Origin of the sequence: Leifsonia sp. PS1209 (assembly GCF_012317045.1) — a bacterium.
Classification (GTDB): domain Bacteria; phylum Actinomycetota; class Actinomycetes; order Actinomycetales; family Microbacteriaceae; genus Leifsonia.
The window spans coordinates 1878795-2103155 of the sequence record NZ_CP051154.1 but is presented as its reverse complement, the minus strand read 5'-3'; the positions used below and the strand labels follow the sequence as shown (position 1 = coordinate 2103155).

Genomic DNA, 224361 nt, shown 5'->3' with positions numbered 1-224361 from the left:
CGGAGGGCGCCGCCCAGCCGGACCCCACCCGCGACCCGCAGTCCGCGGCGATCCTGGATGCGCTGAGCCGCAAGATGGGCGCGCCGTTCATCGTCGGCACGATCACCTACCGCGACGGCAAGTACTTTAACACCTCGCTGCTCTGGAAGGACGGCAAGGGCGCCGTCGACTACTACGACAAGAAGCATCCGGTGCCGTTCGGCGAGTACGTGCCGGACCGGGCGTTCTGGCGGCCGTTCGCGCCCGACCTGATCGACCTGATCGGCCGCGACTACACCCCGGGCACCAGGGACAACGTCTTCGACGTGAACGGCGTGCGCGCCGGGATCTCGATCTGCTTCGACATCGTGGACGACCAGCTGCTCACCGACATGATGCAGGGCGGCGCGCAGGTCATCCTGGCCCAGACGAACAACGCCGACTTTGGGCAGACCGACGAGAACGAGCAGCAGCTCGCCATCGCCCGCCTGCGCGCGATCGAGGCCGGCCGGTCGCTGGTGAACATCTCCACCGTCGGCAGCAGCCAGATCATCGGGCCGAGCGGCCGGACCATCGCGGAGATCCCGCCGTTCAAGCCCGGCCACATGATCGCCGACGTCCCGCTCGGCACGACGACCACGCCGGCCACCCTGCTCAGCCGCGGCATCGAGTTCCTCGTCGCCGGCCTCGGCCTCTTCGGTCTCCTCATCGCCTGGGGCGCACGGAAAAGGCCGTCCTCACCGGTGGGGTGAGAACGGCCTCGGTGTGGCGGGGTCAGGCGCCGATCTTGTGCTCGCCCGTGCCGCGCCGGGAGCGCAGGTAGGTGAGCCTCTCCTCGAGGAGTTCCTCGAGTTCGGCGCGGGTGCGGCGCTCGAGCAGCATGTCCCAGTGGCTGCGCGGCACCTTCACGTCCGAGCGGTCGACCTCGACGGGGGTGTCGCCGACCAGCAGGGTGGCCTCGTGGCCGCAGTGCTTGCACTCCCAGGTCTGGGGTGCATCAGCCTCGGCGGAGAAGACCATGTCGGTCTCCTTGCCGCATTCGGGGCATAGGTAAATGTAACGGGAACGCGGGGAGTACACGACGCCTTCTTCGCTCTGTAAGCTCTGGGCGCCAAGCCTCATTCCGCGCAAACTGCGATCTGCCATTGTGTGGTTCTCCTCTGTGCGCGCGTGCTTCACAGTTATAAACCCACAAGCTGGGGGTTCTCTTTCCGTCGGACCCGTACTCTCAGGGCCCTCTCAGGTCAGATTCGCGCGTCGACCAGCGCTTTCAGTGTGTCGCAGCGGTCGGTGACGAGGCCGTCGACGCCGAGGTCGAGCAGGCGTGTCATGTCGGCCGGATCGTTCACCGTCCAGACGTGGACCTCCACGCCGGCGTCGTGCAGGATGCGCACGGTGCGCCTCGAGACGAGCCGCAGCGGGCCCTGCCGCTCGGGGACCTGCACGGCGACGAGACCGCGCAGCGCGCGGCGCACGGCGGAGGTCGAACCGGCCTTGGCGGCGGCGATCGCGGGGAGGACGCGCGAGACGGAGGCGGAGCTCGCCACGCCGGGCAGCGCATCCACGGCCGCCCTCCTGCGCTTCTCGTCGAAGCTGGTGATGAGGACGCGGTCGGTGGCGCGCGCCTTCAGGATGGCCGCGGCGGCCGGGGCGGCGGAGGCGAGGTCCTTGATGTCGATGTTGAAGCGGGCGTCGGGAAACGCGTCGAGGGCGTCCGCGAGGGAGCAGTACGACTGACCATCGCCGAGCTGGATGCGTCGCAGCTCCGGCATGGTGAGCTGGCCGACGCGCACGGCGCGCCCGGCGACGCGGGAGAGGTCGGGGTCGTGGCTGATGACCGCGACCCCGTCCGCGCTCGCGTGCACGTCGGTCTCCAGGTGCGTCGCCCCCGCGTTCAGCGCGCGGAGGAACGCGAGGAGGGTGTTCTCCGGGGCCCCGACGGCGAGGCCCCGGTGCGCGATGATCCGGGGGAGAGGACCGCTCAGGAACGTCACGCCGGCGGAGTCTGCTCTCCGGGCGCCGCGTCGCCCTCGGCGGGCGCTGCGGGGGTGACGCCCGCATCCGGAGCCGCCGCCGCCGCAGCCTCTGCGGCCGCTCGCGTGGCCGCCTCCGCCTCGGCGTGCGCGTCGGCTGCTGCTGCTGCCGCGTCGGCCTGCGCGGCCTTCACGGCATCCCTGTCCACCGGCGCAGGATCTCCCGACGAGCCGGGCATCCCGGGCATGCCGGGAACTCCCTTGTCGCCGAACGCCTTGCCGATGCCCTGCAGCGCCTGGGTCAGCTCGCTCGGGATGATCCACAGCTTGTTCGCCGGGCCTTCGGCCAGCTTCGGCAGGGTCTGCAGGTACTGGTAGGCCAGCAGCAGGTTGTCCGGGTTCCCCTCGTGGATGGCGCCGAACACGGTCGTGATCGCCTTCGCCTCACCCTCGGCCCGGAGCACAGCAGCCTTCGCGTCACCCTCCGCCTTGAGGATGGCGGCCTGCCGCATACCTTCGGCGTTGAGGATCTCGGACTGCTTGGTGCCCTCCGCGGTGAGGATGACGGCTCGGCGGTCACGCTCTGCGCGCATCTGCTTCTCCATCGAGTCCTGGATGGAGATGGGCGGGTCGATCGCCTTCAGCTCGACGCGCGATACTCGGATGCCCCACTTGCCTGTCGCTTCGTCGAGGACGATGCGCAGCTGGCCGTTGATGTTGTCGCGGCTGGTCAGCGCCTCTTCGAGGTTGAGGCCACCGACGACGTTACGGAGCGTGGTGGTGGTCAGCTGCTCGACGGCGCCGAGGTAGTTCGCGATCTCGTACGTCGCGGCACGCGCATCCGTCACCTGGAAGTAGACGACCGTGTCGATCGACACGACCAGGTTGTCCTCGGTGATCACCGGCTGCGGCGGGAAGGAGACCACCTGCTCGCGCATGTCGATGAGCGGCCGCACCTTGTCCACGAACGGCACCACCACGTTGAGCCCCGGGCTCAGCGTCTTGTGGTACCTGCCGAGCCGCTCCACCACGCCGGCGCGCGCCTGCGGGATGATGCGGATCGCCCGGAACAGGGTGACCAGGACGAAGATCACGATGATGACGATGATGACCGTCACCACGATCCCCACGACCAGTTGACTGGCGTCTGTCACGACGCACTCCTTTCTGTGAAGTCGTCGGCTCCCGCGGCGATCGGGGCGGGCGCCACCACGGCGGTCGCCCCCTCGATGGAGACGACGACGACGTGCTCGCCGGGCACCAGCTGCGCCGGCGGGGCGGTGAGGCCGGTCGCGAGGCGCGCCGTCCAGGTCTCGCCGACCGCCAGCTTGACCTGGCCGGTGGTGCGGGAGACGGTGTCGACGACGGTGCCGGACATGCCGATCAGTGCGGCGACGTTGCTCTTGGTCGGGTCGCCCCCGCGTTTCAGTGCGTGCAGGAGGGGCGGCCGGATGAAGAAGATCAGGATGATCGAGAGCGCGGCAGCGATGATCAGCTGCAGCCACCAGGGCGCTCCGACCAGGCCGGAGACGAGGCCGCCGACGCTTCCGACGGCGATCATCAGGAAGACGAAGTCCAGGGTGAGCATCTCGATGATGATGAAGACGAGGATGAGGACCAGCCAGGCGATCCATGCGAAGGATGCGATGTCCACGGCGACTCCCTTCACTGTCGTACTGACGACCGTAGCAGGTGCCGAACCGGCGGTGCGGAACCCACTTGGTAGTCTCAGGGACGAGAAACCCATCTTTCTAGGAGTCTTCGTGTCCAACCCTCTCGCAGCTGGTTCCCTCGCCGGGAAGCGCGCGCTCATCACCGGTTCGTCTCGCGGCATCGGCGCCGACACGGCGCAGTATCTCGCGTCGGCCGGGGCCGCCGTCGTCATCAACTTCCGCAACAAGGAGGCTCGCGCCGTCAAGCTCGCGGACAGCATCAGGGAGGCCGGAGGCACCGCCATCACGGTGGGTGCAGACCTCACCGATCCCGCGTCGGTCGACGGGATGTTCGACACGGTCCGCCAGGAGTGGGGCGGACTCGACATCCTGGTGCTGAACGCATCCGGTGGCATGGAGTCCGGCATGGCCGAGGACTACGCCATGCAGCTGAACCGGGATGCGCAGGTCAACACCCTGAACGCCGCGCTCCCGCTGCTCGCCCCCGGCTCGCGCGTGGTGTTCGTGACCAGCCACCAGGCGCACTTCATCACCACTACGCCGACGATGCCGGAGTACAAGGCCGTCGCCGAGAGCAAGCGGGCGGGGGAGGACGCGCTGCGCGCGCTGCTGCCTGCTCTCGAGGAGAAGGGGATCGAGTTCGTCGTGGTCTCCGGCGACATGATCGAGGGAACGATCACCGCGACGCTCCTCAACCGCCTGAACCCGGGCGCCATCGACGCGCGCAAGGAGGCGGCGGGCAAGCTCTACAACGTGAGCGAGTTCGCGGCAGAGATCGCCCAGGCGGTCGTCGACCCGATCCCGGCCGACCACACCCGCCTGGTCGGTGACGTGTCCGATTTCGTGCCGGTGGCCGAATGAAGGCCGCGGACCTCGGACTGCTGACCGGCGTCTCCACGCCGACCGTGCACCCAGGCGGTGCGCGCGCTGTGGTGTCTGTGACGCATCCATCGCTCGAGGCGGACGCGACGGTCGGGCAGCTCTGGACCGTGCCGCTCACCGGCCACGCGGCGCCCAAGCGGCTCACCCGCGGCTTCCGGGACACCGCTCCGCGGTTCTCGCCGGACGGCCGGCTGATCGCCTTCTTGCGCGCGGCGCCCAAGGCCGCGCCGCAGCTGTACGTGGTGGATGCGGCGGGCGGGGAGCCCGTGCAGGTCACCGACCGGAAGCTCGGCGTCTCCGAGTTCGCCTGGTCGCCCGACGGCCGCACCCTCGTGTTCGTCAGCCGCGTGCCCGAGCAGGGCAGGTACGGCACGGTCGACGGCCTGGAGGCCAACGCCGAGCCGCCCCGCCACATCCGGACACTGAAATATCAGGCGAACGGGCTGGGCTACATCGTCGACCGGAGGGCGCACCTGTTCAGCGTGCCCGTGCCGGATGTGTGGGGCGAGCCGGTCGCGGAGGCCGCGCCCGAGGCGGACGGGAGCACCGCATCCACGCCGCTGGTGGAAGAGCCGGAGCAGCTGACGACGGGGGAGTGGGACGACGGTTCCGTCGCGTTCTCCCCGGACGGCGCGACCATCGCGTTCGTCTCCGCCCGCCACGACAGCCGCGACGACGACCTGCGCTCCAGCGTGTTCCTGCTGGCCGCCGACGGGTCGGGGGAGCCGCGCGACGTCACGTCGGAGCACGGCAGCTTCTCGGTCTCCGAGCTCGCGTACGGGCTGAACGGTGTGCTGTACTTCACCGCCCAGGATGTGGGGGAGAGCGGCAGGGACTTCGTCGGCCGCAACGCGGCGCTCTACGCGATCGACCAGGCCGGCGACGCGCCCCGCCGCCTCACCGACCCGGAGACGGTCGACCTCACCGAGAGCGCCATCGTCGCGTACCAGGACGATTCGGTGCTCGTCACCGACCGCAGCAGGGGAGCGCTCGTGCTCACGGCGGTCACGGCGAGCGGCGACGTGCGTCGCCTGACCGACGCGACGACCGTCGTCGGCGGAGTCGGTGTGGCCGGCGACGTGGTCGTCGCCTCCGTCGCAGACGCGGAGACCGCCGGCGACGTCGCCATCGTGGCCGACGGCCGCCTGCGGAAGCTCACCGACTTCTCGGCCGGGCTGCGCGCGGCGGGCGTGCTGCCCATCCGGGAGCTGACCGTGACGGCGCGCGACGGGTATCCGGTGCACGGCTGGGTGGTCGCGCCGGAGGGCGACGGTCCGCATCCGGTGCTGCTGAACATCCACGGTGGGCCGTTCGCGGCGTACACCGGCAGCGTGTTCGACGAGGCGCAGGTCTATGCGGCTGCCGGCTACGCCGTGGTGATGTGCAACCCGCGCGGTTCCGCGGGATACGGCCAGGAGCACGGGCGCGTGATCCGGCAGGCGATGGGCACGGTGGACTTCACCGACGTGCTCGACTTCCTCGACGGCGCCATCGCGGAGAACCCGGCGGTCGACGCATCCAGGGTCGGCATCATGGGCGGCTCGTACGGGGGATACCTCACCGCCTGGACGATCGGACACGAGCACCGCTTCGCCGCCGCCATCGTCGAGCGAGGATTCCTCGACCCGGAAGGGTTCGTGGGGACGAGCGACATCGGCAGCTTCTTCGGCGACGAGTACGTCGGAACGGACGCCGACCTCATCCGGTCGCAGAGCCCGCAGGCCGTCGTCGGCGAGGTGCGCACGCCCACGCTGGTGCTGCACTCCGCCAACGACCTGCGCTGCCCGCTCGGGCAGGCGGAGCGCTACTATGCGGCGCTGAAGCGCAACGGGGTGGATGCGGAACTGCTGATCTTCCCGGGAGAGGATCACGAGCTCAGCCGTGCCGGACGGCCGCGCCACCGGCAGCAGCGGTTCGACGCGATCCTGGACTGGTGGGCGAGGCACCTGCCGAGCGAGCAGAACGGGCGCTAAGCGACGCGTCTAGCGCATCCGGAGACACGAACGGTCCCTGACCACCGAGCTTTCGCGCGGTGGTCAGGGACCGTTGTCGTTGTGTTGCCGTTTAGGCGGTAGCCGTCGTTGCTGCGGACGTTGCCGCGAGCACGTCCCTGCCGAACGTGAACGCACGCACGATCCCGATGATCCCGAGCACGATCAGCGCGACCGCGGCGAACACGAGCAGGAACAGCGCGGACGACGCGGGAAGGAACAGCACGACGATCCCGGCCAGGATGCTGATGATCCCGAAGGTGATCGCCCATCCGGACGACGCGGCACGGCCGGCTTCCGCGATGGACATGATGCCCTCGATGATCCAGGCGACGCCGACGAAGGCGATGGCGAGGATGACGAGCGTGGCCGCAGCGACGGTCACGTTCTTGAGGGCGATGATCCCGGCGAACACCAGCAGGGCGCCGAACACGATGTGCATCGCGCGGATGCCGCCGGTGATCCCCTTGCTGAAGATCCCGATGGCGAGCCGCATGATGCCGGCGACGATGAAGTAGAGCCCCAGGAAGAACGCCACGACGGCGAGCGTCTTGACCGGCCAGAACAGCAGGACGACGCCGAGGATGACCGCGACGGCGCCACTGATGCCGAGGGCGGCCCTGACGCCGTTGATGGCGCCGCGGGTCAGGTCGGCGGCGTTGAGGGCGAACTCCTGGAACGGAGCTGAGGTGGAGCCTGGTGACGTCATGATGATCCCCTTGATCCTTCGGTGCCGCGTGCGAGAGCGGCTCTGCTGCCGACACTAGCGCTCCCTGGGTGTTCGCCGGGAGGGTGTTGCGGCGTTTCCAGGGGGAGTGGCGACGGGGCGGCGCGGTAACGTCGAGGGAGGGGGACTCACTGAGGAGCGCCACATGACCACGAAATCGCCTGCAGCAGACGCGGACGACGCGCAGAACGCGTCGTCGACACCCTTCACCGCCGAAGAGCGCGCGGCCATGAAAGAACGCGCGAAAGAGGTCAAACGCAGCCGCAGCCGCGGCGCCTCCACGGCGGCGGACGGCGCGGCGGACGTGCTCGAGAAGATCGCCGAGATGCACGGCGACGAGCGAGAGTTCGCCGAACGGCTGCACGCGGCGATCACGGCGAACATCCCGGAGCTGACGCCGAAGACCTGGTACGGGATGCCCGGCTACGCCAAGGACGGGAAGGTCGTCGTCTTCTTCCAGAGCGCGGAGAAGTTCAAGACTCGATACGCGACGTTGGGATTCAACGAGACGGCGCGGCTGGACGATGGGGAGATGTGGCCGGTGGCGTACGCGCTGGAGACGTTGAGCGACGCGGTGCTGGCGCGGGCGATGGAGTTGGTGCGGCGGGCGGCGGGATGAGCGGTGGGTCGGCCTCGATGGATTTGTGATATTTATGTTCTGAGGCAGGCGGTCATTCCGGTCGAGGCACGTACGTGTCCGTCACGCGGACGCGATAACGGGGTCTGCCATGATTGAGCCATGACTTCGTGGGGCAGGCGATCTCTGGATGTGGCGGGCATAGGGCTCATCGCGCTAATGGCACTGAGCGGGTGTGCGACGGCGCCGACCGCAACGCCGTCACCTGCTGCTGTGGTGACCCAGGCGCCGACTTCTCCCGCTCCGACCGATCAGGCCGCGTCAGGGGCCGTCGAGAGTTATCTCGCCTGGCTCACGGCCTCACGTACGCCCGACGTCGATGCGGCCTGTGCTGCACTCTCACCGGATCTCATTGCGCGCATGATCGCGGAACTCAACGGCACAGTGCCCACGCCGGTCGGCAGTTGTGAAGAGATGATCGCCGCGACGGCTGCGCTCTACCGAGCGGTCGGCGATGACGCATCCGTCGACGTCGCGGTCCAGCACGAGACATCGACGGATGCCACACTCTTCGTCACCTATCTGGCCTCGGGCGATTGCGGCACGGTCGTCATGAAACGTGGGGGAGCGAGCTGGATCATCACCGAGCAGTCGCAGGAATGCGCTCAGTGACCCATCACGCCTCGGCGTCGCGCGTCGGCTTCTTCCACACAAGCCATTTGCGGTCGACCTCGTCCGCGAGGTCGATCCTGAAGCGTTCGGCGATAAGCAGCACCTGTGCGATCGTGTGACGCTCGGCGTAGTATTCCGAGACCGACTCGACCTCGTGCTGCAGGTCCTCGATGTGCATCCACGCAGTCTTGCAGGGGGAGAAGGTGTGGAACTCCTCTTCGGTGGCACAGCGGGGATCACCCGCTGACGGATGGGGCTTGCGAACCGACCCGCTGCTCTGACTATACTTAGGCAAATGCCAAAGTATTACGATGAGGTCGACGCCGTACTCCGCGCGCTCGCGGATCCTACGCGCCGAGCTGTCGTCGAGCGTCTCGCCGTGTCTCCGGCGGTGGTGTCTGAGCTGGCCGAGCCGTTCGCGATGACCCTGCCGTCGTTCGTGCAGCACCTCGGGGTGCTCGAGGACGCAGGGGTGATCGTGTCGGAGAAGCAGGGCCGTGTCCGTACGGTGAGCCTGCGTCCGGGCGCTCTCGACGTGCTGCAGCTGTGGCTCGGTGAGCAGCGCACCCCCGCGGAACACCAGGCCGACAGGCTCGGCATCCACCTCGCCCGCGCAACCCAGAAGGAGAACTGACATGTCCCGTGTCCGCATGGATCTCTTCACGTCCATCGATGGCTTCACCCCAGCCGACCAGACGCCCGACAACCCGATGGGCGAGGATTGGAGCCGGCTCACCGCCGCGTACACCGCGACCCGCACCTTCCGCGAAAAGATCTTCGGCGACACCAGTGGGCGAGGCACCACCGGAGTCGACGACCGCTACGGTGCCGCGTTCTTCGACGGCATCGGCGCCGAAATCATGGGCGCCGGGATGTTCGGACTCCACGCCCATCCCACCGATTCAGACTGGACGGGCTGGTGGGGTCCGAATCCGCCGTTCCATACCCCGGTCTACGTGCTGACCCACTCCGCACCGCGCCCCTCGATCGCGATGGAGGGCGGCACGACGTTCCACTTCCGCGACGCCGCCATCGACGACGTCCTCCGCGAGGCGCGCGATGCGGCGGGCGGCCTGGATGTGCGCATCGGAGGCGGCTACGGCACGGCGCGCGCAGCACTGGACGCCGGACTCGTCGACGACCTGCACCTCATGATCGCCCCCGTCTTCCTCGGTCGCGGCCATCGGCTCTGGGACGACCTCAGCGGCTTCGACACCACGCACACCGTGACGTCGGAAGTCGCCGAGAGCGGCGTGATCCACGTCACCCTGACCCGATAGGAGACCCACGTGACACACGAACGCAGGCTCGCACGCTCCGGCTTCACCCTCACCCGCGACTATCCCGCACCGGTCGAGAAGGTGTGGGGAGCGTTCGCGGACGAACAGCAGAAGCGGAGCTGGTGGGGAGCAGGTGACGAGGCCGAGGCCCGTGTGTGGGTCTTCGACTTCCGCGTCGGCGGGCGCGACATCGACGAAGGCCAGTTCCACAACGGACCGCTGTCGCGATACGAGGCGACCTACACGGACATCGTCGAGCACTCACGCATCGTCACCACGTACGACATGTGGCTCGACGGAGAGCACATGTCCACGTCGCTCGCATCGCTGGAGTTCGAGCCCATTGCCGGGGGCACGCGCTTCACGCACATCGAGCACGGCATCTTCTTCGATCGATTCTGGGCGGACGGCGACGGACGCGAGGCCGGCACGCGTGGCCTCCTCGACGCGTTGGAGCGGTATCTCGCGCGGTAGCCAACTCCAGACAGCCTGTAGCTGATAATGCACATTATGTCAGCTAGTTGACCAGCCCGCCCCCTTCGCGGGACATCGGCGCGGGCGTGCGTTCGCGTAGCATCACTCACGGCAGCCGTCAGCGACGGGATCCTGGCCGGATTGCGTGGCATCGCTGCGACCACTCGCTACGGCGGTGCGGATCGCTATGCCGTCTCTGCGGCCGTGCTCAAAGGGTTCGGGACACCGTCGACGCATATCTATTTGACCACCGGTCAAAACTTTCCGGATGCCCTCGCGGCCGCCCCGCTCGCCGGACGGACCGGCGCGACGCTGGCCACCGTTCCGGGCGGTTGCGTCCCCGTCGACACCTTCCGCGCAATCCAGCGCCTCCGACCGTCATCGGTGACGATTCTCGGCGGCACATCCGCGGTCGGAGCGGACGTCGCTTGGCTCCGCAACTGTTGACGCATTCCCTGCTCCGGGGGCACGGGAACCCAGCCGAACGTTGAAGCTTGAGGTCACGCCGAGGGCGTCACCCGTCGCCACCCAACTGAACCGTGTACGCGGGAACGAACCGCACCGTGACCTGCGCCGGGTCGATCCCCTGCGCTTTCAGCACGTCCTCCAGCGAACTCGTTTCGGGGATCGGCGGCTCACCGGTGAGGGTCAGGATGGCGTCGGTGTTGGTCGCCGTGAGCTGGGTGATCTCCCAGCCGTTCTGTTGCGCCCACGGCTGGGCCGCCTGCCGGATGGAGTTCTCCAGCAGTTCCTGGTCGGTGAAACGGGCGGAGGTGATGGCCAGGGGAACGCCGATGATCAGCAGCGTCACCACGATGGAGAGGATCGCACGGTGGCGCCTCCCCCAGCCTCGTTTGACCAGCGACTCCCCCGTGGTGGTCCGGGCGTCGCGTGCGGCCGAGCCGATCCGGTAGCCGGTGAGGATGATGACCCCGGTGGCGAGGATCGCCGCGACGTTCGCGCCGAACAGCAGCAGTGCGCCGGCAGCCTCGCTCCACGAGCCGGACTCCAGTGTCAGGCCGACCACAGAGAGCGGCGGAACGAGCGAGATCGCGATCGCGACGCCCGGCAGCGTGTCGGAGATGTCCTTCCGGACCAGTGCCACCGCGCCGACCGCGCCCGTCGCGAGCGCGGCCAGGAGGTCGATCAGGCTCGGCGAGACCCGCGCGGCGACCTGGCTGTTCGTGGCGGCCACCACGGGGGCGGCGACCAGCAGGCCGACCAGGTAGCCGATCGCGACCGCCGTGGCCGCGCCGCAAACGACCAGGATCCAGCTCAGCAGGAGGTTGCGTCTGTCGCCGGTGACCGTGGCCAGCACGATCCCGAGGATCGGGGTCATCAGCGGGGCCACGATCATCGCGCCGATGACGGTGGCTGCTGAGTCGCCGACGACACCGGATGCGGCGATCACGGACGATAGGCACAGCAGCAGCCAGAACCGGCTGAACTTCGACGACGCCTGCACACCCTCGAAGAAGACGGCGGCACGCATGTCCGCGGCCGAGTTCATTCGCTCTCCCCCTGTGCACCGCTCTCCCCCGGCACGCCGACCGACGCGAGCGCATCCCGATTGGCGCGGCGGACCGCGCGGCCCACCCATTCGTCGCCCTTGTAGATGTTCTGCGCGCCCAGTTCGTCCGCGAGACCGGAGGCGACGATCTGGAGCTGCACTTCCGGTTCGCTCACCACCAGCTTGAGCGAGGACCCCACCGCCGCGAGGGACGCGGCGAGCCGGCGCAGCACCTCCACGAGCGCCAGGTCGAGCTGTTCGGCGCCGCGGAGCCGGATGATCACCACCGACCCAGCCGAGCGAGCCGTCACCGCGGGGAGCTGCTGCTCGAACAGCGGCGCGCTCGCGAAGAACAGGCTCCCGTACGGCCGCAGGATCACCACGGAGTGCCCGGGGATCTCGGCGGGCGGGTCGGATTCGCGCATCCGGCCCCTGGCGTCGATGATCACCTGCCGGACGCGGACCCGGGTGGACTGCTGTGCCACGAACAGGACGATGCCCAGCCCGACACCGACCAGGACGGCGAACTGCAACGGGATCAGCAGAGTCAGGATGAAGGTCACGGCCATGATGGCGGTCTGCAGTGCGCCGCCCTTCACGACGGCGGCGATGCGGGCGGGCCGGATCGACGTCACGCCCACCACGATGAGCAGCCCCGCCAGCGCCGGCATCGCGGTATGCGCGACGGGCACGGAGGCCAGCAGGATCACCAGCGCCATCACCGCGCCGGAGATCAGCAGCGACAGCCGGGTGCGTGCGCCCGCGGACACCAGGAGCGCCGACGCCGACATCGACCCGCCGACGGGCATCCCGCGGAATACGCCGGAGACGATGTTGCCGACGCCCTGGCCGATGAAGTCCCGGGATGCGTCCGCCGGCTTGCCGTCCGCCGTCGGAATGCCCGCCGAGACGCCTGCACCCTGCACCAGGCCGACGAACGCGAGTGAGATCGCCGGGACGATCAGGGTCGGCACGTCCCCGAGCGACGGGAGGACGGGACCGGGAAGCCCCGCAGGGACGGTGACGCTATCGCCCAGCACCGTCACCTGCGCCTGCACCCACAGGTTGAGGAGCACGGCGACGACCGAGCCGAGGACGACGGCGACGACGAGCCCCAGACCGCCGACGGGCGTGGGCTGGAGCACGACGATGGTGAGAATGGTGACTGCACCGACGATCACGGCGGGCACGCTCCACTGGCCGATGTGCACGAGCAGGTCCACTGTCCGCACGATGCGGTTCGCTCCGCGCGCGTCGTAGCCCGTCAGATTCGGCAGCTGCCCGAGGACGATGTTCAGCCCGACGGCCGTGATGAATCCCGTCATGACCGCCGTGGGCACGAAACGCACCAGGCGGCCGCCACCCAGGAGCCCGGCGACGATCATCGCAACCCCTGTCAGCACGGCCAGGGTGAACAGCGCCCTGTCCGGATCCGGCCGGGCCGCCAGCTCGGCGTCGGCGATCACCAGCGACATCGCCCCCGTCGCCTGCACCGCCATGAACGTGCTGCTCGTGAAGAGCGCGGCACCGACCATCCCGTAGAGGTAGCCGTACAGGCCGGCCAGCGGATTCACGCCGGCCAGCAGACCAGACGCCAGCCCGTCCGGGACGCTCTCCGCGCCCAAGACCAGCCCCGCCATGAGGTCTTTCCCGAGCGTCTTACGGTTGAACCAGCGCCTCAGCGTGTGCCGCATGGCCCCACGCTAGTCAGCCTGGCGGCTTCCGGGCAGTCCCCACGTTCTCCGGCGCCGCCGCTCCCCTGCCAGCCGCTCCCCTATTCGCCGGCGCGGTATTCCGGATGCACGTCGCGATCGAGACCCCTCGCCGCGCTGAGCTTGAGGAGCAACGCGTACAGCTGGTTCCGGTCGGCGTTGCTCAACCCGTCGGCGAGTTCGGCCTCCTGGCTCTCCGCGGCGGTCCGCAGTTCGCCGAGCAGGCGGCGACCCGCATCCGTGACCGACAGGATCTGGCTGCGGCGGTCGGTTGCGCTGCGCTCCCGGACGATCAGGCCCGCGGATTCCAGGGAGTCGATCAGGGCGACGACACGGCTCTGCGCCACCCCCAGCTTGTCGGCGAGCTCGCGCTGGTTCATCCCCGGGTTCCTGCCCAGGATGCGCATCACCCCCGCTTCCGGAGGTGCGATCCCGAGTGCGCGCGTCTTCTCTGCGAAGTTCTCTGCGGCGAGTGTGCCGAGCTGGGTCAGCAGGAATCCGATGCGCGCCGGTCGGCTCGGGATGGGCATGGCTCCACAATAGAGCATTGACTTACTAATTCATATGGTGAATCATTCTGTCCATGACGCAAACCCCAGCGACGCGCAGACGCCGACCGGACGGGCCCAATGCTGGGGTCCTCGGCATCGTCGCCCTCGCTCTCACCATCGCCTCCGTCGCCGTGCCACCGCTTCTCGCCGCCGGCGCCTTCTTTCCGTCGCCGACGGGGTCGACCGCGGCCGTGAGCGGCTATTTCTCGGGGCATCGCGACGCCGTCACGCTCACCGGCTTCCTCGTCTTCGCCGCCTCCGTTCCGATCGGCATCTACGCTGCCACCGTCTACGCGAGGCTGCTCCGACTGGGGGTGCGCGTGCCGGGGCCCACGATCGCCCTGTTCGGCGGCATCGCCGCCTCTGTGCTGCTCTCGCTGTCCGGGCTGCTGACCTGGGCACTCGGGCAGCCCGTCTCCGGCCAGTCCCCCGCGCTGCTGCACACGCTCGCGTTCGTCACGTACGCCATCGGCGGGGTCGGGTTCGTCGGCGGCCTCGGGCTGCTGCTGGCCGGGATCGCCGTCCCTGCCCTCATTCTGCGACTCACGCCGCGCTGGTTCGCCTGGGCGGGCCTCGTCGTCGCCGCGCTCAGCGAGCTCTCCTTCTTCGCTCTCGTCCTGCCCCCGCTCGCCGTCCTGCTGCCGGTCGGCCGCTTCCTCGGTCTGGCCTGGCTTCTGGCGGCCGGTTTCCTGCTGCCGCGCAACCGGCACGACGTGCCAGGGCGGGAGGAGCGATGAACGCTGTTGCGCGCCCCGGCGCGCTGCTGGACGGAAGGGTCGCGTGGGTGACCGGAAGTTCGCGCGGGATCGGTGCGGCCATCGCGGCGGCGCTGGCGCAGGAGGGCGCTGCCGTCGCGGTGCACGGCAGGGACGCGGAGGCGGCGGCCGCGGTTCGCGACCGGATCGTCGCCGCCGGAGGCCGGGCGGCCGTCGTGCTCGGCGACGTGACGGAGCCCGACGACATCGAGCGCATGGTCGGCGAGGTCGAGTCGCAGCTCGGCCCGATCGACGTCCTCGTCGCGAACGCGGGCGGCAACCCGGTGCGTCCCGGACTGCTCGAGGACATGACCGTCGAGCAGTGGCGCTCGGCCGTCGACGCCAACCTGACGGCCACGTTCGCCACCATCGCCGGTGTCCTGCCCGGGATGAAGCAGCGCGGGTCCGGCGCGATCATCACCATGTCGTCTGCGGCGGCGCGCCGTCCGACGCCGCAGTCGCCTGTGGCATACGCGGCGGCGAAGGCGGGCATCGAACTGCTCACGAAGTGGCTCGCGGCCGAAGCGGGTCCGAGCGGGATCCGTGTGAACTGCGTGGCGCCGGAGACCATCCTGACCGAGCGGAACCAGGACATGATCCCGGCCGAGATCCAGACCCAGCTGATCGCCACGCATCCGGTGCGTCGTCTCGGCACCCCGCAGGACGTCGCCGACGCGTGCGTCTTCCTCGCGAGCGACCGGTCGGCATGGACCAGCGGGGTCGTCCTCGACGTCGCGGGCGGATCGGTGCTGCGCTAGCCGGGATGCGCCGGGACCGCGGCCGTCAGGGCCAGGCGTTCACCCGAAGCGCACCCCGGCGAGCTGCTCGGACAGGTCCCAGATCCTCGCGCCGTCCTCTGCGCGCGCGAGCCGGCTGTACAGCGGCTGCTCCGCGGGCGCGCCGCTGAGGTGGTTGAACCCTTTCGGGCCGTAGAAGCGACCGCCCAGCGCCTCCGGGCTGGTCGCCCCGTACGCCGCGGGGAGCGCGGCCGTCTCCGGAGTGCCGAACAGGATGCCGAGCCGCGACAGGCCCCGGATGCTGCGCACCGCCATCGTGTCGTGCGGCCGACCGATGCCGGGCTGCGCCGCCAGCAGGTTCGTCGCCGCGATGCCCGGATGCGAGAGGTTGCTGCGGATCCCCCAGTCGCCGGCGACGCTGCGGCGATGCAACTCCATCGCGAACAGCCCGAGCGCGATCTTGGACGACGAGTACGACGTGAACGCGCCGTACGAGCGTTCCCACTGGAGGTCGTCCCAGTTGACCGCGTGCTGGTTGGCCGACACCGAGACCTGGGTGGTGACGTGGGCGCGGCCGTCGCGCAGCAGCGGCAGCAGCCGGGCGCTCAGCGCGAAATGTGCGAGGTGGTTCGTCGCGAACTGCACCTCGAAACCGTCGACGGTCTCCTGCCTGGTCGGCGGCGACATCACCCCGGCATTGTTGATGAGGATGTCGATGGGTCGCCCCTCCGCCACCAGGTCGTTCGCCAGAGTCGCGACCGAGTCCAACGACGAGAGGTCGAGCATCCGCACCTGCACGGACGCGCCCGGCGTGGCTTCGCGGATGCGCTGCGCGGCCGCCTCGCCCTTCTCCCGGTTGCGGACCGGCATGAGCACGTCCGCGTGCGCGCGAGCCAGCCGCGCGGCGATGTTGTAGCCGATGCCGTCGCTCGCTCCCGTCACGAGCGCGAGCCGGCCGCGCAGCTCCGGGACGGCGATGTCGATGGGTGTGCGGGGCATGGGCGCTCTCCTCGTGATGGGCAGAAGTCCATCCTGCGCGTTCGCGCGGGCAGAGTACATGCCCACTCGTCACCGCCCACTCCCCTCCCGCCGCCGCGCCCGCGCCATCCGCGCCACCCGGATGCGCGCCCGCAGCCGCGCGCGCCCGGAGCGCAGCCGCTCCCGGAACACCCACGCGAGCGCCAGCCCCACGATCACGAGCGGCAGCAGCTCGGGGGCGAGGATGAAGGCTCCGAAGACGATGTCGAGCGTCTCGAAGCCGATGAGGGATGCGGCGGCCACCCAGGTCCAGCCGCTGAAGAGGGTGGCGCGCGTGTGGAGGCGTCGCCAGAGGGAGTCGTCGTTCATGGGTCCGTCCGTTGTCGGTGGGTGATCGGTCGTCGTGCCGATCGCACCGCGCGGACGGGGAGGTCAGAGCGCGCGCAGCGGTCGGCCGATGGCGCGACCGGGCGCGCGGGGCGCCGGGAGGCCGATGAGCGGAGCGCGTCGGACGGCGGGTGGCGGTGCTGCGCCGACGGGTGAGACGCGGCGACGCTCGCCCGGAACGGCCGTGGCCGCCGAGGCCGTGCGCACCACTGCCCGCGCCGCACTCGCGATCACGACCGCGGCAAGAGCGAAGGCCACCAGCACCGTCGCCACCATCACCAGGGCGGACAGCCGGGCGGCGGGGTCAGTCGAGACGAGCAGTTCGAGCAGCGCCCATTCGATGACGGACATGCACTCCCCTCCCCCGTGCAGCATCCGGATGTGGTCGAGCCTAGCCTGCCGTCCGACGCGCCCGATACTCTGGTGCTGCGCATTCAGCGGCAGGCCGTCCGGCCCGTGGATGCGAGAACCCCCTTGCGAAACGGAGACGCTCGATGACCATCCGGAGCGGTCCGCTGGCGCGGCGGCTCGGCCTCGGCGACGCGGTCGTCATCGGGCTCGGGTCGATGATCGGGGCCGGGATCTTCGCCGCGTTCGCTCCGGCGGCCGCCGCGGCCGGCGCCGGGTTGCTGATCGGGCTGGCTATCGCTGCGGTGGTCGCATACTGCAACGCGTCGTCGTCGGCGCAGCTGGCCGCGCAGTACCCGACCTCGGGCGGCACGTACGTCTACGGGAGGGAACGGCTCGGCGAGTGGGCGGCATTCCTCGCCGGATGGGCGTTCGTGATCGGCAAGACGGCCAGCTGCGCGGCGATGGCCCTGACCTTCGCCGCATACGCGGCCCCTGCCGGATGGGAGAAGCCCGTCGCGGTCGCCGCGATCCTCGCCCTGGCCGCCGTGAACTATTTCGGCGTCTCCCGCACCGCCGGGCTCACCAGGATCATCGTGGTGTTCGTGCTCGCCGTCCTCGCGCTGGTCGTCATCGCGGGGCTCACCGCCACCGGCACACCGCGCGCCGACCTGGGGCTCGGGATGTTCGACCACGGCTGGTACGGCATCCTGCAGGCGGCCGGGCTGCTGTTCTTCGCGTTCGCCGGGTACGCCCGCATCGCCACGATGGGCGAAGAGGTGAAGGATCCTGCACGCACCATCCCGCGCGCGATCCTCGGCGCGCTGGCGCTCGCGCTCGTCGTGTACATCCTGGTCGCGGTCACGCTGCTGCTCGTCCTCGGGCCGGAGCGGCTCGCCGCATCCACTGCTCCCCTGGCCGATGTCGTCGCGCCCACCGACTGGACCTGGGCGGCGCCCGTCGTCAGGATCGGCGCGGCGGCCGCCGCGCTCGGGGCGCTGCTCGCGCTGATCGCCGGGATCGGGCGCACCAGCCTCGCGATGGCGAGGAACCGGGACCTCCCCGCCTGGCTGGCCGCCGTGCATCCGGTGCACAAGGTGCCGCACCACGCCGAGATCGCGCTGGCGGTCGTGGTCAGCCTTCTCGTGGTGACCGTCGACCTGCGCGCCGCCATCGGGTTCTCGTCGTTCGGTGTGCTGCTCTACTACTTCGTCGCCAACGTCGCCGCGTTCACCCAGGACCGGCAGCACCGCCGGTATCCGAAGCCGGTGCAGGTGCTGGGCGCGCTCGGCTGCATCGTGCTCGTCGCGACGCTTCCGCTGGTGTCCATCGGGGTGGGGATCTGCGTGCTCGTCGTCGGGGCGGTCGGGCGACTCGTGGTGCTGCGCCGCCGCAGAGCGCGCGTGTGACGCTCCCCCGCGTGCGCCGGCGGCGTCACTGGCCGGCGACCGCGCTGCCGGTGAGTTCGTGCCGGGAGAACGTGTAGACGATGCAGTAATACGTGCGGTCGCCGGTCGCCCACTTCTCGCTCGTGTCCGGGTAGCGGAGGTCGAGCTGGACGTCCTCGTTCCAGCGGGCGACCCAGTCCCAGTTCAGGAACGGTTCGCAGAGGCTGCTGACCTGGGTGTCCAGGGCATCCTTGCCGGGGAACGCCGCGCCGGCCGGCTGCGGGAGTGAGCCCGTGGTCAGCAACTGCGCGATATGCCGCTCGGCACAGTCGACCACCGGATATGCGTCCGCCCACTTCGAGTCGTAGGTCTGCAGGCAATCGCCGGGCTTCAGCGAACCGACCGGCTGCGACGGCACGGTGGCGACGTGGGTCGCGGTCGGGCGCGGCGGGAGGCCGAGCGGAGTCGGAGCGGGCGGCGGCAACGGTGGATGCGGTGCGGCGGCCGGCGAGGAGGATGAGGCAGCGGCCCGCGCCCCTCCGGCGGGAAGCCCGACGGTGGCGATCCCGAACACCAGGACGGCGACGCCGATCGCGGCCGTGACGGCGACCAGGATCAGCCAGCCCCGCCGCGACAGCCCGTCGCCGGTGGGCGTGACCCTCACGGGCCGTTCCATCGCAGCCTCCTCCGGTCGGCACAGCGCGGGAGATCTCAGACTATGAGCCGAAACGTCGTCGGGCAATCGCGGCTACTCTGACCTCATGCCGCGCATCGGATTCTCCGCCGACCTCCTGCGGCCGGCGACCGGGGACGCCTCGCACCGCGTCACGTACATCGAGCTGTTCTTCGACCTCGTGTTCGTGTTCGCCATCACGCAGGTGTCGCACATCCTGATCCACGAGCAGAGCGGCCTCGAACTCGTTCACACCCTGGTCCTGGGATGCATGGTGTGGTGGATGTGGGTGTACACGACCTGGGCGTCGAGCTGGCTCAACCCAGAGACCGGCGCCGTGCGAGCGCTTTTCATCGTGATGATGTTCTTCGGGATGCTCGTGTCGATCGCGATCCCGGAGGCGTTCGGCGACCGTGCGCTCCTGTTCGCAGTGAGCATGGTGGCGTTGCAGCTGAGCCGCAGCCTGTTCACGATCTTCGCGTTCGCGCGCACCCAGCCCGACCACGCCGTGAACTTCGTCCGCATCAGCGTGTGGCACGCCGCGGCGGGAGCCGTCTGGATCGCGGGGGCCTTCGTGCCGGAGGACGCACGCCTCTGGGTCTGGCTCGCGGCCCTCGTGATCGACCTGATCGGGCCGAGAGCCCGGTTCTGGACACCCGGCCTCGGCACATCGGACCTGCAGACCTGGAACGTCTCCGGCGAGCACATGTCCGAGCGGGTCAGCCTGTTCGTGATCATCGCGCTCGGCGAATCCATCGTCGTCACCGGGTCCACCTTCGGCACCGGCAGGATCGACGCGGCGACGTTCGGCGCCTTCGTCGCCGCGTTCGCCGGGACCGTGCTGATGTGGCTGCTCTACTTCACCCACAACCAGCGTCGCGGCAGCGAGTTCCTCGAACAGGCGGACGAGCGCGGGATGATCGCGCAGACGGCGTTCACGTACATCCCGATCCTGTTCGTGTTCGGCATCGTGCTGACGGCGGTCGCCGACGGTCTGGTGCTGCACGACCCGACCGGGGACACCGAGCTCTGGGCGGCCGGGCTGCTCACCGGCGCTGCGGCGCTCTACCTCGTCGCGAACGCGCTCTTCCGCCGCGCGGTCGGCGGATCGTGGCTGATCGCGCAGCTGATCGGCGCGGCGGTGGTGCTCGCGCTGTTCGCTCTCACCCCGGTGCTCACCCCGCTCGGGCTCAGCTGGGCGGTGAACCTGGTGCTGCTCGTGGTCGTGCTGTCGGATGCGCTGAACCGGCGTCGGCGGCGTCCGGCACCGGATGCGTCATCCGCCCACGTCTGAACCGTCGGGAACCTTCACCAGGTCGTCCGGCCGCCAGGTCTGGTCGTAGAACTCGCTGGTCGTGCCGTAGAGCCGGAAGGCGACGATGAAGTCGCGCCCCGGAACGGTCTGCACGAACGCGGCGTCCGTGACATCCTGCGGCTTGGCCGGCCCGAACCAGAGGTCGATGGAACCGTCGTCGTTCTGCGGGATCTCGTAGTAGCCGTTCGTCGACGGAAGCAGCTGCTCCGTCTCCGGCATCGTGCCGTCGATGACGTTGTACGCCGTCGCCGCCCAGAACAGCCCGGCCGGGATGTTCGCCGGCAGGTGCAGCCGGTAGGTGGACGAACCGGTGAGGAAGTCGCCGTCCGCATCCCGGTAGGTGAACGGGTACTTGGATCCCGCGCCGGTCGAGTGGATGTTCATGGCCGGCGCAGACGAGTACGCGTACTGGAAGAAGCGCGCCCGGGTGTTGACGTCGAGGTAGCTCTCCTGCATCCACTCCGCGGTGCCGCCCGCCCACGCCTGCTCCCACTGCCGGTCGTGGTAGTAGCGATTGCGCTGGTCGTCCCTGCCGAGCTGGGCGAGGGCGAGGATCATCTTCGGCGCCGTCTCGACCGCGCGCTGCAACTGCTCGCTCTGCCAGCCGGTCGGCTCGAAGGGCTGACCTTTGACGATCCCGATCGAGGCGAGGACGCCCCGCAGTTCGGGGTCGATCGCCGAGACGGGCTCGACGTCGACGAATTCCTTGAGCTTCGTCCAGTACGTGGCATCGGTCGGGTACATCATGTCGAGCCGGATGCCGCTGGCGTTCGGGAACTCCATCGGCAGGGCGTCTTTCTCCTCCGTCCACAGCGGAAAGATCCTGGTGCGCTCGGCGACGGCCACGCCGGCCGCGGGATCGGGCTCGCCGTCCCCCTGGCCCATGATCGTGCGGAAGAACAGGAAGACGTTGAACGTCGACGAGCGGAAGGTGAAGTACCCGCCGGGGACGTGTCCGTCGTAGCCGGGCGGCAGCAGAAGGTAGAGCCCGCCGCGGGCCCGGTCGGGACCGATGGCGCCGACGTCGGTGATGGTGCGCTGGAAGAAGTCGGTGAACATCCCGATCACGTTCGCCGGTGCGTTCACCACCAACGGCCCGGTCTCCCGCAGATCGAGGTAGCTCATCGCGTAGATCACGTCCGCGTTGGGCGTGGGTACCCAGGTGCGGCTGTCCATCCTGTCCTTCCAGATCGGCAGGACGTTGTATCCGCTGCCGAACTGCGCTTCCGAGCCGTCGCGCATCCCGATCACGTTCAGCGCCGGCTGCATCGTGAAGTACGTGTGGATCGCGCGCTGGTAGTACAACTCGGCCCGCAACGCCTCGGCCTCCTCCTGGGGCAGCCAGTTGCCGTCGTTGATCTGCCGGACGAGCGGGGAGGCGTGCTGGTCGCTCATGTTTGTTCCTTTCACTGGGGTGGGTACTCGGTTGTGACGTAGAACGGGTAGACCGCGGCCACCTGGCCGTCCAGTTCGATCTGCCAGCGATAGCCGGCGCCTGCGGCGAAGTGCAGGCCGGAACTGAAGTTGGCGGCGATGACATGGGTGGCGGGCAGCACACCGGCCGGCACGTCGATCCCGGGCGACGCGCCAGCGGTGAACCGCACCGTCCTGGCGATCCGCACCTCGATGCTGCCGCCGTCCCCGTCCGCGATCCGGACGCTGTCGCCGTTCGCGGCAGCCAGTGTCAGCTCGACGATCACCGGATGCGCGGGGCGCGTGGGCAGCGCGACCGTCGCCCACACCGCGAACGGCACCGACGCGGTTCCGGCCGGCGTGACGGTCAGGATGCGCAGCCCGGCCCCGACCATGTTCGCCTTGCCGGAGTCGTCCACGTTGACGAAGTCGGCGAGCGTCATCGACACCGTCGCCGGGAGTTCCGGCGACAGCGGTTCAGGTCGCGCGTGCATGAGGGGAACGGCTCACAGGGCGAACAACGCCCACTCCGGTCGGCAGAGGCGACGCTCCTGACCGGACTGGTCGACCACCCACTCGTCGTGCGTGCTCGACACATAGGTGGCGAGCAGCGTCTCTGCCGCCCACCCGTCGGCGCTCCTGGTCCACCGCACCAGGTGGATGTTCTCGCCGCAGCGGGGCGCATTCCCCAGCGGGATCTCGAATTCCGTCATCGTTCCTCCCGAGCGTCACGGTCGTGTCTTCTGCGGATCAGTAGCCCGGCACCGAGCAGCGCGAGCGCCAGGATGGCGACCGGGAGCGTGTCGGAACCGGTGTCGGAGAGCGCCGGAGCGGCGGGGTCGAACGTGTTGGTGACAGTGATGTCCACGGGCACGGCGTCGCCGACGGTGACCACCCCGACCGAGCCGTCACCGTCGTTCGGGGTGATCGTGGTGCGGTCCGCTCCGCCGTCGGAGCTCTCGGTGACCCGGCAGGTCGCTCCCGCCGGAAGGTCCGTGTACTCGGCCGTCAGCGATGTGGAGCGCGAGAGCGTGCGGTCGGGGCCGCCGGGGATCGCGACCGGCGCCGGCATCCCGTCGATGGCGGCGGTGCAGCTCAGATGGACGACGAAGGAGCCACCGCCGCGTTCCCCCGCCCCGTCGCCGGCGATGACCTTGTGCACGGTCAGCGAGCCGACGTCGAACGTGTTGACGACGTTCAGCGTCACCGTCTCCCCCGCCACGACCAGGGTCGGGCCGGCGGGTTCGCCGTTCTCGTCGAGCACCTGGGAGGACGTCGCCCCCGCTGCTCCTGTCTCGCGCAGTAGACAGACGGCGTCGGCGGGAAGCAGCTCGTAGTCCGCGGAGTACGCGGTGTCCGCGCTGAGCGTCCTCGTCGCCCCGCCCGGCACGACCACGGGCGTCGGCACCCCGTCCACCGGATGCACGCAGGCCAGCGCCACGGTGAACGGTCCGGCGCCGTACAGGTCGGCCCCGTCTCCCGTGCGCACCTTGTCGACGTGGATCGCGCCGGTGAGGAACGTGTTGGTGGCGGTCACGGTGACCGTGTCGCCCGAGCCGACGGTGACCTCGCCCGGTGAGACGACGGACGCGTTCGCTCCCCCGGCGCCCGGCTCTGTCACGGCGCACACGGAGCCGGCCGCGATCCCGGCGACGACCTTCTGGAGCGGCTGCGTGCCGCCGAGGGTGACGTCTCCGTCCCAGGTGCTCCGCGATCCGGATGCGTCGTCGAGCGTGCACGACACGTGCAGCACGAAGGGGCCGGCGCCGAACGCCGCTCCGCCCGCGCCGTCGACCACCTTGACGAGGCGAATCGCGCCGACGCCGAACGTGTTCGTGACGGTCACTGTCGAGGTCGGGTCCGTCCCGGCATCCGGGGTCAGCACGACTGTCGTGCTGTCGCCAGCGGTCGGGCCGGTGGTTCCTCCGGAGGTGACCGTGGTCGTCGTAGTCGAGGCAGCGCCCTTGGCGTCGGTCTCCGTCACCACGCAGGAGGCGCCTGCCGGGAGCCCGCTGAGCGTGAGGGCTTCCCCGTCGGTCAGGTCGGCCGTCATCGGCCGCAGCGGTCCGTAGCCGTCGGCGTACACGGCGGCGCCGAGGAAGGTGCAGTCGACCGTGACCGTAAACGGGCCGTATGCGATGGGGGTGCCGTCCTGATCGACCGCGTTCGAATCGACGCTCTTGACCACGACCAGACCGGCGAGGTCGTACACGTTCGTCACCGAGATCACCGGGACGGGGTCGGTGCCTGTGCCGACGACGACCTGGGTCGCGGTGCCGGAGGTCTGGCCGGCGTCGTCCTCGACGACGGTGCACTCGGCCCCCCAGGGCAGATCGTCGACGGTCACAGGGGTGCCGGGCGTCAGGGTGACGGGGATCGGGTCGAGAGCGACGCCCGCCGACACGCAGCGGAGCTCGCCGGTGAAGGTGGCCGGCGCGTAGCCGGCTCCGGCGCCGGTCACCTGCTTGATCACGGAGACCGGGCCGGTCGCGAGGGCGACGCCCACCTTGTTGCCCTCCGTCTGCGCGGTCACGGTCGGCGTGGCGCCGACGAGCACCCGGCCGGCGACGCCGACGGTGTTCCAGGCGATCGGGTCGTCGAGCCCGGTCGGAGGCACGGCGGGGGTCCTGGTCGTGACGTCGATCGCGATGGCGCCGCCCGGCGCGATGGTCGGATCGAACGTGACGACGAACTTCAGCCCGGTCACGGTCGTCGGGTCGACCGCCGCATCCCAGGGCGTCCACGCTCCGGGCGGGCACGCGACGCCCGTCGTCGACAGGTCGTCGGTGCACGGAGCGGCGTCCGTCGTGTAGTACTGCGCGAGGGTCGCGCCGGGCGGTGCAGAGGCGAGCACCGCACTGCCGGTGTATGTCGGCCGGAACTCCGAGCCGCGGGGCAGCGGGGTCAGCACCCCGGTGTCTCCCGGCGTCGGCAGCTTGTCGATCGCCACCATCCTGTCCATCGGAAGCGTGCCGGTGTTGATCAGGTTGAGCCGCCACACCTCGGTGCCGCCCGGCTTGGTGATCGGGACGCACGGTCCGGCGTAGAAGCCGTCGGCGTCGGGAACGCAGGTGACGGCCGGGTTGGTGGACTCCACGCCCAGCTCGGTGTCCGTGGCGCGGACGCCCTTGATGCCGCGGAGGGCGCCGGCGGTCTCGACGGTGACGGTGGTGTCCGTCGAGCAGGCCCCGGTGGCGGGGTCCAGGGTGCCGCCGCAGCTGTCGAACGGACGGTCGCCGGCGACGCTCAGCGTGTTCGTCACGTTCGTACCGGCCGCGAGCCCTGTGCGGAACATCAGCGCGATCGTGATCGTGTACGTCTGACCGACTTCGAGCACCGTCCCCAGCGGGAAGGTGAACTGGATGCGCGCTCCGGCCTGGCTGACGGTCGCATCCACGTCGGCGGGATCGGTGGGCATCGGAGGTCCGCCCGGGGGTGCGGGTGCCGCCCCGGCCAGGGCGTAGCTGTACGGGCTCGTCCCCGGGTCGGCGAACGGGTCGAAGACGAGGAGCGGTCCAACGGCGTCGGTGGGCAGCTGGTCGGTGATCACCGGGTCGGTGACGGCGATGGCGCCGGTGTTGGTCACGGTGAGGGTGTACGGGATGACCGTGCCCGGTTGCTGCACGCCTGCGGGCGACTTGGACACCTGCACCGCGCTGGTGGCGTGCAGGTACTGCACGATCGCGGTGCTCGAGTCCGTGGCGGTGTACGGAGGGCCTCCCGTTTCGAAGGTGCCCTCCGCCAGGGCGTCGACCGTGTTCGTGAAGGTGCCCGCCGCGCTCTCCCCGGGCGCTGGAGCGTTCGTGGAGAGGTCGCTCGGCACCGGTCCGCCCGAGCGGAGGTCGGCGCGGCGTTGCGCGCTGATGGCGACGGTCTGCAGCGGAGACGGCTGCAGGAGGTCGCCGTTCAGCTGGGTGAAGACGAAGCGGATGCCCTCCACCTGGTCTGCAGTCACCCCGGCGGGGAGCGGTGACGCGTTGGCGTCTGCCTCCGTCTGGCGCACACCGAGGATCCAGGTGCCCCCGTCCGCCTCGCAGTCCGCCGTGGGGTCGCCGAAGCTTCGGCCGGTGCACACGTCGATCTGGACCCGGTCGATCGGGGCCGTGAGAGCGAGCGGGGTGGAGAAGCCCACGAAGTCGAACGCGTTCCAGAACGTGCCGGAGGCGTCGGACAGGGTGATGCGCCTCGCCCGGACCGTGCCCCCTGGCTGACCGGACATCGTGACCGTGACCGGAGAGTCGTCCGGCTCCGTCTGCTGAGCGGGGACGATGGTCTTCGAGGTGGCGACGGTCAGGACGCCGTCGGCGAGTTCGATCGACCCGGAGGCGTTGGTGGTCGGGCTTCCGCCGGCGGCGCCGCCCTCGTCGCTCACGCCCGCCTGGGCGACGTTCTCGACCGGCGAGAACTCCGCGGCGGTCACCGGATCCCCCGACGTGCGCCCTGTCGCCCGCAGCCGGGTGTCGAAGACGACCGTCGACGCCTCGCCCGCCTGGATGCGCCCGGTGTGGACGACCCGCAGCGACACCACGTCCGCGAGCTGGGCCGGTGTCAACGCGAGCGCGTCCGCGATCGAGTATCCGGTGGTCACTCCCCCGGCCGTCGTCAGCTCCACGGTCGAGGCGGTGGCCCCGGCGGGGACTCCGATGCTCTCGAACTTCACGAGGTCGAAGACCTCGAACGGGGTGGATGAGCTGCCGGGCGCCGGATCGCTGATGGTCAGGTTGTCGACGCTGGCCGCCGTGGTGTTGGTGGCGACCAGGGTGATCCGGCCGGACGGGTACAGGGCGGGGTCTACGCCGGCCTGCGGCACACCGAGCGGACCGCCCTCCCACGTCTTGCTCAGGGTGACGTTGAGGGGGACGTCCAGGAGCCGCACGATGTCGGCGGCGGTGTCCGTGACCGTCGAGCCGTCGACCGACGACGTGCCGGTTGCCCGGGCGGTGTTCTCGATCTCCCCCGCTGTGCCCGTGTTGTAGAGGCGCGTCGCGATGACGGGGTCCGGCGTGGTGACGGGCGCCCTGACCTCGTCGCGCAGCTGGAAGGTGAGCACGATGGCGCGGTCGTTGCCCGTGGAGCGGGCGACGCCGGAGCCGACCGGCGGAGCCGTCGGGTCGCCGGCCGATGCGCTCGCGCGATCGGGGCTCTCGGCGTACGTCATCCGCATCCCGACCGTCGACGCCTGTTCGGCTGCGGTGAGGGTCAGGCCGGGGAAGGTGCCGATGCAGGCGGCGGGGCAGGGGTCGTTCGCCGCGTCGACCCAGGCCGTGCCGTTGTAGAGCTGAACGGAGGTGACCTGGTCGTAGATCAGATGCGGGTCCTGCGCTGCGGTGATCGCCGGGATCCCGACGAGGTCGAAGGCATTGAACACCGAGTCGGACAGTGCGGTGGTCGCCGGGTCGGACGGGTCGGAGATCACCATCGTGCCCAGGTTCGCCCTGCCGCCGGTCGACCAGTCGAGGGTGGCCGTCGTCTGCGCCTCGCTCCTGGCCGTGAGCACCTTCGGGGCCGCCCAGCTCTTGGTGAGGAAGTCGTCGCCTCCAGGAAGTACTCCGGCGATCAGGTCGACGACGGGGCACGGCGACGGGATCACGGCCGATGCCGATTCGCCGCCGACCCCTGTCGCCGAGGACGCCGCGCAGTTCTCGATCGTCTCGTCGGTGCCGGTCGCGGGACCGCTGCCATCGCGGAGCTGGTCGCGCAACGACATCGTCACGTTGGGCTGAACGGTGGTGCCAGGGGGGAATCCATCCGGTGCGGTGTAGACGAAGCGCAGGCCCTGGATGTCGTCCTGCAGGTCGGCCGGGATGTCCATCGAGAACACTGTCGGCCCCGCGATGCCGACCGCACCGGGCAGGTCGACCCACTGTGTCCCGTCCCAATACTGGATGGTCAGCGTCGAGCCGGCGGGAACGGCCGTCTGCGTGATCGCCGTCGCGTCGAAGTGGTTCCACCAGTCGGTGAGCGCCGGCGGGTCGCCGGGAGGGTCCTGCACGACGATGGTGGTCGCATCCACGGTCGATTGCGGGAACGGGCTGGTGGAGGCGGGCAGCTGCACCGTCACGAACTCTCCGGCGGAGGACGCGATCTCGTTCGGGCTGATCACCTTGCCGATCGTCGTGTCGAGCCGCGAGGTGTAGACCGTGAGATCGGCGGTGGCCGTCGCCGTCCCGGTCGTGCCGGACGCCGACGTCCCATCGACCGTCTGGCTGTTGCTGATCGTGGTCGAATCCGTGGTGATCCCCGCGTCGGTGTCGAGGGTGAACGGGATGCTCGCGCTCGCACCGGGAGGGATGGTGCCCGTGAACGTGACGGAGAACCGCGCGACGGATTTCGCCGGGTCGGGGGCCGGGATGCTGTCCGGCGTCGTCGAGGTGAGCACCTCGTCCGTGCCGTCCGCGTAGTAATAGTGGACGCTCACACCGGTGGCGCCGTCCGGCCACTCCACGCCGCTCGTGAACCCGGCGAACGACGTCCCGGCGGGGAAACCGTCTGCGAAAGGATCGGCGCCGGTCAGTGTGGGCTCGGTGAAGCTCAGCTCCGTCAGCGGGACGGCGCTCTGGTTGGTGCCGCCGATCGTGACCGTCGTCGGGTCTCCGGCGACGATCGGGTTCGGATTGAACGACTTCGTCGCGGCGACCGTGACGACGCTGGACTGGATCGTGTAGTCGGCGGAGGCGGTGCCGGTCGCGGTGTCCGTGCCGTGCGTCACCTCGCTCTGCACGGTGTTGTCGACCACGAACGCAGCGGTGAGGTCGGCGACGTCCGGCCGCTGCACCAGGTTCACCTCCACGGACCCGCTGGCATCCGCGGGGATCGGCTCGCCTGCCGAGTTGCTGAACGTGATCCTCACCCCGGAGACGCCGTCGGCCGGGACGCCGCCCGGAAGCACGGCGGTCGGCCCCGGGGTGCCGAGCACCCACTTCGTGCCGTCCCAGACATCGACCTGCACCTGATCGGCGGGAGCGGGGAACGTCACGGTGCCGAGCGAGTCCAGCGCGAGGTGGTCGAACGGATTGGGAGTCGCCGTCGGGTCGGGCGGATCGGTCAGGACGATGCTGTCGACGCCGGCATTGGAGGTGTTCGTGCCGGTGAGCGTCAGCGTCGTCGGGGTGCCGGGGTCGGCGGGAGCGCCGGTCGGATCGAACGATTTACTCGCCGTCGTCGCAAGGTCGAGGGGCACGATCGGTGTGACGCTCGCGGTCGAATCGGCCGGTGCCAGCTGGTTGGTCGCCGTGAGCTCCGCGGAGTTCGGGACCGGGATGCCGCTCGCCTCGAACGGCAGGTCGTCCCGCGCCCGGACGGTGATGGTCACGACGCCGGTGGCCGACGCCGGCAGCCCGATGGCGCCGGGCGGATCGTCCAGCGGCGAGTTGAAGACCACCGTGACGTCCTGACCGGACACCTGCGGGGTCTCCGCCGACAGCCCGGTGCCGACGGACACGCTGACGACCTCGAACGCGCCGGGGACCGAATCCGTGAGGGTCGCGTTCGTGCATCCGGTGCCGATGTCCACGGCCGAGCAGCCGACTTCGAGGGTGTAGGTGAACGTCTCCCCCGGCGCGACGGTCGTCGCCGACGCCGTCTTGGTGAGCGTGAGCTCACTCGGCCCTTCCGCGGCGGCGGGGGCCGCGGCGACGGGGATCATCGCGAGAACGAGGAGCGCAGCAAGCGCACCTCCAGCCAGCCGACCTGCCCCTGATCGTCTCGCCGAGCGCATCATGACACCGAATCCCCATTCGCTTCGTCACGCGCTCCGAACTATACGAGGATGTACAGAAACCCTCTAGACCCCTCTTTCCACCCCAGCGGATTCGGGACCGGTCAGATCCGGATCGGAAAGGTGGCGAGAAGCACGACGCCGAACAGGGCGAAGGCGATGGCCGTGCCGATCAGGACCAGGCGCCCCGTGCGCGGGATGGCGCGCTGCGACATGGCGGCGAGGAAGAGCACCAGCGCGAACATGACCGTGAGCAGCGAGTAGTTGTCTCCGCGCGCGTTGTCCGTCAGTGCGGCGTTGTAGCGCTCGTCGGCGCGGTCGTTGAGCTTCTTGGCCTCCGCCGTGCCGGGAGGAACGTAGTCGGACCGGACGAACGGCCCACGATCGACGCGTCCCTCAGCGGTCCAGGCGTCGAAGGCGACGGCGAACTCCGGCGAGAACCGCGCCTCGATGTAGTCGACCAGCTGGGTGTCGCCGCGGGCGTCGGCGAGCACCCACTGTTCGAAGACGCCCTGGTCGAGCGCCCGCGCATCCCGTGCCTGGCTGGCATAGTCGCCGGCCTGCACCCTGGCGCTCGACGCCTGGCTGAACGCGATGGACATCTCCCCGCCCCACTTCGAGGACTCGAAACCGCACCACGCCGTGAGCACGGCGACCGTGGAGAGAACGATGACGGCGATGGTGTCGACGGTCGGCCGGCGCCTCCTCCCCACCCGCTGCGGCGGTGCCTCCCCGGTCACGGCGCCGCTCGGCTCCTCCATCGTGCTCCCCCTTCTCGAGTGTTCGAGATCGAACAGGTCCTGGATGCGCTCAGCGCGTGAAGCTCACGTGGATGACAGCGTACGGTCAAACGGTTTCCGCGGTCCAGGGTGCTGGTGTGTGAGCCATAACGGCGGAGTCGTAGGGCGACACGCCGCTGTACTCTCCGCACAAGCGGAGTCCGGACCGCCGCGCGACCGCGTGTCCGCTGGAACGGAGACGGCGGCGTCCGCTGCCGCGCATTGGTGAGGACGGAAGAACGGCCCGAATGCTCGCGGTTCTCCGTTCGGGCGGAGAAACGGGCGGCGCGTCGCGCGCGTTCTCCGCGTGAACTACTCGCGGCCGGACGCGCCAGCGGCCGGTGTGAAAGGCTGGCGGTATGCCGTCGCCGCAGTCGTTGAGTGAAGAGGACCGCCGCATCGTGGCGGTGTGGGCCGCGGACTGCGCGGAGCGGGTGCTGCCGCTGTTCGAGGAGGAGGCGCCCGACGACGACCGGGCCCGGGATGCGATCGCACGAACCAGGGCGTTCGCGCGCGGCGAGCTCGGGGCCGCCGAGGAGATCCGTCGCCGGTTCGTGGCGGGTCGCGCGGCGAAGGCGGTCAGCTCGCCGGCCGCGGTCGCCGCCGCGCGGGCGGCAGCGCAGGCGGCCGGCGTCGCGCACATGGGCGCGCACGCCCTCGGCGCAGCGGCGTACGCGGCCACGGCGGCGGCGCTCGCCGCACCGGAACGACCGGATGCGCTCGACGCCGAGATCGCCTGGCAGCTCGCGCGGCTGAGCGCGGAGGCGAGGACCGCCCTCGCGACCCTGCCCCCGCTCGGCCACGACTCCGCCGGGCCGCTCGGGCCCGGGCTGCTCGCCTCCGGCCTGCGCGGCGAAGTCATCCGGCGGCTGCAGGCTGCGGTGGCGGTGGGCGCCGGGGACTGACCTCAGCCCGCGGCCACCTCCACCCGCCGCAGCTCCCCCGCCGACCCGAGCTCCAGCACCTCCGTCAACCCGAGCCGCGTCAAGAACCGGTCGTCGTGACTCACCACCAGCACCGCGCCGCGGTAGGCGGTGAGCGCCGTCACCAGCTGGTCGACACTCACCAGGTCGAGGTTGTTCGTCGGCTCGTCCAGCACCAGCAGCTGAGCGGGAGGGTCGGCGAACAGCAGCCGGGCGAGCGACACCCGGAACCGCTCGCCGCCGGAGAGCGTGCCGACCGCACGGTTCACGTCGCTGCCGGAGACCAGCAGGCGGCCGAGCTGGTTGCGGAGCTGCGCATCCGGAACCTGGGGCGCCACCGCACGCAGGGTGTCGAGCACGCTGCGCGACTCGTCGAGTCCGGTGAGCCGCTGGCTGAGATAACCGACCCTGTCGGTGTGCAGCACCCCGCCGGCCCGGCCGGACTCAGACGCGCGTCCGGCGACCAGGTTCTCGAGCAGCGTCGTCTTTCCAACACCGTTCGCGCCGACGATCGCGATGCGCTCCGGACCCTGCACGATGATCGTGCGGTCTGTGCCGTGCAGTTCACCGATGCGTCGGCCGGAGGGCACATCCGGGTCGGGCAGCTGCAGGCTGATCTTCTGGTCGGGCCGGATACGCGCCGCCGCCGCCGCTCTGTTCGCCTTCGCGGCGTCCAGCTTGTCGTCGAGCCCGGCGCGCAGTTTGCCCGCGGAGTTCTCCGCCCGGGACGCCAGCCCGTTCATCAGGATCTTCGACCCCTTCTTGTTCTCGTTCGCGGTCTTCGCCGTTCGCGCCCGCTTGGCGAGCTTGCTCTCCGCCTCTGCGCGCTGGCGGTGTTCCGCCTTCACGGCGTGCTCCGCCGCCTGGGCAGCGAGCACGGCGGCCGCCTGCTGCCGGTCGAGGTTCTCCTTCCACTGGCTGTACGGGCCGCCGAACACGGTGAGCCTGCCGTCGTAGAGTTCGGCCGTCTGATCCATCCGGTCGAGCAGGTCGAGGTCGTGGCTGACGACTACGAGGGTGCCCGGCCAGGTGTCGAGCAGGTCGGCGAGCATCCGTTTGGCGTCGCGGTCGAGGTTGTTGCTCGGCTCGTCGAGCAGCGTGATCGGCAGGCGCCGCACGCGGAGACCGGCGATGGCGATGAGCATGACCTCGCCGCCGGACAGGGTGCCGACGCTGCGGTCGAGGTCGGCGGAGCTGAAGCCGAGGCGGCGCAGCTGCTCGTCGGCGCGGGACTCGATGTCCCAGTCGTCGCCGACGGTGTCGAAGTGCCGCTCGTCGACGTCGCCGCTCTCGATGGCGCGCAGGGCGCTGACGATGGGCGCGATGCCGAGCAGGTCGGCCAGCGTCGTCGCATCCCGCCAGGTCACGGACTGCGCGAGATAGCCGATCTCGCCGGTGGTGCTGATGCTGCCGCTCGTGGGGGTGAGCTCGCCGGCGATGAGCCGCAGGAGCGTGGACTTGCCCGCTCCGTTGTCGCCGACGAGGCCGGTGCGGCCGGAGCCGAAACTGCCGGTGACGCCGGCGATGGCCGGCTCGCCGTCCGGCCAGGAGAACGAGAGGGTGGACAGGACGATGGATGCGTTGGACATGGATCCCCTAGAAGTGCGCGCTCGACCGAATGCGGGAGCGGAATGATCAGAAACCTGCCCGCGTCCCGGCGGATCGCCGGTGTGCGGGTTCGACGGCGTCGCACGTCGGCGCTGCCCTGCAGAGGACTCCCCTGCCGAGGGCTGTGCGCTGACGCTGCTGCGGGGCCGCCACCGAGAAGTCGGTGGCTAGGCTCTGTCGATTTCGGGGATCAGCACAGGGTCCACTGTAACGGTATCCCTGCCCATCGCAGGCACCTTGTATGGTGGGCCGATGAGCGTTCCGGAGACCTGGATCGAGCACCGCCGCTCCGACGGCGAACTGCTCGGCTGGATGGACCAGGACGGCGACGGCTTCGTCGCCGTCGACCTGCTCGGCCGCCGGGTGACCGGTGTGGTCGACTGGCTCGACGCCGAGGAGCACCTGGATGCGCTCGGCATCGGCTACCTGGCCGACCCGTTCGAACTGCGCCTCGACGACGGCCGCTGGCTGCGCGTGCGCATCACCGAGGTGTCGACCGACGCCATCCGGGTGAAGAAGGACGACTGGGGCGACATGAACGCCCCGCTGGTCGAGTACACGGTCGGGTTCCCGCTGCCGGACGGCCTCCGTCCGATGGGGCCCGACCGCACGGTGTCTTTCCCCGACGGCTTCACCTCCGCCACGCCGTGAAGCACGATCTCCGGAAGGAGCTCGCCAGCTACAGCGCAGCACGCGGACGGTTCGACGTCGTCACCGTTCCCCCGTTGCGCTATCTCATGGTCGACGGCCACGGGGACCCGAACACGGCACCCGCATACCAGGCGGCACTCGCAGCGCTCTACCCGTTCGCGTACAAGCTCAAATTCTTCAGCAAGAACGAGCTCGACGAGGACTACACGGTGATGCCGCTCGAAGGGCTCTGGTGGGCCGACGATCCTGTAGCGTTCACCACCGGCAGGGACAAGTCGCTCTGGTCGTGGACGCTTTTGAACCTCATTCCGGCCTGGATCACCGACGAGCATCTCGACGCCGCGCGCTCCGCAGCGGCCCGCTCGGTGGGCGGCGCGGCGATCGACGCGGTGCGGGCGGAGTGGCTGGACGAGGGGCTCTGCGTCCAGACGCTGCACGTCGGCTCGTACGACGACGAGGCGCCCGTGCTGGATGCGCTGCACACGGAGTTCGTGCCGGCCAACGGGATGCGCATGGTCGGCCTCCACCACGAGATCTACCTGAGCGACGCGCGGCGGACGGCGCCGGAGAAGCTGCGGACCATCCTGCGGCAGCCGGTGGCGCGCATCCCGAGCATCCCGAGCATCCCGAGCTGAGGCGGTCTGCGGCCGGGCGGCCTTGCGTCTCCTCCCGTTCCCGCATACCGTTCGAGCCGACTCCCCCACCCATCGACCAGAGGAGAGACCATGCCTGCAAACCCGGCGGACGAGCTGTCGCCAGCGGAGAAGCGCGAGGACCAGCTGACCACGGCCCCGAAGTCCACCGAGAAGGATGCGAAGCCGCGCATCAGCACCGAGGAGCCGGAGCCCGGCGTCACCAGGATCGACATCCGGGACGACGCGAACGCGCGGCCGGGGAAGCCCGACACGGAACGAGGCTGACGCGGGCGTAGGCTCGAAGTCCCGTCCGGAAGGCCCCACGCATGACCATCAGCACCATCGACACCCGCACCGCACTCATCGTGGTCGACCTGCAGAACGCGATCCGCGCATACCACGTCGCCCACCCGGTCGAGGAGGTCTTCGCCAACGCGGGGGCGCTCGCCGACGCGTTCCGCGCTTACGGACTTCCGGTGGTGCTGGTGAACGTGGCGGGGCGCGCTCCCGGCCGCATCGAGGCGCAGCCCGGCGCCCAGGCCCAGAGCCCGATGGGCGAGCGCCCGGCCGACGCGCTCGAATTCGTGTCGGAGCTGCACCGCACCGAGAGCGACCACGTGGTCACCAAGCGCACCTGGGGTGCGTTCACCGCCACCGATCTGGATGCGTACCTGCGCTCCGAGGGCGTGACGCAGGTGGTGATCGCCGGGATCGCGACCAGCGCGGGCGTCGAATCCACCGCGCGGCAGGCGCACGAGTTCGGCTACAACGTCACCCTCGCCACCGACGCGATGTCGGACAGGAGCGCGGAGGCGCACGATCACGTGGTGAGCAGCGTGTTCCCGCGCATCGGCGAGACGGGCACGACGGCGGAGGTCAGCGAGTTACTCGCGAGCACGCGGGCGTAGCGGCCGGCAGGGGTGGATGCGCGACGCCGCTACTCCCCCGTCCTGTCCTCCACCGCTGCCAGTTCTCGCGGCAGCCGCTCCACGATCTCGCTCGCGAGGAAACCGAGCGCCGCGACATCCCGCGCCAGCGACTCCCCTGCCGCCGCATGCAGGTACGTGCCCCACGCCGCCGCCTGCAGCGGACCGCAGCCCCGGGCCGCGAGCCCGGCGATCGCGCCGGCCAGCGCATCCCCGCTGCCCGACGTGCCGAGCCCCGGTCCGCCGTCGCGGACGTGCAGGAGCGTGCCGTCGGGGTCGGCGATCCAGCCGTGGCAGGTGACCACCGCATGGTAGCGCCGAGCGATGCGGAGCAGGTCGGCCGGCTGGTCGTCCAGCGGGCGTCCGAGCAGGAGCGCGGCCTCGTCGAGGTTGGGCGTCAGGATGCGCGCGCCGCGGCCGAACCCGCGAAGGACCTTCCGTCCGGTCACTGCCAGGGCGCCGAGCGCGTACGCGTCGAGCACCAGGGTCGCGTCGCGGGAGACGACACCGGAGAGTGTCGTCAGCATCCGCTTCGTTTCGCCGATGTCGTCGAGGCCGGGTCCCACCAGCACGGCGTCCGCGCCGCCCACGTCTGCTGCGGCCGCCGTGACCGACCGGCCGCGCACCGCGCCGTCCGCGTTCTCTGCGAGCGGCACGATCCCGCACTCCGGCAGGGCCACAGCCACCGCCGTGGCCGAGGCCTCCCCGACCGCGAGCGTCAGGCGTCCGGCGCCGACCCGCAGGGATGCACGCCCGGCGAGCAACGCAGCGCCAGGCGAGCGTTCGGCACCGCCGACCACCACCACGTCCCCGCGGGACTGCTTCGACGCGCCGGGGGCAGGAAGCTCCCAGCGGCGCAGGTACACCGCATCCACTTCGGCGGCCGTGCCCGCTGTGCCGCCTTGCTCAGTCGTCGACACGGGCCGCTCCCGGGTGTGCCGTCGCCGGGAGCCCGGCGTCGTGGAGGTGCGCGTCGTCGGCGAACGCGTCCAGCCGCCAGCCGGCGCCGTCGCGTTCCAGTGTCGTCAGGGAGGCGTTGCCCACGATGCGGGAGACCAGGAAGTCGTCCAGCTGCCGCTCCGTCCACCCGCACAGCACGTACAGGAACACACTCACCACCGCGTCGTGCGTGAACAGCACGACCGGCCGTCCGTCGGCCGTGTCCAGGTCGCGGAGGAACGAGCGGAGCCGGAGGGCCACGTCCGTCCACGCCTCGCCGCCCGGCGGGCGGTAGTAGAGCTTCCCCAGCCAGCGCCGCCTGGCCGCCTCCATCGGGAGCCGCGCGTCGACGCCCCGGGTGGTCAGCGCATCCAGGATGCCCAGCTCGCGGTCGCGCAGACGCTCGTCGATGGTGAACGGCAGGGCGCCGACCAGCGCGAGCTCGGCCGTGCGCACCGCGCGCCGGTACGGAGAGCTCCAGAACAGCGCGCGCTCCGGGTGCCCGTCCAGCGCGTCGGCCAGCCGCGGCCCCACGGCGGTGGCCTGCTGCTCGCCGAGCGGGGTCAGCGGAACGTCGGGGTCGCGCGCCTGCACGGCGATGGTCTCCGCACCGGCCAGCTCGGCGGCGGTGGCCGCCACGTTCGCTGTGCTCTCGCCGTGACGGATGAAGATCAGCTTTCCGGCAGTCATGGCGCGGAGTGTACGCCGCACCCGGACCGGATGGCGGGGGCTTGCCGAACAGCGGATTCGGTGTTCGATGACCGTCATGACAGACCGACGAGACGACAGAGAAACCGGCTTCGACCAGACCAACGGACTGGCCGACGGCCTCGACGGAGACGACGGAGGCGCCGTCGACCCCACCCCGGACAAGAACGTCATCGGAGACGTGATCGGCGCGCTCGCCGACCCGGACGACGACCTCGGCACCCGGCGCGACGGCGACGCCGAACGGGAGGCCGACGACCCGGGCGACGGCGCAGAGGGCGAGACGCCGTACAGCGAAGAAGGGAAACCGTAACGAGCATGGCCGACCAGGACTTCACCCCGCGCACCGCGATCGTCACCGGCTCGGATTCCGGGATCGGCAAGGCGACGGCCGTCGCGCTCGCCGAAGCCGGTCTCGACGTCGGCATCACCTGGCACTCCGACGAGGACGGCGCCGAGGAGACCGCCCGGCTCGTGCGGGACGCCGGCCGCCAGGCGTTCACGACCAGGCTGGACACCACGGACGCCCCCGCCTGCGGCGACGTGGTCGACGCGCTCGCCGACCGGCTCGGCGGCTGCGACGTGTTCGTCAACAACGCAGGCGTCAACGGCGGCCCCGCGTTCTTCGACACCGACTGGGACACCTGGCGTACCACGGTCGCCGCCGACCTCGACGGGCCGTTCGTGTGCATCCAGCGCGTCGCCAGGCGGATGGTGGATGCGGGACGCGGCGGACGCATCATCGCCGTCACGAGCGTGCACGAGCACCAGCCGCGGGTCGGGTCCGCCGCATACGATGCCGCCAAACACGGCCTCGGCGGGCTGATCAAGACGCTCGCCCTCGAACTCGGCGAGTACGGCATCACCTGCAACTCCGTCGCGCCCGGCGAGATCTCCACCCCGATGAACGACGCGGACGACGAGGATCCACGCCGGGTGCACCGGCCGGGCATCCCCCTCGGCCGCCCCGGCGACGCCCGCGAGGTCGCCGCCGTGATCGCGTTCCTCGCCTCCCCACAGGCGTCGTACGTCACCGGCGCATCCTGGACCGTCGACGGCGGGATGCTGCAAATGGGTCCGCAGGCCGGCTCGCACCTCACCGGCGACGAGTGGCGGAGGGCGTGACCGATCACCCGCCCGGACGGTCGGACAGGAACCCGGCCAGCGCCGCGCTCAGCTCGACCGGACGCTCCTCGGCGACATGGTGACCGGAGTCGATCGCCCAGCCGCGCACGTCGGTCGCCCAGTCGCGCCAGATCGCGAGCGGGTCTCCGAACAGTTGCTCCAGGTCGTCGCGCCCCGACGACAGCACGAGCAGCGGCTGATCGATCTTCCTTCCCGCCGCTCGGTCGGCCGTCTCGTCGGCGCGGTCGACGGTGAGGCCGGCGCGGTAGTCCTCCAGCATCGCGCGCACCACGCTCGGCTTGCGCACCGCCTCCCGCCACTCGGCGTGGTTCTCCGCCCCCATCGCCTCCGGATCGCCGTGGTACCAGCGGTCGGGATCGGCCAGGATGACCCGCTCCGGCGTGCCGGGCTGAGCGAAGAAGAACCAGTGCCACCAGGCGGTCGCGAACTCCGGGGTGATCCGCTCCAGATGCTCGACGATCGGGATGCAGTCCAGCAGCGCCACCCTGGTGACTCGCTCCGGGTGGTCCATCGCCATCCGGAACGCCACGTAGCTGCCCCGGTCGTGACCGACCACCGCGAAGCGTTCGTGCCCGAGCGCATCCATCGCCGCCAGCAGGCGCTCGGCCGTCGCCCGCTTCGCGTGCGGGGCGTGGTCGGGCTGAGGGTCGGGGGCCGTGGATGCGCCGTAGCCCGGCAGATCGGGGACCACCACGGTGAAGCCGGCCTCCACCAGGCGGGGCGCCACCCGATACCAGGTCGAGCCGGTGCGCGGGTGGCCGTGCAGGAGCAGGACCGGCGGGCCCGTGCCCGCGTGGCGTACGTGCACGACGGTGGGGCCGTCATCGACGCCGTCGGGGTCGACCAGGATGTCGTCGACCTCGAAACCCGGGAACATCCGGCTCAGAGCTGGTCGTCGTCGAGCGGCTCGGCGGCGATGTCGTCGGTGCCTGCGTCGAGGTCGTCGGCCCCCGCGCCGTCCCTGCGCGGTTCGAACACGCCGTCCGCGTCGTACGGCTCCCGCGGGTCGAGAAGTTCGTCGGCGTCCTCGGTCTCTCCGGTGCCGGTGGTGTCTCCGGTGTCGGTGGGTGCCGTGTCGAGGGGCTCCCCCGACGGGCTCTCCGGTGCTGTCTCGCGTGCGTCACTCATGATCGTGCTCCTTCGCCTGTCGATCCTGCTCACTACTTGCCTGCGGACTCTTTGCGGTCGATGCCGCCGAGCAATTCCTTCAACGCCTTCTCGATGCTGGCGTGGTCGTACTGCCCTGCCCTGCTCTCGCCGGAGATGACGGCGCAGCGGTGCAGTTTCCTGAAGTCGCCGTACGGGAACGAGTACCTGCCTTTCGTGCCCTCGTTCTTGGAAGGGTCCTCGCCCAGATGCCACTGGGCGTACTCGGCGATCCCGTGCTTCTCGATGAACGCGTTCTCCTCGTCGGCCGACGGGGCGTGCTCGCTCCAGTCGTCCCGCTCGTCGGCCACCAGTTCGCCGCGGCGCAGCAAGCCGCGCGCGTGCGTGAGCGCCTTCTCGTTGAGCTGAATCGTCACTGCGTTCTCCCTCGTCTCTCGCCCGGCCGCCGACGTGCGGTGCAACGGCGACCGTGCGGTCGGGGCACGGTCGCCGCCGGAGCCGGGGGTGCGGTATCGTCGGCCGCCCCTGTCGTCGGATCGACCCGCCATCCGGCTCGCCGATCACCGTGCCCCCAGGACGACGCGCCGTCAATCCCCTGGCGAGGCCGATCCGCGGGTGCCTTGTGCGGCCCCGTCCCACCAGTCCAGCACGCGCGTCGCGTGGAACGTCAGCCATTTCGACGGTTCGCCCGGAGCCGCGTCGATCTCGAACCACACCCTGCCAGGGTGCCGGTACCCCTGCAGCCAGGTCCCCTCCGGGGTGCGGGATGCGCGGATCAGCTCCACGGCCTCAGCCAGCCGCGGGTCGGGCGGGGTGTCGTCGTGCAGGGTGGCGGCGCGGAAGTAGTCCGCGGCGTGCAGGGCGCTGTACTTCCAGCGGAACGGATACGCGAACCTGGCCACCCACGGAGCGACCAGCTCGCCCGTCGACTGCTTCCGCAGCAGACGGCGTTCGAGCAGGTACTCCTCTCCGGCGTGCCTGGCCTCGCGGAGGGCGTCGCTGCCTCCCGTCGCGCCTTCGTAATAGAGGAGCCCGTCGAGCGAGTTGAGGGTCGAGTGGAACGACGACCGCGTCGAGCCTTCCACCCAGTCGCAGTTCCACCCGCCGTCGGCCATCCGGTGCTCGAGGAACCACTGCGCGATCCCCGAGACATCGGCGCCCAGCCAGGCTCCGTTGGCGAGGGTGAACGCGTTGATGCAGCAGTCGACCTCGCCTCCCCAATAGGGCAGGTCCTCGTACTCCCACCGGCTGTTCGCGGCCAGCAGCTCTGCGGTGCCCGCAAGCGCGTCTGCGTCGACACCCCACTCGCGCAGCGCGTTCAGACTCCAGGTGGTGGCGGTGTACGGCTGGCCGCCCTCGTCACGCTCATCGGGATGGTCGAACTCGGCGTCCCCGGGGAAATACGCGCCACCGGCCCACTGCCCGTCGGCGTCCTGTTCGGCCAGCAGCCGCGCGCCGAACCCCTCGGTGGCGACCCTGGACCGCGTGGCGGCCCACACCTCCGGCGGGGCGCCGAGCAGATCGCGCTCCACCCGCCAGCGCAACGCAGGATCGGAGTCGAGCATCCAGTCGAGAACAGCGGTGTCCGTGCTCATGCCCAGCAAGGTACACCTGCGGTGGTCACTCTTCTTCGTCGAGGTCGGCGCCGTCGTCCTCGTTCGCCGTCTCCTCGATCCAGTCCACGTCGTCGTCGGCGAGGTAGCTGCCCGGGGGAACGTCCTCGGCCACATCCTCGGCCCCGACCACCTGCACCACGCCGCCCGCTTCCACGATCGACGCGACCAGCGCATCCGGGAGCGCGTCGCCATTGTTGTCGATGAGCCACTGCTGCTCGGAGGGGCCCAGTCTCCCCCACCACTCCTCGATACCCATGCCCGCAGTCTGCCACCGTCGCCCGAGCGGCGGGAGGGGCGGGATGGTCAGAGCGCGTCCCCGCCGAGCATCCGTTCGAGCAGCGAACGCACCTGCTGCTGCTCGTCGGCCGCGAGCGTCGAGGTGTACGGCGTCAGCTCGGTCCTCAGCTCGGCCGTGAGGCGGGAGGACAGGTCGTGCCCGCTGGCCGTGAGGAGCACGTCCACGGCGCGCCGGTCGGTGGCGGACGGGGCGCGTTCGACCAGGCCGCGCTTCTCCGCGCGGTCGACCAGTCCGGACAGCGTGGACTTCTCCAGGCCCAGATAGTCGGCGATGGCGGTGATGCGCAGCCGGCGGTCGCGCAGGATGCCGAGCACCCGCAACTGCGTCAGCGACAGGTCGTTCTCGGCAGCGAGCCTGCTGAGCACCCCCATTGTCCGGTAGGAGAACTGGACGAGGGCGTCGACCAGCGCATCCTGGTCGCCAACGCCGCCACCGCTCTCCCGATCCGTCGCCGTCATCGCGCCTCCTTGACATAGATGGTAATACGAACTAATAATACTTCGTGTTACCAACTATACGACGGAGGTCCCGATGAAAGCAGCACTCGTCTCATCGTTCGACGCACCACCCAGCTACGCCGAGGTCCCCGATCCCTCGGCGTCCTCGCCCGACGACCTGGTCGTCGAGGTCATCGCCGCCGGGCTGCACCCCCGCGTGCGGTCGCAGGCGGACGGCAGCCACTACACCAGCACCGACGAGCTCCCGCTGATCCCCGGCATCGACGGGGTGGGCCGCGACGCGTCCGGAGTGCTCCACTACTTCGTCCTCGCAGACACTACCGCCGGCTCGATGGCCGAACGCACCGTGATCGATCGCCGCCGCAGCATCGTCCTCGCCCCGGATGCCGACCCGTTCGCCGTCGCCGCCGCCATGAACCCCGCGATGTCGTCGTGGCTCGCCCTCCGCAGCCGGATGCGGTTCGAGCCCGGCCAGAGCGTCCTGGTGCTCGGCGCCACCGGAAGCGCGGGCGGACTGGCCGTGCAGCTCGCGAAGCGCCTGGGCGCATCCCGGATCGTCGCGGCCGGACGCGACGCCGCGAAACTGGCGGCGCTCCCCGCCCTTGGCGCCACCGAGGTCGTCTCCCTCGATGGCGACCCCGCCGCTATCGCCGACGCCATCGGACGGTCGGCCGCCGAGGTCGACGTGGTCCTCGACTATCTCTGGGGAGAGCCCGCCGCCGCTGCGCTCACGGGCCTGATCACCGCCCGGCCGGACAGAGGCCGCGCCATCACCTGGATCCAGATCGGCTCGGTCGCCGGCGGCACCGCCCCGATCCCGTCCGCCGCCCTGCGTGCGGCGGACCTGCGGATCATCGGCAGCGGCCAAGGCTCCGTCCCGCCCCGCGACATCCTCGCGTCGCTCCCGGAGCTTGCATCCCTCATCACTGCCGGTGCGTTCGACCTGGATGCGGTCGCCGTGCCGCTCTCCGAGGTCACGTCCGCCTGGTCGGACGCCGCGACCACGACGAGGCGCATCGTGCTCACCCCGTGAACCGGCCGGTCGCCCGGCGACCAGCGGTGGATGCTCACGTCACCGATCGACGCCACCGCGTCGCCCGGGCGTGTGACCTCATCGACGATCACGACGCGCGCCCGCGCGTCACGAGAACCGCACGTCCGCTGCATCCACGACCGCAGCCTCGCGCCCCGGCGCCCGGTGGTTCCCCCAGTACAGGTTCGTGTGCGCCACCACCAGATCGGGCGTCGGCGCGCCCCACTCGCTGAGGTCTTCCGTGGTGTGCGCGTCGCCGACCAGCGTCACGTCGTAGCCGCGGGTGAGGCCGCCGTGAATGGTCGACCGGATGCACTCGTCCGTCTGCGAGCCCGTCACGACGATGCGGTCGACGCCCGCATCCGCGAGCACCTGTTCGAGCGCGGTCTCCTCGAACGCGTCGGCGTAGTGCTTCGGCACGAGCGGTTCGCTCTCGGCACGCACCAGCTCCGGGACGTACTGCCAGGCGTCGGTGCCCTCTTCGATGTTCTCGTCGGAGTGCTGGATCCACACCACCGGCACCCCCTCGACGCGCGCCCTGTCGACCAGCGACCGGATCGTGCCGACCACCTCGTCACTCCGGTACGCCCCGCCGATGACGCCGTTCTGCACGTCGATCACCAGCAGTGCTGACGCATCCCGTCCCTCGAGTGTCGACATTGCCGCCCCTTCCCCGAATCCGCCGTTGGCCTCTGCGCCAGACGCTACGCCCAGCTACCGACAGCGCTAGCCCAGCGTCCGCGTCCGTCTGCTCGCGTGCCCGATCGGCACGACCACCACCGACCGGTGCTGCGCGCGCGTCAGCTGCACTGCCACCGACCCGGACAGCCACTCCTCCACCGCGTGTCCGAATCCCGACTGGTGCGTTCCGACCACGATCAGCGGAGCATCCACCTCCTCGGCCACGCGCGCGAGCGCCCGCGACGGGTCCCCGGCCAGGATGCGCAGCACCCACCCGTTGCTGAGGCCGCGCCCCATCCCGCCACCCGACGGTCCTGCACCCACTGCCCAGCCACCCGGCTCCCCCGCTCCGGACGCCTCCGCCTCCGCATCGCCGTCCGCCTCCGCGGCATCCACCCGGGTGTCCGCCAGCGCATCCGTGATCGCCGCCGCCAGCTCGATGGCCAGCCGCTCGTCGTCTGGTCCGACACCCTCGGGATGCAGCGACGCCTCCCTGCGCAGGTCGGCGCGCTCCCACTCGGTCAGGTAGCTGTCCGGCGTCACGTAGCCGCAGAGCAGAGCCCGGTCGAGGCGCGCGGCCAGCGCGGCGGCCTCCTGCACGACCGCGACCGGCTGTCCCGGGTACACCCCGGCAACAATCGGGCCGGTCATCGTCGACACGCTCATGCCTCATTGTCGCCTCGCCGCCGCGACGGGGCAACCGTGCGGCGGCGGGGCGACCCCGGATGCGCCGGTCAGCCCTGCTGAGCGGGCACTGACCCTGCGATGTTCACCAGCCAGGACACGCCGAACTTGTCGACCGCCATCCCGAAGCTGTCTCCCCACGGCGCCTTCGAGAGGGGCTCGATGACCGTGCCGCCCTCGATGAGCTTGGCGAAGTATCCGGAGAGCTCGGCTTCGTCGTCGCCGCTCAGCGAGACCGAGATGTTGGAGCCTTCCGCGAGGTCCATGTGCTTCGGCACGTCGGCCACCATCAGTGTGAAACCCGACGGGGTGGTCAGCTGGGAGTGCATGATGAGGTCTTTCTCGTCCGGGTCTGTGCTGACCTGGAACTCGGCGAATGTGCTCCGCTGCACTTCGCCCCCGAACACCGACTGGTAGAAGTCCATCGCCTCGCGCGCCTGAGTGCGGAAGTTGATGTATGGGTTGAGCGTGGAAGCCATGAGCCTTGTCTTTCTGTCGAGTGCGTCCGGCCGCCGAAGGGCCGGTACGGGTTCAGCGTAGCCACGGCCACCGACGTTGCACGAGTGCAGATTTCCCGCTGAATTACTGGCATTTGTGGGCAGACGCAGCGCGGTGTGCGGCGGTCAGCGCAGATACGCCCCGACGATCAGTTCGCCCCTGATCTCCCCCAGCCGATCCAGGATGCGCTCGACCAGCGCGGCGTTCACCGACCCCGCCATCAGGTCATACGGCCCGATCGGCTGCAGCTTGCCGCACCGGATGCGCACCACCTCCCAGCCGGACGCCCGCAGCAGCCTGTCCTTCTTCCTGTCCGTCGCCTCCCGCGGACCGACGTGCTCCAGGCCGTGCCGCCCGGTGGTGTCGTATTCGATCGCGACGCGCAGCTCGGGGATGACGATGTCGGGCCAGACCTCCAGGTGCGAGAAGAATGGCCGCGCCACGCGCACGGCGTTCCTGCCGAGGTCCACGTCGAGCCGGTCGGCGATGCGCTGCTTGAGCGCCGGCTCGGCGGCGGAGGCTGGGCGCGGCGCCCACCTGCTCACGAACGCCTCGCCGACGGCCACGGCATCCGCACCCGCCGCGGCGTGCCGGCACACCGGGCAGCGTCGGCCGCCCAGGATGCGCTCGATGCTCGCCTGGTACACCGGGTGCCCCTTGTCGCACTGCCAGGAGTGCTTCGCCGCCGTGCCGTTCTCCTCCGACACGGCCACCCGCGACCCCGGAGCCGCCAGAGTGACCAGCTCTTCGCGGGTGAGCCGCTCGGTGTCGAGCCTGCGGCAGAGGAAGCAGCGGTCATCGCCCGGCTCGTGCTCGATCCTGCGCGGGTCGCGCGCGTGACCGCAGGCGTGCATCCCGTCGTCGGGCTGCGGCTGCCGGATGCGGCGCGGGGCCGCTCCCTCGGCGCAGGCCGGGCACCACGCCGAGCGCCGTCTGGTGCCGCCCGGCCGGGACCGCTGCTCCTCCGGGGTCGCGACGAAGCGGTGCCCGGAGTCGCACTCCCAGAGCAGGTAGACCTCGGCGGCGGGCGGCACCTGGCTGAGCACGATGCCGTGGTTGAGGTCGGGGTGGTACTGCCGGATCAGCATCGGGTACCGCTCCCAGTCCGTGCGGTAGCGACCGATCGGGTACGGCGTCGCCTCGCCCTTCGACCACTGGCGGCGCGCCCACCACTGCTCGACGCTCTCCGGCACGCCAACTCCCTCCGACCACTGCCGTCAGCGTACGCGGCACCACCGTCAGAGCAGGTACGGGACGATCGCCTTCCGCTCCGGCGGATAGTCGGCGAACGTCTCGCGGTACCAGCGGTGGTTCGCCATCGCCCGCGGTGCGAGGTTCGCGATCGTGTACAGCGCGAACGCCAGCCCGGCCAGCGACCAGGTCGCGATCGCCCAGCCCGTCCACTCCACCATCTCGCCCAGGTAGTTCGGGCTGGACACCCAGCGATACCCGCCGCCGTGCGGGATGCGGTAGCCGCCGGCCGAGGCCCCGCCGTCCCGCGCATCCCGGCCCCGCACATCCCGCAACCGGCGCAGGATGCGGTCGGAGCCGATGTTCAGCGCGAACCCGGCGAGGAACACGGCCACCCCGATCCAGAACCGCGGGTCGGCCAGCCAGCTGTTCGCGTACTCCCCGTACTGCGAGATCCAGCGCGCGTTCACCCACGCGTTGAGCAGGTTGAACAGGATGGCCATCGCCACCACGGACACCGGCATCCGCGAGCCCGTCCGCATCAGGAACGGGTAGACGAACGCGCGCTGCACGTAGTGCAGCTGCCAGAGCGCGAGGAACAGCAGCGGCACCAGCTCGGAACGGTGGTCGCCGAGCAGGAAGAACAGCAGGAAGACGATCGACGCGGGGCTCTCCATGACCACCCAGCCGACCCTCGCCGGCACGGTCGGACCCCATCCGGAGCGGCCGTGCCGTCCGTACGGGGCGACGATGAAGCACAGGGCGACGAACGTGACGACGGCGAGGGCGATCTCGGCGTACACGAACCAGCGGTATGGGCCGTCGGGCATGCCGGGAGTTTAGCGGCGGCGCGAGCGGCAGGAGGGGTGGTGGTGGCGAGTCGACCCGATCAGCACGCCACCACCGAACGAAGCCGCTCGGAAGGAGCCAGAAAGCCTCGATCCTGCAACGGTATGCAGTCGGAATGCGCGCAAAAAGCCGTTTCGCGCCGCAGGATCAGCCGGTTTGCGCCAGGCGCGTGCGATCGGCGCGCGAGAACAGTGGAGGGTGGGCCCTGCCGGGATCGAACCGACGACATCCACGGTGTAAACGTGGCGCTCTACCAGCTGAGCTAAAGGCCCTTCAACGCGTCAGCCTAGCCGACGTGGGCGGGCAGCAATTCCAGTGCGGCGCGGTACGCCTCGATCGAGCGGGCCTCTCCCGGCGCGGTGATGAACGAGGCGCGGATGATGCCGGATTCGTCGATCACGAAGGTCGCCCGGTTGGCGAATCCCTTCTCCTGCAGGAAGACGCCGTACTCCTTGGCGATCTCGCCGTGCGGCCAGAAGTCGGCCAGCAGCGCGAAGTCGTAGTCCTCCTGCTCCGCCCACGCGCGCAGCGTGTACTTCGAGTCGACGGAGATGCCGATGAGCTCGACGGCGTGGTCCTTGAACAGGTTGAGGTTGTCGCGGAGCGCGCACAGTTCTCCGGTGCACGTTCCGGAGAACGCGAGGGGGAAGAAGACGAGCGCTACCGCCTTCTTTCCACGGAAGTCGCTGAGTCTGACCGTCTCGCCGTACTGGTTGACGAGTTCGAAGTCGGGTGCCTGGGTGTCGTTCTCCAGAGCCATTGTGTGTCCTTTCACGCTCGCGGCCCGGAATGCCGCGCACGCACGAGGACACAGCTTAGACCTCGTGCCCGTGGAGTCAAATGCCACGGTCACCGGGAGGCTCGGAGTGAGGCTAGGCTGGCAGATGGTGCCATCGCCCTTGTTGTGACCCGACAGCGATCAGCTCCGTCTACCATCTATCCGACACAAGAAAGAGGTCGAGGGTGACTGTAAACGACCAGGACCCGTACTCGGTGAATCACATCGATTCGGACCCGGAGGAGACCGCCGAATGGCAGGAATCCCTCGACGCACTGGTTGCGGCCCATGGCCACGAGCGCGCTCGTGAGATCATGCTGAGCCTGCTCAAGCGCTCCAAAGAACTGCAGCTCGGTGTTCCGATGGTCCCGACAACGGACTACATCAACACCATCTCCCCCGAGAACGAGCCGGAATTCCCCGGCGACGAGGAGATCGAGCGCAAGTACCGTGCCTGGATCCGCTGGAACGCGGCCGTCATGGTGCACCGCGCACAGCGCCCCGGCATCGCCGTCGGCGGCCACCTCTCGAGCTACGCGTCCAGCGCGACGCTCTACGAGATCGGCTTCAACCACTTCTTCCGCGGCCAGGACCACCCGGGCGGAGGAGACCAGGTCTTCTTCCAGGGTCACGCCTCCCCCGGCCCGTACGCCCGCGCCTTCCTCGAAGGCCGCCTCAGCGCCGACCAGCTCGACGGCTTCCGCCAGGAGAAGTCGCACGCGGGCGGCGGACTGTCCTCGTACCCGCACCCGCGTCTCATGCCGGAGTTCTGGCAGTTCCCGACCGTGTCGATGGGTCTCGGACCGATCAACGCGATCTACCAGGCGCAGCTCAACAAGTACCTCACCAACCGCGGCATCAAGGACGCGAGCGACCAGCACGTCTGGGCGTTCCTCGGCGACGGCGAGATGGACGAGGTCGAAAGCCGCGGCCAGCTGCAGGTCGCAGCGAACGAGAAGCTCGACAACCTGACCTTCGTCGTCAACGCCAACCTGCAGCGCCTCGACGGCCCTGTGCGCGGCAACGGCAAGATCATCCAGGAGCTCGAGAGCTACTTCCGTGGAGCTGGCTGGAACGTCATCAAGGTGATCTGGGGCCGCGAGTGGGACGACCTGCTCGCCCGTGACACCGACGGCGCGCTGGTCAACCTGATGAACCAGACCCCGGATGGCGACTACCAGACGTACAAGACGGAGAACGGCGCATACGTGCGCGAGAACTTCTTCGGCCGCGACCCGCGCACGCTGGAGCTCGTCAAGGACTACACCGACGACCAGGTGTGGGGCCTCAAGCGCGGCGGCCACGACTACCGCAAGGTCTACGCGGCGTTCAAGGCGGCCACCGAGCACAAGGGCCAGCCCACCGTCATCATCGCCAAGACCATCAAGGGCTACGGCCTCGGTCCGAGCTTCGAGGGCCGCAACGCGACCCACCAGATGAAGAAGATGACGCTCGACAACCTGAAGACGTTCCGCGACGCCATGCGCATCCCGGTGACGGATGCGCAGCTCGAGGAGAACCCGTACCTCCCGCCGTACTACAACCCCGGCGCGGACGACGAGGCCATCCAGTACCTGCACGACCGTCGCCGCGCGCTCGGCGGCTACGTCCCTGAGCGTCGCAGCAAGTACACGCAGCTCAACCTCCCGGACGACTCGGCGTACGCCATCTCCAAGAAGGGTTCAGGCACGCAGGAGATCGCCACCACCATGGCGTTCGTCCGTCTGCTGAAGGACCTGCTGCGGTCGAAGGACTTCGGTCACCGCATCGTCCCGATCATCCCGGACGAGGCGCGCACCTTCGGCATGGACGCGTTCTTCCCGAACGCGAAGATCTACAACCCGAACGGCCAGCACTACACCTCGGTCGACCGTGAGCTGCTCCTGGCGTACAAGGAGAGCCCGCAGGGTCAGATCATCCACGTCGGCATCAACGAGGCGGGCGCCCTCGCGGCGTTCACCAACGTCGGCACGTCGTACGCCACGCAGGGTGAGCCGCTCATCCCGGTGTACGTGTTCTACTCGATGTTCGGCTTCCAGCGCACCGGCGACGCCATGTGGGCAGCAGGCGACCAGATGGCGCGCGGGTTCATGATCGGCGCGACCGCCGGCCGCACCACGCTGACCGGCGAGGGCCTGCAGCACGCGGACGGCCACTCGCTCGTCCTCTCGAACACGAACCCGGCCGTCGTCTCGTACGACCCGGCGTACGGCTACGAGATCGGCCACATCGTCCGCAGCGGTCTGGAGCGGATGTACGGAGGGAACCACCCGGATCCCAACGTCATGTACTACCTCACGGTGTACAACGAGCCGATCGTGCAGCCCGCGGAGCCGGAGGGCGTCGACGCCGACGGGATCGTGCGGGGCATCCACCGCCTGCGCGCGTCCGACGTGGCCGGCCCCAAGGCGCAGCTGCTCGCGTCCGGTGTCGCCGTGCCGTGGGCGCTCGAGGCCCAGCACCTGCTCGCGCAGGACTGGGGCGTGTCCGCCGACGTCTGGTCCGTCACCTCGTGGTCGGAGCTGCGCCGCGACGGCCTCGCGGCGGAGGAGCACAACTTCCTCTACCCGCAGCAGGAGAAGCAGGTGCCGTACGTCACCCGCAAGCTGCAGGATGCCGACGGCCCGTTCGTCGCGGTGACCGACTTCATGCACGCGGTCCCCGACCAGATCAGGCAGTTCGTCCCCGGCGAGTACGCGACGCTCGGTGCAGACGGATTCGGCTTCTCCGACACCCGTCCCGCCGCGCGCCGGTTCTTCAAGATCGACGGCCCGTCGATGGTCGTCCGGACCCTGGAGCTGCTTGCGGCCCGCGGTCAGGTCGACCCGAACGCTCCGGCGTGGGCGATCGAGAAGTACCTGCTGCACGACGTCAACGCGGGCACCACCGGCAGCGCCGGCGGCGAGAGCTGACGCCGGGCACCGTGCCGAAGACGCCGGATCGGGTGCCGGGCAAGCCCGCGGAGAGGTCGAAGGCCGACACGCTGGCCTGGCTGCGCAAGATCTCCGGCGAACTCGCCACCGCAACGCTGAAGCGCCTCGAGGACACTCTGCCGTGGTACCGCGACATGCCTCCGGGCAGGCGGTCCGCGGTGGGCCTCGTGGCGCAGGCAGGCATCTCGTCGTTCATCTCCTGGTTCGACGATCCGCGGTCGACGCCGTGGATCGCCGCAGACGTCTTCGGGGCGGCTCCTCGTGAGCTGCTCCGGAGCGTCAGCCTGCAGCAGACGCTGCAGCTGATCAAGGTGACGGTCGAGGTCGTCGAAGACCGCGTGAAGAACGGCGGGGAGGCTCTCCGCGAGGCGATCCTGCTCTACTCGCGCGAGATCGCGTTCGGAGCGGCGGACGTCTACGCCCGCGCCGCCGAGGCACGCGGCCTGTGGGATGCGCGCCTGGAGGCCCTGGTGGTCGACAGCATCCTGACCGGCGAGTACGACGACGAGCTGCCCAGCAGGATCGCCGCGCTCGGCTGGCACGGCCACGGCGAGGTCAGCGTGCTCGTCGGCACAGCGCCGAAGCTCCTCGACGTCGACCAGCTGCGCCGTACGGCGCGGCACATGTCGGCGGACGTGCTGATCGGTGTGCAGGGCAGCAGGCTGGTGCTCGTGATCGGGCGCGCCTGGCCGAGCGCCTCCACCCCGGACGACGCCATCGGGGCCACCCCGGTCGTCGGCTTCCTCGAGATCGCGCAGCAGCTGGAGCCCGGCTTCGGTGCAGGGCACCTGGTGCTCGGCCACGAGGTCCCGAGCCTGGTGGATGCGTCGAAGAGTGCGAAGGCGGCCCTCGCCGGTTTCGCGGTAGCTCGCGCCTGGCGCAACTGCCCGCGTCCCGTGCACGCGGACGACCTGCTGCCGGAGCGTGCCCTCGCGGGCGACGGGCTCGCGCGAGCGACACTGATCAACCGCATCTACCGGCCGTTGCAGGCGCACTCGACCGAGCTGCTGACCACCCTCTGGTGCTACCTCGACAACGGGCGGTCCCTGGAGGCGACGGCGCGCGAGCTGTTCGTGCATCCCAACACGGTCCGCTACCGGCTGAAGCGCGTCTCCGAGGTGATCGGCTGGGACGCCACGGGGGCGCGCGAGGCGCTCATCCTGCAGGCGGCGCTCATCGTCGGTTCCATCAACGAACCGGATGCGCCCCGCCGCGCCTGACCGGCTTGTATCGTTCAAACAAACGTTTCCAAGATACTTAGTACCTCCTCGACACATCCGCCGCGCGGAAGATTGGCAGACTGGAACCCGTGATCGTCATCGTGTGCCCTGGGCAGGGCTCCCAAACCCCTGGATTCCTCGACCCCTGGCTCACCGAGCCGCGGTTCCGCGACCAGCTGACCGGCATCTCCGACGCCGTCGGCATCGACCTGGTCGCGCACGGAACGGTCAGCGACGCCGACACGATCCGCGACACGGCCGTGGCGCAGCCGCTCATCGTGTCGGCGGGCCTCCTCACTCTGTCCGCGCTCTTCGCCGACGGCCGCCGTGACCGCATCGGCGGCATCGCCGGTCACTCGGTCGGCGAGCTGACGGCTGCTGCCGGCGCTGGCGTGCTCAGCGAGACGGACGCCGTCGCGTTCGTCCGCGAGCGCGGAGCCGCGATGGCCGCAGCCGCCGCGCAGACGCCCACCGGCATGAGCGCCGTCATCGGCGCCGACGAGACCGAGCTACTCGCGAAGCTCGACGAGCTCGGCCTCTCCCCCGCCAACTACAACGGCGGCGGCCAGATCGTCGTCGCCGGTGCACTGGATGCGCTCGCAGCGCTCTCCGAGAACCCACCCGCCCGCGCACGGGTCATCCCGCTGCAGGTCGCCGGTGCGTTCCACACCCGCTACATGGCTCCGGCCGTCCCCGCTCTCGAAGCGTTCGCGGCCACCCTTGCGACGAGCGACCCCACCCTCCCGCTCTGGACCAACAAGGACGGCTCGCTCGTCTCCTCCGGCGCCGAGTTCCTGCGCCTGCTGGTCGGCCAGGTCTCCTCCCCCGTGCGCTGGGATCTCTGCATGGAGGCGTTCCAGGCCGCCGGTGTGACGGGTATCGTCGAGGTGGCCCCGGCCGGCGCTCTCGTCGGCCTCGCCAAGCGCGGGCTGAAGGGCATCCCGAGCGTCGCCGTCAAGACGCCGGACGACCTGCCCGCCGCGTTCGAGCTCATCGACCAGGCCGCCTAGGAGACGCAGATGACCAAGCCAACCCTGCAGCAGGCCCACGGCCCGCAGTACACCCGCATCCTGTCGATCGGCGCAGCACGCGGCGACCTCGTCGTGCCGAACGACGACCTGGTCGGCCCGATCAACTCCTCCGACGAGTGGATCAGGCAGCGCACCGGCATCGTGACCCGCACCAGGGCGAGCCACGACGTACTCGCCGTCGACCTCGCGACCGAGGCGTCGAAGGAGGCGATCACCGCATCCGGCGTCGACCCCGCGCTGATCGACCTCGTGATCGTCGCCACCATCAGCAACGCCCGCCAGACGCCGTCGCTCGCCGCTGTGCTGGCCGACCGCGTTGGCGCGAACCCGGCAGCCGCGTACGACATGAACGCCGCGTGCGCCGGATACGCGTACGCCGTCGCGCAGGCGGACGCCCTCATCCGCACGGGCGTCGCCCACTACGCCCTCGTCGTCGGCGCCGAGAAGCTCTCCGACGTCGTCGACCCGACCGACCGCACGATCTCGTTCCTCCTGGGGGACGGCGCCGGCGCCGTCGTCATCGGACCGAGCGAGTACCCGGGCATCTCGAAGACCATCTGGGGCTCCGACGGCTCGAAAGCCGACGCGGTCGGGATGGATGGCACCCTGGTCGAGTTCCGCGACGGCGAGAAGCCGTGGCCGACCCTCCGCCAGGAAGGTCAGACGGTCTTCCGCTGGGCGGTCTGGGAGATGGCCAAGGTCGCCAAGCAGGCGCTGGATGCCGCCGGCGTCACCCCGGACCAGCTCGCCGCCTTCATCCCCCACCAGGCCAACATGCGCATCGTCGACGAGTTCGCCAAGCAGCTCAAGCTGCCGGAGACCGTCGCCATCGCGCGTGACATCGAGACGACCGGGAACACCTCGGCCGCCTCCATCCCGCTGGCGACCCACCGGTTGCTGCAGGAGAATCCCGAGCTGTCCGGTGGACTGGCATTGCAGATCGGCTTCGGCGCGGGCCTCGTGTTCGGCGCACAGGTCGTCGTGCTGCCCTAAACTGTTCAACGGTCAAACGACACCCCTCAAGGAGAAAACACCATGGCATTGTCCACCGAAGAAGTTCTCGCCGGCCTGGCCGAGCTCATCAACGACGAGACCGGCATCGCGACCGACACTGTCGAGCTGGGCAAGTCGTTCACCGACGACCTCGACATCGACTCCATCTCGATGATGACCATCGTGGTCAACGCCGAGGACAAGTTCGACGTCAAGATCCCGGACGAAGAGGTCAAGAACCTCAAGACCGTCGGCGACGCCGTCGAGTTCATCGTCAAGGCTCAGGCCTAAACCCCGCACGAGAAACGTCCTTCGCGGTCGGGACCGGCCCGGCATCCCCGGTGTCCGGTCCCCCGCGGTTGGCCGCGCCACGAGCGCGTGCCGTGTTCCATCTACGGAGAGTTGCCGTTATGACCAAGAAGATCGTCGTCACCGGCGTGGGCGCAGCGTCGCCTCTCGGTGGCACCGCCGCTGAGAGCTGGAAGGCGCTGCTCGCCGGCGAATCCGGAGCCAGCACCATCGAGAAGGAGTGGGTCTCCGAGCTGGAGCTCCCCGTCACGTTCGCCGCGCAGGCGAGGGTCGACGCAGCCTCCGTGCTCGAACGCCACGAGGTGAAGCGCCTCGACCCGTCCAGCCAGTTCGCGCTCATCGCCGGACGTGAGGCATACGCGGACGCCGGCTCCCCCGAGGTCGAGCCCGAGCGTCTCGCCGTGGACTGGGCCACCGGCATCGGCGGCGTCTGGACCCTCATCGACGCGTGGGACACCCTGCGCGAGCGCGGCCCGCGCCGCGTCATGCCGATGACCGTGCCGATGCTCATGCCGAACGGCCCGGGCGCCGCGATCGGAATGGACCTGCACGCCCGTGCCGGCATCCGCACCGTCGTGTCCGCCTGCGCGTCCTCCACCGAGTCCATCGCCAACGCGTACGACCACCTGCAGCAGGGCCTCGCCGACGTCGTCATCGCCGGTGGCTCCGAGGCGGCCATCCACCCGCTGCCGATCGCATCGTTCGCCGCGATGCAGGCGCTGTCGAAGCGCAACGACGACCCGGCCACCGCATCCCGGCCCTACGACGTCACCCGTGACGGCTTCGTCCTGGGCGAGGGTGCAGCAGCGCTGGTGCTCGAGACCGAGGAGCACGCCAAGGCCCGCGGCGCCAAGATCTACGCCGAACTGGTCGGCGGCTCCGTCACCAGCGACGCCTACCACATCACCGCTCCCGACCCCGAGGGCTCCGCCGCAGCGCGCGCGATGATCGCCGCCGTCGAGGGTGCAGGGGCGTCGCTGTCCGACGTGGCGCACATCAACGCGCACGCCACGAGCACGCCGGTCGGCGACATCGCGGAGTACAACGCGCTGCGCCGCGTGTTCGGCGACCTGCTCGACGGCATCCCGGTGTCCGCGACCAAGGCATCCACCGGTCACCTGCTCGGTGGCGCCGGGGCGATCGAGGCCCTGTTCACGGTCATGGCGCTTCACGAACGCGTCGCACCGCCGACGATCAACCTCACCGAGAAAGACCCGGAGATCCCGCTGGATGTGGTCACCGCGCCGCGCGCGCTGGGCGGTGGCGACCTGCTCGCCATCAGCAACTCGTTCGGTTTCGGCGGCCACAACGCCGTCGTGGCGTTCCGCTCGGTCTGATCCGGACCCTGCGCAGCACGCACGAAGGCCCCGACCGGTCAACACCGGTCGGGGCCTTTCGCGTTTCACCGCGTGCGGGCGGCAGCGCATGATGCCTGGGCCGGCCCGCCGCGGGAGTCTCGTGGCTCGGTGAGCCGGCGCCTCAGCCGACCTTGTGCAGCCAGACCACGCTGGTCTCGTCACTGGCGTGCCGGAAGGGCTCCAGTTCGTCGTCCCACGCCTGGCCGAGCGCAAGCCGAAGCTCGCGGTGCAGTTCGCGGGCGTTCGCCCCGGCGATCTCCATCGCGTAGCGCACCCGGTCCTCGGGGATGACCATGTTGCCGGCCGTGTCGGTCTGGGCGAAGAAGATCCCGAGGTCGGGGGTGTGCATCCACCGGCCGCCGTCGCTGCCGAGGCCGGCGTCCTCCGTCACCTCGTAGCGGAGGTGCTCCCAGCCGCGCAGGGCGGACGCGATGGCTGCGCCCGTCCCCTGGGGTCCCTCCCAGAAGAACTCGGTGCGCTGGGCGCCCTTCAACACCGGCTGCGCCTCCCAGGTGAAGTTCACGGCGCGACCGATAGCGCGTCCCGCCGCCCACTCGATGTGGGGGCAGAGCGCGCCAGGGGAAGAGTGCACGTAGAGCACTCCTCGACTTGCGTGTGCCGCCATGATGTCCTCCGTTCGATTGGATGCGTCTTCCCCAACGACCAATCGGCGGTCTCACCGGCACGATATGAAGTTTGCCGCAGCCCGAGGGCTGCTCTTGTGAATTATGCCGTAGAACTATCGGATGTCACAAGGTTGCAACGGTTTTGCAGCGGCGTGGCGGCGAAACGGAATAGCATACTGAGTATGTCGGTCCAGAACGGTTTTCTCGCGCTGCTCACCCAGGGCGCCGCATACGGCTCGCAGTTGCAGGGCGAGTTCCTCGCGCGGGCGGCCCACCGCCGCCAGCTCAACGCCGGGCAGGTCTACTCGACGCTCGACCGCATGGTCGACCAGGGGCTCGTGCAGCCGGCGGGCGCCACGGATGACGGCCTGCCGCTCTACGCGCTGACCGCCGACGGTGCGGCCGCCGCCGAGGACTGGCTCACCTCCGGGCCGGTGGATGCGCGCCCGGACTGGGACGAGATGCAGGACCAGGTGCTGATCGCGGCCTCCCTCACCGGTGCAGACGCGCCCGCCGTGGTGGCCGACTACCGCCGGGCGTTCGTCGAGAAGATCCGCGAGCTCACCCACGACGCGGACTCGCGCGCCGTGCTCGCCGCCAACCGCGCGGCCGAGCTGGGCGCCCTCGCCGCCATCGAGTGGCTGGACGAGGTCGCCTCCACCCTCACCGCGCATCCGGATGCGCTGCTGCAGCACCGCTCCCCCGACCGTCCGCGGCGGGGCCGCCGCCCGGCCGACGCCTCCTGACCCGCTCGGGGTCAGTGCAGGAGGTCGCCGGACTTGGCGAGGACGTTCTTCTCGCCGGCCTCGATGGGGACGGCGAAGCGGTTCTGCGCGGGCGGCAGCGGGCAGTTGAAGTTGTAGCTGAACGCGCACGGCGGCAGGACGGCGAGGTTGAAGTCGAGCGTCACCGTGCCGTCCGGGTTCGGGGCCACGAAGAGGAAGCGGCCGACCGAGTACGTGGAGTCGCCGTTGGTGCTGTCGGCGAAGACCAGCTGCAGCGCCCTGCCCGCCTTGAACGCGGCGAGGTTGTAGTCGACGCCGTCCTTGCTGAACGTGATCTCGCCCGGGATCACCTTCTCGCGGGTGCTCCCGTCGTCTTTGAGGTGCTCGAAGCCGAGCGTCTTGCCGCCCTCGATCGGGGTGAACTGCGCCTGGATGATCCACTCCGGGTTGAAGTCGAAGGCGTCGATGGAGCCGAACTCCTGGATGGCCTCCGAGTTCGCGTCCCAGACCCGCAGCGCATAGTCGCCGTCCTCGCTGGCGATGACGAACCCGGTGACCGTGTCGCTGAAGACGATCTCGCTCGGGTTCGCGTCGTCCTTGCCGCGCACGATGGCCTCGCCGTCGACCGGCGTGCCGTCGACCACGATGCCGTCGGCCGCCGTCGCGACCACCTTGAGGCCGGACTGCCCCTTCGGCAGTGGAGCCCACAGGCCGGGGACGCCCCACACCGGCTGCGCCGCCGCCTCCGGGTCGCCAGTGATCCACTGCGTGTTCACGAGCGCCAGGTTGCCCTTCGGCGCCGTCACGGCCTGTTCGCGGCGCTGCCGGTACCTCGCCAGGATGTCGCGGGGGTCTGCTGGCGCTGTGGCGGTGTCTGTCATGGTCTCCATCCTCGGTCAGATCACCCTCCACAACCAACTCCGACACAGCTTCATTCCGTGCCGACGGCCGTGAGGCTCACTTGGCCTCCGCGTATGTGTCGACCACGGCCGCCGTCACCGGGAACTCGACGGGGAACGTGCCGAACAGCAGCCGTCCCGCTGCCTCCGCGGAGGCGACCACCGCAGCAGCGGCTTGCTCGGCGAGCTCGGCGGGGGCGTGCACGATCACCTCGTCGTGCAGGAAGTAGACCAGGTGCGGGCTCTGCAGCAGGGGTGCGTCCCCGCCGAGCGCCGTGAGCCGCTGACGGAGGTCGGCCATCCAGCACAGCGCCCACTCGGCCGCACTCCCCTGCACCACGAAGTTGCGGGTGAACCGCCCCCAGTCGCGCGCCTGGCTGCGCGCCCTGCGCTCGTCGGCCTCCGTCGAGTCCGGTGCGGACGCCGCAGCCTGCGTCTGCGCCCAGCTGCCTCCCGGCCGCGGGGAACTGCGTCCCAGCCGCGACGTGACCACCTCACCGCGCTCACCGGCCCGCGCCGCCTCCTCGACGAGCCGGATCGCGCGCGGGAATGCCCGGGTGAGCCGCGGCATCAGCCTGCCGCTCTCCCCCGTGGTCGCTCCGTACATCGCTCCGAGCATCGCCACCTTCGCCTGAGAGCGCTCCTCGACGGCCCCGGACGCGACGATGCCCTCGTACAGGTCTTTCCCCCGTCCGGCCGCCGCCATCGCCTGATCGCCCGCCAGCCCGGTCAGGATGCGGGGCTCCAGCTGGGCGGCGTCGGCCACGACGAGCTTCCAGCCGGGGTCGGCGACCACCGCTCCGCGCACCTGCCGCGGAAGCTGCAGCGCGCCGCCGCCGCGGGTCGCCCAGCGCCCGGTGACCACGCCGCCTGGCACGTAGTCCGGGTGGAAGCGCCCATCCTGCACCCAGGTGTCGAGCCAGGTCCAGCCGTTCGCGGAGAGCAGGCGGGAGAGCTTCTTGTACCGCAGCAGCGGGGCGATGGCCGGGTGGTCGATCTCCCGCAGCTCCCAGGAGCGGGTGGAGGTGACCATGAGCCCTGCGCGCTTGAGCGCCTTGAGCACCTCCGGCGGGCTGTCCGGGTTGAGGTCCGGGCTCTCCAGCGCGGCGCGGAGTTCGGCGGCCAGGTCTTCGAGCACGCCGGGCCGTCCGTTCGCCGGCGGGCGAGGACCGAACAGGCCGGTCAGCAGGGCGTCGTGCCGTTCCGCGCTGTACGGCAGCCCGGCGGCGCGCATCTCGACCGCGATCAGCGCCCCGGCCGACTCGGCGGCGAGCAGCAACCGCAGGCGGCCCGGCGCTGTGCTGCCCGAGACGGCCGCCCGCTGCGCCTGGAACTCCTCCAGCGCGGACGGCGCCTGCTCGCCGTGGGCCTGCTCGTCCAGGTCGAACAGGGCGGTGTGCGAGGCCGGCTGCTCCTCGGCGAAGGCGGGCTGCGCATCCCAGGCTCCGAGCGGCGCGGTCGCGAGCGCGGAACCGGCGGACAGCGTGGAGAGCCGGAGGATCGTGTGGCTGAGCTGCAGGTCGTCGCAGCGCTCCACCCGGACGCCGGCGGCGAGCAGCGGCGGATACCAGCTGCGGGTGTCGCTCCACACCCAGCGCGGGCGGTCGGCCTTGTCGGTCTTCTCGCCCTTGTCCGCCTCTTCCGCAGCGACGAACGCGGCGAGCTCCCCCGCCGGGATGGTCTGCTCGCCGATCACCGTGCCGTCGCCGGCGACCCTGGTCGCCAGGACGCTGCCGGGCGACGGCCGGTCGAGAACGAGGTGCACCCATCCATTCTGCGGCCCGCGTGCGACATTCCCCGCCGTGTCTTGCCCCCGGTCACCAAGCTGAGGATAATTCAGTCAGCGACGATGCCAACCCGAAAGGCGATCGACGATGACCGCATACCTGCACGACAGCCAGGGCACCTGGATCGCGTTCCGCGCCGGCGACGGCGGACGCTTCCTGTTCAACCCGGACGGCGACTGGATCGGCTGGTTCCCCTGGGGCGACGACGAAGCGACCACCCCGGACGGCCGCTACCTCGGCACCGTCGTTGGCGACCGGCTGCTCGCCCAGGACGACCGCCGCTTCCGCGGGACGCCGGACTATCCGGGCGCGCCGCGCTATCCCGGCCAGGTCAGCTATCCGGGAGCTGCCGCCTTCGTGAGCATGCCCGTGGGGTACCAGGATGTGGCGGGCGCGCTGCTGTGGCCGCGCATCGCATCCTGAGCGTCGTCGGTGGTCGCTGAGGCAGCCCGCGCCTCAGTCCGCGAGACCCGCCAGCCGCGCCCGCAGCTCCGGCCACGATGCCGCGAACCCCGGATGCAGCGGCAGCTCGGTCACGCCGCCCACGTCCACCCAGCGCAGCTCGATGCTCTCCGGGTCGGCCACCAGCGCCTCGAACGGCCGCACGGCCTCCGCGACGACGGTGGTGTACGACCAGAACCCCAGGTCGAGCACGCTCGTGAACAGCACGCTCACCGCATCCCGGGGCACAGACGCCTCCTCCGCCGCCTCGCGCAGCGCGCCGTCCACCGCCGACTCCCCGTCGTGCCTCGCGCCGCCCGGCAGCCCCCAGGTGCCGCCGAAGTGACTCCAGTCGGCCCTGTGCTGCAACAGGATGCCCCTGCGGCTGTCGTGGACAAGCAGCCCCGCCGCCCCGAACCGGCCCCAGAACCGCTGACCGTCCGGACCCTCGACCCACGCATCGCCACTGTTCACGGTTCAACGTTAGTCGCCGTTCGGCCGGGCCTTGTCACACGCTGTCACGGTTCTACAGTGGTGCCATGACCAGTTCCGGGACGCCTGCCTGATGCCCGCCGTGCGCAGCGCGGGCATCCTCCTCTACCGCCGACGGGATGCGGTGGAGGTGTGGATCGCGCACATGGGCGGCCCGTTCTGGGCACGGAAGGACGAGGGGGCGTGGTCGATCCCGAAAGGCATCGTGGAAGCCACGGACGTCTGCGGCGAGCTCGCCGCCGCCATGCGCGAGTTCGAGGAGGAGATCGGCTCGCCGCCGCCGGCGACGGACTACGTATCGCTCGGCGACTTCCCGCTCTCGTCGGGCAAGAAGGTCGTGGTGTTCGCCGCGGAGGCGGACGGCTTCGATCCGGAGACGGTCACCAGCAACGCGTTCGAGCTGGAGTGGCCGCCGCGCTCCGGCCGCATCCAGGCGTTCCCGGAGATCGACGACGCGCGCTGGCTGCCGCTCGAACTGGCGCGCGCCAAGCTCACGAAGGGCCAGCGCCCGATCCTGGATGCGCTGGTCGCGCACCTCGGGTCGTGACGCGCGGGTGCCGCCGCCCACGAACCTGCGCGCCCGCTCCCGTCACCGGGTGGGCGTAGCATGCGGCACATGCCCATCAGATTCGAGAACGTCGGGATCGCCGTGCGCGACCTCGAAGCGACCATCTCCTTCTTCACCGACCTCGGCCTCACGGTCGTCGGCCGCGACACGATCAGCGGCGAGTGGGCGGACACCGCCGTCGGCCTCGACGGCAACCACGCCAAGATCGCCATGCTGCAGACGCCGGACGGCAGCGGCCAGCTGGAACTGTTCGAGTACATCCACCCCGACGCGATCGAGACGGAACCCACGCTGCCCAACGAGATCGGGATGCACCGCGTCGCCTTCTCCGTCGACGACATCGACGCCGCCATCGCCACGGCCGCGAAGCACGGCTTCCACCCGCTGCGCGGCATCGCCACGTATGAGGACGTCTACAAGCTCAGCTACGTGCGCGGCCCGAGCGGCATCATCGTGATGTTCGCCGAGGACCTGCGGAAGGGCTGAGCGGGCGGCGCAGCACTCCGTCGCCGCCCTCGGCGCCGTCGCCACCCGGATGCGCCCTAGAATCTCTCAGGCGAACTCCCGCAGGGCGGCGCTGTACCGCTCCGGGCTTGCGCGCGTTTCCGCGGTGACGAGGATCGCGTGAGAGCCGATGCGTCGAGTGAAAGTACCGCTGCAGGGGATCTCCACGACCTTCGTCAAGCCGCCTTTCCACGCATCGACCAGCGCCGCAAGAGAGGAGCGCTCCGGCTGCGCTCCCGGGTCGGTCAGCCGAGCCTTTCGACGCTCGAACTGAGCGTGCATCCACTGCTCCGCGTCGTGCGTGATCGCCTCGTCGCCGAGCTCGTCTCTCCAGGACGGACCGACGAGCTCGCGGAGGAGTTCGGCACGCTCGTCCGACCCGTTCGCGGTCGCCTGCAATCGATCGAAGACATCCGGGTCGCGGACGGTGCCCGCGTGGCGCAGCACCTGCTCCCAGACGTCGGGCCACGCCTCCTCCCAGGCTGCGATCGGCGCAGACTCCCGCTGCGTGGCTCCCAGGAGGGTAGGTGCGTCGACCAGCAGAGGCGGCAGATCATCGCCGTGCGGATCGAGGCGCCACGCCTCCCTGATCCACAGCAACTCCAGCAGAGACTGCAGGTCGTCCTCTACAGTGATCAGCATGTCCCGCGGCCACGGGTTTCCCGGCATCGGCTCAGTAGCGAACAACGAACTCCCCCTCGCACTGCAGTAGGGCGGACGGGACTTGAACCCGTGACCGGCGGATTATGAGTCCGATGCTCTAACCAGCTGAGCTACCGCCCCGTGTGCCCGTCAGTCGCTGCTGGGCACCGGTGGGGCCGCGTCCGTCACAGGGTCGGCCACCGGTTCCCCACGATACAGGCTTTCGAAGGTGCTGATCGTGCGCTGGATGTCGTGTGCGGCGACGATGCGGAGCGACGCGTTCTTGAGCACATCCAGCTCTTCCTGCGGCATCGTGAGCACGTGCTGCAGGCGGTCGGCGAGGTTCTGGGCGTTGCCCGGCTCGAACAGGTAGCCGTTCTCTCCGTCGTGGACGAGGTGCGGGAGCGCCATCGCGTCGGCGGCGACGACGGGGAGGGCCGAGGCCATCGCCTCCATCGTCGCGATCGACTGCAGTTCGGCGATCGACGGCATCCCGAACACCGTGGCGCGGGTGTACGCCTGGCGCAGTTCCTCGTCGGTGACGTAGCCGGTGAAGGTGACGCGGTCGGCGATCCCGAGCTGTTCGGCGAGGGACTGCAGGTTCTTCAGCTGGTCGCCGCCACCGACGATCTCGAGTTTCGCATCCAGGTCGGACGGGAGCAGGGAGACCGCCTTGAGCAGCACGTCGATCTGCTTCTCGCCGGTGACGCGGCCGACGAACAGGATGCGGTTCTCGGTGCGCGGGGTGAAGTCCGGCGTGTAGTTGTGGGCCTCGATGCCGCAGGAGATCGCGTGCACGTTGCGGAGGCCGGTGTACTTCTCGAGGAACTGCGCGGCCTTCGCGGTCGGCGTCGTCACGGCCTCTGCGCGACCGAAGGTGCGGCGGGCCGCCTTCCAGGCGAGTCCGATCGCATAGTCCTGGATGAACCGCGGCAGGAGGGTGAACTCCAGCATGTTCTCCGGCATGAAGTGGTTGGTGCCGATGATCCGGATGCCGCGCTTCTGGGCTTCCTGGGACAGGCCGCGGCCCACGACGATGTGCGACTGGAAGTGCACGACGTCCGGCTTCACCTCGTCCAGGATGCGCGCGCTGTTCTGCTTGATCCGCCACGGGATGGCGAACCGCAGCCAGTCGTGCGGGTACCAGCGCCAGCTGTAGAGCCGGTGGGCCGTCATCTTCTGCCCCTCGTGCTCCTCCGTCCACGTCCCGTGCTTGCGGCTCGCCGCGGGAGCGACGATGTGCACGTTGTGGCCGCGCTCGACGAGACCGGCTGCGAGGCGCTCCGCGAAGCGGGCTGCGCCGTTCACATCGGGGGCGAAAGTGTCAGCCCCGATGACGACGGTCAGCGGTTTCTTCGTCGTGTCGGAAGGCTGGGCGGGCGTACTGCTCGGCTGTCCGCTCGTATCGGGCACGTGGTGAATCCCTACGTTAGTGGGCCGGGATGGTGAATCCGGCGACGGTCTTCGCTCGCCGATCGGGGCCCGACCGGCTGATTCAACGGCCTAGTCTAAGCCGGATTCCGCTGCTTTGTCGGCAACAGCGGCGGCCACCGGCGCGGCGGACGCCGCCTGCGGGTGGTGTTTGGCGAGCTGGAACACGCCGTAGATGGCCACGGCGCCGGAGAGCACGAAGCCGACCATCGCCCACCAGGGGGCGCCGGCCGCCTCGTCCAGGATGACGATGCCGATGGTCACGGCGACCAGCGGATCCACCACGGTGAGCCCGGCGATCACCAGGTCCGGAGGGCCGGACGAGTAGGCGTTCTGCACGAAGTAGGCGCCCAGGATCGCGGCAGCGAGCAGCGCGACGATGCACAGCACCAGCAGCCAGTCCCACTCCTGCCGGGAGATGCGGTCGATGACCACCTTCGCGAGCGTCGCCACGAAACCGTAGAGCACGCCGGCGCCGATGATGTACATGATCGCCTTGAAGCGGCTGCGGAAGAAGTAGAACATCACCGCGAAGGCCAGCAGCACGACGGCGAGGATGATCAGGATCTCGATCAGCGCCCGCGAGGTGACGGGCCGGTCCCGGGCGAACACCGCCGCGATCAGCACGAACGCTCCCACGCCGCCCACGCACAGGCTCACCGCGATCACCGACCGGTGGTTGAGCTTCACCCCGCTGACCCTGGCGTTCAGGATGCTCGTGATGACGAGCCCGACGACGCCGAGCGGCTGCACCAGGATGATCGGGGACAGTTTCAGGCTGACCAACTGGAAGACGATGGCGAGCCCGAGCAGCACCGTGCCGATGACCCAGGACGGCCGCGCGAGCAGCAGGCCGAGCTGGCGCAGGTTCAGGCCGGACTGCTGCGACCCCTGCGTGTTGGCCTCGACCTTGGCGACGCCGTGGTGCTGCAACTGCGCGCCGATGGACAGGAAGCACGCGCCGATGAGCGCGATCGGGATGCCGAGGAGCTGACTCGGCTCATAGGCCAGGTCGAGCGCATCCATCAGTTCCGTACCCACCCCACGACCCTATCCAGTTTCACCCCGATATTCTTGCTGAATGGCCGTCCTTCCCATCCGGATCACCGGAGACCCTGTTCTGCACACGCCCGCCGCTCCCGTCACGGAGTTCGACGACGCCCTGCACACCCTCGTCGACGACATGTTCGAGACGATGGATGCTGCGCCCGGCGTCGGTCTGGCCGGCCCGCAGGTGGGTGTCCCGCTCCGCCTGTTCGTCTACGGCTGGACGGACGACGACGACGTCGTGCACCGCGGTGTGGCGATCAACCCGGTGCTCTGGATCAGCCCGGCGACCATCGACGAGCTCGACGAGGACGCGGAGGCGGAGGGCTGCCTGTCGTTCCCCGGCGAGCGGTTCCCGCTGCGGCGCGCCGCGAGCGCCATCCTGCAGGCCGTCGACCTGGCCGGTGAGCCGTTCGAGGTGCACGCGGACGGCTGGCTTGCCCGCATCTTCCAGCACGAGTTCGACCACCTGGACGGCATCCTCTACGTCGACAGGCTCGACCACCCGTACGGCAAGGCCGCCAGGAAGGTGCAGAAGAAGAACAGCTGGGGCGTGCCCGGGCTGAGCTGGCTGCCCGGCCGCGATCACCTGGACGACTGACCGCGCGGCTGACGCGGGCTACTTGCCCAGGTCGACCCCGTGCACCCCGTTGTGGAACTTGAGCGCGGGGAACACCACAGACAGCGAGAACCCGACGCCAGGAACGGTGGATGCGTTCAGCACGCCCCCGAACAGCGCCGCGCGTTCCCGCATCCCGGTGAGGCCGGCGCCGTCGTACGTCTCGGTGAGGGCGCGCAGGTCCTCCTCGATCGTGTACTGCGTCGCCTGGTCGACGGCGGGGCCGTCGAGGCCCATCCTGCGGGCGGCGGAGCGGATGCCGTCGTCGTCGACGCTGACCTGCAGGCCGTCGCCCGTCCAGGTGAAGGCGATGGCGACGGCGGTGCCGGGCCCGCCGTGCTTGAGCGCATTCTCGAGGCTCGACTGCAGGATGCGGAACACGGCGAGCTCGGCGCCCTGACGCAGCTCGAACCGGTCGCCGTTCTCGGTGAACGTCACGTCGAGTCCCGCATCCCGCATCACCCGGAACAGGTCGCGGGCGGAGTGCAGACTCGGCTGCGGCATCGCGGCGCTCTCCCCGTCGCGCACGACGGTCTGGATGCGCCGCAGGTCGCCGAGCGCATCCCGGGCGGACGTCTCCAGAGCGGCGACGGAGCGGTCGGCCGCCTCCCGGTCGGTGGCGGCCGCGTACCGGATGCCCTCGGCCTGCGATGCGAGCCTCGACACCGACTGGATGGCCACATCGCCGAGTTCACGCACGATGCGGAACCGGCCGGCCTGCTCGGCGAGCTCCAGTTCGCGGTCGATCCTGTCCCACTCGCTCTCCTCGCGCTGGTTGCTGAGCCTGGCGCGGGAACCGCGGGCGAGCAGCCATAGCACGAGGAAGACGACGGCGGCGACGAGCAGCACGGCTCCGGCGATGGCGAGCACGAGCACGAGACTCCTGGCCTCTGTCGCTGACAGAGCGTTCATGGCCTATCCTTCCGGCCGTGACGGGGGTCTCCGGCCCGGACGATCATATCCGTCCGCCCGCCCCCGCGCTGTCGTGCCGCCGTCGCCGGTCCGCGCTGCTGGCGCCCTCCGCTACTGCCCGGACGGGCGGTTGGCGCGCAGGACTTCGAGCCTGGCGCGGTACTCCACCTCGTCGATATCGCCCTGGGCGAAGCGCTCGGCGAGGGTGGCCTCCGCGGAGCGTGTGCCGCCGTCGTGACCCCAGCCGCGGCCGTAGCCAGGGCCGTAGCCCGCTGCGGCCGCTCGACGCCAGCGGCGCCCGAGGAAGACGAAGAGGAGCACGAAGAAGGCGATCCAGAACAGCGGGATGAGCAGGAACAGGAAGCCGAACCCTCCCGCCCACGGGCCGACCCAGTGGGCGGCGACGGTGGTCGCGGCGATGGTGCTGAGCATGATGATTCCAATCGTGACTGCGGCCCGCGTCGGATGCGAACCGTCACCATCAGCCTCGCCGTCTCCGCTGTTCCGCGAATCCGCCCCGCGGAGTGAATCGCCGTACTCCGGCGGGAGCAGCAGTGGCCGAGCGGGCTACGCTCACTGCCACCCCGGCTGCACGAGACCGCTCTCGTACGCCAGAACCACCAGGTGCACCCTGTCGCGCGCATCCAGTTTCTGCATGATGCGGGACACGTGCGTCTTCGCGGTCAGCGGGCTGAGGAAGAGCCGCTCGCCGATCTCGCCGTTGCTGAGTCCCTGGCCGACCAGGGCGAGCACCTCGCGCTCGCGCTCGGTGAGCGCGTCGAGCGCCGTGGTCGGCGGTGCAGGGCGCAGCCCGCCGGCGACGCGCTCCAGCAGCCGCCGGGTGACGCCGGGCGACAGCAGCGCATCCCCCGCCGCCGCGACCCGCACGGCCCGGATCAGGTCGACCGGCTCCGTGTCCTTCACCAGGAAGCCGCTCGCGCCCGCCGTGATGGCCTGCGCCACGTACTCGTCCAGCTCGAAGGTGGTCACGATCACGATGTGCGTGCCACCCAGCTCGGGGTCGCGCACGATCTCCTCCGTCGCCCACAGCCCGTCGCCGTCCGGCATCCGGATGTCCATGAGCACCACATCCGGATGCTGCTGCTTCACCAGGGCCACGGCGTCTCTGCCCGTCGCCGCCTCGCCGACGACGTCGATACCGTCCTCCGCTTCGAGCAGCGCCCGGAAGCCCGCGCGGACGAGGTGCTGGTCGTCGGCCAGGAGCACCCGGATCACGGGGTCGCCGCCGTGCGGATCGGGATGCGGGCGGTCACGGTGACGCCTCTAGTCGCCCCTGCGGGACCGCCGGGCACCGCTTCGAACCGGCCGCCGAGCAGTTCGGCGCGTTCGCGCATCCCGAGCACGCCCTTGCCTCCCGGCTCCTCGATGCCCTCCGGAAGTCCCCGGCCGTCGTCGGCGACGGAGACGATGTAGTCGCGGTCGTCCTGGCGCAGCGAGACGTTCACGGTGCTCGCCTGGGCGTGACGCCCGACGTTGGTCAGCGACTCCTGCACGATCCGGTAGATCGCGAGCTGGATGGCGGGAGCGGGAACGCTGCTGAGCGCGTTGTCGTAGCGGACGTCGAGCCCTGCGCGCTGGTAGGTATCCACCAGCGACGGGATGCGGTCGATGTCCGGCTCGGGGGCGCGCGCGGCGCCGTCGCCCTCCGACCGCAGGAAGCCGAGCACGCCGCGCACCTCCTCGAGGGCCTGACTGCTGGTGGCCTTGATCGCCTCCAGGCTCTCCCTTGCCTTCTCCGGCCGGGAATCGAACAGGTGAAGGCCGACCCCTGCCTGCACGCTGATCTGCGACAGAGAGTGCGCGAGCACGTCGTGCAGCTCCCTGGCGATGCGCAGACGCTCGGCCTCCGCGGCGCTCTCCCGCCGCGCGGCGATCGTCCGCGACAGTTCCCGGTAGCGGTCGCGCCTGTTCCGGATGGCCTCCCCGACGCCGACGAGCAGCAGCAGGATGAGCGCGACGATCAACGGCCGGATGCTCGCGGTCGGCTGGGCGCTCAGCAGGTACGCCGCGAGCGGGCCGAGCACGGCCAGCCCGGCGAGCGTCCCCCACGCCCAGACCCTCGCGCCGCGCACGACGGCGCTCACCACCGCGAGGGCGAGCGGGACGGCCGCGAACGGCGGTCCGGCGCTGACCGCGATGGCCGGGGCGCAGAGCAGGCCGATCACGGCCACCACGACCCCGGGATGCTCGCGGGCGGCGAGGAGGACGAACGACGCAGCGAAGGCGACGAGCACGAAGACCAGGGAGAGCGCATCCTGGCGCGCGTCGTGCAGGGCGATGATGACGCCGGGCACCTGGATGATCGCGGACAGGATCACCGGGAACCAGCGGGCCGCCGGCGGCCGGGGCCGGTTGGCCCAGCCGCGTTCGGCGCGCGAGAGCCGCGCTTGCTCGTCCGCGGTCCAGGCCATCCGTCCATGCTAACGAGCGCACCTGGGCGCCACGACCGCCGGTGGGAGGTTCACGGGTACTCCCCCGGGAGTACACACCCGCCGGCGCGTATGCCGTCGCGGACATACACGCGTGCGGAAACGAGGAAACCTCCGGACTTCCGTGGAAGTCCGGAGGTTTCACTGCTCTGGATACTGCTCCCCGAGATGGACTCGAACCATCAACCTGCCGGTTAACAGCCGGCTGCTCTGCCAATTGAGCTATCGAGGAATGCTTGAATCAGCGTAGCTACTCTAGCAAGGAATCATTGCCCCACAAAAATCGAGCGTGACGCCCGCGCGCGTCGCGGCCGATCGGCGTCGACGGTCAGTAGCCTTCGGCGGGATCGACCACCCCGACGAACCGTCCGTCGTCGAGGAAGGCGCGCACGTTCAGCCGGATGCGCTCCGCCAGCAGCGGCGCCGTCATCTCCGGCGTGTCCGCCTGGTGCGGGGTGATCAGGCAGTTCGGCTCGTCCCAGAGCGGGTGGCCGTCCGGGAGCGGCTCCGGGTCCGTGACGTCGATCCCCGCCCCGGCAATCGTGCCGTCGGCGAGGGCCGTCACGAGTGCGTCGCTGTCGACCAGCCCGCCGCGCGCGATGTTCACCAGATACGCGGTGTCCTTCATCGCGGCGAACTCCGGAGCGCCGAACAGGTGCCTGGTGCCGCCGGTGAGGGCTGCGGCGACCACCACGACGTCCGCGTCCGGCAGCACATCGCCGAGCCGGTCGGCGGTCACCGTGCTGGACGCCCCGGCGACGGGCTCCGGCGATCGGCGGACGGTGGTGATGTCCGCGCCGAACGGTTCGAGCAGCCGGATGAGCTCCAGCGCGATTCCGCCGGCCCCGACGATCACCACGCGCAGCCCGTAGAGCGACCTGCCCTCCTGCTCGGTGGCCCAGGAGCGGGCGACGACGCGCTTCGGCAGCACCCGCAGCAGGGCGAGAGTGAGCGCGAGGGCGTGCTCGGCGACCGGCTGGGCGTACGCGCCCTTGGCGCTCGTCCAGAGCAGGCCCGGCCTGTCCTCGGCGGCAAGCACATCGGCGAACGCGTCGACCCCGGCGTACGGCAGCTGCACCCAGCCGATCTGTGGATGCGTCTTCAGCACGTCGGCGAGACCGTGCGCATCCCGGTAGGTGAGCCACACCAGGCCGCGCGTCTCGTCGGAGAGCTCTGCGACCGTGCCTCCCCCGGCGTGCACGGCGTCGACGAACGTCTGCTCCGGCTCCGGCAGGACGGCGATGGGGCCGGGCTCCGGCCGCCGGTCCGCAGGCACCGGATCTGCGTCGACGGCGAGGACGGCGCGGTGCTGCTGTGCTGCCTGGCCTGCCTGAGCGGACTTGGCTGACTGGGCGGACGCTGATCCTGTCATCGGTTCTTCTCCGTACGTCTCGTGCGACGCTCGGTGCGCCGCTGCGGTGGTTTGAGTGCCTTCGCGAGCCCGTCGACGAAGGGATGCTGCGGGTCGGCGAGCACGTCCTCGATCGGCCCGTAGCCGACGACGCGGCCGCCCTGCAGCACGATCGTGTTGTCGCTCGCCCGACGCAGCACGGACAGGTCGTGGCTGACGATCACGGCGGAGAACCCCTCGTGGTCGCGCAGCTGCGCGAGCAGGTCGATCACCGCATCCCGCACGGTCGCGTCGATGCCCGCGGTCGGCTCGTCGGCGACGAGCACGGACGGCCCGAGCACCAGGGCGCGGGCCAGGGCGACACGCTGCCGCTGACCGGCGCTCAGCTCGTACGGGTACTTGCTCAGCACGCTCAGCGGCAGGTGGACGGTGTCGAGCATCGTCGCCGCCCGGGCGCCGGCCGCCCTCCTGCTGTAGTGCTCGTCGCGCTCGAAGATCGGCAGAGCGACGTTGTCGGAGATGGTGAGCGACGGCTCGAGCGTGTTCGCCGCATCCTGTGCCAGGTAGCCGACGTGGAAGGTGACCTCGGCCAGGTCGCGCTTCTTCGCCTTGCGGAGCGACTTGCCGAGCACGGTGGCGTCTCCCCCGCTGATCCTCGGACCGGGCTCAGAGGCGCGCAGCGGCAGGCCGCGTCCAGCCAGGATCGCCGCCAGCGTCGACTTGCCGGAGCCCGTCTCGCCGAGCACGCCGAGCACCTCCCCCGTCTCCACGCGGACGTTGATTCCGCGGAGGGCGACGCAGGAGGCGCTCGGGCCCCGCGCTGGGTATTCGACGGACAGGTCGCTGACGACGATGGCGGGGTTGGAACTCACACAACGACCCTAGGCGCTCTCCGCCCGCAAAACGCGCAGCGCCTCCCGCCGGTCGGCCTGTTCGACCGGGTCCGGCACCGGAAGGGATGCGAGGAGCCGCTGCGTGTACGCCTGCTGCGGGTTGCCGAGCACCTGCGCTCCCGTCCCCTCCTCCACCAACTTGCCGCGGTGCAGCACCGCGATGCGGTCGGCCAGCAGGTCGACTACGGCGAGGTCGTGGCTGATGAACAGGGCGGCGAAGCCGAACTCCTTCTGCAGCTCGGCGAACAGCTCGAGCACGCGCGCCTGCACGGACACGTCGAGCGCCGAGGTCGGCTCGTCCGCGATCAGGAGGGTCGGTTCGAGCGCGAGGGCGCGCGCGAGGCTGGCGCGCTGACGCTGGCCACCGCTCAGCTCGTGCGGGAACCGGTCGCCGTAGCTCTTCGGCAGCTGCACGGCCTCCAGCAGGTCGTCCACCCTGCCCCGCGCATCCGACGGGCTGGATGCGCGCCCGTGCACCACGAGCGGCTCAGCGACGCAGTCCGCGATGGTCAGCAGCGGGTTGAAGCTCGACGCCGGGTCCTGGAAGACGAATCCGATGTCGCTGCGGACCGGCTTGAACTGCCGTTCCTTCACGCCGTTCATCTCGATCCCGAGCACGGAGAGCGATCCGCCGGTGACCTTGTTCAGGCCGCCGATGGCACGCCCGATGGTCGTCTTGCCCGACCCGCTCTCCCCCACGAGGCCGAGCACCTCGCCGGCGCGGATCTCGAAGTCGACGCCGTCGACCGCCACGAACCCGGGCCGCCCGAGCCTGCCGGGGTACTGGATGCGCAGGCCGTCCGCCTTGACCACCGGAACCGCCTTCGCCCAGTCGTCGCCGCGCGACGCCGCCCTGTCCTGCGTGGACGACAGGCCCTGTCCCACCTTCGGAACGGACGCCAGCAGCTTCTTGGTGTAGTCGGCCTGCGGCGACGCGAACAGCGTGCGCGCATCCGCCTCCTCGACCAGCTTGCCCTGGTACATCACGGCCACCCTGTCCGCCAGGTCGGCCACGACGCCCATGTTGTGCGTGATGAGCACGATGGCGGCGCCGAACTCGTCGCGGCAGCGGCGCAGCAGGTCGAGGATCTCGGCCTGCACCGTCACATCCAGTGCCGTCGTCGGTTCGTCCGCGACGATCAGGCCCGGGTTCAGCACCAGTGCCATCGCGATGACGATGCGCTGCTTCTGGCCGCCGGAGAACTGGTGCGGGTAGTACTTCACCCGCTTCTCCGGCTCCGGGATGCCCACGCGTTCGAGGATCTCGATCGCCTGCTGCTGAGCGGCCTTCTTGGAGATGTTGCTGTGGGCGCGCAGGCCCTCCGCGATCTGCCAGCCCACCGGATACACCGGGTTGAGAGCGGTGGACGGCTCCTGGAACACCATCGCGACATCCGTGCCGCGCACCTCGCGGAGCTGGCGCTTGCTGAGGCTGATCACGTCGGCCTCGCTCTGGCCGTCCCTGCTGCGCAGGATGACGGCGCCGGAAGCGGTCGCGGTCTCCGGGAGCAGCCCGAGGATGGTCTTGGCCGTGACGGTCTTGCCGCTTCCGGACTCTCCGACGATCGCCAGCACCTCGCCGGGGGCGACGCGCAGGCTCACGTCGTCGACCGCCTTGACGGCGCCGGCGTCGGTGGAGAACGAGACCATCAGGTTGTCGATCTGTACGACGTCGCTCATGGCTTGACCTCGATTCCGTGTTCGTCGAATGATTCCCCGCCCTCGAGGCCGTCGACCCCGCCCGGTCCGGCGGAGAGCGTGCCCCCGGGGACCACGGAGGTCTCGGCCACCAGGCCGGACGCCTTGGCGACGGCCCTGCGGCCGCGCAGGCGCGGGTCGGCCAGGTCGTTCAGGCTCTCGCCGACGAGCGTGATGCCGAGCACCACCAGCACGATGGCGACGCCGGGGAACACCGAGGTCCACCAGATTCCGCTCGTCACGTCGGACAGCGCCTTGTTGAGGTCGTAGCCCCACTCGGCTGCGGCGGTCGGCTCGATGCCGAAGCCGAGGAAGCCGAGGCCCGCGAGCGTCAGGATCGCCTCCGACGAGTTCAGGGTGAAGATCAGCGGCAGCGTGCGGGTGGAGTTCCGCAGCACGTGGCGGAACATGATGCGGGTGTTGCTCGCACCGACCACCTTCGCGGACTCGACGTACGCCTCCGCCTTGATCCGCACGGCCTCCGCACGGATCACCCGGAAGTACTGCGGGATGAACACGACGGTGATCGAGATCGCCGCAGCCAGGATGCCGCCCCACAGGTTCGACTGGCCGCCCGAGATCACGATGGCCATCACGATGGCGAGCAGCAGAGACGGGAACGCGTAGATCGCGTCGCAGACCACCACGAGCACCCTGTCCAGCCAGCCGCCGAGGTAGCCGGAGACCAGGCCGAGGAAGATGCCGATGAAGATCGACAGGATCACCGCGACGATGATCACCGAGATCGCGGTCTGCGCGCCCCAGATGGTGCGCGAGAACACGTCGTAGCCGCCGACCGTGGTGCCCCAGATGTGGGCGCCGTTCGGCGGCTGCTGCGAACCGAACTGGCCGTTCGCATCCCGCAGCTGCGCGAAACCGTACGGCGCGATCAGCGGGGCGAAGATGGCGACCAGGATGAAGATGCCGGTGATGACGAGGCCGGCCACGAGCATCCCGCGCTGCAGGCCGACGCTCTGCCGGAGCTGGTGGACGATGGGCAGCCTGTCCATGATGCTGCGCTTGGCCATCTCAGTACCTCACTCTCGGGTCGATGAGCGCCGCGATCACGTCGACGATGAAGTTCGTGAGCGCCACCACCACGGCCAGCAGGGCGACCATGCCCTGCACGGCCACGAAGTCGCGCGCCTGCAGGTAGTGCGCCAGCTGGAAGCCGAGGCCCTTCCACTCGAAGGTGGTCTCGGTCAGCACCGCTCCGCCGAGGAGCAGCGCGATCTGCAGGCCGATGACCGTGATGATCGGGATGAGGGCGGGCCGGTACGCGTGCTTGCGCACGAGCCGGTACTCGCTCACTCCGCGCGACCTCGCCGCATCCACGTAGTCGGTGGAGAGCGTGCCGATCACGTTCGTGCGCACCAGGCGGAGGAAGACGCCGGCGGTGAGCAGGCCGAGGGCGACCGCGGGCAGGATCGCGTGCATGAGCACGTCGCTGACCACCGCGGGATCGCCGGTCTGGAACGCGTCGATCAGGTAGATGCCCGTCTTGTTGGGCAGCAGTTGCATCTCCAGCTCGGAGCTGGTGGATGCGCGGCCTGCGACAGGAAGCCAGTTCAGCCAGATCGAGAACACCAGCTTGAGCAGCATGCCGGCGAAGAACACCGGCGTCGCGTAGCAGAGGATCGCGAAGACGCGGAGGGACGCATCCTGGCCCTTGTCGCGGAAGTACGCGGCGACCATGCCGAGCGGGATTCCGACGATGAACGCGACGATGAGCGCGTAGAACGCGAGCTCCAGCGTCGCCGCCCCGTAGGTGAGCAGGATCTGGGTGACCGGCTGGTGGTCGGTGAAGCTCGTGCCGAAGTCGCCCCTCAGGATCTGCCCGAGGTAGTCGAAGTACTGCACGATGAGCGGCCGGTCGTATCCGGCCTCGTGGATGCGCTGCTGCAGCTGCGCGGGAGGCAGCTTGCCGCCGAGCGCCGCGGTGATGGGGTCACCGGTCGAGCGCATCAGGAAGAAGACGAGGGTGACGAGGATGAAGATCGTCGGGATGATGAGGACGGCACGGACCACGAGGTAACGGCCGAGACCGCCCCCCGATCGTCGCTGCTTCGTCTTCGCTTGTTCTGGCGCGGGCGCTCCGGGCGCGGCCGCACCGGTGACAGTGAATGTCATGGGAGCCAATCGTGGGTGATTCGAGAGCGGGGGCGGACCGCACGCTGCGGTCCGCCCCCCGGTTCGGCTAGCCGGCTAGCCTCGGCTGTCAGCCCTTGGAAAGGGCAGCGTAGCGGAACTTGAACGACGGGTCGAGCGTCTTGTCCGTGCCGTTCACGGTCTTTCCGACCACGGCGACCTGTGCGCCCTGCAGCAGCGGCAGAGTGGACAGGTCGGCTCCGACCTTCGCCTGGATCTCTTCGATCAGCTTGGTGCGCGCAGCGGCGTCGGTCTCGCCGAGCTGCTTCTCGATGAGGGCCTGGACCTCCGGGTTGTCGTAGTGGTTCGCAAGGAAGTTCTCCTTGATGAAGAACGGCGACAGGTAGTTGTCCGCGTCGGAGTAGTCCGGGAACCAGCCGAGCTGGTACGCCGGGTACACGTCGGCGGTGCGGTCCTTGGAGTACTGGACCCACTCGGTGGACTGCAGGTTGACCTTGAACAGGCCGCCGGCTTCCAGCTGCTCCTTGACCAGGGCGTACTCGTCACCGGAGGACGGGCCGTAGTGGTCGGGGCTGTACTGGAGGTTCAGCGCGACGGGCGTGGTGACGCCTGCTGCCTGGAGGGCCGCCTTCGCCTTGTCGAGGCTCGGTCCGCCGTTTCCGTCGCCGTAGAGGTCCTTGAGCACGGTAGTCGCGCCGGTCAGGCCCTGGGGCACGTAGGAGTAGAGCGGCGTGTACGTGTCCTTGTACACCTGCTTGGCGATGGTCTCGCGGTCGACGAGGTCGGCGGCCGCCTGACGGACGGCGAGCGACTTCTTCGCGTCGGCCTCCGGCGTGGTCGCGCCGTACGGCATGGTGTTGAAGTTGAACACGATGTAGCGGGTCTCGCCACCCGGTCCCTTCACGACCTTGACGTTCTTGTCGCCGGAGAGGCTGTCGATGTCGGTCGCCGTGAGGCTGCGGAACGCGACGTCGATCGCGCCCTTCTGGATGTCGAGCTTGAGGTTCGACGACTCGGCGTAGTACTTGACGTTCACCTTGTCGGTGGCCGCCTTGCCGAGAAGACCCTTGTAGTCCGGGTTCGCCTTGTACGCGATCAGGTTGTTGAAGTCGTAGCTGGTGATGTCGTACTGGCCGGCGAACGCGTGGCCCTTGACGATGGTCTGGTCCGGCGTCACCTTGTCGGCGGAGAAGACCTGCTCGTCGACGATCGGGCCTGCCGGGCTCGACAGCACCTGCGCGAAGGTCTGGTCGTTGGCGATCTTGAGCTTGAACACGACCGTGGTCTTGTCCGGCGTCGAGACGCTGTCCAGGTTCGCCAGCAGCGAGGCCGGGCCGTTCGGGTCGTTGATCTTCTTCTGACGGTCGAAGGTGAACTTGACGTCGGAGGAGGTCAGGTCGTGGCCGTTCGCGAACTTGAGTCCGGGCTTCAGCTTCACCGTGTACTCGTTCGGCGAGGTGAAGTCGGCGCTCTCGGCGATGTCGGGCTTCACATCCGGGCTGCCGTACGGCGAGTTCAGGAGGAACGGGTAAACCTGGTTCATCACGGCGAACGAACCGTTGTCGTACGAACCGGCCGGGTCGATCGAGGTGATCTTGTCCGTCGTTCCGATGGTCAGTGCTCCACCGCCGCCGCTGGAGCCGTTGTTGTTGCTCCCTGAACAGCCGGCGAGCACCAACGCCGTCGCCGCGAGTGCGGCGGACACGGCCAGCAGGCGCTTGCCGCTGATGTGTGCGGATCTCATATCCGAGTACCTCTTCCTGGTGTGGGGTCACCGACTCGGCGCGCAGAGATCTGCAGCTGTGCCGAATCGCGTAGGTATGTCCTAACACGAAATGCGCGCGATCGAGGAATCCTGCTGCACTTCGTAGCGAGATCTTTACGTTAGTGCAACATAACTGCGCTCATGCGCGCACCGTGCACAGGAATCGAGCTTTTGTGCCCTATTCTCCGCGCAACCGCATGCGCTCGGCGTCGATCGACGCCATCGCCACCTGAAGGGAGCGTCGCAGCTCGACCTCCTGCTGGTCGGTGCGGGCGAGGCGGTTGGTCAGCTCCGCCTTCTCCCTGAGCAGGTCGCGGTCGATCAGGCCGTCGACGATCGAGCGGGCGTAGCGCGACACGTCGCCCGCCGCCTGCGGCAGGGCGGCAACGGCGAGGGCGTTCACGGTGGGACCGTAGCCCTGTGGGACCTCCGCCATCACCCTGTCGACCCAGCCAGGATCGGTCATGGTCGTGAGCTGGCTGGCGATCGCATCCCGGATCACGGCGTGCGTCGGATTCACGAACGGCACCTGCACGGCGCGGGCCGCCCGTTCCTGGCCGACCTCGGCGGGTAGCTGCAGCATCACCATCAGCGACTCGCGCTCCGTGCGCTGGGTGGGATCGCGGAGGTCGGCCTGCTGCACGACCGGTATGGATGCTGCTCCGTCGGCCTGGCCGTTGCCCGCGCCGTTCGCGTTGCCGCTGCCGCCCTGACCGCTGCCCGCCTGGCCGCGGTCGGCCTGGCCGCGCTGCTCGGCCCTCTGCTCTCCCCTGCGGGCCGCCTGGACGGCGCGGAGGGTGTCCTGGAGGTCGGCGCCGGAGAGCCGGGCAAGTTCGCGGGCGTAGCCGTTCTGCGACGCTGGGTCGCGGATGGTGGCGACGATGGGCGCCCCACTGCGCATGGCGGAGGTGCGGCCCTCGACGGTGTCGAGGTCGTACTTCTCGACGACCTGCCTGATCATGAACTCGAACATCGGCTTCTTGGCGTCGATCATCCGGCGCACGGCGTCGTCGCCCTTGGCGAGGCGCAGGTCGCAGGGGTCGAGGCCCTCCGGACCGACGGCGACGTAGGTCTGGGCGGAAAACCGCTGCTCTTCGCCGAACGCGCGCGTCGCGGCTTTCTGGCCGGCCGCATCCGGGTCGAAGGTGAAGATGACGGAGCCCTGGCTGTTGTCGTCGCCCATGATGCGCCGGATGACCTTGATGTGGTCGACGCCGAACGCGGTTCCGCAGGTGGCGACGGCGGTGGTGATGCCCGCGAGGTGGCAGGCCATCACGTCCGTGTAGCCCTCGACGACGACCACCTGGTCGAGCTTGGACACGTCCCGCTTGGCGAGGTCGAGCCCGTAGAGCACCTGGGCCTTCTTGTAGACCGGCGTCTCCGGGGTGTTGAGGTATTTGGGGCCCTTGTCGTCGTCGAGCAGACGGCGCGCGCCGAACCCGATGGTCTGACCGGTGACGTCCCGGATGGGCCAGATCAGCCGCCCGCGGAACCGGTCGTAGACGCCGCGGTCGCCTTGCGAGACCAGCCCGGCGGTGGTGAGTTCCTCCGTGGTGAAGCCTTTGCTGCGCAGGTGCTTGGTGAGCTCGTCCCAGCTTTTCGGCGCGAAGCCGACCCCGAACCGGCCGGCGGCGATAGCGTCGAAGCCGCGCTCCCCCAGGAACCGGCGGCCGATCTCGGCCTCCGGAGAGCCGAGCTTGCTGCGGAAGAACTCCTCCGCCGCGCCGTTGGCGGCCAGGATGCGCGCCCGGTTGCCGTGCTCGGACGGCCCGCCCGTGCCGTCTTCGTAGCGCAGCTGGTAGCCGATCCGCGCCGCCAGCCGCTCGACGGCCTCGGTGAACGAGACGTGGTCCAGCTTCTGCAGGAACTCGTAGACGTCGCCGCCCTCACCGCAGCCGAAGCAGTGGTACCGGCCGACGGCGGACCGGACGGTGAAGCTGGGACTCTTCTCGTCGTGGAACGGGCACAGCCCTTTCAGCGATCCGACGCCGGCGGACTTGAGGCTCACGTAGTCGCCGACGATGTCGGCGATGTTGGTGCGGGCTTTGACCTCTTCGATGTCACTCTGTCGAATTCGGCCGGCCATACAACGATTCTAGTGATCCGCGCCGACTCTCCGGTCGCGTCGCTGTCAGTCGCGCTGCTTGGACCGTTTCCGCGTGTTCTGCGCGATCTCGATGATGGCGACGAACACTTCGATCCCGACCCTCAGCAGCAGCACGCTCAGCATGGCGCCGACGAGCGTGATGATGACGCCGAACAGGAACACGAACGCGCCGACGAAGGAGTGCGTGCCGATGGCGAGCGTGAGGCTGTAGATCAGCGACAGCAGCGTGCTCAGCCCGATCAGCACGAGCCCGACGACGTAGACGGGCCCTGCCAGCTTCCTGGTGACGTAGTTCGTGAACGTGAAGTCGAACAGCGACGAGAAGAACCGGGTGTCATCGAGCCGGTCGGCAAAGTCGGTGACGGTGCGCCCGTGCGCGGCGGAGGGTGCGCCCGCGCCTGCGCCCGAGCCCGGGGTGGGCGGGGGGTAAGTGCCGCCGGTGGGGCCGGTGGGAGGGATGGGTGGAGCCGGAGGCGCGGGAGGTGTGGTTCCGGGGGTGAAGGGCGGCTCGGCTACGGTCGCCTCCGGGAGACGGACGGTCTCGGCGGTGGGTTCGGCGGTGGCGGCGGGCGCGGTGGGACTTACCACCGGCGTTGCTTCGACAGCGGGGGTGGGCTCAACGGTCGCCGTGGGCTCCATCACTGCGGTGGGGTCGACAGCGCCCAGGACAGGCTGGTCGGCAGCGGCAGGCGCGTCGGCGCCTGGAGCACTGGTCACGGATGGCGAAGCCTCAGCCTCGGACAGCGGCTCGACGGGCGACGACGAGGTGTCGGCGATGGGGTTCGCGGCGCCGAGCGCAGCATCCATGATCGAGGGAGCCTCGCCCTGGGGCGCTGCCGGAGCCGGCTTGTTCGCGGCGGCACGCCTGCTGCGCGTGGCGGACGGCACCTTCGCGGCCGCTGGCTTCGCCGTGGCAGGCTTCGCCGTGGCAGGCTTCGCCGTGGCAGGCTTTGCCGTTGCGGACTTCGCGGCCGCCGGCTTCGCAGCCGCGGAGGCTTTCGCGCCGGTGGCCGGTCTGGCCGACGAGGCGCGCGGCGTGGTGGTTTTCGAGGCAGGAGTCGGCGGCGTCACCGTCGACGGCGTCGTCGGCTCGGGCGCGCCCGCCGCACGCGCCGTCGTCTTCGGCGTGGTGGCGCGCGGGGCCCGGGGTGCTCGCTTGGCGGGCGCCGGGGTGGTGGCATCGGGTGGGGTCGGCTGGTCGCCGTCCGCCGGGGGTAGTGGGGTGCTCATCTTTTCCTCTCGATGCCGAGAACACCAGCATTCTGCACTGGGGTCGGCGTTTCAAGCCCGCTGAGTGAACTCATCGGCGACTCAGTGCTGCACCAGCCGTTCGTACCAGCTGAGGGCGGACTGGTCAGTGAGGCTGGCGACCTGGTCGACGATCACGCGTTTGCGCTGGGTGTCGTCGTCCGCGTCCTTCCAGTCCTCGGCGAAGCCGGGGTCCAGTTCGGCCGGCCCGCGCGAGTAGAGCAGGTCGGCGAGGGTGGTGAGGATCTGGCGCTGTTGCGCGTAGATCGGCTGCCGGGTGTTCCGTGACATCACGAACGTGGCGACGATGCCCTTGAGCACCGCGATCTCGGCCTGGATGGCGGACGGGACGACCACGTCCGCACCGAACCGGATGAGGTCCGTGCTGCCCGACGTCTCCTTCGTGGCGTGCACAGCGGCGTGGGCGAACCGGCCGATCAGCTGGCTGGTGAGGTTCTTCAGCCTGGCCTGCGACCGGCGGCTGCCGTCCCACCCGTCGAGCCAGATGTCGAGGTTGTCGAGCCGGTCGAACGCCGCGATCAGCTCGTCGTGGCTGAACTCTCCGCCGATCCAGTCGTACATCGAGCGCACCAGGTCGTCGTGGTCGACCCTGCTGCCGAGGGCGGCGACGTCGATGTAGCCGTTCACCACGGCGTCCTCGAAGTCGTGCACCGAGTATGCGATGTCGTCGCTGAGGTCCATCACCTGGGCCTCGATGCAGCGCACGCGGTCGGGTGCGCCCGCGCGCATCCACTCGAACACCGCGCGGTCGTCGGCGTAGAAGCCGAACTTGGCTCTGCCGCTCGGGTCGGCGACGGAGGAGCTGTCTGGCCACGGGTACTTGCAGCTGGCGTCGAGGCTGGCCCTGGTGAGGTTGAGCCCGTATGGCCGGCCGTCGCGGCCGAACACCTTGGGCTCCAGCCGGCTGAGCAGCCGCAGCGTCTGCGCATTGCCCTCGAAGCCGCCGATGTCGTCGGCCCAGCTGTTGAGCGCGCGCTCGCCGTTGTGCCCGAACGGCGGGTGGCCGATGTCGTGCGCGAGGCAGGCGGTGTCGACGATGTCTGGATCGAGACCGAGACTGTTCGCCAGCTCCCGGCCGACCTGGGCGACTTCGAGCGAGTGCGTCAGCCGGTTCCTGGCGAAGTCGAGGCCGGCGGTCGGACTGAGCACCTGGGTCTTCGCCGCCAGCCGCCGCAGCGCGCTGGAGTGCAGCAGGCGCGCGCGGTCGCGCGCGAAGTCGCTGCGCCTGCTCGAGTGCTGCTCGGGCAGCCATCGCTCACGATCGTGCTCGCTGTACCCGGACGCCTCCGCCACCTGACCGGACGCGCGGCCGTCGTGACTGTCGTGGCTGTCGTGGCTGTCGTGACTGTGGCCCGCGCCGTGCCCCACCGGACTATCCACCACTGTTGTGCACCTCCGCGTCCGCGACCTCTGCGCGCTCGAACCCGTCGAGGTCGCGGCTGGCGAGCCAGCCGTCCGGCAGCGCCGGCTTCTTCGGGGTGCCTGCACGGCCGCGCTGGCCCTCTGCCGCCTCTCCCGGGTACTCCTGGTCCCAGTCGAGCGTGGCGAGGAGGTCGTCGAGGTGCGCGAGCGTGTCGACCGTGGCGAGGCTCGCCCGCAGGTCGCCGCCCACCGGGTAGCCCTTGAAGTACCAGGCGACGTGCTTGCGGATGTCGCGGCAGCCCCGCTCCTCGCTGCCGAAGAACTCGACGAGCAGCTCGGCGTGCCTGCGGAACGTCGCGGCGACCTGTCCGAGCGAGGGATGCGCCTGCGCCCGCTCCGCCTCGGCGGCGTCGATCTGCCCTGCCCGGGCGCGGAACGCCGCGGCGAGGTCGCCGAACAGCCACGGCCGGCCGAGGCAGCCGCGCCCGACGACGACACCGTCGCACCCGGTCTCCTCGACCATCCGGATGGCGTCGGCCGCCGACCAGATGTCGCCGTTGCCGAGCACGGGGGTGCCGGTGATGGTCTCTTTGAGTTTGGCGATGGCGGACCAGTCCGCGTGGCCGGAGTAGAACTCCGCGGCCGTCCTGGCGTGCAGCGCAATGGAGGCGACTCCCGCGCCCTCCGCGGCCTTCGCCGCTTCGAGGTAGGTGAGGTGGTCGCTGTCGATGCCCTTGCGCATCTTGACCGTGAGCGGGATGGACCCGGCCGCCTCCACAGCTCCCTCGACGATCTCGCGGAACAGCCCGAGCTTCCACGGCAGTGCAGCTCCCCCGCCCTTGCGGGTGACCTTGGGCACCGGGCAGCCGAAGTTGAGGTCGATGTGGTCGGCGCGATCTTCCGCGACCAGCATGGTGACCGCCTCGCGGACGGTCTTCGGGTCGACCCCGTAGAGCTGGATGGAGCGCGGCGTCTCCGACTCGTGATGGGTGATCAGGCGGAGCGATTCCGGGGTGCGCTCGACGAGGGCGCGCGAGGTGATCATCTCGCTCACGTAGAGACCGGCGCCGAATTCGCGGCAGAGCCTGCGGAACGCGGTGTTCGTGATCCCGGCCATCGGCGCCAGCACGACGGGCACGTCGAGGGCCAGCGGACCGATGGTCAGCTGTGGCGCGTGGCTTATCGTTGCTGTAGTAGACATTTCCCCAATTCTCCCAGATAGAGCGGAGCAGCATGACCGACGGACCAGAAGCTGTGGAGAATCACGGCGGAGACGCGGCTGTGCAGGGCGACGGAGCAGCAGGCACGGCACCCACCGGCCGGGCCCGCGTCGAGGCCGACGCCGCAGCGCGCGGGGTCAGCATCCGGGTGATCGAGCGTCCCGCAGCCCGCAGTCTCGAGGAAGCGGCCCAGCTGCTCGGCATCGAGCCGTCCGACATCGTCAAGACCCTGGTGGTCAAGCGCAGCGACGACACCTTCGTGTTCGCGCTGGTGCCCGGCGGCCGCAAGATCTCCTGGCCCAAGCTCCGCGCCGTGCTGCATGTCAACAAGCTGCAGCTTCCGGATGCGGCGGTCGCCCTCGAAGCGACGGGCTACGAGCGCGGCACCATCACCCCGTTCGGCTCCACCACCGCGTGGCCGGTCGTCGCGGACACGAGCATCCAGGGCCGCACCGTCTCGATGGGTGCGGGCGAGCACGGATACTCGCTGTTCGTCGACGCCGACGACGTGGTCGCCGCATACGCGGCGACCGTCGCCGACATCACAGACCCGGAGTGACCTGACCGGTCGCGCCGGGGATGAGGCACGAATCGCCCTCGCAGGCGGCGGCGTTCACGTCGCCGAACGCGATCAGCGGAAACTTCGGGGCGTCCGAGGCGGTCGCCTCGACGGGCTCCGCCGCGCTCACGCCGTGACCTCCGCGCGCTCGGTCCACACCTGTTCGAGCACCTGCGCGAACGTGGCCGCGTCTTGCGCGCCGGAGACGCCGTAGCGTCCGTCGATCACGAAGAACGGGACGCCCTGGATGCCGTACTCCTGCGCCAGCGCCTGGTCGCCGCGCACGTCGGAGAGGAACTCCTCCGACTCCAGCGCTGCGACGGCCGCCGCGCGGTCGAGTCCGACCTCTGCGGCGAGGTCGGCCAGGTCGTCGATCCTGCCGACGTGGCGTCCCTCCACGAAGTACGCCTTGAACAGGCGCTCCGCGAGCTCCAGCTGCTTGCCGTTCGCCTTGGCGAAGTGCAGCAGCTCGTGCGCCTTGACGGTGTTGGTGTGCTTGAGGACGTCGAAGTCGTAGTCCAGGCCCACCGACGACGCGATGCCGGTGACGCGCTCCAGCATCTGCGTCACCTGCTCGGCCTGCATGCCTTTGTGCCCGGCGAGGAAGTCGATCTCGCTGCCGTCGAAGTCGACGGGGGTGTCCGGAGAGAGCTCGAAGGAGTGGTATTCGACCTCGACGGCGCGGTCGTCGCCGCCACCGGCGAACAGGCCGCTCCCCGCTTCGAATTTGCGCTTGCCGATGTAGCACCACGGGCAGGCGATGTCGGACCAGATGTCGATCTTGATGGGTTCACTCACACCAGGGCCAACGGATGCGGTCACGCCTTCATTCCCGGAGCATCCACTGCCCCGCCGAAGCGCCGGTTGCGGCTGGCGTAGATGTCGACGGCGTTCCACAGGTCGGTGCGGCTGAAGTCCGGCCAGAGCGTGTCGAGGAAGACCATCTCGGCGTACGCGCTCTGCCACAGCATGAAGTTGCTCGTGCGCTGCTCCCCCGAACTCCGCACGAACAGGTCGACGTCCGGAAGGTCGGGCGCGTACAGGTGGCGCTGGATGCTCTTCTCGCTCACCGCGGACGGCTTGAGCCGGCCGGCGGCCACCTCCTCCGCGATGCTGCGCACCGCATCCGCGATCTCGGTGCGGCCGCCGTAGTTGACGCACATGGTCAGGGTGAGCACGTCGTTCCCCGCGGTCAGCTGCTCGGCGAACTGCAGCTCCTTGATCACCGACGACCAGAGCCGCGGCTTCCTCCCCGCCCAGCGCACCCGGACCCCCCACTCGTTGAGCTGGTCGCGGCGGCGGTGCAGCACGTCCCGGTTGAAGCCCATCAGGAAGCGCACCTCGTCGGGCGACCGTTTCCAGTTCTCGGTCGAGAACGCGTAGACGCTGAGGTGCTTCACGCCGAGCTGGATGGCGCCGGCGACGACGTCGAGCAGCGACGCCTCCCCCGCTTTATGGCCTTCGATCCTGGTGAGCCCTCTGCCGTTCGCCCAGCGTCCGTTGCCGTCCATCACGATGGCGACGTGGTTCGGCACCGCCGCGGCGGGGATCGCGGGCGGGTACAGGCCGGTCCAGTCGAGCGGGCGGAACTCCACCGCATCCTTGTGCGTGTAAGGCTTGGGGCTCATCCGTTCGCTTTCCGTTCGTGCTGTACGTGCTGGAGCGAGCGCAGGCCGCGCTCCAGGTGCCACTGCGTGTACGCGGCGACCACCCCGCTCGCCTTCGACCGCGTTGCGTCGTCCGTCTCGTCCGCCGAGGCCCAGTCCCCGGTGAGGAGAGCGCCGAGCAGCGCGATGGTCTGCGCATCCAGCCGGGGAGCGCCCTGCGGGGCGCAGTCGTCGCAGACCACGCCACCGAGCTGCACGACGAGGTGGTCGTGCGGTCCCGGCGCTCCGCAGCGCGAGCAGTCGAGGAAGCTCGGCGCCCAGCCGGCGAGCGACAGCGCGCGCAGCAGGTAGGAGTCGAGAGTCATGGACGCGCCGTGCTCGCGCTTGGACAGCGACCGCAGGGCGCCGACCAGCAGGAGGTACTGCTGCAGGGACGCCTCGGCCTCGGTGAGCCTGTCCGCCGTCTCCACCATCGCGTTCGCCGCGGTGTAGCTGGCGTAGTCGTCGGCGATCAGCGCGCCGTACGCCCCGAGCGACTCGGCCTGCGTGACCACATCCAGGCTGCGGCCCTCGTAGAGCTGCACGTCGGCGACCATGAACGGCTCCAGCCGCGACCCGAACTTGGATGCGGTGCGCCGCACGCCCTTCGCGACCGCACGGACCTTGCCGTGCTGCCGGGTGAGCATGGTGACGATGCGGTCGGCTTCCCCCAGTTTGTGGGTGCGGAGCACGACGGCTTCATCACGGTAGACAGGCACACTCCAGTATCCCGCGTAACGCCGACAGTCCCGTCAAGCCGCGCATGGTAGAAGTGACCTATGAGCACGACGGCCTTCACGATTCCGCTGTGGGCCGACCTGGTAGCCGTCGGCGTCGGCAGCCTGCAGGGCGCGATGTTCGCCTCCGGGTTCCGCGACCGCAAGCTCGACCTGCTGGGCGTCGCCATCATCGGCGTCGCGACCGGCGTCGGCGGTGGTCTGCTGCGCGATCTGCTGCTGGTCACCCGGCCCGTCGCGCTGCTCTCCAACTGGTACCTGCTGACCACCGTCGTCGCCGCACTGCTCGGGATGCTGCTCATCCGGCTGTTCCGGAGGCTCGACCCGATCATCACCTTCCTCGACGCGCTCACCATCGGGCTGTTCGGCGCGATCGGTGCGAGCAAGGCGCTCGCGCTCGGCCTGCCGGAGGTGCCGGCGGTGTTCGTCGGCGTGGTGTCCGCGGTGGGCGGGTCGATCCTGCGCGACATGCTGCTGAACCTGCCGATCGCGCTGATGCACGTCGGCTCGCTCTACGCCGTCGCCGCGGGCGCGGGCACGGTGGTGCTCGTGGTCCTGGTGGATCTCGGCGTGCCGCTCACGGTGGCCGCGGCGGTCTGCGTCGCCGTCACCCTGGTGATCCGGCTGCTGGCGGTGCGGTTCGGCTGGAGCCTGCCCGAGCAGCGCGAGCTGGGGCGCATCCCGCGTCCACGCTGGCCGCGCATCCCGCTCGGCCGTCGCACCGCCGAAGCCCGCACCGCCGAGCGCACAGAGACGGGCTCGATCCCCCGTTACAAGCTCGACCGCCCCGACTGACGCCCCCACACAATCGAGCCGGGACTTATGTACGGCCACGACCGGCGTGTCGCGTACATAAGTCCCGGCTCGATTATGTGTGCGGGCGGGTGGGTCAGGCCGAGACGAGGTCGGCGGGGGCCGCGGACCCGGAGGTGGCGCGGATCGCGCGGTTGACGGCGGAGACGACGGCCTTGAAGGAGGCGGTGGTCGTGTCCGCGTCGATGCCGACGCCCCAGAGGCGGGTGCCGTCGACGTCGACCTCGACGTAGGCCGCAGCGAGAGCGGACTCGCTCGCGGACAGCGTGTGCTGCGAGTAGTCGTACAGGTGCACGTTGATGCCGCGGTCGTTGAGGATGTCGAAGAACGCCGCGATCGGGCCGTTGCCCTCACCGGATGCCTTGGAGACGGTGTCCCCGTCGCGCAGCGTCACCGTGAGAGCGACGTGGTCGCCTGTCTCGTTGGTGGTGCTGGTGCTGCCCAGCTCGAAGCGGCCCCACTTGGCGTCCGCGTCGGAGACGGGCGCCGGCAGGTACTCGTCCTGGAAGATGGCCCAGATGTCGTCGCTCGACACCTCTCCACCCTCCGCGTCGGTCTTCGCCTGCACGACGCCGGAGAATTCGATCTGCAGCTTGCGCGGCAGGTCGAGCGCGTGGTCCGTCTTCAGCAGGTAGGCGACGCCGCCCTTGCCGGACTGCGAGTTGACCCGGATGACCGCCTCGTAGCTGCGGCCCAGGTCCTTCGGGTCGACCGGCAGGTATGGAACGGCCCAGACCAGGTCGTCGACCGAGACGCCCTCGCGCTCGGCCTGCGCGGCCATCGCCTCGAAGCCCTTCTTGATCGCATCCTGGTGCGAGCCGCTGAACGCGGTGAACACCAGGTCGCCGCCCCACGGGCTGCGCTCGCCGACCGGCAGCTGGTTGCAGTGCTCGACGGTGCGCTTGATCGAGTCGATGTCGCTGAAGTCGATCTGCGGGTCGATGCCCTGCGTGAACAGGTTCACGCCCAGAGTCACCAGGTCGACGTTGCCCGTGCGCTCCCCGTTGCCGAACAGGCAGCCCTCGATGCGGTCGGCTCCGGCCATGTAGCCGAGCTCGGCGGCGGCGACGGCGGTGCCGCGGTCGTTGTGCGGGTGCAGCGACAGGATGACGTTCTCGCGGTGGTTCAGGTGGCGGGACATCCACTCGATCGAGTCGGCGTAGACGTTCGGGGTGGCCATCTCGACGGTGGCCGGCAGGTTGATGATGACCTTGCGTTCCGGGGTGGGCTCGAAGATCTCGAGCACCTGGTTGCAGATGTCCGCGGCAAACTCCAGCTCGGTGCCGGTGTAGCTCTCGGGCGAGTACTCGTAGTAGATCTGCGTGCCGGGGACCACGGACTCCATCTGACGGCACAGGCGCGCGCCTTCCAGCGCGATGTCGACGATGCCCTGCTTGTCGGTGCGGAAGACGACATCCCGCTGCAGGATGCTCGTGGAGTTGTAGAGGTGCACGATGGCCTGCTTGGCGCCGACCAGCGATTCGTAGGTGCGCTTGATGAGGTGCTCTCGGGCCTGGGTCAGCACCTGGATGGTGACGTCGTCCGGGATGGCGCCCTCTTCGATGAGGCTGCGCACGAAGTCGAAGTCGGTCTGGCTGGCCGACGGGAAGCCGACCTCGATCTCCTTGTAGCCCATCCGGACCAGCAGGTCGAACATGATGCGCTTGCGCTCGGGGCTCATCGGGTCGATGAGTGCCTGGTTGCCGTCGCGCAGGTCGACGGCGCACCAGCGCGGTGCGACCGTGATGCGGTTGTCCGGCCAGGTGCGATCGGGCAGCTCCACCCGGATCTGCTCATGGAACGGGCGGTATTTGTGGATCGGCATGGCGCTCGGCGCCTGAGTGTTCTTCATGGTCTGTCTTCTCCTCGCGAGGTGTGGTGGAGAGCCAACGACGAACTCCGCGACGAGTGAGGCCCAGAACTAGGACTCGTCGCGGCAGCTAAGGAGGAGCAGACCGTACACAGAAACAAGCGTAGCACGGGCCCCGGAGCGCGGAACGGCCGCCTCGGTCAGCTCCGCCCGCTGGCCAGCGCCACCGCCTGCCGCACCGACAGCTGCGGCAGGTATGCGCGCACCAGCGCGATCCCGATGGCGGGAAGGGCAACAGGATCCGGGTACGCCATGATCAGCGGGTGCAGCTCCGGCTGGAACTTCCGCTTGAACTTCAGCAGCGACCGGAACCCGTACACCGGTTCCAGCGACACGCTCAGGAAGTTCAGGATGCGGTCCATGCCGCGTGCATCCGCCTCCCCTCCCGCCGCGGTGTGCGCGAGCGGTGCGGCGGACAGGCTCATGAACTCGACCCCCTCGTCGCGCATCCGGGTGGCGGCCTCGGCGATCAGGAACTCCATCACGCCGTTGATGCTGCCGGGGCGCCTGCGCATGAAGTCGAGGGTCCAGCCGACCACGAGCCCGTCGCGGTAGCTGGGCAGCCAGCTGGTCACTGCTTCGATCCTGCCCGCCTCGTCGACGGCGAGCATCAGCATCACGGCCGGGTCGCGGAGTTCGTCGAGGCCGCCGAGGGTGAAGCCCATCTCCGGCAGGTCCTTCTCGGCCACCCACTGCTCGGAGATGTCGGAGAGCTGCACGGCGGCGCTGAGCGGCAGAGCCTGGAACGTCGTCCACTCCGCCCGGATGCCCGCCCGCTGCGCCCGGTTGATGGAGCTGCGGACGTCCTGCCACTTCTTGCCCGTCGTCTCCCACTGCTGCGGGCGGATGACGGTCTCCTCCGCCACCACCATCGTCGACCAGCCCATCTCGTCGAAGAGCGGCTGCAGGCCGGCGTCCACGCTGTAGAAGACGGGCGTCCAGCCGTTGTCGTCGCAGAACCGGGCGAACCGGTCGATCGAGCGGTCGTGCGGGGGCTGCCCACCGAACGGGCCTCCCAGGGTGATGGCGACCCTGCCAACCACCCGGTATGCGATGGCCCGGCCGTCCACGGGGTCGAACCAGTAGTCGTTCCCCGGCCAGGTGGCCATGAACGAGATCGGGTCTCCCCCGCCGCGTTCGAGCAGGCTGCGCACGCGGCCGGCGTCCGTCGCCCCCTTGCGCCAGGATGCGCGGCCGCGCATCACGGGCAGGGCGCCGAGGATCACGATGAGCCAGAACACGGTGCCGATGTTGCGGTAGACGAAGATCGCGAGCGGGGTGGTCGGCAGGTACTGCACGGGCTCCCTGCGCAGGAAGCTGACGGGCACGAACCGTTCGAGCACATCGTCCAGCAGGTCGCTCAGGTCGAGCGGCCTGGTGAACCCGGTGTCCTTCTGCAGGTAGCCGATGAGCACGTAGAGACCGGCGAGCACGACGCCGGAGACCAGCACCGTGAGCACGTAGCGGCGCACGCTCTTCGCCGGCGGACGCACAGGGAAGTGCTGCCGGAAGGCGATCAGCAGGATGGCGATGGCGAGCGGCAGCAGCGCCGAGAGCGCCAGGATCGCCGTCACCTCCCAGTAGCGGGCGCCGACGTGCGGCCGCGGCGCTGCGCCGAGCGGGAGGATGCCGAAGTAGAGCGCGGAGAGCAGGGCGAGCAGCGCGTTCACCGCGACGGCGAGCCAGAGTGCGAAGCGGTTGCCGCGCAGCAGACCGTATGCGGCGACCAGCAGCACGAGGAGCGGCAGCACGGAGAGCAGGATCGGGCCGAGCCCGTTGATCCGCTCGATGGTGAGATCGTGCACGCACTGCCTGGTCACGGCGAACGCCTGGCAGCGTTCGAGCAGCGAGCCGCGGTCCGGCACGTCGGAGGTGAACAGCAGCGCGATCGGCGACAGCAGGCCGTAGCGCGACGTGGTGAGCAGTCCGATCACCGGCCCGACCGCGGTGATCGTGACGGCGGAGGCGAGCAGCACCCGGATCTCGTGGTGTGAACTGCGCACCCAGCCGGCGAGCCGCGCCCCCGGTCGCAGCAGCACGCCGAGCCCCAGCCCGGCGAGCACGGCGAGCAGCCGGTAGACGTCGGACGGCATCCCGGAGTAGAGCACGTACATCACCGCGATCAGCACGGTCAGCACCCGGATGCGCCTCCGCCAGAGGGCGCCGGCGAACGCGCTCGCGGTCATGATCGTGCCGCCGAGGGCGGTGAAGACGTCGAGCACGACGAGGTTGTGGACGTTGCGCGCCCACATCTCCCCCGTCGTGGAGGCGAGCAGCTGCAGAGCGACGCCTCCGACCGTCCCGACCACAGCGGTGGCGAAGTACGCCAGCGCCGTCCGCCAGGTGCCCATCAGCTGCTCGGCGGCCCCGACCAGCACGACGGTGAGGATGAGCGCCACGATCAGCTCGGCGAGGTCGTCGGTGAACAGCACGGAGGTGATCGGGGTCCACCAGTGCCCGTCGATGAGCGGGCCGGGCCCGGTGCCGAGCCAGATGTGCAGCGGACGCCGAGGGCCGTGGATGGGGCCAGTGACGAGGGCGAGCACGAGGATCAGCCCGGTCATCGCCGTGGTGAACGGGTGGGTCGCGATCAGTGCGCCCGTGCGCCGGCCGAGCCTGCCGAGCCGTGCCGATGCGTCCTTCACGAGGTGAGTCCCATCTGCGCCGCGATGAGCGGGAAGCCGTACTGCAGGGTGTGACGCACCGTGTTCCAATCGTGGGCCGTTCCCGGCGAGATGAGCAGGGTGGCGCGGACACCGGCCTTCGTCGCGTCCGCCTCCAGGGTACGGGCGAACGCCGTGTACTTCGCGTCGTTCTGGCCGACGCCGAGCACGATGGTCGAGTTGCGGTACGGAGCGTGCTGCGCCAGCTGGTGGGCGGGCTGGGCGTCCTCGAACGCCTGCGCTGACCCGCCGAAGCCCATCCGGATGGTCGTGGCGCGGTCGCCGAGGGTCGGTCCGAGCTCGCTCGACGACGCGAGGGCCGATCCGAACCGCTCGGGGTGTCCCGTCGCGAACTGCACGGCGCAGGTAGCGCCTTGCGAGTAGCCGAACACGCCCCAGGCGGCCGGGTCGCTGCTCACCCGGAAGTGCGCGGTGATCCAGGCGGGCACGTCCTTCAGCAGGTAGGTCGCCGAGTTGCCGAACGCTGCGGAGTTCACGCACATCGGGTTGCGCCCGGGGCCGCCGAGCTGGTCGGCCGCCACCACGATGGGCGCGATGCCGTGGTGCTGGGCGGCGAACGCATCCATCGTCTGGTTGATCCGTCCCGCGGTGAACACGTCGGCGGGAGCGCCCGGCTGGCCGGGGAACGCGTAGAGCACGGGAAGCACGGGAGGGTGCGCGGTGAGTGCGGCGGGCGGGAGGTAGACGACGGCCGTGCGCGCGGCGAATCCGGACTCGGTGGACGGGATGCGCACGACGCCGACCTTCCCCTTCGCGGGGATGGAGGCGGGCGGCGTCCAGGTGGAGGCGTAGTCGGTTCCGATGTCCGCCACTTCACCCTTCTCGGCGTGGAAGGACAGCGCCGGGTACGGCACGACGCCGAGCACGTCGTTGAGGTCGCGGTACTCGCCGAAGTCGACGTTGATCCCCGCGCCGGCCGTCAGCACGAAGACCGGGATGCTCAGCACCGCGACGACCTTTCTCCACCAGCGCGAGCGGAACAGGTTCGCGATGGCGAGCCCGATCCCCGCGAACGCCAGGATCGCCCACATCCTGGTCACGGGCGTGAGCGTCACACCGAACACGTCGAACACGTCGACGAGCAGCCAGGAGACGAGCCAGCCGATCAGCGCGCCCGCGGCGGCGGAGAGGAGCCCGGCGACGGTTCGGCGCAGCGTCGGCCGCACCAGCAGATAGAGCACGAGGACGGCGGAGAGCACATCGACGGCCACCAGGAACGGCGGCTTGTCGATGCGCAGGGTCATGAGCCAGTTCAGGGCCGTTCCTCTCCAAAAGCATGCAAAGCGGTTCGATTATGGAGCGCTCAGGCTGCGGAAAGCTGTAGCCGGGCTGACATTCAGCCGACTCCGAGGCTTCGCAGCCTGAGCGCTCGTTCAGTCGACCGCCAGGGCGGCGACGGGCGCCACCGCGGTGGCCCGCCGTGTCGGCGCGAGCGAGGCGAGCAGGGCGAGGGCCGCGGCCGCCACCACGATGATCGCGAGGAACGGCCAGGGCAGCACCGGAGCAAGCAGTCCGCCGCCCGGGATGCTCCCCAGCAGCGACTGCGCGCCCACCCAGCCGTACGCCGTGCCGAGCACCAGCCCGGTGACCACGGCCGCGATGGTCAGCTGGGCGCTCTCGGCGAGGATCATCCTGCGCACCTGGGCGGCACTGAAGCCGAGCGCGCGCAGCAGGCCGAGTTCACGCCGCCGCTGCAGCACGCTGAGCGACAGGCTGTTGATCACACCGACCCCGGCGATGATCGCCGAGAACCCGACGAGCACGGTGAAGATCAGCATCGTGACCGTGAGGACACTTTCAGCTCCCTCGTACATCCCGGGCTCGTTCTTCGCCGCCTCACGGATCATCTGGAGGTAGGACTGCGCGGCCACCACGAACATGGTGATGAGAGTGACGCCGATGACGAGCCCGATGGTGGTGCGCGAGCTGCGCTCCGGGTTCCTGACGGCGTTGGCGGCGGCGAGCCTGCCCGCCGCTCCCCGGCCGAACAGCAGCCCGACCGCGCGCAGCACGCCCGGCATGAAGAACGGGGCCGACAGCACGATCCCGGTGAACGACAGCACCCCGCCGGGCAGCGCGATCAGCACACCGTACCCGCTGGCGATTGGGATCCCGCTCGTGGCGAGGACGCCCAGCCCGAGCAGCAGGCCGAACACGAGCAACCCGACGCCGGAGACGAGCAGGACGATCGCGACGACGAGGCGACCACGCTGGCGCACGGCGGCGGCCGGACGCTCCTCCGCGGCACCGAGCGCCTGCACCGGCGTGACGGTGAGCACGCGGCGGCTGCCGACCCAGGAGGCGAGCCAGGTGGTGACGATCACCACGGCGACCGGCGCGAGCAGCGCGGGGGTGATCACCGGATAGAGCACATCCGGCAGCACCCCGACAGCGACGAAGAGGCGCACCGCCGCGAGCGATAGCACCGCCGCAGCGACGCCGCCGATGCTCGCGCCGACGAGTCCGACCGCGAGCCCCTCGCTCGCCACCGAGCGCCGCTGCGCGCGGGCGCTCGACCCGATCAGGCGCAGCAGCGCGATGGTCCGCGTGCGGCCGGCGATCATCGTCGCGAAGGTGTTCGTGGTGACGATGGCTCCGACGTAGACGGCGATGATGAAGAACACCCCGGCGACGATCCCGAGGGCGACCCCGACGGCGCCGTGCTCGGCGACCGGGCTGTCGGCGATGTATGCGGACAGCACGCTCGTGGTGGACAGCAGGGCGACGCCGAACGCGGCGCTGAGGGCGGCGACCAGGATGCTCGCGCGGTGGTCGCGGGCGTTCGCGCGGAACGCGGAGAACGGGCGGCTCACGCGTGCTGCTCCATTCCGAGCATGTACGACGAGATCTCTTCCGCTGCTGAGCGTCCGCGCTCGGCGGCGACACGGCCGTCGGCGAGGAACACGATGCGGTCGGCGTAGCTCGCCGCGATGGGGTCGTGGGTGACCATCGCGATGCTCTGCCCGTATGTGCGGCTCGCCTCGGCGAGCAGGGTGAGCACCTCGCGGCCGGTGCGCGAGTCGAGGTTGCCCGTCGGCTCGTCGGCGAAGATCAGGTCGGGGCGGGTGGCGAGCGCGCGCACGATGGCCACACGCTGCTGCTGGCCGCCGGACAGCTCGTGCGGGCGGTGGGTGAGCCGGGCGCGCAGGCCGAGGGAGTCGATCAGGTGGTCGATCCACTCGCCCTGGGTGCGCGTCGGGCGGCGGCCGTCGAGTTCGAACGGCAACCGGATGTTCGCGGCGACGTCGAGCGTCGGCACCAGGTTGAACGACTGGAACACGAAACCGACGCGACGGCGCCGCAGGACGGTGAGTTCCGCATCCCCGAGCCGGGTGATGTCGGTGTCACCGAGGAACACCTGGCCGCCGGTGACCGTGTCGAGTCCGGCCATGACGTGCATCAGCGTCGACTTGCCCGATCCGCTCGGGCCCATGATGGCGGTGAAACGGCCGGCCGGGATGCCGAGCGAGACGCCGTCGAGCGCGTTCACCCGTCCAGCACCCGTGCCGTACGACTTGGTCGCATCGACCACGCGGGCCACGAGCGGCTCCTCCGGCGGTGTGATCGGAGAGGCGGAGGTCACGGTCTCGGTGGTGATGTTGTCCATGCTCACCACGCTAGGGACGCGGGCAGGGTCTCCGGATCGGGCGGCAGGGCTATCCGCGATCAGCCGGAAGGATGATTCTTGCGCCCGTTCCCTACTCCGCCGCGGTGAGGCCGTGCTCGAATGCGTAGACGACCATCTGCACGCGATCCCGCAGCCCGAGCTTGCTCAGGATGCGGCTGATGTGCGTCTTCACCGTCGCCTCGCTCAGGTACTCCGTCGCCGCGATCTCCGCGTTGCTGAGACCGCGCGCTGCGAGCACGAAGATCTCCCGCTCCCGCGCGGTGAGGCTGCCGAACTCCTCCGGCTCCGGCTTGACCGGCTCGCTCGACGAGAAGTACTGGAACAGCTCGCGCGTCGCCCCCGCCGCGATCACGGCGCTGCCCGCGTGCACCGTGCGGATCGCCGCGAGCAGGAACTCCGGCTCCGCATCCTTCAGCACGAAGCCGCTCGCGCCGCCCCGGATGGCGCGGGCAGCCGCCTCGTCGAGGTCGAAGGTGGTCAGCACCACGATCCGCGGCGCACTCCTGGCCTCGCGGGCGGCGCTCTCGATGATCTCGGTCGTCGCCGCGATCCCGTCCATCACGGGCATCCGGATGTCCATCAGCACCACGTCCGGCGCGGTGTCCCTAGCGAGCTGCACGCCCTCCGCCCCGTTGGCCGCCTCCCCGACGAACTCCAGGTCGGCCTGCGATCCCACGAGCATCCTGACCCCGGCGCGGAACAACGGCTGGTCGTCGACCAGCAGCACCCGGATGCGCCCGGTCGCGGCCTCGACGGCGTCCGTCAGCTGGTCGCCGCTCACGCCGTCTCCCCCGCCGGCAGGAACGCGTTCACCAGGAACTCGCCGCCGGCCGGGCCGGCCGCGAGGCTCCCTCCGGCGAGCGTCGCCCGCTCGCGCATCCCTGGCAGGCCATGGCCGACGCGCGGAAGCGCTCCGGTGGCCGGGGTGTCGGTCAGGACGGTCTTCATGGTGTTCCTCACGGTGATGGTGATGCCGGGTCCTCCGTCGCGCTGCGCGACCTCGGCGAGGACGACGGTGGCCGGCATACTGGTGTCTCCGTGCCGGAGGGCGTTGGTGAGCGCCTCCTGCACGATGCGGTACGCGGCGATCTGCTGGGCCGAGCCGAGCATCCGGTAGCCGCCGATGCGTTCGACGGTGACGTCGAGCCCGGCCGCGCGCACCTGCTCGACCGTGCGGTCGAGGTCGTCGAGCGACGGCTGCGGACCTTCCGGCTGGGCGTGGCGCAGTTCGGCGAGAAGCACCCGCACGTCGCCGAGAGCGGACCGGGCGGTGGATGCGATGGTCTTGAGCGCGACGTCGACCGCATCCGGGTCGGCGTGCCGGGCGTAGCGTGCGCCGTCCGCTTGCGCGATCACCACCGCGAGCGAGTGCGCGACCACGTCGTGCATGTCGCGCGCGATGCGGGTGCGCTCCTGCTCGACCACCACGTCCTCGACGGCGCGCGCCCTGTCGAACTCCGCGACCACCTGGGCGCGCCTGGACATCCTGGCGTTGCGCCAGGTGCGCATGAGCAGGCCGAGCACCCAGGACAGGCCGAGCACGGTGGCGCTGACCACCACGAGGAAGACGAACTCGAGCGCCAGCCGCGAGATGGCGCCGGAGAGCAGGTCGAGGTAGCTCTGGTTGAGGGCAGCGGTAAGCGAGAGGTACAGGGCGGCCACCACCGCGCCGAGACCGGCGGAGATGAGCCCGGACCAGCGCACGATCCTGTCCCCGTACGCCGCCGTCGCGTACAGCACGACCAGGATGGCCACATCGCTGAACTGGATGCTGTGGCCCGTAGTCATCTGTAGCACCGCGGTCAGCCAGGCGATGGCGAGGGCCACGGCCGGGGAGATGCGGCGGACGGCGACCGCGACCGTGAAGCCGATCACCACCACGATCGCCGACCGGGCTCCGCCGTCTCCGGAGATGCCGAACAGCCCCGCCGAGTCGAACGGCAGGCACAGCACGGCGAACAGCACGGCGCCGGCGATGTCGAACGTCAGCTGCCGTCTGGTGAGGCGGCGCACGAGGCCCGTGCGGTTGGGGTCGCTCTCGGGAACGGGGGTGCCGCCGGAGGAGGCGAGCCAGACGAGCACGGAGTGGTTGCCCGTCTCGGGACCCGGCCCTGCACCCTCCTCCGCGCCGGCGCCGACACTGCTCGCGCGCTGCCGGGCGACGAGGAACCCGAGCAGCCAGCCCGCAACGAAGGTCACCGCGAGCAACAGGCTCATCAGCAGCAGCCCGACGCCCTGGCTGGTGTAGTAGCCGCCGATCACCGGCCCGATCAGCGGGAACTTCAGCTCGCCGCGCACCGTGAACAGGTAGGCCAGCATCGGCGCGACCAGGATGGCGGACGCGAAGTCGAGCCAGCGCACCACCGGCCCGGAGTGCGCGGCGATGCCGAACACCGCGATCAGCACGGCCACGGCGGACAGCACCCGGAACGGCATCGGCATCGAGACCGACTCGGTCGCCTCCCCCAGCACCGCGAGCCAGAGCAGCCCGAGCGAGACGGGCGGAAGCACCCGGGAGACGGCGACCGCCGCGCAGTAGAACGTGAGCGCGAGCGCCGACTGGAACTCGAACGGAAGTCCGGCGATCACCCACGAGAGGAAGAGGACCACACCGAGCGCAGGTTCGAGGACCCAGCGGTACGGGACGATCCTCTCCACCAGGCGGGTACGGTACGGCATCCCTCTACGGTACGGGGCCGACGGGGGCCGCACCGCCTCGAACGGCCGATTTCATCCCAGGGATGTACGCCGCGGCGCTCCTAGAACCCGAGCCGGCCGAGCTGCTTCGGGTCGCGCTGCCAGTCCTTCGCCACCTTCACCCTGATCGACAGGAACACGTGCTTGCCGAGCAGCTCCTCGATCGGCTTGCGCGCGGTGGCGCCGACCTCCCGGATGCGGCTGCCGCCCTTGCCGATCACGATCGCCTTCTGGCTGTCGCGCTCGACGAACAGGTTGGCGTAGACCTCCACCAGGTCTTTGTCGTCGCGCTCGATGATGTCGTCGATGGTCACGGCCAGCGAGTGCGGCAGCTCGTCCTCGACGCCTTCCAGCACGGCCTCGCGGATGTACTCGGAGATGCGGTCCTCCAGGCCCTCGTCGGTGACGGCATCCGACGGGTACAGCGGTGCGGGAGAGACCGGGAGCAGACGCATCAGCTCGGTGGTCAGCGTGTCCAGCTGAATGTGGCTGGTCGCCGACAGCGGCACGATCGCCTCCCACTCGCGCAGCGCGGAGACCGCGAGCAGCTGCTCGGCCACGGCCGCCTTGCTCGCCGCGTCGATCTTGGTCACGATCGCGACCTTCTTGGCGCGCGGGTACTCATCCAGCTGCTCGTTGATGAACCGGTCGCCCGGGCCGATCTTCTCGTCGGCGGGGATGCAGAAGCCGATCACGTCCACGTCGCCGAGGGTCGACTGCACGAGCGAGTTGAGCCGTTCGCCGAGCAGGGTGCGCGGCCGGTGGATGCCCGGGGTGTCCACCAGGATCAGCTGGCCGTTCTTCTGGTGCACGATGCCGCGGATGGCGCGGCGGGTGGTCTGCGGCTTGGAGGACGTGATCGCGACCTTCTCGCCGACGAGCGCGTTGGTCAGCGTGGACTTGCCGACGTTGGGGCGGCCGACGAACGACGCGAAGCCGGCGTGGAAGTCGTTCACGAGTGGTTCTCCTCTTCCGGCGCGCCAGGCGCCGAGATCAGTGCTGCGTCGCGTTCGACGAGCACGGTGCTGACGTGTTTGCGGCGGCCCTCTGTGCGGTCGACCGTGAACCGCAGTCCGTGAGTGGATGCGGTCGAGCCGACCTCCGGCAGGCGGCCGAGCGCCTTGGCGACGAGGCCACCGACGCTGTCGACGTCGTCGTCGTCCAGTTCCAGGTCGAACAGCTCGCCCAGTTCGTCGATGGGGAGGCGGGTGCTCACGCGATAGCGCCCCTCGCCCACCTGCTGCACCAGTTCCACCTCGTGGTCGTACTCGTCGGAGATGTCTCCGACCAGTTCCTCGATCAGGTCTTCCAGGGTCACCAGCCCGGCGATGCCGCCGTACTCGTCCACCACCATCGCCAGGTGGTTGGACTCCAGCTGCATCTGCCGCAGCAGCGCGTCCGCCTTCTGCGACTCCGGCACGAACAGTGCGGGCCGCACGATGTCGCCCATCGTCAGCTCGTCGGCGCCAAGCGGGCTCTCGAAGCTGAGCTTGGCCACATCCCGCAGGTACAGCACACCCACGACCTCGTCGGGGTCGCCGTCGATCACGGGCATCCTGGACACGCCCTTGCTGAAGAACAGGCCCATCGCGGTGCCGAGTCCGGCCGATTTGTCGATGGCGACCATGTCGGTGCGCGGGATCATCACCTCGCGCACCACCGTCTCGTTGAACTCGAAGATCGAGTGGATGAGCTCGCGGTCGTCCTCTTCCAGCACGTCGAACTCGGTGGCTTCGTCGACGATGCTGAGCAGCTGCTCCTCGCTCGCGACCGGCGCGGAGCGCGCCCGCGACGGCGTCACCCGGTTGCCGAGGGCCACCAGGCCGCCGGCGATCGGGCCGAGCAGCACCCGGATGAACCGCACGAGCGGAGCGGTCAGCCGCAGCAGCATCGTGGAGTTGGCGCGTCCGACGCTCCGCGGGCTCGCACCGACCAGCACGAACGACACCGCCGTCATGATCAGAGCGGACAGCAGCAGCGAGATCCACCACTCGTCGAAGATCTGCTCGAAGGCGAGCGTCACGAGCACCGCAGCGGTGGTCTCCGCGGTGATGCGGCTGAAGTTGATCGCGTTGAAGTACGCGCCTGGATCGGCGGCGATCGCCAGCAGCGACGCCTTCGACCGCGAGGTCTCGGCCAGCTCGGCGATGTCGTTCCTGGACTGCACGGACAGCGCGGAGTCCACAGCGGCCATCAGGCCGCCGAACGCGACGAGCAGGAACGCGACGATGAAGAACAGCGTTGCGAGCATCCGGTGCCTATCGCTGTCGGTCGTAGCGGGAGAAGCCCACCAGGATGTCGCGCTGGATGCCGAACATCTCGCGCTCCTCGGCCGGCTCGGCGTGGTCGAAGCCGAGCAGGTGCAGGATGCCGTGCGTCGTCAGGAGCAGTAGCTCCTCCATCAGGGAGTGTCCGGCCGTCTCGGCCTGAGCCTGGGCGACCTGCGGGCAGAGCACGACATCGCCGAGCAGCCCGGCGGGAGCAGGCTCCTCCTCCGTGCCGGGGCGCAGCTCGTCCATCGGGAAGCTCAGCACGTCGGTCGGCCCAGGCTCGTCCATCCACTGCACGTGCAGCTGCTCCATGGCCGCCTCGTCCACCAGGACGATGGCGAGCTCCGCATCCGGATGCACGTGCATGATGTCGAACGCGTACCCGGCGAGCCGCTGCAGCGCGGCCTCGTCCACCTCGATGGCCGACTCGTTGTTGACTTCGATACTCATGGGCCGGGCCTAACGTCGTTTCGGGAAGCGGTCGCGCGGGACGGCGGAGCGGCGCTCTGCGCGGTTGGCGAACTCGGCCGCCTGCTCGCGCTCGTAGTGCAGCGCCTGCTTCTGCGCGTCGTACTCGGTGTATGCGTCGACGATGCGGCCGACCAGGGTGTGCCGGACCACGTCGTCGCTCGTCAGACGCGCGAAGTAGATGTCGTCGATGTCCTTCAGCACCCGCGTCACCAGCCGGAGACCGCTGGCCGCCGTCGGCAGGTCCACCTGCGTGATGTCGCCGGTGACGACCATCCGCGAGCCGAAGCCGAGCCTGGTGAGGAACATCTTCATCTGCTCCGGCGTGGTGTTCTGCGCCTCGTCGAGCACGATGAACGAGTCGTTCAGCGTGCGTCCGCGCATGTACGCCAGAGGGGCGACCTCGATCGTGCCGGCCGCGAGCAGCTTCGGCACGATGTCCGGGTCCATCATCTCGTTGAGCGCGTCGTACAGCGGGCGCAGGTACGGGTCGATCTTGTCGGTGAGCGTGCCGGGCAGGTAGCCGAGCCGCTCGCCGGCCTCGACGGCCGGGCGGGTCAGGATGATCCTGTTGACCTCTTTGCGCTGCAGGGCCTGCACGGCCTTCGCCATCGCCAGATAGGTCTTGCCCGTGCCGGCCGGTCCGATGCCGAACACGATGGTGTTGTGGTCGATGGCGTCGACGTACTGCTTCTGACCGAGGGTCTTCGGCCGGATCGCCTTGCCGCGCGCGGTCAGGATGGCCTGGCTGAGCACGTCGGACGGACTGAGGTTCAGGCCGGTGTCCAGCATCTTCGCCGAACTGGTCACCTCGGCGGGGCTGATCTCCTGGCCGTTGCGCACCATCAGCAGCAGCTCCTCGATCAGCCGGCGGGCCGCATCCACCTGGGACGCGTCGCCAGTGAGCGAGATCTCGTTGCCGCGAACGTGCACGCTGACCTGCGGGTACTGCCGCTCCAACGTGGTGAGCAGACGATCCTGCGGGCCGAGCAGCCGCACCATCTGCACGCCGTCGACGTGCAGGCGCGCTTCGGAATCCGATGCTCCCGCTGCAGGCGTTGATTCGCTAGTCGGCAAGGCTTCCTTCCTCGAGCTCTCCGCTCAGAACGTGGGCGTGCACATGGAACACGGTCTGTCCCGCATTGGCCCCGGTATTGAAGATCAAACGGAAATCACCGTCGGAGTGTTCCTCCGCCAGCGATTTCGCCGTCGCGACCAGCTCGGCCAGCAGGGCGGGATCCCCCGCCGCCAGCTCGGTCACGTCGCGGTACTGCTGCGTCTTGGGTACGACCAGGAGGTGCACGGGCGCCTTGGGCGCGATGTCCCTGAACGCGATGATGCGCTCGCCGTCGTAGACGATGTCGGCCGGGATCTCGCCCGCGATGATGCGGGAGAAGATCGAAGGCTGCTCGGTTTCCATGTCTCCCATCTTAAGCGCCACGCCTCACCAACGGCCGATGGATGCGTTCAGCACGGCCAGGGCCGCCGGCCCGGCCGTCGAGGTGCGCAGCACGGTCGAGCCGAGGCGCACGAGCTCGGCGCCCGCGCCGCGGAACGCGTCGAGCTCGGACGGCGCGATGCCGCCCTCCGGGCCGACCACCAGCACGAGAGGGCGCGCATCCGGCTGCAGCGACGTGAGCGGCACGTCCGCGTCCGGCTCCAGCACGAGCACCCGCGCGTCGGCGCAGTGTGCAGCGACCTGCTTGGTCGACGCCAGCTCTCCGACCTCCGGCACCCAGGCGCGGATCGACTGCTTCGCCGCCTCGCGCACGATGGTCGCCCAGCGCTCGCGGCCCTTGGCGACCTTCTGCCCCTCCCAGCGGGAGACGGAGCGGGATGCTGCCCACGGGATCACCGCATCTACGCCCAGTTCGGTGGCGGCCTGGATGGCGAGCTCGTCGCGGTCGCCCTTCGCGAGGGCCTGCACGAGCGTGATGGCGGGCGCAGGGCGCTCCACCTGCTGCACCGCGGCCACGTCGATGGTGAGCGCGGCGTTGGTCGCCTCCACCACCTCGCCCGTCGCCACGAGACCCCGGCCGTTGCCGATCATCACCGACTGGCCAGGCCGTGTGCGGTTGACCGTCGCCGCGTGCTTCGCCTCCGCGCCGGTGATCGACAGGCGCTCCCCGACCGCCGCCGTCTCCAGGTCCTCCCGCAGGTAGAGCGAGCTCATGCCGGGATCAGACGTTCAGGAAGCGGTCGCGCAGCTTGGCGAAGAGACCCTGCTGGAAGCGGGCCAGCGACGGCTCCTCCTGCTTGTGCGTCGAGGCGAACTGCTTGATCAGCTCGCGCTCCTTGTGGTCGAGCTTCGTCGGGGTGACCACCTGGATGCCGACCCGCAGGTCGCCGCGTCCGCTGCCGCGCAGGTGCGTGATGCCGCGATCCTTCACCGTGATGATGTCCGCGCTCTGGATGCCCGCCTTCAGCTCCAGCTTGATGTCGCCATCGAGCGCCTTGACCGTGGCCGTCGTGCCGAGGATCGCATCCGTCATCGCCACTTCGAGCGTGCAGAGCAGGTCGTCGCCGTCGCGGCTGAACACGTCGTGGTGCTTGACCTTGATCTCCAGGTAGAGGTCGCCGTTCGGGCCGCCGGCGGGACCGGCCTCGCCGCTGCCCGGCATCTGCAGCCGGAGGCCGGTGTCGACACCGGCGGGGATGTCCACGGGAACCGTGCGGCGGGCGCGCACGCGGCCCTGGCCCTGGCAGGTGACGCACGGCGTCGCGATGACGGTGCCGTAGCCACGGCAGGTGCCGCAGGGGGTGGAGGTCATCACGTTGCCGAGCAGCGAACGCACGGAGCGCTGGATGCTGCCGGTGCCGTGGCAGATGTCGCAGGTCACCGGAGCGGTGCCCGGCTGGCAGCACGAGCCGTTGCAGGTCTCGCAGACGATGGCGGTGTCGACCTCGAGGTCGCGGTGGGTGCCGAAGATGACCTCGTCGAGGTCCACCTCGACGCGCAGCAGAGCATCCTGGCCGCGCTCGCGGCGGGACTTCGGCCCTCTGGCCTGGCCGCCCCCTCCGAAGAACGTCTCGAAGATGTCGCCGAAGCCGCCGAAGTTCTGGCCGCCTCCGCCGAACCCGGCCTGCGGGCCGAGGTCGTATTGCTCGCGCTGCTGCGGGTCGCTCAGCACGTCGTACGCGTGGGTGACCAGCTTGAAACGCTCGGACGCCTCGGCGGACGGGTTCACATCCGGGTGCAGTTCGCGGGCGAGGCGGCGGTACGCCTTCTTGATCTCATCGGGGGTGGCGTTGCGCTCAACGCCCAGGACTTCGTAGTGGTCGGCCACAGACGGCTTTTCCTTCTCGTTCGTTGTCTTATTCGCCGAGCAGGCGGGAGAGGTAGCGGGCCACCGCTCGCACGGCGGCCATGTTGCTCGAATAGTCCATGCGGAGCGGGCCGAGCACGCCGAGACGTGCCAGCTCCGACCCGGATGCGGTGTAGCCGCTCGAGAGTACGGAAGTCTCCGCGAGCCCGAACGACGCGTTCTCGCGCCCGATGCTCACCGCCACCCCGTGCTGGTCGCCGGCCATCTCGCCGAACAGCTTCAACAGCACGACCTGCTCCTCGATGGCTTCGAGGACGGGGAAGATGCTCCCCGTGAAGTCGTGTTCGGTGCGCACGAGGTTCGCGGCTCCGGCCATCACCAGCTTGTCCTGGCGGTTCGCGGCGATCTGCTCCATGAGGGCCGTCGCGACGGGGTCGACCAGCGCCCTGGTGCGCTCGGTCAGAGCATCCGGGAGCTGGGAGAGCCTGGCGGTCGCGTCGCTGAGCGACAGTCCGGCCGCAGCGCCGTTGATGGCGCCGCGGATCTCGGCGACCTCCTCGTCGGACAGCTCGGCGCCGAGCTCGATCACGCGCTGCTCGACGGCGCCGGAATCGGTGATCAGCACGCTGAGCAGCCTGCGCGGCGCCAGCGTCACCAGCTCGATGTGCCGGATGTGCGACCGCGTCACAGACGGATACTGCACGAGCGCGACCTGGTTGGTCAGCTGCGACAGCAGCCGCACGGTGCGCGCCAGCACGTCGTCGAGGTCGACGGACTCGCCGAGGAACACCTCGATCGCCTGCCGCTGCGCCTGGCTGAGCGGACGCATCTCGGCGAGGTGGTCGACGAACAGCCGGTAGCCCTTGTCGGTGGGGACGCGCCCGGACGAGGTGTGCGGGGCGGCGATCAGGTCTTCCTCTTCGAGCGCGGCCATGTCGTTGCGGATCGTCGCCGCCGACACGCCGAACGCGTGCCGCTCGACGATGCTCTTCGAGCCGACCGGTTCGCGTGACGCGACGTAGTCCTGCACGATGACGCGCAGCACCTCGAGGCTCCGCTCAGAAACCATGCGACCCGCCTCCCGAAGACCTTTAGCACTCACTGAACCTGAGTGCTAATCATAACGCGCTGACACGCCCACACGATCATTGCCCCGCCGGGAGCGGCGGCAGTACGGTATGCGCACAGGTCCGAATACGTGCCTGCCCCTCACGAAAGGCTTCGACCATGAGTGACCCGAACCAGCCGCCGGTCAACCCGGAAGGCGACGGCGTTCCCCCGCAGCAGCCGAACGTCCCCCCGGCGCAGCCGCAGCAGCCATACGGTCAGGTCCCGCCGCAGCAGCCGAACGTTCCTCCGGCGCAGCCGCAGCAGCCGTACGGCGGCCAGGTGCCCCCGCCGCAGCAGCCGTACGGTCAGCAGCCGCAGCAGCCGTACGGCGGCCAGGTGCCCCCGCCGCAGCAGCCGTACGGTCAGCAGCCGCAGCAGCCGTACGGCGGCGCGGGCGCTCCTGCCGCCGCTCCGCTCGACGCGGCGTCCGACAAGCAGTGGGCGTCGTTCGCCCACCTCGGCGGCATCCTCTGGATCCTGCCGTCGCTGATCATCTTCCTCGTCTTCAAAGACCGCGGGCAGCTGACCAACCAGGAGTCGAAGGAAGCCCTCAACTGGCAGATCACCTGGATCATCGTCTGGATCGCCTCCCAGATCGTCGGTGCCGTCCTGGCGTTCACCGGTTTCGGCTGGCTGATCTTCGGCCTGCTCATCCCGTGGATCCTCTACGTCGTGAACCTCGTGTTCTCGATCCTCGGGTTCGTGAAGGTGAACAGCGGAGGAACCTACCGCTACCCGGTCAACTTCCGGTTCATCAAGTAGCGCGCAGACCGCGTCCGCAGAGCACCGCCCGGAGGACGCCGAGGGACCCAGGTCTCTCGGCGTCTTCCCAGTTTCGGGATGTTTGCCCTACTGTTATGGCTGACGATCCCGTCCACGACCCGCCCGAACTCCGGGCGCAGCCAAGGAGAGAACATGTCCGCAACGCCCCCGCCGCCGCCTGGTGCACCGTACGGAGGCCAGTCCCAGCAGCTCAGCCCCTCGGATGAGAAGCTGTGGGCGACCCTGGTCCACATCGGTGGCATCATCTTCAACTGGATCCCGGCGCTCGTCGGCTACCTCGTCCTCAAGGACAAGGGCCCGTTCGTCCGCGCGCACACCGCGACGGCGCTGAACTTCCAGATCACGATCTTCATCGCGTACATCGTGGGCGGCATCCTGACGATCGTGTTCGTCGGCGTGCTGATCATCGCTGCTGCGGCCATCCTGAACATCGTCTTCAGCATCATCGCGGCGATCAAGGCCAACCAGGGTCAGTATTACGTCTACCCGGTGGCGATCAAGTTCGTCAGCTGACGTTCGACCGCTTCGTCGCGCGCCCCGGCTTCCGAGCCGGGGCGTTCGTCGTTTCCGCGGTGTGTGCCGGGCGCGTGTCGTCGGCGCCGGGCGACGGTGTCAGTCGTCGAGCAGCCTGCGGACGACCGCGTCGGCGAGGAGACGGCCCGACAGCGTGAGCTCGATGGTCCCGCGGAGCGCGGCCCGCGCATCCACCAGTCCGTCGGCGATCAGCCCGGCCACCGCCGTGCGGCCGTATTGGTCGAGCTCAGCGGTCGCGATCCCGTCCCGGATGCGCGTGAGCAGCAGCACGCGCTCCACGCGCCTGGTCTCAGCATCCAGGGTCTCGCGGCCTGCTGCGGGCGACTCCCCGGCGAGCACGCGGCCCGCGTAGGCGGCGGGATGCTTCACGTTCCACCAGCGGACGCCGCCGACGTGGCTGTGCGCGCCCGGACCGACGCCCCACCAGTCGTGGCCCTGCCAGTACGCGAGGTTGTGGCGGGAGCGGTGGTCGTCGTCCGTCGCCCAGTTGCTCACCTCGTACCAGCCGTACCCGGCAGCGGCGAGACGGGCATCCGCGAGCTCGTACATATCGGCCTGCAGGTCTTCGTCCGGCTCCGCGACGACGCCGGACTTGATCTGCCTGGCCAGCTTGGTGCCGGTCTCCACGATCAGCGAATACGCGGAGAGGTGGTCGGGGCGGCAGGCGATCGCCGAGTCGAGCGACCGCTCCCAGTCGGCCAGCGACTCCCCCGGCGTTCCGTAGATGAGGTCGAGGCTCACCTGCAGGCCGGCATCCCTCGCCCACTCGACCACGAGCGGCACCCGCTCCGGATCGTGGGTGCGCTCGAGCGTCGCGAGCACGTGCGGCACGGCGGACTGCATCCCGAACGAGACGCGCGTGAATCCGGCGTCGGCGAGGCTGCGCAGGTAGTCGGCGTCGACCGAGTCCGGGTTGGCCTCGGTAGTGATCTCGGCCCCCGGTGCGAGCCCCCAGGCGTCCCGGACCGCGCCGAGCATCCCGGCCAGATCGGAGGCGGGCAGCATGGTCGGCGTTCCCCCGCCGAAGAAGACGGTCGACACGGAGCGGGCGGGCAGCCCGCTGCCGTCGAGCGCTGCGGCCGCGAACGCGACCTCCCGCTGGGCGTGGCCGGCGTATTCGGACTGGGAGACGCCGCGCAGTTCGGTGGCGGTGTACGTGTTGAAGTCGCAGTACCCGCAGCGCACGCGGCAGAACGGAACGTGCAGGTACACCCCGAACGCACGCTCGCCGACACCGTCGAGCACGCTGGACGGCAGCAGTCCGTCGGCGGGTGCAGGGTCGCCGAGGGGAAGAGCGCTCGGCACCTCAGGCCGCCCTGGCGGGAAGCAACGACCGCAGATACCGGGCGGTGTACCGCCGCTGCGCCAGCCGAAGAACGGGCGACGCCAGCCGGTAGAGCGTGGTCGACGGCCGATAGAACGCGCGCACGACGAACCACACCGACCCGTCATCCCTCAGCTCGACGATGAACGCCTCCTCGCCGGACTCCGGATGCCCGTGCAGCGTCCCATACGCGAACCCGGCCCGCTGCGGCTCGTCGATGACGTACACCACCCTGACCGGCGCGGACACGGTCAGCGGCCAGAACGGAATCTTCAGCACGGCGGTCATCCCGTTGGCGATATACGGCGACCCGTCGTCGGCGAAGATCGCCTCGGACGGCCGGTGCTCCTGCATCTTCGCCGGCGTGCCATCCGGGTTGAACACGACACCCTCATACTGGACGCCGGTGCCCTCGTGGGTCTCGGTGACCTTGATGCCGCTCCCCCGCTGCACACCCCAGGTCATCAGCGCAGTGACGGTCGACGCGAACCGCTCCTCCCCGCTGCCGATGCGCGCCTGGCGGATGAACGACTTGTAGCCCTTCGGCGGGTAGTAAAGCAGGTCGGCAGCCTGCGTCCCACCGACCGCACCATAGGTGACCGGCTCATCGGTGAACGTGGAGCGACGCATGGTGACAACTTTACTTGGCGCGTTGCGTGCGGGAAAACGCTGCGGATCGGGTGCGGGCGACGATGGCCTACTTCTTGTCCTTCTTCTCCACGTCGCCACTCAGCGCCGCGATGAACGCCTCCTGGGGCACTTCCACGCGGCCGACCATCTTCATGCGCTTCTTGCCCTCCTTCTGCTTCTCGAGGAGTTTGCGCTTGCGGGTGATGTCGCCGCCGTAGCATTTGGCGAGCACGTCCTTGCGCATCGCCCGGATGCTCTCGCGGGCGATGATGCGGGCGCCGATCGCGGCCTGGATGGGGACCTCGAACTGCTGGCGCGGGATCAGCTCGCGCAGGCGGCCGGTCATCAGCACGCCGTACGCGTAGGCCTTGTCGCGGTGGACGATGGCGCTGAACGCATCCACCTGTTCGCCCTGCAGCAGGATGTCGACCTTGACCAGGTCGGCCTCCTGCTGGCCGGTGGGTTCGTAGTCGAGGGAGGCGTACCCGGCGGTGCGGCTCTTCAGCTGGTCGAAGAAGTCGAAGACGATCTCGCCGAGGGGCATCGTGTAACGGATCTCGACGCGGTCCTCGCCGAGGTACTCCATCCCGAGCAGCGAGCCGCGGCGGCTCTGGCAGAGCTCCATGATGACGCCGACGTAGTCCTTGGGTGCGAGGATCGCGGCCTTCACCATCGGCTCCTCGACCTTGGCGATCTTGCCGCCGGGGAACTCGCTCGGGTTCGTGACCGTGATGACCTTCTTGTCCTCGGTGGTCACCTCGTAGATCACGCTCGGAGCGGTGGTGATGAGGTCGAGGCCGAACTCGCGTTCCAGGCGCTCGGTGACGATCTCCAGGTGCAGCAGACCGAGGAAGCCGCAGCGGAAACCGAAGCCGAGGGCGACCGAGGTCTCCGGCTCGTAGACGAGGGCGGCATCCGACAGCTTGAGCTTATCGAGCGCCTCGCGCAGCTCCGGATAGTCGCTGCCGTCGATCGGGTAGAGGCCGGAGAAGACCATCGGCTTCGGCTCGGTGTATCCGGGCAGCGCTTCGGTCGCGGGCTTCGCGGCCGACGTGACGGTGTCACCGACCTTCGACTGGCGAACGTCCTTCACGCCGGTGATCAGGTAGCCGACCTCGCCGACGCCCAAACCCTTCGAGGGGGTCGGCTCCGGTGCGGAGACGCCGATCTCCAGGATCTCGTGGGTGGCCTTGGTCGACATCATCTGGATGCGCTCGCGCGGGGACAGCTTGCCGTCGATCATGCGCACGTAGGTGACGACGCCGCGGTAGCTGTCGTACACCGAGTCGAAGATCATCGCGCGCGGTGGAGCATCCTTGACGCCCACCGGGGCCGGGATGAGGTCCACGACCCGGTCGAGCAGCGCATCCACGCCCATCCCGGTCTTGCCGGACACGCGGAGCACGTCCTCCGGCTTGCCGCCGATGAGGCTGGCGAGCTCTGCGGCGTACTTGTCCGGATCTGCGGCGGGCAGGTCGATCTTGTTCAGCACCGGGATGATCGTGAGATCGTTCTCGAGCGCCAGGTACAGGTTCGCGAGCGTCTGGGCCTCGATGCCCTGCGCGGCGTCGACCAGCAGGATCGCGCCCTCGCACGCGGCGAGCGACCGGGACACCTCGTAGGTGAAGTCGACGTGGCCGGGCGTGTCGATCATGTTGAGCGTGAACGCCTGACCGTCGTCGTCGCCCCACGGCATGCGCACGGCCTGGCTCTTGATCGTGATGCCGCGCTCACGCTCGATGTCCATGCGGTCCAGGTACTGCGCGCGCATGTCGCGCTCGGCGACGACGCCGGTGATCTGCAGCATCCTGTCGGCCAGGGTGGACTTGCCGTGGTCGATGTGGGCGATGATGCAGAAATTGCGGATGAACGCCGGATCGGTCGCGGCGGGCTCGAGGGCCTTCAGAGCTCGTGGTGACATTGTGCTGCGATTCTCCCACGCGGACCGGCGCGTCTCCTATTCGAGGTTCAGGCGAAGCGCTCTGAGCGCTCGACCACGACGCCGGCGCCGTCCTCCCAGCGGTAGACCTCCGTGCCCTCGATGAAGACGCGCTCTGCCCGCGAGTTGACGTCGAGCGGGTCGCCGGACCAGACCACCACGTCGCCGTCGAGGCCGGGCGTGAGGGAGCCGACGCGGTCGTCCAGTTTCAGGAACGACGCCGGGTTCACGGTCAGCGCCTCCAACGCGGTCTCGCGCGGGAGGCCCTCCTTCACCGCGAGCGACGCCTGGTGCACCAGGAAGTTGATCGGCACGACCGGGTGGTCGGTCGTGATGGCGACGCGCACGCCCGCCGCGGCGATCTTCGCGAGGTTGGCGATGGCCCTGTCGCGCAGCTCCACCTTCGAGCGGGAGGTGAACATCGGGCCGAAGATCACCGGGATGTCGCGCTCGGCGATCACGTCGGCGAGCTTGTGCGCCTCCGTGCCGTGGTTGATGACGAGCCGGTAGCCGAACTCGTCGGCGAGGCGCATGGCGGTGGCGATGTCGTCGTGGCGGTGGGTGTGCTGGTCCCAGGCGAGCTCGCCGTCGAGCACGCGCACCAGCGTCTCCTTGCCGAGGTCGCGGGCGAACGGCTTGCCCTCCTGCTCCGCGTCGTCGCGCTGGGCGCGGTAGTTCTGGGCGTCGACGAACGCCTCGCGGATGATCATCGCGACGCCGAGCCGGGTGCTCGGGGTGACGTTCTTGCCGCCGTACACCCGCTTCGGGTTCTCGCCGAGCGCGGACTTGACGCTCACGGCCTCCCGCAGCACCTGCTCGTCGATGGTGCGTCCGCCCCACGACTTGATCGCGACGGTCTGCCCGCCGATCGGGTTGCCGGACCCCGGCTTGACGACGATGGACGTGACGCCGCCCGACAGCGCATCCCGGAACCCCTCGTCGTCGATGTTGATGGCGTCGATGGCGCGCACCGCGGCCGTGTTCGGGGTGGTCATCTCGTTCGTGTCGTCGCCGGCGGGGCCATTGGCCTCCTCGTGGATGCCGACGTGACCGTGCGACTCGATGAAACCGGGAAGCACCCACTTGCCGCTCGCGTCGACCGTGCGGACGCCATCCGGGATCGTGATGTCCGCGCTGGTGCCGACGGCGGCGATCTTCCCATCCTGGATGAGGACGGTGCCGTTCTCGATCGGGTCACCGGCGACCGGGACGAGGTATGCGTTGACGATGGCGACGGAAGAGGTTGTGGTCATGGCTTCGACCATACGCCTGGGGTGGGGGTGGTGAGGCGGGTGGCCGCGGGTGGCGTGGAGCGGGGCGTCGGAGTGGGCGGGACCACGGGCGATGCGGTGGCGTGCGCCGAGACGGGCGAGGCCGGCGAATGAATATCACGTGGCGGGAATGGATCGGCGGCGGCGGCGTTTCACGGGAGCATGAGCATTCTCCTGACCGGCGCGACCGGCTTCATCGGATCATCCGTCCTCCCCCGCCTCCTCGAGGAGGGTCACAGCGTGACCGCCCTGGTGCGCGACGAGGAGAAGGCCGCGCGAGTCGAGGCAGCCGGGGCCACCGCGCTCATCGGCGACGCGAGCGACGCCGAGCTCGTCGAGCGGGCGGCCCGCGAGAGCGACGGCGTCATCCACCTCGCATCGGCCAAGGATGTCGACCCGGTCTTCGTCGACGCCGTCCTGCGCGGCCTCGAAGGAAGCGGCAAGCCGTTCGTGCACACCGGAGGCATCTGGTCGTACGGCGCCAACCCGGACATCACCGAGGACTCCCCCTCCGCCCCGCCAGCGCTGACTGCGTGGCGCCGGGCGACGGAGGAGCGCGTCCTCGCCGCAGAGGGCATCCGTACGGCGGTCGTCGTGCCCGCCGTCGTCTATGGCCACGGCGCAGGGATCGCCAACGTGCTCGTGGATGCGCCCCGCGGCTCCGGCGTCGCACCCGCCCTCCGCCTGGTCGGCGACGGCGAGCAGCACTGGACGACGGTGCACGTGGACGACCTGGCCGCGCTGTACGTGCTGGTGTTCGAGAACGGCGACGCCGGCGCGGTCTACCTCGGCGCGAGCGGCGCGAACCCGACCGTGCGCGAGCTCGGCGAGGCCGCGGCGTCGGCGGCCGGTGTCTCCGGCGGCGTTGAGCCGGAGAGCGCGGACGAGACGCGCGCCCGCCTCGGCGCGGACTTCGCCGACGCGCTGTTCCTCGACCAGCAGGCACGCGGAACGAAGGCCCGCATCGACCTCGGCTGGGAGCCGAACGGGCCGACCCTGCTCGACGAGCTGGTGAGCGGGTCGTACGCTCCGGCCGCCGTCGGAGCGGGCACGGCGGACTGAGCGTCCGCCTCATCGACTCCGGGGGTGCTCCGCCTGCCTGACCTCGCGTGCAGCGCCCCCGGACCGGTTTGGCGCAGAGCCCGCTCGCTGGTAAAGTTGTTTGTTGGCTTGCGTGTGGGTTCTTCCGCACGACTGCCGCAAGGCGCCCTCTCTCGCTGAGCGGCTCATCCGAAACTCACTTCGAACGAAAGTAACCACGTGGCAAACATCAAGTCGCAGATCAAGCGCATCGGCACCAACAAGAAGGCCCAGGAGCGAAACAAGGCTGTCAAGAGCGAGGTCAAGACCGCGGTCCGCGCGACCCGCGAGGCCGTTGCAGCCGGCGACAAGGACAAGGCGACTTCGGCGCTGAAGCTCGCTACGAAGAAGCTCGACAAGGCGGCCAGCAAGGGCGTCATCCACAAGAACCAGGCCGCCAACAAGAAGTCGGCGATCGCCAAGCAGGTCGCAGCCCTCTAAGCAGCACCAGCATCCCGGACTCTTCCGGCAGCGAAGAGCCCCCGTCGTGACGACGGGGGCTCTTCGCGTTTGTGGTGGGTGGGTCAGGGCGCGTGGGATCGGGTGGTGGGATGACACGGCCGCGCGCGAGGAAACGGCGGATGTGGTGGCTCGGCCGGACGTGCGGGATGGGTCGGACGCGCAGGATGGGTCGGGCGCGCAGGATGGGTCGGACGGGCAGGATGGGTCGGACGCGGGCTCAGCCGAGCGTGGCGCGCTGCGTCAGGCGCCGCGGCCGCGGGCGCTGACGATGCGGATCATGCGTTCGAGGGCGAAGACCGGGTCGCGGCCGCCGCCCTTGACATTGGCGTCGGTTTCGGCGAGGACCTCGATGCAGCGGCCGAGGCCGTCTTCCGTCCAGCCCTGGAGGTCGCGTTTGGCGCGGTCGACCTGCCAGGGGGCGAGGCCGAACTGCTGCGCGAGCTGGCCGGAGCCTCCGCGTGCGCCGGACAGCTTCGCCATCGTGCGGACCTTGCTCGCGAACGCCGCCACCATCGGTACGGGGTCGGCGCCGGACGCGAGGGCGTGCCGCATCGTGACCAGGGCCTCTCCGTAGCGTCCGGCGATTGCAGCATCTGCGACGTGGAAGGCGTTCGTCTCGACGCGGCCGCCGTAATACTTGTCGACCGTCGCCTCGGTGACCTCGGCGGCGGTGTCGGAGATGAGTTGCTGGCACGCGGCGGCCAGTTCGGCCAGGTCGTCGGCGAACGCGGACGTCACCGCGCGCAACGCTCCTGCCGTGATCTTCTTGCCGGCGTTCCGGAACTCGGCCTGGGCGAAGTCGTACTTGTCAGAGTCCTTCTTCAGCTCGGTGCAGACCACCTCTATGCCTCCTCCGCCTCCGGCCCGGATGGCGTCGAGCAGCTTCTTGCCGCGCACGCCGCCACCGTGGCGGAGAACCACGACCGTGCCGTCCGCGGTGCTCGGCAGGTAGTCGAGCATGTCGCTGAGGAACGCGTCGTTGCACTTCTCGACCGCCTCGACCCTGATCAGTCGGGGCTCACCGAACAGGGAGGGGCTCGCAAGAGTAAGCAACTCCCCCGGCGCGTAGTCCGCCGCGTTGATGTCGCTGATCTCGAGACTCGCGTCCTCGGCCTTGAGAGCGTCGCGCAGCATCCGGATGGACCGGTCGGCGAGGAACCCCTCCGGACCGGACACCAGCACCACCGGCGCCGTCCTGATCTGGTTCCACGCGAGCTGCGGGATGACGGCGCTCGGCGCCCGCCCCTTGCTCGCGCTCGCCCTGCTGCCGCCTCGTGCCGCCACGTTCCTCCTCGGTCTATTCCAGTGTACGGGCGGCCACCGTCACCGGGCGCCGGGGCGGATGGCGGGACGGTGGATGCGGGCGGTGGGTCGCGTTCCGCCCGGGAACTGGTGCTGACGGCCACCGGGCTGGCGAGAGCGTCGGGGGTCGCGGGTGGTAGGTCGCGTTCTGTCCAGAGATCGACGCGGCCGGGGACGGGGCCGGGTGAGACGAGGAGGAGGCCGGAGTGGTCGGTGCGGGCGACGGTGCTGCCCGTGGCGGCGAGCATCCCGAGGGCGGAGCGGGTGGGGTGTCCGTAGCCGTTGTCCGCGCCGACCGAGACGAGGGCGAGGCTCGCGTTCAGGGCCGAGTACAAGCGTGGGCTTTGGTCAGCGGAGCCATGATGGGCGACTTTGACGACGTCGACCGGGCGGAAGTCTCCCGTGGCGAGAAGCGCATCCTGGCTGGTCTCGCCGAGGTCGCCGAGGAAGATCGAGCGCATCCCGTGGCCATCGAGGGCGACCGTGATGCTGCCGGGATTGCCGGCCAGCGCCGGTGTTCCCGGTGGCGGCTGGGGCGGCCAGAGGACCGTCCAGGTGGCGGCGCCGAGCGTTCCGTGCGCGCCGGCGACGACCTGCTCGACCGTCGCGCCCGATTCGCGGAGGGAGTCCAGGGCGCGGGTGTCGAGCTCTCGGCCCGGCTCCCCGACGAGTGCGCGCTCCACCCGGCCGAGGACGGCAGGGAGGCCGCCGACGTGGTCGACGTCGAAGTGGGTGAGGATCAGCAGGTGGATGTGTGCGATGCCGAGGGTGTCGAGGCAGGCGGTGGCGAGGGCGGGTTCGCGTCCGACGTCGATCATGGCGACATGGTCGCCGTCCCGGATGAGGAGTGCGTCGCCCTGGCCGACATCGCAGGCGGCGAGCCGCCAGGTGTCCGGGAGCGCGACGGCGCGGCCGATGACGGTTCCGCCGAGGATGCCCAGGTAGCCGACGGTACCGAGAAAGAGGGAGGCGGTGGCCACGGTGGCGAGCATCCCCCGTCCGACACGTGGGCGTGCCAAGGCCAGGACCGTGACCGCGACCAGAGCCGCCGCGCAGAGTAGGACGCCGACGATGCCGTCGGCCCACGGGAGCGCGCTGCCTGGGAGGGCGCTGGTGGCGGTCGCGACCTGGGCGATCCAGGCGGACGGCGCCCACGCCGCCCAGACGAGCGCCTGACCGAGCGCGGGGAGGAACGGCAACGCGACGCAGGCGAGGCAGCCGAGGAGCGTCGCCACCGGTGCCGCCGGTGCGGCCAGGAGGTTGGCGGCGACGCCGTAGAGCGGAAGGGTCGGCGAGAGCAGGATGAGGACCGGTTGACAGGCGAGCTGGGCCGCCACGGGTACCGCGAGTGCGACCGCCAGGGTTTGCGGCAGCCACCTGCTCAGGATGCGCGCGAGCGGGCCGGCGAGCAGCATCAGCCCTCCTGTGGCCAGGACCGACAGTGCGAAGCCGTAGTCGCGGGCGAGCCAGGGGTCGTGCACGAGGAGGACGATGACCGCCAGTGCGAGCAGCGGGAGTCCCTGCGAGGGGCGTCCCCGGGCGATGCCGACGAGGACCACCACGGCCATCGTGGATGCACGGATGACGCTTCCGCCCGGGGTCACGAGGATGACGAACGCAGCCAGCGCGAGGAGGGCGACGAGGACGCGGGTGCGGCGCCCGAGTCCGAGTCGTGCGGAGACGAAGAAGGCGACGGCGGTGATCATCGCGCAATTCGCGCCGCTGACCGCGGTGAGGTGACTGAGGGAGGCGGCCTTCATGGCGGTGTCGAGGTCGGCGGGGACGGCCGTCTCGTCGCCGATCGCGAGACCGGGGAGGAGCGCGCCTCCGTTGCCGGGGGTGATCGCGGAGGCGGCGGCGAAACGGTGCCGGACCTGCTCTGTCCAGGCGAGCCACCAGGGTGGGTCGTCGAGTGGGGTGGCGGGCGCGGTGGCGGAGAGGGTGAAGGCGGTGGGTTCGCCTGGGGCGTTCGCGGTGAGGGTGCCGGTGACGCGGACGAGGGCGCCGAACGGTGGTGGGGGTGCTGAAGGTGGGAGTGGGGCGATGACGGTGACGGGGGCGGAGATGGGGGTGGGTGTGGGTGAAGGTAAAAGAACCGATTGGGCGGTTCCGCGCCAGCGCGCGCGCTCGGCACCGTCGAAGCCGGGTGAGATGTGGTGCGGGGTACTGTCGACGCGCACGGTCATGGTGACTCGCTGACGGTCGGCACCGTCGGTGAGGATCGGCGGCGTTCTCGTCTGAGCCTGCGTGGCGACCACGCTGGTAACCAGAGCGACGGACGCGAAGGACACGCTGCAGAGCGTTGCGAGGAGCGCTGCGCGGTGGTTCGTGCGCGCTCGAGGCGGACGCCGTCGAGCGGTCGCCCGCGCGCGCCCGACCAACACCGCGACGAGCAGGGCGCCGGCGGCGAGGATCCAGCAGGCGACGGCGAGCGGGCGGGCCGCATCCGGGGCTCCGATGGTGAGTGCGGCGGCGACCCAGAGGGAGACGGCCGGTGGGATCAGGCGGAGGTCGGGTCTCATACGGTCACCCGGTCTTTGAGGCCGTCGAAGAGTTTCTGGCCGATGCCGGTGATGGCGAGGAGGTCGGCGGGCGAGGTGAAGCGGCCGTTCGCGGTACGCCAGTCGAGGATGCGGGAGGCGAGGGCGGGGCCGATACGCGGGAGAGTCTCGAGGTCGGACTGCGTGGCGGTGTTGAGATTCACCGTGGACGCGGAAGAGCCAGACGCGGCAGCACCCGAACCGGCAGCGGGCGGCGGAGGAAGCGGCTCTCCGGCGCGCGGGACCGCGAGCTGCTCGCCGTCGGTGACAGGGCGGGCGAGGTTGACGGTGCTGAGATCGGCATCCTCGGTGAGCCCGCCCGCCGCGGCGACCGCGTCGAGCACGCGCCCTCCCGCTGCGAGGGTGACCAGCCCCGGGTTGGCGACGGCTCCGAGCACGTGCACCAGCAGTTCCCTGCCCGGCGTGGGCGAAGGGTCACCAGCACTCGACGGAGACGGTGCAGGCGCATCGACCGTGGTCGTGGAGCCCTGCTGGCCGAACGCCGACACGACGACCGTCACCACCAGAGCTCCCAGCAGCAGGACGACCGCAGCGCCTACCCCGAGACGAACCCGCCCAGACCGTGGCACAACGACATCCGCCACGTCCTCCGCAACACCCGCAGCACCCGCTTCACCATCCGCATCCGTCTCCCGCATCCCCTCACGCTACGAACTAGGCACACTCCCCCAGCGCCCCACGAAAAACCCGTGGAAAACACCGACGGCCGCCCTCCCTGTGGAGAGCGGCCGTCAGAGCCAACGCAGAACGACTAGCCGCGCGCCCGCGTCGCGATGTTCACCAGGCGCGGCGCGCGCACGATCACGTTCACGATCTCGCGGTCGCCCACCGAGCGCTTCACGGCCTCGGAGGCGCGTCCGAGGGCTTCCAGCTCGTCCGTCGAGATCTTCGGGGAGACCTCGAGGCGGTCGCGGACCTTGCCGTCGACCTGGATGACCGCGGTGACCGACTCCTCGATCAGCAGCGTCGGGTCCGGCTTGCGCCACTGGGCCAGCGCGACCGCGGGCTCGTAGCCGAGCATCGACCACATGTCCTCCGCCGCGTACGGCGCGAACAGGTTCAGGGCCATCGCCGTGACCTCTGCCGCCTCGCGCACGGCGGGGTCGGCGGGGCCCGCGCCGCTGTCGATGGTCTTGCGGGTGGCGTTCACCAGCTCCATCAGGCGCGCGACGACGACGTTGAACTTGAACGCCTCGACCAGTCCCGGCGCGTCGGCGAGGAAGCGGTGGGTGACGCGGCGCAGAGCCGTGTCCCCGTTCTTCCAGACCGCATCCGGGCTGCTGGTCACGTCGTGGGCGACGCGCCAGGCGCGGGCCAGGAACTTGGCGCTGCCGGACGGCGAGACGTCCGCCCAGTCGATGTCGTCCTCCGGCGGTCCGGCGAACGACATGGTGAGGCGGACCGCATCCACGCCGTGCTCGTCGAGCTGCTCGGACAGCTTGACCAGGTTGCCGCGCGACTTGCTCATCGCGGAGCCGTCCATCAGCACCATGCCCTGGTTCAGCAGCGCCGTGAACGGCTCAGTGAAGCTCAGGTAGCCCTGGTCGAACAGCACCTTGGTGATGAACCGGGAGTACAGCAGGTGCAGGATGGCGTGGGTCACGCCTCCGACGTACTGGTCGACGGGCGCCCACTTCTCCGCCTCTGCCGGGTCGAACGCCTGCGTGTCGTCGCGAGCGGACAGGAAGCGCAGAAAATACCACGAGCTGTCCACGAACGTGTCCATTGTGTCCGTGTCGCGGGTGGCAGGCCCACCGCAGTTCGGGCAGGCCACGTTGACCCAGTCCGACGCCGCTCCCAGCGGGCTGGTGCCCTTCGGCTGCAGGTCGAGGCCCTCCGCGGGCGGGAGCAGCACCGGCAGGTCGGACTCCGGCACGGGAACCTCGCCGCAGACCTCGCAGTGGATGATCGGGATGGGGGTACCCCAGTACCGCTGGCGCGAGATCAGCCAGTCGCGCAGGCGGAAGTTCTTCGCCGGCACGCCCAGGCTGCTCGCCTGCAGCGCCTCGGTGACGCGACGGATCGCGTTCGACTTGCTCAGCCCGTCGAACGGCCCGGAGTTGATCAGACGGCCTTCGCCGGTCAGCGCGACGCCGGTCTCCGACGGGTTCTGCAGCGGCAGGTCGTCCGGCAGGATCGGCTCGCCGGTCTCCGGGTCGGTGTGGATGACCGGGATGGCGCCGGTGACGGGCTGGTTCGTGTCGACGACCACGCGCACGGGCAGGTCGAAGGCGCGGGCGAAGTCCAGGTCGCGCTGGTCGTGCGCCGGCACGGCCATGATCGCGCCGTGACCGTAGTCGGCCAGCACGTAGTCCGCCGCCCAGATCGGCAGCTTCTCGCCGGTCAGCGGGTTGATCGCGTGGCGTTCCAGGAAGACGCCGGTCTTCTCGCGCTCGGTGGAGAGGCGGTCCATCTCCGTGGTGCCGCGGACAGCATCCAGGTAGTCGTCGAAGCGCTGCTTGACCTCCGGACGCGCATCCTTCACCAGCTCGGCGGCCAGGTCGGAGTCGGGGGCGACTACCATGAACGTCGCACCGTAGAGCGTGTCAGGACGCGTCGTGTACACCGTGACCGGCTCGTCGCGGCCCTCGATCGCGAACTGCACGTCCGCGCCGGTGGAGCGGCCGATCCAGTTGCGCTGCATCGACAGCACCTTGGACGGCCACGCGCCCTCCAGCTGGTTCAGGTCGTCCAGCAGGCGGTCGGCGTAGTCGGTGATCCGGAAGTACCACTGGGTCAGCTTCTTCTTGGTGACCAGGTTGTCGCAGCGCTCGCAGCGGCCGTTGACGACCTGCTCGTTCGCCAGCACCGTCTGGTCGAACGGGCACCAGTTGACCGAGCTGGCCTTGCGGTACGCCAGGCCCTTCTCGTACAGCTTCAGGAACAGCCACTGGTTCCAGCGGTAATACTCCGGATCGCTGGTCTGCAGCACGCGATCCCAGTCGAAGCTGGGCGCGTAGCGGCGCATGCTGGCCTTCTGCTGCGCGATGTTGTCGTTGGTCCAGCCGTTCGGGTCGAGCCCGCGCTTGATCGCGGCGTTCTCCGCCGGCAGACCGAACGAGTCCCAGCCGATCGGGTGCAGCACGTTGAAGCCCTGCTGACGCCAATAGCGGGCGATCACGTCGCCCAGCGCGTACGCCTCGGCGTGACCCATGTGCAGGTCGCCGGACGGGTAGGGGAACATGTCGAGCACGTATTTGCGCGGACGGGTGTCCGCCGGGTCGTCCGTGGCGAATGGCTTCAGGTCGTCCCAGACCGGAAGCCACTTGTCCTGAATGGCGGCGAAGTCGTAGTGCGCGCCCTCGGCCGGCGCGTTCGCTGAATCGTGCTCGTGTGCCACGTGACTCTCATTCTTGAAGGTGCTTGGCCGCTGTCGAGTGGATGCGGCCGGGAAGACGTCGGGCGGCGTGCGCCCAAACATCCACACTACTAAACGTTGCGGTCGGCCGATCCGTTCCCTGGTGGCTGTGCGTCCGCTGCGAACAGCCCGGCGGCGGCGAACAACGCCCGCGCTTTGATCCGCACCTCTTCCAGTTCCTCCTCCGGCACGGACAGCGCCGTGATCCCGCCGCCTGCGCCGATGCTCACCCGCCCGTCGCGGAACACGACGCTCCTGATGACCATCGCGAGGTCGGCGGCCCCGTCGAGGCCGAGGTAGCCGAAGCATCCCGAGTAGACGCCGCGCGGGCCGCGTTCCAGCCCGGCCAGGATGCGCATGGCGCTGAGCTTCGGAGCCCCCGTCATCGAACCGGCCGGGAAGCACGCCTCCACCGCGTCGACCGCGCCGAGGCCGGCGCGCAGCCTGCCCTCGACCGTGCTGACCAGCTGGTGCACCTGCGCGTAGCTCTCGACGGCCAGCAGGTGCCGCACGCCGACGGACCCGACCTCGCTCACCCGGCCGATGTCGTTGCGCATCAGGTCCACGATCATCACGTTCTCCGCGCGCTCCTTCTCACTGGCCTCCAGCTCGGCGCGCAGGGCGATGTCGGCGGCGACGGTGGCGCCGCGCGGCCGGGTGCCCTTGATCGGCTTGCTGAGCACCCCTCCGGAGGCGGTCACCGCGAGGAACTGCTCGGGCGACGAGCTCACCAGCGTCGTGCCCCCGATGCGCACGAACCCGGCGTGGTGTGCCGGGCTCGAGCTGCGCAGCCGCAGGTGCACGGCGAGCGGGTCGGCGTCGCTGACGGCGTCGGCCCGGTTGGTGAGACAGAGCTGGTAGGCGTCGCCCGCGCGGATGGAGTCCTGGCAGGAGCGGATCATGGCGAGGTATGCGGCGTCGTCGTGCCGCCAGTGCGCCGCTGTCCGCTCGGGCAGTGGATGCGCGTCCGCGTAGCGCGCCGCTGCGCCGTCGGCCGCGTGCAGGCGTTCGGCCGACTCGGCGAGCCAGCGGTCCGCATCCTGTCCGTCCGCGTCCTCCAGCACCAGCAGTTCAACGCCTCCGGTGCCGTGGTCGAACACGACGGCACGGTCGGCGAACAACATCGCTGCCGCAGGCCCGTCCTCCGCCGCGAACGGCACCCCGAGCGCCGCTGCCCCGGTCTCGTAGCCCAGCCAGCCCACCCAGCCGAGCGCGAACGACGGTTCGCGCGTGCGCGCCGGAACCAGCTCACGGGTGGAGAGGTCGGCGCGAAGCAGGTCGAGCATGGTGCCAGGACGCGTCGTGGACCCGTCGCCGTCCGTCACCTGCACCGAACCGCTGTCCAACGCGGCCGTCGCCACGATCGTCCCGGTCGCGAGGATGCTCCGCCCGCTCTCCGCATCCGGTCCGGCGTCCAGCCAGACCGCATCCGGCGCGTCGGCGAACAGCGCGACGAAGGCGTCTGCGGCGTCCGGTCGCCCGTCGAACTGCTGCACACGGAGACGGGTTGGCACTGCATTAGCCTAGGCGAATGGATGCGCGCACCACCCTCTCCGATTGGCGCGACGGCGAACTCGTCGCACTCGACGACTGCGAAGTGGTGGAGCAGACGCTCGACGTGGCCGACTCGTTCCTGGTGGACGACGGCCGGGTGCTCGCGCTCGGCCTGCACCGCTCCCGGTTCCTCGACTCCGCCCGCGAGCAGGGTTTCCGCGACCGCGCCGAGACCGAACACTTCTGGGACGCCGCCGTCGCGACGATCCCCCGCACCGGCGCCTGGTTCCCGCGGTTCGAGCTGGCGACGATCCGGGATGCGCACCGCCTCCGCTTCCGCCTGCGTCCCGCTCCCCCGCTGACCGACTCCGTCGTCCTCGCGACGGCCGACGGCGACCCCCGCCGCGTGCCGGACATCAAGGGTCCGGACATCGCCCAGCTCGGCGTGCTCCGCCAGCGCGCCCAGCAGGTCGGAGCCGACGAGGCGGTCATCCTCGACAACGGCCTCATCTCCGACGGAACGACCACGGCCCTGCTGTGGTGGCGCGGCGACACGCTCGCCACCCCTCCGCTGACCTTCGCGAAGGTCGACAGCGTGGCGGCGCGCACGGTCCGCGGGGTGGCGGCTGCGCTGCGCATCCCGGTCGACGAGGAGGCCGTGACCCCCGCCGAACTCAAGGGAACGGTGGTCTGGGCCGTGAACGCGCTGCACGGCATCCGGGCGGTGACGTCGTGGGTGGACGGGCCGCAGCTGGCTCAGGATGCGGCGCGTGCGACCGCGTGGCGCAGCCGGCTCGCTGCGCTGGCGCGGGAGGTGTGAGCGGAGCGCCGCTCGCTACGCCCCGTGCATTGTCGCTGTAATGCCCCTTCGCGCTACAGCTACCAGCTGACCCTCCCGTCCGGCGGTCAGATCGTTCCTGCAGGGCGAGGCTATTTCGTGGTCAATGGGGAGGGTGACCCGGTGACCTTTATCGCTGAGCCGTGGGCCAAGGACGCACGCGGCGTTGCCGTACCGACACACTATGAGCTGAACGACACGACGCTCACCCAGGTTGTCGACCACAGGGGCACAGCGAACTACCCGATCGTGGCCGATCCGGCGTTCGTGTGGGAGATGGGTCTCCCTTCGGTCAAGCTCAATCGTGCCGAGACCAAAACCGCGACGACCATGACCGGAATGGCAACCGTCTGCGGCTGGGTGACGCGGCTCACAGGCTATGTCGGAGGAGCGCTGTGTGGAGCGAACGCCGGGTCCATCCTGGTCAACAGTCAGCGCGCATACAACGCTGGCAAGTGCGAACAGCTCTTGATCGGCCCCGGCGTCATCGGGAGCCTCGCGTATTCGGGTGGCTACTGCAAGTGACCATCGTCGACGCGTTCCGACCCGAGGTGCGGCAAGCACTCAACGCCACGATGCCGCGCAAGGTCGCATCGTTCGCATCGATGCTCCTGCTGGTTGTTCTGGCGTTCACCTTCGGAGCGGTCGTTCCGTGGTGGATCTGGCTCGTTGTGCTCGCTGTCGACGGAACGATCTTCCTCGCCCTGGGTAACTTCTGGGCCGGACGGGATGCGGTGGCTACGCAGCGTCGCGGGGACTGAACAGGAAAGGCGTATCGGAGAGGCGCACGTCCGCGCCTCTCCGTTCGTCACCCTTCGCTAGCGGCGGAAATTGCCGAGGAAACTGTCCGCAACAGCAACACAGACTTCGCCGACTCTCGAGAGCCAATGCCGGAAAGCCACTCCGGTCACTCGATTGGGTCGACTCATTGATTCCTCGATCCGCTCGGCGTCTCGCACCAGCCTAGCCGCCCCTCGAGACGCAGCCTTCCGGATACCAGAATCTCCTACGCCACCACCCGCCCGTCCTCGATCCTGACGCTCCTGTCGATCAGCTCCGACGGCACCCGCGTGTGCGAGATCATCAGCACGCTGCGCCCGTCCTGGGCCGCGGTCGTGAGGATGTCGCGCACGACCGTGTCCGCCACAGCGCCGTCGACGTTGGCCGTCGGCTCGTCCACGATGAGCACGGGGAAGTCGGCCAGGATGGCGCGGGCGAGCGCGATGCGCTGTGCCTGACCGCCGGAGACGAGAGCGCCGCGCTCCCCCACCGGCGCGTCGAGCCCGCCGCGTTCGGCCGTCCACTCGCCGAGGCCGACGCGGTCGAGGACGGCCAGGAGGTCGGCGTCCGTCGCGGTGTCCCGCGCGAACAGGAGGTTCTGGCGGAGGTCGGCGTCGAACAGGAACGGCTGCTGCTCGCAGAGGCCGACGATCCTGCGCACATCGTCCTGCCGCGCCGAAGAGGCTTCGACGCCGTCGATCGTGTAGCTGCCCGAGTAGTCGATGAGCCGCGTGAGGACGTGGGCGATGGCGGTCTTGCCCGCGCCGGTCGGCCCGGTGAGCAGGACCCGCTCGCCGGGCGCGATCCGCACATCCACGTCGGTCAGCACCGGGATGGATGCGCCGGGCCAGTGCGCGCCGACCCCGGTCAGGCGCAGCTCGGGGACAGACCGCACCACGAGTTCGACCGGAGCATCCCGGTCGACGGGGATGCCGGAGGGAAGCGTCTGCGGGGCCGTCTCCGCGATGCGTTCGGCGCTCGCGACGACCTGACGCCACGAACCGAGCGCGAGCGGCACCATCCCGAACACCTCGAACACCGCGAGCGGGAGCAGCGCGACGACCGCGAGCTCCGGGCCGTCGATCCGTCCGGCGCCCAGGGCCGGGATGCCCGTGGCCAGGGCGATCGCCGTGGCGGCGCCCGCCAGCACGGAGACCACAGCGCCGGTCAGCGCCACCCCGACCGCCCGCGAACGCACGGCCGCGGTGAGCGCGGCGCTCGCGTCGTCGACCCTCCTGCGCGCGGTGTCGAGCGCGCCGAAGGCGGTGAGGACGTCCAGGTTGCGTACGAGGTCGCTGACCGCGTCGCTGAGGTCGGCGCGCAGCGGGGCGAGCCTCCGCTCCGCCCGGCCGGACGCCCAGGTGTTCACGAGGGTGCCGACGACGAAGCCGAACGCGAGCGTCAGGAGCAGGCCGAGGGCTGCCTCCGGGAGCAGCAGGAACGTGCCCGCGACCGTGAGCAACGCGACCAGGCCGGACGTCGCCAGCGGCTGGACGACACGTAGCGGGTAGTTCTGCAGCTCGTCCACGTCGTTCGCCAGCCGGGAGAGCAGGTCGCCGCGACGCGTGCCGCCAAGGCCGTCCGGTGCGAGCGGGACGAGCCGCCGGTACAGCTCCGCGCGCACCTCCGGCAGCTGCCGGAAGGCGGCGTCGTGCCCGGCCAGCCGTTCGAGGTAGCGGAAGAACGCGCGCCCGAGGGCGAACGCCCGCACTCCGACGACGGCGAGCGAGATGTACATCAACGCCGGCTGTTCGGCGGCGCGCGCGATCAGCCAGGCCGACGACGCGAGCAGCGCCACGGCGCTGCCGCCGCTCAGCACGCCGAGCGCGATGGCCGACCACAGCCGCCGCACGGGAGGCAACGCGAGCCGCAGCACCCGGCGGGCGCCGGGAGACGCGCGGTGCAGGCCGCCGGAGGACGGGACGCCCGCGTCGATCACTCGTTCACTCGACACGGCTTCCGGCCTCCATCCTCAGCACCAGGTCGGCGGCGTCGGCCACCTGGTCCCGGTGACTCACTACGAGCACGGCCACACCGTCGTCTGCGATCCGGCGCAGCGTGCCGAGCAGTCGCGCCTCAGCGGTCTCATCCAGGGCCGAGGTCGGCTCGTCCAGGAGCAGCACAGTCCCGCCAGAAGCTACAGAGGCACCGGATGCGCGCAACCGGTACAACGCCCGCGCGACGGCCACCCGCTGCGCCTGCCCTCCGGACAGCCCGGCTCCCCCGACGCCCAGCATCGTCTCCGGCGCCAGTTCGTCCGCGGCGGCCAGCCGCAACGCCTCGGCGACCAGCGCCGGTTCGGGATGCGCGGAGCCGAGCGTCACGTTCGACGCGATCGTCCCCGCGATCAGGCCGGGCGTCTGCGCAGCCCAGGCGACGGCGTCGCGGCGACCGGCCGCATCCACCGCCCCGCCCGCGCTGATGGTCCCGGTGAACGGCACGAACCCGAGCACGGCGGCGAGCAGCGAGGACTTCCCGCTGCCGCTCGGCGCGGTCAGCACGGCGAGGGTGCCGGGCGGGATGTCCGCGGAGAACCCGGTCACCACCTCCCGGTCGTCGTAGGAGATGGTCACGTCGTCGAACACGAGTCCGGGCTGTCCGGAAGACGAAGCAGCACCGGCCGCAGCACCCGCAGCCGCCCTGTCCTCATCCAGCACCGCGAACGCCGCCTGCGCCGCCTCGATCCCCTCCGTCGCCGCGTGGAAGCTCGCGCCGACGTTCCGCAGCGGGAGGAACGCCTCCGGAGCGAGCAGCAGCACGAACAGGCCGACGGACAGGTCAAGCTGCCCGTTCAGCAGCCGCAGCCCGATGGCCACAGCGACCAGCGCCACCGACAGGCTCGCCGCGAGCTCCAGCACGAAGCCGGAGAGGAACGACATGCGCAGCACCTTCATGGTGTGCACCCGGTAGTCGTCGCTCACCGACCGGATGCGCGCCTCCTGCCGGTGCTGACGTCCGAACAGCTTGAGCGTCGAGAGTCCGTCGACGACGTCGAGGAAGCCGCGCGACAGCCGGGACAGCGCGGACCACTGCTTGCTCTGCGCAGCCTGGGTCGCCCAGCCGACGAGCATCATGAACACCGGGATGAGCGGCAGCGTGATCACGACGATCAGCCCGCTGGTCGGGTCCTGCCAGAAGATCACCAGCACCAGGATGGGCGTGGCGATGGCCGTCAGGATCAGCTGGGGAACGTACTTGGTGAAGTAGCCGTCCAGCGCATCCAGCCCGCGGCCGACCGTCACGGTGACGTCGGCCGTGCTCCGCGTACGCAGCCAGCCCGGACCGAGCCGGCCGATGGCCGCGACCAGCGCGCTGCGCAACTGACCGACCACCGTCGCCCCTCCGCGGGCGGCGGCGGACTCCGCAAGCCAGCCCACCGCCCCGCGCACGAGCACCACCAGCGCCAGCCAGCCCAGCAGCCCGGCCAGCGCCGCCGGCTGCTCCCCCGCGACGCCGCGCACCACCAGCTGCGTCACCAGCCAGGCGAACAGCACCACGCACGCCGTCTGCGCCACGGCGAGCACGCCGCCCACTGCGAGAGTGGTGCGCGCCGCCGCCGCGTAGCGCAGCAGCCGGGGATCGAGGGGACGCACGGGTCAGCCGGCCTCGACGGGCACCGGCGCCTCGGCCGGGATGCTCGCCCGGGTGACGCGCTTGCGGAAGATCCAGTACGTGAACGCCTGGTAGAGCAGGATCAGCGGCAGGAAGATCGCCGCGACCCAGGTCATCACCGTCAGCGTCGTCTGCGAGCTGGACGCGTTCGCGATCGTCAGGCTGTTCTCCGGGTTCGGCGACGACGGCATCACGTTCGGGAACAGCGCGGCGAACAGCGACACCACGGCCAGCGCGATGGTGACGGCCATGAACGTGAACGACCAGCCCTCCGCCCCGCGCAGGTTGGCGACCCAGGATGCGATCAGCGCGACGGCGGCGAGCAGGGCCAGCACCACGAACACCACCGAGAAGTGGGCGATGGCCGTCCAGAGCAGGAACGCCGCGGCCACCACGATCGCGGCGAGCCCGGACTTCACCGCCAGCTTCCTGGCACGCTCGCGGATCTCGCCGTCCGTCTTGAGCGAGATGAACACGACCCCGTGCGTGAAGAACAGCAGGAGCGTGGTCAGCCCGCCGAGCAGCGCATACGGGTTGAGCAGGTCGAAGAGCGTTCCGGTGTAGTTGTACTGCGCATCCAGTGCGACGCCCTGCACGATGTTCGCGAACGCGACGCCCCAGAGCAGTGCAGGCAGCAGCGAGCCGACGAAGATCATGCCGTCGAACCACTTCTTCCAGCGCGAGTCCGGCCGCTGGTGCCGGTACTCGAACGAGACGCCGCGCACGATCAGCGCGAGCAGGATGAGCAGCAGGGCCAGGTAGAACCCGCTGAACAGGGTGGCGTACCACTCGGGGAACGCCGCGAACAGCGCAGCCCCACCCACGATCACCCAGGTCTCGTTGAGGTCCCAGACCGGGCCGATGGTGTTGATCATCACGCGGCGGTCGACGTCGTCCTTGCTGAGGAACGGCAGCGCCATCCCGACGCCGAAGTCGAAACCGTCGAGCACGAAGTATCCGACGAAGAAGAACGCGACGATACCGAACCAGAGAATTGCGAGATCCATCAGAGACTCCTAGTAGACCGTCGTGACAGGGACGTGGTTGCCGTCGTCGTCGACGTGCTCCTCCGCGGGAGCAGGACCCTTCTGGGCCGCGCGCTTCATCAGCGAGAACTCGACGACGGCGAGCGTGCCGTACACCGCGGTGAACGCGATCAGCGAGATCAGCACGGTGAGGCCGGTGACCCCGGGCGACACCCCGTCCTCCGTCTTCATCAGGCTGAACACGATCCAGGGCTGCCTGCCCATCTCGGTGAAGACCCAGCCGACGATCATGGCGAGCATCGAGAGCGGGAACGCCCAGATCGCGGCCTTCCAGACCCACTTGTTGGTGGGCATCCTGCCCTTGCGGGTGAGCCAGAGGCCCACGACGGCGACCAGGACGTGGAGCATCCCGAGCCCGATCATCCAGCGGAACGCCCAGTAGGTGATCCAGATGGTCGGCGTGTAGTCGCCGGGGCCGTAGAGCTGCACGTACTGCGCCTGCAGGTCGTTGATGCCCTCGACCGTGCCGTTCAGCGTGTGCGTCGAGAGGAACGACAGCAGATACGGGATGCGGATCGAGAACAGTTCGTGCACGCCGTCCGGGGTGCCGAGGGTGAAGATCGAGAACGACGCGTCCGCGCCGGTGGAGGTCTTGTAGAGCGCTTCCGCCGCCGCCATCTTCATCGGCTGGGTCTGGACCATCGCGAGGCCGAGCTGGTCGCCGCTCAGCACGGTCAGCGCACCGGCGCCCACCATCACCCACAGGCCGAACTTGAGGGCCGGGCGCATCGTGTCGAGGTGCTGGTTCCTCGACAGGTGCCAGGCCGCCACCGTGATGATGAGGCCGGCGGACACCATGAAGCAGGCGAAGATCGTGTGCGGGAAGGCGGCGAGGGCCACCTTGTTGGTCAGCACGGCGCCGATGTCGGTGAGCTCCGCCCTCCCCTTCTCGGCGTTGATGCTGTATCCGACCGGGTTCTGCATGAACGCGTTGGCCGCGATGATGAAGTACGCCGACAGGATGCTGCCGGCGGCCGTGACCCAGATGGTCGCCAGGTGCAGGCCGCGCGGGAGCTTGTCCCAGCCGAAGATCCAGAGCCCGATGAAGGTCGCCTCCAGGAAGAAGGCGAGCAGGCCCTCCAGCGCGAGCGGTGCGCCGAAGACGTCTCCGACGAAGCGGGAGTAGTTGGACCAGTTCATCCCGAACTGGAACTCTTGCACGATGCCGGTGACGACACCCATCGCGAAGTTGATCAGGAACAGCTTCCCGAAGAAGTGGGTCAGCTGCAGGTAGTGCACCTTCCCCGTGCGGTACCAGGCCGTCTGGAAGATCGCGACGGAGGTGACCAGCCCGATCGTCAAGGGGACGAACAGGAAGTGGTAGATCGTCGTCAGCCCGAACTGCCACCGTGAGAGCAGAAGTGGGTCAAGGAGTTCGTGCACGGGTGTGTCCACCTTCCTCGTCGATTTCTACGCTCTGTAGAACTCGACTTCTACAAAGTGTAGAACATTCTCAGCGTGCCGCGGTACCCTGGATCCGTGGCCAATCTCGGAGAACTGGAACGAGCGATCATGGACGCTCTGTGGAACAGCGGAGCCCCGCTCTCCGCCAACGAACTACGCGACAAGCTAGCGGCATCCAGAACCGACGGCAAGACTCCCGCCCTCACCACCGTGCTCACCGTGCTGTCCCGGCTGGAGCAGAAGGGCTTCGCCGAACGAGACAGGGATGCGCGCCCGCACCTCTACACCGCAGCGGTCTCCCGTGCCGGCCACGTCGCCGACCTGATGCGCGAAGTCCTCGAGACCTCCAGCGACCGCAACGCGGCGCTCGCGTACTTCGTCGGCTCGGTCGACGAGTCGGAGGCGGAGACGCTGCGCCACCTCCTCGACGCCCGCACCTCCTAGCCTCCCGTGCCACCCGTCAACGAGATCGCCGTGCTGCTCGGCGTGCTCGCCGTCGCCCTCGCCTGGCCCGTCCCGGTGCTCCTCGCCCGCGCGAAGTGGCCGGCGTCCGCACCGGTGCTCGCCCTCGCGCTCTGGCAGTCCATCGCGCTCGCCGGTGGCATCTCGATGATCGGCTCCCTGCTGCTCTACGGGCTGCAGCCGTTCGGGCTCGATCTCTGGTCGCGCATCCAGGGTGCGGCCTCGACCGTGTTCTCCGGCCCGCTGCCCGCCGGGGCGTCGCTGCTCAACACCTTCGCCCTGAGCGCAGCCGTCCTCCTCACCGTGCACCTGCTGCTCAACCTCGCACTCACCTCGGCGCGCAGCAGACGCCAGCGCCACCGCCACCGGGAACTCCTCAGCCTGCTCAGCGAACCGCTGCCGGACACCCCGAGCACGCGCATCATCGACCACCCGGCCCCCGCGGCGTACTGCCTGCCGGGCGCGAAGAGCGTGACCGTGCTGTCCGAGGGCATGATCGCGCTGCTCACCCCGGAGCAACTGGATGCGGTGGTCGCCCACGAGCACGCCCACCTGCGCCAGAAGCACCACCTGCTGCTCGACGCGTTCCGCTCCTGGAAGCGGGCGCTCCCCTGGTTCCCCATCGCCAACAGGGCTCAGGATGCCGTCGCCCTGCTGATCGAGATGCTGGCCGACGACGCCGCCCGGCCAGCGGCCGGCGACCGCGTGCTCGCCGACGCCATCCGGGTCGTCGACGACACCGGCACGGCCGGCGCGGTGCTCGGCGCACCCAAGGACAGCCGCACCCCGGAGGAGCGCAGGCACGCCATCGCTGCGCGGGTCGAGCGCCTCGATTCGGCGAACCGGCCGGTGAGCCCCGCGCTCCGGCTGACCGTGGTCGTGCTCACCGCCGCCCTGGTGATCGTGCCGCCCGTCCTGGTGCTCACCAGCTGACACTGCGCGTTCGTTCAGCCCGCGCCCAGTAGCATTTCCCCATGCCGAAGAAGGGGCCGCAGAAGGGCTCGTACGCCAAGGGAATCGCCAAGCGCGAGGAGATCCTCACGACGGCGCTCGACGTCTTCGCCCAGAAGGGCTACCGCGGCGCGTCCCTCCGTGAGATCGCGAGCTCCGTCGGCCTCAGCCAGGCCGGGCTCCTGCACCACTTCTCGTCGAAGGAGGAGCTGTTCGCCGAGGTGCTCCGCAAGCGCGACGAGGTGGACGAGCACGCGCATCCGGAGGGCGGCAGCGTCCGCGGCTTCGACACGCTCGTCGACATCGTGCGCCACAACGCCGACGTGCCCGGCCTCGTCCAGCTGTACGCGACCATCTCCGCGGAGGCGGCGGACGAGGACCACCCCGGCCACGCATACTTCGTCGAGCGCTACGCCATGCTGATCCGCGCCATCGAGGAGCACGTGCGCGCCGAGCAGAGCGCAGACCGCATCGACCCGTCGCTCGACCCGCTGCAGGTGGCGCGCCTGGCCATCGCCGTCGCCGACGGGATGCAGGTGCAGTGGATGCTCGACGACAGCGCGGACATGGCGGCCACCCTCGAGTACTTCTTCACCCTCATCCGGCGCGAGCCCCGGGATGCGCGGACGGCGACGCCGTGAACGAGGCGCTGACCTGGATCCTGGACATCGTCCAGAGCGTCGACCCCGTGCTCCGCACCCTCCTCGCCGGTGTCGGAATCCTGCTGGAGACCTCGATCCTGATCGGCCTGATCGTGCCGGGCGACACCATCGTGCTGGTCGCCAGCACCGCCGTGGCGAGCCCGATCGAATACTTCGCGCTCGTGGTCGTCGTGATCGTCGGAGCGCTGGCCGGAGAGAGCATCGGCTTCGCCCTCGGCCGATACTTCGGCCCGAAGATCCGGGCCAGCAGGCTCGGCCTGAAGCTCGGCCAGAGCAATTGGGACAAGGCGGAGGCCTACCTCGCCAAGCGCGGAGGGATCGCGGTGTTCCTGTCGCGCTTCCTGCCGGTGCTGCACTCCCTCATCCCGCTCACCGTCGGCATGAGCCCGATGCGCTACCGCACCTTCATGGCCTGGACGGCGCCGGCCTGCGTGATCTGGGCGTTCGCCTACGTGTCCGTGGGGTCGGCGGCCGCCGGCAGCTACCGCGAGCTGTCGCAGGAGCTGCACGGCGCCGGCTACGTGTTCGTCGCCATCATCGCCGCCTTCATCGTGCTGGCGTACATCGTCAAGAAGGTGCTGCAGAAGCGCGAAGCCAAGCACATGGACGCCGCACACACGGATGCGGCGGTCCGGGAACCCGAACCGCCGCACCTCGACGAGGCCTAGCCCCGCCCGTCGCCTTCCGGCGCTCCTGCTACTTCTTGATGGGGTGGCTGGACAGCCACTCCTTCGCCAGCGCATCCGGCTGGGTCTTGCTCGCGCCCTGGTTCTTGCCGTTGAGGTCGATCAGGTCCTCGGTGGTGAGCTCGGCCGACACCTTGTTCAGCACGTCCTTCACCGTGGAGCTGGCCTTCTTGGAGTTGATCAGCGGCACGATGTTCTGCGCGGCGATCAGGCTCTTCGGGTCTTCCAGCGTGACGAAGCCGTTGTCCTTGATCGCGGGCGTCGTGGTGTAGATGTCCGCCAGCTGCACGTCGCCGTTCTTGAGGGCTGCGACGGTCAGCGGGCCGCCGGAGTCGCTGATCGGCTTGAGCGTGGCGGTCACGCCGTACGCGCTCTTGAGCCCGGGGATGCCGTACGGGCGCTCACCGAACTCGGGGTTGGCGCCGACCGTGAGCGGCTCGGTGACCTTGGACAGGTCGGAGAGGCTCTTCACGCCCCACTTCTCCGAGAACTCCTTGGTGACGTTGTACGAGTCCGCGTCCTGCGCCTTGGCCTGGTCGAGCACCTCGAAGCCGGACGGCAGCGCCTTGGAGAGCGCCGCGTACACGTCGTCGCTGGAGGTGTCCGTGCTGGACTTGTCGTAGAACTGCAGCAGGTTGCCGGAGTATTCGGGGATGAGGTCGATCGAGCCGTCCTGCAGCGCCTTCAGGTAGACGTCGCGCTGGCCGATGCTGGGCTTCAGGTTGACCTTCACGCCGTTGGCCTCGAGAGCCTGGCCGTAGATCTGCATGAGGATCTCGGACTCGCCGAACGCGGCGGAGCCGATGGTGACGGTGTCGCCGGACGACGACGACGTGGACGAATTGTCCAGTGCTCCGCCGCCGGACGAGCACGCGCTGAGAGCCAGCAGGGCTCCCGCCGCGAGGACGCCGGCCGCGATGCGGCCTCTCTTCGATGCGAACATGTTCGTTTCTCTCTTTCGGTGGGTGCGTTGGGACTGTGGGATGGAAAAATCAGAGGTTGGTGCCGAGCGGGCGGTTCGGGACGGACGGCCCGAGCGGACGCCACGGGTCCTTCGTGCGCACATCCTGGACCTTGCCGGCCGCGACGCCGCGGGGCACGACGAGCCGCTGCACGATGGCGAACAGCCCGTCGGTGACGAGGGCGAGCGCGATCACCAGGATCGAGCCGCCGAGCATCTCGTCGTACTTCTGCACGGCCAGCCCGTCGAACAGGTAGCGGCCGAGGCCGCCGACCGGCAGGATCGCGGCGACCGTCCAGGTGGCGACCACCTGCAGCGCAGCAGAACGCAGCCCGCCGATGATGAGCGGCAGCGACAGCGGGAGCTCGACCTTGAACAGGATCTGCAGCTCGGTCATCCCCATGCCGCGGGCCGCGTCGATGGTGCGCCTGTCGACGGATTCGAGGCCGGAGTACGCCCCGGCGAGCACCGGAGGGATCGCCAGGATGGTCAGCGCGATCAGCGGTGGGACGATGCTCAGGTTGAGCGTGATCAGCGCCAGGTAGACCACCAGACCGAGGGTCGGGATGGCGCGGAGCGCACCCGAGACGCCGATCGCGAGCCCGCGGAACCGGCCGGTGTGCCCGATGGCGAACCCGATCGGCAGAGCGATCACCGCGGCCAGGATGAGGGTGAGCAGCGAATACCAGACGTGCTCCCCCAGCCGGGCGGCGATCCCGCTCGGCCCTGCCCAGTTCGCGGGATCGAAGACCCAGGCGAATGCCGCGAGGATGTCGGTCATGCGCCGGTCACCGCCTTCAGCGCCGCCCGGCGGGCGGCGCGCTTGGTCGTTCCGAGCCTCGTCCACGGCATCAGCAGCCTGCCGAGCAGCACGAGGGCAAGGTCGAAGACGAGGGCGATCACGATGATGCCGACGATGCCCGTGACGACCTCGGCGTTGTTGTACTGGTTGAGGCCTTGGATGAACATGGTTCCGAGGTTGCTTACTCCGACGAGCGACCCGACGCTCACCAGGCTCACCGTGCTGACCGACACCACCCGCAGCCCGGCGAGGAGCACCGGTCCGGAGAGCGGCAGCTCGACAGCCCAGAATCGGCGCCAGGTGCTGAAGCCGATCGCCGTCGCCGACTGCATGACGTCTCCTGGCACGCTTGCCAGTGCATCAGCGGTCGTGCGCACCATCAGCGCGAGAGCGTAGAGACTGAGCGCGACGACCACGTTCTTCGGATCGAGGATCTTCGTGCCGATCAGCGCCGGCATCGCCACGAACAGCGGAAGCGACGGGATCGCGTAGAGGATGCCGCCGAGGGTCAGCACCAGGCCCCGGGCTCCCCGGTAGCGGTTCGCCACCCAGCCGATCGGCAACGAGACGATGAACCCGATGATGATCGGGAAGACGCTCAGCGTGACGTGAGCGACCGTGAGGTCCCAGACCAGGCCGATGTTCGACCACAGCCAACTCACGACGCTTCCTCACCCTGCGCCGGAGCACCCACGACCTGTGCGGTCGTGGCCTTTGCCTCGGGGAGGGCGGAGCCCTCCGAACGCAGCACACCGGCCGTGCGGCCGTCGCTGTCCACGAGCACGCTGCCCGTCGGGGTCTCCTCGATGTGCAGGGCGCGCTTGCCCCTGTCTGCGCCGACGAACGACGCGACGAACTCGTCGGCCGGGTTGGCCAGGATCTCGGCGGGCGTGCCCTTCTGCGCGACGATGCCGCCCTTCCGGAAGATGACCACCTGGGTGCCGAGCCGGAACGCCTCGTCGATGTCGTGGGTCACGAACACGACGGTCTTGTCCAGCTCCCGCTGCAGATGGATCAGCTCGTTCTGCAGCTCGTCGCGCACGATCGGGTCGACGGCGCCGAACGGCTCGTCCATCAGCAGGATGTTCGGGTCGACCGCGAGCCCGCGGGCGACGCCGACGCGCTGCTGCTGGCCGCCGGAGAGCTGGCTGGGGTACTTGTCGGCCAGGGAGCGTTCCAGCCCGACCGTGTCCATGAGTTCCAGGGCGCGCTCCCGCGCATCCCGTTTCTTGTCGCCGCGCAGCAGAGGAACGGTGGCGATGTTGTCGACGACCTTCCTGTGCGGCAGCAACCCGGAGTTCTGCATCACGTAGCCGATGCTGCGCCGCAACTGCACGGGCTTCAGGGACATCACGTCCTGGCCGTCGATCTCGACGGTGCCGCTGCTGGGGTCGACCATCCGGTTGATCATGCGCAAAATGGTCGTCTTGCCGCTGCCGGACGAGCCGACCAGCACCGTGATCTCACGCGACGGGATGACGAGGGAGAAGTCTTCGACCGCGACCGTACCGTCGGGAAACTGCTTCGTTACCGAGCGGAACTCGATCATGTGTGCGGCTCATTCCTCGAAGTTGGCATCGGATCGACACAGGCCTGTCCTTTCAGCCAAACACGATTGAGGCGCTTTGGCAAAGGATTGCGTCGAAATGTGGCGCGGGCGGTCCGGAACAACCGAACCCCCTTTCCGTGTCAGTGGCACTGCACACTCTGTTCGGTGTGGAGGACGTATCGGATGGCAACATGCCACCACCCACTGACATTCCCAACTAGAGGAGGTGTTGCGAACTACTCAGGCCTTGTCGCCGTAGCGCTTCTCGAGGTACTCGCGGGCGACGACCCTGGCCTCGGCGATGAAGCGCTCGTCGCCGGCGGGGTCGAGCACGAAGGCCCTGTTGATGAGGGAGTCCATCATCTCCACCACGACTTCGAGGTGGAAGGTGAGCTCGTCGCCGGCCGGGAGGCCGAATTCGTCGGAGAGGATCTCGGCGAAGCGGTGGGCGAAGAAGTCGTCGTCCTGCGCCTGCTCGTCCTCTGGCGCTCCCGAGCGCTCCGCGTCGGTGAAGCGGATGATGCGGAAGCCGGGCTCGGCGCGGAACATGCCGACGAACGCGTCGATCGCGCACTCGACGGCCATCCACCAGTGCTCGGGCTCCTGCGCCCTGATGCCCTGCACGACCGCCTGGCGGTAGCGGAGCACGGCGCGGTCGCGCAGCGCCTGGAGCAGCACGATGCGGTCCGGGAAGTAGCGGTAGACAGTTCCGATGGATGCGCCGGCTCGCTCGGCCACCATCGCGGTGGTGAGGCGGTCGAAACCGATCTCGTCCACCACCTCCGCAGCGGCGTCGAGCAGCGCGTCTATGCGTGCTGCGCTCCGCTCCTGGATGGGTTCGGTTCGCACCAGTGGTGCTCCGGATGTGTTCTGACCGGCCACGAGGTCGTTGATGGGCACGAGGGCTACTCCTTTTTTTCCTGCAGATCAACAATACGTCTGTCGGGTCCCCAGCCCCACGGCGTTCAGTACCGTGATAATCGGATCATATTCGGGGAAACCTCATTTATGCCGGGGAATTCGCTCCGACTCGCCGCATACTGCATCCCCAGATCTGGGGGATGCGCACACGGGTGTCCAGCGTCCATGAGAAACTAGTCAGATATGCCCGCCACCCCTGACAAACGCGGCGCGAGCGTCGAGCCCATCATGCATCGCGCGGCGCGCATCGAGGATGCGTTCCACGATTTCCGCGCCCGCCGCGCCCGCAAGCGCGGATATCTGGCGACCGTCGTGCCGTACGCGGGCTACGGAGCCCCGACCTGGGCGCGCATCCTGGGCAGGGTGGTTCTCGCCAAGGAGCCGAAGCCGGGCAGCAGGGCGGAGCGCAAGCACCGCAAGCGCGAGGAGAGCATCCGGGGCTGGCGCTCGTTCACCAGCGTCCCCGTCTCCGACACCCCGGTCACCATCGAGATCGAGGGCGACCGGCACACGGTGATGCCCGACCGCGGCGGCGTGATCGACACGGTCATCCCCGTGCAGCTGACGCCCGGCTGGCACACGGTCAGGATGTTCACCGAGCAGTCGACACGCGTGTTCGAGGCCCCGGTCTTCATCGTCGACCCGAAGGCGACCTTCGGCATCATCTCCGATGTGGACGACACCGTCATGGTCACGGCGCTCCCCCGCCCGCTGCTCGCCGCCTGGAACACGTTCGTGCTCGACGAGCACGCCCGCGTCGCCACGCCCGGCATGTCGGTGCTGCTCGAACGGCTGGCGGCCACGCATCCCGGCACGCCGGTGATCTACCTGTCGACGGGGGCGTGGAACGTCGCTCCGACGCTCACCCGTTTTCTCTCCCGCAACCTGTTCCCGGCCGGTCCCCTGCTGCTGACCGACTGGGGGCCGACGCACGACCGCTGGTTCCGCAGCGGGCGCGAGCACAAGCGCGTCAGCCTCGAACGGCTGGCCCACGAGTTCCCCGGCCTCAAGTGGCTGCTGATCGGCGACGACGGCCAGCACGACGAGATCCTGTACGGCGAGTTCACGACCGCGCACCCGGACAGCGTCACCGCCGTCGCGATCCGGCAGCTGTCCAACAGCGAGGCGGTCCTCGCCGGTGGCCGGTCGAAGGCAGAGAAGCACACCGAGCTGAGTGGCGCGCCGTGGGTGTACGCACCGGACGGTGCCGGACTCAGCGAGCAGCTCAACGACCTCGGGCTTCTGCACTAGTCAGACCTTCCGTGGCTGCGCCTGGCGTGTCGGCGGTGTCCGGGATACTGGGGCCATGACAGCACGCCGCGCCGACCTGCTCAGGATGCGCAGACGCGCGCAACTGCTCGACCCTCCCGCAGCGGGCGACACGGCGGCGGGCGACCCGACCGCCGTCGTGCACCGGATGCTCGCGGTCCAGGCCCAGGACTTCGGCGCCGCGTGCTGGGCGCTCGGCGCCCGCTGCCCGGGCAGCACGCGCGACGACGTGCTCGCAGCGCTCGACGCCGGTAGCATCATCCGGTCCTGGCCGATGCGCGGCACGCTCCACTTCGTCCCTCCCGTCGACCTGCGCTGGATGCTCGGGGTCACGACCACCCGCATGGTCGCCGGTCTCACGGCCAGGCACCGGCAGCTGGAGCTTGAGTCCGCCGACTTCGTCCGTGCGCGCGACATCGCGACCGACGCCCTCGCGGGCGGAGGACGCATCGGCAGAGCGGAGCTGATGGCGCTGTGGGAGGCGAACGGCATCGCGACGGCCGGGCAGCGCGGCTATCACCTCATTTACTTCCTGGCCCAGACCGGCGTGCTCTGCTGGGGGCCGACGCACAAGACGCAGCAGGCGCTCGTGCTGCTGGACGAGTGGGCGCCGCCCGCCACGGCCAGGCAGCTGGAGCCGGACGAGGCCCTCGGCGAGTTCCTGCTGCGGTATCTGCTCGGGCACGGCCCGGCGACCGTCAAAGACTTCGTCTGGTGGACCAAGGGCACGATGGCGGGCGCGAAGACGGCCATCGCGGTGCTCGGTGACCGCATCGGCCGGCTGGAGGTGGACGGCGTCGAGTACCTGGTCGCGGCGGAGCACGCGGACGGCGGGGAGCACGCGGAGGACAGAGGCAAGGCATCCCGTGCGGCCGTCGACCTGCTGCCCGCGTTCGACGAATACCTGCTCGGCTACCAGGACAGGTCGCCGGTGATCGACGACGCGCACTTCACCGTGGTCGTGCCGGGCAAGAACGGGGTGTTCGCGCCCATCCTGGTCTCCAAGGGACGGGTGGCCGGCACGTGGAGGCGCACGACGGCATCCACGTCGGTGGCCGTCGAGCCGCTTCCGTTCGGGCGGCTGACCGCGGCCGAGCGCGCCGGCGTGAAGCGCGCGGCGACGGCGTACGGGCGCTTCCTCGGCCTGCCAGCGACGGTCACCGCGGAGGGCTGACGCCGGTAGCCTGGGATCGTGGCTCCACGACTTCCCGCCAGCATCCGCATCCCTGCCAACATCAGGACAGCGAGCAGGGTTCCCTTCCTGCAGGTGGCGAAGACCGCGGTCGCCATGATCCTGTCGTGGGTGATCGCGAGCCTGCTGCTCCCCGGCGAGCTTCCCGTGTTCGCGACCATCGCCGCACTGCTTGTGGTGCAGCCGAGCGTGAACCAGTCGGTCGGCAAGGCCATCGAGCGCAGCATCGGCGTGATCGTCGGCGTGCTCATCGCGTACGGCATCGGCCTCGCGTTCGGCACCAACAGCTGGATCGTGCTGGTGGCGGTCGTCGTGTCGATCATCCTGGCCTGGGCGCTGAAGCTCACGCCGGGCACCGCCAACCAGGTGCCGATCACCGCGATGCTCGTGCTCGCGGTCGGCGCGTCCAACCCGGAGTACGCCCTCGCGCGCATCGTGGAGACGATCATCGGCGCCGTCATCGGCGTGATCATCAACATCGCGATCGTGCCCCCTGTGCAGTGGGAGCCCGCTCACCGCGCCATCCTGGGGCTCGGCTCCGAACTGGCGGCGACCCTCGACCGGCTGGCGACCGCGCTCACCACCCCGCAGACCCCGTCGCAGCTGAACGCGCTGCTCATCGAGGCGCGGCTGCTGCGCCCGATGGAGAAGAAGGCGGACGCCGCCGTCGCCCAGGCGGAGGACAGCCTCACCCTCAATCCACGACAGGGCAAGCACCGGGTGGCCCTCGACCACGACCTCGAGCTGTTCGCCCGGTTCCGGCCGATCATCACGCGCGCGCTCGGCATGACGCGCGCCTACCGCGATCACTACGACGACACGCTCGCGGGCGAGCCCACCATCCAGGCCATCGCGGAGGAGCTGCGGAGGTCGGCGCACGACCTGCGGCTGCTCGCCCGCGATCCGGATGCGCCGGTCGTCGAACCCGGCACGGAGACCGCAGGGCTGCCCGTGCTCACCGCTCCCCTCGTCATCGCGACGCCCGACCCGCGCCACTGGGTGCTGCTCGGCTCGCTGATGGAAGACCTGCGCCGCGTGCACGACGAGATCACCGGGGAAGAGACCGCCTGATCGGCGAGTGTGGCCGTAGCATGGCCGCATGTCCGCTGACAGCAGCCCTCCTCGAGGCTCGGCGGCCGAGGTGGCCGACACCGACGACGCCCCGGTCTCCACCAGAAGACTCGAAGCGTTCACCGACGGCGTCTTCGCCATCGCGGCGACGCTGCTGGTCCTCGACCTCGACGTCACGAAGCTCGGCGACATCCACACGGATGCGCAACTCTGGGCCGCCCTCGGCGATCAGTCGTTCGGGTTCGTCAGCCTCATCATCAGCTTCCTGCTGCTGGCGACGCTGTGGCGCATCCACGTCTGGCAGTTCGAGTACGTGGTCAAGGTGGACCCGCGCGCCACGCTCCTCAACACGGTGCGGCTGCTCGGCGTCGTGCTGATCCCGTTCACCACGAGCCTGGCCAGCGAGTACAACGGCTTCGTCGCCGGGCGCATCCTGCTGCCCATCAACTTCCTGTTCGTGATCGGTCTCACGGCGCTGCACTGGTTCTATCTCACGTCGCCGAAGCGCTCACTGGTCGCCGGCCTCTCCCCCGCCGCTGTGCACTCGACGAGAGCTGGCACCATCGTCGCCCTGGTCCTGGCGGCATTGACGGTCGCGCTCGCGCCGTGGTTCGGCTCGCTCGCCTTCCTGGTGCAGTTCCTCAACCCGGTGTTCGACCGCTTCCGTGCTGCGAGGCCGCCCGGTGTGCGGAAGCGGCACCACTGATGTGGCGTCATTGACCCGGCACCATTGACCCGAAACGACGACAGGGACCCCGCCGAAGCGGAGTCCCTGTCTGTACGGTGTCGCGGCGCTTACGCGTCGGCGAGGACCGCCTGGAGCTCGAGCGTGATGGTGACCTGCTCGCCGAGGAGCACGCCGCCGGTCTCGAGGGCCGCGTTGTAGGTGAGGCCGAAGTCCTCGCGGTTGATCGTGGCCTTGGCGGTCGCGCCGGCCTTGTAGTTGCCGTACGGGTCCTGGCCGAAGCCGCCGAAGTCGAAGTCGAAGGTGACCGGCTTGGTGACGCCCTTGATGGTGAGGTTTCCGTCGACGAGGAAGTCGCCACCCTCGTGGCGGACGCCGGTGGACACGAAGTCGATGGTCGGGAACTCGTCCGCGAGGAAGAAGTCACCGGTGCGCAGGTGCGCGTCGCGGTTCTTGTCCTTGGTGTTGACAGAGGCGACGTCGGCCTTGGCGGTCACGGTGGACTCGAGCGGGTTCTCCGCCGTGACGAAGGTGGCGTCGAAGTTCTCGAAGACGCCCTTGACCTTGCTGATCATGAGGTGACGGATGCTGAAGCCGACCTCCGAGTGAGCGGGGTCGATGGTCCAGGTGCCTGCCTTGTATCCGGGGATGTCGATGGTCATTCGTTGATCTCCTTGAAGTTTGTCTGCGGCGCTCCGCACGCCGTACAGGTACATGCAAGCGTATGGACCGTTCCGCTATTCCGGAAATCCGAAAAAAAGTTGACGCGTCACTCTTTTACCGCGAGCGAGCGCCGCAGTTCCAGGAGTTTCCTGGCATCCGCATCGATCTGGGCGGCTGGGATGCGGCCGGAACCGACGGCCGCCACGACGGCATCCACCAGCGCATCCGGGTCGAGGCCGGCCGCCGCTGGATCGGCGGGGAGCACGTAGAGCAGCATCGTGTTGCCGGCGGCAAGCGCCTGGATCGCGTTCTCCCGCTGGTCGGCGTACTGCGCGAGGCCGGAGTCCTGGAGCATCCGCATGTCGTCGGTGATCGTCACCCCTCGATAGCCCAGCCGGTCGCTCAGGATGCGGTGCCAGGGCGCGGAGAGCGACGCGGGAGCCGCATCCACCGCGCTGTAGACGAGATGGCCGAACATGACCAGCTCGGCCCCCGCCGTGATCCCTGCGGCGAAGGGTGGAGCATCCCTGGTCTGCCAGTCGGCGACGCTGAGGCCGGTGGCCGGGATGCTCGTGTGCGAGTCCGCCTCCGTCTCGCCGTGCCCAGGGAAGTGCTTGAGCGTGCTGTAGACCTGGCCGCGCTCCCCGGTCACCGACGCCGAGACGCGCTCGGCGGCCGCGGCGGGCGTCGTGCCGAGCACGCGGTCGAAGATGAACGAGCCGGGGTCGGCCGTCGTGTCGGCGACCGTGCCGAAGTTGACCGTGACGCCCGCCTGCTTCAGCAGGGCGCCGCGCTGGGCGAACGCCGTCTGGGTCGCCGCCGGCGGCTCGGACTTCAGCGCGTCGGCGCCGGGCAGCGAATCCCAGGGCAGCCGGGTGACGTCTCCACCCTCCTCGTCGATCGCCACCAGCGGGGGCAGCTCCGGATCGGAGGCCGTCATCGTCGCGTTCTGGGCGGCCAGGGCGGCCGGGCTCGCCGGGATGTTGTCGCCCATCAGGATCATGCCGCCGACGCCGTACCGGTCGACGAAGCCGCGCAGAGCGGACCCGTCCGTGCCGGGCTGGTGCAGCATCAGGAGGCTCGCGACCTTCTGCCGGAGCGTCATGTTCGCCAGCCGCGCCCGCGCGTACGCGGCCACCGGATCGGCGGTGGCTGTCGGCGACGGCGTGGCCGTGGAGCTGTGTGCGGCGGACGCTGTGCGACCCGCTGCTCCGGATGGCGCGCCGGTCGCGCATCCCGTGACGGCGACGGCGGCCGCGACCGTCAGCGCAAGCGCTGCCGTCCGGGTTCCTCGTCGACTCCTCACCTCTCGATGGTAGTCGCGCAGCGGGGCGGCCGCCGGTCGGCCGCCGGTCAGCCCTTCACGGCGCCGCCTAGTCCCGCCGAGCGCAGGAACAGCCCCTGGAACACCAGGAACAGCACGATCGGGATCAGCGTGGAGATCGCCAGCGCCGCGAGGTACACGTCCAGCTGGATCGCCGCCTGCAACGTCGGCAGGCGCACGGACAGCGGCTGGATGGCCGGATCGCGCAGCACGAGCAATGGCCAGAGGTAGTCTTTCCATGCCGCGATGATCGCGAACACGGACACCACACCGAGGATCGGCTTCGACATCGGCAGCACGATCGACCAGAACAACCGGAACGGTCCGGCGCCGTCCGTCCGCGCCGCCTCGAACACCTCGCGAGGCAGGTTGTCGAAGAACCGCTTGATCAGCACCACATTGAACGCGCTCGCGCCCGCCGGCAGCCACACCGCCCAGAACGTGTTGATCAGCGACTGGCCGAGCAGCGGCGGGTTCAGGATGGTGAGGTACAGCGGGACGAGCAGCACCACCGACGGCACGAACAGGGTGCCGAGGATCAGTCCGTAGAGCACCTTGCCGTACTTCGGCCGGAGCACGCTCAGCGCGTATCCGGCCGTCGTCGCCACCACGATCTGCATCACCCAGGAGCCGAGCGCCACCCAGATCGTGTTCATGAACTGCACGTCGATGTGCACCGTCGACCACGCGGTGGAGATGTTGGCCCAGTCGACGCCGTTCGGGAACAGCGCCATCGGGGTCCTGAGCGTGTCCTGCGTCGGCGTGATCGCCGACTTCGCGAGCCAGAGCAGCGGCCCGAGCCCGACGACGATCAGCAGCAGCAACAGCACTAGATGGGTGATGCGCGTCCCCCACCGGATGCCCGGCTTGCGCCAGTCGGACGGCGACAGGATGCCGCGGTCCCCCGCAGCGTCACCGCATCGCGCCTGGCCCCGTCGCCCCTGGCCGCGCCTGCCGCGGCCACCGCGCCCGCGACGCCCTCCGCCTCTCCGGCCGCCCTGCTGCAGCCCGGCGTCGTCGAGTTCGTCGGTCATGACGTTCATGACCTCCGGCGTGAAATCGGTCGAGGTGGTCAATTCTGGCTCCAAGACTTGGTGAGGCGGAAGTACACGAGCGAGAGCACGGCGAGGAACGCGGCGAGCATCAGACTGAGGGCGGTCGCCGCCCCGTAGTCGCCGCCCAGCGAGTTCTGGAACGCGTAGCGGTAGATGAGCAGCAGTACGGTCACGGTCGAGTTGACCGGGCCGCCGCCGGTGAACAGGTACGGCTCCAGGAACACCTGCGCCGTGCCGATGATCTGCAGGATGAGGGTGATCAGCAGGATGCTCCTCAGCTGCGGCATCGTTACGTGCCAGATCTTCTGCCAGATGTTCGCGCCGTCCACTTCGGCGGCGTCGTAGAGTTCCGGCGCGACGCCGGTGATCGCCGCCAGGTAGATGATGATGGTGCCGCCGGCGGCCGCCCAGGTCGCCTCGACCACCAGCGACGGCATCGCCTGGGTCGCATCCTGGATCCAGGGCTGCGGCGGGATGCCCACCCAGCCGAGGATCGTGTTGAACACGCCGGTCGGGCTCGCGTCGTAGAAGAACTTCCACAGCAGCACGGCCACCACCGGCGGCACGACCACTGGCAGATACGCCAGGGCGCTGTAGAGCCCTTTCGCGCGCTTGACCTCGCTCATCAGCACGGCGGCAATCAGCGGGATCGGGTAGCCCAGGAGGAGCGCGAGAAACGCGAACCAGGCCGTGTTGCCGATCGCGGTCCAGAACAGCGGGTCGTTGACGACCTGCACGAAGTTGTCCCAGCCGACGAAGGTGGGGGCGGAGACCAGATTGGTGTGCTGGAAGCTCATCACCACGCTGCGCACGATCGGCCACCAGGAGAAGACGCCGAAGATGACGATCATCGGCAGCAGGAAGAGGAGGTTGCTGAGGCCTCCTCCGCGCAGCCAGGTGATCGGGGTGCGCCGCGCCACGCGGCGCGCTGTCGGTCGCTGGCGGTCGATCGCTGTCATTGGGTCGGTGCTTTCTGTCGGTGTCGGTCGGCGGGCTGCACGGTCGGCGGGACGCGTGCTGCGTCCCGCCGACCGGCCTGGTGCACTACTTGTCGGCGTCGACCAGTTTCTGGATGTCGGAGTCGACCTTGGTCAGCAGCTGATCGATGTTCGCGTTCTTGTCGGTCAGCACGGCCTGGACGACCGCATCCAGTGCTCCGTAGAGCTCCTGGGTGTGCTTGTTCGGCTCCGGCACGAGGTTCGCGTCGAAGATCTTGTCGGTGAACGGCGCGACGTTCTCCAGCGGGATGTTCACCTCCGGCTTGATCCACGACATCGTCTGGTCGTACGTGGCCTTGTCGAACACCGGCAGCGTCGGGACGCCGACCGGCTGGTTCGACTTCGCGAGCACCTTCGCGTCCGCGACGGCCTGGTCCTCGTTGAGCAGCTTCTGCATGTAGTAGAAGTCGATCCACTTCACGGCAGCCGTCTTCTGCGCCTCGTTCGACTTGGGGCTGACCGCCGCGACGTTGCCGCCGACCAGCACACCGGCATCCTTGTTGCTCGCGTCGATCGGCAGCATGGTGAGCCCGTAGTTCTTCGGGTCGACGTTGTTCTGCTGCACCAGCGCGGTGAGCACGTCGGAGCCGGACGGGTACATGGCGATCTGCCCGGCACCGAACGCCTGGTTGATGCCGCTCCAGTCGAGCAGGAAGTTGCTGCCGACCGAGTTGTCCTCCCAGCGCAGGTCGTGCAGGAACTGCAGAGCGTCCTTGGTGACCGGGTTGTTGGTGGTGACCTTCGTCTTCCCGCCGTCGGTGGTCTCCATCCGGCCGCCGCGCGCGTACGTCGTGGTGGTCAGCTCCCAGCCGCCGGTGTTGCCCTGCGTCATCTGCATGTATCCGGCGACTCCAGGCACCTTCTCGGAGATGGTCTTCGCGTCCTTGCGGACCTCGTCCCACGTCGTCGGGGGCTTGTCCGGGTCGAGCCCGGCCTTCTGGAAGATCTCCCTGTTGTACGAGAGGCCCATCGCGTACGGACCGTACGGGATGCCGTAGATCTTGTCGCCGCTCTTCGCCACGGCGAGCACGTTCTCGTTGAACTTGCCCGCGTAAGAGAGAGCCGAGACTTCTTTGGTGATGTCGGCGAGCTGGCCGGCCTGCAGCAGGGACTGCGAGTCGGTGAACGGCACGTTGAAGACGTCGGGGAGGGTGCCGCCGGCGAGCTGGGTCGAGAACGTCGGCCCGGTCCACTGGTACTCCTCCGACTTGACCACGATGTTCGGGTTCGCCTTCTCGAACTCCTTCACGCGGTCGTCGAACGCCTTGAACGCGGCCTTGTCGCTGCCGGGGATGAGACTGGCAACGGTGATGTGCACCTTGCCGTCGCTCGAATCGCCGCTGCCGGAGCCTGAGCATCCTGCGAGCAGGCCGACCCCGGCGATCGTGATCGCTGCGACTGCTGCGATCGTTCGTGGTGACCTCATTGTCGGTTCCTTTCGGTGGTGTGGTGTGATGCGGTGTGGTGCGGGGATGGAAGCTGCGTGCGCAGCCAGGCTGTGGAGTCCGGGGGCAGCAGACCGTCGACGAGCGGGTCGCTGCTGAGCAGGATGGCGGTGTGTTCCGGCAGAGCCACCGCGTCGGTGGAGAGGTTGGTGACGCTGACGAACTGGTCGCCGCGGGAGAACGCCAGGGTGCCGGGAGGGCCGTCGATCCAGCGCAGGGGTCCGTCGCCGAGCCCGGGCTCCGACCGCCGCAGCCGCAGGGCGTTGCGGTACAGCCACAGCATCGAGCTGGCGTCGGACTGCTGGGCCTCGACGGTCAGGCCCGCCCACGCCTCCGGCTGCGGCAGCCACGGTTCGGCGGACGCCTCACGCGGACTGAATCCGAACGGTGGATGCACGCCCCGCCACGGCAGAGGAACGCGGCAGCCGTCGCGGCCGGGATCCACCCCGCCGGAGCGGAAGTGCATCGGGTCTTCGAGCCGGTCCGCCGGCAGGTCCTCGACCTCCGGGAGGCCGAGCTCGTCGCCCTGGTAGAGGTACAGCGAGCCGGGCAGGGCGGCGGTCAGCAGGGCGGCGGCACGGGCACGGCGACGGCCGAGCGCCAGATCCGTTGGCGTGCCGACGCGCTTCTTCGCGAACGCAAACGACGAGTCCGCGCGGCCGTAGCGGGTGACCGGCCGCGTCACGTCGTGGTTCGACAGCACCCAGGTGCTCGGCGCATCCACGGGGGCGTGGGCGGCGCGCGTCTGGTCGATGGATGCGCGGAGTTCGCGCGCATCCCAGGGCCTCGCCAGGAAGTCGAAGTTGAACGCTGTGTGCAGCTCGTCCGGCCGCAGGTACATCGCGAACCGGTCGATCTCGGGCAGCCAGATCTCGCCGACCAGCACGCGGGTGCCCGGGTAGGAATCCGCGATGGCCCGCCAGCCGCGGTAGATGTCGTGCAGTTCGTCCCTGTCCTGGTTGGGGTGCTCCCCCGGCCCCGGATGCTCGGGCACCTCCGGCAGGCTCTCGTCCTTCACGAGCAGCGCGGCCGAGTCGATGCGGACACCGGCGACGCCCCTGTCGAACCAGAACCGCAGGATCGCCTCGTGCTCGGCACGCACATCCGGATGGTTCCAGTTGAGGTCGGGCTGCTGCGGCGTGAACAGGTGCAGGTACCACTCGCCCGGCGTGCCGTCTGGGTTCGTGGTGCGGGTCCAGGTCTCGCCGGAGAAGTTGGACACCCAGCCGGTGGGGAGCTCGTCGCCGTTCTCGCCGCGGCCAGGGCGGAACCAGAAGCGTTCGCGCTCCGGAGAGCCTGGACCGGCGGCCAGCGCGGCCTGGAACCACGGGTGCTGGTCGGAGATGTGGTTGGGGACGACGTCGACGATCGTGCGGATGCCGAGGGCGAGCGCCTCCTGGATCAGCGTCTCCGCCTCCGCCAGGTCGCCGAACGCCGGGTTGATGGTGCGGTAGTCGGCCACGTCGTAGCCGCCGTCGGCGAGCGGCGACTCGTACCAGGGCGTGAACCAGATCGCGTCGACCCCGAGGTCGCGCAGGTAGCCGAGGTGCTTCCTGACACCGGCGAGGTCGCCGATGCCGTCTCCGTTGCCGTCGGCGAAGCTGCGGAGATAGATCTGGTAGATCACCGCGCTGCGCCACCAGAGCGGGTCGGCCGTGGACGGCGAGAGCGCTGGCGCGGCGGGGCCTGCGGCCTGCTCGGCGGCGTCGGCGGTCTCTACGGCGTCAGCAGCGGCGGCGTCTGCAGCATCAGCGGTGGGGGCGGTGGGCTGCGCGCTCAGCACGGGGAGGTCCACGGATGTGCCCTTCGGTCGGGCGACCTCCCGCGGTGCGGTGCGCGCCGACCATCCGTGGCGCGTCCGCGCCGCTCAGGTCGGCGGTTCGGTCGTCGCGATGACGTGTCCGAACTGCCGGCTCCGTCGTCGTGGAGCCGAATGTAGCGTTAATGACAGTTCGCTGCAAGAACGCGACACTGAGTAATTTGTTTGCGCACATTTGCACTGAATTGCATAACAATTACGCGTGCTGAGCCGGTCCCGTCGACCCTCGGACAACCAGTTCCGGTTCGAAGAACAGCTCGTCCGAGATGGCGGAGTCGCTGGAGATCTGCCGCAGCAGCAGCTCGATCACGGTGCGCCCCATCGGCTCGATCGGCTGCCGGACCGTGGTCAGCGGCGGCTCCGTGCAGTTCATCAGCGCCGAGTCGTCGTAGCCGACGATCGACACGTCTGCCGGCACGGAGAGTCCGGCGCGCCGCACGGCCCTGATCGCGCCGAGCGCCATCGGGTCGCTGGCGCAGACGATCGCCGTCACCCCGGCCTTGAGCAGCCGCGCCGCCCCGGCCTGACCGGCCTCCAGCGAGTAGAGCGAGTGCACGATCAGATCATCGTCGAGCTCGGCTCCCCAGCCCGCCACGATCCGCCGGGCGGCGGCGAGCTTCCGCTGTGACGGCACGTGATCGCGCGGCCCGAGCAGTAGCCCGATGCGCTCGTGCCCGAGCGAGCGGAGATGCCCGAGCGCCTGCGCCGTCGCGACTGTGTCGTCGCAGGACACAGTGGCGAACGGGAGGTCGTCGACCGGCGCGTTGACCAGCACCGTCGGAAGGTTGAGGTCGGTGAGCCTGGCGTAGTGCTCGTGCGACGCATCCTGCTGCGCGTACGCCCCGCCGACGAAGACCACGCCGGACACCTGCTGCTGCAGCAGCAGCTCCACGTAGTCCGCCTCGGAGATGCCTCCGGCCGTCTGGGTGCAGAGCACCGGCGTGTATCCGTTCTGCGCGAGAGCGCCGCCGATCACCTCCGCGAAGGCGGGGAAGATCGGGTTCTGCAGCTCGGGGAGCACGAGCCCCACCAGCCGGGCACGCTCTCCGCGCAGCTTGGTCGGGCGTTCGTACCCCAGCACATCCAGTGCCGTGAGAACCGCCTGTCTCGTCGCCTCGGACACCCCTGGTTTCTCGTTCAGGACGCGGCTGACCGTCGCTTCACTGACCCCGACCTTGCGAGCGACCTCGGCGAGACGTTTCGACATGCGCTCAGCATACGCAATTCCTTGCAAGACAGCGCAAGTCTTTTGCAAGCCCTCCGGACGGCCTAGCATGGCGGCCATGACGAATGCGACGGCGGCGAACAAGGTCACGGCGCTGCTGCTCGCCAGCCACCGGGGTCCGACCGTGGTGGTCACCGCCGTCGCGACCGTGCTTGGCGCGAGTCTGGGCTATCCGCCCGGCCGCCTGGCGGTGCTGGCGCTCGCGATCCTGCTCGGCCAGTTGTCCATCGGCTGGTCGAACGACTGGCTCGACGCAGCACGGGATGCGCAGGTCGAGCGGGCGGACAAGCCGGCCGCCCGCGGCGCGATCGGCGTCGGCACCGTGCGCACGGCGGCCTTCGTAGCCCTGGTCGCTGCCGTCCTGGTCACCCTCGTGCTCGGCCCGTTCGCCGCCGTCGCACACGTGGTCGCCATCGCGGGCGGCTGGGCGTACAACCTCGGCCTCAAGGCCACGGCCGTGTCGTTTCTGCCGTTCGCGGTGAGCTTCGGCATCCTGCCCGCGATCGTCACCCTCGGACTCGAGCCGCCGCGACTCGCGGCCGCCTGGGTGGTCGCCGCCGGCGCACTGCTCGGTGTCGCCGCGCACGTCACCAATGTCCTGCCGGACCTCGCCGACGACGACCGCACGGGCATCCGGGGCCTGCCGCACCGGATGGGGGCCGTGCCGAGCGGGCTGCTCGCCTTCGCCTGCCTCGCCGCGGCCAGCGTGCTGATCGCGTTCGGGCCCGGCTGGCCTCCGCGCATCCCGTTGCTGATCGGGCTGGCCATCGGCGTGGTCATCGCGGTGACCGGGGTCGTCCTGCTGCTGCGCCGCTCGCCGACGCGGCTGCTCATGCAGCTCATCATGGGCTGCGCCGTGGTCGACGTGGTGATGCTCGCCTTCGCCGGTCAGTCGACCGCGGTCTGAACCTTCTCCGCGGCCGGCTCGTGGTTGCGGATGCCGACGGCCGAGACGATGCCGCCGACCAGCATCAGCCCGGCGGCGACGATCATCGCCCTGTCGAGGCCCGCCCGGTCGAGCGTGCCTCCCACGATGAGGCCGATCATGGCCACCGTCACCAGGCCGGCGATGCGCGAGACGGCGTTGTTCACCGCGGAGCCGATGCCCGCCTGGGCCGGATGGATGGCGCCGAGGATCGCGCTGGTGAGCGGGGCGACCGTGATCGAGAGGCCGACGCCGAAGAGCAGGACGGCGGGCAGGAGGTTGGTCCAGAAGTTGACGTCCTCCCCCATCATCAGCAGCCAGAGGAACCCGCAGCCGGCGATCACCGGCCCGATGGCCATGAACAGCCGCGGACCGTACTTGCCCGCGAGACCGCCGAACACCCCGGACAGCAGCAGCATGCACAGCGTCGACGGGATGAACACGAACCCGGCCTCCGTCGCCCCGAACCCGGCGACCTGCTGCAGATAGAGCGTGACGGTCAGCGGCGCGAAGGCGAGCGCACCGTAGACCAGCGCCGTCGCGATGTTGCCGACCCAGAAGTTGTGCACCCGGAACAGCCCGAGCGGCAGCATCGGCTGCTTGGCCCTGGTCTGCCAGAAGAAGAACGCCGCGAGCGACAGGATGCCGACGATGAGCGGGAGGAAGACGCGCGGGCTTCCCCAGCCGTACACGCCCTGCTCGATCAGCGCGAACACGGTTCCCGCCAGGCCGAGGGAGCCGAGCACGGCGCCCAGGATGTCGACGCGGCCGCCCGTCCCGTGGTCCTGCTTCAGCCCGATCATCATGGCAAGCGTGATGCCGATGGGGATGACGTTGATCACGAACACCCAGCGCCAGGAGAGCGTGTCGACGAACACGCCGCCGAGCACGGGGCCCGCGATCATGGCAACGCCCGTCCAGGCCGTCCAGCGGCCGATCGCCTTCGCCTGCGCCGCGCCGGAGAACGTCGAGATGATGAGCGCGAGGGAGCTCGGGACGAGGAGCGCGCCGGAGACACCCTGCAGGGCTCGCGCGATCACCAGGAACACGCCTGACGGCGCGAACGCGCAGAGCAGTGATGTCACGCCGAAACCGATCAGGCCCGCGTACAGCACGCGCTTGCGGCCGAACACGTCCGACAGCGACCCGGCGATCAGGATGAGCGACCCGAGCGTCACGAGGTAGCCGTCGACCACCCACTGCTGCAGCGGCAGCCCGCCGCCCAGCTCCTTGTCGATGGCGGGCAGCGCCACGTTGATCACCGCACCGTCGAGGAAGGCGACGAAACTGGCGAGGATCGCGATGACGAGCACCCGGAGTTGCGACGAAGACATACGCTCGGTGGTCATGTTCTCAGTAAACGGGGAGCGAGCCGTAATGGCAACCGCAGACACCTCCCAGCGTGCCGCGGGTGCGCGCAGGGCGTAGCCTGACCCTGAAATGTCCGACGAGCCGCGCCCTGTCTCCGCGCGCTCCGGGCCAGCAGCGACCCGGATCGCGGTCATCACCCGTGCCTCCTGGCTGCTCGTGCTGGTGCTCACGGCCGTCTTCCACTTCCTCAGGGGCGCGCCGGTGGATGCGTGGATCTTCCTCGGCGGCGCCGTGCTCATCGCACTCGACGCGCTGGGCTGGCTGCACATCCCGGTGCGCGCGCTGCCCGACGGGCAGACGCTGTCCCGGCGGGTGATCGCGTTCAGCCTGATCGGCGTCGCCGCGCTCACCTTCGCGTTCGCCCCGCTCTACGGCGGCGCGGACACCGCACTCGTGGTGGGCCTCGGGGTGCTGCTGCTCCCGGTGGTGTGGGCGGACCGGCCCCGCGCATCCGGAGCAGTGGATACGGGCGGCAGGCCACAGAGCCAGGACGCGGCACCGGAGGCGCGCGCCGCGATCCGCCGCGCCGCCATCGCCTGGTCGGCGGTGATCGTCGCCGGCTGCGCGTGGGAGATCGCCGCGTTCTTCCTCGGCCGCTCCTCCCCCGCGGCCGAGAATGCGTTCCCAGCACTGTCCGACCTGGTCGACCCGGCCGTCGCCTGGCCGCCCGCCCGCGCTGCGCTCGTCGTGCTCTGGCTCGCCGGCGGTTACGCCCTGCTCAGGAGAGGACGGCGATGAGAGAGGTCACCATCGCGGGCTTCCTGCTGTGCGGCGCCGTCATGGCGCTGCTCGTGCTGCGGTCGCACCGCGACCCGCTGCGGCTGGCGCCGTTCTCCGCCCTACTGGATGTGGTGCTCGCCGACCGCGCGGCCCGGTTCACCATCCTGCTGTTCTGGTGGTGGCTCGGCTGGCACTTCCTGGCGTCTCCGCCGTCGCCGTGAGGGCGGCCCGCCTAGTTGTTCCCCTTCGTACACGTCGCCTGGGCCGCCGTCTGCCCGGTGATGCTGCTCGGCAGCTCGACGGGACCGGAGGTCGCGGGCGCGCCGGGGGTGGCTGGCGCCGACGCATCCGGTGCGGTCGGGTCGGGCGTCGTCGGGGTGGTCGGCTCGGGCGTGCCCGGCGCCGTCGGGTCTTCCGCCGCACGGCCGATGCTGCCGGTGAGTTTCACCGGCTGGTCGTTGACGAGGGCCGTGTTGATGGCGGAGGCGGCGTTGTCGTCGACGATCACCCTATTCACGTCGTCCGGATCGGTGATCGCCGGGTACTGCAGGAACACCATGTTGTCGAGCCCGGTGTCTTTGAGGGCGAGCGCGATCTCGACGAGCGTCGTCGGGTTGGTGAGCGTGTCGGACGGGGTGATGTTGTCGACCGCCGCCTTCGCCAGCCCGTACAGCTGCACCGGATTGCTGAGGACGCCGCCGGAGACGACCTTTCTGGCCAGGGCGGAGAGGAAGACCTGCTGGTTGCTGATCCGGCCGAGGTCGCTGCCGTCTCCCACCCCGTGCCTGCTGCGGAGGAACGAGAGCGCCATGTCGCCGACCAGGGTGTTCTCGCCGGCGGGAAGGTCGAGTGGCGGGGTGGTGTAGTCGTCGGTGACCGGGGTGGCGAGACAGACGCTCACTCCGCCGATGGCGTTCGACATCGCACTCACGCCGTTGAAGTTGATCACGGCGCCGAACGGGATGTCGATGCCGGTCAGCTGCTCAACGGTCAGCACCACGCAGCCCAGCCCGCCGCGCGACAGCGCCGTGTTGAACATCGCGCTGCTGGAACCGTCGATGGTGCCGCCGCCGTTGGGGGCCGGGCAGTCCGGGATCTCCACCATCAGGTCGCGGGGGAAGCTCACCACCATGGCGCTCTTATGGTCCTGGGCGATGTGCAGCAGCATCGTCACATCGTTGTTGCCTTCCCCGGTGCTCGCGTCCTGCTCCTCCGCCGAGTCGTAGACGCCGCCCAGGTTGCTGCGGCTGTCCGTGCCGGTGAGGAGCAGATTCACGCCGCCCTGGATCGCCCCGACGTTCGGGATCGCCTGCTTGGTGTGCCCGGGCAGTGCCGGAAGCGCCACGCCCGTCTTCACCGAGCGGGCGACATCCCAGACGGCGAACGCCGCCACAGAGCCGATGCTCACCACGACCACGGCGACCGCGGCGGCGAGGACGCGCATGACCGTGCCGACGGCGCGGCGGCGGGGCAGACGGCCGTGCCGGACGGCGGTAGGCCCCTGTGCGCGCTGGTGCCGGCGCGGGAGGTCGGTCATCGAAGGTCCTTCGGAGGGTCGGGCGAAAGAAGGGATGACGGAATCCTAGCTACAAGTCCTCGCGATGACCTTGGAGGCTCACTGGGTGTTCTGAAAGCCCCCTCACGCCGCTCAGCCCTGCGCGCCGGCCCTGCGCGTCCGCGCACGCAGCGGCGAGCGGTGCGCCAGCTCGACCACGATCGCCCTGTCGTTCCCCGGATTGGCGGGATCGAACCACAGCCGGGTCTGCTGCCCGTCCTGGATGGGGTCCGCCGCCGTGATCAGCATCGGCCGCTGCACCCAGCGCTGCGTGCCCTGCAGGTCGGTGAAGCCGAACGTGACCGTGGTGAAGATCCGGTCGCTCTCGCGGAACATCGTGTATCCCTTGTCTGTGACGACCGCCGTCACCTGCGTGCCCGTCCGCATCGCCGCCTCGTCCGCGTTCTCGCGCCGCGCACGCGCACCGGCCGCCGCGATCCCGAGCACCAGGCAGACGACCGCGAGGGCGATGAGCCCGTAGCCGATGGTCGTGACGAACGCCGGGCCGCTCTCCGCAGACACCACGATCACGCCCGCCCCTGCGCCGAGCAGCACGGCGGCGTTCCCGTACATGATGCCGAGGTCGCCCCGCTTCATCACGAGCGCCGCCCACGCGATCGACGCCCCGATGGCGAGCATCATCCCGAGCGGGATGGCGATCAGGATGAGCACGGGCGGCTCCTCCGGCTGGGTCGCCATCATCGTCCCGAAGCCGCCCCAGCCGTACCCGGCGGACAGCCCTCCGACCAGCAGCAGGATCAGCGTGACGACCACACGCACGTTCGACGGCCGTCGCTCGGCTCGCTCGCGTCGGGCGATGGTCGGGTCGACGGTGCTCATGCCCTCATTCAATCGGCATCGGGATGAGCAGCACAAGAACCCCTTGTCCCGCGCCCGAGCGGCGTGCGACACTATCCATCGTGATCCGTTAGCAGCGATTTCCTACTCCCCACGACCGTGGGTGAGTCGACCGATCCTGCAAACAAAGGTTTCTCATGTCACGTTACGATCACACCCGTCCCGCCCCGGCCTTCACCATCTCCGCCGTCACAGTGCCGGACACCATCGACGCACCGGACGCCGCCGACTTCATCGGCCTGGCCGCCGTGCGCAGCGCGGTCATCGCCGAGCTGCGCGGCGACACCTCGCCGCTGCCCGCCCCCGAGATCGCCGCCGCCGAGCTCCTCCCGAACTGGAAGGACGAGTCCATCGGCAGCAGGGGCTTCGTCGCCCACGTGGACGGCAGGGTGGTGGGGCGCGGCACTCTCGTGCTCCCCGCCGGTGCGTCCGAGTGCTGGGCGGCGGTGGCGGTGCTCCCCGGCTACCGCGGCGACGGCATCGGCGCGGCCATCTACGCCCGGCTCGAACAGCTGGCCGTGGATGCCGGCCGCCGCACCATCCAGAACCAGACGGACTACGCGGCCGGGATCGGCGGCGACAGCCTTCCTGCGCCCACCGGGTTCGGCTCCATGCCGCTGGACCTCGCCTCCACCCGGTTCCTGCTCCGGTTCGGCTTCACGCTGGAACAGATCGGGCGGCTGAGCAGCCTTGCCCTCCCGATGGAGGCAGACGTCATGGCCTCCTGCCTGCGGGAGGCGCTGGCCGCTTCGGCCGGGTATCGCACGGTCACCTGGCAGGGCCGAACGCCCGACGCCTGGGTCGACGCGCTCGCCCTCATGCGCACCAGGATGAGCACCGACACCCCGAACGCCGGGATCGAACAGTCCGAAGACGTCTGGACCGCCGAGCGCGTCCGCTCCGTCGACGACCACTGGGAGGCGAGCCCGCGCACCATCATCACTACCATCGTGGTGGATGCGGAGACGGGAGAGCCCGCCGGGTACACCGAACTCGACGTGCCCGCCGAACCGGACCGCCCGGTGGAGCAGATGGACACCCTCGTGCTCGCCGGCCACCGCGGCCGCCGCCTCGGGATGCTGCTGAAGCTCACCAACCTGCGCGAGCTCGGCGACCGCTTTCCGGCCAGCAGGTCGGTCGAGACGATGAACGCGGAAGACAACCGCCACATGCTCGATGTGAACGAGGCCGTCGGCTTCCGCCCGCTGGCGTACTCGGCCCGCTGGAAGAAGACGATCGGCTGACGGCCGGTGGATGCGCGGGGCGGGGTGGGCGCGCCGGCCCCGCCCCGTGCATCCGGTGTCACGCGTCTCGGCGGCGTCCGCTCGCTCGGGCGAGGAGACCGGCGGCGCCCGCGCCGACGGTGATCAGGGCGAGTGCTGCCCACCACGCCGCGCTGTCGCCCGCGCGCGATCCTGTCGCTGCGAGCGCCGTCGTGGGTGCGGCGGTGGTCGCGTCGGCGAGGTCGGACGTTGACGGTCCGGGGTCGTCCACTGGCTGCGTCCCCGTCCCCGTCCCCGGCTGCCCGGGCTCGCCCGCTCCGCCTCCGCCGCCCGCTCCCCCGTCGCCGGGCACGGTCACCGCGTCGTCCGACGCCCACGCCGCGGAGAACGTCTGTGCCGCCATCAGCGGCTGCAGCACGTCCCGCACCTGGTCGTCGGCGAAGTGGCGCCGCATCGCGCCGTGGTCGACCGCGTTGCCGACGGCCGCGAGGACCATCGACTGGTCGAGCGACAGGTAGCGCTTCGCGATCGTCCCGCTCTTCACTGCGACCGCGTCGTAGAACCCGCCGGGCCCGTACGCGTGCAGGTCGTGCTCGATGCCGCGCAGGTTGGCGACCGCGGCGGCCGGGTCGTAGCCGAGTGCGAGGAACGAAGCGTGCGGCGTCACGACGCCGTCGCCGAAGGACGGGTCCGGATTGTGGCCGCGGTCGGCGTCCGGGCAGTCGCGGTACGGCTGGTCGACGTCGGTGTTCTCCTGGTCGGAGAGGTAGCCGTCCGCCTTCATCCCGGCGAGGTCGACGCCGTACTCGCGGTAGCCGCCCGCCGGGTTGCTGGACGGCGAGAACCCCCAGTATCCGTAGCCGGCGTCCTCTCCGTGCTTCTCCTGCACCGCGACGGTGATCGGGTGGTTGAGCCCCCACGAGGTCGGCCCCCACTGCTCCTCCGGCACCAGCAGCGACGGCATCAGCGCCTCGAACATGCTCCCGCCCCAGCTCGGCACGAACGACATCCCGTCGTACGAGTACGCCCCTTCGTACACGGTCAGCCCGTCGTACACCCGGTTCTGCCCGGTGGGCCGCTGCTCCTGCCACGACCAGTCGCAGCCGTCCGGCATGGTGCGGAACGTGCCATACATCCCGGATGCGGGGATCTGCCCGTTCACGATGCCCAGGTAGGTGGCGATGCGGCTCTCACTGACGGTGGTGTCGTAGTGGTGGCAGGCGTAGACGAGCGTGACGGGCGCGCCGTTGTAGGCGGGGGCCTCGCATCCTGTCTCCCCCACGGGCGGCGTCTCCCAGAAGCCGCCGCGGTTGGCGCCGGCGGGGAGCACAGGCTGCTTGCCCTGCTTGTCGTAGAAGACGCCGAAGTCCATCGAGTCGTAGAGGGCGCGCGCCCGGGCGCTGAGGGCCGGATCGCTGTCCGCCTCGGCGTTGGCGACCATCCGGAGCCCGGCGGCCAGCCAGCCGTTGTCGACCGTGCTGAGGAACGGGTTGACCACGGTGCCGTTCTCCGGCCAGGTCGTCAGCTTCGACCCGTCCGCCGGCGAGTACCAGTTGTAGAACATGCCGCTCGCGGCGTTCCGCTCGAGCGTCTCGAGGGTGCCGATGGTGGTCGCCACCCTGTCGTGCGCCTCCGCCCCGCCGATGATGCCGAGGTCGCGCACCGCGAGCGTCGACCACAGGTAGCCGCCGATGTTCGTCGGCGACGTGAAACCGGATGCGGTGGCCGGGCTGAGGTCGCCGCCGATGTTGTCGGCGGGGAGGCCGGTGGTGGGGTCGGTCATGGCGGCCATCGACCGCCAGGTGTCCGCCGCCCACCGGGTGAGCTCCGCGGTGTACGGGGTGGCGTCGGTGGAGGCGGGGCCGGTGGTGTCGACGGTGCTGGCGGTGGGTGGGGCGGCGCTCGCGGGCGCGGCGATCGCCCCACCGACGAGGGCGGAGGTGACCAGCGCGACACCCGCGCCGATCGCTCTGGAGAGGGTGGGAGGGGGCATCGTCGTCCGCTTCATTGCTGGCTTCCTTCGGTGTGGAGCATCCCGAGGTGATCGTGCTGGGATATCGATTCCGGACAGTGTATGCGCATACATCCCGAAATGGCAACCACTTCGGCCCGACGACCGAAGGTCAAGGCGGACGCGAAAAAGGGTCAGCCCCCGCGATTTCTCGCGGGGGCTGACCCTTCGGTGGTGGATCTGAGGGGACTCGAACCCCTGACCCCCTGCATGCCATGCAGGTGCGCTACCAGCTGCGCCACAGACCCAGACGCTGTTCCCGATCTCTCCGAAACAACTCGTTTAGCCTACTACATGATCCAGGTCTGGAAGAAACCAGCGCGACGCTCGGGCGTGCCGCGGTCAGTCGAAGAGTTCGCTGAGCCAGTTCTCGCGCTTCTTCTTGTACGGGTACTGCTGCTGCGCGTGGCCGGGCTGCTGGTACCCCTGCTGCGCGGGCTGCCCGTACTGCTGCTGCTGGCCATACGGCTGCGCTCCGCCACCCGCTCCACCTCCCGCCACCGGCTGCGCACGGTCGATGATCTTGTCCAGCTCTCCGCGGTCGAGCCACACTCCGCGGCATTCGGGGCAGTAGTCGATTTCGATTCCACTGCGCTCGCTCATCACGAGGGTGGCGTTGTCTGTCGGGCATCTCATGCCGTCAGTCAATCAGCGCAGCATGAGAGAACTCTCACACACTGCGCAAAGAACGCCGAACCGGGATGCGCTACTCGGCGCCCTCGTGCACGGGCAGTTCGAGCGGGATGACCGGGCAGTCTTTCCAAAGGCGTTCGAGCGCATAGTACATGCGGTCTTCCTCGTGGAAGACGTGCACGACCAGGTCGCCGAAGTCGAGGAGGACCCAGCGGCCCTCCGCCTTGCCTTCGCGGCGCAGGGTTTTGACGCCCGCCTCGTTCAGCTGGTCTTCGATCTCGCCCGCGATGGCGATGACGTTGCGCTCGACACGGCCGCTGACCAGCAGGAACGCGTCGGTGAGGGGCAGCGGGCCGGAGACGTCGAGCGCCACCAGGTCTTCCCCGGACTTGGAGTCTGCTGCCTTCGCTGCGAGCTGCAGGATCTGCTTGGCGTGCTCTGTCGCGGTCACGGTCGGGCCTCCGTCGTGGGGGCGGCCGGGTGGAACAGGGTGGAAAGGATGATCAGAACACCTTCAAGACGTAAGCGGAGATGAGGAGGCCGATGACACCGACGGCGAGCACGCCGGCGGTGACGATCAGCACGACGGGCAGTTTGCCGCCGCGCTTCTTCGGCGGGGCGATGACGCCGCGGGTCGACGTGTGCGAGCTGATGGCCCTGGATGCACGGATCGGCGCGACTTCGGATGTGTTGAACTCGTTCTCGTCGCCGTCGAGCAGGCGGTCGAGGTCGGAGGAATCGATCCTGTCCGGGTGGGCGCCCGTTGCGCCGAGCCCGCGGGGCAGGTCGATCGAGCCGGTGACGAGGATCTCGCCGGTCGCGGTGAGCGGACCGGTCGCGTCTGCGGTGGGCAGCACGGGCAGGATGAGCGCGTTCGTGGTGGTCGCCGAGCCGGACTGGCCGACGTTGCGCGAGATGATCTGGTCGAACGGCTGGTTCTTGTCATCCAGCTCGGCCGCCGTCGACCAGTGACCGGTCGGCGGGGTGAAGGGCTGGCGTTCCAGCGTGCTGTCGGCCTCGTCGGAGCGTGCGTCCGCATCGGAGCCGGACGACTTCTCGGCAGGCGCCGACGTCGGTGCGAGCAACGACGAGTCGGCAGTGGATGCGCTGACCGAAGCGGCCGGAGCAGCGGTGCCCTCCGGCGAGGAGGCGGGAGCGGACGACGCGGCGCTTGCTGCGCTGTCGGACGACGCCCCGAGCGGGGCGAACGGCCACGCGGTCGGCGACGACGACGCGACCTCCGGCTCGGCGGCCGGACGCGCGGGTGCCGGGTCGGCGGGCGGGGTGAACGTGACAGGGATGACCGCATCCGGCTGCCCGGCCTGCTGGTTGGCCTCCTGGGCCTGGAGCATCGCACGCAACTCGCGACGCGTCAGAGCACGCTCGGGGGTGGCTTGCGTGGCGGGCGGGGTGCCCTGCGACGCTGGCGTTGCGGGTGCGGGTGCTGAAGCCTCGGGCTTGACGACGGGGACGGGAACCGTCACCGGCTCCGGCTGGGACACGTCACTCGCCTGCTTGAACATGGTCGACGACTCCGGTGCATCCTGAGTGGTGGACGCAGCGGGCGCAGCGGGCGCGGCCGGAAGATCGAAGGCGTTGCCGAACGTCGGCAGGTTCGGGCGCGACGGCGGCGTGACGCCCGGCTCCTCGAAGGCAGAGGCGGGGATCGCGGGCCGCTCGGCGGCCTCGTCCGTGCCTGCATCGCCCTGGGCGTCGCGGTCGGCCTGGTCGGACGAGAACGTGTACGGCGTCGTCAAGGTCGGGATCTCGCCGCCAGGCGTCGGCTGAGCCGTGCCAGCACGGCGGGACGCCTGGCCGGCAGCCTGCTGTTCCGCCGAACGCTCGTTCTCGCGCGCCTGTCGCCGTGTCTGTGGCGGCGGGTCTTGCCACAAAGTCATGCCACACTCCGATACAGATGGTGTTTGGAGATGTACTGAACAACCCCGTCCGGCACCAAGTACCAGACCGGGAATCCCCTGCTCACCCGGGTCCGGCAGTCGGTTGACGAGATCGCCAAGGCCGGAACTTCCAACAAGCTTACGTCCTGGGTCGGCAATCCAGAAATACTCAAGTCATGTCCCGGACGACTCACAGCCACGAAGTGCGCGAGGTCCCAGAGCTCCTGCACATCCCGCCAGCTGAGGATCTGCGCAATGGCGTCCGCCCCCGTGATGAAGAAGAGTTCGGCGTCCGGCCGTGACTCGTGCAGGTCGCGCAGGGTGTCGATCGTGTACGTCGGACCCTCGCGGTCGATGTCGACGCGGCTGACCGTGAAGCGCGGGTTGGAGGCCGTCGCGATCACCGTCATCAGGTAGCGGTGCTCCCCCGGCGTCACTTCGCCCTTCTGCCACGGCTGGCCGGTCGGGACGAAGATGACCTCATCCAGATCGAACGACTGGGCGACCTCGCTGGCCGCGACCAGGTGCCCGTGGTGGATGGGGTCGAACGTGCCGCCCATCACACCGATGCGCGTGCGACGCTTCTCCGTCAGCTGCATTCGTCAGGCAGTGGTCAGTGACCCTGGGTGGGGTGGCCGTCGCCGTGGTGCGTGGCGCCAGGCGCTCCTGCGTGGGAGGCGGCACCGGGGCCCGCCTTGTGGCTGTGGCGGTTCGCCACGTCGCGGTACGACCAGATGACGAAACCGAGGACGGTGAAGATCACGATCGCGATCGCGCCGTACGCCCATGTCGGCATGGGGAGTTCAACGTGCGTTTCGGCCTCGGCCAGCAGCAGCGACAGGTGGGTCATCGAGTTTCTTCCTTTCCGGTGGCGCGAACGCCTGCGAACCAGTCTAGTGGCGCGTCACGCCCTGAACTGCCCTGACCCGCGGACGATCCACTTGGTGCTGGTCAGCTCCGGCAGGCCCATCGGCCCGCGCGCGTGCAGTTTCTGGGTGGAGATGCCGACCTCCGCCCCAAAGCCGAACTCGCCTCCGTCGGTGAACCGGGTGGAGGCGTTCACCATCACCACCGCGGAGTCCACCTCCGCCAGGAAGCGCTCCGCGTTGGCGAGATCGTTCGTGATGATCGCCTCGGTGTGCTGGGTCGAGTACGTGCGGATGTGCTCGATCGCCTCGCCCAGGTCGTCGACGACCTTCACCGAGATGTCGAGGCTCATGTGCTCCGTCGCCCAGTCCTCCTCGGTGACGGGAACGGCGGACTCCGCGTAGCCGATGGAGCGCTCGTCCGCGTGGATGGTGACCCCGGATGCGGTGAGTGCGCCGAGCACGGGAGGCAGCAGCCGGTCGGCGGCGGAGCGGAGCACGAGCAACGTCTCGACGGCGTTGCAGACGCTCGGCCGCTGCACCTTGGCGTTCCGCACGATGTCGACAGCCCAGTCCTCGCGGGCGGACTCGTCCAGCACGATGTGCACGACGCCCGCGCCGGTCTCGATCACGGGGACCGTCGACTCGGTGACGACCGTGCGGATCAGGTCGGCGCTCCCCCGCGGGATGAGCACATCCACGTAGCCGCGCGCCTTCATCAGCTGGGTGGCGCCGTCGCGACCGAACTCGTCGATGGTCTGCACGGCGTCGGACGGCAGCCCGACGGAGGCGAACGCATCCTGGATCACCGCGACGAGCACGCGGTTGGTGTTGATCGCCGCGCTTCCGCCGCGCAGCACGGCGGCGTTGCCGCTCTTCAGCGCGAGGGCCGCGATGTCGACCGTGACGTTCGGGCGCGCCTCGTAGATCGCGCCGACCACACCGAATGGCACGCGCACCTGCGTGATCGACACGCCGTTCGGCAGCGTGCTCCCCCGCACGGCCTCGCCGACGGGGTCGGTCAGGCCGACGACCTCCAGCACCGCGTCCGCCAGCGCGCCGAGACGCGTCTCGGTCAGCGTGAGCCGGTCGAGCAGACCGGTCGACAGCCCGTTCTCACGGCCGTTGGCCAGGTCGAGCTCGTTCGCCTCCAGGATGCGCGGAGCCTGCGACCGCAGACCGGCCGCGACCGCGCGGAGAGCGGCGTTCTTGGCGTCGGTGTTCGCCGTGGCGAGCACGCGCGACGCCCGCTTGGCAGCTGCGAGCTTCTCGACGAGCGAGAGCGATTCGGTGATGGTGTCGACCATGACTCAAGTTTAGGGCGCTGCGACCGCATCCCGCGCTGGGGCGAACCAGGTGCCGACCGCCTCGCCGCCGAGGGCCTGCGAGACGTTCGACGTGGCGGTCAGGATGACGGCGGTGCCGTTCTCCGCGGCCTGGCGCGCAGCGGACACCTTCGTCAGAGCACCGCCCGTGCCGACGCCGGACAGCCCGGTCGACCCGATCTCGACGCCCTCCAGGGCGTCGTCGTACTCGACGACGTCGATCCGCTCCGCGCCCGGCTCCTGCGGCGGCTTGGTGTAGAGCGCATCCACGTCGGACAGCAGCACGAGCAGGTCGGCCTCGACCAGCAGGGCGACGAGCGCGGCCAGCCGGTCGTTGTCGCCGAACCGGATCTCGTGCGTCGCCACGGTGTCGTTCTCGTTGACGATGGGCAGGATGCGCAGGTCGAGCAGCCGCTCCATCGCCCGCTTGGCGTTGATGCGGTGCGTCGGGGTCTCCATGTCACCGGCGGTCAGCAGCACCTGGCCGGCGACGATGTCATACCGGTCGAGGCTGTCCTGATAGCGGTAGATGAGCACGTTCTGCCCGACGGCGGCGGCGGCCTGCTGCGTCGCCAGGTCGGTCGGGCGCTCCTGCAGCGCCAGAAAGGGGATGCCCGTCGCGATCGCACCGGACGACACCAGGATCACCTGGGTGCCGCGCCCGTGCGCTTCGGCGAGAGCATCGACCAACGGACCGATCTGCCCGGCGTTCTCCCCGCTGATGGAGGACGAACCCACCTTGACGACGACGCGTCGCGCGGTCGGGACCTGGCTGCGGTCGTCGATGGTCATTCCGAATCGGTCTCCCTGTTCTGGCCGCCCTGGCTGTTCTGCCCCTGCTCGCCCTCTGCGGGGGCGAGGTCTGCGACATCGTCCGCGTAGTCGTCGTCCTGCCAGAGGCCGGCCTCGCGCTCGCGCAGCAGCTCGGCTCGGGCCTCCGCCTTCGCATCCATTCTGTCGAAGTAGTCCTCGCGACGCTGGTTGCGGGTGGGGCGGGCGTTGCCGTCGAGGCGCACATCCGTTCCGCGGGGCGACGTGATGAGCTCGGCCGTGGAGGTGAGGGTCGGCTCCCAGTCGAAGACCACGCCGTTGTCCCTGCCGATGACCACGGTGGACCCGGAGACGGCTCCCGCCTTGAACAGCCGGTCCTCGACGCCGAGCTTCGCCAGCCGGTCGGCCAGGAAGCCGACGGCCTCGTCGTTCGAGAAGTCGGTCTGCGCGACCCAGCGCTCCGGCTTGGCGCCCAGGATGCGGTAGACGGGGCCGTCCGAGCCGCCCTCGACCTTGACGACGAACCCTCCGTCGTCCACGGCCTGCGGGCGGATGACGATGCGCGGGCGCTCGGCTTCGGCGGCCGCCTGATCCGCGCGTGCCTGCTCGACCACCTCGGCCAGGGCGAAGGACAGCTGACGCAGGCCCTCGTGGCTCACGGTCGAGATCTCGAACACGCGGTAGCCGCGCGCTTCCAGGTCGGGCCGGACGAACTCGGCCAGCTCGCGGCCCTCCGGCACGTCGATCTTGTTCAGGGCGATGAGCTGCGGGCGCTCCAGCAGCGGGGTCTGGCCCTCCGGCACGGGATACGCGCCGAGCTCGCCGAGGATCACGTCGAGGTCGCTCAGCGGGTCGCGGCCGGGCTCCAGCGTCGCGCAGTCGAGGACGTGCAGCAGGGCGCTGCAGCGCTCGACGTGGCGGAGGAACTCGAGCCCGAGGCCCTTGCCCTCGCTCGCGCCCTCGATCAGCCCTGGCACGTCGGCGACGGTGAAACGGGTGTCTCCCGCCTGCACGACACCGAGGTTGGGGTGCAGCGTGGTGAACGGGTAGTCGGCGATCTTCGGCTTCGCGGACGACAGCGCCGCGATCAGGCTCGACTTGCCCGCCGACGGGTAGCCGACGAGCGCGATGTCGGCGACGGTCTTGAGTTCGAGGAGGACGTCGCCCTCCCAACCCGGCGTGCCGAGCAGCGCGAAGCCGGGGGCCTTGCGCTTGGGGTTCGACAGGGCGGCGTTGCCGAGCCCGCCGATGCCGCCGGGAGCGACGACGTAGCGCATCCCCGGCTCGTTCATGTCGATCAGTTCGACGCCGGACGGGTCTTTGACCACGGTGCCGACGGGGACGGGGAGTTCGAGCTCTTCGCCGAGGTGGCCGCTGCGGTGGTCTCCCATGCCGAAGCCGCCGTTCTGCGAGGAGCGGTGCGGCGCGCGGTGGTAGGCGAGCAGCGTGGTGACCTGGGGGTCGGCCACGAGGACGATGTCGCCGCCGTTGCCTCCGTTGCCGCCGTCCGGTCCTGCCAGCGGCTTGAACTTCTCCCGTCGGACGGAGACGCACCCGTTGCCGCCGTTGCCGGCGCGCAGGTGCAACGTCACGTGATCCACGAACGTTGCCATGGGGGTCCCTCGTTTCCTGACTGTTCAGTCTGTAAATGGAGAAAGGGCGGGCCGAAGCCCGCCCATCCTCGAATGCTGGTGCGTGGTGCGGGGCTTTACGCCTCGGCGGCCACGATGTTGACGACCTTGCGGCCGCCCTTGTTGCCGAACTCGACCGAGCCGGCTGCGAGGGCGAACAGGGTGTCGTCGCCGCCACGTCCGACGTTCACGCCGGGGTGGAAGTGGGTGCCGCGCTGGCGGACGATGATCTCGCCCGCTCCGACGACCTGGCCACCGAAGCGCTTCACGCCGAGGCGCTGTGCGTTCGAGTCACGACCGTTGCGAGTGGAGCTCGCTCCCTTTTTGTGTGCCATCTGCTTCTTCTCCTAAGCCTGAGGTCGATCGGCTACTTGATGCCGGTGATCTTGACGCGCGTGAGGTCCTGACGGTGCCCCTGGCGCTTCTTGTAGCCGGTCTTGTTCTTGAACTTCTGGATCACGATCTTCGGGCCACGGAGGTCGTTGAGGACCTCAGCGGTGACCTTGACCTTCGCCAGCGAACCGGCGTCGGAGGTGATCTTGTCGCCGTCGACAAGCAGCACAGCAGCCAGCTCGACGTTGCCGTTCTTATCAGCCTTGATCCGGTCCATCGTCACGATGGTGCCGACCTCGACCTTTTCCTGCCGGCCTCCGGCGCGCACAACTGCGTAAACCACTTTTACGTACCTTTTCTTCGGGGAACAGCTCCCCTCGGCTCGATGAGCCGCGGACCTGGTCCTGTCTGTTTACTCTTCAGGAAGTTACTGGCGAGTCCGTCTTCGTCGCAGTGCGACGGAGCGGCTCTCAGAAAACCATGATGGTCGAGCGGGATACGCCCGACACACACCAACGGTCAACTTTACCCGACGACCCTTCTATCGTCAATTCAACGAGAGGGCTCCGGGGCCGATCGACGCCATCGACGGCGTCGGTTCCTATGATCATTGTATGACGGTCCTGATCGATCCCCCGGCATGGCCCGCCCACGGCATGTTGTGGTCGCACCTGGTGAGCGATTCCAGCCTCGACGAGCTGCACGCGTTCGCGGCCGCCAACGACATCGCGCGGCGCGCGTTCGACCTCGACCACTACGACGTGCCGGACAAGCGCTACGACGAGCTGGTGGCCGCGGGAGCCACCGCCGTCGACGGCAAGGAGCTGGTCATCCGGCTGCGCGCCAGCGGACTACGAGTGAAGGCGCGGGATCGAGTGCGCAAGCACTGACCCCGCGCCTTCACGCGGTTCGGGATGCGGTGGGCTACTCGCCCTGCTCCGCCCGGATGATCTCTGCCCGCGTGATCTGGGGCGCGGTGTCTCCACCGACGATCGCCGCCGTGCTCACCCTGCGGCTGCGTCCGCGGCCCTGACCGGGCTGCTTCGGCTGCGGAAGGGCGTCCAGCACGGAGTCGAGCAGCAGCTCGGCCTCCTTGGTGGGCGTGCGACGCGTCACAGGAGCCGCTGCGGGCTCAGGGAGCTCGATCAGGGGCACGGACGCGTCCGCGCTCTCGCGGGACGCTGCCGGGCGCTCAGCGGGCGCCTGCGGCTCGCGGGGCTCGCGCTGCTGCTGCTCGCGCACCGGCGCCGCCTCGGCCTGCGGGGCGCTCTCCTGCGTCGCTGGCTGCTCGGTCGCAGCCTGCTCGGCCTCCGCCGCCTTGACCCTGTCGCGCTTGCCGCTCTTCCTGCGGGACTTCTTCGGAGCATCCTGCTGCTGCTCCTGCTCGCCGGCGACATGCTTGCCGTGAGCGGACTCCGCGGAGGCGGCAGGCGCATCCACCGGCTGGTGCTCGTCGTGCGGGTGGGCCAGCGTGCTCGCCGCGATCTGAGCCAGCGCGTTCTTGGCGTCGTCGGTGATGGCGTGGGTCACGCCGGTGGGGGTGCCACCGCCGTTCCCGTTCGAGCCGCCGTTGCCGTTTCCGTTCGACGATCCGTTGCCGTTGCCGTTGCCGTTCGACGAGCCGTTTCCACCGGACTGCTGGCCGCCACGGCCGCGGCGGCGCTCGCTCTGCGGCTGCTGCTGCGGGGTCTGGCGGTGCTTGACGACCGGGTCGTGGTGCACGATGACACCGCGGCCCGCACAGGCCTCGCACGCCTCGCTGAACGTCTCGAGCAGGCCGAGGCCGAGCTTCTTCCTCGTCATCTGCACGAGGCCGAGCGAGGTGACCTCTGCCACCTGGTGCTTGGTGCGGTCGCGGCTCAGGCACTCGATCAGGCGGCGGAGCACGAGGTCGCGGTTGGACTCGAGCACCATGTCGATGAAGTCGACGACGATGATGCCGCCGATGTCGCGCAGACGCAGCTGGCGGACGATCTCCTCGGCCGCTTCCAGGTTGTTCTTGGTGACGGTCTCTTCCAGGTTGCCGCCGGAGCCGACGAACTTGCCGGTGTTGACGTCGACGACCGTCATCGCCTCTGTGCGGTCGATCACCAGGGACCCACCGGACGGCAGCCAGACCTTGCGGTCGAGCGCCTTCTCGATCTGCTCCGTGATGCGGAACTCGTCGAACGCATCCCGCTCGCCCGTGTACGCCTCGACGCGGTCGAGGAGGTCGGGGGCGACCTGGCGGAGGTAGTTCTCGATGGTGCTCTGCGCATCCTGACCGGCGATGATCAGCTTCTGGAAGTCCTCGTTGAAGACGTCCCTGACGATCTTGATCAGCAGGTCGGGCTCACTGTGCAGCAGCGCGGGCGCCCCGACGGTCTCGACCTGCCTGCTGATGTCCGCCCACTGCGCGGTGAGGCGCGTGACGTCGAGCGTCAGCTGCTCCTCGGTCGCGCCCTCGGCGGCGGTGCGCACGATGACGCCGGTGTTCTCCGGCAGGACCTCTTTGAGGATCTTCTTCAGACGGGCACGCTCGGTGTCCGGAAGCTTGCGGCTGATCCCGTTCATCGAGCCGTTCGGCACGTAGACGAGGTAGCGGCCGGGCAGCGAGACCTGGCTGGTCAGGCGGGCGCCCTTGTGCCCGACGGGGTCCTTCGTGACCTGGACGAGCACGCGGTCGCCCGGCTTGAGCGCCAGCTCGATGCGGCGCGGCTGGTTGCCGGTCTCCGCGGCATCCCAGTCGACCTCGCCGGAGTACAGCACGGCATTGCGGCCGCGGCCGATGTCGACGAACGCAGCCTCCATGCTGGGCAGCACGTTCTGCACGCGACCCAGGTAGACGTTGCCGATCAGCGACGCCTCCTGCGACTTGGCGACGTAGTGCTCGACGAGCACCTTGTCTTCGAGTACGCCGATCTGGATGCGGCCGCCCTTCTCGCGCACGATCATCTGGCGGTCGACGGACTCACGGCGGGCGAGGAACTCGGCCTCGGTGATGACGGGTCGGCGGCGGCCGGCGTCCCGGCCGTCGCGGCGGCGCTGCTTCTTGGCCTCGAGACGGGTCGAGCCCTTGATGCGCTGCGGCTCGGTGATGAGCTCCGGCTCGCGCGGGGCGCGGACCTTGACGACCGTGTTCGCCGGGTCGTTCGATCCAGAGCGGTTCTCCTCGCCGGCGCGGCGGCGCGAACGGCGGCGGACCGTGCTCGGCTCGTCGTCGTCGTACTCGTCGTGCGGGAGCGGAGGCAGCGGCAGGATGTCCGGGGCCTGGAACAGCAGTGTCGTCGGCGGGAGGCCGGGCAGCGCCGTGTCCGCCTCGGCGGCGGGAGCATCCGGTGCGGCAGGAGCGGCAGGAGCTGAGCCTGCGGCGTCCGTGCTGTCCGTCCCCGCGTCGGCGGGCTGGGCCGCGCCGGCATCCGGAGTCTGCTCCGTCGTCACCGCCGGTTGTCCGGCCGGGAACGGGCCGGAGCCGATGATGTCGTCGTGGTTGTCGTGGATCTTCTCGTCCATGGGTGTTCTCTCCTGGACGGCGGGCGCGGTCGAGGCATGCCCGGCCACCGTCGGCGCGGAGGACGCAATGGCCTCACGCGAATCGTTCGCAGGCACGGCGGAGGCGCTCTTCTTGGCGCTCTTCCTGGAACCGAAGAGGCGCGATCGCTTCCTGGGCCCCGCTTCCGATCCGTTGTCCTGCGTGTTGTCAGTATTTTCGTTTTCCACCATCGCTGGTGCACTCCTCGACCAGCCGCGGTCTCCCGCGCGCCGGGTACTTTCATAAGGGCAGCAGACGCGTTGCGCCTGCGACCGCCAATCCTTCACGCGTGCGGTCGGCTCGTGGCGCGGTCCGCAGGCGATCTCGTTTCTGTACGTTCGTTGTCGGTCGGCCACCTCGGCCGGCCGTTCGGGCGTCGCAACGCCCATAAGCCTTCGCTGGCGTCTCTCCGGCACACGCCGCAGAAACCAGTTGCAACGATTATCGCATGACCGCACCAGGAACGCGGCTGCCTCTCAGGTCGACACGCGATCGGTCATGCCATAATCCGACTGTGTCCACCACTACAGCCGAGCGCCGCCCGACCGTACTCGCCATCTTCCTGATCGTCGCCGGGGCCATCGGCCTCTGGGCTGCTTTCATGCTCACGATGGACAAGTTCCACCTTCTCGAGAACCCGGATGCGCAGCTGTCGTGCAACTTCAGCCTGCTCGTCGGGTGCACGAAGAACCTCAACTCCTGGCAGGGGTCGCTGTTCGGCTTCCCCAACCCGCTGCTCGGCCTGATCGGCTGGACCGCGACCATCGCGGTGGGCGTCGGGGTGCTCGCCGGGGCGCGCTTCGCCAAGTGGTTCTGGATGCTCTTCAACCTCGGCGTGATCGGCGCGATGGCCCTCGTCATCTTCCTCATCACGCAGTCGATCACCGTGCTCAACGTGCTCTGCCCGTGGTGCATGGTCACCTGGCTGGTCACCATCCCGACCTTCTGGGCCGTGACGCTCTACAACCTCAAATCGGGCAACATCCCCATCCCGGAGTCCGGGCGTGTCTTCTTCGGCAAGCTCTACTCCTGGGTGCCCCTGATCACGGTGATCTCCTACGCGATCGTCGCGATCCTCGCCCAGATCCAGCTCGACTGGATCAACAACGTCTTCGTCTAGCCCCCATAAATTCGAGTCCGAACTTATTCACGGTGACACTCGGCGTGTCGCGTGAACAAGTTCGGACTCGATGGGTTCTAGGCGAACCAGAGGGCGAGCTCGCGCGCGGCGGACTCGGGCGAGTCGGAGCCGTGCACGAGGTTCTGCTGCACCTTGAGGCCCCAGTCGCGGGCGAAGTCGCCGCGGATGGTGCCCGGCGCGGCCGTGGTCGGGTCCGTGGTGCCGGCGAGCGAGCGGAAGCCCTCGATCACGCGGTTGCCCGCGAGGCGGATCGCGACGATGGGGCCGGACTCCATGAACTCGACCAGCGGCTCGTAGAACGGCTTGCCCTCGTGCTCCGCGTAGTGCGCGGCGAGCAGGTCGCGGTCGGCCTGCAGCATCCGGATGTCGACGAGCGAGTAGCCCTTCGCCTCGATGCGGCGCAGGATCTCGCCCGTGAGGTTGCGAGCGACGCCGTCCGGCTTGACGAGCACCAGGGTCTCTTCGACGGGGGTGGTCATGGATTCTCCGTTCCGTTTGCGGCCGCGTGCGCGGCCTTCTTGTTGCGGTCGATGCGGGCGCCCGCGATCATGCAGTACGCCCACATGGCCGTGAAGATGGCGCCGACGATGAAGAAGGCGGGGACGAGGAAGCCCGCCGCCACGACGACGAGCTGGACGAACCAGCCGAGCACGATGCCCACCGGGGAGCGCAGCGTGCCGATGGCGACGATCATCAGGACGACGAGCGCCGCTCCCCCGCCGAGCGCGACGCCGGCGGGCAGCGAGCCGAGGCCGAACAGCACCAGGGCGCCGAGGAAGACGACGATCAGCTCGAAGCCGAGCACGATCGAGCCGAGCAGTTCCCTGACCGTGCGCTCCCGGCGCGGCCGTGCGGCCTTCGCGGGCTTCTCCGCGTCGCTCACGAGCTGGTCGGCTTCCACTCGCCGGCCTCCGCGATGGCCATCGCGTCGCCGACGAGCACGATCGAGCCTGTGACGACCACGGCGCGCTTCGGCTCCTCCGCCGCCCACTCTCGGGCAGCATCCAGCGCCTCCTCGAGGTCGCCGTAGACGATGGTCGCCTCGTCGCCGACCTCGTCGAGCACGATCTCGCCCAGCTCGTCGGCCGGAAGCGCGCGATCGGAGCGCGGCTCCGTCACGTAGAACTGGGTGGCGACCGGGGCGAGCGCGCGCACGATGCCGCGCGCATCCTTGTCGGCGAGCGAGCCGAATACGAAGGTCAGCTCGTCGAAGTCGAAGTAGCGGCGCATCGCATCCGCGAGGGTCTGAGCGCCCGCCGGGTTGTGGGCGGCGTCCACCAGCACGGTCGGGTCGACGCCGATCAACTGCAGGCGTCCCGGCGAGGTCGCCGTGGCGAAGCCCTCCTCCAGGAGGTCGGCCTTGAGCGGCTGCGTGCCCCGGCCGAGGAACGTCTCGACGGCGGCGACAGCGACGGCGGCGTTCTGCGCCTGGTGGTCGCCGTACAGCGGGAGGAACAGCTCGTCGTACGTGGCGGCAAGGCCCCGGATGCTCACCAGCTGCCCGCCGACGGCCACCGAGGTGGATGCCACGTCGAACGCTCCGGGCTGCACGGCGATGGTGGACTCGGTGAGCCCGGCCGCGGTGGTCAGCTCGGCCAGCGCATCCGGTGTCTGGGCGGAGCTCACCACGTCGGCGGCGGGCTTGATGATGCCGGACTTGGTGCGCGCGATCTCCGCGACGGTGTCGCCGAGCGCCTTGGTGTGGTCGAGCGAGATCGGGGTGAACACCGCCACCTGGCCGTCGCCGACGTTGGTGGAGTCCCACTCGCCGCCCATGCCGACTTCGATCACGGCCACGTCGACCGGCGCGTCGGCGAATGCGGCGTACGCGAGCACGGTCAGCGCCTCGAAGAACGTGAGCGGCGCCTGGCCTTTCTCCGCGAGCTCGCCGTCGACGATCTCGATGTACGGCTGCACGTCCTCCCAGTTGCGCACCAGCGCTTCGTCGGAGATCGGCTGGCCGTCGATCACGATGCGCTCGTTGAAGCGCACCAGGTGCGGACTGGTCAGCAGGCCCGTCCGCAGGCCGTACGCACGCAGGATGCTCTCGGTGATGCGGCTCGTCGACGTCTTGCCGTTCGTCCCCGTGATGTGGACGATCGGATACGCGCGCTGGGGGTCGCCCAGCAGCTCGACGGCGCGCCGGGTGGCATCCAGCCTGCGCTCCGGCGCACCCTCTCCGATGCGCGCGAGCAGCGCCTGGTAGACAGCGTCCGCTTGGTCGCGGAACTCCTCGGACTCGTCGCTCACTCTGCCTCCTCGATCCTGGTCACGCCGACCGTGAACTCCCCCGCGTTGGCGAACTGGCCGGCGGAGAAGGTCTTCTCGAACGCCGCCTCCGCCGCAGCGAACTCGACGACGAGCGCCAGCGTCTCCGTGGCGATGTCGACGTCTCCGGCCAGGCCGAGCGCAGCCACGTCGTCGCCGTGCGCGAACGCCAGGTTCAACCGGATGCGGTCGCTCACGTCGAGTCCTGCCGCCTTGCGGGTGTCCTGCACGGCGCGGATGACGTCGCGCGCCAGGCCCTCGGCCTGCAGCTCCGGCGTGGTCACCGTGTCGAGCAGCACGAAGCCGCCGCCCGGCAGCAGCGCCAGCGCCGACGTGGACTCGCCGTCCGCCTGCGCCGTCTCGAGCACCAGCTCGTATTCGCCGTCGGCCAGTTCGACGCCACCCGCCGTCACGACGCCGTCGGTCTCCGACCAGTCGCCGGCGCGGGCGGCTTGGATGACCTGCTGCACCTGCTTGCCGAGCCGCGGACCGGCGGCGCGCGCGTTCACGGTCAGCTTGCTCGTGATCCCGTAGCTGGCTGCGCTGTCGTCGTGCAGCTCGACCAGCTCGACCGCCTTGACGTTGAGCTCGTCGCGCAGGATGCCCTCGAACGGGCGCAGCGCATCCGCGTTCTCGGCGACGACGGTCAGCGAGGCGAGCGGCAGCCGGACGCGGAGCCCGGCCTGCTTGCGCAGCGACAGCGTGGTGGAGCTGATGCTCCTGATGCGGTCCATCGCATCCACCAGCGCGTCGTCCGCGGGGAACTCTGCGGCGTCCGGCCAGTCGGTCAGGTGCACGCTCCGCTCGCCGGTGAGGCCGCGCCAGATCCGCTCGGTGACGAGCGGCAGCAGCGGGGCGGCCACGCGGGCGACCGTTTCGAGCACCGTGTAGAGGGTGTCGAACGCCTCGGTGCCGTTGCCCTCCGCATCCACGCCCTGCCAGAAACGGTCGCGCGAACGCCGCACGTACCAGTTGGTGAGAATGTCGGCGAAGTCGCGCAGCTTAGCGGCCGCGAGGGTGCTGTCGAGCGCTTCGAGGTCGGCCGTGACGTCCTCGACGAGGTCGCGCGTCTTGGCCAGCAGGTAGCGGTCGAGCACGTCCGTGGAGTCGGTGCGGCGCTTCGCCTCGTATCCGGTGGCGTTCGCGTACAGGGAGAAGAAGTACCAGGTACTCCACAGCGGGAGCAGCACCTGGCGGACACCCTCCCGGATGCCCTCCTCCGTCACGATCAGGTTGCCGCCGCGAAGCACAGGGCTCGCCATCAGGAACCAGCGCATCGCGTCGGAGCCGTCGCGGTCGAACACCTCGTTGACGTCCGGGTAGTTGCGCAGCGACTTCGACATCTTCTGCCCGTCGCTGCCGAGCACGATGCCGTGGCTGATCACGTTCTTGAACGCCGGGCGGTCGAACAGGGCGGTCGACAGCGTGTGCAGCATGTAGAACCAGCCGCGGGTCTGCCCGATGTACTCCACGATGAAGTCGGCCGGGTTGTGCCCGTCGAACCACTCGCGGTTCTCGAACGGGTAGTGCACCTGGGCGAACGGCATCGAACCGGAGTCGAACCAGACGTCGAGCACGTCCGGGATGCGGCGCATGGTCGAGCGGCCGGTCGGGTCGTCCGGGTTCGGGCGGGTGAGGTCGTCGATGAACGGCCGGTGCAGGTCGGGCTCCCCCGCCGCGTTCGTCGGGATGGCGCCGAAGTCGGCCTCCAGCTCGGCCAGCGAGCCGTACACGTCGATGCGCGGGTATGCGGGGTCGTCGCTCTTCCAGACCGGGATCGGCGAACCGAAGTAGCGGTTGCGCGAGATCGACCAGTCGCGGGCGTTGCCCACCCACTTGCCGAACTGGCCGTCCTTCACGTTCTCCGGCACCCAGTTGATCTGCTGGTTGAGCTCGCCCATCCGTTCGCGGAAGTCGGTGACGCGGACGAACCAGCTCGACACCGCCTTGTAGATCAGCGGGTTGCGGCAGCGCCAGCAGTGCGGGTAGGAGTGCTCGTAGCTCGCCTGGCGGAGCAGCCTGCCGTTCTCGCGCAGCAGCGTGGTGAGCGGCTTGTTCGCCTCGAACACCTGCAGGCCTGCCACGTCTTCGATCACGGGCAGGAAACGCGCTCCGTCGTCCACCGAGATGATCACGGGGATGCCGGCCGCCTCGCAGACGCGCTGGTCGTCCTCGCCGTATGCCGGCGCCTGGTGCACGATGCCGGTGCCGTCCTCGGTGGTGACGTAGTCGTCGACCAGGATGCGCCACGCGTTCTGGGTGCCGTACTCCTCGACGTCGGCGTAGTAGTCCCACAGCCGGTCGTATGTGACGCCCTCGAGCTCTGCGCCCCGGACGCGACGGGTGATCGCGGCCAGCGCATCCGCCGCCGACTCGTAGCCGAGGTCTTTCGCGTAGTTGCCGACCAGCTCGGTGGCGAGCAGGTATTCGCCGCTCAGCACCTCGTCGTCGGGGGTGCCGTGCGCGTCGGCAGCACCGTTCGGACCGGCGGGCACGACCGCGTACTCGATGTCGGGGCCGACGACCAGCGCGAGGTTGGTCGGCAGGGTCCACGGGGTGGTCGTCCAGGCCAGGGCACGCACGCCGGTGAGGCCGAGCGCCTCCGCCTTCGCCCCGGTGAGCGGGAAGGTGACCGTGACGGTCTGGTCCTGACGCATCTTGTAGACGTCGTCGTCCATCCGCAGCTCGTGGTTGGACAGCGGGGTCTGGTCGCGCCAGCAGTACGGCAGCACGCGGTAACCCTCGTAGGCGAGGCCCTTCTCGTGCAGCTGCTTGAACGCCCAGATCACCGACTCCATGAAGGTGACGTCGAGGGTCTTGTAGTCGTTGTCGAAGTCCACCCAGCGCGCCTGGCGGGTGACGTACTCCTGCCATTCGCGGGTGTAGTGCAGCACCGAGTCCTTGGCGGCCTGGTTGAAGGCCGCGATGCCCATCTCCTCGATCTGGCTCTTGTCGGTGAGCCCCAGCTGCCGCTCGGCCTCCAGCTCGGCGGGCAGGCCGTGGGTGTCCCAGCCGAACCGGCGCTCGACCTTCTTGCCGCGCATCGTCTGGAAGCGCGGGAAGACGTCCTTGGCGTAGCCGGTGAGCAGGTGGCCGTAGTGCGGCAGGCCGTTGGCGAAGGGAGGGCCGTCGTAGAAGACCCACTCCGGCGCATCCTGCCGGTTGTCGATGGATGCGCGGAAGGTGCCGTCCTCTTTCCAGAACGCGAGGACCTCTGTCTCGATCTCCGGGAAGCTCGGGCTCGGGCTGACGCCCGCCTGCTCGGCGTCGCGCGCCGACGATTCGTCCGGTGACTTGGGGTACGGCATCTCACTCCTGGCAGGTCGTTCGTCTGCACGAGGACGCCGGACGCTCGAAACGTCCGCCGCGGTACCACCCCGCTTGCCGCATCCACTCACGGTGTGGACGCGACCGCTCTTCGTTGGCTGTGACGGGCCAGACCCGTTCGGTTCTACTGGGCGCGCCTCGCGGTGCGCTGTTCTTCCGAAGACTCGCCGGTGATCGCCGGGTCGATGTCTGTACGCACGATTCTAGCTCGTTTACGAGCGGATTTCGGGCACTTCGCCCAGCGCGGACGCGTACCCGGCGCAGACCGGCCCGACCGCGGCCACGATCACCGGCGCGAGCGGACCGCGACGCACGCCGCTGCGCGCCCAGACCGCCGCAGCAGCACCCGCCGCCCCGATCACGGAGGTGGCGATGGCGCGCGGGAGGAGCGCTTCCTGCCTGTCGCCCAGCCGCGCGGCGACGAAGGCGCTCAGCTGGCGCACCAGCGCGAGGAAGCGCGGGAGGGCCGACGCCTCCAGCTCGCCGTCCGTGCCCATCAGCTCGTACTGCGTCACGGCGAGCGGGAGGCGGGCAGGGCCGAACTCGTTCGCGAGAGCGGTCACCGCATCCAGCACGGCGGTCATCGGAGGAGCGCTCGGGTCGGCGGCGGCCAGCACCCTGTCGAACCCGCGCAGGCTCTCGTCCACCTCCAGCCAGAGCAGGTCGCTCTTGGAGCCGAAGTAGTTGAAGAAGGTGGCCCTGCTCACCCCTGCTCGGCGCGCGATGTCGTCGACGGTGGTGCCGTCGTACGTCTTCTCCAGGAACAGCTCACCGGCGGCCTCGGCGAGCATCCGGCGACTGGATGCGCGGGGGCGCCCGGAGCGGGAATGGTCTGCCTGTGCCACGCGTTACCTCCTCGCGCCTATTATTGGACCCGGTCCACATATTAACGGACCACTGCAGCCCGCCAGACAAGGAACCCCGTGACCTCCCCCAACGCGACAGCACCAGACACCATCGTCCGCAGCGACACCGACCGTCCAGGCATCACCCCCGGCACCGCCCGCAGGGTGACCATCGCCTCGTTCGTCGGCACATCGCTCGAGTCGTACGACTTCTATCTGTTCGCCTACTTCAGCGCGTTCTTCGTCGGCCCGCTGTTCTTCCAGCCGCTCGGCGTCTTCGGCGGAGTGCTCGCCGGGTTCCTCACCATCGCGGCCGGTTTCGTCATCCGGCCCATCGGCGCCATCGTCTTCGGCCACCTCGGCGACAGGATCGGCCGCCGCCCCACGCTGCTCATCACCATCCTGATGATGGGCATCGGCACCGGCCTCGTCGGCGTGCTGCCGACATACGCGGTCGCCGGCTGGTTCGGCGCCATCGCCCTGGTGCTGCTCCGCCTCGTGCAGGGCCTGTCGCTCGGCGGGGAGTGGGGAGGCTCGATCCTGCTCGCGACCGAGTACGCCAACCCGAAGCGGCGCGGCTTCTACGCCGCCCTCCCCCAGCTCGGCTCCCCCGTCGGGTCGATCCTGAGCGCCGTGGTGTTCATCCTGATGTCGACGCTGCTCAGCCCGGAAGACATCGCTGCGTGGGGCTGGCGCATCCCGTTCCTCACGGCCATCCCGCTGCTGCTCGTCTCGCTCTACCTGCGCTGGTCGATCGACGAGACCCCGGTGTTCAAGCAGCTGCTGGAGACCGGCAAGCGCGACAGGTTCCCTGTGCTGCAGGTGTTCCGCAAGGCGCCGACCGGGTTCGTGATCGCCATCGGCGCCGCGATCCTCGGCATCGGCTCGTACTCGCTGATGAACACGTACATGGTCGACTACGGCACGGCCGTGCTGAAGTTCAGCTTCTCCGACCTGCTCATCGCCACCACCATCGGCGGACTGCTGCAGCTGGTGACCATCCCGCTGTTCGGCGTCTGGGCGACCAGGATCGGCTCGGCGCGCGTCGTCGCCATCGGTGCGATCGGCACCCTCGTGATCGCGTTCCCGATGTACTTCCTGCTGCAGTACGCGACCTTCCCCATCCTGGTCGGCAGCATGATCGTCGGCGGCATCCTCCCGACGCTGTCGTGGGCAGGGCTCGGCGGGCTGATGTCCGACCTGTTCCCGAGCGACGTGCGATACAGCGGGCTCTCCGTCGCGTACAGCATCGCCGCCCTTCTCACGGCGTTCGTGCCCGCGCTGACGCTGCTGCTCGGCAACGCGACGGGAAACGCCTGGTGGCACCCGGGGATCGTGCTCGGCATCATGAGCGTGATCACCCTCGTCGCCGCCCTGTTCGCCGCCCGCCGCAGGCCGATCATCGACGAGGTCGTCTCTCCCGAGTGACGCTCAGGTACCCTGGAGGGACTGCACACTCAGGCACCTCACCATCGACACGGTGCCGCATATAGCGAATCGGAGAACGATGAACGCCGCCAACCCGGTGCCTGACAAGCCCGCCCTCGAAGGCCTGGAGGCCAAGTGGGGCTCCCACTGGCAGAGCGCAGGAACCTACCTGTTCCCCCGGGATGCGGCCCTCGCCGCCGACCGCGAGTGCATCTACTCCATCGACACGCCCCCGCCGACGGCGAGCGGTTCGCTGCACATCGGTCACGTCTTCAGCTACACGCACACCGACGTGATCGCCCGCTACCACCGGATGCGCGGCCAGCACGTCTTCTACCCGATGGGCTGGGACGACAACGGCCTGCCCACCGAGCGGCGCGTGCAGAACTACTACGGCGTCCGCTGCGACCCCACCCTGCCGTACGACGCCGACTTCGTGCCGCCGTTCGAGGGCGGGGACAACAAGTCGAGCAAGGCCGCTGACCAGAAGCCGATCTCGCGCCGCAACTTCATCGAGCTGTGCGAGCGCCTGACCGTCGAGGACGAGAAGCAGTTCGAGGCGCTGTGGCGTTCGCTCGGCCTCTCCGTCGACTGGACCCAGACGTACCGCACCATCGGCCAGGAGGCGCTGTTCACCTCCCAGCTGGCGTTCCTGCGCAACATCGAGCGCGGCGAGGCGTACCAGGCGATGGCCCCGACGCTCTGGGACATCACCTTCCGCACGGCCGTCGCCCAGGCGGAGCTCGAAGACCGCGAGCAGCCGAGCGCATACCACCGGGTGTCGTTCCACGGCGCAGACGGGCCGATCTGGATCGAGACCACGCGTCCCGAACTGCTGCCGGCCTGTGTGGCCCTGGTCGCGCATCCCGACGACGAGCGGTACAAGCCGCTGTTCGGCACCACCGTCACCACGCCGGTGTTCGGTGTCGAGGTCCCGGTGCTCGCTCACCACCTCGCGCAGCCGGACAAGGGCTCAGGCATCGCCATGATCTGTACCTTCGGCGACATCACCGACGTCACCTGGTGGCGCGAGCTCGACCTGCCGAACCGCGCGATCATCGGCTTCGACGGCCGCATCGTCAGCGAGGCGCCGGACGCCATCGCGTCCGAGGCCGGCAAGGCCGCGTTCGCCGAGCTGGCGGGCAAGACCGTGTTCTCGGCCAAGCAGGCCGTCGTCGAGCTGCTCCGCGCCTCCGGCGACCTGGAGGGCGACCCCAAGCCCATCCAGCACCCGGTCAAGTTCTTCGAGAAGGGCGACAAGCCGCTCGAGATCGTCTCGACGCGCCAGTGGTACGTGAAGAACGGCGCCCGCGACGAAGCACTCCGCGCGCGGCTGATCGAGCTCGGCCAGAGCATCGACTGGCACCCCGAGTTCATGCGCGTGCGCTACGAGAACTGGGTCGGCGGCCTCACCGGAGACTGGCTCATCTCGCGCCAGCGCTTCTTCGGCGTGCCGATCCCTGTCTGGTACGCGCTCGACGGCGACGGCAACCCGGTGTTCGACGAGCCGATCCTGCCGTCGCACGACCAGCTGCCCGTCGACCCGTCGTCGGATGCTGCCCCCGGCTTCGAGGAGTCGCAGCGCAACCAGCCCAACGGCTTCATCGGCGAGCACGACGTGATGGACACCTGGATGACCTCCTCGCTCACCCCCCAGCTCGCCGGCGGATGGAAGAGGGACGACGCGCTGTTCGACGCCGTCTACCCGTTCGACCTGCGCCCGCAGGGCCAGGACATCATCCGCACCTGGCTGTTCTCCACCATGCTCCGCTCCGAGCTGGAGAACCACGTTGCCCCGTGGGCGCACACCGCGCTCTCCGGCTTCATCGTGGACCCCGACCGCAAGAAGATGTCCAAGTCCAAGGGCAACGTCGTCACGCCCGCCGACATCCTGGAGAAGCACGGCTCGGACGCCGTGCGCTACTGGGCGGCATCGTCACGCCTCGGCACCGACGCGGCCTTCGACCCGCAGAACCCGACGCAGATCAAGATCGGCCGGCGCCTCGCCATCAAGATCCTGAACGCGGCGAAGTTCATCCTGGGCTTCGCGGCGACGGGCGCCGACGACCTCGCACTGGTCACCAGCCCCCTCGACAGGAGCATGCTGCACAACCTGGCCGCGGTCGTCTCCGACGCCACCACGGCGCTCGACGGCTACGACCACGCGCGCGCCCTGGAGATCGCGGAGACGTACTTCTGGACGTTCTGCGACGACTACCTCGAGCTCGTCAAGGAGCGCGCATACGGAGAGCAGAGCGCCGAGCAGACCTCGGCCGTCGTGGCCCTCCGCATCGCACTGTCGGCGTTCCTGCGCCTGTTCGCCCCCGTCGTGCCCTTCGCCACCGAGGAGGCGTGGAGCTGGTTCAACGACGGCTCCGTGCACACCGCGGCGTGGCCGGAGGCGTCGGAGGTCGCGGGCGCGTGGCCTGACGACGCAGCAGTGCTCGGCATCGTCGGCCGCGCGCTGACCGCCATCCGCGGCGCGAAGACCACCGCGAAGGCGTCCCAGCGCACGCCCGTCGACTCGGCTGTCATCGCCGGCCCAGAGGCCGAGATCGCGGCCATCGAGAGTGCGGCGGGCGACCTCCGTTCGGTGGGCAAGATCGCCGAACTGCGTTTCGCTGCAGCCACTGACCTTTCCGTGACCGATATCCTGCTGGCCCAGGCCCCGAGCGAGGAGGAACGATGACCGTGACGGTCCGGAGTGTGGAAGACAACGAGTTCTTCACCTGGCTCGACCTCTACGCAGGCTACGGCGAGTTCTACGAGCAGCCGCTGACGGACGAGAAGGCGCTGCTCGTGTGGAGCTGGATCACCGATCCGGACAACGAGCTCGAGGCGTACTTCGCGGTCAACGACGATGGCACACCGATCGGTCTCGCGCACGTGCGCGAGTTCGTCCGACCGCTCGACGGCAGCCGCGGTCTCTACCTCGACGACCTGTTCGTCGCGAAGGACGCCCGCGGAGACGGGGCGGGCACGGCCCTCCTCGAAGCGCTGCGCGACCGCGCCCGCGAGCACGGCCTGTCCGTCGTTCGCTGGATCACCGCGAAGGACAACGAGACGGCCAGGCGCGTCTACGACCGCGTGGCCGAGAAGACCAAGTGGGTCACGTACGACCTCGTCCCGTGAACCCCTCGCGCGCATCCACCACCCCCGACGGCATCGACCGGCCGGGATGCGCGCGATAAGGTCGAAACACACGCACCACGATCCAGCCGTGCGGGGAAGGCGAACGGAGGCACCCATGTCGATTGAAGTCCGACCGGTCGCAGACGGCGATTTCTTCGCCTGGCTCGACCTGTACGAGAAGTACGCGGCGTTCTACGAGACCCAGCTCACCGACCAGAAGGCCCTGCTGCTCTGGTCCTGGCTGACCGCTCCCGACCACGAAGAGGACGGACTGGTGGCCGTCGAGGACGGTCGCATCGTCGGCCTCGCCCACGTCCGCGAGTTCGCCCGCCCGCTCGAAGGCGACAGGGGCCTGTTCCTCGACGACCTGTTCGTCGCGGAGGAGGACCGCCACAAGGGCATCGGCCGCACGCTCATCGACGCCGTCCGCTCCCTGGCGGAGGAGCGCGGCCTCGGCGTCGTGCAGTGGATCACCGCGCGCGACAACTCCGAGGCCCAGCAGGTCTACGACTCCGTCGCCACCCGCACCTCGTGGGTCACGTACGAGATCGACCTTCCCGCTGCGCGGGCGAGCGCCTGATGCAGCTGGGAACGCGCTGGTCCGTCGGTGGCGAAGCGCCGAGCAGCCTCCCCGAGGTGGTCGCGTACGCGGTCACGACGGTCGAGGAAGAACTCGTGGCGACCGACGTCGCCACGGACGGCTGGAAGTGGACGCTCACCTGGCTGGAGGGCAAGCCGGTCGTAGAACTCGACGACGGCACGGTCATCCGGTTCAACCCGCAGGAGGACTCGGCGACGATCACGCAGCCGGTCCAAGGCGAGCCGGACGAGTTCGATCAGGACTGATGGATCCGCTGAGTCGCGCATCCATCAGCGCGGCAGCTGAGGCAGCTGACGTGCCGCCTCGTCACGGGTCCGCTCGACGGCCGCGAGCTGGTCGGCGAAGGCCGGAGCGGTGCGGAACGTCGCGCGGCGCACGCCCCACTCGGTGAGGGCGCTGCCGAAGCGGATCGCGGTGCGCTGGGTCCAGGTGGCCTGGTGGATGCTGGGAACAGTGACGTCGATGACGGTCATGATCCGGTTCCTTCCGTGGTGGTTTCGTGCGCCGGTTCGTGTGAACCGGCGGAGAGCAGGAGTCGCACCGCGATGAGCGTCAGTGCGAGGACGACGGCGCCGCCGATGACGAACGGCAGGCGCAGGTCGATGCGGGCGATGAAACCGCCCAGCACCGTGGCGATCGGGGTGAGCCCCCAGCCGATGGTGCGCACGATCCCCATCGCGCGCCCCAGCATGTCGTTGGGGACGATGGCCTGACGGAGCGCGCCCCACGGCACGTTCCAGACCGCGACGCCGAACGCGCCGACGGCGTATGCCACGATCGCGACGACGACGTTGGCGGTGACCCCGACGCAGAACATGCCGATCCCGCACACGAGCATCGAGCAGAACATCACCGGACCGCGGCCGAAGCGCTCGACGAGCCTGCTCGCGATGAGCGCGCCGATCAGGGCTCCGACGCCGACGCCCGCCGTCACGACGCCGATGAGGGCGGCGGGGACGGAGAAGGTCTGCAGCAGGAGCAGCACGACACTCCCTTGCGCGAACGCGAGGGCGGAGGCGGTCAGCGAGGTCAGGATGATCATCGTCCGCAGGAACCGGTGGTGGACCAGGAACGAGACGACGGCGCGGAACGGGGGCCGGGTGTCGGCGGCCACGCCGTCTGCACTCTGTGCGGCCTGTGCGGCTTGTGCGGCCGCCCCCTTCCGGTACGCGCCGGCAGCGGCGGCGGGAATCGTGAGCGCCAGCAGCCCGGCGATCAGGAACCCTCCACCCGTCAGCCAGACCGGCAGCGCGATGGCGGCGGCGAAGAGGAAGCCGGCGATCGGGGTAGCGATGAAGTTCTGCACCACGATCTCGGCCGACTGCATCCGGCCGTTCGCCCTGTCGAGCTGATCGCGGGTGACGAGGCTCGGGACGACGGTGGTGGTGGCGTTGTCGAAGACGGTCTCGCCCATCCCGAACAGCAGCACGCAGCCGTAGAGCAGCCAGATCGTCAGCGAGTCCGTCGAGACGAGCACGGCCAGCAGGGCGGCGACGGCGAAGCGGAGCGTGTTCGCGACCGCCATCGCGATGCGGCGGTCGACCCTGTCGAGCAGCATGCCGGCCGGGATGCCGAACAGCAGCCAGGGCAGGAACGTCACGGCGCTCAGGCCCGCGATGAGGGCGGGATCCCTGGTGAGCGTCGTCGCAATCAGCGGCACGGCCGTGCGCCCGATCCCGTCGGCGAGGTTGCTGGCGATGGCCGACGTCCAGAGCCTGTTGAACCCGGCGCTCATCGGCGCCCTGGTCACCCGCTGCTGGGTGTCTGCGCTCATCGGTCGCTCGCCTCCACCAGCGGGAACGCGTTGAACTGCACCTGCACGCGGAGGCTGCCTTCCGCGCCAGCGCCGTCTCCGCCGCCGTCGTGGCTGTCAGGGCCGTTGCCCTCGGCGCGCCACTTGTCGCGGAGCCTGGTCTGCATCGCGTAGTACTCGCGGCCGAACTCGGCCAGCTGGTCGATGGTGAGCTGGAGGTGCGACGTGGAGAGGGTGCTGGCCTGCATCCACTCGGTGCCGTAGACGTCGAGGCCGCGGCGCAGGAAGGCCGTGAGGCGGCGCTCGTTGTTCTGCTGCCACTCGCGGGAGATGAGCTCGTTGGCTTCCCGGCCTGCCGGGGTGGCGAGGGTCTCGGGCGAACCGATGGTGACGCCGCCGGGTGCCATCTTCCACCAGCGCTCGCGGCCGGACCCCTTCTCGGCGTCCTCCACGATGATGCCGTGCTTGGCGAGCTGCCGCAGGTGGTAGCTGGTCGACCCGCTCGACTCCCCCAGCCGCTCGGCGAGGCCGCTGGCCGTCGCCGGCCCGAAGTCGGAGAGCTCGTTCATGATCTCCACCCGCAGCGGATGCGCGAGCGCCCGGAGCGCCTCCATCCCCAGTGCGTCGTGCATCGGGTACGAGATCGCCGGGGGCTTCGTGCCGGCGTTCTGCGGCTGCTCGGGCTTTTCTTCGGTGGCCATGGTGAGAGAGTAGCAATGCAAAGACTTCTTTGCAACAGGTTCTTTGCAATTGGTTCTTTGCAATCATTCGTTTGCATGGGATCCTGCGCGGCGGCGGTGTGCGGCCCTAGGCTGGATCAATGGCAGACACGAACCCGTTCTTCTCCCCCAGCACGCTCCCGTACCAGTTGCCGCCGTTCGCGGACATCCGGGACGAGCACTACCGGCCCGCCTTCGACAGGGGTTTCGAGGAGCAGCTGGCGGAGGTGGCGGCGATCACCGCCTCCACGGACGAGCCCACCTTCGAGAACACGTTCGTCCCGCTGGAGAAGTCCGGCCAGACCCTGCAGCGGGTCGCCGAGGTCTTCTTCAACAAGAGCTCGTCGGACTCCAGCGACTTCACCAACGCGCTCGAAGAGGAGATCGCTCCCCTGCTGGCCGCCCACCAGGACGCCATCCGGCTCGACCCGGCGCTGTACGGCCGAATCAAGGCCATCTACGACGAACGGGATGCGCTGGGGCTCGACCCCGAATCCCGCTACCTGGTCGAGCGGTACTACGAGGAGTTCACCCTCGCCGGCGCCGGCCTCAGCGACGCGGACAAGGAACGGCTGCGCGAGTACAACCAGCAGCTGTCCACTCTGACCACCCGATTCGAGAAGAACCTCCTGGCCGACACCAACGACCTCGCGGTGGTCTTCGACGACGTCGCCGACCTCGACGGCCTCGGCGACGGCGCGATCTCCGCTGCGGCGGAGGCGGCGAAGGAGCGCGGCCTCGACGGGAAGTACGTGGTCACCCTGGTGTTGCCCACCGGCCACCCGTTCCTCGCGAGCCTCACCACCCGTGGGGTGCGGGAGCGGATCATGACGGCATCCCGTTCCCGCGGCATCCGGGGCGGAGACAACGACAACCGTCAGCTCGTGCTCGACATCACCCGTCTGCGCGCCGAGCGCGCCCGGCTGCTCGGCTTCGAGACCCACGCCGGCTATGTCACGGCCGGGCAGACGGCCAAGACCCCGGAGGCGGTCGCGGCCATGCTCGGACGGCTCGCGCCTCCTGCCGCCCGCAACGCCCGCGCCGAGCAGGCCGACCTGCAGCAGCAGCTTCCCGTCGGCACCGAACTGGCCGCCTGGGACTGGGCGTACCTCACCGAGAAGGTGCGGCAGGCGAAGTACGACATCGATGTCGCCGCGATGCGCCCGTATTTCGAAGCGGAGCGCGTGCTGCGCGACGGCGTCTTCTACGCCGCCACCAGGCTCTACGGCATCACGTTCGAGGAGCGTCCCGACCTCGTCGCCTACCACCCGGAGGCGCGCGTCTTCGAGGTGCGCAACGAGGACGGCTCCGAGCTCGGCCTCTACATCCTCGACCTGTACACGCGCGACTCGAAGCGGGGCGGAGCGTGGATGAACCCGCTCATCTCCCAGTCGGCGCTGCTCGACTACCCGACCGTCGTAGTCAACAACCTCAACGTGCCGAAGCCCGCCGCCGGGGAGCCCACGCTGCTCAGCTACGACGAGACCAACACACTCTTCCACGAGTTCGGGCACGCCCTGCACGGGCTGTTCGCGCGGGTCACGTATCCGAAGTTCGCGGGCACGAACGTCTACCGCGACTTCGTCGAGTTCCCCAGCCAGGTCAACGAGATGTGGATGCTCTGGCCGGAGATCCTGGAGAACTACGCCGTGCACAACGAGACGGGCGAGCGGATGCCGCAGGAGCTCGTCGACAAGCTGCACGAGTCCGAGGCGTTCAACGAGGGCTTCCAGACCAGCGAATACCTCGCTGCGACGCTGCTCGACCAGGCCTGGCACGCGATCACCGCCGACGACACGGTCGCCGACGTCGCCGCCTTCGAGGCGCAGGCCCTCGCGGACGCCGGCCTCGACAACCCCGCCGTGCCGCCCCGCTACGCGAGCACGTACTTCGCGCACACCTTCTCGGGCGGATACGACGCCGGGTACTACTCCTACATCTGGAGCGAGGTGCTGGATGCGGACACGGTCGCCTGGTTCACCGAGAACGGCGGCCTCACCCGCGACAACGGCGACCGCTTCCGCCAGCGCCTGCTCGGCGTCGGCGGCTCGAAAGACCCGCTGGAGGCCTACCGCGACTTCCGCGGCCGCGACGCGGTGATCGAGCCCCTGCTCGAACGCCGCGGCCTCGCCGACTGAACCGCCGGTCTCCCCCGCGCGCGCTCCGCTCCAGCGGGGCGTCGCGCGGGGAGGCCGGGTCGGTCGCGCCCGCCGGGCTGCACGCGGCCCGAGCCGCGCTGGATTCGCCACCGTTCCACAGGAACCTCGCGGCGACACGCCGTCCAGATCTCCGCAACAGCGGAGTCTCGGCCGCGCCCCACCCCACTTCTCCGCAGTAACGGAGTCGCGCGACGCCGCATCCCGAACTCCGCTGCAACGGAGATAGGACGCCGCCGCATCCCAAGACTCCGACGTTGCGGACGGGTGATGCGGCGTGTCGCCGGGAACTCCGCTACTGCGGAGCCCCGCCAATCAGGTGAATGCGCGTTACGCGGACTTCTCCTCGCGGCGCGGACGGTGAGGCACGATCGTGGGCGCTGCGTTCTCAAGCACCGCTTCGCGGGTGACGACGACGCGGGCGACCTCTGCGCTCGACGGCACCTCGAACATGATCGGCCCGAGGACCTCTTCCATGATCGCGCGGAGTCCGCGGGCGCCGGTCTTGCGGAGCACCGCCAGGTCGGCGATGGCTTCCAGGGCCGGCTGCTCGAACTCGAGCTGCACGCCGTCGAGCTCGAACATGCGCTGGTACTGACGCACCAGGGCGTTCTTCGGCACCGTGAGGATCTGCATCAGCGCATCCTGGTCGAGCGGCGTCACCGTGGTGACCACGGGAAGACGGCCGATGAACTCCGGGATGAGCCCGAACTTGTGCAGGTCTTCCGGCAGCACCTCGCTGAACAGGTTGACGTCGTCGCCCTTCGAGTGCAGCGGGGCGCCGAAGCCGATGCCCTTCTTGCCTGCACGCTGGGAGATGATGTCTTCGAGCCCGGCGAACGCGCCGGCCACGATGAACAGCACGTTCGTGGTGTCGATCTGGATGAACTCCTGGTGCGGATGCTTGCGCCCGCCCTGCGGAGGAACGGAGGCGACCGTGCCCTCGAGGATCTTGAGCAACGCCTGCTGCACGCCCTCGCCGGACACGTCGCGCGTGATCGACGGGTTCTCTGCCTTGCGCGCGATCTTGTCGACCTCGTCGATGTAGATGATGCCCGTCTCGGCGCGCTTCACGTCGTAGTCAGCGGCCTGGATGAGCTTCAGCAGGATGTTCTCGACGTCCTCGCCCACGTAGCCCGCTTCGGTGAGGGCTGTCGCGTCGGCGACGGCGAACGGCACGTTGAGCCGCTTCGCCAGCGTCTGGGCCAGATAGGTCTTGCCGCAGCCCGTCGGGCCGATCAGCAGGATGTTGCTCTTCGCGATCTCGACGTCGTCCATGACGTCGGCCGAGGTGATCGACGCCTTGGCGCGAACCCGCTTGTAGTGGTTGTAGACAGCCACCGCCAGCGCACGCTTCGCGGCCTCCTGGCCGATCACGTACTCCTCGAGGAATCCGAAGATCTCCTTGGGCTTCGGCAGGTCGAATTCGCCTGCCGTCTCTTCGCCTGCTTCGGCGAGTCGCTCTTCGATGATCTCGTTGCACAGCTCGACGCACTCGTCGCAGATGTACACGCCCGGTCCGGCGATCAGTTGCTGGACCTGCTTCTGGCTCTTGCCACAGAAGGAACACTTGAGCAGATCGGCGCTTTCCCCGATGCGTGCCATCCCTCTCCCCTCCTTCTCAGGGTCTTTCCCGTCGAGCCTAACCTGTGCGAGCGACATTGGCGCGCACCTGGCCGCATTTGGTCACGCGCGCCACGCGCATCCCGTTCTGCCTACAGCAGATGGCGGAAGTACCGGCCGGGCGCGTCGAGGAACGAGCGCCAGTGCCGCACGATCTCCAGCTCCTCCCAGGTCGTCGACCGGATGCCCCACTCGCCCACCTCCAGGATGCGCGCGCCGGGCAGCGCTGCCAGGATCGGCGAGTGCGTCGCGCACAGCACCTGCGTGCCGCGCGCCACCATCTCGTTGAGGTTGGACAGCCAGCGCAGCGACGACTCGAACGACAGCGCGGCCTCCGGCTCGTCGAGGCAGACCAGGCCGGCGACGTACTGCGGGTGATTCAGCTTGTTCTCGAGCAGGTCGTTGAACGACTCGCCGTGGCTCAGCGTGTGCAGGTGCGCATCCGGACTGCCGGGCAGCGACTCCAGATAGGAGTAGTAGCCGTGCATCGTCTCCGCCCGCAGGAAGAATCCCCAGCGCGGCGCGGACGGGCTGCGCTCGACCAGCAGCCACTCGCCGAGAGGCGACTCGCTGGGTCGGGTGCTGTGCGAGCCCTGGTTGCTGCCGCCCTCGGGCGGCAGTCCGTACGCGGTCGCGACACCCTCCACGATGGTGGACTTGCCGCTGCCGTTCTCGCCGACCAGGAAGGTCACGCCCGGCGCGAGCTCCAGCCCGTTACGGAGCACCTGCGCGACGGCCGGGATGTTCGCGGGCCACGCATCCGGATCGTACGGAGCATCCTGATAGGCCCTGACACGCCGAACGGGGCGACCGTCGTCCAGACGATCGCCCCGTTCGTTCATCGCGGAAGGCTCCGAGATGCTGTCTTACTTGACCAGCGCCGGCAGCGTCTTGCGGCTGGTGAGCACCTGGTCGATCAGGCCGTAGTCGAGCGCCTCGGCGGCCGACAGGATCTTGTCGCGGTCGATGTCCTTGTTGACCTGCTCCTGCGTGCGGTTGGAGTGGCGCGCGAGCGTCTCCTCCAGCCAGGTGCGCATGCGCATGATCTCGTTGGCCTGGATCTCGATGTCGGACGCCTGCCCCTGTCCGGCCTCGCCGACGGCGGGCTGGTGGATCAGGATGCGGGCGTTCGGCAGCGCGAGACGCTTGCCGGGGCTGCCGGCCGCGGTCAGCACGGCGGCCGCGGAGGCCGCCTGGCCGAGCACCACGGTCTGGATCTGCGGGCGGATGTACTGCATCGTGTCGTAGATCGCGGTCATCGCGGTGAACGAGCCACCGGGCGAGTTGATGTACATCACGATGTCGCGGTCCGGGTCCTGACTCTCAAGCACGAGGAGCTGGGCCATGATGTCGTCGGCGGACGCGTCGTCCACCTGCACGCCGAGGAAGATGATGCGGTCCTCGAACAGCTTGGCGTACGGGTCCTGGCGCTTGTAGCCATAGGCCGTGCGCTCTTCGAAGCTCGGGAGGATGTAGCGCGATCCCGGAGCCTGGACTCCGTTGAACGCCTGACCTCCGAAGTTGGGGATGTTCATGTCGATTCCTATTCCTTCCGAGGTCTTACTTCTCGTCCGCGGTTCCGCCGCCGCCGACGACCTCGGTCGCCGTCTCGCGGATGTGGTCGACGAAGCCGTACTCGAGGGCCTCCTGCGCGGTGAACCAGCGGTCGCGGTCACCGTCTGCGTTGATCTGCTCGACGCTCTTGCCCGTCTGGGCCGCCGTGATCTCCGCGAGGCGCTTCTTCATGTCGAGGATGAGCTGCGCCTGAGTCTGGATGTCGCTCGCGGTGCCGCCAAAGCCGCCGTGCGGCTGGTGCAGCAGGACGCGGGCGTTGGGGGTGATGTACCGCTTGCCCTTGGTGCCGGCGGTGAGGAGCAGCTGCCCCATCGACGCCGCCATGCCGATGCCCACCGTGACGATGTCGTTCGGCACGAACTGCATGGTGTCGTAGATGGCCATGCCGGCCGTGATCGACCCACCGGGCGAGTTGATGTAGAGGTAGATGTCTCGCTGAGCGTCCTCCGCGGCGAGGAGAAGCAGCTTCGCGGCGATCTCGTTCGCGTTCTCATCCCGGACCTCGGACCCGAGCCAGATGATGCGGTCCTTCAGCAGTCGGTCAAAAACACTGGGTTGCATGCCCATGTCGGCCATGTGTCGCTCCATTTCCTTGTCGCTTCGTGAATGAATCTATCGGAGCCCGTGGCCCATTTCCGGCCTGTTCGCCCTGGGCAGACGAGCGCGCCGCCGGTGGGGTCGGGCGGCGGGGTCGGCGGTCGGGTCCGACCGCGATCAGCTGAGCGCGAGCATCGCGACGCCGCCGAGCACCACGACTGCTCCCGCCATCCGCTGGGCCGGCCGCGGCTCGCGCAGGATCAGCCACCCGGCCAGGCTCACCAGCACCACGCTCAGCTCGCGCGCCGGGGCGACGAGCGACACCGGGGCCAGCTGGATAGCGCTCAGCACCAGGATGTACGACAGCGGAGAGAGCACGCCGACCACCACGGCCTGCCAGCGGAACCGCCGCCACACCGCGACGACTTCGGCGCGCCGGGTGATCAGCACGGGCGCGAGCAGCACCACCTCGCCGAAGCTGCAGCCCACCATGAAGGCCACGGGCGAGACGCCGAGGTCGTTGACGGTGAAGGCGTCCCAGAGCGTGTAGATCGCGATGGTCACGCCAGTGAGGAGACCGTAGAGGATGCCGGGGCCGAGCATCCGGGGTCGGCGGGAGGGGCGCATCCCGGGCTGCGGCGTGGTGGGCTGCGGGTCCGCGCCTGCTGCGGGTCGCCCCGTGGTGAGGCCGATGCCGACGATGCCCGCCACCACCACCGCGGCGCCCGCCAGCGCGAGGGCAGATGGATGCTCGTGGAACAGCACGATCGCGAACACCACGGAAAGCAGCGGCCCCGTGCCGCGCGCCATCGGGTACACCACGGAGATGTCGCCGTGCGCATACCCGCGCTGCAGCACCCACATGTATCCGACGTGGATCACCGCCGACACTCCGGAGCCGATCAGCAGCCAGCGCAGGTCCGCACCGTTGATCGCGATGTCGACGCCGGCGATCGGCAGCCACAGCACCGTGGAGGCGATGGCACCGAGCAGGATGAACGGCAGGCCGCTGGCGCTCGCCCGTTTGGAGGCGAGGTTCCAGGTGGCGTGCGCGAACGCGGCGACGATGACGAGGAGAAGGGCGACGGGTGGCACGAGGATCCTTTCGTTCGCCGCGATGGCACGGCGAAGGGATCCTCCGGGCTTTTGTCCTGTCAGATGACGGCGGCGCTGCGCGCTGCCGTGGTGCCGCTCGGACCAGACCTCCCGCGAACTCTTCCGGGGAACGGAACCCTAGGCACTGTCGAGGACAACGCTACCGGGTCGTGAGGTCGCGCGCACACGCGGCGACGGCGCGCCGGTACAGCGGCAGGCCTCCGCCTCGCGCCCGGCGACGTCACCCCGGGTACGCGAAAGGCCGGGCACTGTGCGTGCCCGGCCTGCGCGTGTGATGCTACTTCTTCTCGGAAGCTGCCTTCTTCTTCGGAGCAGCCTTCTTCTTGGGCTTCTCCTCGGCCGGGGTCTCCTCGGCGGCGGGTGCCTCATCGGCGGCCGGAGCCTCATCGGACGCGGCGGTCTCGGCGTCGGCTTCCTCGTCGTCCGGAGTGATGGTGAACTCGCTCAGGTCGACCTTCTTGCCGTTGCTGTCGACGACCTCTGCGCGGCTGAGGACGATGGTGAGCGCCTTGTTGCGCGCGACCTCTCCGACCATCGACGGGATCTGGCCGTTCTCGCTGAGGATCTTCACGAACTCGTTCGGGTCCATGCCGTACTGCGATGCACCCTGGATGAGGTACTGGCTCAGCTCGTCCTGGTTGACCTTGACGTCTTCGACACGGGCGATCTCGTCGAGCAGGATCTGCGTGCGGAAGGTCTTCTCGCTGGACTCGGCGACCTCTGCGCGGTGCACGTCGTCTTCGAGACGGTTCTCCTGCTCCAGGTGGCGGTGCACCTCGTCCTCGACCAGCTGGGTCGGGACGGGGATCTCCACCTGCGCGAGCAGCGTGTCGAGCAGCTGGTCGCGGGCGGCGGTGCCCTGGCCGAACGTCTTCGAACGCTCGACCTGCTCGCGGACGCTCTCGCGCAGCTCGGCGATGGTGTCGAACTCGCTGGCGATCTGCGCGAAGTCGTCGTCCGCCTCCGGAAGCTCGCGCTCCTTGACGGCGGTGAGGGTCACGGTGATCTGGGCGTTCTCACCCTCGTGGTCTCCACCCATGAGCGGAGCCTCGAATGTGGTGGTCTCACCGGCGGTGAGCGTGTCGAGCGCCTCGTCGATGCCCTCGATGAGCTCGCCGGAGCCGATCTCGTAGGAGATGCTGTTGGCAGTGTCGACCTCTTCGTCACCGATCACGGCGACGAGGTCGATCTGCGCGAAGTCGCCCTTCTTGGCGGGGCGGTCGACGGTGACGAGCGTGCCGAAACGGCTGCGCAGGTTGTCGAGCTCGGTGTCGACGTCCTCGTCGCTGATGTCCGCGGCGTCGACCGTGATCTTCAGGTCGTTGTATGCGGGCAGCTCGATCTCGGGGCGCACATCCACCTCGATGGTGAGCAGCAGGTCACCGGAGAAGTCCTTCTCGTTTGGCCACTCGGTGATGTCGGCCTCCGGACGTCCGAGCGGACGCACGTCGTTCTCGTCGACGGCCTGACGGTAGAACCCGTCCAGCCCCTCGTTGACGGCGTGCTCCAGGACGGCAGCCTTGCCGACACGCTGGTCGATGATCGCCGGCGGAACCTTGCCCTTGCGGAAGCCCGGGATGTTGACCTGCTCAGCGATGTGCTCGTAAGCGTGCTTGATAGACGGCTTGAGCTCCTCCGGCGTCACCGAGATGGTGAGCTTGGTGCGAGTGGGGCTCAGCTTTTCGACCGTGGTCTTCACGTTGTTGGCTTCTCCTGATAATTGAAACGATGGTCTCGTCGGAAATGACTGGTCGGGGCGACAGGATTCGAACCTGCGACCTCCCGCTCCCAAAGCGGGCGCTCTAGCCAAGCTGAGCTACGCCCCGGGTTCTAGCCAACCCGCCCGGTCCGTTACCCCGACACGAACAAACCCGTCGGGGGCGAAAGACCACGCGCAAGTCTACTGCACGACCATGACCCGCCGCGCGCCAGAGCCCTCACGGCGGTCCGCCACGCGCGTGGCGGTCGGACCGGGGTCCGAACCTGTACTACGATGTTCTGGTGCCCATCGCGAGAGTGGGAACGGGGATGTAGCTCAATGGTAGAGCCTCAGTCTTCCAAACTGATTACGCGGGTTCGATTCCCGTCATCCCCTCCACATATTCGGCTTCTGATCAGCCACTTCCTTTCACCGTTCCGGGCCTAGCCAGGCGGTCGCGCCCATTGCGTGCCCATTGCGTACCGGTAGGTGCCGGTGAATCGGGTCTCGACCTCCGTATAGACAGGTATGGGACGACCAATGAGAGAGAACCGAGCCGAGGGCGGACGCATCCGCCAGCTAGCCAGCGGGCGCTACCAGGCGCGCTACGTGGGACCTGCCGGGACGGAGCATACGGCTCCGACTACCTATCCGACGTGGAAGGATGAGCATCGCTGACGGCGTGGACAGCACCACCGACATGGGCGAGGCCATGATGGGCTTCCTTGCCATCTTCGCTCAGATGGAGCGGCGGTTCATCCAGCGCCGAACGCGGTCCGGACTCGCTGAAGCTCGGGCACAAGGACGCGTTGGCGGTCGCCCCCGCGCGCTCAACTCGCTTCAAACCCAGACCGCGGTGAGGATGTCTGACGAGGGTCACCGCGTCCGAGACATTGCCAAGACGCTGAAGGTGAGCGAACCGACGATCTATCGATACCTCAGCGCAGCCGAGAAGTAACTCACGCTGCGTGTTCACCCGAGCCAGGTTTAGCTTGCTGCATTCGACCAGCGAGCTTCCGTACCCTGCGATCCTTTTCGATCATTCCGATCACGTAGCTCGTGACTTGCACGCACCCGGCGACTGACCATACCAAGAGCACGATAGGAACGCTGGCTGCAATCCAGATTGCCCACCACTCCGTGGTGGTCGAGAGTGGCGCTAGTACGGCCACTACGAGGCTCGTCACGCTGGCACCTACGGCCACGATCGCCACTTGTTTGAACGGCAGAAGCACGCCTGCAATCCCGCCCTCTACCCGCTCGATCAGTTGGTGAAACTCGGGGCTGATCGAGGACAGCAGCATAGCCATCGGGGCCAGCACTAGCGCCGCCACACCTGCGCCGATACCGCACAACGTGATCATGAAAGCGAACCCATTCACCTGCAACGCTGGCACGAGCGCGACGAGCAGCCCAAGCCCTATGCCAACAACTAGCCCGACGGCGAAGTCCCAAGAGAGCAGTAGCGCCCCGGCTCGGGTGCTCTGCGCGCGCTGAAATAGCGTACGCCGAGAAGGATCATCGGCTGATCGGTCGGTCGGTCTCAGGCCGTTCGACACGTTGTCCATGCGTGTCATTGTTCTCCCCTAGCTGAGCCTTCGCTAGAACCCCACGGAGTTCGTCTGACGGTACTTCCCCCGTGTCGGGATCCACGGGGACCTCTTCCGATTCTTCTTCCGCTCCGACTCGTGTGCTGTACACAGTCTCATGAGCGTCCGACCCTTCACCTCGCACGCCATGATATTCACCCTCGCCGTACCCTCTCCCAATGTGCGCCTCGGTCTCCAGAAGGAAGTCAGCTTGCGTGTTGATGCCCTTCTTCTCATTTCGGGCCTCAAGCTGAATAACTTCGCTCTCGAAGTCATTCATGATCTCTTCGAGATCTCTTGCTCCGTGATAGTGGGGATTCGGCTCTCTGATCGTGAACTTGACGCTGACAACCTTCGACACGGTCTCTTTCCACTCCGCAAGCGACATCGGGCGCTTTAGTCCCTCCAGACGCCAACGCTCCCCGTCAGCGTTCAGCAACGCTTCGAACGCTCCGATCAGGGAGTTGATCTTGATGACTGATCCTCTGGGCTGCATCGCCGCGGATAGGGTCACGAGGTCGATCGCGAAGGGAGCGGTTAGTCCGCTAGGAATCGCAGTCGGGACAAAATCCTGTAGTTCGTCGTCCCAGATCTCGGCCGTACCGGACTCGCCCTGGAAGCCGATTCTTCCGGTAAGAACACGAGGTGCGCTAGAGCCGTCGACCTCCAGCACTGTTTGACCCACGATCCACTCGCGGCCATATCGGTTCGCCCGTCTCCCTGGTGCGACGGCTTTGAGAATGTGCTCCTCTGGAGAGTCGAGCAGTGTCTGCTGGGCTGGCGGGATAAACCTGAGCGTGAAGACTCGACCGGGGCGCGTGTGCTGCATAGCCATGAACATAGCGTTTGGGATGCCGCACCCAGCTTCGCGAAGACCCGGTGTGTCGGCGCTGAGCCATCGAATCGAGCTGACCGTGTCACGCACCTCGCCCTGGCTCGATCAGAAAGGAGCGCGTGCACTTTCCGTGCCCATTTCATGCCCATTTCGTACCCGCGTGTATGCTGACCTTTGCTCGGTTCAAAAGAAGTTCTAGCAGGTCAGGCCCGAATTCATATGGTTTGAGAGGGCAGTTGGTTTGGTCTTCCAAACTGATTACGCGGGTTCGATTCCCGTCATCCCCTCCGTACTTCCCTCGCCGGTCGCGTTTCTTCCCGTCGCGCGCGTCGCCGCATCCGTGGGACAACGCTGCAACCTCTGGCCAGACCCGTCGAGAACCGCCACTGTCACGATTTACGACACACCAACAGCCAGTGACATATTTCGTTACAGATCATCGGTATGTTTTACGCCATGGAAGAGCTATACAGTTTTCGCGAGGCGATAGCCGACGCCGACAATCGCTATCCTGAGCGCTCCGTGCTTCTCGGCAACGGATTCAGCGTGGACTACAACCGTCAGATCTTCGCCTACGACTCGCTTGCGCAGGAGGCATCGCTCGCTGGACTCTCCGTTCCTAAGGAAGCCCTCTTCGAGACGGTGGGCTCGTCGAACTTCGAGGTCGTCGTCGAGAAGCTTCACTCCGCGGCGAACCTTCAGCGTTTGTACGGCGGAGATGACGACGTCGCTGCGGCGTTCGACGACGATGCCGACGTTGTACGCAACGGGCTGGCGGACGCTCTCGCAGCGCGCCATCCGGAGCGCGCGCAAACCCTCAGCCACGACCAGGTCATCAGCGCGCGGCAATTCCTCTCCTGCTTCACGACCCTGTTCAGTCTCAGCTACGACCTGCTTCTCTACTGGGTAATCAATCAGGAGACACCCGGAATCGCGGTCCCGCGGGCCGACGGCTTCGGATGGCCATCGACCCGCGATAAGCAACGCCACATCTGGAGAGCACGGCCGCGTACGCCTCAGAGCGTGTTCTTCATGCACGGCGCGCTCCATTTCTTCGTCGAGGACAACCTGCTGAGAAAGCTCTCTTTCGGGAACGACGGCCCTCTCGTCGACGGATTACGTGCCCGACTCGACCAGGGCGAGTATCCACTTGTGGTGACGGAAGGCACGCGCGAAGAGAAGGAAGCCCGCATCGACAAGAGCCCGTACCTCCGACATTCGCTGACGCGTTTTTCGCAAGTACGGGGTGCGCTGTTCATCCATGGCGCGTCGCTGTCGTCGAACGACGATCATGTGTTCGATCGCATCGCCATGGACACGAGCAGTGTCGAGGCCATCTACATCTCGCTCAGGGATCCGAAGAGCGGTTCGGGTAGGCGCGTCGTCGATCGCGCCCGGGAGATTCAGGAGCATCGCAGATCGAACGGCGGCCAGAAGCTCCGGGTCGCGTTCTATGATGCAGCTTCGGCCAGCGTGTGGCGGAGCACGCCCTAGCGATACCTCAGCTCAACACCTCGCTGGTAGCTTCGGCACAGGCTGCGACGTGAGTAACGGGGCTTGAACCCGCTACCTCCTAGCAATTGACTGGTGAAGTCCCGTCATCCCCTCTGATTCCGGCTTCCGCGTCACGCTCGCACGTGCAGCAGCACGTCCTCGGAGGCGAACCCCGCCCGTCTGTAGAACGGCACGGCCCCGGCGCTCGAGTGCACCGTGACCCGTTCCAGCCCGAGGTCCGCTGCGCGTTCGAGCACGGCACGCACGAGCCGTGCTCCGATGCCCGAGTTCCGAAGCTCGGGGACGACGTAGACGCACTGCACGTCGCCGGACGCGCGATCGAACGCACGCGCGCTCGGCACCCGCTGTGTGATGGCGAGCCAGGCCATCCCGATCACGATGCCGTCGGACGCGACGGCGGCGAAACAGGTGTGCGTCGACGTGTGGGCGCCGCCCCATTCCGCGAACCGCTCGGAGAAGACGTCTCGCGACTCGTCCGGCGAGCCACCGTTCTCCAGCAGCGAATCCCAGCGCAGCGCGCCGACGTCGACCAGTTGGGAGGGTGAGGCGATCCTGACATCCACGGCGACGTTCATCCGGTCACACTACTGAAGGGCCGCATCCGGGGCTGTGAATGCCGCGCACCATTCTTGGGCAGCTGCTACCGTCGCCTCGCGATCCCACGACGTGGTGTCCAGCACGGTCAGCGTGTCGGGCGCACCGACGCGCGACTGCCGCAACTCCTCGTTCAGGGCGACGTGACGGTCGACGTCGATTCCTTTCCTACTACCGGGCCTCCCGATGATCCGGGCGCGGATCGTCGCTTCGTCGGCGGTCAGAGCCAGGAAGTGGACGGGGACGGATGCCTCCATCCGGGTGGTGAGCACCTGCTCGGGGAGGGCGACTCCGCAGAGGACAGGGATGAGTCCGTTGTCCTGGATCTCGAGGCCGAGCTGCCACAGATAGGCCCAGAACGCCAGGTAGTCGCGGCGGCCGTCGGCGACGGCGTGCGCGCCGGATGCAAGAGTGTCCCCATCCAGCGCCAGCACACCCGAAGCAGCGGCCAGCGCCGCGCAGACGAGGGACTTTCCCGACGCAGGCACGCCCGTCACGACCAGAAACGGCAGGTCAGGGCGCTCGCGTTCCGCGCCACAGAAGTCGCACACGACAACGCGACCCGTTACGCTCCCCCGGCCATAACTCCCGCACTGCACGCACACCATCGCCATGCACCCATGTTCGTGCACCTCCACACGACAACGCTCAGCGACCCACGCACAACGCAGAAGCGGCCGCTCCCCCGCAGAGGAACGGCCGCTCGCACGGAAACCGCGGGGACTACTCCGTCCCCACCGCCTTGTCGGCGGCGTCGCGGGCGCCGTCGATCTGGCCCTCGAATTTGCCTCCGGTGACCTTGTTGGCCGCGTCGGCGACGCCGTCGAGGAGTTTGTCGCTGATGTCTTCGGCCTGTTCGCTCTTGAGGGCGTTCTTGACCTGGTCGCTGTCGAGGAACTCTTTGGCCTTGCTGGTGATGTCGTCGAATCCGGCCATTGTGGCACCTGCTTTCGTCGATGGATCGAAGTGCCTACATTCTGGTGTTCCCGCCCGCGCGCGGCAAGGGTCAGCGTTGCAGGAAGGCCAGCACCGCGAGCACCCGGCGGTGGTCGTCTCCGGAGTCCTCCAAGCCCAGCTTCTGGAAGATCGCGGTGACGTTCTTCTCGACGGCGCCCACCCCGATGACGAGGCGCTGGGCGATCCCGGCGTTCGTCCTGCCTTCCGCCATCAGCTGCAGCACCTCGCGTTCGCGCGGGGTGAGCGACGCGAGCGGGTCGGTGCGGCGGACGAGCAGTTCGCGGACCACCTGCGGGTCGAGGACGGTGCCGCCGTCCGCCACGCGGGTGACCGCATCCCGCAGCTCGTCGAGGGAGGCGATGCGGTCCTTCAGCAGGTAACCGGTGCCGCCCTGGCCGCTCGCCAGCAGCTCCTGGGCATACGTGCCCTCCACATACTGGCTCAGCAGCAGCACGCCGATCTCCGGATGCGTCGCCCGCAGCGTCAGCGCAGCGCGCACGCCTTCGTCGCGGAAGGTCGGCGGCATCCGCACATCCAGCACCGCCACATCCGGCGCGAGCGAGCCGATCGACTCCAGCAGGGTGTCCGCGTCGCCGTACGCGCCGACCGTCTCGAAGCCGGCCTCGTCGAACAGCCGCACCAGGCCCTCGCGCAGCAGCACGGAGTCGTCGGCGATGACCAGGCGGAGACCGTCAGGAGAATTCACCCCACCAGCCTAGAGGGGCCGCACAGCACGAAGCGGCGGGGCGCCCACCCGAATGGATGCGCACCCCACCGCCCACACGCCGCCAGCAGGCAGCCAGCACGCCGCCGACTACACCGGGATGCGCGCCCCGATCCTCGTCGGACCGCCGACCGGGCTGTCCACCACGAACTCGCCGCGCAGCCCGTGCACGCGCTCGCCCAGTCCGGCGAGGCCGTGGCCGGCCACCGCCGACGCTCCCCCTGCACCGTTGTCGGTCAGCCACACGCTCAGCCACGCCGCGCCCGTCGCCGGGTCGACCGTGCGGTCGAGGAACAGCCGCGCCTCGGTCGCTCCGGAGTGCTTGGCCAGGTTCGCGGACAGCTCCGCCGCCACGAAGTACACGCTTCGCTCCAGCTCGGGCGAGAACCGCACGCCGGGCTCGATCGACGACTCCACCCGCAGCGGGATGGGGCTGCGTGCCGCGAGCGAGTCGATGGCGGCGACGAGTCCCCTGTCCTGCAGGATCGGCGGGGCGAAACCGCGGGACAGCGCCCGCAGCTCCTCCAGCGTGTCGTGCGCCTGCTGGCCGGCCTCCGCGAGGATGGCGCGGGCAGCATCCGGATCGTCGGCGAGCTTCCGCTCCGCAGCGGCGATGTCCATCTGCAGCCGCACCAGCCGCTGCTGCGGGCCGTCGTGCAGGTCGCGCTCCAGACGGCGCAGCGCCTGGTCCTCCGCCACGATGGCCGCGCCGCGAGAGGCGGACAGGTCGGCGACCTCGCGCTGCAGCGCCTCCGAGCGCCACGCCCCGAGCATCCCCTGCGCGATCACACTGTGCAGCGAGATGAGCCCGCGGGTGATGAACGGGAGGGTCAGGGCGAAGATCACGCCGAGGACGAGGTCGAGGATCGCCTCGCCCATCACGGGATCGAACGTCGAGCGGACGTTGAACACCCAGTCCACGATGATCCGCGACAGGTACACCTCGCGGTCGCCGTTCGGGATGAACCGTTCCCAGAACCACGCCGTCAGGCCGCCGAGCGCGACAGCCGACCACGCGATGGTGAGCGTCCACGAGACGATGCTGACGATGGGGTTGATGATGAGCGTGTGCAGCAGGTACAGCCAGTAGTGCCCGTTCACGAACGGACCGAACATGGTGCGCCAGAACGTCTGCGGCCGGGACGGGTCCGTCCACTGCGGTTCGGTGATCTCCGGACGGCCTGCCCAGCGCAACCGCGTGATCTCGAGCGTGCCGAACGCACGGACGACGTAGAACGTGGCGATCAGCACGAACAGCCCGACATAGATGATGAGCGTGCCGACGCCCGTCCAGAACAGGGTCAGCCCCACCGACATGCCGACGATCGCGATCGGCATGGTCAGCAGCAGGAACCCGAGCTCGCGGGGAACACCGCGCCAGAGGGCGCCGTACCCTCGCCGGGATGCGGCGGGCGCCGTCTGTGCAGGGGATGCGCCGGCGGGCTGGTCGGGGGTGCTCACAGCATCCAGAGTGCCAGACGCCGCGGCGGCGTGGAGCGGAGGGGTGTCAGTGCTCATGGTGTGGTCTCCTTGATCATGACTCCAGCCTTCCGAACCGGCGGTACGGCCGGTATCGGGTGGCCGCCCGGACCGGTACGGGGGTTACCCCACCCTTAGTTAGCGGAGGCTCAGCTTCGTTGCGGAATTTCACCGAACGCGTAGCGTTGTCACCAGTCAGATGAAAGGACGCCAACCCATGACGGACATCGCCGCAACCCAGAGTGTTTCGAACCCCGACGTCGCCGCAGGAGTCGCGCAGTTCCTGAGCCCGGTCGTCATCGACCTGACCGCCCTGGTCGTCAACGGAAAGCAGGCGCACTGGCACGTGCGCGGCGCCAACTTCATCGGCGTCCACGAACTGCTCGACACGATCGTCGCGCACGCCCAGGAGTGGGCAGACCTCGCCGCGGAGCGCATCGTCGCCCTCGGCCTCCCGGTCGACGCCCGCCTCGGCACCGTGGCAGCGAAGACCAGCACCACCGAACTCACCGCCGGCTTCCGCCAGTCGAACGACACGATCGCCGAGGTCATCGGCCAGATCGACGCAGCGCTCGCCAACGTGAACGCCGCTGTCAAGGAACTCGACGAGCTCGACCAGACCAGCCAGGACATCGCCATCGAGATCGCCCGCGGCCTCGACAAGGACCGCTGGTTCCTGTTCGCGCACATCAGCAAGTAACGTCCGCTCAGACACACGGAAAACGGCCCTGGATCGCCCGACGATTCGGGGCCGTTCCGTGTGTCAGGCGATGGATACTGCGGCCGGCCGGGCGCTACACCCAGCCGACGCGGTCGTGCGTGAAGCGGCCGCCGAGCAGGGTCGCCGCCACGGGCATCCCGCGCAGGTCGGCGGAGCGGCAGGTGAACGGGTCGGCGTCGAGCACCGCGATGTCGGCCGGCTCCCCCAGGCCGATGTGCGACCGGGTGGATGCGCGCAGTGCGGCATCCCGCGCCAGCGCCTGCTCCGAATGCCACGGCTCCCGGCCGTCGCGTGAGCGGGTGACCGCGGCCGACAGCGCGATCCACGGGTCGAGCGGCGCGACGGGAGCGTCGGAGCCGAACGCGATCACCGCCCCGGATGCGTGCAGCTCGGCGAGCGGGAACGCCCGCCCCGTGCGACCTCGCCACAGCACGTCGGCGACGTCGCGGTCGTCCATCGCGTGCTCCGGCTGAACGCTCGCGGTGACACCCAGGCGCGCGAAGCGGGGAACGTCGGCGGCGTCGAGCAACTGCGCGTGCTCGATCCTGCCGCCGCAGCCGACCTCCTCGAACGCGTCGAGGGCGAGGGTGTTCGCGCGGTCGCCGATGGCGTGCACGGCCGGTTCGATGCCGTTCGAGGCGGCCAGGCGCATCCACTGGACGAGTTCGGCGGTGCTGAGGTTGGCGACGCCGTGGCCGCCGTCCGGATAGGCGCCGACGCAGAGGGCGGTGCGGGTGTTGAGGGAGCCGTCGCTGATGATCTTCGCAGGACCGACGGTGAGCAGCCCGTCGGTGCCGCCGATCGCCGCGCCGGTGCGGAGGCCGGCGGCGATGGCGCGTTCCAGGTCGTCCGGGTAGATGCCGAACTCGACCCGCAGCGACCGGGCGGCGCCGGACGCCGCTGCGCCCATCCTGCGCCGCCACACCTCCACGTTCCAGCCGTACTCGAGGTCGACGATGCCCACCACGCCGCGCGCAGCGGCGGCCTCCGCCGCCTCGGCCGCCCACCGGTCGAGGGTGGCGTCGTCCGCGGCCGACAGCATGCTCGTCACCGCGAAGCTCGCGTCCTCGCGGAGCACGGCGGCCGACGGGTCGTCGGCGGTGTCCGGAGCGAACCGGCGCGCGGCGGCGGTGCTCAGCCAGGAACAGTGCAGGTCACCGGCGATCAGCACGACCTCCCGGCCTCCCGCCGCCGCGTCGAGCAGCGCGCGGGTGGGCTGGTCCGGCCAGAGGGCGTCGTGGAAGCCGAAGCCGACGAGCGGCTCCTCCGCCTCCGCGCCCGCGCTGCGCTCCGCGGCGATGCGGTCGCGCACCAGGTCGGCGGCCTCCGCGGCCGAGTGTGCGTGGGAGAGGTCCAGGCGCCGCGCGGTCTGCGCCCACTGCGTGAAGTGGACGTGCTGATCCCAGAGCCCCGGCACGATCCAGCGGCCGTCGAGATGCGCCACCCGCACGCCGTCGCCACCTGCGGTCGACGCCGACCGCGCGTCGACGCTCCCGGTCGGGCCCACCGCGGCGATGCGCCCGTCGCGCAGCAGCACGTCGTGCGCGCCATCCACGCCCGGGATGCGCGCCCCCGTCAGCAGTACATCCGCCGTCACCGGGCTGCGCGCATCCGGTCGTGCACCCTGCGCATCTCGGCGGCGAGGTCCCGGCTGGCGTAGACGCCGTCGCCCTCGAGTTCGCCGATGATCCTGTCGACCGTCTCGGCCGGCTTGTTCTGGCTGAGCTTGCTCTTGGCGACGATCTTCGTGGGGGTGAGGCGCATCCCGACGGTGCCGGAGGAGATGCGCTGCGCGTACGCGGCGTCCTGCGGCGTGCCCTCCATGCGGCGCGGCGACGGCATCCGGTCTTCGAAGTGGTCGACCAGCCGGCCGAGCACGGCGAAGTTCTCCTCGTCGCTCAGGATCTCCGGGACGCCGCTGAGGTGCGCCGCCGTGAAGTTCCAGGTGGGCACGGCCGGGTTGGCGTCGTACCAGCCGGGCGAGATGTAGCCGTGCGGACCCTGCACGATGACGAGCAGCTCGTGCTGCCCGAGTTCGTGGAGCAGGTCGTCCGGTCGGCCGACGTGGGTGACGATCGAGAGATCGTCCCGCGACTCGTCCACCAGGATCGGGTAGTGCGACGCGACGAGCCCGGTCTCGGTCGAGCTGACGATCGTGGCCCACGGGTTGAGGCGGATCAGCCGCTTGATCTCCTCGACGTCGGCGAGGGCGAAGCTGGGATTCTGTCTCATCGTCGGTCTCCGCTCAGGCCTGGTCTTTGGGGCACCAGTACAGTTTGCGCCCTCCAAGCAGCTCCATCACGATGTGCGTGCCGCACACGCGGCACGGCAGTCCCTCGCGCTTGTAGACCCAGTGCCGGTCTTCGCGGCTCGCCATCGCCTTGCGGTACGCCTCGGGGTCGAGGTCGTCCATCGTCATCATCTGGCCGGTCTCCACGCCGATGCGCAGCAGCCTGCCCCAGTCGCGCCAGAGCTCGCGCACCGTGTCCTCCGGCACCTGCTTGCCGGGCGTGTGCGGGTTCTGCCTGGCACGGAACAGCAGTTCGGCCCGGTAGACGTTCCCGATGCCCGCCACCACGTTCTGGTCCATCAGCAGCAGGGCGATGGAGGTGGGCTTCTTCTGGACGGCGGTGACGAACCGCTCTTCTGCCGCCTGGTCGTCGGAGAGGAGCGGGTCCGGGCCGAGCTTGGCGATCACCGCATCCACTTCTGCCGGGTCGAGCACCTCGCACGCCGTCGGGCCGCGGAGGTCGGCGACCGCGGTGTCGCTGAGCAGCCGAACGCGCACCTGGCCGATCGGCTCCGGCGGGAACGTCGTGATCTCGTCCTCCACCTTCTCCGACTCCGCCATGCGCAGCCGGGTGCGCCGGGGCGCCCCGATGCTGTGCAGCGAGTTCTCGCCCGCACCGTCGAGCACCGTGTCGTCGTCCACGGCGGTGCCGCGCTGGTTGGTCTGCCCCATCCGGCCGTTGGCCGCAGCGATGGTCGGGTCGATGCTGATGTCGCCCGCGAAGTCCCACGCGCCGTATATGCCCAGGTGGATGCGCAGCCACAGCCCGTTGTCGAACTCCAGGAACATCTGCTTGCCCACGGCGCGGGCGTCGGTCATCACGTGCCCGTCGATGCGGGATGCGCCCTCGGCGAAGCGCCCTTGCGGCGACGACACCTGGATGCGGTGCCCGACGAAGTTGCTCGCGAACTGGCGCGCGATGCGGTGGACGGAGTGACCCTCGGGCATCAGCGGTCCACGTTCTTGCCCGCGATGTCTCCCGTCGCCTCGTATTCGGCGAGCTGGGCGATGCGGCGCACGTGGCGTTCCTCGAACGAGAACGGCTCTGCGATGAAGACGTCGATGAAGCGCGTGGCCTCTTCGACCGTGTGCTGTCTGGCTCCGATGGAGATGACGTTGGCGTCGTTGTGCTGGCGGGCCAGCTGCGCCGTGCTCTCGTTCCAGACCAGGGCGGCGCGGGCGCCGATCACCTTGTTGGCCGCGATCTGTTCCCCGTTGCCCGAACCGCCGAAGACGACGCCGAGAGCCTCCACCCCCGCCTGCTGGTCGGCGACGACCGCCTTCGCGGCGTTGATGCAAAACGCCGGGTAGTCGTCGATGGGGTCGTAGGTCGTGGGACCGTGATCGACGACCTCGTGACCGGCCTCGGTGAGGTGGGCCTGAAGGTGGGTGCTGAAGTCCAGACCGGCGTGGTCGGTGGCGATGTGGATGCGCATGCACCCAGTTTAGGGACGGCCACCGACGCCGAGGGACCGCTGACAGCCGATGCGTCTAGGGTTGTCCATTGGACACAATCCGTCGAATCTTCAAGGAGTCAGCGTTGCCAGGAGAAAACCTCACCCGCGTCGAAGCCCAGGAGCGTGCTTCGCTCGTCAGCACCCATTCCTATGACGTCGTCCTCGACCTGACGACCGGGCCGGAGACGTTCCTCAGCACCACCACCGTGCGCTTCGACGCAGAAGAGGGAGCGTCGACGTTCATCGACGCGATCACCCGCACGGTCCACAGCGTCACCCTCAACGGCGTCGAGCTCGACCCCGCGCAGGTCAGCGACGGCGTGCGCATCCAGCTGGACGGCCTGCAGGCGCAGAACGAGCTGACCGTGGTCGCGGACGCCATCTACACCAACACCGGTGAGGGCCTCCACCGCTTCGTCGACCCCGTCGACGGCGAGGTCTACCTCTACAGCCAGTTCGAGGTGCCGGACTCGCGCCGCATGTTCGCGGTGTTCGAGCAGCCGGACCTCAAGGCCGAGTTCACCTTCACCGTGACGGCGCCCGCGCACTGGGCCGTCGTCAGCAACTCCCCAACCCCCGAGCCGACGGACGCCGGCGACGGCGCGAAGACCTGGGCCTTCCCGGCGACCAGCCGCATCTCCTCGTACATCACCGCGCTCATCGCCGGCCCGTACGAGTCCGTGCACAGCGAGCTCACCAGCCGCGACGGCCGCACCATCCCGCTCGGCGTCTACGCGCGCAAGTCGCTGGCCGAGTACCTGGATGCCGACTACATCTTCGAGAAGACCCGCCAGGGCTTCGCCTTCTACGAGGAGAAGTTCGACTACGCGTACCCGTTCGAGAAGTACGACCAGCTCTTCGTGCCCGAGTTCAACGCGGGTGCGATGGAGAACGCCGGGGCGATCACCTTCACGGAGACCTACGTCTTCCGCTCCAAGGTCACGGACGCCATCAAGGAGCGTCGCGTCGTCACGATCCTGCACGAGCTGGCGCACATGTGGTTCGGCGACCTGGTGACGATGAAGTGGTGGAACGACCTCTGGCTGAACGAGTCGTTCGCCGAGTACGCCTCCACGCTGGCCACCGCAGAGGCCACGGAGTGGCACGAGGCGTGGACCACCTTCGCCGCGATGGAGAAGAGCTGGGCGTACAAGCAGGACCAGCTGCCGTCCACGCACCCCATCGTCGCGACCATCAACGACCTGGAGGACGTGCAGGTCAACTTCGACGGCATCACGTACGCCAAGGGCGCCTCCGTGCTCAAGCAGCTGGTGGCGTGGGTCGGCCAGGACGACTTCCTCGCCGGTGTCGCCCAGTACTTCAAGAAGCACGAGCACTCCAACACCGAGCTGCGCGACCTGCTCGTCGAGCTGGAGGCGACCAGCGGCCGCGACCTCACCGACTGGTCGGAGAAGTGGCTGGAGACCGCGGGCGTCAACACGCTCCGCCCGGAGATCGAGGTGGATGCCGCCGGCACCATCACGTCGTTCTCCGTGCTGCAGACCGCTGCGGCCGACTACCCCACCATCCGTCCGCACCGTCTGGCGATCGGGTTCTACAACCTGGTCGACGGCCGCCTCGTGCGCGACCACCGCATCGAACTCGACGTCGACGGTGAGCGCACCGACGTCGCCGAGCTGGTCGGCCTCGCCCGTCCGGCCCTCGTGCTGCTGAACGACGACGACCTCGCGTACGCGAAGATCCGTCTCGACGAGCAGTCCCTGCAGGTGGCCATCGAGCACCTCTCGTCCATCGAGAACCCGCTCGCCCGCTCCCTCGTCTGGGGCGCCGCCTGGGATGCGACCAGGGATGCCGAGACGCCGGCGAGCGACTACGTGCGCCTCGTCCTCGGCAACATCGCGCCGGAGACCGAGTCGACCACCATCCGCACCACGCTGAGCCAGCTGCTCCTCGCCGCTGGGTCGTATGTCGCCCCCGAGCGACAGAAGGCGGCCACCGAGGAGGTCGCCTCCACGCTGTGGACGCTTGCGCAGCAGGCGGAGGCCGGAAGCGACGCGCAGTTCCAGTTCGTCAAGTTCTTCGCCGCCGCGGCGTCGACGGACGAGCAGCTCACGAACGTCGCCGCCCTGCGCGACGGCACCGTGACGCTGCCCGGCCTCGAGGTCGACACCGACCTCGCCTGGGAGCTGCTGATCGCCCTCGCGGCGGGCGGCAAGGCCGGTCGTGCGGAGATCGACGCAGCCCTCGCGAGGGACAACACGGCGAACGGCGCGCAGTTCGCCGCCCAGGCCGCAGCGAGCATCCCGACCCAGGAGGGCAAGCAGGCCGCCTGGGACTCGGTGTTCGCCACGGACACGGCGCCGAACACGATCGTGCGCTTCACCGGCCTCGGCTTCCAGCGCGCGGCGGACAAGGATGTGCTCGCCACGTTCGTGACGCCGTACTTCGAGGCGCTGCAGAGCGTGTGGGAGTCGCGCAGCTACAAGATCGCCGAATACCTGGTGGCGGGCATGTACCCCGCACCGCTGGCGAACGCCGCCCTGCGCGACGCGACCCGTGCCTGGCTCGACGCGAACGCCGAGCCTGCCGCCCTGCGCCGCCTCGTGGTCGAGAACCTGGCCGGCGTCGAGCGCGCTCTCGCCGCACAGGAGCGCGACGCCCGCTAGCCGGGAACGACTGACGCAGCAGCAGCACCATTGAGTGGCCCCGCATCGCCCAGCACATCCCGTGCCCGGGCGGTCGCGGGGCCACTCGCGTCTCCGGGCACGCGCGTCTCGTACCGGGGTACGACAGCCACCGGATGCGGGACCAGACCGCGCGGGGATGCCGCAAACCCCGCCGGTTCAATAGGGTCTAACCATGATCCAACTTGACCGCCTCACCAAGACGTACGGTGCGAAGACCGCCGTCAACGACATCACGGCGACCATCCAACCGGGCAAAGTCACCGGCTTCCTCGGCCCGAACGGCGCGGGCAAGTCGACGACCATGCGCATGATCATGGGACTCGACCGGCCGACGCACGGCACGGCCCTCGTCAACGGGAAGCGCTACGCCGACCACTCGTCGCCGCTCACCGAGGTCGGCGCGCTGCTCGACGCGAAGGCCGTCCACACCGGCAGGAGCGCGTACAACCACCTCCTCGCGATGGCGGCGACCCACGGCATCCCGAAGCGGCGCGTGCACGAGGTCATCGGCCTCGCCGGCCTCGAAGCCGTCGCGGGCAAGCGCGTCGGCGGCTTCTCGCTCGGCATGGGCCAGCGCCTCGGGATCGCGGCGGCCATGCTCGGCGACCCCGCCACCCTCATCCTGGACGAGCCGGTCAACGGCCTCGACCCGGAGGGTGTGCTCTGGGTGCGGCAGTTCGCCAGGCACCTCGCCTCGGAGGGCAGGACCGTGTTCCTCTCCTCGCACCTGATGAGCGAGATGGCGCAGACCGCCGACCACATCATCGTCCTCGGCCGTGGCCGCATCCTCGCGGACGCCCCCGTCGCCGACATCCTCGCGGGCGCCACCCGCAACGCCGTCCGCGTCCGCACGCCGCAGGCCGAAGAGCTGGCCCGCGCCATCGCGGGAGCGGACGTCACGATCACCGGGATCGAGGCCAGCCTCCTCGAGGTCTCCGGCCTCACCAGCGCCCAGGTCGGAGAGGCCGCCGCCCAGTTCGGCATCGTCCTCCACGAGCTGACCCCCCTCAACGCCTCCCTCGAAGAGGCCTACCTCGAACTGACGCAGGACGAGGTCGAATACCGCACGGAGGTCTCCCGATGAGCACCGCAACAGCAACCGCCCCCATCCGGCACACCTCGCTCGGACACCTGAACTTCGCCCGCGTCGTACGGTCGGAGTGGATCAAGCTGCGCTCGCTGCGCTCGACGTTCTGGACGTACGCGATCGTCGTGGTGATCGGGCTCGGGATGACCTGCCTGGTCGCGTTCACCATCCCCGACACGATCGCGAAGCAGGTCCCGGCCGCCCAGCACTCGGCGTTCGTGGTCAACACCGCGTCGTTCGGCGTGACGTTCGGCCAGCTGGCCGTCGCCGTGCTCGGTGTCCTCGCCATCAGCGGCGAGTACTCGACCGGGATGATCCGGTCGTCCTTCGCAGCCGTTCCCAAGCGCCTGCCCGTGCTCGCCGCCAAGGCGATCGTGCTCTTCATCGCCTCGTTCGTGGTCGGCGTCGTCACCGTCGCAGGCTCCTGGGCCATCGCGGCCCCCGTGCTGTCCGGCAAGGGCTTCTCCGCGGACTTCGCCTCGGCGGACACCCTCTGGGCGATCGTCGGCGCCGGAGCCTACCTCGGCCTCGTGTCGGTGTTCGCGCTCGGTCTCGGCACGATCCTCCGCGCAGGGGCAGGCGGCATCGCCGCAGCGCTCGGTGTGGTGTTCCTGCTGCCGATCATCGTGAACCTCGTCGGCTCGCTGACGAACATCGAGTGGATCACCAAGGCGAACAACTACCTGATCAGCGCGGCAGGCGCCGGCATGGCCGGGTCGGACAACGGCGGCTTCGAGCCGTGGGCGAACGTGCTCATCGTGCTCGCCTGGACCGCCGTGTCGTTCGTCATCGGCGCGATCATCCTCAAGCGCCGCGACGCGTAACGCGCCGCACTCCCGCTCCGCATGACAGACGAACAGCTCACCCCCGGCCGGACCTCTCCGGCCGGGGGTGATCTGCAGCTTCCGAGGCCCCCGGGGGTCATCCGGCGCACGATGGCCGCGCATCCGGTGGTCGTCGACAGCATCGTCGCAGCGAGCTACCTCCTCCCGTCGCTGCTCGCCGGCGTGATCGGGATGGTCGTGGAGCCGAGCTGGCAGCTCGGCGTGTACGTCGGGCTGGCCGCCGTCGCCGGCGCAGCCCTGTTCCTCCGCAGGCACAACCCGGTGGCGGTGTTCGCGGTGGGCGCCGCCGTCATGGCGATCACCGTCTTCCTCGGCCACGAGATCGACCCCGTGCCCGCCTTCTACGCGCTGTACGCCCTCGCGGTCTACCGCTCCGCCCGCGCGGCCTGGATCGGGTTCGCGGTGCTCTCCGGCCTCGCCATCGCCACGCTGACCTTCTCGGCCTTCGTGGCGCACGCAGCGATCTTCCACCCGTTCGACAGCGCCGTCGTGCCGTCGGCGATCGTGATCGTCTCCCTCGCACTGTTCTTCGTGCTGGTCGGCATCAACATCGGCAACCGGCGCCGCTACCTCGTCGCCCTCATCGACCGGGCGCAGCAGCTGGCCCGCGAGCGCGACCAGCAGGCGGTGATCGCCGCGACGGCCGAACGCAACAGGATCGCCAGGGAGATGCACGACATCGTCTCGCACAGCCTCACGGTGATGATCACGCTCGCCGACGGGTCCGCCGGGCTGGCCGCGATCTCGCCGGAACGCTCCGCCGATGCGATGCGGATGGTCGCGGAGACCGGGCGCGGCGCGCTCGGCGACATGCGGCGCCTCCTCGGCGTGCTGCGCGCGACGGACGGCGACGGCGACGAGCGCGCCCCGCAGCCCGGCGTCAGCGAACTGAGTGAACTGGTCGAACGCTTCCGCGCAGCAGGGCTCCCCGTGCGCGTCACGGTCGACGGCGTCGCCCCGACCGACACCGGCCAGCAGCTCACCGTGTTCCGCGTCGTGCAGGAGGCGCTGACGAACGCACTGCGCTACGCGGCGCTCGCGACGACGGTGGAGGTGCGCATCCGGTTCGGGACGGAGACCATCGAGATCACCGTGGACGACGACGCGGCCGTGCACGGCGCCCTCGGGCAGGGTTCCGGTCGCGGACTGCTCGGGCTGAGCGAGCGCGTCGCCCTCTACGGAGGCAGACTGGAGGCAGGACCCAAGCCCGGAGGCGGATGGCGGCTGCGCGCGATCCTCGAGGCGATCCCGCCATCGCCGACCCAGACCCCGCCGCCAACACAGACCCCGCCGCCCACACAGACCCCGGCCCAGACCACGACGACCAGCCCGACCACCACCCCCGAGGAGAACACCCCGTGACCGACGACAACCCGATCCGCGTCCTGCTGGTCGACGACCAGGCGCTCGTCCGGCTCGGCTTCCGGATGGTGCTCGAAGCGGACACCGGACTGCACGTGGTCGGCGAAGCGGCGGACGGCCTCGAAGCCGTGCGGCTCGCCGTCGAGACCCGGCCCGACGTGATCCTGATGGACGTGCGCATGCCGTCGCTCGACGGGATCGAGGCCACCCGGCGCATCGTGGCGGCCAACCCGGATGCGCGCATCATCATCCTCACCACGTTCGACCTCGACGAGTACGCGTTCGGCGGACTCCGGGCCGGGGCGAGCGGGTTCCTCCTCAAAGACGCACGGCCGAGCGAGCTGACCGACGCGATCCGGGCCGTCGCTGCGGGAGACGCGGCGGTGTCCGGGAGGGTGACCAGGTCGATGCTGGAACTGTTCGCGGACCGGCTGCCCGCCGCATCCACCGGCCAGCCGGCGGGCGCCGACCCGACGGCCGCGCTGACCCCGCGCGAACGCGAAATCCTGCTGGCCATCGCGGAAGGGCTCTCCAATGGCGAGATCGGCACGAAGTTCTTCCTCACGGAGTCGACCGTGAAGACGCACGTCGGGCGGGTGCTGTCGAAGCTGCACCTGCGCGACCGGGTGCACGCGGTGATCTTCGCCTACGACAACGGGCTGGTCGAGCGCTGACGGTGGCGCCGGGTCCAGCGGCCGCCAAGGCGGCCCTCGGTAGGCTTGCATTCCTATGGTGAAGATGAACTTCTGGACTGATTTCGGCGCGTGGGCCATTCAGAGCGGCTGGACGCTGCTCAACGTCGCCTCGATCATCGTCGGTGCCTTCCTGCTCAGCTGGATCCTGCGAGTGGTCATCCGCCGCGTGGTGCGGCAGATCGTCACCGGGGTCAAGAAGAACCAGAACGTGACGGACACCCAGGCCATCTCGGCGTCCCCGCTCGCGGCCGTCCGCGTGGTGCAGCGGACCAGGACGCTCGGCTCCGTGCTCAGCAACATCGTCAACGTGACCATCGGCATCATCGCGATCGTCATGGTCATCGGCGTCCTCGCTCCGACCGCGCTGACCTCGTTCGCGCTGCTCTCCGCCGCCATCGGCGCCGGCCTCGGTTTCGGTGCCCAGAACATCGTGCGCGACGTCCTCAACGGCCTGTTCATCGTGATGGAGGACCAGCTCGGCGTCGGCGACGTCGTCGACCTCGGACCGGCCACCGGCGTGGTGGAGGCGGTCGGCATCCGGATCACCCAGGTGCGCGACGTGAACGGGACGCTCTGGTTCGTCCGCAACGGCGAGATCCTGCGCGTCGGCAACATGTCGCAGGGCTGGTCGCGCGTCATCATCGACCTGGCCGTGCCGTACGAGGTGGACATCGAGGCGGTCGAGGCGAAGATGCTGGAGACGGCGACCGCGCTCGCGACCAGCCCGAAGTGGCGCTCGCGCATCCTGGAGAAGCCGGAGCTGTGGGGCCTCGAGTCGATCTCGGCCGACGCGATGGTGATCCGCATCGTCATCAAGACGCGCACCACCGCTAGGGACGACGTGTCGCGCGAGCTGCGCGTGCGCCTGAAAGCCGCCCTCGACGAGATGGATGTGAAGCTGCCGTCGCTCAACGCGATCGTGCTGAGCGGCTTCGACGGCGCGGCGAGCGTCACGGGGGCGCACCCTCCGCGCACCCGTCCGACGCCGGTGGTGCCGGAGACCCCGCTCAAGGGCCGCAAGGCCCGGGCGGCGGCGAAGCGGTCCGGCGCTGCACCGGCCGACCCGCGCGCACTGCGGATCGCCGGAGTGAAGACCACCGGCGCCGCGAAGCCCCCCACCGAGGCGAAGGCTGCCAAGCCCGCCACCGGACAGACGCCCAAGACCCCCGGCACCGCGAAGCCCGCCACCGGACAGACCCCCAAGGCCACCGGAGCCGCCAATCCGCCCACAGGCGCAGGCGACGACGCGCCCAAGACCAAGCCACCGGCGGAGTGACATGACCATCCCCATCCAGCCGACTCCCCCGCGCCCCTCCGGCGACCCCGGCGGCGAGACGGCAGCCACGTTCTACGACCAGATCGGCGGGCGCGAGACGTTCCGCCGCCTGGTCGACGCGTTCTACCGCGGCGTCGCCGACGACCCCGTGCTCAAGCCGATGTACCCGGAGGACGATCTCGGCCCCGCCGCCGAACGGCTCACCATGTTCCTCGAGCAGTACTGGGGCGGCCCCGGCACGTACAGCGAGCAGCGCGGGCACCCCCGGCTCCGGATGCGCCACATGCCCTTCAAGGTCAACCCGGACGCCCGCGACCGCTGGCTCCTGCACATGCGCGCCGCCGTCGACGAGCTCGACCTCCCGCCGCTCGCCGAGGAGACGCTCTGGTCGTACCTGGAGCGCGCCGCACACGCGATGGTCAATACGTTCGAGGCCTGAACCGCGATACTCTCTCGGAAGAACCGTGCCGAAGGAGACACAGGATGAGCCGAACCCCGCAGCAGCCGGATGCGATCGTCGTCGGAGCCGGCCTCGCCGGGCTCGTCGCGGCCGGTGAGCTCCTCGACGCAGGCAAGTCGGTCACCATCGTCGAGCAGGAGCCGGCCGCATCCCTCGGCGGACAGGCGTGGTGGTCGTTCGGCGGCCTGTTCCTCGTCGACTCGCCCGAACAACGCAGGATGGGCGTGCACGACTCGCTCGCGCTCGCCAGGCAGGACTGGTTCGGCAGCGCGGGCTTCGACCGGGACGAGGACCACTGGCCGCGCCGCTGGGCGGAGGCCTACCTGCAGTTCGCCGCCGGGGAGAAGCGGGCGTGGCTGCACGAGAAGGGCGTCCGGTTCTTCCCCATCGTCGGGTGGGCGGAACGCGGAGCGGGAGCGGCGGGTGGCCACGGCAACTCTGTCCCCCGCTTCCACATCACCTGGGGCACGGGTCCGGGCGTCGTCGCCCCGTTCGCCGCGCGCCTCGCGGACGGCGTCGCGACCGGGCTGGCGACCGTCCTGCACCGGCACAGGGTCGACGAGCTGATCGTCGAGGACGGCAGGGTCACCGGGGTGCGCGGGGCGGTGCTCGCCGAAGACGCGGCAGAGCGCGGAGCTCCGAGCAACCGCGACCAGGTCGGCGACTTCGAGCTGCGTGCAGGCGCCGTGATCGTCACGAGCGGCGGCATCGGCGGCAACCACGACCTCGTCCGCGCCGCCTGGCCCGCCAGGCTCGGCACACCGCCGGCGCACATGCTGTCCGGCGTGCCCGCCCACGTCGACGGCCGGATGCTCGGGATCGCCGAGACGGCGGGCGCGCACCTGATCAACGGCGACAGGATGTGGCACTACACCGAGGGCATCCAGAACTGGGATCCGGTGTGGCCGCAGCACGGCATCCGGATCCTGCCCGGCCCGTCGTCGCTCTGGCTGGACGCGAGCGGAGACCGGCTGCCTTCGCCGCTGTTCCCCGGCTTCGACACGCTCGGGACCCTGGAGCACCTGCGCAGGATCGGCTCGGACTACAGCTGGTTCGTGCTCACCCAGAAGATCATCGAGAAGGAGTTCGCGCTGTCCGGCAGCGAACAGAATCCCGACCTCACCGGCAAGGACCTCCGGCTGCTCGCCAAGCGCGTCTCACCCGGCGCGCCCGGACCGGTGGAGGCCTTCAAGGAGAAGGGCGCCGACTTCGTGGTGGCGGACACCATCGACGAGCTCCTCGCCGGGATGCAGGCGCTCTCCGACGTCCCGCTCGACAGCGACCTCGTCGCCCGGCACATCCGGGAACGCGACCGCGAGCTCGACAACGACTTCGGCAAAGACCTGCAGCTCGCCGCGATCCGGGCGGCGAGGGAGTACCGCGGCGACAAGCTCATCCGGGTGGCCAGCCCGCACAAGCTGCTCGACCCGAAGGCCGGGCCGCTCATCGCGGTGAAGCTGCACATCCTCACCAGGAAGAGCCTCGGCGGCATCGAGACCGATCTGGATGCGCGCGTGCTCGGCGCGGACGGCTCCCCCATCCCCGGCCTGTACGCGGCCGGGGAGGCGAGCGGGTTCGGCGGCGGCGGCGTGCACGGCTACCGCGCGCTGGAGGGCACGTTCCTCGGCGGCTGCCTGTTCAGCGGCCGCCAGGCAGGGCGAGCCGCCGCGGCGACCGTCTAGGCATCGGTCGCGCCGTCTAGGCGCGTAGGCTCCACGCCTGGCGGCGGACCAGGATGTGGCCGCGCTTGGTGGTCAGCCGCGTCCACGGTCCCGTCTCCAGGATCGTCACCGGCTCGCCCTCGGCGAGGAAGCCGAGGCTCTCCGCCGCGAACGCCGCACCGGCCGGCACGTACTCGAGCGTGTCGATCGGCCGACCCCACACCTCGGCGCGCACCCGCTGCACCAGCTGCTCGCCCGTGCCGCTCGGGATGGACTCCGCCACCTCGGCGATGCCGGCCTTCGCCGTCTCCGCCAGCAGCCCGTACGTGGTCTCTCCGACCGGACGCCAGCCGCCGCGCGGCGGGGAGATGCCCGCCCAGGTGACTGTCGACACCTCCAACGGCATCCGGATCTCGACGGGCCCGACACCGGCGGCAGGCGTGATCGCCTCGCCGATCCGCGCGAGCCGGTCGAGCAGCGACCGGATCGGCACCACGGCGTCGAAGTCCGCACCCTGCACGATCGCGAACGTGCGCAGACCGAGAACGGTCGGGGTCTGGTCGAGCAGGCCACGCGGATAGAGGATCGCCGTATAGACGGCGAGCACCCCCGACCCACCGATCAGGCGTACCGACCCTTCCTCGACACGGGCCGCCCTGGACAGGTATGTCTGCAGGTCGGCGACGGCGAGGGAATCCACGAGAGAAAATGACTGGCTCATCTGCTGTCTAAACTACCAAGAGAGAACTCAATGGAGGCACAGTGACCGAGCCCCTGGCATCACTTCTGACCGCGCTCGATCTGACGGACACCGGCGCGAGGACCAGCGAAGACATCTTCACCGGCCCGTCCCAGTGGATGCCGCTCGGTCGCGTCTTCGGCGGCCAGGTGCTCGCGCAGTCCATCGTCGCCGCCTCCCGCACCGTCCCGGACGGGCGCGCGATCCACTCGATGCACGGCTACTTCCTGCGTCCAGGCGACGTGAACCTGCCGATCACGTTCTCCGTTGACCGTATCCACGACGGCCGGTCCTTCTCGACCAGGCGCACTCAGGCGTACCAGAGCGGTCAGCCGATCCTGTCGATGATCGCCTCGTTCCAGGACGAGGACGAGGGCCTGACGCACCAGGTCGAGATGCCGACGGACATCCCGGATCCGGAGACGCTGCCGAACTCGGCGGACAGCCTCGAGAGCGTGGAGCATCCGGTCGCGCAGTACTGGGCGAGCGAGCGGCCGTTCGACATCCGCCACATCACCTCCCCCATCTACCTGACGGTCGACGGAGAGCACGTCGCTCACCAGGCCGTCTGGTTCCGGTCGATCGGCGCGCTACCGGACGACCCCGACCTGCACCGCGCCGCTCTCGCGTACGCGAGCGACTACACGATCATGGAATCCGTGATGCGCAGGCACGGCGTCGCCTGGGCCACCCCCGGACTGCGCGCGGCGAGCCTCGACCACGCGATGTGGTGGCACCGTCCTGCGCGCGTCGACGAGTGGCTGCTCTACGTGCAGGAGTCGCCGAGCGCCAGCGGAGGACGCGGACTCGCGCTCGGCCGCATCTTCAGCCGTGACGGGCGCCTGGTGGCGAGCGTCGCGCAGGAGGCGATGGTGCGGGTGCCGCTGGCCTAGCCGCCCGCGGCGGCTACCCGAAGGTGGTCTTCAGCAGCACCGTCCCGTCGACAGCGGACCGGATGTCAATGGATGCGATGTCCGCCTTGGCGACGCTGGTGGTGGCCGTTGGCTTCACCGTGGTGCCAGGACCCGCCGTCCAGGTGGCGACCTGCGTCTGCGTCCCCGCCCGGTCGGTGACGACCATCGCGTACGCCCAGCTCTTGCCCTCGGTGCCGCTCACCTCCGAGTAGCTGCAGCTCGACTCGATCCTGGTCCCCCACGGCTCGGTGACGAGCCGGACGTCGGCGGAGAGCGCGCTCGGCTCCACCTGGCTCAGCGTCACCCTCGTCCCCGCCACGTCGGTGTGCGGCGCGAACACGGCCGGCAGGGCGAACACCGACACGGCGACGATCGCGGCGGCGGCCAGCAGCGAGCCGGCCGTCCACAAGCGGGTGCGCATCCGGCGGCGGCGCGCGGCGCTGAGGAGGGCGGGGAGCACATCCGGTGCCGAGTCGGTGGTGTCTGTGGTGCCTGTGGCGCCGGTGGCTGCTGCGCCTTTCGGCGCGGGGTCGAGCAGCGCGAAGGCATCCTCGGCCGACACCTGTCGCAGCAGGCCGGGCAGCCCGGCCAGCTCGGACACGTCAGCGGTGCACGCCGCGCAGGTGCGCAGGTGCTCCTCGTACGCACGCCGGTCGGCGGGCGACAGGGCCCCGAGCACGTATGCTCCGTCCCAGGTGGCGAACTCCTCGTGTCCGGTCATCGCTCCGTCACTCCCCTCTCCTGCAGGGCGAGTCGAAGCGCTCGCAAACCGTAGTGGATGCGCGACTTGACCGTCCCCTCCGGAACGTCCAGTTCGCGCGAGATCTCCGCGATCGACCGTCCGCCGTAGTAGGCGTGGACGATCACGGCGCGGTGTTCGACGGACAGCTCGGCCAGCGCATCCGACACCAGCCAGGCGTCCAGCACGGCGTCCGACTCGCTGTTCCCCGGGCGCTCCGGCAGGGTGTCCGTGCCGTATTCGTGCAGGTTGCGCGCGCTGCGCTTGTCGTCGATCACGAGGTTGCGGGCGACGGTGAACAGCCACGCCCTTGCCGACGACTGCGACTGGTCGAGCACGGCGGGCCGCTTCCACGCCCGCAGCAGCGTCTCCTGCACGATGTCGTCGGCCATCGCCCTGTCGCCGGTGAGATGCACGACATAGCGCCAGACCGCTTGCGCGTGCTGATCGTGCAGTTCGCGCAGCAGCCGCGCATCCTCGTTCGCCATGACACCTCCACCACAGACACGGGACAGGATGCGAAAAGGTTCATCTGCGACACTGCGCTGTGAACCGTACGCACAGCAGCTTCGTGCATACCGTAAGAGAACGCTACGCCGACCGGGAGGACCCCGCATGAACGACTCGACACCGCTCACCCGCCGCACCCTCGTCCAGCTCGGCGGTGCCACCGCCGTCGGGGCCGGGGCGTTGCTGCTCACCGCGTGCAGCGCGGACGGCGCCGACGGCTCGGAGCCGACGGGCTCGGACAGCTCCGTGAAGGTGCCGCTGTCGTCCATCCCGGTCGGAGGCGCCGTCTCGGCGAAGATGGGCTCTGCGCCGATCGTGGTCTCGCAGCCGACCGCGGGAAAGGTGGTCGCGTTCAGCGCCGTCTGCACCCATCAGGGATGCACGGTCGCACCGCAAGGTAAAGAGTTCGACTGCCCGTGCCACGGCTCGCGCTTCGACGCCACCACCGGGGACGTGCTCGGCGGACCGGCCAGCCAGCCGCTCCCGAAGCTGACCGCCACGGTGTCCGGCGAGACGGTCACCGTGACGAAGTAGGCGGCGTCAGGCGCGCTTGGTGAACTGCACGGGGTCGTCGAGGTACGGCGTCCAGGCTGCCCGCTCGCGCTCGTTGATGCGCCGAGGACGCTGGCTGGCCGCATCCACCAGCACGATGGTCGTCGCCGCCCGCGAGAACAGGATCTCCGGCTCAGTGCCTGCGGGCGACCGCACCTCGTAGCAGACCTCCAGGCTCGCCCCGCCGAGCCTGCCCAGCCACAGCTGCACGTCGAGCGGTTGCCGCAGATACGGGATGGGGGCGAGATACTCGATTTCCTGCCGCGCGATCAGCGTCAGCGTGTCTGCGCCCGGTCGCCCGTCGAGGACGGCGGTCGACCCTCCGACCGCCTCTTCGGCGTCGTCGGTGACCCAGAACGCCTCGATGCGCGCCTCCTCCAGGAGGCGCAGCATCTCGGCGTTGTTGACGTGCCCGTACGCATCCAGGTCGCTCCACCGGAGCTTGATCGGAACATGCAGTCGCATCAGGCAGCCCTTCGGTCTGTGCGCGCCGGCCGACGAGAGTGTCAGTCGCGCGTGAGCTTGCGGTAGGCGGAACGGTGCGGCTTGGCGGCGTCCGGGCCGAGTCGCTGCACCTTGTTCTCCTCGTACGCCTCGAAGTTGCCCTCGAACCAGTACCAGTTCGCCGGGTCCTCCTCCGTGCCCTCGTAGGCGAGGATGTGCGTGGCGATCCTGTCGAGGAACCACCGGTCGTGGGTGATGACCACGGCGCAGCCGGGGAACTCGAGCAGTGCGTTCTCGAGGCTGGACAGGGTCTCGACGTCCAGGTCGTTCGTCGGCTCGTCGAGGAGCAGCAGGTTGCCGCCCTGCTTGAGGGTCAGCGCCAGGTTCAGCCTGTTGCGCTCACCACCGGAGAGCACGCCGGCCTTCTTCTGCTGGTCCGGGCCTTTGAAGCCGAACGTCGACACGTACGCACGCGACGGCACCTCGGTCTTGCCGACCTGGATGTAGTCGAGCCCGTCGGACACGACCTCCCACAGCGTCTTGTTCGGGTCGATGCCGCCACGCGACTGGTCGACGTAGGAGATCTGGACCGTCTCGCCGATCTTCAGCTCGCCGCCGTCGAGCGGTTCGAGACCGACGATCGTCTTGAACAGGGTGGTCTTACCGACACCGTTCGGGCCGATGACGCCGACGATGCCGTTGCGCGGAAGCGTGAAGGTGAGGCCGTCGATCAGCTTGCGGTCGCCGAACCCCTTCTCCAGGTTCTTCGCGTCGATGACGACCTGGCCGAGACGCGGTCCCGGCGGAATCTGGATCTCCTCGAAGTCGAGCTTCCTGGTGCGCTCCGCCTCCGCCGCCATCTCCTCGTACCTGGCCAGACGGGCCTTCGACTTGGCCTGGCGGCCCTTGGCGTTGCTGCGCACCCAGTCGAGCTCCTCGGAGAGGCGCTTGGCGAGCTTCGCGTCCTTCTTGCCAGCGACTTCGAGACGCTCGCGCTTCTTCTCGAGGTAAGTGGAGTAGTTGCCCTCGTACGGATACAGGTGACCGCGGTCGACCTCGGCGATCCACTCCGCGACGTGGTCGAGGAAGTACCGGTCGTGGGTGACGGCGAGCACGGCACCGTGGTACTTGGCCAGGTGCTGCTCCAGCCACAGCACGCTCTCGGCGTCGAGGTGGTTGGTGGGCTCGTCGAGGAGGAGCAGGTCGGGCTTCTGCAGCAGCAGCTTGCAGAGCGCGACGCGGCGCTTCTCACCACCGGAGAGCGTGTTGACCGGCCAGTCCCCCGGCGGGCAGCGGAGCGCATCCATCGCCTGCTCCAGCTGGGAGTCGAGGTCCCAGGCGTCCTGGGCGTCGATCTGCTCCTGCAGGGTGCCCATCTCGGCGAGCAGCGTGTCGAAGTCTGCATCCGGGTCTGCGAGCAGCGCGGAGATCTCGTTGAACCGGTCGACCTTGCTCTTGATCTCGCCGACGCCCTCCTGGACGTTCTCGAGAACGGTCTTGTTCTCGTCGAGCACGGGCTCCTGCATGAGGATGCCGACGGTGTACCCGGGCGTGAGTTTCGCCTCGCCGTTGCTCGGGGTGTCGAGCCCGGCCATGATCTTTAGAATGGTCGACTTACCGGCGCCGTTCGGACCGACGACACCGATCTTCGCTCCGGGCAGGAACGCCATCGTGACGTCGTCCAGAATCAGTTTGTCGCCGACCGCTTTGCGGGCGCGCACCATCGAGTAAATGTATTCGGCCATGAGGTCCAGTCTATTCGGAGGATGGGGTCGGCCGGTCCAGCGGGCGGGAGGGCTCCGCTACCAGTCGATCGCCCTGGTTTGGCCGACGAGGCAGCCGCCGGTGCCGAGGACCGGGGTGGTCAGGCTGTTGTAGCCGCCCGCGTCTGCGCCGTTCTGGCCGATGAGGCAGGTGTCGCCGAGCTTGACCGAGAACTGGATCGAGTTGGCGGCCAGGCCGATCGTGGTGGTGTCGACCGTGAGTTGCATGGCCGACTTGTCGAAGCCGGCCGCGACGAGGGCGTCGATGAAGTCGCGGCCCTTCGCGGCGGGGTTCGCCGCGAGGGTGGCCCGGTTGACCTTGTCGAAGAAGGGGAGGTTCTGCTGGGCGGTGCCGCCGGGGACGAGTTCCGGAACTGCGGATGGGGTGCTCGTAGCGGACGGCGTGGAGGATGGTGTCGGCGCTGTCGTGGCCGGGTCGGGGGTTCCACCGACGCAACCGGCGAGCGAGCCTGCGATGAGGAGCACCCCGGCGGTGGATGCGAGCAGGTGGCGCAGTGGGCGCGCGGTGGCGGTCGCACCCGCGGGAGCGTGGGTGGGCCGGGCAGCGGCCGGCGCGGCGTGGGGGCTGGGCAGGTGGGGCATCGCTCTCCGTCGCTGGACTCCGGCCCGGGCGGGCCGCTGCCTGGACGGCAGCGCTCGAATCGTTATGCCTCATTCTAGACAGCCGTCGCTGAGGGAACGTCGACCGCGCGGACGCCCTGGACGGTGCGCGCGAACGTCGCGCTCCCCCACGCGAGGTCGTGGCCGATCGCGTCCGCCTCGATCTCTGCCGTGATCCCGCGCGAAGACGTGTCGTCTCCGTCGGACCATTCGCGCACGGTGAGACGGCCGGTGACCAGGACCGGATCGCCGCGGCTGACGCAGCCGGCCACGTTGGAGGCGAGCTGCCGGTATGCGGAGACCGTGAACCAGTTGCACCGGGTGTTCTGCCAGGCGTCCGCATCCACGTCGTAGACGGTGTTCGTGCTGATGAGGCGGAAGCTCGTGACCGAGAGGCCCTCGGTGGTGACGATGTGGCGCGGGTCGGTCGCGACGACTCCGGTGACGGTGATGGTGTCGTTCATGGTGCTCTCCTCGAAAGGCTCGGTGTGGTTTTCCGAGTCTGCGGGGAGAGCGTCGGCGCCGGACCGGGCGCGGGAGAACTGTGGAGAAGTCGGCTCGGCCAGATGCTGTGGAGGAGCTGGGCGGAAGGGGCGCGACGGAGAAGCGCGGCGCAGAAGCCCGCGCGCCCGCTACGCCGCGATCACATACGGCGCGTACGAGGCCCTGATCTTGTTCACCTTCGGCTGGGCCACCGCCAGGCAGTATCCCTGGCCGGGGTTCTTGGCGAAGAAGTCCTGGTGGTACTCCTCGGCGCGGTAGAAGGTGCCGAGCGGCTCGAGCGTGGTGACGACGGTGCCGTCCCAGTAGGTCTTCGCGCGCTCGATGGCCGCTTCGAACTGTGCCTTCTGCTCGTCGCCGTCGTAGAACATCGCCGAACGGTACTGGGTGCCGATGTCGGCGCCCTGGCGGTTCAGCTGGGTGGGGTCGTGGAGGGTGAAGAACACGTCGAGGATGACGCTCGGCGGGATCACCTCGGGGTCGAAGGTGACCGCGACGGCCTCCGCGTGGCCGGTCGAGCCGGTGCAGACCTCTTCGTACGTGGGGTCGACGGCGGTGCCGCCCGTGTATCCGGAGACGACGTCCTGCACGCCGCGGAGGACACGGTAGACCGCATCCAGGCACCAGAAGCACCCACCGGCGATGACATATGTGTCCATCAACATCCCTTTCGTTTCGATCCTCCCCATTCTCCTACGATGAAGACATGGCTTACGAACCCGCGGAGAACCGCTACGAGACGATGACGTACAACCGCAGCGGACGCAGCGGGCTGAAGCTTCCTGCCCTGTCGCTCGGGCTGTGGCACAACTTCGGCGACGAGCGCCCGATCGAGACCCAGCGCGCCATCGTGCGCCGCGCGTTCGACCTCGGCGTCACCCATTTCGACCTCGCAAACAACTACGGGCCTCCCGCCGGCACCGCCGAGACCAACTTCGGACGCATCCTGCGCGAAGACCTCCTGCCGTACCGCGACGAGATCGTGGTCTCCACGAAGGCCGGGTACTTCATGTGGAACGGCCCGTACGGCGAGTGGGGCTCCCGCAAGACGATGCTGTCGTCGCTCGACCAGAGCCTCGGCCGCCTCGGGCTGGACTACGTCGACATCTTCTACTCGCACCGGCCGGACCCGGAGACTCCGATCGAGGAGACGATGGGCGCGCTCGCCACGGCCGTGAAGCAGGGCAAGGCGCTCTACGCCGGCATCTCCAACTATTCGCCGGAGCAGACCACGGCAGCTGCGGCGGCCTTGGCCGACCACGGGGTCCCGCTGCTCATCCACCAGCCGCGGTACTCGATGTTCGACAGGCACATCGAAGACGGCCTGTTCCCCGTGCTCGAGGAGGTGGGAGCAGGAAGCATCGTCTTCTCGCCGCTCGCCCAGGGGATGCTCACCGACCGCTACCTGGACGGCACCGTTCCCGCCGGCTCCCGCGCGGCCACCAGTCACTTCCTGTCGGAGAAGCAGCTGAGCCCTGTGTACCTGGAACGCGCCCGCGCGCTCAACGACATCGCCGCCGCCCGCGGCCAGTCGCTCGCGCAGCTGGCGCTCAGCTGGGTGCTGCGGCAGCCGGGCGTCACGAGCGCGCTGATCGGCGCATCCAGTGTCGCCCAGCTAGAGCAGAACATCGCCGCGCTCGACGCACCAGCACTCACCGCGGACGAGATCGCCAGCATCGAGCCGTACGCCGTGGACGGCACGGAGCACCTCGAAGACGAGTAGCGGCGGGCGGGTTCTGTCACACCTTGATCACGGGGACGCGGACGCGCCGGGCGGCGTGCCGGAGATGAGAGACCGCCGAGGTTAACATCACCGCATGCAGTGGTGGAATGATTTCGTGGATTGGCTCACTTCGTCCGACGCGCAGCCGGTGGTGTTCAACGCGGTGGTTCTCGCCGTCGCCGTGATCATTGCCGGACTGCTGGGCGCCTGGATCGCGCGCGGCGCGGTCAAAGGGCTGCTCTCCCGCACCGACCGTCAGCAGAAGGCGTCCGCCATCGCGGCGCTCGTCGACGCTGCGACGGAGGCGTCCGTCTGGAACTCCCTCACCCCGGGTGAGCAGGTGCTCTCCGACCGCGCCGTCGGCCAGGCCGACATCATGGTGCGACTGCTCCCGATCAAGGGCTCCGGCATCGCGGCGAACTGGGCAGGACACCAGCTCGCAGAGATGAAGCGTGCGTCTGCCACGTTCGGCTACCAGCTCGACCCGGCCATCGCGGAGTTCCGCGACCGCCTCATCGAATGGCAGAACAAGCCGAGCCGCGCGCGCCGCATCTTCCAGGGCGACCTCGAACGCTGGCGCTTCGAGAACACCGACACCGACCGCACGCTGATCGCACAACAGGATGCGTGGGTCGCCCAGCAGCACCACGAGCAGTATGCGCCGACCACGGCCGACACTGGCGACCAGACGGCACAGGCACAGGCACCGGCACCGGCCGGCCAGACGCAGCTCGCTACGACGCCGCTCCCCTCCTACGCGGCAGAGCGCACCGGCAGCGACACGGGCACCGGCCCCGTCGCCTCCGACACCGCCCCGACGTCGAAACTCAACCAGCCGGTCTGATCCGGCCCCGGTCCACGAAGAAATGGTCCAGGACTGCCACGGTGTGGCGGTCCTGGACCATTTTCGTGAGCGGCGAGGTCTAGCGCCTCAGCGCGAGTAGTCGCCTCGGCGGTGCCACCACTCGTCGAACATGCTGGCGGGCAGCTGCCGCTTGTGCTCCGTTGCCAGGTAGCGCGCCTCGATAGTCTCCGCGACCCTGTCCGGCACGTCCTCGCCTTCGAGGAACGCGTCGATGTCCGCGTAGCTCAGGCCGAGGTTGTCCTCGTCGGTCTGGCCGGGGTTGTGGTCGAGGAGGTCGGCCGTCGGAGCCTTCGTGTAGAGGCGCGCCGGCGCATCCAGGTACTCCAGGAGGGCGCGGCCCTGCCGCTTGCTGAGTCCGGCGAGCGGCAGGATGTCGGTGCCGCCGTCGCCGTACTTCGTGAAGAAGCCCGTAACGGCCTCCGCCGCGTGGTCCGTGCCGACGACGAGCAGGCGGCGCTGCCCGGCGATGGCGTACTGCGCGACCATCCTGGCGCGCGCCTTCACGTTGCCCTTGTTGAAGTCGGACATGTCGTCGCCGATCGCATCCAGGTATTCGTCCTCGATGCCGTCGACGCCGCGCTGGATGTTGAACGTCACCGTGCGCTGCGGCCGGATGAACGACAGGGCGAGCTGGGCGTCGTCTTCGTCGTGCTGCACCGCATACGGCAGCCGCACGGCGATGAACTCGGCGTCGATCCCGCGTTCGGCGAGGCGTTCGACGGCGAGCTGGCTGAGGCGGCCGGCGAGCGAGGAGTCCTGTCCGCCCGAGATGCCGAGGACGAGACCGGATGCGCCGGTCGTCGTCAGGTATTCGACGAGGAACCCCACCCGTTTCTCGACCTCGGCGGCGGGGTCGATGACAGGGCTCACGTTCAGTTCGTCGATGATTCTGGCCTGGAGTTCACGCATGATCATCACCATATCCCCGGTGCGTTTCCGCCGTGTGAACGGCCGCTGATCGCTCGCAGCCAGTAGCATCGGCGCATGGACCCCGCCGTCGGAACCATCGTGCTCGTCCCGCTGCTCGCGGTGGTGGCGTCGTTGCTGGCCACGGCGGTCGGCCGGGTGGCGAAGATCCCGCTCGTCGTGTTCGAGATCCTGCTCGGCCTGCTGATCGGCCCGGCCGTGCTCGGCTGGGTGCCGAAGTCGGACATGCTCGACGCTGTCGCCAACTTCGGTCTGGCGTTCCTGTTCTTCATGGCGGGCAACGAGATCGACTTCGCGGCGATCAAGGGACGGCCGCTGAAACGCGCATCCCTCGGCTGGCTGATCTCGCTGGTGGCCGGGGTGGTCATCGGCATCCTGCTGTCCCCGGATGCGGTGACCGGCGTGTTCGTGGGGATCGCACTGACCTCGA

General features: G+C 69.4%; 223 protein-coding genes, 6 tRNA genes and 1 pseudogene (2 of these 230 running past the window's edge). 78 read left to right on the top strand and 152 right to left on the bottom strand.

All coding sequences use genetic code 11. The annotated features are described in order from the left end of the window. A protein-coding gene (gene lnt, locus HF024_RS10030) for an apolipoprotein N-acyltransferase (protein WP_168689464.1) crosses the window boundary here: on the top strand, positions 1 to 731 show its end. The gene continues 799 nt to the left of window position 1, outside the view; 731 of the gene's 1530 nt are visible here — the last part of the coding sequence; its start codon lies beyond the left edge, outside the window; the stop codon is at positions 729 to 731. Between the two features lie 22 nt (positions 732 to 753). Here the strand turns inward: lnt and HF024_RS10025 are convergent, their stop codons facing one another. From HF024_RS10025 to HF024_RS10010, 4 genes are all read right to left on the bottom strand, one after another. Next, the gene (locus tag HF024_RS10025) at positions 754 to 1125 is read right to left on the bottom strand and encodes an RNA polymerase-binding protein RbpA (RefSeq protein ID WP_085370597.1); all 372 of its coding nucleotides are present in this window, start codon (positions 1123 to 1125) and stop codon (positions 754 to 756) included. A gap of 98 nt (positions 1126 to 1223) precedes the next feature. Next, on the bottom strand, positions 1224 to 1973 hold the full coding sequence (locus tag HF024_RS10020) for a glycerophosphodiester phosphodiesterase family protein (RefSeq protein ID WP_168689463.1): 750 nt from the start codon (positions 1971 to 1973) through the stop codon (positions 1224 to 1226). Beyond that, positions 1970 to 3106: an SPFH domain-containing protein gene (locus HF024_RS10015; RefSeq protein ID WP_168689462.1), complete on the bottom strand. Its 1137-nt coding sequence runs from the start codon at positions 3104 to 3106 to the stop codon at positions 1970 to 1972. The genes HF024_RS10020 and HF024_RS10015 overlap by 4 nt, the downstream gene beginning before the upstream one ends. Then, complete coding sequence (locus tag HF024_RS10010; RefSeq protein WP_085370594.1) at positions 3103 to 3606, bottom strand: NfeD family protein; 504 nt, start codon at positions 3604 to 3606, stop codon at positions 3103 to 3105. Before HF024_RS10010 ends, HF024_RS10015 begins: the two co-directional genes overlap by 4 nt. A 109-nt stretch (positions 3607 to 3715) precedes the next feature. Here HF024_RS10010 and HF024_RS10005 point away from each other — a divergent pair, with 109 nt between their 5' ends. Both HF024_RS10005 and HF024_RS10000 read left to right on the top strand, forming a co-directional pair. Beyond that, complete coding sequence (locus HF024_RS10005) at positions 3716 to 4486, top strand: SDR family oxidoreductase (protein ID WP_168689461.1); 771 nt, start codon at positions 3716 to 3718, stop codon at positions 4484 to 4486. Continuing rightward, positions 4483 to 6480: a S9 family peptidase gene (locus HF024_RS10000; RefSeq protein WP_168689460.1), complete on the top strand. Its 1998-nt coding sequence runs from the start codon at positions 4483 to 4485 to the stop codon at positions 6478 to 6480. The genes HF024_RS10005 and HF024_RS10000 overlap by 4 nt, the downstream gene beginning before the upstream one ends. A 91-nt stretch (positions 6481 to 6571) precedes the next feature. Here the strand turns inward: HF024_RS10000 and HF024_RS09995 are convergent, their stop codons facing one another. After that, entirely contained in the window at positions 6572 to 7207 is a 636-nt protein-coding gene (locus tag HF024_RS09995; protein ID WP_085370591.1) for a DUF308 domain-containing protein, read from the bottom strand. A gap of 163 nt (positions 7208 to 7370) precedes the next feature. On the opposite strand from HF024_RS09995, the gene HF024_RS09990 reads away from it, so the two are divergent. Together HF024_RS09990 and HF024_RS09985 are read left to right on the top strand one after the other, a co-directional pair. Beyond that, positions 7371 to 7844, top strand: coding sequence for a DUF1801 domain-containing protein (locus HF024_RS09990; protein WP_168689459.1), 474 nt, complete (start codon positions 7371 to 7373; stop codon positions 7842 to 7844). A 120-nt stretch (positions 7845 to 7964) separates the two neighbouring features. Continuing rightward, positions 7965 to 8474 (top strand): hypothetical protein, encoded by a 510-nt coding sequence (locus HF024_RS09985; RefSeq protein ID WP_168689458.1) that lies wholly within the window; start codon positions 7965 to 7967, stop codon positions 8472 to 8474. 4 nt (positions 8475 to 8478) lie between these two features. On the opposite strand, the gene HF024_RS09980 is transcribed toward HF024_RS09985, so the two are convergent. Continuing rightward, positions 8479 to 8652, bottom strand: coding sequence for a hypothetical protein (locus tag HF024_RS09980; RefSeq protein ID WP_168689457.1), 174 nt, complete (start codon positions 8650 to 8652; stop codon positions 8479 to 8481). Between the two features lie 117 nt (positions 8653 to 8769). Here HF024_RS09980 and HF024_RS09975 point away from each other — a divergent pair, with 117 nt between their 5' ends. Genes HF024_RS09975 through HF024_RS09965 form a run of 3 tightly spaced genes read left to right on the top strand, consistent with a single transcriptional unit; the run spans position 8770 to position 10228 of the window. After that, complete coding sequence (locus HF024_RS09975; protein WP_168689456.1) at positions 8770 to 9108, top strand: metalloregulator ArsR/SmtB family transcription factor; 339 nt, start codon at positions 8770 to 8772, stop codon at positions 9106 to 9108. 1 nt (position 9109) lies between these two features. After that, the gene (locus HF024_RS09970) at positions 9110 to 9754 is read left to right on the top strand and encodes a dihydrofolate reductase family protein (RefSeq protein WP_168689455.1); all 645 of its coding nucleotides are present in this window, start codon (positions 9110 to 9112) and stop codon (positions 9752 to 9754) included. A 9-nt stretch (positions 9755 to 9763) separates the two neighbouring features. Then, entirely contained in the window at positions 9764 to 10228 is a 465-nt protein-coding gene (locus HF024_RS09965; RefSeq protein WP_168689454.1) for an SRPBCC domain-containing protein, read from the top strand. Between the two features lie 514 nt (positions 10229 to 10742). Here the strand turns inward: HF024_RS09965 and HF024_RS09955 are convergent. The 3 genes from HF024_RS09955 to HF024_RS09945 form a co-directional block, all read right to left on the bottom strand. Continuing rightward, on the bottom strand, positions 10743 to 11738 hold the full coding sequence (locus HF024_RS09955; protein WP_168689452.1) for a DUF389 domain-containing protein: 996 nt from the start codon (positions 11736 to 11738) through the stop codon (positions 10743 to 10745). Next, positions 11735 to 13432, bottom strand: a complete 1698-nt coding sequence (locus tag HF024_RS09950) for a SulP family inorganic anion transporter (RefSeq protein ID WP_168689451.1) — start codon at positions 13430 to 13432, stop codon at positions 11735 to 11737. The genes HF024_RS09955 and HF024_RS09950 overlap by 4 nt, the downstream gene beginning before the upstream one ends. A gap of 80 nt (positions 13433 to 13512) precedes the next feature. Beyond that, complete coding sequence (locus HF024_RS09945; RefSeq protein ID WP_168689450.1) at positions 13513 to 13980, bottom strand: MarR family transcriptional regulator; 468 nt, start codon at positions 13978 to 13980, stop codon at positions 13513 to 13515. Between the two features lie 53 nt (positions 13981 to 14033). Between HF024_RS09945 and HF024_RS09940 the strand changes: the two genes are divergently transcribed. Beyond that, positions 14034 to 14738: a hypothetical protein gene (locus HF024_RS09940; RefSeq protein WP_168689449.1), complete on the top strand. Its 705-nt coding sequence runs from the start codon at positions 14034 to 14036 to the stop codon at positions 14736 to 14738. Next, positions 14735 to 15514, top strand: coding sequence for an SDR family NAD(P)-dependent oxidoreductase (locus HF024_RS09935; RefSeq protein ID WP_168689448.1), 780 nt, complete (start codon positions 14735 to 14737; stop codon positions 15512 to 15514). The genes HF024_RS09940 and HF024_RS09935 overlap by 4 nt, the downstream gene beginning before the upstream one ends. Before the next feature lie 39 nt (positions 15515 to 15553). On the opposite strand, the gene HF024_RS09930 is transcribed toward HF024_RS09935, so the two are convergent. From HF024_RS09930 to HF024_RS09920, 3 genes are all read right to left on the bottom strand, one after another. Beyond that, the gene (locus HF024_RS09930) at positions 15554 to 16492 is read right to left on the bottom strand and encodes an SDR family oxidoreductase (RefSeq protein ID WP_168689447.1); all 939 of its coding nucleotides are present in this window, start codon (positions 16490 to 16492) and stop codon (positions 15554 to 15556) included. A 69-nt stretch (positions 16493 to 16561) separates the two neighbouring features. After that, on the bottom strand, positions 16562 to 16840 hold the full coding sequence (locus HF024_RS09925; protein WP_168689446.1) for a hypothetical protein: 279 nt from the start codon (positions 16838 to 16840) through the stop codon (positions 16562 to 16564). 63 nt (positions 16841 to 16903) lie between these two features. Further along, positions 16904 to 17209 carry a hypothetical protein gene (locus HF024_RS09920; RefSeq protein WP_168689445.1) on the bottom strand — a complete coding sequence of 102 codons (306 nt, stop codon included), beginning with the start codon at positions 17207 to 17209 and terminating at the stop codon, positions 16904 to 16906. Positions 17210 to 17352: 143 nt separating this feature from the next. On the opposite strand from HF024_RS09920, the gene HF024_RS09915 reads away from it, so the two are divergent. Further along, complete coding sequence (locus HF024_RS09915) at positions 17353 to 18615, top strand: APC family permease (protein ID WP_168689444.1); 1263 nt, start codon at positions 17353 to 17355, stop codon at positions 18613 to 18615. Between the two features lie 25 nt (positions 18616 to 18640). Here HF024_RS09915 and HF024_RS09910 read toward each other — a convergent pair whose 3' ends face one another. Continuing rightward, positions 18641 to 19270: a septum formation family protein gene (locus HF024_RS09910; protein ID WP_168689443.1), complete on the bottom strand. Its 630-nt coding sequence runs from the start codon at positions 19268 to 19270 to the stop codon at positions 18641 to 18643. 85 nt (positions 19271 to 19355) lie between these two features. Between HF024_RS09910 and HF024_RS09905 the strand changes: the two genes are divergently transcribed. Continuing rightward, entirely contained in the window at positions 19356 to 20561 is a 1206-nt protein-coding gene (locus HF024_RS09905) for a low temperature requirement protein A (protein WP_168689442.1), read from the top strand. On the opposite strand, the gene HF024_RS09900 is transcribed toward HF024_RS09905, so the two are convergent. From HF024_RS09900 to HF024_RS09880, 5 genes are all read right to left on the bottom strand, one after another. Beyond that, positions 20544 to 21977: a DUF1254 domain-containing protein gene (locus HF024_RS09900; protein WP_168689441.1), complete on the bottom strand. Its 1434-nt coding sequence runs from the start codon at positions 21975 to 21977 to the stop codon at positions 20544 to 20546. The two genes, HF024_RS09905 and HF024_RS09900, sit on opposite strands and share 18 nt — an antisense overlap. Positions 21978 to 21988: 11 nt before the next feature. After that, positions 21989 to 22489, bottom strand: coding sequence for a hypothetical protein (locus HF024_RS09895; protein ID WP_168689440.1), 501 nt, complete (start codon positions 22487 to 22489; stop codon positions 21989 to 21991). A gap of 12 nt (positions 22490 to 22501) precedes the next feature. After that, positions 22502 to 22708, bottom strand: coding sequence for a hypothetical protein (locus tag HF024_RS09890; RefSeq protein ID WP_168689439.1), 207 nt, complete (start codon positions 22706 to 22708; stop codon positions 22502 to 22504). After that, positions 22705 to 29640: a DUF5979 domain-containing protein gene (locus tag HF024_RS09885; protein WP_168689438.1), complete on the bottom strand. Its 6936-nt coding sequence runs from the start codon at positions 29638 to 29640 to the stop codon at positions 22705 to 22707. The genes HF024_RS09890 and HF024_RS09885 overlap by 4 nt, the downstream gene beginning before the upstream one ends. 176 nt (positions 29641 to 29816) lie before the next feature. Next, positions 29817 to 30473 carry a hypothetical protein gene (locus HF024_RS09880; RefSeq protein ID WP_247597069.1) on the bottom strand — a complete coding sequence of 219 codons (657 nt, stop codon included), beginning with the start codon at positions 30471 to 30473 and terminating at the stop codon, positions 29817 to 29819. 377 nt (positions 30474 to 30850) lie between these two features. On the opposite strand from HF024_RS09880, the gene HF024_RS09875 reads away from it, so the two are divergent. Further along, positions 30851 to 31396, top strand: a complete 546-nt coding sequence (locus HF024_RS09875; RefSeq protein ID WP_168689437.1) for a putative immunity protein — start codon at positions 30851 to 30853, stop codon at positions 31394 to 31396. A 2-nt stretch (positions 31397 to 31398) separates the two neighbouring features. On the opposite strand, the gene HF024_RS09870 is transcribed toward HF024_RS09875, so the two are convergent. Beyond that, the gene (locus HF024_RS09870; RefSeq protein WP_168689436.1) at positions 31399 to 33003 is read right to left on the bottom strand and encodes an ATP-binding cassette domain-containing protein; all 1605 of its coding nucleotides are present in this window, start codon (positions 33001 to 33003) and stop codon (positions 31399 to 31401) included. Positions 33004 to 33274: 271 nt separating this feature from the next. Between HF024_RS09870 and HF024_RS09865 the strand changes: the two genes are divergently transcribed. The 4 genes from HF024_RS09865 (at position 33275) to HF024_RS09850 (ending at position 35216) form a co-directional block, all read left to right on the top strand. Then, positions 33275 to 33673, top strand: coding sequence for a hypothetical protein (locus HF024_RS09865; protein WP_168689435.1), 399 nt, complete (start codon positions 33275 to 33277; stop codon positions 33671 to 33673). Next, positions 33670 to 34308 (top strand): GyrI-like domain-containing protein, encoded by a 639-nt coding sequence (locus tag HF024_RS09860; protein ID WP_168689434.1) that lies wholly within the window; start codon positions 33670 to 33672, stop codon positions 34306 to 34308. Before HF024_RS09865 ends, HF024_RS09860 begins: the two co-directional genes overlap by 4 nt. 90 nt (positions 34309 to 34398) lie before the next feature. Next, positions 34399 to 34593, top strand: coding sequence for a multidrug transporter (locus tag HF024_RS09855; RefSeq protein ID WP_168689433.1), 195 nt, complete (start codon positions 34399 to 34401; stop codon positions 34591 to 34593). A 41-nt stretch (positions 34594 to 34634) separates the two neighbouring features. Beyond that, entirely contained in the window at positions 34635 to 35216 is a 582-nt protein-coding gene (locus tag HF024_RS09850; protein WP_168689432.1) for an isochorismatase family protein, read from the top strand. Positions 35217 to 35245: 29 nt separating this feature from the next. On the opposite strand, the gene HF024_RS09845 is transcribed toward HF024_RS09850, so the two are convergent. Continuing rightward, positions 35246 to 36154, bottom strand: a complete 909-nt coding sequence (locus HF024_RS09845) for an ADP/ATP-dependent (S)-NAD(P)H-hydrate dehydratase (RefSeq protein ID WP_247597068.1) — start codon at positions 36152 to 36154, stop codon at positions 35246 to 35248. Further along, on the bottom strand, positions 36141 to 36863 hold the full coding sequence (locus HF024_RS09840) for a histidine phosphatase family protein (RefSeq protein WP_168689431.1): 723 nt from the start codon (positions 36861 to 36863) through the stop codon (positions 36141 to 36143). Before HF024_RS09840 ends, HF024_RS09845 begins: the two co-directional genes overlap by 14 nt. Before the next feature lie 76 nt (positions 36864 to 36939). Here HF024_RS09840 and HF024_RS09835 point away from each other — a divergent pair, with 76 nt between their 5' ends. Both HF024_RS09835 and HF024_RS09830 read left to right on the top strand, forming a co-directional pair. Further along, a complete protein-coding gene (locus tag HF024_RS09835) occupies positions 36940 to 37194 on the top strand; it encodes a hypothetical protein (RefSeq protein WP_168689430.1) in 255 nt (84 codons plus the stop codon). A gap of 5 nt (positions 37195 to 37199) precedes the next feature. Then, complete coding sequence (locus tag HF024_RS09830) at positions 37200 to 38006, top strand: SDR family oxidoreductase (protein ID WP_168689429.1); 807 nt, start codon at positions 37200 to 37202, stop codon at positions 38004 to 38006. Between the two features lie 4 nt (positions 38007 to 38010). Here HF024_RS09830 and HF024_RS09825 read toward each other — a convergent pair whose 3' ends face one another. The 6 genes from HF024_RS09825 to HF024_RS09800 form a co-directional block, all read right to left on the bottom strand. Further along, positions 38011 to 38904: an alpha/beta hydrolase gene (locus HF024_RS09825; RefSeq protein ID WP_168689428.1), complete on the bottom strand. Its 894-nt coding sequence runs from the start codon at positions 38902 to 38904 to the stop codon at positions 38011 to 38013. A 5-nt stretch (positions 38905 to 38909) separates the two neighbouring features. After that, positions 38910 to 39155: a hypothetical protein gene (locus HF024_RS09820; RefSeq protein WP_168689427.1), complete on the bottom strand. Its 246-nt coding sequence runs from the start codon at positions 39153 to 39155 to the stop codon at positions 38910 to 38912. A 32-nt stretch (positions 39156 to 39187) separates the two neighbouring features. After that, positions 39188 to 39550, bottom strand: coding sequence for a hypothetical protein (locus HF024_RS09815; RefSeq protein WP_168689426.1), 363 nt, complete (start codon positions 39548 to 39550; stop codon positions 39188 to 39190). Positions 39551 to 39721: 171 nt separating this feature from the next. Next, the gene (locus HF024_RS09810) at positions 39722 to 40729 is read right to left on the bottom strand and encodes a squalene cyclase (RefSeq protein WP_168689425.1); all 1008 of its coding nucleotides are present in this window, start codon (positions 40727 to 40729) and stop codon (positions 39722 to 39724) included. 25 nt (positions 40730 to 40754) lie between these two features. Next, on the bottom strand, positions 40755 to 41006 hold the full coding sequence (locus HF024_RS09805) for a hypothetical protein (protein WP_168689424.1): 252 nt from the start codon (positions 41004 to 41006) through the stop codon (positions 40755 to 40757). Between the two features lie 47 nt (positions 41007 to 41053). Then, a complete protein-coding gene (locus HF024_RS09800) occupies positions 41054 to 41506 on the bottom strand; it encodes a MarR family transcriptional regulator (protein WP_168689423.1) in 453 nt (150 codons plus the stop codon). Positions 41507 to 41579: 73 nt separating this feature from the next. Between HF024_RS09800 and HF024_RS09795 the strand changes: the two genes are divergently transcribed. Beyond that, the gene (locus HF024_RS09795) at positions 41580 to 42539 is read left to right on the top strand and encodes a zinc-binding alcohol dehydrogenase family protein (protein WP_168689422.1); all 960 of its coding nucleotides are present in this window, start codon (positions 41580 to 41582) and stop codon (positions 42537 to 42539) included. A gap of 108 nt (positions 42540 to 42647) precedes the next feature. Here the strand turns inward: HF024_RS09795 and HF024_RS09790 are convergent, their stop codons facing one another. From HF024_RS09790 to HF024_RS09760, 7 genes are all read right to left on the bottom strand, one after another. Further along, entirely contained in the window at positions 42648 to 43199 is a 552-nt protein-coding gene (locus HF024_RS09790) for an isochorismatase family protein (protein ID WP_168689421.1), read from the bottom strand. A gap of 66 nt (positions 43200 to 43265) precedes the next feature. Beyond that, complete coding sequence (locus HF024_RS09785; RefSeq protein WP_168689420.1) at positions 43266 to 43871, bottom strand: universal stress protein; 606 nt, start codon at positions 43869 to 43871, stop codon at positions 43266 to 43268. 83 nt (positions 43872 to 43954) lie between these two features. Next, positions 43955 to 44383 (bottom strand): VOC family protein, encoded by a 429-nt coding sequence (locus HF024_RS09780; RefSeq protein WP_168689419.1) that lies wholly within the window; start codon positions 44381 to 44383, stop codon positions 43955 to 43957. Positions 44384 to 44527: 144 nt separating this feature from the next. Then, positions 44528 to 45595, bottom strand: coding sequence for a zinc-ribbon domain-containing protein (locus HF024_RS09775; protein WP_168689418.1), 1068 nt, complete (start codon positions 45593 to 45595; stop codon positions 44528 to 44530). 45 nt (positions 45596 to 45640) lie between these two features. Beyond that, a complete protein-coding gene (locus HF024_RS09770; RefSeq protein ID WP_168689417.1) occupies positions 45641 to 46423 on the bottom strand; it encodes a DUF1295 domain-containing protein in 783 nt (260 codons plus the stop codon). Between the two features lie 218 nt (positions 46424 to 46641). Further along, a tRNA-Val gene (locus tag HF024_RS09765) sits at positions 46642 to 46714 on the bottom strand. Between the two features lie 14 nt (positions 46715 to 46728). Next, positions 46729 to 47202 carry a peroxiredoxin gene (locus HF024_RS09760; RefSeq protein WP_085370831.1) on the bottom strand — a complete coding sequence of 158 codons (474 nt, stop codon included), beginning with the start codon at positions 47200 to 47202 and terminating at the stop codon, positions 46729 to 46731. Positions 47203 to 47405: 203 nt separating this feature from the next. On the opposite strand from HF024_RS09760, the gene aceE reads away from it, so the two are divergent. The 6 genes from aceE (at position 47406) to HF024_RS09730 (ending at position 55043) form a co-directional block, all read left to right on the top strand. Next, complete coding sequence (gene aceE, locus HF024_RS09755) at positions 47406 to 50132, top strand: pyruvate dehydrogenase (acetyl-transferring), homodimeric type (protein WP_085370832.1); 2727 nt, start codon at positions 47406 to 47408, stop codon at positions 50130 to 50132. 32 nt (positions 50133 to 50164) lie between these two features. Further along, positions 50165 to 51373, top strand: a complete 1209-nt coding sequence (locus HF024_RS09750) for a helix-turn-helix domain-containing protein (protein WP_085370833.1) — start codon at positions 50165 to 50167, stop codon at positions 51371 to 51373. Between the two features lie 89 nt (positions 51374 to 51462). Beyond that, entirely contained in the window at positions 51463 to 52383 is a 921-nt protein-coding gene (locus tag HF024_RS09745) for an ACP S-malonyltransferase (protein ID WP_168689416.1), read from the top strand. A 9-nt stretch (positions 52384 to 52392) separates the two neighbouring features. Then, positions 52393 to 53397: a beta-ketoacyl-ACP synthase III gene (locus tag HF024_RS09740; protein WP_085370835.1), complete on the top strand. Its 1005-nt coding sequence runs from the start codon at positions 52393 to 52395 to the stop codon at positions 53395 to 53397. 42 nt (positions 53398 to 53439) lie between these two features. After that, positions 53440 to 53688 (top strand): acyl carrier protein, encoded by a 249-nt coding sequence (locus HF024_RS09735; RefSeq protein ID WP_055893767.1) that lies wholly within the window; start codon positions 53440 to 53442, stop codon positions 53686 to 53688. A gap of 119 nt (positions 53689 to 53807) precedes the next feature. After that, positions 53808 to 55043 (top strand): beta-ketoacyl-ACP synthase II, encoded by a 1236-nt coding sequence (locus tag HF024_RS09730; protein WP_168689415.1) that lies wholly within the window; start codon positions 53808 to 53810, stop codon positions 55041 to 55043. A 142-nt stretch (positions 55044 to 55185) separates the two neighbouring features. On the opposite strand, the gene HF024_RS09725 is transcribed toward HF024_RS09730, so the two are convergent. After that, positions 55186 to 55689: a DUF3145 domain-containing protein gene (locus HF024_RS09725; RefSeq protein WP_085370837.1), complete on the bottom strand. Its 504-nt coding sequence runs from the start codon at positions 55687 to 55689 to the stop codon at positions 55186 to 55188. Positions 55690 to 55872: 183 nt separating this feature from the next. Here HF024_RS09725 and HF024_RS09720 point away from each other — a divergent pair, with 183 nt between their 5' ends. After that, positions 55873 to 56436: a helix-turn-helix transcriptional regulator gene (locus HF024_RS09720; protein ID WP_085370838.1), complete on the top strand. Its 564-nt coding sequence runs from the start codon at positions 55873 to 55875 to the stop codon at positions 56434 to 56436. 11 nt (positions 56437 to 56447) lie between these two features. Here HF024_RS09720 and HF024_RS09715 read toward each other — a convergent pair whose 3' ends face one another. Both HF024_RS09715 and HF024_RS09710 read right to left on the bottom strand, forming a co-directional pair. Next, positions 56448 to 57296: a DUF1684 domain-containing protein gene (locus HF024_RS09715; RefSeq protein ID WP_085370862.1), complete on the bottom strand. Its 849-nt coding sequence runs from the start codon at positions 57294 to 57296 to the stop codon at positions 56448 to 56450. 76 nt (positions 57297 to 57372) lie between these two features. Continuing rightward, on the bottom strand, positions 57373 to 59079 hold the full coding sequence (locus tag HF024_RS09710) for a bifunctional 3'-5' exonuclease/DNA polymerase (RefSeq protein ID WP_168689414.1): 1707 nt from the start codon (positions 59077 to 59079) through the stop codon (positions 57373 to 57375). A gap of 109 nt (positions 59080 to 59188) precedes the next feature. Between HF024_RS09710 and HF024_RS09705 the strand changes: the two genes are divergently transcribed. Next, complete coding sequence (locus HF024_RS09705; protein ID WP_085370840.1) at positions 59189 to 59524, top strand: hypothetical protein; 336 nt, start codon at positions 59189 to 59191, stop codon at positions 59522 to 59524. A gap of 33 nt (positions 59525 to 59557) precedes the next feature. Here HF024_RS09705 and HF024_RS09700 read toward each other — a convergent pair whose 3' ends face one another. Next, positions 59558 to 60016, bottom strand: a complete 459-nt coding sequence (locus tag HF024_RS09700) for an NUDIX hydrolase (protein ID WP_168689413.1) — start codon at positions 60014 to 60016, stop codon at positions 59558 to 59560. A 91-nt stretch (positions 60017 to 60107) separates the two neighbouring features. Here HF024_RS09700 and HF024_RS09695 point away from each other — a divergent pair, with 91 nt between their 5' ends. After that, on the top strand, positions 60108 to 60581 hold the full coding sequence (locus tag HF024_RS09695) for an NUDIX domain-containing protein (protein ID WP_168689412.1): 474 nt from the start codon (positions 60108 to 60110) through the stop codon (positions 60579 to 60581). Between the two features lie 69 nt (positions 60582 to 60650). Next, complete coding sequence (locus HF024_RS09690; RefSeq protein ID WP_168689411.1) at positions 60651 to 61088, top strand: VOC family protein; 438 nt, start codon at positions 60651 to 60653, stop codon at positions 61086 to 61088. Positions 61089 to 61154: 66 nt separating this feature from the next. On the opposite strand, the gene HF024_RS09685 is transcribed toward HF024_RS09690, so the two are convergent. The 4 genes from HF024_RS09685 to HF024_RS09670 all read right to left on the bottom strand — a co-directional run bounded on the left by HF024_RS09685 (position 61155) and on the right by HF024_RS09670 (position 64220). Next, entirely contained in the window at positions 61155 to 61748 is a 594-nt protein-coding gene (locus HF024_RS09685; RefSeq protein WP_168689410.1) for a hypothetical protein, read from the bottom strand. Between the two features lie 67 nt (positions 61749 to 61815). Then, positions 61816 to 61889, bottom strand: a tRNA-Ile gene (locus tag HF024_RS09680). 9 nt (positions 61890 to 61898) lie between these two features. Continuing rightward, on the bottom strand, positions 61899 to 63161 hold the full coding sequence (locus tag HF024_RS09675) for a glycosyltransferase (RefSeq protein ID WP_085370846.1): 1263 nt from the start codon (positions 63159 to 63161) through the stop codon (positions 61899 to 61901). 90 nt (positions 63162 to 63251) lie between these two features. Continuing rightward, positions 63252 to 64220 carry a DMT family transporter gene (locus HF024_RS09670; protein ID WP_168689409.1) on the bottom strand — a complete coding sequence of 323 codons (969 nt, stop codon included), beginning with the start codon at positions 64218 to 64220 and terminating at the stop codon, positions 63252 to 63254. 40 nt (positions 64221 to 64260) lie between these two features. On the opposite strand from HF024_RS09670, the gene def reads away from it, so the two are divergent. After that, positions 64261 to 64827, top strand: a complete 567-nt coding sequence (gene def / locus HF024_RS09665) for a peptide deformylase (RefSeq protein ID WP_168689408.1) — start codon at positions 64261 to 64263, stop codon at positions 64825 to 64827. Between the two features lie 18 nt (positions 64828 to 64845). Here the strand turns inward: def and HF024_RS09660 are convergent, their stop codons facing one another. The 13 genes from HF024_RS09660 to HF024_RS09600 all read right to left on the bottom strand — a co-directional run bounded on the left by HF024_RS09660 (position 64846) and on the right by HF024_RS09600 (position 78937). Then, the gene (locus HF024_RS09660) at positions 64846 to 65757 is read right to left on the bottom strand and encodes an ATP-binding protein (protein WP_247597392.1); all 912 of its coding nucleotides are present in this window, start codon (positions 65755 to 65757) and stop codon (positions 64846 to 64848) included. Between the two features lie 111 nt (positions 65758 to 65868). Then, the gene (locus HF024_RS09655; protein ID WP_085370849.1) at positions 65869 to 66189 is read right to left on the bottom strand and encodes a hypothetical protein; all 321 of its coding nucleotides are present in this window, start codon (positions 66187 to 66189) and stop codon (positions 65869 to 65871) included. A 141-nt stretch (positions 66190 to 66330) separates the two neighbouring features. After that, a complete protein-coding gene (locus HF024_RS09650) occupies positions 66331 to 66993 on the bottom strand; it encodes a response regulator transcription factor (RefSeq protein ID WP_085370850.1) in 663 nt (220 codons plus the stop codon). Continuing rightward, on the bottom strand, positions 66990 to 68189 hold the full coding sequence (locus HF024_RS09645) for a sensor histidine kinase (RefSeq protein WP_168689407.1): 1200 nt from the start codon (positions 68187 to 68189) through the stop codon (positions 66990 to 66992). Before HF024_RS09645 ends, HF024_RS09650 begins: the two co-directional genes overlap by 4 nt. A gap of 177 nt (positions 68190 to 68366) precedes the next feature. Beyond that, positions 68367 to 68439, bottom strand: a tRNA-Asn gene (locus tag HF024_RS09640). Positions 68440 to 68535: 96 nt separating this feature from the next. Next, positions 68536 to 69579 carry a D-isomer specific 2-hydroxyacid dehydrogenase family protein gene (locus tag HF024_RS09635; RefSeq protein ID WP_168689406.1) on the bottom strand — a complete coding sequence of 348 codons (1044 nt, stop codon included), beginning with the start codon at positions 69577 to 69579 and terminating at the stop codon, positions 68536 to 68538. Then, positions 69576 to 70430 (bottom strand): ATP-binding cassette domain-containing protein, encoded by an 855-nt coding sequence (locus HF024_RS09630; RefSeq protein ID WP_168689405.1) that lies wholly within the window; start codon positions 70428 to 70430, stop codon positions 69576 to 69578. The genes HF024_RS09635 and HF024_RS09630 overlap by 4 nt, the downstream gene beginning before the upstream one ends. Positions 70431 to 70439: 9 nt before the next feature. Next, the gene (locus HF024_RS09625) at positions 70440 to 72131 is read right to left on the bottom strand and encodes an ABC transporter ATP-binding protein (RefSeq protein WP_085370854.1); all 1692 of its coding nucleotides are present in this window, start codon (positions 72129 to 72131) and stop codon (positions 70440 to 70442) included. Beyond that, positions 72128 to 73177 carry an ABC transporter permease gene (locus HF024_RS09620; protein WP_085370855.1) on the bottom strand — a complete coding sequence of 350 codons (1050 nt, stop codon included), beginning with the start codon at positions 73175 to 73177 and terminating at the stop codon, positions 72128 to 72130. The genes HF024_RS09625 and HF024_RS09620 overlap by 4 nt, the downstream gene beginning before the upstream one ends. A 1-nt stretch (position 73178) precedes the next feature. After that, the gene (locus HF024_RS09615) at positions 73179 to 74279 is read right to left on the bottom strand and encodes an ABC transporter permease (RefSeq protein WP_085370856.1); all 1101 of its coding nucleotides are present in this window, start codon (positions 74277 to 74279) and stop codon (positions 73179 to 73181) included. 88 nt (positions 74280 to 74367) lie between these two features. After that, entirely contained in the window at positions 74368 to 76002 is a 1635-nt protein-coding gene (locus HF024_RS09610) for an ABC transporter substrate-binding protein (RefSeq protein WP_085370857.1), read from the bottom strand. Positions 76003 to 76201: 199 nt separating this feature from the next. Further along, the gene (dnaG, locus tag HF024_RS09605; RefSeq protein ID WP_168689404.1) at positions 76202 to 78109 is read right to left on the bottom strand and encodes a DNA primase; all 1908 of its coding nucleotides are present in this window, start codon (positions 78107 to 78109) and stop codon (positions 76202 to 76204) included. Between the two features lie 45 nt (positions 78110 to 78154). Further along, entirely contained in the window at positions 78155 to 78937 is a 783-nt protein-coding gene (locus HF024_RS09600; RefSeq protein ID WP_168689403.1) for a DUF4282 domain-containing protein, read from the bottom strand. Between HF024_RS09600 and HF024_RS09595 the strand changes: the two genes are divergently transcribed. Next, positions 78936 to 79424: a hypothetical protein gene (locus tag HF024_RS09595; protein ID WP_168689402.1), complete on the top strand. Its 489-nt coding sequence runs from the start codon at positions 78936 to 78938 to the stop codon at positions 79422 to 79424. The two genes, HF024_RS09600 and HF024_RS09595, sit on opposite strands and share 2 nt — an antisense overlap. A 17-nt stretch (positions 79425 to 79441) precedes the next feature. Here HF024_RS09595 and HF024_RS09590 read toward each other — a convergent pair whose 3' ends face one another. Together HF024_RS09590 and dusB are read right to left on the bottom strand one after the other, a co-directional pair. Beyond that, positions 79442 to 80692 carry a deoxyguanosinetriphosphate triphosphohydrolase gene (locus tag HF024_RS09590; RefSeq protein WP_168690858.1) on the bottom strand — a complete coding sequence of 417 codons (1251 nt, stop codon included), beginning with the start codon at positions 80690 to 80692 and terminating at the stop codon, positions 79442 to 79444. A 79-nt stretch (positions 80693 to 80771) separates the two neighbouring features. Then, positions 80772 to 81962 (bottom strand): tRNA dihydrouridine synthase DusB, encoded by a 1191-nt coding sequence (gene dusB / locus HF024_RS09585; RefSeq protein ID WP_168689401.1) that lies wholly within the window; start codon positions 81960 to 81962, stop codon positions 80772 to 80774. A 32-nt stretch (positions 81963 to 81994) separates the two neighbouring features. Here dusB and HF024_RS09580 point away from each other — a divergent pair, with 32 nt between their 5' ends. Beyond that, complete coding sequence (locus HF024_RS09580) at positions 81995 to 82540, top strand: YbaK/EbsC family protein (RefSeq protein ID WP_168689400.1); 546 nt, start codon at positions 81995 to 81997, stop codon at positions 82538 to 82540. On the opposite strand, the gene HF024_RS09575 is transcribed toward HF024_RS09580, so the two are convergent. The 4 genes from HF024_RS09575 to recO are packed head-to-tail and all read right to left on the bottom strand — an operon-like array spanning position 82524 to position 84905. Then, a complete protein-coding gene (locus HF024_RS09575; RefSeq protein WP_168689399.1) occupies positions 82524 to 82670 on the bottom strand; it encodes a hypothetical protein in 147 nt (48 codons plus the stop codon). The two genes, HF024_RS09580 and HF024_RS09575, sit on opposite strands and share 17 nt — an antisense overlap. After that, positions 82667 to 83338 (bottom strand): DsbA family oxidoreductase, encoded by a 672-nt coding sequence (locus HF024_RS09570; RefSeq protein WP_168689398.1) that lies wholly within the window; start codon positions 83336 to 83338, stop codon positions 82667 to 82669. Before HF024_RS09570 ends, HF024_RS09575 begins: the two co-directional genes overlap by 4 nt. A 20-nt stretch (positions 83339 to 83358) precedes the next feature. After that, positions 83359 to 84168, bottom strand: coding sequence for an isoprenyl transferase (locus tag HF024_RS09565; protein ID WP_085371216.1), 810 nt, complete (start codon positions 84166 to 84168; stop codon positions 83359 to 83361). Beyond that, positions 84165 to 84905 carry a DNA repair protein RecO gene (gene recO / locus HF024_RS09560; RefSeq protein ID WP_168689397.1) on the bottom strand — a complete coding sequence of 247 codons (741 nt, stop codon included), beginning with the start codon at positions 84903 to 84905 and terminating at the stop codon, positions 84165 to 84167. The genes HF024_RS09565 and recO overlap by 4 nt, the downstream gene beginning before the upstream one ends. 60 nt (positions 84906 to 84965) lie before the next feature. On the opposite strand from recO, the gene HF024_RS09555 reads away from it, so the two are divergent. Continuing rightward, on the top strand, positions 84966 to 85718 hold the full coding sequence (locus HF024_RS09555) for a TRIC cation channel family protein (protein ID WP_085371218.1): 753 nt from the start codon (positions 84966 to 84968) through the stop codon (positions 85716 to 85718). A 94-nt stretch (positions 85719 to 85812) separates the two neighbouring features. On the opposite strand, the gene leuA is transcribed toward HF024_RS09555, so the two are convergent. The 15 genes from leuA to hrcA all read right to left on the bottom strand — a co-directional run bounded on the left by leuA (position 85813) and on the right by hrcA (position 103688). Next, positions 85813 to 87588 (bottom strand): 2-isopropylmalate synthase, encoded by a 1776-nt coding sequence (gene leuA, locus HF024_RS09550; RefSeq protein ID WP_168689396.1) that lies wholly within the window; start codon positions 87586 to 87588, stop codon positions 85813 to 85815. 158 nt (positions 87589 to 87746) lie between these two features. After that, complete coding sequence (locus HF024_RS09545; RefSeq protein ID WP_247597391.1) at positions 87747 to 90251, bottom strand: DUF2156 domain-containing protein; 2505 nt, start codon at positions 90249 to 90251, stop codon at positions 87747 to 87749. Continuing rightward, on the bottom strand, positions 90248 to 91534 hold the full coding sequence (locus HF024_RS09540) for an alpha/beta hydrolase-fold protein (protein WP_168689395.1): 1287 nt from the start codon (positions 91532 to 91534) through the stop codon (positions 90248 to 90250). The genes HF024_RS09545 and HF024_RS09540 overlap by 4 nt, the downstream gene beginning before the upstream one ends. 129 nt (positions 91535 to 91663) lie before the next feature. Next, complete coding sequence (locus HF024_RS09535) at positions 91664 to 93103, bottom strand: ABC transporter permease (RefSeq protein WP_168689394.1); 1440 nt, start codon at positions 93101 to 93103, stop codon at positions 91664 to 91666. Beyond that, positions 93100 to 93831: an ABC transporter ATP-binding protein gene (locus HF024_RS09530; protein ID WP_247597427.1), complete on the bottom strand. Its 732-nt coding sequence runs from the start codon at positions 93829 to 93831 to the stop codon at positions 93100 to 93102. Before HF024_RS09530 ends, HF024_RS09535 begins: the two co-directional genes overlap by 4 nt. Before the next feature lie 157 nt (positions 93832 to 93988). Next, positions 93989 to 94699 carry a response regulator transcription factor gene (locus tag HF024_RS09525; protein ID WP_256922135.1) on the bottom strand — a complete coding sequence of 237 codons (711 nt, stop codon included), beginning with the start codon at positions 94697 to 94699 and terminating at the stop codon, positions 93989 to 93991. After that, a complete protein-coding gene (locus HF024_RS09520) occupies positions 94696 to 96597 on the bottom strand; it encodes a histidine kinase (RefSeq protein WP_168689393.1) in 1902 nt (633 codons plus the stop codon). Before HF024_RS09520 ends, HF024_RS09525 begins: the two co-directional genes overlap by 4 nt. 80 nt (positions 96598 to 96677) lie before the next feature. Beyond that, positions 96678 to 97571: a GTPase Era gene (gene era, locus HF024_RS09515; protein ID WP_085371224.1), complete on the bottom strand. Its 894-nt coding sequence runs from the start codon at positions 97569 to 97571 to the stop codon at positions 96678 to 96680. Beyond that, on the bottom strand, positions 97568 to 98866 hold the full coding sequence (locus HF024_RS09510; RefSeq protein ID WP_085371225.1) for a hemolysin family protein: 1299 nt from the start codon (positions 98864 to 98866) through the stop codon (positions 97568 to 97570). The genes era and HF024_RS09510 overlap by 4 nt, the downstream gene beginning before the upstream one ends. A gap of 7 nt (positions 98867 to 98873) precedes the next feature. Beyond that, positions 98874 to 99335 (bottom strand): rRNA maturation RNase YbeY, encoded by a 462-nt coding sequence (gene ybeY / locus HF024_RS09505; RefSeq protein ID WP_085371226.1) that lies wholly within the window; start codon positions 99333 to 99335, stop codon positions 98874 to 98876. Positions 99336 to 99344: 9 nt separating this feature from the next. Further along, positions 99345 to 100355, bottom strand: a complete 1011-nt coding sequence (locus HF024_RS09500) for a PhoH family protein (protein ID WP_168690856.1) — start codon at positions 100353 to 100355, stop codon at positions 99345 to 99347. Between the two features lie 64 nt (positions 100356 to 100419). Then, on the bottom strand, positions 100420 to 100773 hold the full coding sequence (locus HF024_RS09495) for a histidine triad nucleotide-binding protein (RefSeq protein WP_085371228.1): 354 nt from the start codon (positions 100771 to 100773) through the stop codon (positions 100420 to 100422). 24 nt (positions 100774 to 100797) lie between these two features. Further along, positions 100798 to 101526 (bottom strand): 16S rRNA (uracil(1498)-N(3))-methyltransferase, encoded by a 729-nt coding sequence (locus HF024_RS09490; protein WP_168689392.1) that lies wholly within the window; start codon positions 101524 to 101526, stop codon positions 100798 to 100800. 7 nt (positions 101527 to 101533) lie between these two features. Then, entirely contained in the window at positions 101534 to 102640 is a 1107-nt protein-coding gene (gene dnaJ / locus HF024_RS09485) for a molecular chaperone DnaJ (protein ID WP_168689391.1), read from the bottom strand. Between the two features lie 28 nt (positions 102641 to 102668). Then, positions 102669 to 103688, bottom strand: a complete 1020-nt coding sequence (gene hrcA / locus HF024_RS09480; protein WP_168689390.1) for a heat-inducible transcriptional repressor HrcA — start codon at positions 103686 to 103688, stop codon at positions 102669 to 102671. 158 nt (positions 103689 to 103846) lie between these two features. On the opposite strand from hrcA, the gene HF024_RS09475 reads away from it, so the two are divergent. Together HF024_RS09475 and HF024_RS09470 are read left to right on the top strand one after the other, a co-directional pair. Beyond that, entirely contained in the window at positions 103847 to 104491 is a 645-nt protein-coding gene (locus tag HF024_RS09475; protein ID WP_168689389.1) for a DUF4870 domain-containing protein, read from the top strand. A 153-nt stretch (positions 104492 to 104644) separates the two neighbouring features. Then, on the top strand, positions 104645 to 105025 hold the full coding sequence (locus HF024_RS09470) for a DUF4870 domain-containing protein (protein WP_085371233.1): 381 nt from the start codon (positions 104645 to 104647) through the stop codon (positions 105023 to 105025). A 99-nt stretch (positions 105026 to 105124) separates the two neighbouring features. Here HF024_RS09470 and hemW read toward each other — a convergent pair whose 3' ends face one another. The 4 genes from hemW to HF024_RS09450 all read right to left on the bottom strand — a co-directional run bounded on the left by hemW (position 105125) and on the right by HF024_RS09450 (position 110192). Further along, positions 105125 to 106351, bottom strand: coding sequence for a radical SAM family heme chaperone HemW (gene hemW / locus HF024_RS09465; protein WP_085371234.1), 1227 nt, complete (start codon positions 106349 to 106351; stop codon positions 105125 to 105127). Position 106352: 1 nt separating this feature from the next. Further along, on the bottom strand, positions 106353 to 107000 hold the full coding sequence (locus HF024_RS09460) for a DUF1990 domain-containing protein (RefSeq protein ID WP_168689388.1): 648 nt from the start codon (positions 106998 to 107000) through the stop codon (positions 106353 to 106355). 67 nt (positions 107001 to 107067) lie between these two features. Then, a complete protein-coding gene (lepA, locus tag HF024_RS09455) occupies positions 107068 to 108921 on the bottom strand; it encodes a translation elongation factor 4 (RefSeq protein ID WP_085371236.1) in 1854 nt (617 codons plus the stop codon). A gap of 47 nt (positions 108922 to 108968) precedes the next feature. Continuing rightward, on the bottom strand, positions 108969 to 110192 hold the full coding sequence (locus HF024_RS09450) for an amidohydrolase (protein ID WP_168689387.1): 1224 nt from the start codon (positions 110190 to 110192) through the stop codon (positions 108969 to 108971). A 180-nt stretch (positions 110193 to 110372) separates the two neighbouring features. Here HF024_RS09450 and HF024_RS09445 point away from each other — a divergent pair, with 180 nt between their 5' ends. Continuing rightward, positions 110373 to 111272 (top strand): NAD-dependent epimerase/dehydratase family protein, encoded by a 900-nt coding sequence (locus HF024_RS09445; protein WP_168689386.1) that lies wholly within the window; start codon positions 110373 to 110375, stop codon positions 111270 to 111272. 198 nt (positions 111273 to 111470) lie between these two features. Further along, complete coding sequence (rpsT, locus tag HF024_RS09440; protein ID WP_085371417.1) at positions 111471 to 111731, top strand: 30S ribosomal protein S20; 261 nt, start codon at positions 111471 to 111473, stop codon at positions 111729 to 111731. 261 nt (positions 111732 to 111992) lie between these two features. On the opposite strand, the gene holA is transcribed toward rpsT, so the two are convergent. From holA to pabB, 5 genes and pseudogenes are all read right to left on the bottom strand, one after another. After that, positions 111993 to 112928, bottom strand: a complete 936-nt coding sequence (gene holA, locus HF024_RS09435; RefSeq protein WP_247597390.1) for a DNA polymerase III subunit delta — start codon at positions 112926 to 112928, stop codon at positions 111993 to 111995. A 482-nt stretch (positions 112929 to 113410) separates the two neighbouring features. Beyond that, a pseudogene (locus HF024_RS19815) lies at positions 113411 to 115240 on the bottom strand (ComEC/Rec2 family competence protein); the annotation flags it as partial. A 332-nt stretch (positions 115241 to 115572) separates the two neighbouring features. Next, a complete protein-coding gene (locus HF024_RS09425) occupies positions 115573 to 116115 on the bottom strand; it encodes a helix-hairpin-helix domain-containing protein (RefSeq protein WP_348770483.1) in 543 nt (180 codons plus the stop codon). A gap of 251 nt (positions 116116 to 116366) precedes the next feature. Continuing rightward, positions 116367 to 118955 (bottom strand): leucine--tRNA ligase, encoded by a 2589-nt coding sequence (leuS, locus tag HF024_RS09420; protein WP_168689383.1) that lies wholly within the window; start codon positions 118953 to 118955, stop codon positions 116367 to 116369. Between the two features lie 89 nt (positions 118956 to 119044). Then, the gene (gene pabB, locus HF024_RS09415) at positions 119045 to 120487 is read right to left on the bottom strand and encodes an aminodeoxychorismate synthase component I (protein WP_085368418.1); all 1443 of its coding nucleotides are present in this window, start codon (positions 120485 to 120487) and stop codon (positions 119045 to 119047) included. A 17-nt stretch (positions 120488 to 120504) separates the two neighbouring features. Between pabB and HF024_RS09410 the strand changes: the two genes are divergently transcribed. From HF024_RS09410 to HF024_RS09400, 3 genes are all read left to right on the top strand, one after another. Next, positions 120505 to 121287, top strand: coding sequence for an aminotransferase class IV (locus tag HF024_RS09410; RefSeq protein ID WP_168689382.1), 783 nt, complete (start codon positions 120505 to 120507; stop codon positions 121285 to 121287). A 141-nt stretch (positions 121288 to 121428) separates the two neighbouring features. Further along, positions 121429 to 121830, top strand: coding sequence for a hypothetical protein (locus HF024_RS09405; protein ID WP_168689381.1), 402 nt, complete (start codon positions 121429 to 121431; stop codon positions 121828 to 121830). Then, complete coding sequence (locus HF024_RS09400; RefSeq protein WP_168689380.1) at positions 121827 to 122066, top strand: hypothetical protein; 240 nt, start codon at positions 121827 to 121829, stop codon at positions 122064 to 122066. The genes HF024_RS09405 and HF024_RS09400 overlap by 4 nt, the downstream gene beginning before the upstream one ends. Positions 122067 to 122311: 245 nt before the next feature. Here the strand turns inward: HF024_RS09400 and cydC are convergent, their stop codons facing one another. The 4 genes from cydC to HF024_RS09380 form a co-directional block, all read right to left on the bottom strand. Next, complete coding sequence (cydC, locus tag HF024_RS09395) at positions 122312 to 123961, bottom strand: thiol reductant ABC exporter subunit CydC (protein WP_247597425.1); 1650 nt, start codon at positions 123959 to 123961, stop codon at positions 122312 to 122314. Between the two features lie 67 nt (positions 123962 to 124028). After that, positions 124029 to 125678 (bottom strand): thiol reductant ABC exporter subunit CydD, encoded by a 1650-nt coding sequence (gene cydD, locus HF024_RS09390; protein WP_168689379.1) that lies wholly within the window; start codon positions 125676 to 125678, stop codon positions 124029 to 124031. Positions 125679 to 125681: 3 nt separating this feature from the next. Beyond that, complete coding sequence (gene cydB, locus HF024_RS09385) at positions 125682 to 126704, bottom strand: cytochrome d ubiquinol oxidase subunit II (protein ID WP_085368424.1); 1023 nt, start codon at positions 126702 to 126704, stop codon at positions 125682 to 125684. Between the two features lie 9 nt (positions 126705 to 126713). Continuing rightward, positions 126714 to 128126 carry a cytochrome ubiquinol oxidase subunit I gene (locus HF024_RS09380; RefSeq protein WP_168689378.1) on the bottom strand — a complete coding sequence of 471 codons (1413 nt, stop codon included), beginning with the start codon at positions 128124 to 128126 and terminating at the stop codon, positions 126714 to 126716. Between the two features lie 96 nt (positions 128127 to 128222). Here HF024_RS09380 and HF024_RS09375 point away from each other — a divergent pair, with 96 nt between their 5' ends. From HF024_RS09375 to HF024_RS09360, 4 genes are read left to right on the top strand one after another with little or no spacing between them, the layout of a single operon-like run. Further along, the gene (locus HF024_RS09375; RefSeq protein WP_085368425.1) at positions 128223 to 128591 is read left to right on the top strand and encodes a BlaI/MecI/CopY family transcriptional regulator; all 369 of its coding nucleotides are present in this window, start codon (positions 128223 to 128225) and stop codon (positions 128589 to 128591) included. Positions 128592 to 128597: 6 nt separating this feature from the next. Further along, on the top strand, positions 128598 to 129542 hold the full coding sequence (locus HF024_RS09370; RefSeq protein ID WP_168689377.1) for a M56 family metallopeptidase: 945 nt from the start codon (positions 128598 to 128600) through the stop codon (positions 129540 to 129542). Between the two features lie 41 nt (positions 129543 to 129583). Beyond that, entirely contained in the window at positions 129584 to 130201 is a 618-nt protein-coding gene (locus HF024_RS09365) for a TetR/AcrR family transcriptional regulator (protein ID WP_085368427.1), read from the top strand. Further along, positions 130198 to 130890: a DedA family protein gene (locus tag HF024_RS09360; protein WP_168689376.1), complete on the top strand. Its 693-nt coding sequence runs from the start codon at positions 130198 to 130200 to the stop codon at positions 130888 to 130890. The genes HF024_RS09365 and HF024_RS09360 overlap by 4 nt, the downstream gene beginning before the upstream one ends. A gap of 28 nt (positions 130891 to 130918) precedes the next feature. Here HF024_RS09360 and HF024_RS09355 read toward each other — a convergent pair whose 3' ends face one another. The 5 genes from HF024_RS09355 to HF024_RS09335 all read right to left on the bottom strand — a co-directional run bounded on the left by HF024_RS09355 (position 130919) and on the right by HF024_RS09335 (position 135120). After that, on the bottom strand, positions 130919 to 131851 hold the full coding sequence (locus HF024_RS09355) for an ABC transporter substrate-binding protein (protein ID WP_168689375.1): 933 nt from the start codon (positions 131849 to 131851) through the stop codon (positions 130919 to 130921). Positions 131852 to 131900: 49 nt separating this feature from the next. Continuing rightward, positions 131901 to 132650 carry an ABC transporter permease gene (locus HF024_RS09350; protein ID WP_168689374.1) on the bottom strand — a complete coding sequence of 250 codons (750 nt, stop codon included), beginning with the start codon at positions 132648 to 132650 and terminating at the stop codon, positions 131901 to 131903. Beyond that, positions 132647 to 133333, bottom strand: a complete 687-nt coding sequence (locus HF024_RS09345; RefSeq protein WP_168689373.1) for an ABC transporter permease subunit — start codon at positions 133331 to 133333, stop codon at positions 132647 to 132649. The genes HF024_RS09350 and HF024_RS09345 overlap by 4 nt, the downstream gene beginning before the upstream one ends. Next, on the bottom strand, positions 133330 to 134220 hold the full coding sequence (locus tag HF024_RS09340; protein WP_168689372.1) for an ATP-binding cassette domain-containing protein: 891 nt from the start codon (positions 134218 to 134220) through the stop codon (positions 133330 to 133332). Before HF024_RS09340 ends, HF024_RS09345 begins: the two co-directional genes overlap by 4 nt. Before the next feature lie 240 nt (positions 134221 to 134460). Beyond that, complete coding sequence (locus HF024_RS09335; RefSeq protein ID WP_168689371.1) at positions 134461 to 135120, bottom strand: TetR/AcrR family transcriptional regulator; 660 nt, start codon at positions 135118 to 135120, stop codon at positions 134461 to 134463. Positions 135121 to 135324: 204 nt separating this feature from the next. On the opposite strand from HF024_RS09335, the gene HF024_RS09330 reads away from it, so the two are divergent. The 4 genes from HF024_RS09330 to HF024_RS09315 are packed head-to-tail and all read left to right on the top strand — an operon-like array spanning position 135325 to position 139379. Continuing rightward, the gene (locus HF024_RS09330; protein ID WP_085368436.1) at positions 135325 to 136392 is read left to right on the top strand and encodes a phosphatase domain-containing protein; all 1068 of its coding nucleotides are present in this window, start codon (positions 135325 to 135327) and stop codon (positions 136390 to 136392) included. A gap of 55 nt (positions 136393 to 136447) precedes the next feature. Beyond that, positions 136448 to 137584, top strand: coding sequence for a winged helix DNA-binding domain-containing protein (locus HF024_RS09325; RefSeq protein ID WP_168689370.1), 1137 nt, complete (start codon positions 136448 to 136450; stop codon positions 137582 to 137584). 18 nt (positions 137585 to 137602) lie between these two features. Then, a complete protein-coding gene (locus HF024_RS09320) occupies positions 137603 to 138673 on the top strand; it encodes an aromatic acid exporter family protein (protein ID WP_247597388.1) in 1071 nt (356 codons plus the stop codon). A 28-nt stretch (positions 138674 to 138701) separates the two neighbouring features. Further along, positions 138702 to 139379: a TMEM175 family protein gene (locus tag HF024_RS09315; protein WP_168689369.1), complete on the top strand. Its 678-nt coding sequence runs from the start codon at positions 138702 to 138704 to the stop codon at positions 139377 to 139379. A gap of 89 nt (positions 139380 to 139468) precedes the next feature. Here HF024_RS09315 and HF024_RS09310 read toward each other — a convergent pair whose 3' ends face one another. From HF024_RS09310 to HF024_RS09280, 7 genes are all read right to left on the bottom strand, one after another. Beyond that, complete coding sequence (locus HF024_RS09310; RefSeq protein WP_085368439.1) at positions 139469 to 140020, bottom strand: YceI family protein; 552 nt, start codon at positions 140018 to 140020, stop codon at positions 139469 to 139471. A 107-nt stretch (positions 140021 to 140127) separates the two neighbouring features. Further along, complete coding sequence (locus tag HF024_RS09305) at positions 140128 to 141327, bottom strand: glycoside hydrolase family 3 N-terminal domain-containing protein (RefSeq protein ID WP_168689368.1); 1200 nt, start codon at positions 141325 to 141327, stop codon at positions 140128 to 140130. Between the two features lie 47 nt (positions 141328 to 141374). Continuing rightward, positions 141375 to 142421: a carbohydrate ABC transporter permease gene (locus HF024_RS09300; RefSeq protein ID WP_247597387.1), complete on the bottom strand. Its 1047-nt coding sequence runs from the start codon at positions 142419 to 142421 to the stop codon at positions 141375 to 141377. Continuing rightward, positions 142418 to 143359 (bottom strand): sugar ABC transporter permease, encoded by a 942-nt coding sequence (locus tag HF024_RS09295; RefSeq protein WP_247597386.1) that lies wholly within the window; start codon positions 143357 to 143359, stop codon positions 142418 to 142420. The genes HF024_RS09300 and HF024_RS09295 overlap by 4 nt, the downstream gene beginning before the upstream one ends. Before the next feature lie 85 nt (positions 143360 to 143444). Next, positions 143445 to 144824 carry an extracellular solute-binding protein gene (locus tag HF024_RS09290; RefSeq protein ID WP_168689367.1) on the bottom strand — a complete coding sequence of 460 codons (1380 nt, stop codon included), beginning with the start codon at positions 144822 to 144824 and terminating at the stop codon, positions 143445 to 143447. Next, entirely contained in the window at positions 144821 to 146470 is a 1650-nt protein-coding gene (locus tag HF024_RS09285; RefSeq protein ID WP_247597424.1) for a glycoside hydrolase family 13 protein, read from the bottom strand. The genes HF024_RS09290 and HF024_RS09285 overlap by 4 nt, the downstream gene beginning before the upstream one ends. A 388-nt stretch (positions 146471 to 146858) precedes the next feature. Continuing rightward, positions 146859 to 147869, bottom strand: a complete 1011-nt coding sequence (locus HF024_RS09280) for a LacI family DNA-binding transcriptional regulator (RefSeq protein WP_168689366.1) — start codon at positions 147867 to 147869, stop codon at positions 146859 to 146861. 76 nt (positions 147870 to 147945) lie between these two features. On the opposite strand from HF024_RS09280, the gene HF024_RS09275 reads away from it, so the two are divergent. Beyond that, positions 147946 to 148794 (top strand): UbiA family prenyltransferase, encoded by an 849-nt coding sequence (locus HF024_RS09275; RefSeq protein ID WP_168689365.1) that lies wholly within the window; start codon positions 147946 to 147948, stop codon positions 148792 to 148794. On the opposite strand, the gene HF024_RS09270 is transcribed toward HF024_RS09275, so the two are convergent. Next, positions 148776 to 150161 carry an MFS transporter gene (locus HF024_RS09270; RefSeq protein ID WP_143465622.1) on the bottom strand — a complete coding sequence of 462 codons (1386 nt, stop codon included), beginning with the start codon at positions 150159 to 150161 and terminating at the stop codon, positions 148776 to 148778. The genes HF024_RS09275 and HF024_RS09270 overlap by 19 nt on opposite strands. Positions 150162 to 150252: 91 nt before the next feature. Between HF024_RS09270 and HF024_RS09265 the strand changes: the two genes are divergently transcribed. Together HF024_RS09265 and HF024_RS09260 are read left to right on the top strand one after the other, a co-directional pair. Beyond that, on the top strand, positions 150253 to 150921 hold the full coding sequence (locus HF024_RS09265; protein ID WP_168689364.1) for a hypothetical protein: 669 nt from the start codon (positions 150253 to 150255) through the stop codon (positions 150919 to 150921). Beyond that, complete coding sequence (locus HF024_RS09260) at positions 150918 to 151124, top strand: DUF6186 family protein (protein WP_168689363.1); 207 nt, start codon at positions 150918 to 150920, stop codon at positions 151122 to 151124. The genes HF024_RS09265 and HF024_RS09260 overlap by 4 nt, the downstream gene beginning before the upstream one ends. An 11-nt stretch (positions 151125 to 151135) precedes the next feature. On the opposite strand, the gene HF024_RS09255 is transcribed toward HF024_RS09260, so the two are convergent. Both HF024_RS09255 and HF024_RS09250 read right to left on the bottom strand, forming a co-directional pair. Beyond that, positions 151136 to 152440 carry an LCP family protein gene (locus HF024_RS09255; RefSeq protein ID WP_168689362.1) on the bottom strand — a complete coding sequence of 435 codons (1305 nt, stop codon included), beginning with the start codon at positions 152438 to 152440 and terminating at the stop codon, positions 151136 to 151138. 111 nt (positions 152441 to 152551) lie between these two features. Continuing rightward, positions 152552 to 153298, bottom strand: coding sequence for a DUF3592 domain-containing protein (locus HF024_RS09250; protein ID WP_168689361.1), 747 nt, complete (start codon positions 153296 to 153298; stop codon positions 152552 to 152554). Between the two features lie 155 nt (positions 153299 to 153453). Here HF024_RS09250 and HF024_RS09245 point away from each other — a divergent pair, with 155 nt between their 5' ends. Then, the gene (locus HF024_RS09245; protein WP_168689360.1) at positions 153454 to 154560 is read left to right on the top strand and encodes a GNAT family N-acetyltransferase; all 1107 of its coding nucleotides are present in this window, start codon (positions 153454 to 153456) and stop codon (positions 154558 to 154560) included. A gap of 58 nt (positions 154561 to 154618) precedes the next feature. Here HF024_RS09245 and HF024_RS09240 read toward each other — a convergent pair whose 3' ends face one another. The 12 genes from HF024_RS09240 to rplU all read right to left on the bottom strand — a co-directional run bounded on the left by HF024_RS09240 (position 154619) and on the right by rplU (position 164350). Further along, the gene (locus tag HF024_RS09240; protein WP_168689359.1) at positions 154619 to 156547 is read right to left on the bottom strand and encodes a glucoamylase family protein; all 1929 of its coding nucleotides are present in this window, start codon (positions 156545 to 156547) and stop codon (positions 154619 to 154621) included. Between the two features lie 175 nt (positions 156548 to 156722). After that, positions 156723 to 156798 (bottom strand) — tRNA-Ala (locus tag HF024_RS09235). 94 nt (positions 156799 to 156892) lie between these two features. Next, entirely contained in the window at positions 156893 to 157186 is a 294-nt protein-coding gene (locus HF024_RS09230) for a zf-TFIIB domain-containing protein (protein WP_168689358.1), read from the bottom strand. 70 nt (positions 157187 to 157256) lie between these two features. Then, on the bottom strand, positions 157257 to 157634 hold the full coding sequence (gene rsfS / locus HF024_RS09225) for a ribosome silencing factor (RefSeq protein ID WP_085368451.1): 378 nt from the start codon (positions 157632 to 157634) through the stop codon (positions 157257 to 157259). A 52-nt stretch (positions 157635 to 157686) separates the two neighbouring features. Next, positions 157687 to 159081, bottom strand: a complete 1395-nt coding sequence (locus tag HF024_RS09220) for a hypothetical protein (RefSeq protein ID WP_168689357.1) — start codon at positions 159079 to 159081, stop codon at positions 157687 to 157689. Beyond that, positions 159078 to 159680 carry a nicotinate-nucleotide adenylyltransferase gene (nadD, locus tag HF024_RS09215; protein ID WP_085368453.1) on the bottom strand — a complete coding sequence of 201 codons (603 nt, stop codon included), beginning with the start codon at positions 159678 to 159680 and terminating at the stop codon, positions 159078 to 159080. Before nadD ends, HF024_RS09220 begins: the two co-directional genes overlap by 4 nt. Positions 159681 to 159694: 14 nt before the next feature. Then, positions 159695 to 159931: a hypothetical protein gene (locus HF024_RS09210; protein ID WP_085368454.1), complete on the bottom strand. Its 237-nt coding sequence runs from the start codon at positions 159929 to 159931 to the stop codon at positions 159695 to 159697. 54 nt (positions 159932 to 159985) lie between these two features. Next, positions 159986 to 161254 carry a glutamate-5-semialdehyde dehydrogenase gene (locus HF024_RS09205; RefSeq protein ID WP_168689356.1) on the bottom strand — a complete coding sequence of 423 codons (1269 nt, stop codon included), beginning with the start codon at positions 161252 to 161254 and terminating at the stop codon, positions 159986 to 159988. Between the two features lie 9 nt (positions 161255 to 161263). Then, positions 161264 to 162064 (bottom strand): glutamate 5-kinase, encoded by an 801-nt coding sequence (gene proB / locus HF024_RS09200; protein ID WP_168689355.1) that lies wholly within the window; start codon positions 162062 to 162064, stop codon positions 161264 to 161266. After that, positions 162061 to 163656 (bottom strand): GTPase ObgE, encoded by a 1596-nt coding sequence (obgE, locus tag HF024_RS09195; RefSeq protein ID WP_168689354.1) that lies wholly within the window; start codon positions 163654 to 163656, stop codon positions 162061 to 162063. The genes proB and obgE overlap by 4 nt, the downstream gene beginning before the upstream one ends. A gap of 95 nt (positions 163657 to 163751) precedes the next feature. Next, positions 163752 to 164009, bottom strand: coding sequence for a 50S ribosomal protein L27 (gene rpmA / locus HF024_RS09190; protein ID WP_055893481.1), 258 nt, complete (start codon positions 164007 to 164009; stop codon positions 163752 to 163754). Positions 164010 to 164041: 32 nt separating this feature from the next. Then, a complete protein-coding gene (gene rplU / locus HF024_RS09185) occupies positions 164042 to 164350 on the bottom strand; it encodes a 50S ribosomal protein L21 (protein ID WP_055893478.1) in 309 nt (102 codons plus the stop codon). A gap of 271 nt (positions 164351 to 164621) precedes the next feature. Between rplU and HF024_RS09180 the strand changes: the two genes are divergently transcribed. Beyond that, positions 164622 to 164897 (top strand): DUF4031 domain-containing protein, encoded by a 276-nt coding sequence (locus HF024_RS09180; RefSeq protein ID WP_085368458.1) that lies wholly within the window; start codon positions 164622 to 164624, stop codon positions 164895 to 164897. Positions 164898 to 164931: 34 nt separating this feature from the next. On the opposite strand, the gene HF024_RS09175 is transcribed toward HF024_RS09180, so the two are convergent. Further along, positions 164932 to 167709, bottom strand: a complete 2778-nt coding sequence (locus tag HF024_RS09175; protein ID WP_168689353.1) for an Rne/Rng family ribonuclease — start codon at positions 167707 to 167709, stop codon at positions 164932 to 164934. A 323-nt stretch (positions 167710 to 168032) separates the two neighbouring features. On the opposite strand from HF024_RS09175, the gene HF024_RS09170 reads away from it, so the two are divergent. Next, on the top strand, positions 168033 to 168638 hold the full coding sequence (locus tag HF024_RS09170; RefSeq protein WP_247597385.1) for a vitamin K epoxide reductase family protein: 606 nt from the start codon (positions 168033 to 168035) through the stop codon (positions 168636 to 168638). Positions 168639 to 168715: 77 nt separating this feature from the next. Here the strand turns inward: HF024_RS09170 and ndk are convergent, their stop codons facing one another. The 5 genes from ndk to HF024_RS09145 all read right to left on the bottom strand — a co-directional run bounded on the left by ndk (position 168716) and on the right by HF024_RS09145 (position 175099). Continuing rightward, positions 168716 to 169138 carry a nucleoside-diphosphate kinase gene (gene ndk, locus HF024_RS09165; protein WP_055893466.1) on the bottom strand — a complete coding sequence of 141 codons (423 nt, stop codon included), beginning with the start codon at positions 169136 to 169138 and terminating at the stop codon, positions 168716 to 168718. Next, complete coding sequence (locus HF024_RS09160) at positions 169135 to 169560, bottom strand: DUF4233 domain-containing protein (protein ID WP_085368461.1); 426 nt, start codon at positions 169558 to 169560, stop codon at positions 169135 to 169137. The genes ndk and HF024_RS09160 overlap by 4 nt, the downstream gene beginning before the upstream one ends. Further along, positions 169539 to 170909 (bottom strand): folylpolyglutamate synthase/dihydrofolate synthase family protein, encoded by a 1371-nt coding sequence (locus tag HF024_RS09155; protein ID WP_168689352.1) that lies wholly within the window; start codon positions 170907 to 170909, stop codon positions 169539 to 169541. The genes HF024_RS09160 and HF024_RS09155 overlap by 22 nt, the downstream gene beginning before the upstream one ends. Continuing rightward, a complete protein-coding gene (gene ileS / locus HF024_RS09150) occupies positions 170906 to 174235 on the bottom strand; it encodes an isoleucine--tRNA ligase (RefSeq protein WP_168689351.1) in 3330 nt (1109 codons plus the stop codon). Before ileS ends, HF024_RS09155 begins: the two co-directional genes overlap by 4 nt. 231 nt (positions 174236 to 174466) lie before the next feature. Continuing rightward, the gene (locus HF024_RS09145) at positions 174467 to 175099 is read right to left on the bottom strand and encodes a TetR/AcrR family transcriptional regulator (protein ID WP_247597384.1); all 633 of its coding nucleotides are present in this window, start codon (positions 175097 to 175099) and stop codon (positions 174467 to 174469) included. A 78-nt stretch (positions 175100 to 175177) separates the two neighbouring features. Here HF024_RS09145 and HF024_RS09140 point away from each other — a divergent pair, with 78 nt between their 5' ends. The 5 genes from HF024_RS09140 to HF024_RS09120 all read left to right on the top strand — a co-directional run bounded on the left by HF024_RS09140 (position 175178) and on the right by HF024_RS09120 (position 180505). Beyond that, positions 175178 to 176527 (top strand): MFS transporter, encoded by a 1350-nt coding sequence (locus HF024_RS09140; RefSeq protein ID WP_247597383.1) that lies wholly within the window; start codon positions 175178 to 175180, stop codon positions 176525 to 176527. Between the two features lie 79 nt (positions 176528 to 176606). Continuing rightward, the gene (gene valS / locus HF024_RS09135) at positions 176607 to 179216 is read left to right on the top strand and encodes a valine--tRNA ligase (RefSeq protein ID WP_168689350.1); all 2610 of its coding nucleotides are present in this window, start codon (positions 176607 to 176609) and stop codon (positions 179214 to 179216) included. Next, positions 179213 to 179659 (top strand): GNAT family N-acetyltransferase, encoded by a 447-nt coding sequence (locus tag HF024_RS09130; RefSeq protein ID WP_085368470.1) that lies wholly within the window; start codon positions 179213 to 179215, stop codon positions 179657 to 179659. Before valS ends, HF024_RS09130 begins: the two co-directional genes overlap by 4 nt. Positions 179660 to 179774: 115 nt before the next feature. Beyond that, positions 179775 to 180239, top strand: coding sequence for a GNAT family N-acetyltransferase (locus HF024_RS09125; RefSeq protein ID WP_168689349.1), 465 nt, complete (start codon positions 179775 to 179777; stop codon positions 180237 to 180239). Next, the gene (locus tag HF024_RS09120) at positions 180239 to 180505 is read left to right on the top strand and encodes a hypothetical protein (protein WP_168689348.1); all 267 of its coding nucleotides are present in this window, start codon (positions 180239 to 180241) and stop codon (positions 180503 to 180505) included. The genes HF024_RS09125 and HF024_RS09120 overlap by 1 nt, the downstream gene beginning before the upstream one ends. A gap of 24 nt (positions 180506 to 180529) precedes the next feature. On the opposite strand, the gene HF024_RS09115 is transcribed toward HF024_RS09120, so the two are convergent. Genes HF024_RS09115 through HF024_RS09105 form a run of 3 tightly spaced genes read right to left on the bottom strand, consistent with a single transcriptional unit; the run spans position 180530 to position 182714 of the window. After that, positions 180530 to 180733: a hypothetical protein gene (locus tag HF024_RS09115; protein ID WP_168689347.1), complete on the bottom strand. Its 204-nt coding sequence runs from the start codon at positions 180731 to 180733 to the stop codon at positions 180530 to 180532. After that, the gene (locus tag HF024_RS09110) at positions 180730 to 182034 is read right to left on the bottom strand and encodes an MFS transporter (RefSeq protein ID WP_168689346.1); all 1305 of its coding nucleotides are present in this window, start codon (positions 182032 to 182034) and stop codon (positions 180730 to 180732) included. The genes HF024_RS09115 and HF024_RS09110 overlap by 4 nt, the downstream gene beginning before the upstream one ends. Further along, complete coding sequence (locus tag HF024_RS09105; RefSeq protein ID WP_247597382.1) at positions 182031 to 182714, bottom strand: winged helix-turn-helix domain-containing protein; 684 nt, start codon at positions 182712 to 182714, stop codon at positions 182031 to 182033. Before HF024_RS09105 ends, HF024_RS09110 begins: the two co-directional genes overlap by 4 nt. Before the next feature lie 119 nt (positions 182715 to 182833). Between HF024_RS09105 and HF024_RS09100 the strand changes: the two genes are divergently transcribed. Beyond that, positions 182834 to 184870 carry a M3 family metallopeptidase gene (locus HF024_RS09100; protein WP_168689345.1) on the top strand — a complete coding sequence of 679 codons (2037 nt, stop codon included), beginning with the start codon at positions 182834 to 182836 and terminating at the stop codon, positions 184868 to 184870. Positions 184871 to 185218: 348 nt separating this feature from the next. Here HF024_RS09100 and clpX read toward each other — a convergent pair whose 3' ends face one another. The 7 genes from clpX to HF024_RS09065 form a co-directional block, all read right to left on the bottom strand. Next, on the bottom strand, positions 185219 to 186493 hold the full coding sequence (gene clpX / locus HF024_RS09095) for an ATP-dependent Clp protease ATP-binding subunit ClpX (RefSeq protein WP_085368477.1): 1275 nt from the start codon (positions 186491 to 186493) through the stop codon (positions 185219 to 185221). Between the two features lie 110 nt (positions 186494 to 186603). Next, on the bottom strand, positions 186604 to 187353 hold the full coding sequence (locus HF024_RS09090) for an AAA family ATPase (RefSeq protein ID WP_168689344.1): 750 nt from the start codon (positions 187351 to 187353) through the stop codon (positions 186604 to 186606). 24 nt (positions 187354 to 187377) lie between these two features. Continuing rightward, positions 187378 to 188046 carry an ATP-dependent Clp protease proteolytic subunit gene (locus tag HF024_RS09085; protein ID WP_168689343.1) on the bottom strand — a complete coding sequence of 223 codons (669 nt, stop codon included), beginning with the start codon at positions 188044 to 188046 and terminating at the stop codon, positions 187378 to 187380. Positions 188047 to 188071: 25 nt separating this feature from the next. Continuing rightward, positions 188072 to 188662 carry an ATP-dependent Clp protease proteolytic subunit gene (locus HF024_RS09080; protein ID WP_055893424.1) on the bottom strand — a complete coding sequence of 197 codons (591 nt, stop codon included), beginning with the start codon at positions 188660 to 188662 and terminating at the stop codon, positions 188072 to 188074. 138 nt (positions 188663 to 188800) lie between these two features. Next, positions 188801 to 189718, bottom strand: coding sequence for a DMT family transporter (locus tag HF024_RS09075; RefSeq protein ID WP_168689342.1), 918 nt, complete (start codon positions 189716 to 189718; stop codon positions 188801 to 188803). A gap of 298 nt (positions 189719 to 190016) precedes the next feature. Beyond that, complete coding sequence (tig, locus tag HF024_RS09070; RefSeq protein ID WP_168689341.1) at positions 190017 to 191438, bottom strand: trigger factor; 1422 nt, start codon at positions 191436 to 191438, stop codon at positions 190017 to 190019. 49 nt (positions 191439 to 191487) lie between these two features. Then, positions 191488 to 191565: transfer RNA gene (locus HF024_RS09065), tRNA-Pro, on the bottom strand. Positions 191566 to 191763: 198 nt separating this feature from the next. Between HF024_RS09065 and HF024_RS09060 the strand changes: the two genes are divergently transcribed. Continuing rightward, a tRNA-Gly gene (locus HF024_RS09060) sits at positions 191764 to 191837 on the top strand. Positions 191838 to 192102: 265 nt separating this feature from the next. After that, positions 192103 to 192396 carry a helix-turn-helix domain-containing protein gene (locus HF024_RS19970; RefSeq protein WP_168689340.1) on the top strand — a complete coding sequence of 98 codons (294 nt, stop codon included), beginning with the start codon at positions 192103 to 192105 and terminating at the stop codon, positions 192394 to 192396. A gap of 1 nt (position 192397) precedes the next feature. Here the strand turns inward: HF024_RS19970 and HF024_RS09050 are convergent, their stop codons facing one another. Together HF024_RS09050 and HF024_RS09045 are read right to left on the bottom strand one after the other, a co-directional pair. Further along, positions 192398 to 193006, bottom strand: a complete 609-nt coding sequence (locus tag HF024_RS09050) for a hypothetical protein (protein ID WP_168689339.1) — start codon at positions 193004 to 193006, stop codon at positions 192398 to 192400. Then, complete coding sequence (locus HF024_RS09045) at positions 192957 to 193862, bottom strand: hypothetical protein (RefSeq protein WP_168689338.1); 906 nt, start codon at positions 193860 to 193862, stop codon at positions 192957 to 192959. The genes HF024_RS09050 and HF024_RS09045 overlap by 50 nt, the downstream gene beginning before the upstream one ends. A 456-nt stretch (positions 193863 to 194318) precedes the next feature. Between HF024_RS09045 and HF024_RS09040 the strand changes: the two genes are divergently transcribed. Continuing rightward, positions 194319 to 195356 carry a DUF4917 family protein gene (locus HF024_RS09040; protein ID WP_168689337.1) on the top strand — a complete coding sequence of 346 codons (1038 nt, stop codon included), beginning with the start codon at positions 194319 to 194321 and terminating at the stop codon, positions 195354 to 195356. 131 nt (positions 195357 to 195487) lie between these two features. On the opposite strand, the gene HF024_RS09035 is transcribed toward HF024_RS09040, so the two are convergent. The 5 genes from HF024_RS09035 to HF024_RS09015 all read right to left on the bottom strand — a co-directional run bounded on the left by HF024_RS09035 (position 195488) and on the right by HF024_RS09015 (position 199170). Beyond that, the gene (locus HF024_RS09035) at positions 195488 to 195952 is read right to left on the bottom strand and encodes a GNAT family N-acetyltransferase (protein ID WP_168689336.1); all 465 of its coding nucleotides are present in this window, start codon (positions 195950 to 195952) and stop codon (positions 195488 to 195490) included. Between the two features lie 9 nt (positions 195953 to 195961). Beyond that, positions 195962 to 196459: a hypothetical protein gene (locus tag HF024_RS09030; RefSeq protein ID WP_168689335.1), complete on the bottom strand. Its 498-nt coding sequence runs from the start codon at positions 196457 to 196459 to the stop codon at positions 195962 to 195964. Between the two features lie 235 nt (positions 196460 to 196694). Continuing rightward, positions 196695 to 196907: an antitoxin gene (locus HF024_RS09025; protein WP_085368484.1), complete on the bottom strand. Its 213-nt coding sequence runs from the start codon at positions 196905 to 196907 to the stop codon at positions 196695 to 196697. Between the two features lie 70 nt (positions 196908 to 196977). Beyond that, on the bottom strand, positions 196978 to 197634 hold the full coding sequence (locus HF024_RS09020) for a response regulator transcription factor (protein WP_085368485.1): 657 nt from the start codon (positions 197632 to 197634) through the stop codon (positions 196978 to 196980). Positions 197635 to 197742: 108 nt separating this feature from the next. Continuing rightward, positions 197743 to 199170: a sensor domain-containing protein gene (locus HF024_RS09015; RefSeq protein WP_168689334.1), complete on the bottom strand. Its 1428-nt coding sequence runs from the start codon at positions 199168 to 199170 to the stop codon at positions 197743 to 197745. A 178-nt stretch (positions 199171 to 199348) separates the two neighbouring features. On the opposite strand from HF024_RS09015, the gene HF024_RS09010 reads away from it, so the two are divergent. Then, positions 199349 to 199831 (top strand): DNA starvation/stationary phase protection protein, encoded by a 483-nt coding sequence (locus HF024_RS09010; protein ID WP_085368487.1) that lies wholly within the window; start codon positions 199349 to 199351, stop codon positions 199829 to 199831. 94 nt (positions 199832 to 199925) lie between these two features. Here the strand turns inward: HF024_RS09010 and HF024_RS09005 are convergent, their stop codons facing one another. The 4 genes from HF024_RS09005 to HF024_RS08990 are packed head-to-tail and all read right to left on the bottom strand — an operon-like array spanning position 199926 to position 203578. Continuing rightward, positions 199926 to 201449: an amidohydrolase family protein gene (locus HF024_RS09005; RefSeq protein WP_168689333.1), complete on the bottom strand. Its 1524-nt coding sequence runs from the start codon at positions 201447 to 201449 to the stop codon at positions 199926 to 199928. Continuing rightward, positions 201446 to 202084: an FMN-binding negative transcriptional regulator gene (locus HF024_RS09000; protein ID WP_168689332.1), complete on the bottom strand. Its 639-nt coding sequence runs from the start codon at positions 202082 to 202084 to the stop codon at positions 201446 to 201448. Before HF024_RS09000 ends, HF024_RS09005 begins: the two co-directional genes overlap by 4 nt. A gap of 13 nt (positions 202085 to 202097) precedes the next feature. After that, positions 202098 to 203090 (bottom strand): DNA-formamidopyrimidine glycosylase family protein, encoded by a 993-nt coding sequence (locus HF024_RS08995; protein ID WP_168689331.1) that lies wholly within the window; start codon positions 203088 to 203090, stop codon positions 202098 to 202100. After that, positions 203090 to 203578 carry a ribose-5-phosphate isomerase gene (locus tag HF024_RS08990; RefSeq protein ID WP_168689330.1) on the bottom strand — a complete coding sequence of 163 codons (489 nt, stop codon included), beginning with the start codon at positions 203576 to 203578 and terminating at the stop codon, positions 203090 to 203092. The genes HF024_RS08995 and HF024_RS08990 overlap by 1 nt, the downstream gene beginning before the upstream one ends. A gap of 104 nt (positions 203579 to 203682) precedes the next feature. Here HF024_RS08990 and pepN point away from each other — a divergent pair, with 104 nt between their 5' ends. The 8 genes from pepN (at position 203683) to HF024_RS08950 (ending at position 213654) form a co-directional block, all read left to right on the top strand. After that, positions 203683 to 206226, top strand: a complete 2544-nt coding sequence (gene pepN, locus HF024_RS08985) for an aminopeptidase N (RefSeq protein ID WP_168689329.1) — start codon at positions 203683 to 203685, stop codon at positions 206224 to 206226. A 193-nt stretch (positions 206227 to 206419) separates the two neighbouring features. Further along, positions 206420 to 207331, top strand: a complete 912-nt coding sequence (locus tag HF024_RS08980) for an ATP-binding cassette domain-containing protein (RefSeq protein ID WP_168689328.1) — start codon at positions 206420 to 206422, stop codon at positions 207329 to 207331. Beyond that, on the top strand, positions 207328 to 208158 hold the full coding sequence (locus HF024_RS08975; protein WP_168689327.1) for an ABC transporter permease subunit: 831 nt from the start codon (positions 207328 to 207330) through the stop codon (positions 208156 to 208158). The genes HF024_RS08980 and HF024_RS08975 overlap by 4 nt, the downstream gene beginning before the upstream one ends. Before the next feature lie 21 nt (positions 208159 to 208179). After that, positions 208180 to 209541 carry a histidine kinase gene (locus HF024_RS08970; protein ID WP_210724055.1) on the top strand — a complete coding sequence of 454 codons (1362 nt, stop codon included), beginning with the start codon at positions 208180 to 208182 and terminating at the stop codon, positions 209539 to 209541. After that, the gene (locus HF024_RS08965) at positions 209538 to 210215 is read left to right on the top strand and encodes a response regulator transcription factor (RefSeq protein WP_085368495.1); all 678 of its coding nucleotides are present in this window, start codon (positions 209538 to 209540) and stop codon (positions 210213 to 210215) included. The genes HF024_RS08970 and HF024_RS08965 overlap by 4 nt, the downstream gene beginning before the upstream one ends. A gap of 55 nt (positions 210216 to 210270) precedes the next feature. Next, entirely contained in the window at positions 210271 to 211512 is a 1242-nt protein-coding gene (locus HF024_RS08960; RefSeq protein WP_168689325.1) for a mechanosensitive ion channel domain-containing protein, read from the top strand. A gap of 1 nt (position 211513) precedes the next feature. Beyond that, positions 211514 to 211951: a globin gene (locus HF024_RS08955; RefSeq protein WP_168689324.1), complete on the top strand. Its 438-nt coding sequence runs from the start codon at positions 211514 to 211516 to the stop codon at positions 211949 to 211951. Between the two features lie 44 nt (positions 211952 to 211995). Continuing rightward, the gene (locus tag HF024_RS08950; protein WP_085368498.1) at positions 211996 to 213654 is read left to right on the top strand and encodes an FAD-binding dehydrogenase; all 1659 of its coding nucleotides are present in this window, start codon (positions 211996 to 211998) and stop codon (positions 213652 to 213654) included. Positions 213655 to 213670: 16 nt separating this feature from the next. Here HF024_RS08950 and HF024_RS08945 read toward each other — a convergent pair whose 3' ends face one another. Next, positions 213671 to 214354: a hypothetical protein gene (locus HF024_RS08945; RefSeq protein WP_085368499.1), complete on the bottom strand. Its 684-nt coding sequence runs from the start codon at positions 214352 to 214354 to the stop codon at positions 213671 to 213673. Positions 214355 to 214395: 41 nt separating this feature from the next. Here HF024_RS08945 and HF024_RS08940 point away from each other — a divergent pair, with 41 nt between their 5' ends. Then, a complete protein-coding gene (locus HF024_RS08940; protein ID WP_210724054.1) occupies positions 214396 to 215265 on the top strand; it encodes an acyl-CoA thioesterase II in 870 nt (289 codons plus the stop codon). A gap of 13 nt (positions 215266 to 215278) precedes the next feature. Here the strand turns inward: HF024_RS08940 and HF024_RS08935 are convergent, their stop codons facing one another. Further along, a complete protein-coding gene (locus HF024_RS08935; protein ID WP_168689323.1) occupies positions 215279 to 216007 on the bottom strand; it encodes a zf-HC2 domain-containing protein in 729 nt (242 codons plus the stop codon). Then, the gene (locus HF024_RS08930; RefSeq protein WP_085368501.1) at positions 216004 to 216513 is read right to left on the bottom strand and encodes a sigma-70 family RNA polymerase sigma factor; all 510 of its coding nucleotides are present in this window, start codon (positions 216511 to 216513) and stop codon (positions 216004 to 216006) included. Before HF024_RS08930 ends, HF024_RS08935 begins: the two co-directional genes overlap by 4 nt. A gap of 127 nt (positions 216514 to 216640) precedes the next feature. Between HF024_RS08930 and HF024_RS08925 the strand changes: the two genes are divergently transcribed. Continuing rightward, on the top strand, positions 216641 to 217069 hold the full coding sequence (locus HF024_RS08925) for a Rieske (2Fe-2S) protein (protein ID WP_168689322.1): 429 nt from the start codon (positions 216641 to 216643) through the stop codon (positions 217067 to 217069). A gap of 6 nt (positions 217070 to 217075) precedes the next feature. Here the strand turns inward: HF024_RS08925 and HF024_RS08920 are convergent, their stop codons facing one another. The 5 genes from HF024_RS08920 to msrA all read right to left on the bottom strand — a co-directional run bounded on the left by HF024_RS08920 (position 217076) and on the right by msrA (position 221075). Then, on the bottom strand, positions 217076 to 217552 hold the full coding sequence (locus HF024_RS08920) for a thioesterase family protein (RefSeq protein WP_168689321.1): 477 nt from the start codon (positions 217550 to 217552) through the stop codon (positions 217076 to 217078). Positions 217553 to 217593: 41 nt separating this feature from the next. Beyond that, positions 217594 to 219276, bottom strand: coding sequence for an energy-dependent translational throttle protein EttA (ettA, locus tag HF024_RS08915; RefSeq protein ID WP_168689320.1), 1683 nt, complete (start codon positions 219274 to 219276; stop codon positions 217594 to 217596). Positions 219277 to 219333: 57 nt separating this feature from the next. After that, positions 219334 to 219897, bottom strand: a complete 564-nt coding sequence (locus HF024_RS08910; protein ID WP_247597381.1) for a hypothetical protein — start codon at positions 219895 to 219897, stop codon at positions 219334 to 219336. A 74-nt stretch (positions 219898 to 219971) separates the two neighbouring features. Further along, positions 219972 to 220379 carry a single-stranded DNA-binding protein gene (locus HF024_RS08905; protein ID WP_168689319.1) on the bottom strand — a complete coding sequence of 136 codons (408 nt, stop codon included), beginning with the start codon at positions 220377 to 220379 and terminating at the stop codon, positions 219972 to 219974. A gap of 168 nt (positions 220380 to 220547) precedes the next feature. Beyond that, positions 220548 to 221075: a peptide-methionine (S)-S-oxide reductase MsrA gene (msrA, locus tag HF024_RS08900; protein WP_168689318.1), complete on the bottom strand. Its 528-nt coding sequence runs from the start codon at positions 221073 to 221075 to the stop codon at positions 220548 to 220550. 47 nt (positions 221076 to 221122) lie between these two features. Between msrA and HF024_RS08895 the strand changes: the two genes are divergently transcribed. Continuing rightward, positions 221123 to 222139 (top strand): aldo/keto reductase, encoded by a 1017-nt coding sequence (locus tag HF024_RS08895; RefSeq protein WP_168689317.1) that lies wholly within the window; start codon positions 221123 to 221125, stop codon positions 222137 to 222139. A gap of 115 nt (positions 222140 to 222254) precedes the next feature. Next, on the top strand, positions 222255 to 222983 hold the full coding sequence (locus HF024_RS08890) for a hypothetical protein (RefSeq protein ID WP_247597380.1): 729 nt from the start codon (positions 222255 to 222257) through the stop codon (positions 222981 to 222983). 87 nt (positions 222984 to 223070) lie between these two features. On the opposite strand, the gene nadE is transcribed toward HF024_RS08890, so the two are convergent. Then, positions 223071 to 223913, bottom strand: a complete 843-nt coding sequence (gene nadE / locus HF024_RS08885; RefSeq protein WP_085368609.1) for an ammonia-dependent NAD(+) synthetase — start codon at positions 223911 to 223913, stop codon at positions 223071 to 223073. Positions 223914 to 223988: 75 nt separating this feature from the next. Here nadE and HF024_RS08880 point away from each other — a divergent pair, with 75 nt between their 5' ends. Beyond that, positions 223989 to 224361, top strand: the start of a protein-coding gene (locus HF024_RS08880; protein WP_168689316.1) for a cation:proton antiporter. The gene runs 845 nt beyond the window's last position; 373 of the gene's 1218 nt are visible here — the first part of the coding sequence; it begins with the start codon at positions 223989 to 223991; its stop codon lies beyond the right edge, outside the window.

Excerpts from the sequence above, each read along its gene's own strand:
- HF024_RS10025 (WP_085370597.1), bottom strand. The coding sequence starts at position 1,125 with ATGGCAGATCGCAGTTTGCGCGGAATGAGGCTTGGCGCCCAGAGCTTA.
- HF024_RS10000 (WP_168689460.1), top strand. The coding sequence starts at position 4,483 with ATGAAGGCCGCGGACCTCGGACTGCTGACCGGCGTCTCCACGCCGACC.
- HF024_RS09995 (WP_085370591.1), bottom strand. The coding sequence starts at position 7,207 with ATGACGTCACCAGGCTCCACCTCAGCTCCGTTCCAGGAGTTCGCCCTC.
- HF024_RS09990 (WP_168689459.1), top strand. The coding sequence starts at position 7,371 with ATGACCACGAAATCGCCTGCAGCAGACGCGGACGACGCGCAGAACGCG.
- HF024_RS09985 (WP_168689458.1), top strand. The coding sequence starts at position 7,965 with ATGACTTCGTGGGGCAGGCGATCTCTGGATGTGGCGGGCATAGGGCTC.
- HF024_RS09980 (WP_168689457.1), bottom strand. The coding sequence starts at position 8,652 with ATGCACATCGAGGACCTGCAGCACGAGGTCGAGTCGGTCTCGGAATAC.
- HF024_RS09975 (WP_168689456.1), top strand. The coding sequence starts at position 8,770 with ATGCCAAAGTATTACGATGAGGTCGACGCCGTACTCCGCGCGCTCGCG.
- HF024_RS09970 (WP_168689455.1), top strand. The coding sequence starts at position 9,110 with ATGTCCCGTGTCCGCATGGATCTCTTCACGTCCATCGATGGCTTCACC.
- HF024_RS09955 (WP_168689452.1), bottom strand. The coding sequence starts at position 11,738 with ATGAACTCGGCCGCGGACATGCGTGCCGCCGTCTTCTTCGAGGGTGTG.
- HF024_RS09950 (WP_168689451.1), bottom strand. The coding sequence starts at position 13,432 with ATGCGGCACACGCTGAGGCGCTGGTTCAACCGTAAGACGCTCGGGAAA.
- HF024_RS09945 (WP_168689450.1), bottom strand. The coding sequence starts at position 13,980 with ATGCCCATCCCGAGCCGACCGGCGCGCATCGGATTCCTGCTGACCCAG.
- HF024_RS09940 (WP_168689449.1), top strand. The coding sequence starts at position 14,034 with ATGACGCAAACCCCAGCGACGCGCAGACGCCGACCGGACGGGCCCAAT.
- HF024_RS09935 (WP_168689448.1), top strand. The coding sequence starts at position 14,735 with ATGAACGCTGTTGCGCGCCCCGGCGCGCTGCTGGACGGAAGGGTCGCG.
- HF024_RS09930 (WP_168689447.1), bottom strand. The coding sequence starts at position 16,492 with ATGCCCCGCACACCCATCGACATCGCCGTCCCGGAGCTGCGCGGCCGG.
- HF024_RS09925 (WP_168689446.1), bottom strand. The coding sequence starts at position 16,840 with ATGAACGACGACTCCCTCTGGCGACGCCTCCACACGCGCGCCACCCTC.
- HF024_RS09920 (WP_168689445.1), bottom strand. The coding sequence starts at position 17,209 with ATGTCCGTCATCGAATGGGCGCTGCTCGAACTGCTCGTCTCGACTGAC.
- HF024_RS09915 (WP_168689444.1), top strand. The coding sequence starts at position 17,353 with ATGACCATCCGGAGCGGTCCGCTGGCGCGGCGGCTCGGCCTCGGCGAC.
- HF024_RS09910 (WP_168689443.1), bottom strand. The coding sequence starts at position 19,270 with ATGGAACGGCCCGTGAGGGTCACGCCCACCGGCGACGGGCTGTCGCGG.
- HF024_RS09905 (WP_168689442.1), top strand. The coding sequence starts at position 19,356 with ATGCCGCGCATCGGATTCTCCGCCGACCTCCTGCGGCCGGCGACCGGG.
- HF024_RS09900 (WP_168689441.1), bottom strand. The coding sequence starts at position 21,977 with ATGAGCGACCAGCACGCCTCCCCGCTCGTCCGGCAGATCAACGACGGC.
- HF024_RS09895 (WP_168689440.1), bottom strand. The coding sequence starts at position 22,489 with ATGCACGCGCGACCTGAACCGCTGTCGCCGGAACTCCCGGCGACGGTG.
- HF024_RS09890 (WP_168689439.1), bottom strand. The coding sequence starts at position 22,708 with ATGACGGAATTCGAGATCCCGCTGGGGAATGCGCCCCGCTGCGGCGAG.
- HF024_RS09885 (WP_168689438.1), bottom strand. The coding sequence starts at position 29,640 with ATGATCCCCGTCGCCGCGGCCCCCGCCGCCGCGGAAGGGCCGAGTGAG.
- HF024_RS09880 (WP_247597069.1), bottom strand. The coding sequence starts at position 30,473 with ATGGAGGAGCCGAGCGGCGCCGTGACCGGGGAGGCACCGCCGCAGCGG.
- HF024_RS09875 (WP_168689437.1), top strand. The coding sequence starts at position 30,851 with ATGCCGTCGCCGCAGTCGTTGAGTGAAGAGGACCGCCGCATCGTGGCG.
- HF024_RS09870 (WP_168689436.1), bottom strand. The coding sequence starts at position 33,003 with ATGTCCAACGCATCCATCGTCCTGTCCACCCTCTCGTTCTCCTGGCCG.
- HF024_RS09865 (WP_168689435.1), top strand. The coding sequence starts at position 33,275 with ATGAGCGTTCCGGAGACCTGGATCGAGCACCGCCGCTCCGACGGCGAA.
- HF024_RS09855 (WP_168689433.1), top strand. The coding sequence starts at position 34,399 with ATGCCTGCAAACCCGGCGGACGAGCTGTCGCCAGCGGAGAAGCGCGAG.
- HF024_RS09850 (WP_168689432.1), top strand. The coding sequence starts at position 34,635 with ATGACCATCAGCACCATCGACACCCGCACCGCACTCATCGTGGTCGAC.
- HF024_RS09840 (WP_168689431.1), bottom strand. The coding sequence starts at position 36,863 with ATGACTGCCGGAAAGCTGATCTTCATCCGTCACGGCGAGAGCACAGCG.
- HF024_RS09835 (WP_168689430.1), top strand. The coding sequence starts at position 36,940 with ATGACAGACCGACGAGACGACAGAGAAACCGGCTTCGACCAGACCAAC.
- HF024_RS09830 (WP_168689429.1), top strand. The coding sequence starts at position 37,200 with ATGGCCGACCAGGACTTCACCCCGCGCACCGCGATCGTCACCGGCTCG.
- HF024_RS09825 (WP_168689428.1), bottom strand. The coding sequence starts at position 38,904 with ATGTTCCCGGGTTTCGAGGTCGACGACATCCTGGTCGACCCCGACGGC.
- HF024_RS09820 (WP_168689427.1), bottom strand. The coding sequence starts at position 39,155 with ATGAGTGACGCACGCGAGACAGCACCGGAGAGCCCGTCGGGGGAGCCC.
- HF024_RS09810 (WP_168689425.1), bottom strand. The coding sequence starts at position 40,729 with ATGAGCACGGACACCGCTGTTCTCGACTGGATGCTCGACTCCGATCCT.
- HF024_RS09805 (WP_168689424.1), bottom strand. The coding sequence starts at position 41,006 with ATGGGTATCGAGGAGTGGTGGGGGAGACTGGGCCCCTCCGAGCAGCAG.
- HF024_RS09800 (WP_168689423.1), bottom strand. The coding sequence starts at position 41,506 with ATGACGGCGACGGATCGGGAGAGCGGTGGCGGCGTTGGCGACCAGGAT.
- HF024_RS09795 (WP_168689422.1), top strand. The coding sequence starts at position 41,580 with ATGAAAGCAGCACTCGTCTCATCGTTCGACGCACCACCCAGCTACGCC.
- HF024_RS09790 (WP_168689421.1), bottom strand. The coding sequence starts at position 43,199 with ATGTCGACACTCGAGGGACGGGATGCGTCAGCACTGCTGGTGATCGAC.
- HF024_RS09785 (WP_168689420.1), bottom strand. The coding sequence starts at position 43,871 with ATGACCGGCCCGATTGTTGCCGGGGTGTACCCGGGACAGCCGGTCGCG.
- HF024_RS09780 (WP_168689419.1), bottom strand. The coding sequence starts at position 44,383 with ATGGCTTCCACGCTCAACCCATACATCAACTTCCGCACTCAGGCGCGC.
- HF024_RS09770 (WP_168689417.1), bottom strand. The coding sequence starts at position 46,423 with ATGCCCGACGGCCCATACCGCTGGTTCGTGTACGCCGAGATCGCCCTC.
- HF024_RS09760 (WP_085370831.1), bottom strand. The coding sequence starts at position 47,202 with ATGGCTCTGGAGAACGACACCCAGGCACCCGACTTCGAACTCGTCAAC.
- HF024_RS09740 (WP_085370835.1), top strand. The coding sequence starts at position 52,393 with ATGACCAAGCCAACCCTGCAGCAGGCCCACGGCCCGCAGTACACCCGC.
- HF024_RS09735 (WP_055893767.1), top strand. The coding sequence starts at position 53,440 with ATGGCATTGTCCACCGAAGAAGTTCTCGCCGGCCTGGCCGAGCTCATC.
- HF024_RS09730 (WP_168689415.1), top strand. The coding sequence starts at position 53,808 with ATGACCAAGAAGATCGTCGTCACCGGCGTGGGCGCAGCGTCGCCTCTC.
- HF024_RS09725 (WP_085370837.1), bottom strand. The coding sequence starts at position 55,689 with ATGGCGGCACACGCAAGTCGAGGAGTGCTCTACGTGCACTCTTCCCCT.
- HF024_RS09720 (WP_085370838.1), top strand. The coding sequence starts at position 55,873 with ATGTCGGTCCAGAACGGTTTTCTCGCGCTGCTCACCCAGGGCGCCGCA.
- HF024_RS09715 (WP_085370862.1), bottom strand. The coding sequence starts at position 57,296 with ATGACAGACACCGCCACAGCGCCAGCAGACCCCCGCGACATCCTGGCG.
- HF024_RS09705 (WP_085370840.1), top strand. The coding sequence starts at position 59,189 with ATGACCGCATACCTGCACGACAGCCAGGGCACCTGGATCGCGTTCCGC.
- HF024_RS09695 (WP_168689412.1), top strand. The coding sequence starts at position 60,108 with ATGCCCGCCGTGCGCAGCGCGGGCATCCTCCTCTACCGCCGACGGGAT.
- HF024_RS09690 (WP_168689411.1), top strand. The coding sequence starts at position 60,651 with ATGCCCATCAGATTCGAGAACGTCGGGATCGCCGTGCGCGACCTCGAA.
- HF024_RS09685 (WP_168689410.1), bottom strand. The coding sequence starts at position 61,748 with ATGCTGATCACTGTAGAGGACGACCTGCAGTCTCTGCTGGAGTTGCTG.
- def (WP_168689408.1), top strand. The coding sequence starts at position 64,261 with ATGGCCGTCCTTCCCATCCGGATCACCGGAGACCCTGTTCTGCACACG.
- HF024_RS09660 (WP_247597392.1), bottom strand. The coding sequence starts at position 65,757 with ATGAACGCTCTGTCAGCGACAGAGGCCAGGAGTCTCGTGCTCGTGCTC.
- HF024_RS09655 (WP_085370849.1), bottom strand. The coding sequence starts at position 66,189 with ATGCTCAGCACCATCGCCGCGACCACCGTCGCCGCCCACTGGGTCGGC.
- HF024_RS09645 (WP_168689407.1), bottom strand. The coding sequence starts at position 68,189 with ATGGCCTGGACCGCGGACGAGCAAGCGCGGCTCTCGCGCGCCGAACGC.
- HF024_RS09635 (WP_168689406.1), bottom strand. The coding sequence starts at position 69,579 with ATGACAGGATCAGCGTCCGCCCAGTCAGCCAAGTCCGCTCAGGCAGGC.
- HF024_RS09625 (WP_085370854.1), bottom strand. The coding sequence starts at position 72,131 with ATGAGCGACGTCGTACAGATCGACAACCTGATGGTCTCGTTCTCCACC.
- HF024_RS09620 (WP_085370855.1), bottom strand. The coding sequence starts at position 73,177 with ATGGCCAAGCGCAGCATCATGGACAGGCTGCCCATCGTCCACCAGCTC.
- HF024_RS09615 (WP_085370856.1), bottom strand. The coding sequence starts at position 74,279 with ATGACATTCACTGTCACCGGTGCGGCCGCGCCCGGAGCGCCCGCGCCA.
- HF024_RS09610 (WP_085370857.1), bottom strand. The coding sequence starts at position 76,002 with ATGAGATCCGCACACATCAGCGGCAAGCGCCTGCTGGCCGTGTCCGCC.
- dnaG (WP_168689404.1), bottom strand. The coding sequence starts at position 78,109 with ATGGCCGGCCGAATTCGACAGAGTGACATCGAAGAGGTCAAAGCCCGC.
- HF024_RS09595 (WP_168689402.1), top strand. The coding sequence starts at position 78,936 with ATGATCGAGGGAGCCTCGCCCTGGGGCGCTGCCGGAGCCGGCTTGTTC.
- HF024_RS09600 (WP_168689403.1), bottom strand. The coding sequence starts at position 78,937 with ATGGATGCTGCGCTCGGCGCCGCGAACCCCATCGCCGACACCTCGTCG.
- dusB (WP_168689401.1), bottom strand. The coding sequence starts at position 81,962 with ATGTCTACTACAGCAACGATAAGCCACGCGCCACAGCTGACCATCGGT.
- HF024_RS09580 (WP_168689400.1), top strand. The coding sequence starts at position 81,995 with ATGACCGACGGACCAGAAGCTGTGGAGAATCACGGCGGAGACGCGGCT.
- HF024_RS09565 (WP_085371216.1), bottom strand. The coding sequence starts at position 84,168 with ATGAGCCCCAAGCCTTACACGCACAAGGATGCGGTGGAGTTCCGCCCG.
- HF024_RS09555 (WP_085371218.1), top strand. The coding sequence starts at position 84,966 with ATGAGCACGACGGCCTTCACGATTCCGCTGTGGGCCGACCTGGTAGCC.
- leuA (WP_168689396.1), bottom strand. The coding sequence starts at position 87,588 with ATGAAGAACACTCAGGCGCCGAGCGCCATGCCGATCCACAAATACCGC.
- HF024_RS09540 (WP_168689395.1), bottom strand. The coding sequence starts at position 91,534 with ATGACCCTGCGCATCGACAAGCCGCCGTTCCTGGTGGCCGTCGATGTG.
- HF024_RS09520 (WP_168689393.1), bottom strand. The coding sequence starts at position 96,597 with ATGCCGTACCGTACCCGCCTGGTGGAGAGGATCGTCCCGTACCGCTGG.
- HF024_RS09510 (WP_085371225.1), bottom strand. The coding sequence starts at position 98,866 with ATGCTCGCAACGCTGTTCTTCATCGTCGCGTTCCTGCTCGTCGCGTTC.
- ybeY (WP_085371226.1), bottom strand. The coding sequence starts at position 99,335 with ATGAGTATCGAAGTCAACAACGAGTCGGCCATCGAGGTGGACGAGGCC.
- HF024_RS09500 (WP_168690856.1), bottom strand. The coding sequence starts at position 100,355 with ATGGTGCGGCTGCTCGGCCCGCAGGATCGTCTGCTCACCACGTTGGAG.
- HF024_RS09495 (WP_085371228.1), bottom strand. The coding sequence starts at position 100,773 with ATGGAAACCGAGCAGCCTTCGATCTTCTCCCGCATCATCGCGGGCGAG.
- HF024_RS09490 (WP_168689392.1), bottom strand. The coding sequence starts at position 101,526 with ATGAGCTCGCTCTACCTGCGGGAGGACCTGGAGACGGCGGCGGTCGGG.
- hrcA (WP_168689390.1), bottom strand. The coding sequence starts at position 103,688 with ATGGTTTCTGAGCGGAGCCTCGAGGTGCTGCGCGTCATCGTGCAGGAC.
- HF024_RS09475 (WP_168689389.1), top strand. The coding sequence starts at position 103,847 with ATGAGTGACCCGAACCAGCCGCCGGTCAACCCGGAAGGCGACGGCGTT.
- HF024_RS09470 (WP_085371233.1), top strand. The coding sequence starts at position 104,645 with ATGTCCGCAACGCCCCCGCCGCCGCCTGGTGCACCGTACGGAGGCCAG.
- HF024_RS09460 (WP_168689388.1), bottom strand. The coding sequence starts at position 107,000 with ATGCGTCGCTCCACGTTCACCGATGAGCCGGTCACCTATGGTGCGGTC.
- lepA (WP_085371236.1), bottom strand. The coding sequence starts at position 108,921 with ATGTCACCACGAGCTCTGAAGGCCCTCGAGCCCGCCGCGACCGATCCG.
- HF024_RS09450 (WP_168689387.1), bottom strand. The coding sequence starts at position 110,192 with ATGACCACAACCTCTTCCGTCGCCATCGTCAACGCATACCTCGTCCCG.
- HF024_RS09445 (WP_168689386.1), top strand. The coding sequence starts at position 110,373 with ATGAGCATTCTCCTGACCGGCGCGACCGGCTTCATCGGATCATCCGTC.
- HF024_RS09410 (WP_168689382.1), top strand. The coding sequence starts at position 120,505 with ATGGATGCGCGCACCACCCTCTCCGATTGGCGCGACGGCGAACTCGTC.
- cydB (WP_085368424.1), bottom strand. The coding sequence starts at position 126,704 with ATGGATCTCGCAATTCTCTGGTTCGGTATCGTCGCGTTCTTCTTCGTC.
- HF024_RS09365 (WP_085368427.1), top strand. The coding sequence starts at position 129,584 with ATGCCGAAGAAGGGGCCGCAGAAGGGCTCGTACGCCAAGGGAATCGCC.
- HF024_RS09355 (WP_168689375.1), bottom strand. The coding sequence starts at position 131,851 with ATGTTCGCATCGAAGAGAGGCCGCATCGCGGCCGGCGTCCTCGCGGCG.
- HF024_RS09350 (WP_168689374.1), bottom strand. The coding sequence starts at position 132,650 with ATGACCGACATCCTCGCGGCATTCGCCTGGGTCTTCGATCCCGCGAAC.
- HF024_RS09340 (WP_168689372.1), bottom strand. The coding sequence starts at position 134,220 with ATGATCGAGTTCCGCTCGGTAACGAAGCAGTTTCCCGACGGTACGGTC.
- HF024_RS09330 (WP_085368436.1), top strand. The coding sequence starts at position 135,325 with ATGCCCGCCACCCCTGACAAACGCGGCGCGAGCGTCGAGCCCATCATG.
- HF024_RS09325 (WP_168689370.1), top strand. The coding sequence starts at position 136,448 with ATGACAGCACGCCGCGCCGACCTGCTCAGGATGCGCAGACGCGCGCAA.
- HF024_RS09315 (WP_168689369.1), top strand. The coding sequence starts at position 138,702 with ATGTCCGCTGACAGCAGCCCTCCTCGAGGCTCGGCGGCCGAGGTGGCC.
- HF024_RS09310 (WP_085368439.1), bottom strand. The coding sequence starts at position 140,020 with ATGACCATCGACATCCCCGGATACAAGGCAGGCACCTGGACCATCGAC.
- HF024_RS09295 (WP_247597386.1), bottom strand. The coding sequence starts at position 143,359 with ATGACAGCGATCGACCGCCAGCGACCGACAGCGCGCCGCGTGGCGCGG.
- HF024_RS09290 (WP_168689367.1), bottom strand. The coding sequence starts at position 144,824 with ATGAGGTCACCACGAACGATCGCAGCAGTCGCAGCGATCACGATCGCC.
- HF024_RS09280 (WP_168689366.1), bottom strand. The coding sequence starts at position 147,869 with ATGTCGAAACGTCTCGCCGAGGTCGCTCGCAAGGTCGGGGTCAGTGAA.
- HF024_RS09275 (WP_168689365.1), top strand. The coding sequence starts at position 147,946 with ATGACGAATGCGACGGCGGCGAACAAGGTCACGGCGCTGCTGCTCGCC.
- HF024_RS09270 (WP_143465622.1), bottom strand. The coding sequence starts at position 150,161 with ATGACCACCGAGCGTATGTCTTCGTCGCAACTCCGGGTGCTCGTCATC.
- HF024_RS09265 (WP_168689364.1), top strand. The coding sequence starts at position 150,253 with ATGTCCGACGAGCCGCGCCCTGTCTCCGCGCGCTCCGGGCCAGCAGCG.
- HF024_RS09260 (WP_168689363.1), top strand. The coding sequence starts at position 150,918 with ATGAGAGAGGTCACCATCGCGGGCTTCCTGCTGTGCGGCGCCGTCATG.
- HF024_RS09255 (WP_168689362.1), bottom strand. The coding sequence starts at position 152,440 with ATGACCGACCTCCCGCGCCGGCACCAGCGCGCACAGGGGCCTACCGCC.
- HF024_RS09250 (WP_168689361.1), bottom strand. The coding sequence starts at position 153,298 with ATGAGCACCGTCGACCCGACCATCGCCCGACGCGAGCGAGCCGAGCGA.
- HF024_RS09245 (WP_168689360.1), top strand. The coding sequence starts at position 153,454 with ATGTCACGTTACGATCACACCCGTCCCGCCCCGGCCTTCACCATCTCC.
- HF024_RS09240 (WP_168689359.1), bottom strand. The coding sequence starts at position 156,547 with ATGAAGCGGACGACGATGCCCCCTCCCACCCTCTCCAGAGCGATCGGC.
- HF024_RS09230 (WP_168689358.1), bottom strand. The coding sequence starts at position 157,186 with ATGAGATGCCCGACAGACAACGCCACCCTCGTGATGAGCGAGCGCAGT.
- HF024_RS09220 (WP_168689357.1), bottom strand. The coding sequence starts at position 159,081 with ATGACTTTGTGGCAAGACCCGCCGCCACAGACACGGCGACAGGCGCGC.
- nadD (WP_085368453.1), bottom strand. The coding sequence starts at position 159,680 with ATGCAGCTGACGGAGAAGCGTCGCACGCGCATCGGTGTGATGGGCGGC.
- HF024_RS09210 (WP_085368454.1), bottom strand. The coding sequence starts at position 159,931 with ATGACCCACCTGTCGCTGCTGCTGGCCGAGGCCGAAACGCACGTTGAA.
- HF024_RS09205 (WP_168689356.1), bottom strand. The coding sequence starts at position 161,254 with ATGGTCGACACCATCACCGAATCGCTCTCGCTCGTCGAGAAGCTCGCA.
- proB (WP_168689355.1), bottom strand. The coding sequence starts at position 162,064 with ATGACCATCGACGACCGCAGCCAGGTCCCGACCGCGCGACGCGTCGTC.
- obgE (WP_168689354.1), bottom strand. The coding sequence starts at position 163,656 with ATGGCAACGTTCGTGGATCACGTGACGTTGCACCTGCGCGCCGGCAAC.
- rpmA (WP_055893481.1), bottom strand. The coding sequence starts at position 164,009 with ATGGCACACAAAAAGGGAGCGAGCTCCACTCGCAACGGTCGTGACTCG.
- HF024_RS09180 (WP_085368458.1), top strand. The coding sequence starts at position 164,622 with ATGACGGTCCTGATCGATCCCCCGGCATGGCCCGCCCACGGCATGTTG.
- HF024_RS09175 (WP_168689353.1), bottom strand. The coding sequence starts at position 167,709 with ATGGTGGAAAACGAAAATACTGACAACACGCAGGACAACGGATCGGAA.
- ndk (WP_055893466.1), bottom strand. The coding sequence starts at position 169,138 with ATGACCACCCCCGTCGAAGAGACCCTGGTGCTCGTCAAGCCGGACGGC.
- ileS (WP_168689351.1), bottom strand. The coding sequence starts at position 174,235 with ATGCCGTACCCCAAGTCACCGGACGAATCGTCGGCGCGCGACGCCGAG.
- valS (WP_168689350.1), top strand. The coding sequence starts at position 176,607 with ATGAACGCCGCCAACCCGGTGCCTGACAAGCCCGCCCTCGAAGGCCTG.
- HF024_RS09130 (WP_085368470.1), top strand. The coding sequence starts at position 179,213 with ATGACCGTGACGGTCCGGAGTGTGGAAGACAACGAGTTCTTCACCTGG.
- HF024_RS09125 (WP_168689349.1), top strand. The coding sequence starts at position 179,775 with ATGTCGATTGAAGTCCGACCGGTCGCAGACGGCGATTTCTTCGCCTGG.
- HF024_RS09120 (WP_168689348.1), top strand. The coding sequence starts at position 180,239 with ATGCAGCTGGGAACGCGCTGGTCCGTCGGTGGCGAAGCGCCGAGCAGC.
- HF024_RS09115 (WP_168689347.1), bottom strand. The coding sequence starts at position 180,733 with ATGACCGTCATCGACGTCACTGTTCCCAGCATCCACCAGGCCACCTGG.
- HF024_RS09110 (WP_168689346.1), bottom strand. The coding sequence starts at position 182,034 with ATGAGCGCAGACACCCAGCAGCGGGTGACCAGGGCGCCGATGAGCGCC.
- HF024_RS09105 (WP_247597382.1), bottom strand. The coding sequence starts at position 182,714 with ATGGCCACCGAAGAAAAGCCCGAGCAGCCGCAGAACGCCGGCACGAAG.
- HF024_RS09100 (WP_168689345.1), top strand. The coding sequence starts at position 182,834 with ATGGCAGACACGAACCCGTTCTTCTCCCCCAGCACGCTCCCGTACCAG.
- clpX (WP_085368477.1), bottom strand. The coding sequence starts at position 186,493 with ATGGCACGCATCGGGGAAAGCGCCGATCTGCTCAAGTGTTCCTTCTGT.
- HF024_RS09090 (WP_168689344.1), bottom strand. The coding sequence starts at position 187,353 with ATGAACGAACGGGGCGATCGTCTGGACGACGGTCGCCCCGTTCGGCGT.
- HF024_RS09085 (WP_168689343.1), bottom strand. The coding sequence starts at position 188,046 with ATGAACATCCCCAACTTCGGAGGTCAGGCGTTCAACGGAGTCCAGGCT.
- HF024_RS09080 (WP_055893424.1), bottom strand. The coding sequence starts at position 188,662 with ATGGCCGACATGGGCATGCAACCCAGTGTTTTTGACCGACTGCTGAAG.
- HF024_RS19970 (WP_168689340.1), top strand. The coding sequence starts at position 192,103 with ATGAGCATCGCTGACGGCGTGGACAGCACCACCGACATGGGCGAGGCC.
- HF024_RS09050 (WP_168689339.1), bottom strand. The coding sequence starts at position 193,006 with ATGGACAACGTGTCGAACGGCCTGAGACCGACCGACCGATCAGCCGAT.
- HF024_RS09045 (WP_168689338.1), bottom strand. The coding sequence starts at position 193,862 with ATGGCTATGCAGCACACGCGCCCCGGTCGAGTCTTCACGCTCAGGTTT.
- HF024_RS09040 (WP_168689337.1), top strand. The coding sequence starts at position 194,319 with ATGGAAGAGCTATACAGTTTTCGCGAGGCGATAGCCGACGCCGACAAT.
- HF024_RS09035 (WP_168689336.1), bottom strand. The coding sequence starts at position 195,952 with ATGAACGTCGCCGTGGATGTCAGGATCGCCTCACCCTCCCAACTGGTC.
- HF024_RS09025 (WP_085368484.1), bottom strand. The coding sequence starts at position 196,907 with ATGGCCGGATTCGACGACATCACCAGCAAGGCCAAAGAGTTCCTCGAC.
- HF024_RS09015 (WP_168689334.1), bottom strand. The coding sequence starts at position 199,170 with ATGAGCACTGACACCCCTCCGCTCCACGCCGCCGCGGCGTCTGGCACT.
- HF024_RS09010 (WP_085368487.1), top strand. The coding sequence starts at position 199,349 with ATGACGGACATCGCCGCAACCCAGAGTGTTTCGAACCCCGACGTCGCC.
- HF024_RS09000 (WP_168689332.1), bottom strand. The coding sequence starts at position 202,084 with ATGAGACAGAATCCCAGCTTCGCCCTCGCCGACGTCGAGGAGATCAAG.
- HF024_RS08995 (WP_168689331.1), bottom strand. The coding sequence starts at position 203,090 with ATGCCCGAGGGTCACTCCGTCCACCGCATCGCGCGCCAGTTCGCGAGC.
- HF024_RS08990 (WP_168689330.1), bottom strand. The coding sequence starts at position 203,578 with ATGCGCATCCACATCGCCACCGACCACGCCGGTCTGGACTTCAGCACC.
- HF024_RS08980 (WP_168689328.1), top strand. The coding sequence starts at position 206,420 with ATGATCCAACTTGACCGCCTCACCAAGACGTACGGTGCGAAGACCGCC.
- HF024_RS08975 (WP_168689327.1), top strand. The coding sequence starts at position 207,328 with ATGAGCACCGCAACAGCAACCGCCCCCATCCGGCACACCTCGCTCGGA.
- HF024_RS08970 (WP_210724055.1), top strand. The coding sequence starts at position 208,180 with ATGACAGACGAACAGCTCACCCCCGGCCGGACCTCTCCGGCCGGGGGT.
- HF024_RS08960 (WP_168689325.1), top strand. The coding sequence starts at position 210,271 with ATGGTGAAGATGAACTTCTGGACTGATTTCGGCGCGTGGGCCATTCAG.
- HF024_RS08955 (WP_168689324.1), top strand. The coding sequence starts at position 211,514 with ATGACCATCCCCATCCAGCCGACTCCCCCGCGCCCCTCCGGCGACCCC.
- HF024_RS08950 (WP_085368498.1), top strand. The coding sequence starts at position 211,996 with ATGAGCCGAACCCCGCAGCAGCCGGATGCGATCGTCGTCGGAGCCGGC.
- HF024_RS08945 (WP_085368499.1), bottom strand. The coding sequence starts at position 214,354 with ATGAGCCAGTCATTTTCTCTCGTGGATTCCCTCGCCGTCGCCGACCTG.
- HF024_RS08935 (WP_168689323.1), bottom strand. The coding sequence starts at position 216,007 with ATGACCGGACACGAGGAGTTCGCCACCTGGGACGGAGCATACGTGCTC.
- HF024_RS08930 (WP_085368501.1), bottom strand. The coding sequence starts at position 216,513 with ATGGCGAACGAGGATGCGCGGCTGCTGCGCGAACTGCACGATCAGCAC.
- HF024_RS08925 (WP_168689322.1), top strand. The coding sequence starts at position 216,641 with ATGAACGACTCGACACCGCTCACCCGCCGCACCCTCGTCCAGCTCGGC.
- HF024_RS08920 (WP_168689321.1), bottom strand. The coding sequence starts at position 217,552 with ATGCGACTGCATGTTCCGATCAAGCTCCGGTGGAGCGACCTGGATGCG.
- ettA (WP_168689320.1), bottom strand. The coding sequence starts at position 219,276 with ATGGCCGAATACATTTACTCGATGGTGCGCGCCCGCAAAGCGGTCGGC.
- HF024_RS08910 (WP_247597381.1), bottom strand. The coding sequence starts at position 219,897 with ATGCCCCACCTGCCCAGCCCCCACGCCGCGCCGGCCGCTGCCCGGCCC.
- HF024_RS08905 (WP_168689319.1), bottom strand. The coding sequence starts at position 220,379 with ATGAACGACACCATCACCGTCACCGGAGTCGTCGCGACCGACCCGCGC.
- msrA (WP_168689318.1), bottom strand. The coding sequence starts at position 221,075 with ATGGACACATATGTCATCGCCGGTGGGTGCTTCTGGTGCCTGGATGCG.
- HF024_RS08895 (WP_168689317.1), top strand. The coding sequence starts at position 221,123 with ATGGCTTACGAACCCGCGGAGAACCGCTACGAGACGATGACGTACAAC.
- nadE (WP_085368609.1), bottom strand. The coding sequence starts at position 223,913 with ATGCGTGAACTCCAGGCCAGAATCATCGACGAACTGAACGTGAGCCCT.